215 protein-coding genes, 4 tRNA genes and 1 pseudogene (2 of these 220 cut by a window edge) are annotated in these 230,686 nt (G+C 45.2%); 106 read left to right on the top strand and 114 right to left on the bottom strand.

Features of this window, described 5'->3' with window-relative positions; genetic code table 11:
• Together ACODJP_RS08195 and ACODJP_RS08190 are read right to left on the bottom strand one after the other, a co-directional pair.
• A protein-coding gene (locus tag ACODJP_RS08195) for a UvrD-helicase domain-containing protein (protein ID WP_422480373.1) crosses the window boundary here: on the bottom strand, window positions 1-16 show its beginning. Its footprint begins 3,371 nt before the window's first position; the window shows 16 of its 3,387 coding nt (coding positions 1-16); it begins with the start codon at window positions 14-16; the stop codon falls past the left edge of the window.
• Window positions 13-2,748, bottom strand: coding sequence for a PD-(D/E)XK nuclease family protein (locus ACODJP_RS08190; protein WP_422480371.1), 2,736 nt, complete (start codon window positions 2,746-2,748; stop codon window positions 13-15). Before ACODJP_RS08190 ends, ACODJP_RS08195 begins: the two co-directional genes overlap by 4 nt.
• 38 nt (window positions 2,749-2,786) lie before the next feature.
• Between ACODJP_RS08190 and ACODJP_RS08185 the strand changes: the two genes are divergently transcribed.
• Complete coding sequence (locus ACODJP_RS08185; RefSeq protein ID WP_422480369.1) at window positions 2,787-3,674, top strand: CPBP family intramembrane glutamic endopeptidase; 888 nt, start codon at window positions 2,787-2,789, stop codon at window positions 3,672-3,674.
• On the opposite strand, the gene ACODJP_RS08180 is transcribed toward ACODJP_RS08185, so the two are convergent.
• Entirely contained in the window at window positions 3,643-3,972 is a 330-nt protein-coding gene (locus tag ACODJP_RS08180) for a TM2 domain-containing protein (protein WP_422480367.1), read from the bottom strand. The two genes, ACODJP_RS08185 and ACODJP_RS08180, sit on opposite strands and share 32 nt — an antisense overlap.
• A gap of 96 nt (window positions 3,973-4,068) precedes the next feature.
• Here ACODJP_RS08180 and ACODJP_RS08175 point away from each other — a divergent pair, with 96 nt between their 5' ends.
• From ACODJP_RS08175 to ACODJP_RS08160, 4 genes are all read left to right on the top strand, one after another.
• Window positions 4,069-5,088, top strand: a complete 1,020-nt coding sequence (locus ACODJP_RS08175) for a DNA/RNA non-specific endonuclease (RefSeq protein ID WP_422480365.1) — start codon at window positions 4,069-4,071, stop codon at window positions 5,086-5,088.
• 125 nt (window positions 5,089-5,213) lie between these two features.
• Entirely contained in the window at window positions 5,214-6,299 is a 1,086-nt protein-coding gene (locus tag ACODJP_RS08170; protein ID WP_422480363.1) for an FKBP-type peptidyl-prolyl cis-trans isomerase N-terminal domain-containing protein, read from the top strand.
• 151 nt (window positions 6,300-6,450) lie between these two features.
• Entirely contained in the window at window positions 6,451-7,383 is a 933-nt protein-coding gene (cysK, locus tag ACODJP_RS08165; RefSeq protein ID WP_422480361.1) for a cysteine synthase A, read from the top strand.
• A 4-nt stretch (window positions 7,384-7,387) separates the two neighbouring features.
• On the top strand, window positions 7,388-8,086 hold the full coding sequence (locus ACODJP_RS08160; protein ID WP_422480359.1) for a DNA alkylation repair protein: 699 nt from the start codon (window positions 7,388-7,390) through the stop codon (window positions 8,084-8,086).
• 88 nt (window positions 8,087-8,174) lie between these two features.
• Here the strand turns inward: ACODJP_RS08160 and ACODJP_RS08155 are convergent, their stop codons facing one another.
• Window positions 8,175-9,494: a hypothetical protein gene (locus ACODJP_RS08155; protein WP_422480357.1), complete on the bottom strand. Its 1,320-nt coding sequence runs from the start codon at window positions 9,492-9,494 to the stop codon at window positions 8,175-8,177.
• 150 nt (window positions 9,495-9,644) lie between these two features.
• Window positions 9,645-10,442: a hypothetical protein gene (locus ACODJP_RS08150; RefSeq protein WP_422480355.1), complete on the bottom strand. Its 798-nt coding sequence runs from the start codon at window positions 10,440-10,442 to the stop codon at window positions 9,645-9,647.
• 171 nt (window positions 10,443-10,613) lie between these two features.
• Here ACODJP_RS08150 and ACODJP_RS08145 point away from each other — a divergent pair, with 171 nt between their 5' ends.
• Genes ACODJP_RS08145 through ACODJP_RS08135 form a run of 3 tightly spaced genes read left to right on the top strand, consistent with a single transcriptional unit; the run spans window position 10,614 to window position 12,116 of the window.
• On the top strand, window positions 10,614-10,991 hold the full coding sequence (locus ACODJP_RS08145; RefSeq protein ID WP_422480353.1) for a NusG domain II-containing protein: 378 nt from the start codon (window positions 10,614-10,616) through the stop codon (window positions 10,989-10,991).
• Complete coding sequence (locus ACODJP_RS08140; protein ID WP_422480351.1) at window positions 10,975-11,514, top strand: Gx transporter family protein; 540 nt, start codon at window positions 10,975-10,977, stop codon at window positions 11,512-11,514. Before ACODJP_RS08145 ends, ACODJP_RS08140 begins: the two co-directional genes overlap by 17 nt.
• Window positions 11,511-12,116: a hypothetical protein gene (locus tag ACODJP_RS08135; protein ID WP_422480349.1), complete on the top strand. Its 606-nt coding sequence runs from the start codon at window positions 11,511-11,513 to the stop codon at window positions 12,114-12,116. The genes ACODJP_RS08140 and ACODJP_RS08135 overlap by 4 nt, the downstream gene beginning before the upstream one ends.
• Here ACODJP_RS08135 and ACODJP_RS08130 read toward each other — a convergent pair.
• Window positions 12,113-13,177 carry an FAD:protein FMN transferase gene (locus tag ACODJP_RS08130; protein WP_422480347.1) on the bottom strand — a complete coding sequence of 355 codons (1,065 nt, stop codon included), beginning with the start codon at window positions 13,175-13,177 and terminating at the stop codon, window positions 12,113-12,115. The two genes, ACODJP_RS08135 and ACODJP_RS08130, sit on opposite strands and share 4 nt — an antisense overlap.
• A gap of 129 nt (window positions 13,178-13,306) precedes the next feature.
• Here ACODJP_RS08130 and ACODJP_RS08125 point away from each other — a divergent pair, with 129 nt between their 5' ends.
• Genes ACODJP_RS08125 through ACODJP_RS08115 form a run of 3 tightly spaced genes read left to right on the top strand, consistent with a single transcriptional unit; the run spans window position 13,307 to window position 16,561 of the window.
• The gene (locus ACODJP_RS08125; RefSeq protein ID WP_422480345.1) at window positions 13,307-15,322 is read left to right on the top strand and encodes an FAD-dependent oxidoreductase; all 2,016 of its coding nucleotides are present in this window, start codon (window positions 13,307-13,309) and stop codon (window positions 15,320-15,322) included.
• A gap of 2 nt (window positions 15,323-15,324) precedes the next feature.
• Window positions 15,325-16,311 carry a polyprenyl synthetase family protein gene (locus tag ACODJP_RS08120; RefSeq protein ID WP_422480343.1) on the top strand — a complete coding sequence of 329 codons (987 nt, stop codon included), beginning with the start codon at window positions 15,325-15,327 and terminating at the stop codon, window positions 16,309-16,311.
• 1 nt (window position 16,312) lies between these two features.
• Window positions 16,313-16,561: a hypothetical protein gene (locus ACODJP_RS08115; RefSeq protein ID WP_422480341.1), complete on the top strand. Its 249-nt coding sequence runs from the start codon at window positions 16,313-16,315 to the stop codon at window positions 16,559-16,561.
• A gap of 68 nt (window positions 16,562-16,629) precedes the next feature.
• Here ACODJP_RS08115 and ACODJP_RS08110 read toward each other — a convergent pair whose 3' ends face one another.
• The 4 genes from ACODJP_RS08110 to ACODJP_RS08095 form a co-directional block, all read right to left on the bottom strand.
• Window positions 16,630-17,457, bottom strand: a complete 828-nt coding sequence (locus ACODJP_RS08110; protein WP_422480339.1) for an aldo/keto reductase — start codon at window positions 17,455-17,457, stop codon at window positions 16,630-16,632.
• A gap of 78 nt (window positions 17,458-17,535) precedes the next feature.
• Window positions 17,536-18,300, bottom strand: coding sequence for an SDR family NAD(P)-dependent oxidoreductase (locus ACODJP_RS08105; RefSeq protein WP_422480337.1), 765 nt, complete (start codon window positions 18,298-18,300; stop codon window positions 17,536-17,538).
• 38 nt (window positions 18,301-18,338) lie between these two features.
• A complete protein-coding gene (locus ACODJP_RS08100) occupies window positions 18,339-18,785 on the bottom strand; it encodes a VOC family protein (protein ID WP_422480335.1) in 447 nt (148 codons plus the stop codon).
• The gene (locus ACODJP_RS08095) at window positions 18,782-19,729 is read right to left on the bottom strand and encodes an NAD-dependent epimerase/dehydratase family protein (RefSeq protein ID WP_422480333.1); all 948 of its coding nucleotides are present in this window, start codon (window positions 19,727-19,729) and stop codon (window positions 18,782-18,784) included. The genes ACODJP_RS08100 and ACODJP_RS08095 overlap by 4 nt, the downstream gene beginning before the upstream one ends.
• 255 nt (window positions 19,730-19,984) lie before the next feature.
• On the opposite strand from ACODJP_RS08095, the gene ACODJP_RS08090 reads away from it, so the two are divergent.
• Entirely contained in the window at window positions 19,985-21,028 is a 1,044-nt protein-coding gene (locus tag ACODJP_RS08090) for a PTS transporter subunit IIC (protein WP_422480331.1), read from the top strand.
• A gap of 49 nt (window positions 21,029-21,077) precedes the next feature.
• Here the strand turns inward: ACODJP_RS08090 and ACODJP_RS08085 are convergent, their stop codons facing one another.
• Both ACODJP_RS08085 and ACODJP_RS08080 read right to left on the bottom strand, forming a co-directional pair.
• Entirely contained in the window at window positions 21,078-21,698 is a 621-nt protein-coding gene (locus tag ACODJP_RS08085) for a superoxide dismutase (protein WP_422480329.1), read from the bottom strand.
• A gap of 153 nt (window positions 21,699-21,851) precedes the next feature.
• Window positions 21,852-21,935, bottom strand: a tRNA-Leu gene (locus ACODJP_RS08080).
• Window positions 21,936-22,051: 116 nt separating this feature from the next.
• Between ACODJP_RS08080 and tpx the strand changes: the two genes are divergently transcribed.
• The 7 genes from tpx to rpoN all read left to right on the top strand — a co-directional run bounded on the left by tpx (window position 22,052) and on the right by rpoN (window position 27,311).
• Window positions 22,052-22,540 (top strand): thiol peroxidase, encoded by a 489-nt coding sequence (gene tpx / locus ACODJP_RS08075; protein WP_422480327.1) that lies wholly within the window; start codon window positions 22,052-22,054, stop codon window positions 22,538-22,540.
• Window positions 22,541-22,679: 139 nt separating this feature from the next.
• On the top strand, window positions 22,680-23,492 hold the full coding sequence (locus tag ACODJP_RS08070; protein WP_422480325.1) for a TIGR00282 family metallophosphoesterase: 813 nt from the start codon (window positions 22,680-22,682) through the stop codon (window positions 23,490-23,492).
• Between the two features lie 21 nt (window positions 23,493-23,513).
• Window positions 23,514-23,927, top strand: a complete 414-nt coding sequence (locus ACODJP_RS08065) for a SoxR reducing system RseC family protein (protein WP_422480323.1) — start codon at window positions 23,514-23,516, stop codon at window positions 23,925-23,927.
• A gap of 17 nt (window positions 23,928-23,944) precedes the next feature.
• Window positions 23,945-24,505, top strand: a complete 561-nt coding sequence (lptC, locus tag ACODJP_RS08060; protein WP_422480321.1) for an LPS export ABC transporter periplasmic protein LptC — start codon at window positions 23,945-23,947, stop codon at window positions 24,503-24,505.
• Window positions 24,498-25,145, top strand: a complete 648-nt coding sequence (locus ACODJP_RS08055; protein WP_422480319.1) for an LptA/OstA family protein — start codon at window positions 24,498-24,500, stop codon at window positions 25,143-25,145. Before lptC ends, ACODJP_RS08055 begins: the two co-directional genes overlap by 8 nt.
• Window positions 25,146-25,149: 4 nt before the next feature.
• A complete protein-coding gene (lptB, locus tag ACODJP_RS08050) occupies window positions 25,150-25,893 on the top strand; it encodes an LPS export ABC transporter ATP-binding protein (protein WP_422480317.1) in 744 nt (247 codons plus the stop codon).
• The gene (rpoN, locus tag ACODJP_RS08045; protein ID WP_422480315.1) at window positions 25,890-27,311 is read left to right on the top strand and encodes an RNA polymerase factor sigma-54; all 1,422 of its coding nucleotides are present in this window, start codon (window positions 25,890-25,892) and stop codon (window positions 27,309-27,311) included. The genes lptB and rpoN overlap by 4 nt, the downstream gene beginning before the upstream one ends.
• Here the strand turns inward: rpoN and ACODJP_RS08040 are convergent.
• Complete coding sequence (locus ACODJP_RS08040; RefSeq protein WP_422480313.1) at window positions 27,304-28,977, bottom strand: diguanylate cyclase domain-containing protein; 1,674 nt, start codon at window positions 28,975-28,977, stop codon at window positions 27,304-27,306. The genes rpoN and ACODJP_RS08040 overlap by 8 nt on opposite strands.
• 150 nt (window positions 28,978-29,127) lie before the next feature.
• Here ACODJP_RS08040 and hpf point away from each other — a divergent pair, with 150 nt between their 5' ends.
• From hpf to holA, 5 genes are all read left to right on the top strand, one after another.
• Entirely contained in the window at window positions 29,128-29,430 is a 303-nt protein-coding gene (gene hpf / locus ACODJP_RS08035; protein WP_422480311.1) for a ribosome hibernation-promoting factor, HPF/YfiA family, read from the top strand.
• Window positions 29,431-29,568: 138 nt separating this feature from the next.
• Entirely contained in the window at window positions 29,569-30,549 is a 981-nt protein-coding gene (gene hprK, locus ACODJP_RS08030; RefSeq protein WP_422480309.1) for an HPr(Ser) kinase/phosphatase, read from the top strand.
• Window positions 30,550-30,551: 2 nt separating this feature from the next.
• Window positions 30,552-30,815, top strand: coding sequence for an HPr family phosphocarrier protein (locus ACODJP_RS08025; RefSeq protein WP_422480307.1), 264 nt, complete (start codon window positions 30,552-30,554; stop codon window positions 30,813-30,815).
• Window positions 30,816-30,824: 9 nt separating this feature from the next.
• On the top strand, window positions 30,825-31,442 hold the full coding sequence (gene lexA, locus ACODJP_RS08020) for a transcriptional repressor LexA (protein ID WP_422480305.1): 618 nt from the start codon (window positions 30,825-30,827) through the stop codon (window positions 31,440-31,442).
• Window positions 31,432-32,484, top strand: coding sequence for a DNA polymerase III subunit delta (gene holA / locus ACODJP_RS08015; RefSeq protein ID WP_422480303.1), 1,053 nt, complete (start codon window positions 31,432-31,434; stop codon window positions 32,482-32,484). Before lexA ends, holA begins: the two co-directional genes overlap by 11 nt.
• Here the strand turns inward: holA and uvrC are convergent.
• Window positions 32,465-34,303: an excinuclease ABC subunit UvrC gene (gene uvrC, locus ACODJP_RS08010; RefSeq protein ID WP_422480301.1), complete on the bottom strand. Its 1,839-nt coding sequence runs from the start codon at window positions 34,301-34,303 to the stop codon at window positions 32,465-32,467. The two genes, holA and uvrC, sit on opposite strands and share 20 nt — an antisense overlap.
• On the opposite strand from uvrC, the gene ACODJP_RS08005 reads away from it, so the two are divergent.
• Window positions 34,302-35,549, top strand: a complete 1,248-nt coding sequence (locus tag ACODJP_RS08005) for an SPL family radical SAM protein (protein ID WP_422480299.1) — start codon at window positions 34,302-34,304, stop codon at window positions 35,547-35,549. The genes uvrC and ACODJP_RS08005 overlap by 2 nt on opposite strands.
• 56 nt (window positions 35,550-35,605) lie before the next feature.
• Window positions 35,606-36,550 (top strand): 2-oxoacid:acceptor oxidoreductase, encoded by a 945-nt coding sequence (locus ACODJP_RS08000; RefSeq protein ID WP_422480297.1) that lies wholly within the window; start codon window positions 35,606-35,608, stop codon window positions 36,548-36,550.
• A gap of 21 nt (window positions 36,551-36,571) precedes the next feature.
• Here ACODJP_RS08000 and thyX read toward each other — a convergent pair whose 3' ends face one another.
• Together thyX and ACODJP_RS07990 are read right to left on the bottom strand one after the other, a co-directional pair.
• The gene (gene thyX, locus ACODJP_RS07995) at window positions 36,572-37,393 is read right to left on the bottom strand and encodes an FAD-dependent thymidylate synthase (RefSeq protein WP_422480295.1); all 822 of its coding nucleotides are present in this window, start codon (window positions 37,391-37,393) and stop codon (window positions 36,572-36,574) included.
• Between the two features lie 42 nt (window positions 37,394-37,435).
• Window positions 37,436-38,152 (bottom strand): RsmE family RNA methyltransferase, encoded by a 717-nt coding sequence (locus ACODJP_RS07990; RefSeq protein ID WP_422480294.1) that lies wholly within the window; start codon window positions 38,150-38,152, stop codon window positions 37,436-37,438.
• Between the two features lie 82 nt (window positions 38,153-38,234).
• Here ACODJP_RS07990 and ACODJP_RS07985 point away from each other — a divergent pair, with 82 nt between their 5' ends.
• Window positions 38,235-39,242, top strand: coding sequence for a lipoate--protein ligase (locus ACODJP_RS07985; protein WP_422480292.1), 1,008 nt, complete (start codon window positions 38,235-38,237; stop codon window positions 39,240-39,242).
• A 1-nt stretch (window position 39,243) separates the two neighbouring features.
• A complete protein-coding gene (locus ACODJP_RS07980) occupies window positions 39,244-40,845 on the top strand; it encodes a peptide ABC transporter substrate-binding protein (RefSeq protein ID WP_422480290.1) in 1,602 nt (533 codons plus the stop codon).
• Here the strand turns inward: ACODJP_RS07980 and malQ are convergent.
• Window positions 40,838-42,379, bottom strand: coding sequence for a 4-alpha-glucanotransferase (malQ, locus tag ACODJP_RS07975; protein WP_422480288.1), 1,542 nt, complete (start codon window positions 42,377-42,379; stop codon window positions 40,838-40,840). The genes ACODJP_RS07980 and malQ overlap by 8 nt on opposite strands.
• 73 nt (window positions 42,380-42,452) lie before the next feature.
• Between malQ and ACODJP_RS07970 the strand changes: the two genes are divergently transcribed.
• From ACODJP_RS07970 to ispF, 3 genes are read left to right on the top strand one after another with little or no spacing between them, the layout of a single operon-like run.
• Window positions 42,453-42,977, top strand: a complete 525-nt coding sequence (locus tag ACODJP_RS07970) for a CarD family transcriptional regulator (protein ID WP_422480286.1) — start codon at window positions 42,453-42,455, stop codon at window positions 42,975-42,977.
• Complete coding sequence (locus ACODJP_RS07965) at window positions 42,977-43,687, top strand: IspD/TarI family cytidylyltransferase (RefSeq protein WP_422480284.1); 711 nt, start codon at window positions 42,977-42,979, stop codon at window positions 43,685-43,687. The genes ACODJP_RS07970 and ACODJP_RS07965 overlap by 1 nt, the downstream gene beginning before the upstream one ends.
• Window positions 43,684-44,190, top strand: a complete 507-nt coding sequence (gene ispF, locus ACODJP_RS07960) for a 2-C-methyl-D-erythritol 2,4-cyclodiphosphate synthase (RefSeq protein WP_422480282.1) — start codon at window positions 43,684-43,686, stop codon at window positions 44,188-44,190. Before ACODJP_RS07965 ends, ispF begins: the two co-directional genes overlap by 4 nt.
• Before the next feature lie 37 nt (window positions 44,191-44,227).
• Here the strand turns inward: ispF and ACODJP_RS07955 are convergent, their stop codons facing one another.
• The gene (locus ACODJP_RS07955; RefSeq protein WP_422480280.1) at window positions 44,228-44,935 is read right to left on the bottom strand and encodes a hypothetical protein; all 708 of its coding nucleotides are present in this window, start codon (window positions 44,933-44,935) and stop codon (window positions 44,228-44,230) included.
• 150 nt (window positions 44,936-45,085) lie between these two features.
• A complete protein-coding gene (gene fusA, locus ACODJP_RS07950; protein WP_422480278.1) occupies window positions 45,086-47,185 on the bottom strand; it encodes an elongation factor G in 2,100 nt (699 codons plus the stop codon).
• Window positions 47,186-47,475: 290 nt separating this feature from the next.
• Between fusA and ACODJP_RS07945 the strand changes: the two genes are divergently transcribed.
• The 4 genes from ACODJP_RS07945 (at window position 47,476) to ACODJP_RS07930 (ending at window position 49,788) form a co-directional block, all read left to right on the top strand.
• On the top strand, window positions 47,476-47,880 hold the full coding sequence (locus ACODJP_RS07945) for an HIT family protein (protein ID WP_422480276.1): 405 nt from the start codon (window positions 47,476-47,478) through the stop codon (window positions 47,878-47,880).
• 120 nt (window positions 47,881-48,000) lie between these two features.
• Window positions 48,001-48,294, top strand: coding sequence for a hypothetical protein (locus ACODJP_RS07940; protein ID WP_422480274.1), 294 nt, complete (start codon window positions 48,001-48,003; stop codon window positions 48,292-48,294).
• Between the two features lie 15 nt (window positions 48,295-48,309).
• A complete protein-coding gene (locus ACODJP_RS07935; RefSeq protein ID WP_422480272.1) occupies window positions 48,310-48,771 on the top strand; it encodes a peroxiredoxin in 462 nt (153 codons plus the stop codon).
• A 3-nt stretch (window positions 48,772-48,774) separates the two neighbouring features.
• Window positions 48,775-49,788 carry a hypothetical protein gene (locus ACODJP_RS07930; protein ID WP_422480270.1) on the top strand — a complete coding sequence of 338 codons (1,014 nt, stop codon included), beginning with the start codon at window positions 48,775-48,777 and terminating at the stop codon, window positions 49,786-49,788.
• A 12-nt stretch (window positions 49,789-49,800) separates the two neighbouring features.
• Here ACODJP_RS07930 and pheT read toward each other — a convergent pair whose 3' ends face one another.
• The gene (pheT, locus tag ACODJP_RS07925) at window positions 49,801-51,495 is read right to left on the bottom strand and encodes a phenylalanine--tRNA ligase subunit beta (RefSeq protein ID WP_422480268.1); all 1,695 of its coding nucleotides are present in this window, start codon (window positions 51,493-51,495) and stop codon (window positions 49,801-49,803) included.
• A complete protein-coding gene (locus ACODJP_RS07920; RefSeq protein ID WP_422480402.1) occupies window positions 51,496-53,034 on the bottom strand; it encodes a phenylalanine--tRNA ligase subunit alpha in 1,539 nt (512 codons plus the stop codon). It abuts the gene before it with no gap.
• Window positions 53,035-53,171: 137 nt separating this feature from the next.
• Here ACODJP_RS07920 and purH point away from each other — a divergent pair, with 137 nt between their 5' ends.
• Window positions 53,172-54,740 (top strand): bifunctional phosphoribosylaminoimidazolecarboxamide formyltransferase/IMP cyclohydrolase, encoded by a 1,569-nt coding sequence (gene purH, locus ACODJP_RS07915; RefSeq protein WP_422480266.1) that lies wholly within the window; start codon window positions 53,172-53,174, stop codon window positions 54,738-54,740.
• On the opposite strand, the gene ACODJP_RS07910 is transcribed toward purH, so the two are convergent.
• Genes ACODJP_RS07910 through ACODJP_RS07900 form a run of 3 tightly spaced genes read right to left on the bottom strand, consistent with a single transcriptional unit; the run spans window position 54,729 to window position 57,226 of the window.
• On the bottom strand, window positions 54,729-55,715 hold the full coding sequence (locus ACODJP_RS07910) for an alpha-ketoacid dehydrogenase subunit beta (RefSeq protein ID WP_422480264.1): 987 nt from the start codon (window positions 55,713-55,715) through the stop codon (window positions 54,729-54,731). The genes purH and ACODJP_RS07910 overlap by 12 nt on opposite strands.
• Window positions 55,712-56,695: a thiamine pyrophosphate-dependent dehydrogenase E1 component subunit alpha gene (locus ACODJP_RS07905; RefSeq protein WP_422480262.1), complete on the bottom strand. Its 984-nt coding sequence runs from the start codon at window positions 56,693-56,695 to the stop codon at window positions 55,712-55,714. The genes ACODJP_RS07910 and ACODJP_RS07905 overlap by 4 nt, the downstream gene beginning before the upstream one ends.
• Before the next feature lie 9 nt (window positions 56,696-56,704).
• A complete protein-coding gene (locus tag ACODJP_RS07900; protein WP_422480260.1) occupies window positions 56,705-57,226 on the bottom strand; it encodes a flavin reductase in 522 nt (173 codons plus the stop codon).
• Window positions 57,227-57,453: 227 nt separating this feature from the next.
• On the opposite strand from ACODJP_RS07900, the gene ACODJP_RS07895 reads away from it, so the two are divergent.
• From ACODJP_RS07895 to purB, 5 genes are all read left to right on the top strand, one after another.
• Complete coding sequence (locus tag ACODJP_RS07895; protein WP_422480258.1) at window positions 57,454-59,103, top strand: SulP family inorganic anion transporter; 1,650 nt, start codon at window positions 57,454-57,456, stop codon at window positions 59,101-59,103.
• Between the two features lie 94 nt (window positions 59,104-59,197).
• Entirely contained in the window at window positions 59,198-59,761 is a 564-nt protein-coding gene (gene hpt / locus ACODJP_RS07890) for a hypoxanthine phosphoribosyltransferase (RefSeq protein ID WP_422480256.1), read from the top strand.
• A gap of 18 nt (window positions 59,762-59,779) precedes the next feature.
• Window positions 59,780-60,337 carry a phosphoribosyltransferase gene (locus ACODJP_RS07885; RefSeq protein WP_422480254.1) on the top strand — a complete coding sequence of 186 codons (558 nt, stop codon included), beginning with the start codon at window positions 59,780-59,782 and terminating at the stop codon, window positions 60,335-60,337.
• Window positions 60,334-61,602, top strand: a complete 1,269-nt coding sequence (locus ACODJP_RS07880; protein ID WP_422480252.1) for an adenylosuccinate synthase — start codon at window positions 60,334-60,336, stop codon at window positions 61,600-61,602. Before ACODJP_RS07885 ends, ACODJP_RS07880 begins: the two co-directional genes overlap by 4 nt.
• A gap of 13 nt (window positions 61,603-61,615) precedes the next feature.
• On the top strand, window positions 61,616-63,019 hold the full coding sequence (purB, locus tag ACODJP_RS07875) for an adenylosuccinate lyase (RefSeq protein ID WP_422480250.1): 1,404 nt from the start codon (window positions 61,616-61,618) through the stop codon (window positions 63,017-63,019).
• Here purB and ACODJP_RS07870 read toward each other — a convergent pair.
• Genes ACODJP_RS07870 through ACODJP_RS07860 form a run of 3 tightly spaced genes read right to left on the bottom strand, consistent with a single transcriptional unit; the run spans window position 63,016 to window position 65,534 of the window.
• On the bottom strand, window positions 63,016-63,645 hold the full coding sequence (locus ACODJP_RS07870; protein ID WP_422480248.1) for a YqaA family protein: 630 nt from the start codon (window positions 63,643-63,645) through the stop codon (window positions 63,016-63,018). The genes purB and ACODJP_RS07870 overlap by 4 nt on opposite strands.
• Window positions 63,629-64,867 (bottom strand): alanyl-tRNA editing protein, encoded by a 1,239-nt coding sequence (locus ACODJP_RS07865; RefSeq protein ID WP_422480246.1) that lies wholly within the window; start codon window positions 64,865-64,867, stop codon window positions 63,629-63,631. The genes ACODJP_RS07870 and ACODJP_RS07865 overlap by 17 nt, the downstream gene beginning before the upstream one ends.
• Before the next feature lie 22 nt (window positions 64,868-64,889).
• Window positions 64,890-65,534: a trimeric intracellular cation channel family protein gene (locus ACODJP_RS07860; protein WP_422480244.1), complete on the bottom strand. Its 645-nt coding sequence runs from the start codon at window positions 65,532-65,534 to the stop codon at window positions 64,890-64,892.
• A gap of 78 nt (window positions 65,535-65,612) precedes the next feature.
• On the opposite strand from ACODJP_RS07860, the gene ACODJP_RS07855 reads away from it, so the two are divergent.
• Window positions 65,613-66,215 (top strand): DUF6657 family protein, encoded by a 603-nt coding sequence (locus ACODJP_RS07855; protein WP_422480242.1) that lies wholly within the window; start codon window positions 65,613-65,615, stop codon window positions 66,213-66,215.
• Window positions 66,216-66,273: 58 nt separating this feature from the next.
• Here ACODJP_RS07855 and ACODJP_RS07850 read toward each other — a convergent pair whose 3' ends face one another.
• The 3 genes from ACODJP_RS07850 to ACODJP_RS07840 are packed head-to-tail and all read right to left on the bottom strand — an operon-like array spanning window position 66,274 to window position 69,510.
• Window positions 66,274-67,560, bottom strand: a complete 1,287-nt coding sequence (locus ACODJP_RS07850; RefSeq protein WP_422480240.1) for a malic enzyme-like NAD(P)-binding protein — start codon at window positions 67,558-67,560, stop codon at window positions 66,274-66,276.
• Window positions 67,561-67,585: 25 nt separating this feature from the next.
• Window positions 67,586-68,713, bottom strand: coding sequence for an Ldh family oxidoreductase (locus ACODJP_RS07845; RefSeq protein ID WP_422480238.1), 1,128 nt, complete (start codon window positions 68,711-68,713; stop codon window positions 67,586-67,588).
• A gap of 20 nt (window positions 68,714-68,733) precedes the next feature.
• Window positions 68,734-69,510: a DeoR/GlpR family DNA-binding transcription regulator gene (locus ACODJP_RS07840; protein WP_422480236.1), complete on the bottom strand. Its 777-nt coding sequence runs from the start codon at window positions 69,508-69,510 to the stop codon at window positions 68,734-68,736.
• Window positions 69,511-69,687: 177 nt separating this feature from the next.
• Here ACODJP_RS07840 and ACODJP_RS07835 point away from each other — a divergent pair.
• Window positions 69,688-69,759 (top strand) — tRNA-Cys (locus ACODJP_RS07835).
• A 132-nt stretch (window positions 69,760-69,891) separates the two neighbouring features.
• Here ACODJP_RS07835 and ACODJP_RS07830 read toward each other — a convergent pair.
• Window positions 69,892-71,139, bottom strand: coding sequence for a hypothetical protein (locus tag ACODJP_RS07830; RefSeq protein ID WP_422480234.1), 1,248 nt, complete (start codon window positions 71,137-71,139; stop codon window positions 69,892-69,894).
• 151 nt (window positions 71,140-71,290) lie between these two features.
• Between ACODJP_RS07830 and ACODJP_RS07825 the strand changes: the two genes are divergently transcribed.
• Window positions 71,291-73,642 (top strand): alpha-galactosidase, encoded by a 2,352-nt coding sequence (locus ACODJP_RS07825; protein ID WP_422480232.1) that lies wholly within the window; start codon window positions 71,291-71,293, stop codon window positions 73,640-73,642.
• Window positions 73,643-73,685: 43 nt separating this feature from the next.
• Entirely contained in the window at window positions 73,686-74,195 is a 510-nt protein-coding gene (locus ACODJP_RS07820) for a GNAT family N-acetyltransferase (protein WP_422480230.1), read from the top strand.
• A gap of 1 nt (window position 74,196) precedes the next feature.
• Here the strand turns inward: ACODJP_RS07820 and ACODJP_RS07815 are convergent, their stop codons facing one another.
• The 3 genes from ACODJP_RS07815 to ACODJP_RS07805 are packed head-to-tail and all read right to left on the bottom strand — an operon-like array spanning window position 74,197 to window position 76,353.
• Window positions 74,197-74,928: an SIMPL domain-containing protein gene (locus tag ACODJP_RS07815; RefSeq protein ID WP_422480228.1), complete on the bottom strand. Its 732-nt coding sequence runs from the start codon at window positions 74,926-74,928 to the stop codon at window positions 74,197-74,199.
• A gap of 9 nt (window positions 74,929-74,937) precedes the next feature.
• Complete coding sequence (locus ACODJP_RS07810) at window positions 74,938-75,522, bottom strand: NUDIX hydrolase (RefSeq protein ID WP_422480226.1); 585 nt, start codon at window positions 75,520-75,522, stop codon at window positions 74,938-74,940.
• A gap of 12 nt (window positions 75,523-75,534) precedes the next feature.
• On the bottom strand, window positions 75,535-76,353 hold the full coding sequence (locus tag ACODJP_RS07805; protein ID WP_422480224.1) for an Mrp/NBP35 family ATP-binding protein: 819 nt from the start codon (window positions 76,351-76,353) through the stop codon (window positions 75,535-75,537).
• A 209-nt stretch (window positions 76,354-76,562) separates the two neighbouring features.
• On the opposite strand from ACODJP_RS07805, the gene ACODJP_RS07800 reads away from it, so the two are divergent.
• The 5 genes from ACODJP_RS07800 to ACODJP_RS07780 all read left to right on the top strand — a co-directional run bounded on the left by ACODJP_RS07800 (window position 76,563) and on the right by ACODJP_RS07780 (window position 81,775).
• Window positions 76,563-76,835: an OadG family protein gene (locus ACODJP_RS07800; RefSeq protein WP_422480222.1), complete on the top strand. Its 273-nt coding sequence runs from the start codon at window positions 76,563-76,565 to the stop codon at window positions 76,833-76,835.
• Window positions 76,836-76,856: 21 nt separating this feature from the next.
• Window positions 76,857-78,968: a biotin/lipoyl-containing protein gene (locus tag ACODJP_RS07795; protein ID WP_422480220.1), complete on the top strand. Its 2,112-nt coding sequence runs from the start codon at window positions 76,857-76,859 to the stop codon at window positions 78,966-78,968.
• Between the two features lie 12 nt (window positions 78,969-78,980).
• On the top strand, window positions 78,981-80,207 hold the full coding sequence (locus ACODJP_RS07790) for a sodium ion-translocating decarboxylase subunit beta (protein ID WP_422480218.1): 1,227 nt from the start codon (window positions 78,981-78,983) through the stop codon (window positions 80,205-80,207).
• Between the two features lie 141 nt (window positions 80,208-80,348).
• Entirely contained in the window at window positions 80,349-81,287 is a 939-nt protein-coding gene (locus ACODJP_RS07785) for an alpha/beta hydrolase (protein ID WP_422480216.1), read from the top strand.
• The gene (locus ACODJP_RS07780) at window positions 81,284-81,775 is read left to right on the top strand and encodes a deoxycytidylate deaminase (RefSeq protein ID WP_422480214.1); all 492 of its coding nucleotides are present in this window, start codon (window positions 81,284-81,286) and stop codon (window positions 81,773-81,775) included. Before ACODJP_RS07785 ends, ACODJP_RS07780 begins: the two co-directional genes overlap by 4 nt.
• A gap of 1 nt (window position 81,776) precedes the next feature.
• On the opposite strand, the gene ACODJP_RS07775 is transcribed toward ACODJP_RS07780, so the two are convergent.
• The 19 genes from ACODJP_RS07775 to ACODJP_RS07685 all read right to left on the bottom strand — a co-directional run bounded on the left by ACODJP_RS07775 (window position 81,777) and on the right by ACODJP_RS07685 (window position 104,452).
• Window positions 81,777-82,775, bottom strand: a complete 999-nt coding sequence (locus ACODJP_RS07775) for an SMP-30/gluconolactonase/LRE family protein (RefSeq protein ID WP_422480212.1) — start codon at window positions 82,773-82,775, stop codon at window positions 81,777-81,779.
• A 38-nt stretch (window positions 82,776-82,813) separates the two neighbouring features.
• Window positions 82,814-84,328: a xylulokinase gene (gene xylB / locus ACODJP_RS07770; protein WP_422480210.1), complete on the bottom strand. Its 1,515-nt coding sequence runs from the start codon at window positions 84,326-84,328 to the stop codon at window positions 82,814-82,816.
• Window positions 84,329-84,347: 19 nt separating this feature from the next.
• Entirely contained in the window at window positions 84,348-85,403 is a 1,056-nt protein-coding gene (locus ACODJP_RS07765) for a zinc-dependent alcohol dehydrogenase (protein ID WP_422480208.1), read from the bottom strand.
• A gap of 24 nt (window positions 85,404-85,427) precedes the next feature.
• Window positions 85,428-86,480: a zinc-dependent alcohol dehydrogenase gene (locus tag ACODJP_RS07760; protein WP_422480206.1), complete on the bottom strand. Its 1,053-nt coding sequence runs from the start codon at window positions 86,478-86,480 to the stop codon at window positions 85,428-85,430.
• The gene (locus ACODJP_RS07755) at window positions 86,467-87,261 is read right to left on the bottom strand and encodes an SDR family NAD(P)-dependent oxidoreductase (RefSeq protein ID WP_422480204.1); all 795 of its coding nucleotides are present in this window, start codon (window positions 87,259-87,261) and stop codon (window positions 86,467-86,469) included. Before ACODJP_RS07755 ends, ACODJP_RS07760 begins: the two co-directional genes overlap by 14 nt.
• A gap of 38 nt (window positions 87,262-87,299) precedes the next feature.
• Window positions 87,300-88,286 (bottom strand): ABC transporter permease, encoded by a 987-nt coding sequence (locus ACODJP_RS07750; RefSeq protein WP_422480202.1) that lies wholly within the window; start codon window positions 88,284-88,286, stop codon window positions 87,300-87,302.
• A 14-nt stretch (window positions 88,287-88,300) separates the two neighbouring features.
• Window positions 88,301-89,821: a sugar ABC transporter ATP-binding protein gene (locus ACODJP_RS07745; protein ID WP_422480200.1), complete on the bottom strand. Its 1,521-nt coding sequence runs from the start codon at window positions 89,819-89,821 to the stop codon at window positions 88,301-88,303.
• Window positions 89,822-89,830: 9 nt separating this feature from the next.
• Complete coding sequence (locus ACODJP_RS07740) at window positions 89,831-90,859, bottom strand: ABC transporter permease (RefSeq protein WP_422480198.1); 1,029 nt, start codon at window positions 90,857-90,859, stop codon at window positions 89,831-89,833.
• Window positions 90,860-90,945: 86 nt separating this feature from the next.
• A complete protein-coding gene (locus ACODJP_RS07735) occupies window positions 90,946-93,246 on the bottom strand; it encodes an ROK family protein (protein ID WP_422480196.1) in 2,301 nt (766 codons plus the stop codon).
• Between the two features lie 127 nt (window positions 93,247-93,373).
• Window positions 93,374-94,219: an MBL fold metallo-hydrolase gene (locus ACODJP_RS07730; RefSeq protein ID WP_422480194.1), complete on the bottom strand. Its 846-nt coding sequence runs from the start codon at window positions 94,217-94,219 to the stop codon at window positions 93,374-93,376.
• Window positions 94,220-94,235: 16 nt separating this feature from the next.
• On the bottom strand, window positions 94,236-94,703 hold the full coding sequence (locus tag ACODJP_RS07725; protein WP_422480192.1) for an ureidoglycolate lyase: 468 nt from the start codon (window positions 94,701-94,703) through the stop codon (window positions 94,236-94,238).
• Window positions 94,704-94,705: 2 nt separating this feature from the next.
• Window positions 94,706-97,042, bottom strand: a complete 2,337-nt coding sequence (locus ACODJP_RS07720) for a pyruvate formate lyase family protein (RefSeq protein WP_422480190.1) — start codon at window positions 97,040-97,042, stop codon at window positions 94,706-94,708.
• Complete coding sequence (locus ACODJP_RS07715; protein WP_422480188.1) at window positions 97,039-97,959, bottom strand: glycyl-radical enzyme activating protein; 921 nt, start codon at window positions 97,957-97,959, stop codon at window positions 97,039-97,041. Before ACODJP_RS07715 ends, ACODJP_RS07720 begins: the two co-directional genes overlap by 4 nt.
• Window positions 97,956-99,134 (bottom strand): MFS transporter, encoded by a 1,179-nt coding sequence (locus ACODJP_RS07710; RefSeq protein ID WP_422480186.1) that lies wholly within the window; start codon window positions 99,132-99,134, stop codon window positions 97,956-97,958. Before ACODJP_RS07710 ends, ACODJP_RS07715 begins: the two co-directional genes overlap by 4 nt.
• A 16-nt stretch (window positions 99,135-99,150) precedes the next feature.
• A complete protein-coding gene (locus ACODJP_RS07705) occupies window positions 99,151-99,927 on the bottom strand; it encodes an SDR family NAD(P)-dependent oxidoreductase (RefSeq protein WP_422480184.1) in 777 nt (258 codons plus the stop codon).
• Window positions 99,928-99,929: 2 nt separating this feature from the next.
• Window positions 99,930-100,916: a galactofuranose ABC transporter, permease protein YjfF gene (gene yjfF / locus ACODJP_RS07700; RefSeq protein WP_422480182.1), complete on the bottom strand. Its 987-nt coding sequence runs from the start codon at window positions 100,914-100,916 to the stop codon at window positions 99,930-99,932.
• The gene (locus ACODJP_RS07695) at window positions 100,913-101,959 is read right to left on the bottom strand and encodes an ABC transporter permease (RefSeq protein ID WP_422480180.1); all 1,047 of its coding nucleotides are present in this window, start codon (window positions 101,957-101,959) and stop codon (window positions 100,913-100,915) included. The genes yjfF and ACODJP_RS07695 overlap by 4 nt, the downstream gene beginning before the upstream one ends.
• Window positions 101,956-103,473: a sugar ABC transporter ATP-binding protein gene (locus tag ACODJP_RS07690; RefSeq protein ID WP_422480178.1), complete on the bottom strand. Its 1,518-nt coding sequence runs from the start codon at window positions 103,471-103,473 to the stop codon at window positions 101,956-101,958. Before ACODJP_RS07690 ends, ACODJP_RS07695 begins: the two co-directional genes overlap by 4 nt.
• Before the next feature lie 16 nt (window positions 103,474-103,489).
• Window positions 103,490-104,452, bottom strand: a complete 963-nt coding sequence (locus tag ACODJP_RS07685; protein ID WP_422480176.1) for an ABC transporter substrate-binding protein — start codon at window positions 104,450-104,452, stop codon at window positions 103,490-103,492.
• Window positions 104,453-104,600: 148 nt separating this feature from the next.
• On the opposite strand from ACODJP_RS07685, the gene ACODJP_RS07680 reads away from it, so the two are divergent.
• From ACODJP_RS07680 to ACODJP_RS07670, 3 genes are read left to right on the top strand one after another with little or no spacing between them, the layout of a single operon-like run.
• Complete coding sequence (locus ACODJP_RS07680) at window positions 104,601-105,596, top strand: ABC transporter substrate-binding protein (protein ID WP_422480174.1); 996 nt, start codon at window positions 104,601-104,603, stop codon at window positions 105,594-105,596.
• Window positions 105,583-107,274 (top strand): cache domain-containing sensor histidine kinase, encoded by a 1,692-nt coding sequence (locus tag ACODJP_RS07675; protein WP_422480172.1) that lies wholly within the window; start codon window positions 105,583-105,585, stop codon window positions 107,272-107,274. The genes ACODJP_RS07680 and ACODJP_RS07675 overlap by 14 nt, the downstream gene beginning before the upstream one ends.
• A 5-nt stretch (window positions 107,275-107,279) precedes the next feature.
• Window positions 107,280-108,893 (top strand): response regulator, encoded by a 1,614-nt coding sequence (locus ACODJP_RS07670; RefSeq protein WP_422480170.1) that lies wholly within the window; start codon window positions 107,280-107,282, stop codon window positions 108,891-108,893.
• Window positions 108,894-108,954: 61 nt separating this feature from the next.
• Here the strand turns inward: ACODJP_RS07670 and ACODJP_RS07665 are convergent, their stop codons facing one another.
• Genes ACODJP_RS07665 through ACODJP_RS07655 form a run of 3 tightly spaced genes read right to left on the bottom strand, consistent with a single transcriptional unit; the run spans window position 108,955 to window position 111,850 of the window.
• Window positions 108,955-110,010 (bottom strand): Gfo/Idh/MocA family protein, encoded by a 1,056-nt coding sequence (locus ACODJP_RS07665; protein WP_422480168.1) that lies wholly within the window; start codon window positions 110,008-110,010, stop codon window positions 108,955-108,957.
• A gap of 22 nt (window positions 110,011-110,032) precedes the next feature.
• Window positions 110,033-110,464: a VOC family protein gene (locus ACODJP_RS07660; protein ID WP_422480166.1), complete on the bottom strand. Its 432-nt coding sequence runs from the start codon at window positions 110,462-110,464 to the stop codon at window positions 110,033-110,035.
• 18 nt (window positions 110,465-110,482) lie between these two features.
• The gene (locus ACODJP_RS07655) at window positions 110,483-111,850 is read right to left on the bottom strand and encodes a GH1 family beta-glucosidase (protein WP_422480164.1); all 1,368 of its coding nucleotides are present in this window, start codon (window positions 111,848-111,850) and stop codon (window positions 110,483-110,485) included.
• A 197-nt stretch (window positions 111,851-112,047) separates the two neighbouring features.
• Between ACODJP_RS07655 and ACODJP_RS07650 the strand changes: the two genes are divergently transcribed.
• The 8 genes and pseudogenes from ACODJP_RS07650 to ACODJP_RS07615 all read left to right on the top strand — a co-directional run.
• The gene (locus ACODJP_RS07650) at window positions 112,048-113,097 is read left to right on the top strand and encodes a LacI family DNA-binding transcriptional regulator (protein WP_422480162.1); all 1,050 of its coding nucleotides are present in this window, start codon (window positions 112,048-112,050) and stop codon (window positions 113,095-113,097) included.
• 210 nt (window positions 113,098-113,307) lie between these two features.
• A complete protein-coding gene (locus tag ACODJP_RS07645; RefSeq protein WP_422480160.1) occupies window positions 113,308-114,567 on the top strand; it encodes an ABC transporter substrate-binding protein in 1,260 nt (419 codons plus the stop codon).
• A gap of 59 nt (window positions 114,568-114,626) precedes the next feature.
• Window positions 114,627-115,499 (top strand): carbohydrate ABC transporter permease, encoded by an 873-nt coding sequence (locus ACODJP_RS07640; protein WP_422480158.1) that lies wholly within the window; start codon window positions 114,627-114,629, stop codon window positions 115,497-115,499.
• A 3-nt stretch (window positions 115,500-115,502) separates the two neighbouring features.
• A complete protein-coding gene (locus tag ACODJP_RS07635; protein WP_422480156.1) occupies window positions 115,503-116,336 on the top strand; it encodes a carbohydrate ABC transporter permease in 834 nt (277 codons plus the stop codon).
• A gap of 20 nt (window positions 116,337-116,356) precedes the next feature.
• Complete coding sequence (locus ACODJP_RS07630; RefSeq protein WP_422480154.1) at window positions 116,357-117,193, top strand: RraA family protein; 837 nt, start codon at window positions 116,357-116,359, stop codon at window positions 117,191-117,193.
• Window positions 117,190-118,134, top strand: coding sequence for an aldo/keto reductase (locus ACODJP_RS07625; RefSeq protein WP_422480152.1), 945 nt, complete (start codon window positions 117,190-117,192; stop codon window positions 118,132-118,134). Before ACODJP_RS07630 ends, ACODJP_RS07625 begins: the two co-directional genes overlap by 4 nt.
• 23 nt (window positions 118,135-118,157) lie before the next feature.
• Window positions 118,158-119,348 carry a mandelate racemase/muconate lactonizing enzyme family protein gene (locus tag ACODJP_RS07620; protein ID WP_422480150.1) on the top strand — a complete coding sequence of 397 codons (1,191 nt, stop codon included), beginning with the start codon at window positions 118,158-118,160 and terminating at the stop codon, window positions 119,346-119,348.
• Window positions 119,349-119,356: 8 nt separating this feature from the next.
• A pseudogene (locus ACODJP_RS07615) lies at window positions 119,357-119,428 on the top strand (AraC family transcriptional regulator); the annotation flags it as partial.
• Between the two features lie 66 nt (window positions 119,429-119,494).
• Here ACODJP_RS07615 and ACODJP_RS07610 read toward each other — a convergent pair.
• The 3 genes from ACODJP_RS07610 to ACODJP_RS07600 are packed head-to-tail and all read right to left on the bottom strand — an operon-like array spanning window position 119,495 to window position 123,114.
• Window positions 119,495-121,033 carry a xylulokinase gene (locus ACODJP_RS07610; protein WP_422480148.1) on the bottom strand — a complete coding sequence of 513 codons (1,539 nt, stop codon included), beginning with the start codon at window positions 121,031-121,033 and terminating at the stop codon, window positions 119,495-119,497.
• Between the two features lie 16 nt (window positions 121,034-121,049).
• Window positions 121,050-122,093 carry an alcohol dehydrogenase catalytic domain-containing protein gene (locus tag ACODJP_RS07605; RefSeq protein WP_422480146.1) on the bottom strand — a complete coding sequence of 348 codons (1,044 nt, stop codon included), beginning with the start codon at window positions 122,091-122,093 and terminating at the stop codon, window positions 121,050-121,052.
• 10 nt (window positions 122,094-122,103) lie between these two features.
• Window positions 122,104-123,114, bottom strand: a complete 1,011-nt coding sequence (locus ACODJP_RS07600; RefSeq protein ID WP_422480144.1) for a Gfo/Idh/MocA family oxidoreductase — start codon at window positions 123,112-123,114, stop codon at window positions 122,104-122,106.
• Between the two features lie 194 nt (window positions 123,115-123,308).
• Between ACODJP_RS07600 and ACODJP_RS07595 the strand changes: the two genes are divergently transcribed.
• Window positions 123,309-124,337 (top strand): LacI family DNA-binding transcriptional regulator, encoded by a 1,029-nt coding sequence (locus ACODJP_RS07595; RefSeq protein ID WP_422480142.1) that lies wholly within the window; start codon window positions 123,309-123,311, stop codon window positions 124,335-124,337.
• A 138-nt stretch (window positions 124,338-124,475) separates the two neighbouring features.
• Window positions 124,476-125,801 carry a hypothetical protein gene (locus ACODJP_RS07590; RefSeq protein ID WP_422480140.1) on the top strand — a complete coding sequence of 442 codons (1,326 nt, stop codon included), beginning with the start codon at window positions 124,476-124,478 and terminating at the stop codon, window positions 125,799-125,801.
• Between the two features lie 11 nt (window positions 125,802-125,812).
• On the opposite strand, the gene ACODJP_RS07585 is transcribed toward ACODJP_RS07590, so the two are convergent.
• A complete protein-coding gene (locus ACODJP_RS07585; protein WP_422480138.1) occupies window positions 125,813-127,123 on the bottom strand; it encodes a class II D-tagatose-bisphosphate aldolase non-catalytic subunit in 1,311 nt (436 codons plus the stop codon).
• Window positions 127,124-127,215: 92 nt separating this feature from the next.
• Here ACODJP_RS07585 and ACODJP_RS07580 point away from each other — a divergent pair, with 92 nt between their 5' ends.
• Window positions 127,216-127,827, top strand: coding sequence for a histidine phosphatase family protein (locus ACODJP_RS07580; protein ID WP_422480136.1), 612 nt, complete (start codon window positions 127,216-127,218; stop codon window positions 127,825-127,827).
• A 6-nt stretch (window positions 127,828-127,833) separates the two neighbouring features.
• Here ACODJP_RS07580 and ACODJP_RS07575 read toward each other — a convergent pair whose 3' ends face one another.
• The 4 genes from ACODJP_RS07575 to deoC form a co-directional block, all read right to left on the bottom strand.
• On the bottom strand, window positions 127,834-128,577 hold the full coding sequence (locus ACODJP_RS07575) for a GntR family transcriptional regulator (protein WP_422480134.1): 744 nt from the start codon (window positions 128,575-128,577) through the stop codon (window positions 127,834-127,836).
• A gap of 62 nt (window positions 128,578-128,639) precedes the next feature.
• Window positions 128,640-129,881: a hypothetical protein gene (locus ACODJP_RS07570; RefSeq protein WP_422480132.1), complete on the bottom strand. Its 1,242-nt coding sequence runs from the start codon at window positions 129,879-129,881 to the stop codon at window positions 128,640-128,642.
• 65 nt (window positions 129,882-129,946) lie between these two features.
• Window positions 129,947-131,449: a xylulokinase gene (locus ACODJP_RS07565; RefSeq protein WP_422480130.1), complete on the bottom strand. Its 1,503-nt coding sequence runs from the start codon at window positions 131,447-131,449 to the stop codon at window positions 129,947-129,949.
• A gap of 10 nt (window positions 131,450-131,459) precedes the next feature.
• Complete coding sequence (deoC, locus tag ACODJP_RS07560; RefSeq protein ID WP_422480128.1) at window positions 131,460-132,131, bottom strand: deoxyribose-phosphate aldolase; 672 nt, start codon at window positions 132,129-132,131, stop codon at window positions 131,460-131,462.
• 231 nt (window positions 132,132-132,362) lie between these two features.
• Here deoC and ACODJP_RS07555 point away from each other — a divergent pair, with 231 nt between their 5' ends.
• Both ACODJP_RS07555 and ACODJP_RS07550 read left to right on the top strand, forming a co-directional pair.
• Window positions 132,363-133,337, top strand: a complete 975-nt coding sequence (locus tag ACODJP_RS07555) for a sugar phosphate isomerase/epimerase family protein (RefSeq protein WP_422480126.1) — start codon at window positions 132,363-132,365, stop codon at window positions 133,335-133,337.
• A 15-nt stretch (window positions 133,338-133,352) separates the two neighbouring features.
• On the top strand, window positions 133,353-134,414 hold the full coding sequence (locus ACODJP_RS07550; RefSeq protein ID WP_422480124.1) for a zinc-dependent alcohol dehydrogenase: 1,062 nt from the start codon (window positions 133,353-133,355) through the stop codon (window positions 134,412-134,414).
• 80 nt (window positions 134,415-134,494) lie between these two features.
• Here ACODJP_RS07550 and ACODJP_RS07545 read toward each other — a convergent pair whose 3' ends face one another.
• The 16 genes from ACODJP_RS07545 to ACODJP_RS07470 form a co-directional block, all read right to left on the bottom strand.
• Entirely contained in the window at window positions 134,495-135,472 is a 978-nt protein-coding gene (locus ACODJP_RS07545) for a sugar phosphate isomerase/epimerase family protein (RefSeq protein ID WP_422480122.1), read from the bottom strand.
• 15 nt (window positions 135,473-135,487) lie between these two features.
• Window positions 135,488-136,348, bottom strand: a complete 861-nt coding sequence (locus ACODJP_RS07540; RefSeq protein ID WP_422480120.1) for a sugar phosphate isomerase/epimerase family protein — start codon at window positions 136,346-136,348, stop codon at window positions 135,488-135,490.
• A 2-nt stretch (window positions 136,349-136,350) separates the two neighbouring features.
• Complete coding sequence (locus ACODJP_RS07535; RefSeq protein WP_422480118.1) at window positions 136,351-137,313, bottom strand: sugar kinase; 963 nt, start codon at window positions 137,311-137,313, stop codon at window positions 136,351-136,353.
• Between the two features lie 106 nt (window positions 137,314-137,419).
• Window positions 137,420-138,454, bottom strand: coding sequence for a LacI family DNA-binding transcriptional regulator (locus ACODJP_RS07530; protein WP_422480116.1), 1,035 nt, complete (start codon window positions 138,452-138,454; stop codon window positions 137,420-137,422).
• 4 nt (window positions 138,455-138,458) lie between these two features.
• Window positions 138,459-139,196 (bottom strand): GntR family transcriptional regulator, encoded by a 738-nt coding sequence (locus ACODJP_RS07525; protein WP_422480114.1) that lies wholly within the window; start codon window positions 139,194-139,196, stop codon window positions 138,459-138,461.
• A 96-nt stretch (window positions 139,197-139,292) separates the two neighbouring features.
• The gene (locus tag ACODJP_RS07520) at window positions 139,293-140,246 is read right to left on the bottom strand and encodes a substrate-binding domain-containing protein (RefSeq protein WP_422480112.1); all 954 of its coding nucleotides are present in this window, start codon (window positions 140,244-140,246) and stop codon (window positions 139,293-139,295) included.
• Window positions 140,247-140,294: 48 nt separating this feature from the next.
• The gene (locus ACODJP_RS07515; RefSeq protein WP_422480110.1) at window positions 140,295-141,275 is read right to left on the bottom strand and encodes an ABC transporter permease; all 981 of its coding nucleotides are present in this window, start codon (window positions 141,273-141,275) and stop codon (window positions 140,295-140,297) included.
• Window positions 141,276-141,289: 14 nt separating this feature from the next.
• On the bottom strand, window positions 141,290-142,771 hold the full coding sequence (locus ACODJP_RS07510) for a sugar ABC transporter ATP-binding protein (protein WP_422480108.1): 1,482 nt from the start codon (window positions 142,769-142,771) through the stop codon (window positions 141,290-141,292).
• 124 nt (window positions 142,772-142,895) lie between these two features.
• Window positions 142,896-144,059: a Gfo/Idh/MocA family protein gene (locus tag ACODJP_RS07505; RefSeq protein WP_422480106.1), complete on the bottom strand. Its 1,164-nt coding sequence runs from the start codon at window positions 144,057-144,059 to the stop codon at window positions 142,896-142,898.
• Between the two features lie 13 nt (window positions 144,060-144,072).
• On the bottom strand, window positions 144,073-144,948 hold the full coding sequence (locus ACODJP_RS07500; protein WP_422480104.1) for a sugar phosphate isomerase/epimerase family protein: 876 nt from the start codon (window positions 144,946-144,948) through the stop codon (window positions 144,073-144,075).
• A gap of 159 nt (window positions 144,949-145,107) precedes the next feature.
• Entirely contained in the window at window positions 145,108-145,872 is a 765-nt protein-coding gene (locus ACODJP_RS07495) for a GntR family transcriptional regulator (RefSeq protein WP_422480102.1), read from the bottom strand.
• Complete coding sequence (locus tag ACODJP_RS07490; protein ID WP_422480100.1) at window positions 145,872-146,753, bottom strand: MBL fold metallo-hydrolase; 882 nt, start codon at window positions 146,751-146,753, stop codon at window positions 145,872-145,874. Before ACODJP_RS07490 ends, ACODJP_RS07495 begins: the two co-directional genes overlap by 1 nt.
• Before the next feature lie 3 nt (window positions 146,754-146,756).
• Entirely contained in the window at window positions 146,757-147,389 is a 633-nt protein-coding gene (locus ACODJP_RS07485; RefSeq protein ID WP_422480098.1) for a bifunctional 4-hydroxy-2-oxoglutarate aldolase/2-dehydro-3-deoxy-phosphogluconate aldolase, read from the bottom strand.
• 26 nt (window positions 147,390-147,415) lie between these two features.
• The gene (locus ACODJP_RS07480; RefSeq protein ID WP_422480096.1) at window positions 147,416-148,345 is read right to left on the bottom strand and encodes a phosphoglycerate dehydrogenase; all 930 of its coding nucleotides are present in this window, start codon (window positions 148,343-148,345) and stop codon (window positions 147,416-147,418) included.
• 10 nt (window positions 148,346-148,355) lie between these two features.
• The gene (locus ACODJP_RS07475) at window positions 148,356-148,940 is read right to left on the bottom strand and encodes a glucose-6-phosphate isomerase family protein (protein ID WP_422480094.1); all 585 of its coding nucleotides are present in this window, start codon (window positions 148,938-148,940) and stop codon (window positions 148,356-148,358) included.
• Between the two features lie 25 nt (window positions 148,941-148,965).
• Window positions 148,966-149,913, bottom strand: a complete 948-nt coding sequence (locus ACODJP_RS07470) for a shikimate dehydrogenase family protein (protein ID WP_422480092.1) — start codon at window positions 149,911-149,913, stop codon at window positions 148,966-148,968.
• 229 nt (window positions 149,914-150,142) lie between these two features.
• Between ACODJP_RS07470 and ACODJP_RS07465 the strand changes: the two genes are divergently transcribed.
• The 6 genes from ACODJP_RS07465 to xdh all read left to right on the top strand — a co-directional run bounded on the left by ACODJP_RS07465 (window position 150,143) and on the right by xdh (window position 158,915).
• Window positions 150,143-151,084 carry a 1-phosphofructokinase family hexose kinase gene (locus ACODJP_RS07465; RefSeq protein ID WP_422480090.1) on the top strand — a complete coding sequence of 314 codons (942 nt, stop codon included), beginning with the start codon at window positions 150,143-150,145 and terminating at the stop codon, window positions 151,082-151,084.
• Between the two features lie 245 nt (window positions 151,085-151,329).
• Window positions 151,330-152,355: a BMP family lipoprotein gene (locus ACODJP_RS07460; RefSeq protein WP_422480088.1), complete on the top strand. Its 1,026-nt coding sequence runs from the start codon at window positions 151,330-151,332 to the stop codon at window positions 152,353-152,355.
• Window positions 152,356-152,464: 109 nt separating this feature from the next.
• The gene (locus ACODJP_RS07455; protein WP_422480086.1) at window positions 152,465-154,003 is read left to right on the top strand and encodes an ABC transporter ATP-binding protein; all 1,539 of its coding nucleotides are present in this window, start codon (window positions 152,465-152,467) and stop codon (window positions 154,001-154,003) included.
• Window positions 153,987-155,099, top strand: coding sequence for an ABC transporter permease (locus ACODJP_RS07450; RefSeq protein ID WP_422480084.1), 1,113 nt, complete (start codon window positions 153,987-153,989; stop codon window positions 155,097-155,099). The genes ACODJP_RS07455 and ACODJP_RS07450 overlap by 17 nt, the downstream gene beginning before the upstream one ends.
• Entirely contained in the window at window positions 155,096-156,040 is a 945-nt protein-coding gene (locus ACODJP_RS07445) for an ABC transporter permease (RefSeq protein WP_422480082.1), read from the top strand. Before ACODJP_RS07450 ends, ACODJP_RS07445 begins: the two co-directional genes overlap by 4 nt.
• A 313-nt stretch (window positions 156,041-156,353) precedes the next feature.
• A complete protein-coding gene (gene xdh / locus ACODJP_RS07440; protein ID WP_422480080.1) occupies window positions 156,354-158,915 on the top strand; it encodes a selenium-dependent xanthine dehydrogenase in 2,562 nt (853 codons plus the stop codon).
• A 17-nt stretch (window positions 158,916-158,932) separates the two neighbouring features.
• Here the strand turns inward: xdh and ACODJP_RS07435 are convergent, their stop codons facing one another.
• The 3 genes from ACODJP_RS07435 to ACODJP_RS07425 all read right to left on the bottom strand — a co-directional run bounded on the left by ACODJP_RS07435 (window position 158,933) and on the right by ACODJP_RS07425 (window position 163,008).
• Entirely contained in the window at window positions 158,933-159,799 is an 867-nt protein-coding gene (locus tag ACODJP_RS07435; RefSeq protein WP_422480078.1) for an HRDC domain-containing protein, read from the bottom strand.
• Between the two features lie 824 nt (window positions 159,800-160,623).
• Window positions 160,624-161,898 (bottom strand): solute carrier family 23 protein, encoded by a 1,275-nt coding sequence (locus tag ACODJP_RS07430; RefSeq protein ID WP_422480076.1) that lies wholly within the window; start codon window positions 161,896-161,898, stop codon window positions 160,624-160,626.
• 87 nt (window positions 161,899-161,985) lie between these two features.
• Complete coding sequence (locus ACODJP_RS07425) at window positions 161,986-163,008, bottom strand: hypothetical protein (RefSeq protein WP_422480074.1); 1,023 nt, start codon at window positions 163,006-163,008, stop codon at window positions 161,986-161,988.
• Window positions 163,009-163,098: 90 nt separating this feature from the next.
• Between ACODJP_RS07425 and ACODJP_RS07420 the strand changes: the two genes are divergently transcribed.
• Window positions 163,099-164,208: a M20/M25/M40 family metallo-hydrolase gene (locus ACODJP_RS07420; protein WP_422480072.1), complete on the top strand. Its 1,110-nt coding sequence runs from the start codon at window positions 163,099-163,101 to the stop codon at window positions 164,206-164,208.
• 14 nt (window positions 164,209-164,222) lie between these two features.
• Window positions 164,223-165,152, top strand: a complete 930-nt coding sequence (locus tag ACODJP_RS07415; protein WP_422480070.1) for a ketopantoate reductase family protein — start codon at window positions 164,223-164,225, stop codon at window positions 165,150-165,152.
• 144 nt (window positions 165,153-165,296) lie between these two features.
• Here ACODJP_RS07415 and ACODJP_RS07410 read toward each other — a convergent pair whose 3' ends face one another.
• On the bottom strand, window positions 165,297-167,174 hold the full coding sequence (locus tag ACODJP_RS07410; RefSeq protein WP_422480400.1) for a phosphoenolpyruvate carboxykinase (GTP): 1,878 nt from the start codon (window positions 167,172-167,174) through the stop codon (window positions 165,297-165,299).
• A 241-nt stretch (window positions 167,175-167,415) separates the two neighbouring features.
• On the opposite strand from ACODJP_RS07410, the gene ACODJP_RS07405 reads away from it, so the two are divergent.
• A complete protein-coding gene (locus ACODJP_RS07405; protein WP_422480068.1) occupies window positions 167,416-169,647 on the top strand; it encodes a U32 family peptidase in 2,232 nt (743 codons plus the stop codon).
• On the opposite strand, the gene ACODJP_RS07400 is transcribed toward ACODJP_RS07405, so the two are convergent.
• Both ACODJP_RS07400 and asd read right to left on the bottom strand, forming a co-directional pair.
• Entirely contained in the window at window positions 169,624-170,202 is a 579-nt protein-coding gene (locus tag ACODJP_RS07400) for a hypothetical protein (protein WP_422480066.1), read from the bottom strand. The genes ACODJP_RS07405 and ACODJP_RS07400 overlap by 24 nt on opposite strands.
• Window positions 170,203-170,231: 29 nt before the next feature.
• Complete coding sequence (asd, locus tag ACODJP_RS07395) at window positions 170,232-171,248, bottom strand: aspartate-semialdehyde dehydrogenase (protein ID WP_422480064.1); 1,017 nt, start codon at window positions 171,246-171,248, stop codon at window positions 170,232-170,234.
• Window positions 171,249-171,466: 218 nt separating this feature from the next.
• Between asd and ACODJP_RS07390 the strand changes: the two genes are divergently transcribed.
• Window positions 171,467-171,540: transfer RNA gene (locus tag ACODJP_RS07390), tRNA-Ala, on the top strand.
• A gap of 199 nt (window positions 171,541-171,739) precedes the next feature.
• Here the strand turns inward: ACODJP_RS07390 and ACODJP_RS07385 are convergent.
• From ACODJP_RS07385 to ACODJP_RS07375, 3 genes are read right to left on the bottom strand one after another with little or no spacing between them, the layout of a single operon-like run.
• The gene (locus ACODJP_RS07385; protein WP_422480062.1) at window positions 171,740-172,930 is read right to left on the bottom strand and encodes an MFS transporter; all 1,191 of its coding nucleotides are present in this window, start codon (window positions 172,928-172,930) and stop codon (window positions 171,740-171,742) included.
• A 19-nt stretch (window positions 172,931-172,949) separates the two neighbouring features.
• Complete coding sequence (locus ACODJP_RS07380; protein ID WP_422480060.1) at window positions 172,950-173,675, bottom strand: HAD family hydrolase; 726 nt, start codon at window positions 173,673-173,675, stop codon at window positions 172,950-172,952.
• A 17-nt stretch (window positions 173,676-173,692) separates the two neighbouring features.
• The gene (locus tag ACODJP_RS07375) at window positions 173,693-174,460 is read right to left on the bottom strand and encodes an aspartate/glutamate racemase family protein (RefSeq protein WP_422480058.1); all 768 of its coding nucleotides are present in this window, start codon (window positions 174,458-174,460) and stop codon (window positions 173,693-173,695) included.
• A 95-nt stretch (window positions 174,461-174,555) separates the two neighbouring features.
• Here ACODJP_RS07375 and ACODJP_RS07370 point away from each other — a divergent pair, with 95 nt between their 5' ends.
• Entirely contained in the window at window positions 174,556-174,960 is a 405-nt protein-coding gene (locus ACODJP_RS07370) for a PH domain-containing protein (RefSeq protein WP_422480056.1), read from the top strand.
• A gap of 55 nt (window positions 174,961-175,015) precedes the next feature.
• Here ACODJP_RS07370 and ACODJP_RS07365 read toward each other — a convergent pair whose 3' ends face one another.
• Window positions 175,016-176,311 carry a dicarboxylate/amino acid:cation symporter gene (locus tag ACODJP_RS07365; RefSeq protein WP_422480054.1) on the bottom strand — a complete coding sequence of 432 codons (1,296 nt, stop codon included), beginning with the start codon at window positions 176,309-176,311 and terminating at the stop codon, window positions 175,016-175,018.
• Between the two features lie 212 nt (window positions 176,312-176,523).
• On the opposite strand from ACODJP_RS07365, the gene ACODJP_RS07360 reads away from it, so the two are divergent.
• Complete coding sequence (locus tag ACODJP_RS07360; protein WP_422480052.1) at window positions 176,524-177,834, top strand: aminotransferase class I/II-fold pyridoxal phosphate-dependent enzyme; 1,311 nt, start codon at window positions 176,524-176,526, stop codon at window positions 177,832-177,834.
• 114 nt (window positions 177,835-177,948) lie between these two features.
• Here the strand turns inward: ACODJP_RS07360 and ACODJP_RS07355 are convergent, their stop codons facing one another.
• The 3 genes from ACODJP_RS07355 to ACODJP_RS07345 are packed head-to-tail and all read right to left on the bottom strand — an operon-like array spanning window position 177,949 to window position 181,046.
• Entirely contained in the window at window positions 177,949-179,328 is a 1,380-nt protein-coding gene (locus tag ACODJP_RS07355) for an ABC transporter substrate-binding protein (protein WP_422480050.1), read from the bottom strand.
• A 21-nt stretch (window positions 179,329-179,349) separates the two neighbouring features.
• On the bottom strand, window positions 179,350-180,162 hold the full coding sequence (locus tag ACODJP_RS07350) for a carbohydrate ABC transporter permease (RefSeq protein WP_422480048.1): 813 nt from the start codon (window positions 180,160-180,162) through the stop codon (window positions 179,350-179,352).
• Between the two features lie 8 nt (window positions 180,163-180,170).
• On the bottom strand, window positions 180,171-181,046 hold the full coding sequence (locus ACODJP_RS07345) for a carbohydrate ABC transporter permease (RefSeq protein ID WP_422480046.1): 876 nt from the start codon (window positions 181,044-181,046) through the stop codon (window positions 180,171-180,173).
• Between the two features lie 162 nt (window positions 181,047-181,208).
• On the opposite strand from ACODJP_RS07345, the gene ACODJP_RS07340 reads away from it, so the two are divergent.
• The 3 genes from ACODJP_RS07340 (at window position 181,209) to ACODJP_RS07330 (ending at window position 184,128) form a co-directional block, all read left to right on the top strand.
• Window positions 181,209-183,128: a putative bifunctional diguanylate cyclase/phosphodiesterase gene (locus ACODJP_RS07340; protein ID WP_422480044.1), complete on the top strand. Its 1,920-nt coding sequence runs from the start codon at window positions 181,209-181,211 to the stop codon at window positions 183,126-183,128.
• A gap of 53 nt (window positions 183,129-183,181) precedes the next feature.
• Window positions 183,182-184,015: a transposase gene (locus ACODJP_RS07335; RefSeq protein WP_422480042.1), complete on the top strand. Its 834-nt coding sequence runs from the start codon at window positions 183,182-183,184 to the stop codon at window positions 184,013-184,015.
• A 39-nt stretch (window positions 184,016-184,054) separates the two neighbouring features.
• Window positions 184,055-184,128 (top strand) — tRNA-Ala (locus ACODJP_RS07330).
• A 51-nt stretch (window positions 184,129-184,179) separates the two neighbouring features.
• Here the strand turns inward: ACODJP_RS07330 and ACODJP_RS07325 are convergent.
• Genes ACODJP_RS07325 through pflB form a run of 3 tightly spaced genes read right to left on the bottom strand, consistent with a single transcriptional unit; the run spans window position 184,180 to window position 187,679 of the window.
• Window positions 184,180-184,656: a nucleoside deaminase gene (locus ACODJP_RS07325; RefSeq protein ID WP_422480040.1), complete on the bottom strand. Its 477-nt coding sequence runs from the start codon at window positions 184,654-184,656 to the stop codon at window positions 184,180-184,182.
• Window positions 184,657-184,715: 59 nt separating this feature from the next.
• The gene (gene pflA, locus ACODJP_RS07320; RefSeq protein ID WP_422480038.1) at window positions 184,716-185,483 is read right to left on the bottom strand and encodes a pyruvate formate-lyase-activating protein; all 768 of its coding nucleotides are present in this window, start codon (window positions 185,481-185,483) and stop codon (window positions 184,716-184,718) included.
• Window positions 185,484-185,498: 15 nt separating this feature from the next.
• Window positions 185,499-187,679, bottom strand: coding sequence for a formate C-acetyltransferase (pflB, locus tag ACODJP_RS07315; RefSeq protein ID WP_422480036.1), 2,181 nt, complete (start codon window positions 187,677-187,679; stop codon window positions 185,499-185,501).
• A 117-nt stretch (window positions 187,680-187,796) separates the two neighbouring features.
• Between pflB and ACODJP_RS07310 the strand changes: the two genes are divergently transcribed.
• Complete coding sequence (locus ACODJP_RS07310; protein WP_422480034.1) at window positions 187,797-188,522, top strand: Crp/Fnr family transcriptional regulator; 726 nt, start codon at window positions 187,797-187,799, stop codon at window positions 188,520-188,522.
• Here ACODJP_RS07310 and ACODJP_RS07305 read toward each other — a convergent pair.
• The 3 genes from ACODJP_RS07305 to ACODJP_RS07295 form a co-directional block, all read right to left on the bottom strand.
• A complete protein-coding gene (locus ACODJP_RS07305) occupies window positions 188,513-189,442 on the bottom strand; it encodes an AEC family transporter (protein WP_422480032.1) in 930 nt (309 codons plus the stop codon). The genes ACODJP_RS07310 and ACODJP_RS07305 overlap by 10 nt on opposite strands.
• 13 nt (window positions 189,443-189,455) lie before the next feature.
• Window positions 189,456-189,893 (bottom strand): CBS domain-containing protein, encoded by a 438-nt coding sequence (locus ACODJP_RS07300; RefSeq protein WP_422480030.1) that lies wholly within the window; start codon window positions 189,891-189,893, stop codon window positions 189,456-189,458.
• A 112-nt stretch (window positions 189,894-190,005) separates the two neighbouring features.
• Window positions 190,006-191,022 (bottom strand): YeiH family protein, encoded by a 1,017-nt coding sequence (locus tag ACODJP_RS07295; RefSeq protein WP_422480028.1) that lies wholly within the window; start codon window positions 191,020-191,022, stop codon window positions 190,006-190,008.
• A gap of 82 nt (window positions 191,023-191,104) precedes the next feature.
• On the opposite strand from ACODJP_RS07295, the gene ACODJP_RS07290 reads away from it, so the two are divergent.
• The 5 genes from ACODJP_RS07290 (at window position 191,105) to ACODJP_RS07270 (ending at window position 195,595) form a co-directional block, all read left to right on the top strand.
• Window positions 191,105-191,995, top strand: coding sequence for a LysR substrate-binding domain-containing protein (locus ACODJP_RS07290; protein ID WP_422480026.1), 891 nt, complete (start codon window positions 191,105-191,107; stop codon window positions 191,993-191,995).
• Between the two features lie 127 nt (window positions 191,996-192,122).
• Window positions 192,123-192,677 (top strand): outer membrane beta-barrel protein, encoded by a 555-nt coding sequence (locus tag ACODJP_RS07285; protein WP_422480024.1) that lies wholly within the window; start codon window positions 192,123-192,125, stop codon window positions 192,675-192,677.
• Between the two features lie 195 nt (window positions 192,678-192,872).
• The gene (locus tag ACODJP_RS07280) at window positions 192,873-193,493 is read left to right on the top strand and encodes a thiamine diphosphokinase (protein WP_422480022.1); all 621 of its coding nucleotides are present in this window, start codon (window positions 192,873-192,875) and stop codon (window positions 193,491-193,493) included.
• Window positions 193,494-193,571: 78 nt separating this feature from the next.
• The gene (gene aroE / locus ACODJP_RS07275; protein WP_422480020.1) at window positions 193,572-194,462 is read left to right on the top strand and encodes a shikimate dehydrogenase; all 891 of its coding nucleotides are present in this window, start codon (window positions 193,572-193,574) and stop codon (window positions 194,460-194,462) included.
• A gap of 23 nt (window positions 194,463-194,485) precedes the next feature.
• Window positions 194,486-195,595, top strand: a complete 1,110-nt coding sequence (locus ACODJP_RS07270) for an alpha/beta hydrolase (RefSeq protein ID WP_422480018.1) — start codon at window positions 194,486-194,488, stop codon at window positions 195,593-195,595.
• Window positions 195,596-195,695: 100 nt separating this feature from the next.
• Here ACODJP_RS07270 and ACODJP_RS07265 read toward each other — a convergent pair whose 3' ends face one another.
• The 4 genes from ACODJP_RS07265 to ACODJP_RS07250 are packed head-to-tail and all read right to left on the bottom strand — an operon-like array spanning window position 195,696 to window position 198,330.
• Window positions 195,696-196,736, bottom strand: a complete 1,041-nt coding sequence (locus tag ACODJP_RS07265) for a hypothetical protein (RefSeq protein WP_422480016.1) — start codon at window positions 196,734-196,736, stop codon at window positions 195,696-195,698.
• Between the two features lie 2 nt (window positions 196,737-196,738).
• Entirely contained in the window at window positions 196,739-197,029 is a 291-nt protein-coding gene (locus ACODJP_RS07260; RefSeq protein ID WP_422480014.1) for a leader peptide processing enzyme, read from the bottom strand.
• A complete protein-coding gene (gene lspA, locus ACODJP_RS07255; protein ID WP_422480012.1) occupies window positions 197,022-197,552 on the bottom strand; it encodes a signal peptidase II in 531 nt (176 codons plus the stop codon). The genes ACODJP_RS07260 and lspA overlap by 8 nt, the downstream gene beginning before the upstream one ends.
• 16 nt (window positions 197,553-197,568) lie before the next feature.
• Complete coding sequence (locus ACODJP_RS07250) at window positions 197,569-198,330, bottom strand: Nif3-like dinuclear metal center hexameric protein (RefSeq protein ID WP_422480010.1); 762 nt, start codon at window positions 198,328-198,330, stop codon at window positions 197,569-197,571.
• Window positions 198,331-198,383: 53 nt separating this feature from the next.
• Between ACODJP_RS07250 and ACODJP_RS07245 the strand changes: the two genes are divergently transcribed.
• A complete protein-coding gene (locus tag ACODJP_RS07245; protein WP_422480008.1) occupies window positions 198,384-200,450 on the top strand; it encodes a Lon protease family protein in 2,067 nt (688 codons plus the stop codon).
• Between the two features lie 10 nt (window positions 200,451-200,460).
• Here ACODJP_RS07245 and ACODJP_RS07240 read toward each other — a convergent pair whose 3' ends face one another.
• From ACODJP_RS07240 to rsmI, 3 genes are read right to left on the bottom strand one after another with little or no spacing between them, the layout of a single operon-like run.
• Window positions 200,461-201,855, bottom strand: a complete 1,395-nt coding sequence (locus ACODJP_RS07240; protein WP_422480006.1) for an MATE family efflux transporter — start codon at window positions 201,853-201,855, stop codon at window positions 200,461-200,463.
• Window positions 201,836-202,651, bottom strand: a complete 816-nt coding sequence (locus ACODJP_RS07235) for a TrmH family RNA methyltransferase (protein WP_422480004.1) — start codon at window positions 202,649-202,651, stop codon at window positions 201,836-201,838. The genes ACODJP_RS07240 and ACODJP_RS07235 overlap by 20 nt, the downstream gene beginning before the upstream one ends.
• Window positions 202,648-203,352: a 16S rRNA (cytidine(1402)-2'-O)-methyltransferase gene (rsmI, locus tag ACODJP_RS07230; protein WP_422480002.1), complete on the bottom strand. Its 705-nt coding sequence runs from the start codon at window positions 203,350-203,352 to the stop codon at window positions 202,648-202,650. The genes ACODJP_RS07235 and rsmI overlap by 4 nt, the downstream gene beginning before the upstream one ends.
• 238 nt (window positions 203,353-203,590) lie before the next feature.
• Here rsmI and ACODJP_RS07225 point away from each other — a divergent pair, with 238 nt between their 5' ends.
• A complete protein-coding gene (locus ACODJP_RS07225) occupies window positions 203,591-204,265 on the top strand; it encodes a PspA/IM30 family protein (RefSeq protein WP_422480000.1) in 675 nt (224 codons plus the stop codon).
• 1 nt (window position 204,266) lies between these two features.
• The gene (locus tag ACODJP_RS07220; RefSeq protein ID WP_422479998.1) at window positions 204,267-204,548 is read left to right on the top strand and encodes a PspC domain-containing protein; all 282 of its coding nucleotides are present in this window, start codon (window positions 204,267-204,269) and stop codon (window positions 204,546-204,548) included.
• 37 nt (window positions 204,549-204,585) lie between these two features.
• Here ACODJP_RS07220 and ACODJP_RS07215 read toward each other — a convergent pair whose 3' ends face one another.
• Window positions 204,586-205,611, bottom strand: coding sequence for a sigma 54-interacting transcriptional regulator (locus ACODJP_RS07215; RefSeq protein ID WP_422479996.1), 1,026 nt, complete (start codon window positions 205,609-205,611; stop codon window positions 204,586-204,588).
• 219 nt (window positions 205,612-205,830) lie between these two features.
• Here ACODJP_RS07215 and ACODJP_RS07210 point away from each other — a divergent pair, with 219 nt between their 5' ends.
• The 9 genes from ACODJP_RS07210 to ACODJP_RS07170 all read left to right on the top strand — a co-directional run bounded on the left by ACODJP_RS07210 (window position 205,831) and on the right by ACODJP_RS07170 (window position 216,829).
• Window positions 205,831-206,487 (top strand): PspA/IM30 family protein, encoded by a 657-nt coding sequence (locus ACODJP_RS07210; protein ID WP_422479994.1) that lies wholly within the window; start codon window positions 205,831-205,833, stop codon window positions 206,485-206,487.
• Window positions 206,488-206,515: 28 nt separating this feature from the next.
• Window positions 206,516-206,755, top strand: coding sequence for a hypothetical protein (locus ACODJP_RS07205; RefSeq protein ID WP_422479992.1), 240 nt, complete (start codon window positions 206,516-206,518; stop codon window positions 206,753-206,755).
• A gap of 11 nt (window positions 206,756-206,766) precedes the next feature.
• Window positions 206,767-207,138 (top strand): PspC domain-containing protein, encoded by a 372-nt coding sequence (locus ACODJP_RS07200; RefSeq protein ID WP_422479990.1) that lies wholly within the window; start codon window positions 206,767-206,769, stop codon window positions 207,136-207,138.
• Window positions 207,135-207,992, top strand: coding sequence for a DUF4097 family beta strand repeat-containing protein (locus ACODJP_RS07195; protein ID WP_422479988.1), 858 nt, complete (start codon window positions 207,135-207,137; stop codon window positions 207,990-207,992). Before ACODJP_RS07200 ends, ACODJP_RS07195 begins: the two co-directional genes overlap by 4 nt.
• Window positions 207,993-208,163: 171 nt before the next feature.
• Entirely contained in the window at window positions 208,164-208,640 is a 477-nt protein-coding gene (locus ACODJP_RS07190) for a MarR family winged helix-turn-helix transcriptional regulator (protein WP_422479986.1), read from the top strand.
• The gene (locus ACODJP_RS07185) at window positions 208,625-210,670 is read left to right on the top strand and encodes an ABC transporter ATP-binding protein (protein ID WP_422479984.1); all 2,046 of its coding nucleotides are present in this window, start codon (window positions 208,625-208,627) and stop codon (window positions 210,668-210,670) included. Before ACODJP_RS07190 ends, ACODJP_RS07185 begins: the two co-directional genes overlap by 16 nt.
• Window positions 210,663-212,549, top strand: a complete 1,887-nt coding sequence (locus ACODJP_RS07180; protein WP_422479982.1) for an ABC transporter ATP-binding protein — start codon at window positions 210,663-210,665, stop codon at window positions 212,547-212,549. Before ACODJP_RS07185 ends, ACODJP_RS07180 begins: the two co-directional genes overlap by 8 nt.
• Before the next feature lie 28 nt (window positions 212,550-212,577).
• Window positions 212,578-215,553 (top strand): acyl-CoA dehydratase activase, encoded by a 2,976-nt coding sequence (locus ACODJP_RS07175; RefSeq protein ID WP_422479980.1) that lies wholly within the window; start codon window positions 212,578-212,580, stop codon window positions 215,551-215,553.
• The gene (locus ACODJP_RS07170) at window positions 215,540-216,829 is read left to right on the top strand and encodes a 2-hydroxyglutaryl-CoA dehydratase (RefSeq protein WP_422479978.1); all 1,290 of its coding nucleotides are present in this window, start codon (window positions 215,540-215,542) and stop codon (window positions 216,827-216,829) included. The genes ACODJP_RS07175 and ACODJP_RS07170 overlap by 14 nt, the downstream gene beginning before the upstream one ends.
• Before the next feature lie 51 nt (window positions 216,830-216,880).
• On the opposite strand, the gene ACODJP_RS07165 is transcribed toward ACODJP_RS07170, so the two are convergent.
• Complete coding sequence (locus ACODJP_RS07165; RefSeq protein ID WP_422479976.1) at window positions 216,881-217,846, bottom strand: DUF1848 domain-containing protein; 966 nt, start codon at window positions 217,844-217,846, stop codon at window positions 216,881-216,883.
• 118 nt (window positions 217,847-217,964) lie between these two features.
• Between ACODJP_RS07165 and aspS the strand changes: the two genes are divergently transcribed.
• The 4 genes from aspS to ACODJP_RS07145 are packed head-to-tail and all read left to right on the top strand — an operon-like array spanning window position 217,965 to window position 222,073.
• Window positions 217,965-219,752, top strand: a complete 1,788-nt coding sequence (gene aspS, locus ACODJP_RS07160; RefSeq protein WP_422479975.1) for an aspartate--tRNA ligase — start codon at window positions 217,965-217,967, stop codon at window positions 219,750-219,752.
• Window positions 219,749-221,014, top strand: a complete 1,266-nt coding sequence (locus ACODJP_RS07155; RefSeq protein WP_422479973.1) for an NAD(P)/FAD-dependent oxidoreductase — start codon at window positions 219,749-219,751, stop codon at window positions 221,012-221,014. Before aspS ends, ACODJP_RS07155 begins: the two co-directional genes overlap by 4 nt.
• A 52-nt stretch (window positions 221,015-221,066) precedes the next feature.
• Window positions 221,067-221,462 (top strand): OsmC family protein, encoded by a 396-nt coding sequence (locus tag ACODJP_RS07150; RefSeq protein ID WP_422479971.1) that lies wholly within the window; start codon window positions 221,067-221,069, stop codon window positions 221,460-221,462.
• Between the two features lie 26 nt (window positions 221,463-221,488).
• A complete protein-coding gene (locus ACODJP_RS07145; protein ID WP_422479969.1) occupies window positions 221,489-222,073 on the top strand; it encodes a hypothetical protein in 585 nt (194 codons plus the stop codon).
• Here ACODJP_RS07145 and ACODJP_RS07140 read toward each other — a convergent pair.
• Together ACODJP_RS07140 and ACODJP_RS07135 are read right to left on the bottom strand one after the other, a co-directional pair.
• A complete protein-coding gene (locus ACODJP_RS07140; RefSeq protein ID WP_422479967.1) occupies window positions 222,039-222,767 on the bottom strand; it encodes a DUF6062 family protein in 729 nt (242 codons plus the stop codon). The two genes, ACODJP_RS07145 and ACODJP_RS07140, sit on opposite strands and share 35 nt — an antisense overlap.
• Window positions 222,764-223,423, bottom strand: coding sequence for a class II aldolase/adducin family protein (locus tag ACODJP_RS07135; protein WP_422479965.1), 660 nt, complete (start codon window positions 223,421-223,423; stop codon window positions 222,764-222,766). Before ACODJP_RS07135 ends, ACODJP_RS07140 begins: the two co-directional genes overlap by 4 nt.
• A gap of 122 nt (window positions 223,424-223,545) precedes the next feature.
• Here ACODJP_RS07135 and ACODJP_RS07130 point away from each other — a divergent pair, with 122 nt between their 5' ends.
• Window positions 223,546-225,306, top strand: a complete 1,761-nt coding sequence (locus tag ACODJP_RS07130) for a proline--tRNA ligase (protein WP_422479963.1) — start codon at window positions 223,546-223,548, stop codon at window positions 225,304-225,306.
• A gap of 80 nt (window positions 225,307-225,386) precedes the next feature.
• Here the strand turns inward: ACODJP_RS07130 and ACODJP_RS07125 are convergent, their stop codons facing one another.
• The gene (locus ACODJP_RS07125) at window positions 225,387-225,893 is read right to left on the bottom strand and encodes an ankyrin repeat domain-containing protein (protein WP_422479961.1); all 507 of its coding nucleotides are present in this window, start codon (window positions 225,891-225,893) and stop codon (window positions 225,387-225,389) included.
• 127 nt (window positions 225,894-226,020) lie between these two features.
• Here ACODJP_RS07125 and ACODJP_RS07120 point away from each other — a divergent pair, with 127 nt between their 5' ends.
• Window positions 226,021-227,103, top strand: a complete 1,083-nt coding sequence (locus ACODJP_RS07120) for an adenosine deaminase (protein WP_422479959.1) — start codon at window positions 226,021-226,023, stop codon at window positions 227,101-227,103.
• A 6-nt stretch (window positions 227,104-227,109) separates the two neighbouring features.
• Here the strand turns inward: ACODJP_RS07120 and ACODJP_RS07115 are convergent, their stop codons facing one another.
• Complete coding sequence (locus ACODJP_RS07115; RefSeq protein ID WP_422479957.1) at window positions 227,110-227,859, bottom strand: rhomboid family intramembrane serine protease; 750 nt, start codon at window positions 227,857-227,859, stop codon at window positions 227,110-227,112.
• A 241-nt stretch (window positions 227,860-228,100) separates the two neighbouring features.
• Between ACODJP_RS07115 and ACODJP_RS07110 the strand changes: the two genes are divergently transcribed.
• Window positions 228,101-228,706: an SAM-dependent methyltransferase gene (locus tag ACODJP_RS07110; RefSeq protein WP_422479955.1), complete on the top strand. Its 606-nt coding sequence runs from the start codon at window positions 228,101-228,103 to the stop codon at window positions 228,704-228,706.
• Between the two features lie 24 nt (window positions 228,707-228,730).
• On the opposite strand, the gene ACODJP_RS07105 is transcribed toward ACODJP_RS07110, so the two are convergent.
• Together ACODJP_RS07105 and htpG are read right to left on the bottom strand one after the other, a co-directional pair.
• The gene (locus ACODJP_RS07105; RefSeq protein ID WP_422479953.1) at window positions 228,731-229,579 is read right to left on the bottom strand and encodes a mechanosensitive ion channel family protein; all 849 of its coding nucleotides are present in this window, start codon (window positions 229,577-229,579) and stop codon (window positions 228,731-228,733) included.
• 145 nt (window positions 229,580-229,724) lie between these two features.
• Window positions 229,725-230,686, bottom strand: partial view of a molecular chaperone HtpG gene (gene htpG / locus ACODJP_RS07100; protein ID WP_422479951.1) — the 3' portion only. It continues 904 nt past the right edge of the window; only the last 962 of its 1,866 coding nucleotides appear in the window; the start codon falls outside the window, past its right edge — the gene reads right to left on this strand; it ends in the stop codon at window positions 229,725-229,727.

The raw sequence follows: 230,686 nt of genomic DNA, 5'->3' as shown, positions 1-230,686 counted from the left end.
CGTCTCTATCCATCATATGAGTGCATACCTCCTCCGACAAATCTGGCGATAATCGCAACGAGTACAAGGTTCGTGTGAGTCGGTAGTACCAAGATACCCCTCCTGCAAGGACTGTACCATTTGCTCTATCTTGGATTCGACCAGGGCGATCATTCCCTCCCGCTTTTCATCCTCACCGTCTTTCCAAATAACCCTATAGGACCCCTTACCGATATCATAGAATGCCGCTACCCCGACGACCTTTTCCTCATTGGGATTATCTGCGGTATCATGTATCAATTTTGCGTAGATGGGTAACTGGTGAGAGGGAATAGCCTCAGAAAAATCGTCATAATCGCTCTTGCGATCCGATAGGTTCTTCTTATAGTCTACTACTGCTACTGTCTTTGAGCCATCCTCATGAGTGCAGACCATAATCCGATCCACTCGTCCTTCTAAAGTATATGAAGACTGTGGATATGTTTGTTCTAATTTTTGCTCGAATGCCTCGCTGACAAAATCTTCGAATTGCTTCGCTTCAGCCTGGACTATAGCCAACAATTGCTGGGTATACCTCTCCTGCAAATAGTGCAGGGTTGTTTTTGCTGGTGCTCTTGGACTGGCTGCATAAGCCGAAAATTCCTTCTCAGCCAAACCAAGAAGAATTTCCTTATAGGCTCCAGCCATATCTGCACGATATACATGGGTGAGGTTTGTGACTTCACGGAAGAACCCTTCCAGAATCTCATGGAGGATAATCCCTACTTGTTTATGGTCTATCGATTGCATTTCATAATCGCCTTTTTCCACGCTGAATAGATAGCGAGAAGCCCACTTCATGGGACAATCGACAAAGGCATCTAAATTCGTGCTCGACACTCTGAGAGCTCCCTTTGCTTGAACTAGACGATGCCAAAGTGAGAATGTAGGGTTTTTTTCGGCAAGATCGTAACGCGGAGGAACATAGGCTGTCTTCTGGGCTTGGGCAAACCATCGCTGTTGGTGACAGCGTACGTTCCACATAGCATCTGGCTTCGATGACCATGCCAGACGTTCAAGATAGTTAGCATCGGAGCTTTGGTAGGATCGTATATCGACCGCATCATGATCAATGAACCAAGCGGGTGCGAGGGAACTTGTACCTCCGAAACCCGATTGTGCGCACGACCAATATACGTGCTCTCCGGCAATCCTATAATGTTCAAGAAAATCTTCGGTCATCTCTGTAGCATCATCATCTTTCCAAACCGATTCAGGAATCAATGGAAGACCCTCTTGCTGGAGTCTCGTCGTCTCTTCGGTGCACCCAAGCAGATAATGGTGCTCACAACACATCCCGACCGAAACCGTATACCCATAGACAGGTATTCCCTCTTTTCGATCTTTCGGGATATACCGCTGTCGTTCAAGAAATTGAAGATACAGGGGAAATAACCGCTTATAGCTATCCATACCACAGGCTTGGAGATTTTTTTGGATTTGTCTAAGATAGTCGACACAGAAGGCATATATACTTGCATCGGTCGTATCCTCCGATTGCTTGCCCAGAATATCCCAAGAGCCCTCTTCAAGCATAAATTCCTGGAAAGCAAAGATTCCCTTCAGTAATGACGATATCGTCGATGCTCGCATCACAACGGTGATCAAACGCTTGAAGGTGATATACCATTGGAGCAGTTGTCCATCGTTTTGCTGAGCGTGGTGGGACAAGGAAGATATCCAACTGTCATCCCCATCTCCCGTCGAACCCATGACTATAGCATACTGCAAACCACGTTCAATCACTGAACGGAGTAAGGTTTTGTTTTTAAATGGATAGCGGGGATCGAGAAGAAAATCTTTCATAGAAGTAAGAGAAAAGCGATGGGAATGGACCTCCGCAATAGCCTTCAAAAAGCGTCCGGGGGCATACGCCAAGGGAGAAAGCCCCTCTACGATATTCAACGGGATATCCCGTATTGCGGCTTCATGCGTCAGATAGGGTCTCCAGTGACCTGTATCTCCTACTGTGACCATGATATCCTGTAAACGACTTCCCCTGTCCAACAATTGTTCGATCTTATCGAGCAGGGCTTTCATCTCCATCAATTCGTTTGAGTAAAGGCCAATGGTCGAATCTGTGGCAGGTGCATCAAAACGATAGATCTCAACCCAATCTGGAAACGGATCCATACGAGAGAACTCCTCCCATCCTGTACAGACATCGGGAAAAAAAATCGCATACCGTTGTCCTTGTTGCCTAGGACCAACATGATCCACCGAAGGGTGGAGGAATTGGGGTTCAAAGAGATTGTGCTCTTTCAGGAAACGGCGATAAGCCATATCGATCCTTTCTACATCATTGCGAAAAGCTATGGGAAGTCGCCCGTATGCCTCAGGTCGCTTCATGCGCAATGATTGCAGTTCTTCCAAGCGGGGAAGCAATCGGGCTACTGCTCCCGATAAATTCTCTGAAGATTCTGGAAAATTTGGATAGCTGAACCACTGCAATGATACCGATTGCCCATCTGACTTGAGTAAATCGAGAGCAAACAATCCTCGAATAATAGCATTGGCAGGCTGCTGCTCAAGAACGGGGAGGAAAAGAGCTTTGAATCGATCCCACGCGATGACCTTGTCCAATCGGAGAATCCCTGTCGGACTTTTTCTGACGTAGTCGTCAGCCCAAAACCGAGCAGCGGTTTCGGTGGGAAAGACACAAGTGTATTGCTCTAGTCCCAACCTATGGTGGATGGTTTGTCGGATAGTATTGGCTGGGGAGGGTATCATATTGGCAAGTATAGCATCTTTGGTGGTATACTCAAAGCATGGAAATACGCTTGGCAGCCGATCCTAACATCTCAAACCGCCTCACCCTATTTGGATGGATTGCCAGTTTTGTGATTATCGAACTGATTTGGACTTTTGTGGGAAGCGCTGCTACACACCTCTTCTTGGAAGCCACGAGAAACAATCCATGGAGCTCGAACCCTTGGGTAATCTATGTAGGCCAGCATATCAACTTTCTCGTCCTGTTCTTCACTATTCTGATTTTTGTTCACCATGCAATCGGTCTCCCTCTGCTCAGATACGTAACCAATGCTCTCAACTTCAGGTGGGAATTGTTTTGGTTCTCCCTACTTGTCTGGACCGCTGGCCTTACCATTGCAACCATGGTGACTGCAGTCTTCGAACCACAAGCTATCATATTCCATACAACGGACCAACTATGGAACCGTCTCCTGCTGATGGTCCTAGCATTGGTACTTACTCCTCTCCAGTGTATTACCGAAGAGTTGCTTTTCCGTATTACCTTATGGCGAATTATGGAACAGCGGGTAAAACGGTATTGGATCATGGCAGTGGTCTCAGGAATAGTGTTCACCCTAGCCCACCTTACAAACGCAGAAATCCAGGGATCGAGTAATGTACTCTCCGTACTTCTCTACTATTTCCTTAGCGGATTCCTATTCATGGAAATGGTTCGCATACACCAAGGCAGTGAAGCCGCATTCGGCGCACATATTGCGAATAACCTATTTCTCGTCCTTGTGATTAATTATAGTGGTTCATCATTGGTCAGTGATCCATGGTTCTTGCAGCAGGACCCCTTGGTGTGGCTGGATATCACAGTCTTGCTTTTATGCTCGACCATAATCATCCGTTACGGTAATCGTATTGGACCTAAAAAACCCTCTGTCCCTCGTTATCGGTGAAGTTCCCGGTAACGATGAGAATAAGGTCCACGATGACCCAGATTCCTAATCCTCCAAGAGTAAAAAGCATTAACAAGCCGGTTCCGACTTTACCGACAAAGAATCGGTGAAGACCCAAGGGACCGACAAATATGCAAAGCAAGAGAACAATTAACCATATCCTGTGTTCTTCCACGAAAGGAGTTCCACTTGAGCCAATACGTACACCACAATGTGGACAGATCTCAGCTCTTGCAGAAATGATCTTTCCACAGGAATAACAATATTTCTCATTTTCTCTTCTATAGGTATCTTCCATAGAAACCTCCTCTATCTTAGTACTATACCTGTAACATTATTGCTTTCCAACGGTTTGTTTAACATATACACAAAATCCACACATAAGGCGGAATGCATGGCTAGACGATCGAATCGTAACAAGAATAGAAGAAAACGACTACTTATACTCATTGCAATTCTAGCAATCGCATACATCGTCCTCTGGATGGTCACCCCATCGGTTGAAGAATACTATGGTGATGGAGGCCAAAGTGGAGCTGTCGCCGGCATGGAGATACCCCTGTTGGAAGAAGGTGATGTGCTTACTTTCCACACCGGTTTCGCCCTGATGTACGATGAGGATCATGAGCAGGCACGTTGGGTAGCGTATGAGTTGACCCGCGATGAAGTGTACGGGATTCATGAGCGAAAGGACAATTTCCGTAGCGACCCATCAATCAAGAGCGGTTCAGCAGAACTGGACGATTATCGGGGATCGGGTTATGACCGTGGCCATCTTGTACCAGCTGCCGACCTTCCCTGGAGCGAGGAATCTATGGGAGATTCATTCTATATGAGTAACATGAGCCCACAAGACCCATCATTCAATCGGGGAATCTGGGCAGATCTGGAGGCAACCATCAGAACCTTCGCAGCAACCGAAGGTTCCATATATGTGGTAACCGGTCCAGTCTTGACCGATGGTCCGTACGATAGTATTGGAGATAACGGTGTTTCGATTCCAAATGCTTACTACAAGGTAGTTCTCGACTATGTAGAGCCAGAGAAAAAAGCTATTGGATTCATTCTCCCCAACGAAGGATCCGATAGGAGACTACAGAGGTTTGCAACAAGCATTGATGATGTCGAAGAGCTTACAGAGATAGATTTCTTTCCACAGCTACCTGATGATGAAGAGAAGAGATTGGAATCGTCCTATGATGTGGATGCATGGAATTTCGAACAATTCATGGCAAGCAAAGATGAGCGGGAAGCCTATTCAAGGGACAGCACTGCTGTCGAAATACCAAAACGTGAGGATACGACTGTAACCATGGTGAAATCGGTGATCGAAAAGATTATGGTACAAACGAAAAGGGAACTACGATCCTTTATCCGCTCATTCGACATTCCTATCCTCGACAATTTATTATGAACCCACGCGACTTTACCCAATCTTCACCACCTCAAGTGTTGGTAACGGTTGACTATCGCGCGATATAGGTTGATATTGGGAGAATGTTGAAAATTGAAAAACCATGTTCCAAGGAGTATCGATTCATGAAGAAAACAGCATTGATAGCCTTACTGCTTATTGCCAGTTTGGTCATAGTTTCTTGTACAGCAACGAAGAGCGAGGCACCTGAAACCGTTTCCGAAGCACCTGTGGAGACTACTCCAGTTGAGCAAAGTGAAACCACCGTTGTCTCAGAGCCGGTAGAACAAGAGCCGGTCACTGAAGAGACCTTGGTGATCGACAGTGCTCCTGCTATTACTGCGGATGATCCCCAGATCGAAGAGAAATTCAGTTATGTTTATGGTCACTTGATGGCATCCGGTATCCTTGCCCAGGATATCAATCTAATACCCGAGAATTTCATAGCGGGTTCTACAGATTTCTTCCAGTATGTCGATCCAGCCATTACCGAGCAACAGATCAATGAGTTGTTCGCCAAGTATCAGAGCTTTATCGATGGCAAGATTACACAAGAAGAGTTAGAGGCTAATGATATCGAACCTATCGGAGAAATGAGCTCCTACTATGAGATGTTCAGTTATGGATACGGATATGTCGTGCAGTACAATCTACAGAGTCAGGGAATCCTAGTAAAGATCGAAAACTTCCATAATGGTGTCTTGGATGCATTCAACGACGTGGTTCTCGATTATACCGATGAGGAGATCGATGCCCTTTTCACCGCATATCAGCAGAAATTAATGGCTGACTACGAAGCACAGGTTGCCGAGTATGCCGAGCAAAATCTTGCTGATGCTGAGGCTTTCCTTGCAGACAATGCTCTTGAAGAGGGAGTCCTCACTACCGATAGTGGCCTGCAATATAAGGTAGTCAGCGAAGGTGACGGTGCATACCCAACCGATGAAGACACCGTCGAGCTCGATTACATGATCACCTTTCTCGATGGTTCAACCGGAGATAGCTCCTACAGCCGTGGCACACCTTCAGTATTTACTTTGGGAAACCTCATCCCCGGATTTAAGGAGGGTGTGAAGCTCATGCCCATAGGTAGTCATTATCGCTTCTATGTCCACCCTGACTTGGCCTACACGGAAATGGGAACTGAGACCATTCCTCCTAATACCCTTCTGATCTTTGATGTTGAGCTACACGATATCGTAACCGAATAACGTCTCTCCTCTCGTGCATGTTCTGACCGCTGTGGTTATCCGCAGCGGTTTTATTTTTACATAGAAGAAACCATACCTTGACCATTGGCATGCCATAGCAGTATAATATACTTATCATATATGTTTACTATGGTATAAAAGGAGAACATGCATGTCAAAGATATATAAGGACATCACTCAACTGGTGGGAAAGACACCCTTGGTTGAACTGCCGAATTTCAGTGAACGATACCATCTGAAAGCACGCCTTTTGGCTAAATTGGAATCATACAATCCTGCTGGTAGCGTAAAAGACCGCGTAGCGAAGGCTATGGTTGAGGATGCTGAAGCGAAAGGATTGCTCACTCAGGGGTCGACAATTGTAGAACCGACGAGCGGAAACACGGGCATTGGACTCGCCATGATGGGAGCGGCACGTGGGTACCAAGTCATATTAACCATGCCCGATACAATGAGTGTGGAGAGGCAGAATCTACTTAAAGCCTATGGGGCAGAGGTTGTATTGACTGAAGGAAGCAAAGGTATGAGAGGGGCAATGGAAAAAGCTGAGGAACTTGCTAAAACTTTTAAAAAAGCTTTCATCCCCAGTCAATTTACGAATATGGCCAATCCGGGTGTCCATGAAAAAACTACGGGTGTTGAAATTTGGGAAGATACCGATGGAACAATTGATGTTCTTGTTGCTGGTGTTGGAACCGGTGGCACCATTTCTGGAGCCGGAAAGTATCTCAAACAGCAAAAGGCGACCATTCGGATTATTGCAGTTGAGCCGAGCGGGTCTCCTGTGTTGAGCAAAGGAACACCCGGTCCCCATAAGATCCAGGGAATAGGTGCAGGTTTCATTCCAGATACGCTCAATACAGCAATCTACGATGAGATAATTACCATTGAGAATGATGATGCATTCACGATGGGAAGAGAACTGGCAAAGAGTGAAGGAATCTTCGCTGGAATCTCATCTGGAGCTGCCCTTGCCGCCGCCGTCAAGTTGGCACAAAAAGCGGAATATCAGGGAAAGACCATTGTCGTCGTACTCCCAGATAGCGGTGATCGCTACCTCTCTACCCCTCTCTTCAACGAGTGAAATCATGGACAGATCCTTATCTGATCGGCTGCTTCAATTAGCTGAACCGGAATACCGCGAATTCACACAACGGTTGATACCTGATGGAAAACCTCTTTTGGGAGTCCGTATGGGCTCAATTCGGTCTATCGCAAAGGAACTAGCCAAATCCAACCGATGGAATCCCCAAACCCTTGGCGATCCTACTGAAGACCAATACCACGAAGAGAAATTGGTCCGATTCCTGGCACTTGCCTATGCAACTATCGAAGAAGAAGAGCGGCTCGTACTATTGGAGCGTATGCTCGACCACCTCGACAACTGGGCACTTTGTGACAGTCTGTCATCCACGCTAAAGGAAACAGCTAAGTATCCGACAATTTACCGGGACTTCATAAGAAGGCATCTACATGATAAGCGTCCCTATGCTTGCCGATTCGCCATCGTGCTTATATTGAACCACTTTATGACACCAAACTGGATAGAGGATAATTTGGCGTTGCTGGAACAGGTTAAAAGAGACCATTACTACATAAGAATGGCTGTAGCCTGGGCAATTGCCACCGCCTTTACGGTCTCACCTTCAGTAGTATTAACGTGGTTTGGAACCACTACCATGGATATAGAAACCCTTCGTATGGCTGGCCAGAAGATAAGGGACTCTAAACGAGTCTCCCCCGAAGATAAAAAAAGGACTACCGCCTTGCTACAAAGCAGGAAATAACCCTAACCCAAAGTCTGCATACATAATGGAAGAGGTCTTGGATTTTTAGTCCAAGACCTCTCGTTGTACAAGTATTAGAAACTTGTTTCTATTCGAATTTCTTTGGTCCTGCGGCAAGAGCCTTTTCGACCAATGTATAGAAATCGTTCACGTGGATTGTAGCTCCGGCGATGTCGTCAGTGTGACCTTCATCATCCTTATAGGTAATTGCCTTGGGATCCTGAGTCTCAAGCAAGTAGTCTTCTACACGCTGAGCCTGGACATGCCATTCATCGATAGCACCACCACGGGCGACCATCTGGTAGTTACCTTCCATATCGTAGGTCTTCTTGTCGTCGCCAGCTTCGTTTACGGCACTCCAGAAAACATTCACAATATTACCGTCCTTGACCAAAAGGGAGACATAACCTTTCCAACCAGAAGAGGAGAACTCATCTTCAGAAGCATAGTAACCGCCGTCTGCATAAGGTCCAAGTTCAACGGGGCCGTTCTCAAGAGCCTCAGCTGCAAGGTTGAACAACGCATCTACGTGGATAGAGACACCAGCGATATCATCGGTGTGGCCTTCATCATCCTTGTAGGTGATATCGGAAGGATCCTGGACTTCGATCAGGTAATCCTCTGCTGCCTTGGCCTGCTCAAACCATTCCGCCTGTGCTCCACCGAATTTGACCATGTTGTAATTACCAGCTTTGTCATACGGCTTCTTATCGTCGCCCTGCTTGTTCACAGCACTCCAATTGACAGCTGCAATACGACCGTTGAGGACGGTGAGCGAAACATATTCTTTCCAACCGGAAGAGGGATATTCGTCAGCCATGGCGAAGTAGGCTCCATCCATGTAGGGACCGATTCCGGCAGGACCGGCTGCGAGAGCCTTCTCTACCAGGTCGAACATCTCTACAACGTGGATAGATACTCCAGCGATATCATCGGTATGTCCAGCATCATCAATGTAAGTGATAGCGGAAGGATCCTGGGTCTCGATCAAATAGGCTTCTGCACGTTCTGCCTGTTCGTACCACTCTGCCTGTGCTCCACCGAACTTGACCATATTGTACTTTCCAGCTTTGTCGTACACCTTCTTTGAAACACCTGCATTAACATTCAGGCCATTCCAATCTACATCTGCGATCTTACCGCCCTGTACAGTCACGGTTACGGCATATTTCCAACCTGAGGAACCAAACTCTTCATCCATGGCAAAGTAGATACCATCGACATAGCTTTCCGGTTCATCCGAAGCTGCGGGTGCTGGGGCGGGTGCGGGAGCGGCTGCTGCAGGTGCTGGGGCAGCTGGTGCTGCGGGTGCTGCTGATGCAGGCTCTGATTCTTTGGCACAACCGACCATGAACAACGCGGTCATGGAAAGGGCCAAAACCAATAGAAGAATAGATCTCTTTCTCATTTCAATCACTCCTGATATATCGATATCGGAGTATAGTATATTAGTTGATCGGATCTTACGCAAGACCCTTGGCAAAAAAAATTGACCCTCTGGAGGAATGAAAAACCGACCCGCAAAGCAGGTCGGTCTATTCATTTCAATGAGCTGAAATTAACGATGGACAGCGGTCAATGCACCACCGATAGTGAGCACATCATTTTCCAATGCCATATCCAAAGTTCCATCGAAGAAGTACTGAGCATCGGCTGCTGCGATATTCTTCATGATGTTACCGGTTTTCTTATCGCTTCCTTCAATAACCTTACCACCTGCTACGCTACTGTCCCATACCTTCTCCCAATCGATGGTAGCAGAAGTTCCATCAGCTGAGAAATCCTTGCTGATAACCTGGGGAGCACCAGAGGCGATATAACCGATCGGTCTCATCTCGAATGATCCATTGGGGAATTGGAGCTTACCGTTGGAATCGCTGGTAATCCTATAGGCTGTACCACGGTGGGCATACTGTACGACAACCTTACCATCGCTAGTCTTATAGGCGTTAAGATTATCGGTTAAGATCTGCTCGTAGGGGGTCACACCAAAGAGGAAGAGACCTCTCAGACCAGAAGAGAGTGTGGCCTTCCCTTCAACATCGTACAAGTAGGCATTGAAAAGGTGGGTAGATCCCTGATCAGATGCACCAGTGGTTGCATCGGCATGGTCTTTGTCTACTGCCATGTATCGGATATTTCCTGTAAATGAGAAATAGTTCTCAACGTCGGCTTCAGCCACATTCAAACGATAGCTGATCTTCAAATCCTGGGAACCGTCGGAAACAGGTGCGGCTGGTGCAGCGACAGCTGCGGCAGGAGCCTGGGCGGCGGGTTCCGATTTCGCACAACCGACAGCGGTAAACGCAATCATAACAATTAATGCGACACTAAAAAGCAAGGTCATTTTTTTCATGTTCATACTCTCCCCTATGGTGGTATATAAGTTTAAATAGATAATATATTACTTTATCGATTTAATTCAATATCTTTTTATCTTTTTATGAAAAATTATTTCTCTGCAGGTAAAATCGAGTGTTTTAATGGAATCTTTGACAAGGGAGAGGCAAACTGATAGGATTCGCGCATGAAACTCAAACGGGTTGGCGATAGTGTAATCCTTCTCTTATCTCTTACGATTATCGTCCTCAGCTTTGGAGGAATCTCCGACTTCACCGGAAAACCGGAAGTACATGTGCGTACAGAGGATGGTGAATTCATCTACGAACTCGAACAAGATACGTTTGCGACCTTTACCGGACCCGTTGGCGAAACCTCCATAGAGATACGGGATGGCAAGGTACATGTCCATGATAGTGATTGCCGGAACAAGGTTTGTATAGCTGCTGGATGGATCTCATCCCCTGGGGATTGGATCATCTGCCTGCCAAACAATGTTTTTATCCTCGTTGAGGGCTCCTTGGATTCTTCAGAGGAGGGAGGTACCGATGATATCGCATTCTGAAACACATACGCATGCGAGGGTTGAATTCGTAGCCCTTCTTGCAGCCTTTGCCCTTTTCCTTTCAACGGTGGAATATATGATCCCCAAACCGGTTCCATTCATGCGTATCGGCCTTGCCAATCTCCCACTTCTCATTGGCCTAGGGATTTTGAATAACCGTGAGTATATCCTCCTTGCACTGCTTAAAGTCCTTGGACAAGGTCTGATCACCGGCACGATATTTAGCTATATAGCACTCTTTTCCCTTGGAGGAACTATATCGAGTGCATTCGTCATGTTCGTAATGTTCCGTTATGGTAAGCATTGGATAAGCCTACTCGGCATAAGCATGGCGGGAGCTATGGCAAGCAATATCACACAGCTCCAGTTAAGTCGTGCTATTCTCTTCGGTGATGCCGCACGTCTGATTGCGCCACCATTTTTAATCGTCGGTTTGGCAACATCGATTATTCTGGGGATTTTTGCACAGCGCTTCGTTGACCATAGCGCATGGTACAAGCGGACATTGGAGGCCAAGAAATGAAGGTTTCCAATCTCCGTTTGACTGCAGGATTGTTGGCTCTACCCGCTATCCTTCTGCAAGACAATACTTTTGGTGTAATGATCCAGGCCCTCTATGTGATTATCATAGCGATCATGCATGGAAGACGATTTAGGTTGTTACCCAATATAATTTTGCTCATTTCAGTATCGAGCGCACACCTTCTCCAACCAAACGGACTGCTCCTCTTTTCCTTAGGTGATTTCCCCATAACTGCGGGAGCTATGATACTAGGAATGAGAAAAGCATTCACCCTTATCGCACTACTCTATTTATCGCACTACATGGTCACCGGAAAACCTCAATTCCCAGGTACGCTCGGCCGTCTAATTTCATTACAGTTCTATTATTTTGATAAGATCACCAGTGGCTGGAAGGCAATTTCTCCAAAACGTCCTTTCATAGGAGCAATCGATACATTGATGCTCTCCCTATCTAACGGAGACGAAGGCAGCCAATCAGGAGCAGGGAATGTCTCCGACCTTCCCGGTACACCAAGAGAATGGGTGATCAATAGCGTGCATGTCCTGATCCTATGGGCGCTCTTCAGTTTGGGAAGGCTGGGAATGCTCCCTACACTTTAGAGATTTGTTATTTGGAAGTCTGTATCTGAGATTGTGTACGTTATATCCCCATCCACTAACCCACTGGATAGATAGAGTTCCCGATCCTTATCGATAAACACAGCCTCAACACCGTCGAGCGATTCTATCAGATCCAACCCCTTTTCCAAACCTAAAGAATAGACAGCAGTGGAGAGAGCGTCGGCAAGAAACGATTCATCGGTAATGATACTGGCACTGGTGATATCGGTCTTCACAGGGTACCCTGACTCGGTATCGAGTATGTGGTGGTAAACGATACCGTCAAGCTCCAGAAAGCGTTCATAGGGCCCACTGGTAACCAAAGCCTGATCATCCAAGCCAACAATCATGACATGCCCGCCACGCTCGGCTTCAGGGTTCTGGATCCCGATTCTCCATGGTGTACCATCGATTCTCGTACCTACGGTAAGTACGTTACCTCCTAGGTTGATAATCGCTTTCTTGATGTCGTGCATAGCGAGTATCTTTGCGACCTCGTCCGCCGCGTAACCCTTCGCGATACCACCCAAGTCGAGCATCATACCTTTATCTAGCAACTCGATTGTAAGATGCTCCGAATCAAGAATGACCCGATCATAACCGATGAGCGGAAGAAGGCTATCTATCTCTGTTTGTGGAGGCCTACGGGGATTATCGCCCCCAATATCCCACGCTGTGACCAATGGACCGACAGTAGGATCGAAGGCTCCTTCACTAAACCTGGCAGCCTCAATCGCTTTCTCAACGACCCTGAAGGTGTCGTCGGAAACTTTGACCGGTCCGATTCCCGCAGAGGCATTTACCTCAGCGATTTCACTGGTTTCGAGATGGAGACTCATCCTTGCTTCAATATCGGCGATACGTGCAAAAGCTTCACTGAAAGCCTCCTCCGTCGGCTTGTCATATATGGTAATACGACATGCCGTTCCCAACATGAGTTCAGACTGGGACTGGGGCTCGATTGTGGAAGGACTTTCCGACCTTGCACACGACATTGTTGAGAATACTAAAAAAAGTATTCCGATAAAAAAGAACTGAATTGCATTTATACTCTGTTTCATGATACTACTATACAAGTGATATATCGCATTATGCGAAAAACAACAACCTGTCACGGCTGGACAATCATGCCCAGACCTGAAAATCGGGAATCAATATGGTTTTAGAACCAAGCGATAAGGAGAGAACACATGGATAAGAAGCGAATTGTGGTTCTTGGCGGAGGCTATGCGGGCGTCCATGCCGCCAAAAGACTGCACAAAGCCTTCAAGAGAATGAAGGACCAGGTAGAGGTAACTCTGATAGATCGTCACAGACATCATATACTTATGACCGAGTTGCATGAAGTTGCCGGTAACCGTGTAGACGAAAGTTCGGTCAAGATCTCTTTTGATAGGATTTTCGCTGGCAAGATGGTGAACGTAGTACGTGATGAGATCAAGCATATCGATTTTGACAAACAGGTCCTCGAAGGTATCGCAGCATCCTATCCATATGACCAGTTGATCATTGCGACTGGAGCCGAAGCAACGGACTTCAATATCCCCGGAGTCAAGGAACACGCATTCTATCTTTGGAGCTTGGAAGATGCTCTTCGCATTAAGCGCCATATTATCGATATCGTGATGAAAGCCTCTTACGAGAAGGACGAATCCAAACGTAAGGAGATGCTTACCTTCGTTGTAGCTGGTGGTGGATTCACTGGTGTAGAGCTGGTAGGAGAATTGATCGAATGGCTCCCCATCCTCTGTAAAGAGTATGGAGTCGACTATGACGAGGTTCGTCTGATCAATGCCGAGGCACTCGGAAGTATCCTAAACATGCTTCCCGACAAACCGAAGAACAAAGCAATCGCGTACATGGAAAAGAAGGGTGTTGAGATCAAAACTCACAGTCTTATCGTCAATGTTGATGAGAATGGCTTCGAAACTAAAGATGGGACACGAATCAACACCAAGACTTTGGTATGGACCTGTGGAGTTCGCGGTACAACATTCTGCCATAACCTACCCCTCACAGATGGGAAAGTCCAGCGAAAGAAGGTTGACGAATTCATGCGTAGCCCTGACCACGACAACGTCTATCTGGCAGGAGATGGTATCTGGTTCATGGAAGATGGTAAGCCCGTACCACAGATTGTAGAAGCCGCTGAACAGACTGCAGCGACAGCAGCTGATGGGGTAATCCATAATATCCGTAAGGACCTTGGCCTCAAGACAAAAGAGGTCGAACCATTCAAGTCGGCTTTCCATGGATTCATGGTATCGATTGGTGGACGTTACGCCGTATCATTCAATATGGGAATGTCCATGTCTGGATTCTTCGCCCAAGCCATCAAACACTTGGTGAACATGTATTACCAATTCGGCGTTTGTGGAGTAAATGGTGCATGGACCTATTTCAAGCACGAAATCCTCAATATGAAACATCGAAGATCCCTTATCGGTGGAATGGCATCATATCGCGTACCGCCCTATTGGATTGTATTCTTGCGTATGTATCTGGGTGTTATGTGGCTTATCGAGGGTGTAAACAAGATTACCGAAGGTTGGCTGACCGACACAACAGGGAGAAAAGTCTATTGGGGACCAATTCCGGGAGCAGAAGGTGACGCGGTATCTGCCGCCTCCGGAGCTGTGGCTACAGCTGCCGCTTCAGGCGCGGTTGCAGAGCCAGCTGCACAAGCTGTCAGTTCGGCTAGCACTTGGGCAGAACCCGCTGCAGAAGCTGTGGGTAGCGCAAGTACTGCTGCTGTAGAAGCCACAGGAGAAGCCGTCAAACAATTCGCTCCACCATTGTTGAAAGAGCCTTTGGGCATCTATACATGGATCAACGAGACCTTCGTGGCATTGGCACCCTATTTATTCCAAGTTGTGATAGTCCTAGCTGAAGTCGGTATCGGATTGGCATTCATTGGTGGTCTATTTACCTTCCCTGCCGCAATTGTTTCAATCGGACTGTCGATCATGTTCCTTATTGGAGCTCTCGCTGGAAAAGAGATCCTGTGGTACATGGCTGTATCGATTGTAATGTTGGGTGGAGCCGGTCGTGCCTTCGGACTCGATTACTGGGTGATGCCATATCTTAAGAAAATTTGGAACAAGACCCCAATTGCCAAGAAACTCTACTTCTTCATGGATGAACCTGAGTTTACCAGAAAGCAAATGGAAAGACGTCTTCAAAAGCAGAAGGATGCAACTCTATAACCATGAATGAATTTTGGAAAAACGAACCCGAAATTGCTACTGAGCTGGAGTCGGTCGGTTCGTTGATTCAGGACGCTGTGGATCGTTCCCATAGTTTTATACGTCAATTGCTTGCCGCCCAGGTGAAAACCAGCGGCAAGATGTTGCGTCCAGCTCTTGTTCTCATTGGAAGTCGTCTGGGGAAATCCGAGAGGAAAGAAGAAGTCTTACGCATCGCTAGTGTGCTGGAGATGGTCCATATGGCCTCTCTGGTACATGACGATATTATAGATGAAGCCAAAACAAGGCGCGGAATACCTACCATCTATGCCCAATCCGGAGCAAAACAGGCAGTCCTCGCTGGGGACTACCTTCTATCCAGAGCAATGGCATTGGTTGGAGGAAAAGAGGGTGATCTTGAAGCGGCAGCCGTTTCAAATGCATTCTGTCGTCTCTGTGAGAGCGAACTAGACCAAGATGCCGGTCAAAGCGACTATGCCATTTCGGTCTCCACCTATATCAGGAGAATTGCCGGAAAGACTGCATCCCTCTTCGCTTTAAGCGCCTATGCTGGCGCTGCAGTAGCTGAGGCTCCACGAAATTTGCAATATACGATGCATAGAATCGGGTATTTGATGGGAATGGCATTCCAAATCCAAGATGACATTTTGGATTACGATGGAGATGGCAAAAAGTTGGGAAAGGATCCCGGAAAGGATCTTCTTTGCGGGATTCCAACCCTCCCTCTGATCGAAGCAATGGAAATAGAGAAGGTAAAACCCAAGACTGAACAAGTCTTGCACCAACTCATGGCTAAGCAGAAGCTTTCAAAACGCGAAGCCGGCAAAGCTGTTGATCTGGTAATTTCCCTCGGGGGACTAGAAGCCGCCAAAAAGCTTTCCCATACGTATGCAGAAAGGGCTTTCCATGATATCGATTCGCTTGGGAATGAGCAGGTCTCCACAATCTTGAAAGGATTGTTTAGCAAATTATCGACTCGCAGGAATTGACATGTCTATTGAACAGCATACACTCGACACAGAATATGAATTGATGTTGAAACATCTCGAATTTCGATCAAAGCAGAAGAACTTCTCAATTGACGACATAAAAATGGAATTGGAACACCTACTCGTGTATCAAGGCCAAGATTGGGTCGGCAGAGGCGAGATTAAAAATGCAGAGATCCAAGGACATGTCTATGCATACCAGATATTTCTCAAACGATGGCGAGACGAACATAATACTGACAAAAAATAATAGGTGATGGAAGAAAACAACATGCTCGCTCCCATCACCTATGGTGTAATACTTCGGATCAAATTATCCTAGAAATCAAAATTATCGGGATCTGGTCCGAACCTCTTTCCTTCATTCAATGCATCGATCGCATCCATATCAGCACTTGAGAGGGAAAAATCAAAGATTTGTGCATTTTCCTTTATCCGATGATCATGCACCGACTTGGGAATAATGACCACACCATGTTGTAGATGCCAACGGAGTACAATCTGTGCAGGTGTTTTTTGATATGTCTTCGCTAACTCTTCTAGGACCGGTAGATTCAGATTTCCCTTCATTAAAGGACTCCAAGCCTCCAAGACAATATTATTCATTTGGCAAAAGTCCCTGATCTCCTTCTGGTTCAATAAAGGATGACATTCGACCTGGTTCACTGCTGGAATTACATCACTTGCATCCAAGATATCCTTCAGGTGATGTACATGGAAATTACTTACACCGATTGCACGGACTCGACCCTCTTTGTAGAGGTCGGTAAGCGCACGCCAAGTTTCTACATACTTTCCTGCGACAGGCCAGTGAATGAGATATAAATCGAGATACGAGAGACCAAGACGTTCCAATGAAGCATCGAAGGCTTTCAAGGTAGCATCATATCCTTGGTCAGCATTCCACACTTTCGATGTGACGAAAATTTCTTCTCTTGGTATATCGGTCTCACGGAGAGCTTGTCCGACTCCATCTTCATTTCCATAGACTGCAGCAGTATCAATGGCTCTATAGCCTGCTCGAAGTGCAGATTTGATGGCTGCTACCACTGGTGAGCCATCACCAACTTTAAATACTCCCAAGCCTAGGCCTGGCATTGCTACACCATTATTGAGCATTATGGTGTCTTGTACATGTTGTATCATCAACTATCCTCCTTGATTGAATATCTTAAAGATACATACAAATCCATGGACCGGCCATCTACCGATACAACCCTACGATTACTGTGCTGTCCAACCCCCATCTACCAGAAGGAGAGTTCCCGTTACCATATCGGCTGCATCAGAAGCAAGGTAAAGGACTGCAGAAGCAACATCCTCAATGGTAGCAACCCTACCTCTTGGAATATTTGCCAATACGCCGGCAAGAAATTCAGGATCATCCAAGCGTTCAGCGGTTCCGGGGGTCTTCACAAAAGTTGGGCCTACGGCATTTACAGTTACACCACGAGGCGACCACTCGATAGCAAGAGTCTTGGTCAGCATATTCACGGCTCCCTTTGAGGCACAATAGACAGCCTCATTGGGAATCGCTACCACAGATGCTTGCGAACTCATGTTAATAATCCTACCCTTTCCCCGTTTAAGCATCCCCTGTGCTGCCGCTTGACAACAAAAAAAGGTTCCCTTTAAGTTAAGATCCATCATCCAATCCCAGTCATTTTCAGTAATTTTCTCCGCGGGAATTGGATTGCCCATACCTGCATTATTCACCAGAACATCGATTTCACCAAATTCTTCGACAATCCTTTCGAAGCAAGATGTTATAGATTTTACGTCTCTCAGATCCAATAAGAACGGTTTGCATATGCCGCCATCTTTTGCAATCTCTGAAGCCAAAGACTCCAAGGCCTCTATACTTCTAGCAGCGACAGCGATTCTTGCTCCTTCATTTGCGATGATCTTCGCCAGTCCATAGCCGATTCCCTTGCTAGCTCCTGTAATTACAACGGTCTTTCCTTGAAGGCCCGATCCAAAACGTTCCATAATACATTCCTCCATGCAAAAATTATTTCGTTGCGGTTTTATTGACTCCACTTCTGCAATTCTATGATATTTTCCTCTGGATCTCGTGCGTAAACGACAGAAATCATTCCAGCCCCCTCTATCCGGGTATCGACAACCTCTCCTAAAAGAGAGCCTCCGTGGGAGACTATAAGCTGAAGGCTTTGCTGTACGTCTTCGACAGCAAAGGCTATATGGCCAAAACCTTCTCGATTAATCATCCTATCATCGGCTTTAGTATTGTTTTCATATTCGAAAATCTCCAGAGTAGGACTATCTTCCGTATTGCCGGGAAGAAGAAGATGTACTCCTCTGATATGGGCACCAGGTATTCCAGTAAGATGATCTACCCACGCTCCTGTCAAATTCCTTACTGGGGGCTTTTCTACACAACCGAAGACGTCAATATAGAAATCGGCTAAGGAACGCCAGTCCCTTGCGATGAGATTCACATGGGAAAATTTCATATTATTCCTTCTCTTTGTAGGTGCATGACCGATTCAAACACTGCTTGCAATGATGTATACCTTGGAGAATATTGTAACAATCTCTTTGCCTTTTCAATGGAACCGCAGGGACTTCGACTGATATGGTCATCCGTAAACCAAGCATCCTCTTCGGAAACCCTCTTCTTGAAGTCTTCCCAGCAGGCAAACTTCAAATTCGGTTCGTGTCCAAACCATCGAAATGCAGCTTCGGCAAACCCACGGAGTGTCACTGCTCCGGATGAGAGGGCAAGGAAACTCTCACCAATGGAAACAGACCTATTCTCCATAGCACCGATGCATACGGAAGCTACATCATCGGCATGAACATGGTGGACAGTCTCCATTCCCTGGTTTGGCAATAGCAGCTGTTTACCTGCCTTGATAGCTTTCCACACCTCGATATTGAAATTCCCTTGTGGATTCAATGGAATCCAACCCGGACCGACAATGTGGCCTGGGTGAAAGACCGTAACGGGAAAGTTATTCGTTCTTGCTTCATATAATAAGTAATTTGTAAGCTTTGCTTTGTTTATACCATAATCTCCAAAAGGTTCCCGTAGAGACTCTTCGGTAAAAGGAACGGTGCGGCTAATTCCATTGATCCATACAGTTCCACACATGAGCAAATGTGTGATTTTACCCCTCAATTCCTCCACCAGCTGTTCGCCACTCTCTTGTGTAAAGCAGATAAGATCTATTATGACATCACCTTTGAGATCGGCTATCTGTTTTCCGAAGGTTCCCTCGGTTTCCGCACGTTCCCGATCGATAGAGAGCCTTTTGACCTTCTTCCAAGCGACATGTGTGAAATAAGGATCACGATTGCCACGAGAGACCACAGTAACAGAATGTCCTGCTTGTATTAGACGAGGAACTGCAAATGAACCGATATGGCCGGTCCCTCCCAAAACCACGATATGCATGTCTGGACCTCCAATGAATGGTATGCAAGGAAGCCTTCGTTTCGTTGGGAAATCAACGTATGCTTCAATTTCGATTTTACCACACAATCGTCTTATCTTACACGTATAAGAGCATCTGATGAGGACCTTCCCGATTCTTGTCTTTACTAAATGCAAATCAATTGGTATAGTCGGCTCAATCGGAGGCCTTGTGCAATGCTACGGCTTTTGCACATGATATGTCATCCACCAAATCCAATTATTTAGGAGCTCTCTATGGCTGAAGGTAACGCTTCTCTCCATGGCAAGCAGGTGGGATTGTATATCACCCGGGTTCTGAGCGGAATGGCTCAGGGGTTGTTTGCCTCCCTCATCATCGGTCTTATCATCAAACAGATAGGTCACTACAGTAATTTCATTCTATTGGAACGCTTTGGTTTGATCGCCCAATACCTTACCGGTCCTGCTATCGGAGTCGGTGTCGCTATTGCAGTAAACGCATCTCCACTCGGAGTAATTTGTAGTGCTGTCGCAGGGGCTGTAGGTGCGGGGTCTTTTGTCCTAGGCGAGGGACCTTCTATTGTTCGGATGGCTATCGGGGAACCCTTTGGAGCCATGTTGGCAGGATTAGCCGGTGCGGAAATCTCCAAAAAAGTTGCAGGGAAGACTGGCGTTGATATCATGATCGTGCCTCTTGCCACAATCTTGGGAGGATCGCTGGTAGGGCATTTTATAGCTCCTCCGATATCCGCTTTCATGACCTATCTGGGTGCTTTCATCAACTCGTTGACAACCCTCTACCCGCTCCCCATGGGAATCCTCGTCTCTACAGTCGTGGGCATGGTTCTCACACTTCCTATCAGTAGTGCCGCGATATGCATCAGTCTCGGTATCAACGGACTTGCCGCGGGAGCAGCTGTCGTAGGTTGTAGTTGCCAGATGATAGGATTCGCAGTCTGTTCGTATAAGGAAAATAAAATGGGGGGTCTTCTCAGCCAGGGTCTTGGAACCAGCATGCTTCAGATTCCCAACATCTGGAAAAATCCATTGATCTGGATTCCCCCAACACTTACGGCTGCAATCCTCGGGCCAATCAGTACTATGGTTTTCAAGATGGAAAATAATAGTGCAGGTGCTGGAATGGGTACAAGTGGTCTCGTAGGTCAGTTCAACGCTATTGCTGTCATGGGAACTCAGGCTTGGCCTCAAGTCCTCTTGATGCACTTTCTCCTTCCTGCGATCATTTCACTCCTCATCAGCATATTCATGCGGCGCAAGGGGTGGATCAAAGATGGCGATATGTTGCTCACAACCCGTTGAGAGAATTCAGCCCTCCTGATGTAGGAGGGCTAAACATGACCTTTGCTATTTATATAGTGGCTTTCTTGTAGTTTTCCTCAACCTTGGACCAGTCAAGCACGTTCCATATAGCTTTCAGATAGTCTGCCCGCAAATTCTTATATTTCAAGTAGTAAGCATGCTCCCAAACATCAATTCCAAGGATGGGGATTCCGCCATTGGGATCCATCAACGGGGAATCCTGATTTGGCGTGTTCACCACCTGCAACGAACCATCGGTTTTAGCCAATAGGAAAGCCCAGCCAGAACCGAACCTTCCAGCCGCCTGGGATTGCAGTTCCTCTTTCAGAGATTCCAGACTTCCAAAGTCGGCATTAATCCGCTGGGCAAGTTCTCCTTCCGGTGCAAGCTTTGCTTTCGGACTGAGAATGGAGAAATAGAGGTTATGGTTTAGATAACCACCTCCATTGTTCCTTACTGCAGTGCGCAACTTGTCATCGCTGACAGAACCAATATTCCTGAGGATGTCCTCTATTGACTTATCCTGCAGACTTGCATCCTTCTCAATGGCTGCATTGAGATTCTTGGTATATCCCGCATGGTGCTTTGTATAGTGTGTCACCATGGTAAGCTCGTCAATGTGTGGTTCCAATGCATCGAAACCATAGGAAAGTTCTACCTGTTTAAACATGTAATACCTCCTGTGTATCGTAGTTTGTTAGGTAAAAGGTAAGATACAAAGGAATTTTCCATTAGTCAAATAAAAATATAATGGAAAGAAGCCAGTACTCCCAAATCTATGGAATTACCGGTTATCTCTCTCATTGAAATATATGTTTGGATTTGCCCAGAACAAGACTCGAACTTGCACAGTGTTGCCACCACTAGGACCTGAACCTAGCGCGTCTACCAATTCCGCCATCTGGGCGCACTTCGAGACTATATCTTACACAAGCAGATTTTGTCAACGTATCGCTTGTTGCCGATTCATCCGCACATGATTATGTTCAAGGCATATCACCTGATATGAAGGAAGGTATTTTTATGAAAGTTACATTCGGAGGCACACCAGTAGAACTGGCTGGAACAGAAATACATGTCGGAGATACCATAGCCGACTTTAAAGCAGTGAAAAATGACCTGGGAACTTTCAGACTGAGTGAAGTGAAAGGAAAGAAACTCATCGTTGCCGTACCATCTTTGGACACTTCGGTGTGCGATGCAGAGGTCCGTAGATTTAATAAAGAAGCTACGAGCCTAGATGATGTAACGGTAATCACCATCTCCATGGATCTTCCGTTCGCGCAAGCTCGATGGTGTGGTGCTGCTGGAGTTGACCATGTGATCACTGTCAGTGACTACAAAGACCGCGATTTCGCCCACACATTCGGAGCATATCTGCCAAATGTTGGCTTGATCGCAAGATCGATTTTTCTCTTGGACGAAAATAATACCGTAAAATATGTCGAGTATGTACCAGAGGTAACCGATCACCCGAATTATGAAGCGGCACTGGCAGCAGTGCGAGCCTAAATCTCTCTCGTTATATCGTTTTTCACCCCGGACCACATCTTCCCTCGGTCCGGGGTATTTTTTTCCTTAAGTCCCAGGAAGGGCTACAGAGGGACGAGGGAAACTTGAAAAAGGTTTGAAAGAACTCTACAGTATAGTTATGAATATTCGTATCCTGTTTCTTGGAGAAATAGTTGGCCGTCCAGGAATCCACGCAATTCGCGATGGATTAAAAATATTGAAAAAAGAGAAGGAAATCGACTTTGTCGTAGCTAATGGCGAAGGAACGACCAATGGGTTTGGCATCGGAAAGAACCATGCCCTCCAATTATTGAAAATTGGTGTGGATTTGATCACAACAGGTGAAAAGACCTACTTCAAGAAAGATATGGTAGAACATATCGCTAAAAACGGCAGGATTATTCGTCCGGCCAATTATCCTGCTGGTAATCCCGGTAGAGGCTATAGGATAGTAGAGATTAAGGGCAAGAAAGTTGGATTTATCGTCCTTTTAGGAAATTCTGATTTTCCTCGAACGCATCTTGGGAATCCCTATCTTGGTGCAAATGCCCTGCTGGAAAGAATGAAATCGGAAACTGATGCCATCTGCATCCAATTCCATGCATCCACGACTGCGGAAAAACAGACGATGGCCCACCATGTCGATGGAAGAGCCTCCGCAATGATAGGCACACACACCAAAGTTTTAACATCAGATGCCCGAATCCTACCCCATGGAACAGCAATGATCACCGACAACGGTCGCTGTGGAAGTCCCACAGGAGTGGGAGGGTTCGACGCCTCGACCGAAATTGAAAGGTTCCTGACACAAATACCTTCCCGCTCACAGGAAAACTGGGGCAAAATCGAACTCCAAGGTGTTATAGTTGATATAAATGAATCCGGAAAAGCAACCAATATCGAGCTCGTAAAAGAGCAAGTGAAAATTATTGAGGATAAAGGCGCCTCCTAAAAAGGCGTGAAGGAGCTATATATGTATGAACACGCATCAGTTGTTGCGATAAAGAATAATAATATCATCACCGTCTCATGTGAGACAGATACCTGTGCGAATTGCAAGGCCGGAACCTTTTGCGCTACCAAAGGAAAGACCTTCAATGCCCATAACGGCACAGATAGAAATCTTTCGATTGGGGATACCGTAGAGATCTACCTTCCTCCCGGGAAGACGGTGACAGCCGGTTTCATCGCACTTTTGGTCCCCATACTCTTGTTCCCTGTCGGTTACTACCTACCATCGCTCTTCAATGCAGAAGTGGGTGAAGGAGTACGGATTATTGGAGGGATAGCGGGAATCGGTTTAGGATTTTTCATCAGCAGGTTATTCTCCAAAGCAAAATCGGGCGAATATACTCCTGAAGTCACGAGGATCATTGAAGAGAATTAGCCCAGAGGAAGCATCGTATGGCGAAACTGGCACAACGTACAAGGTCCACTCTCTTGGTAGGAGCAATACTCATACTCCTCCTTTCGTGTTCCTTTGCGCCTGAGGAGGAACTAGGTAGTGGCCGTCCCGCAGAGTTTCCCGACATGCGTTTGGAAGAGACCCGCTATCTGCTGGGTGTGGACGGAATGGAACCGATCAGAATCGATGCTGAACTTATAGAAGTCTACCAGGATGCGGAAAAAGCTTATATCACTGAGGCCGTTTTTAACCAATTCGATAATTCCGATATGCTGGTATTCTCTGGCTCTTTTGGTGCTGCTGAAGTAGACACCTCCAACAATAACATCTCGATGGAAAAAGGGGTCTTACTCCGCAACCATACCGACGATTTCACTATCGAGGCGGAAGCCTTGCAATGGGACAACCAAAATAAAAAAGCCTACGGCACATCCGATGCAATGGTCACCATAACAATGAAAGAACATGATATACTGCGTGGAACCGGATTTAGCGGAGACTTCGCATCAGCAATATTCGAGTTTGACCACGTAGAGGAGGGAAGCATCAGCTATGAATAGTCACACACACTACAAAAGGTGCATACCCGTTATCCTTCTACTCCTTTTTACCATGGTAGGATCTCTGTCTGGCGCGACGCCCATCTCCTTTCGAGGAGGGTACACAAGAGCTGTCATGCGAGAGGGACGAGAATCGATCCTTCTTAGCCAAGGTGCCGTCGTATCTGTAGGTAGCATCCAATTCGAAGCACAAAGGATAGAATTGATTGGTCCTCAAGCTCGCTATATTGTTGGAGAGGGATCAGTACGAATTACTGATACAGATAACAATATCATAATCAACTGTAATGAAATATCTTTTGACCGGGAGACAGAACAATTGCTGGTCGATGGATGGGTGGAAATCCAAGACTTGGAAAACGAAGTTGTGGCTTCGGGAGCCTATCTTTCATACAACCGGACCAAAGGATTGATGAAACTGCAAATTGCAGCGAAGCTTTTGCGACACACCGATTCCGGTCCCATGGTTTGTCGCGCAGACAGCATAGAATATGACCGTAATGCTATGCTACTGGCCTTGATCGGAAATTCTGAAGTAACCTGGAAAAACGATAGCTATCGTTCATCTGTAACAACCATTAATCTACAAACAGACGAAATTGTCATGGAAGGAACCATAAAAGGGACAGTCAATGGTTGAAGTCATGAAACACGCAACCCTTCAGATGAACCATCTCGCAAAACGATACGGAAGGAAAATGGTCGTTAAGGATGTATCCCTTGCTATGGAGTCGGGACAAATTATCGGGTTACTTGGTCCAAACGGAGCTGGCAAAACTACCATGTTCTATATGGTCGTAGGGTTCATTCGTTCGGATGGTGGTTCGATAATCCTCAATCATCAGGATGTAACAAATTTGCCCATGTACCGACGGTCCAGACTTGGTCTCTCTTACCTACCGCAAGAACCATCCATCTTCCGAAAACTGAGTGTAGAAGATAATATCAAACTTGTAGTCGAGACCAGAAGTGATCTTATGAAGGAAGAGAAACATTCTGTGGTGGAACAACTCTTGGATGAATTCGGGCTTGTTCCAATTAGGAAACAGTTCGGCTATACACTCAGTGGAGGAGAACGTCGCAGGACTGAAATCGCAAGAAGCTTGGCAAGTAATCCGCTGTTCCTTTTACTCGATGAACCTTTCGCAGGAATCGACCCAAAAGCAGTGTATGAAATAAAACGTTTGGTGAAGAGACTCTCTGAAAAAGGCATCGGTATTTTAATAACCGATCACAATGTCCGGGATACGTTGGCCATAACACACGAATCCCACATTATCAATGAGGGGGAGATTCTTGCAAGCGGGAAGCGGGAAGAGCTTTTACAAAACTCCGAAGCCCGGAGAATCTATTTTGGTGAGGATTTTTCTGAAGGTGATAGCATATGAGTCCCTCATTAGGTTTACAACAATCACTCAAACAACAGCTGACACTCTCTCCCCAACTCATCCAGACTTTCGAAATCCTGGCTATGTCCACTCTCGAATTACAGCAGAGAATAAAGACTGAGATTGAACAGAACCCAGCGTTGGAAATTCCTACCGACAGATCCGTTTCAATCGAACGTATATCAGAACAAGAACAGCGCAGTCGACCTGACGATGATTTCAGCGATAGTGCTGCTTACGATCCCTCTACATACCGATCGACAGTCAGACTTTCGAGCAATTATGATCAAGAGGCCTCTGATAAGAACCAACAATTCCTCGAGGGTACTCTGACGACATCAGAGACCCTTCAGGATTACCTGCTTCGACAATTGGGATGTCTGAAAATCAGTGAAACCGAATACGAACTCGGTAAGATGATAATCAGCAATCTAGATCACAATGGATTCCATCGCAACCCTGTGGAGACTTTGGCAAAAGGGGAAAAGCGACGCCTTTTGCTAGCGACACTTCCCATTGTGCAGAGTCTGGATCCACCTGGTATAGCGGCCGACGATTTCCGGCAGTCTCTGGTTCTCCAGGCAAAAGCCGACAATCTCTCCACGAGGGAACTGGGTATTTTTTCCCGGATAGTCTATGAGTATCTGGAACTCTTACGCTTGAACAAGATAAAAGAGGTAGCCAGAGATCTTCAGACGAGTGAAGAAGAGGTCCAGAATATCTATCGGTATTTGAAGACCCTGAATCCATTCCCTGGCCTCCAGTACGATACCATGGAAACACATTATGTTGTACCGGACCTCTTTGTCAGAAAGATCGAGGGAAGGCTACAATTGCGATTGAATACCGAGGTTCTTCCTACACTCACTATTGATCCGGAATTTACCTCTCTCTCAGCTGATCCTCGAGATAGTGCACATGATGAAACGACAGCATATATCAACAATGCTGTTAAATCGGCCAACCAATTGATCTCACAAATACATATGCGTAGTGAAACAATGAAGAAAATCGGGTTGGAGCTTCTAAAATTCCAACATGGTTTTTTCCTCAGAGGGCCACGCTACCTAAAGCCACTGACTTATCGTCAGATTGCCGAAGAGCTCTCTCTACATGAGACTACCATCAGCCGAGCCGTACAAGGTAAATACATAGACACAGATTGGGGAATACTCCCCATTAAAGAACTGTTCAGTTCGGCTTTGCAGACGACCATTCCTGGTAAGGAAGATGTATCAAAACGTGCAGTCATGGATATGGTTAAAGAAATGATCGAACAACACGATGGCGAAAAACCTTTGTCGGACCAGAAGATTGCGGATCAATTAGCACAAAAGGGTATCAAGATCGCACGAAGGACTGTGAGCAAATACCGAAAGAATCTTCACATCGATTCCTCTTATGAGCGCCCTACCTAACCACTCCCCGCTTCATCTCTATCTTATGTTTGTACATTCTACCATCGGCAACGGAAAACAATTCATCGATTGATTCGAAGTCATCTTCCTTTGCCCAGAAAGCCTCACCAAAGGCAATACTTACAGCGGAAGAAGCGTCACCCAATTCCCTATGTTCGGTAAACAATGCATCTCGAGCGACTTCATATCGTTCTGTACTACAAGGAGAACAGATCATGGCAAATTCATCTCCTCCAATTCTGTAGACAGTACCTACTTGGGAGAAACTCTTTTCGAGGGTACCCGCAATCAACTTCAACAATTCATCACCTGCCACATGTCCCTTTTCATCGTTGAGTTCTTTGAGATTGTTGACATCGAATATCATCAAACCCACTGGATTTTCAAATGGTTTTCCCCTCAGCGTAGAAAGCCGATCTTCAAATGCCCGTCGATTCGCTACTCCAGTCAAACCATCTGTATTGGCCAAAGAGAGCAGATACTCCTCTTTACCGCGTTGCTCGACAAAGATCATGACATGGTGCAATACTTGTCTCAGCAACACGAGTCCGAATGCAAGTATTGCAACATGGAAGACCAGTGCGTTCAACAAGGTATGTCGTGGAAGAAGCAGGAGTACCAACTCCCCAAAAACGGATGACAGTAACCATAGAATAGCGATTAAGAATTGCCGTATCTCTCTATTCCCCTGTCTGTAGGCCTTATAACAGAACCACACCAGTGCCAGAAGATAGATGAAGAGAACAATCGCCCCAGGAGTGAACGATGCATAGTAGGTCGCCACGTTATAATACTGCAACAAGGAAAAGACAATGAACGCTATAGGAAAAATCTGTACTACCCGACTAAAATGGAACGATTGTGGAATCTTGTACATGGTTGTTACAAAACGTGTTATAAACACTGGAAGTAGATACATGGAGACCACTCCCGCAAGCAACATAAAGACCTGGTTATGGATAAGCAGTTGAACTGACATGCTGCCACTTACTATCCACGTACCGGCGCACAATTCGATTCCTGCGAATGCAACCGCACTCTTACGCACTTCCATCTTCCTGAACAGAGTAACTGCGAGCAGGAACACTGTTGCCGATGTAAGGAGTATGAGGATACCGAAAAATAGGGAAAAACCATCATAGATCAACAATTCCATGATCTGAGAAACCCGTGATCCAAGATAAACAGGATAGAAAGTTCCACTGGTCTTCTCGCTATGACCAACCATAGCTATCTCAACAATCTTTCCTCTATAGTCTTTCGGCAACCAAACGAAATGACTGATATAGCCGGGAATTTTACCTCGTCTCGAGGAGAGATTCGCATCGTAGTTATAGATCTCTACTCCATCAAGATATACCTGTACCGTCTTCTGAGAAGTTCGGAACATGAGACTGTTGGTAGCGGTCCCATCTTCGCTCAATTTCCTGGAAAGGATGATAGATTTTCCTTTCAATGATCCGATATCAACAACCGTAGGCACAGAAAAATCGTCATCCACCACAAGACCCTCAACAGTTAAGGTCCAGCCCTCGGATAATTCATGCGAAGGTGATTTCCAAACGGAGTCAATATCTACTTTGGCTGCATCGAATAGACTTACCGATAGAACAAGAATAAAGAGCACATACAACAGGATGCGTATAAATTTGCTCCATTTTGCCATGATGTTCCATCATATCATGAAAATTCGCAATAGAGAGATATTTTTATTGGAATTGGTGTGATTTTCAATAAAAATGAGGATCGGCTTTCCATTTGACTTTTCCCATCGCCGGTCGTATCCTTTCTATACGACCTTATTGAAGGAGGACCTATGAATTTAGAAATCAAAGGAATCCACTACAATGTGAGCGACACAACGCGTGAGTTTTTTGATAAAAAACTCCAAAAACTCTCATTCGCAGAGAGCTTCATCCATGATTTGACCATTACGGTTGCGAAGGAGCACGTTGGGCAAGGCTATCACCTCGATGGGAAAATCCACTTTTCCTGGGGTCCGATAAAGATGGTAAATACCGACTGCTATGAGTTGTATGAAGGTATCGAACTTCTGGTCGACAAACTCGAAGCTACGGCTAGGAAGGAAAAAGGAAAAATACAAGAACACACCAAATGAGATCTTCCCACTTAGGGAAGCCGTAAGTATAAGTGCCCCGGGACAACCGGGGCATTTTATTCCATCAGAGGAGTCAAAACTACTTAACAAACGCTCACATATCCGCATAAAATGTGGTATAGTGCGGAAGGAGGAACCATGGTAGACTTTTCCATTCTCGATCTTCTGGATCTTGATTTGAAAGAACATAACCACTTGCAGCTGACCTGTATTGCCGGCAGGAGTGGTCTATCACGTAAGCTTACCAATTCAAAGATAAGTCGCCCTGGACTTCCACTCAGTGGATTCTTCGATGAATTCAGCCATGAAAGCATACAAGTATTCGGTCGCGGTGAACAACAATATTTGAAGAAGCTTGAAGCTGAGGACAATCTATCCTCCCTAGAACGGCTTTTCTCCTACCCTGTTCCCACCTGCATCTTCTGCGATGGTGGTCGTCCGAGCCTGAGAATTATTGAAATTGTAGAACGCTCTGGTTGCTCCGTATTACAGACTGCACTAGGTTCAGCTGACTTCTCGCGAGGGTTGATCCAGATGTTGGATGAAATTTTCGCTCAGACGTTAACCATCCATGGTGTCTTGGTCGAAGTTTATGGAATCGGGGTTCTCATCACTGGAGAAAGTGGGGTCGGTAAAAGCGAGACAGCATTGGAATTGATCGAGCGGGGACACCGATTGATCAGTGACGATACAGTCAAGCTAAGGAATATCAGCGATACCTACCTGATTGGAAGCGGAGAAAATCCAATGCTCGCCCATCATATGGAAATCAGGGGTATAGGAATACTTAATCTTGCGAACCTCTTCGGTGTAGGATCCATTAGAGACAAGAAACAGGTTCAACTCCTTGTCCATTTAGAAGAGTGGGATTCCAACAAGAATTACGATCGGGTAGGTGAAGATCTATCTGAGAACCTACTGGGAATAGATGTCCCAAAACTCGAAATACCGGTCAAGCCGGGCAGGAATGTTCCGATTATCATAGAGACAGCCGCACGTAACGAACGCTTGAAGAAACTTGGTTATTATTCTGCCAAGGAATTTGACCAGAGTGTCCTAAAGTGGCTCGAAAGCGAATCAGCAAGGAACCTGTATTATAACAACGAGGAGACATTTTGATCATGGTGGAACGAGAAGTCGAGGTTCTGAACCGCGCCGGAATCCATGCCCGACCAGCGGCATTGATCGTGAAGGTAGCGAACAAATTCTCATCCAACCTCTATATGGAGAAGGATAGGATGAAGATCAACGGTAAGTCGATCATGGGTATCATCACCCTCGGTGCTGCCTATAAATCAAAATTGACTATTAGCACGGAAGGGCCTGATGAAGTCGAAGCTGCCGATGCGATAGAACAACTCTTCACCAACCGGTTCGAAGAATAGGAGGAGCAAGTGAAAGGTCTGACGGCAAGACAAAGTGAAGTCCTCGAATTTATCAAACGGTATATCGAAAGCAATTCCTACGCTCCTGCTGTTAGAGATATTGCAAATGCTTTTGGCATAACCGTGAAAGCAGCGCATGACCACCTGAAGGCTTTGGAGCGTAAAGGCGCAATCCACTCGTCAGAAGGAATTTCACGATCAACTGGTGTTGTTGGTTTTAACACCTCCCCTTCAGTAGAGACCATTGCCATACCAGTTTTGGGCAACACGGCGGCCGGCCAACCGATCCTAGCTGAAGAAAACAAAGACTATGAACTCCATATACCCACATCCCTTGTCTCAGGAAAAGGTCCCTACTTCGCGTTACACGTTGAAGGGGACAGCATGATAGATGCAGGTATCCTTGATGGAGATCTGGCTATTATCAAGCAGGCTGGAAGCGCAAACAATGGAGAGATTGTTGTAGTCCGGGTTGGTGAAGAAAACAGGGTTACTTTGAAACGATACTATCTCACCAACAGCGCTATCGAACTAAGACCTGCAAATCCGAAATACGGCTCAATCTATTCCAAGGATGTCACGGTTATCGGAAAGTTGCACATGATCATAAGAGACTATGGGCACTGATACAAAGAGGATACATCTCCTTCTGGGACCAGAGACTGGGGAAAAAGGAGTTCGTCTCAAGGAGATCCGCAATACCCTGAGGTCCGAATTCGGCTCAGATCCGGAAATCTATCGTTTTTATCCGTTTGAGACCCTTAACGGAGAAATATTCACCGCATTACATAACAATTCACTGTTTTCAGAACATCGGCTTGTAATCCTCAGCCAAGCAGAAGACCTTCAGGCCACACAAATTAAAGAACTTGTCGAATACCTGAAGGAACCGAATGATTCAGCAACATTGGTAATCATTAGCAACGAAACCTACATATCGAATAAAATATCATCGGCCGTGCCCAAAGAAAACACTAAGGTATTCTGGGAGATGTTCGACAATCAAAAACCACAGTGGCTGCAAAATATTTTTTCACGAGAAGGGTTCGTCATTACCAGCAATGCGGTTGAGATTCTCTTAGAGCTGGTAGAGAACAATACACAGGAACTTCGTTCCACGGCTTTACAGCTCATGCAATTCTTAACATCAGATGGTAAGGATACGGTTTCCGAAGAGGATGTCGAAAAGTACATCGAGCATACAAGACAAGAGAGTGTATTCTCTTTATTCGAACACATGGCTACTGGTAGTTACGAAAGAGCACTCGATGTCCTTTACACCCTAATACGTTCAGGTGATGGTGAGGCAGTACCGCTTCTTGCAGGTCTGATGTGGCAATTCAGGAGACTTGTGTCCTTGGAGGAGCTCTTGGAATTGGGTAATCGATGGGAAGAAGCTGTAAAAGAGGTTAAGGTAATGGGGAAGGCAACCCCAATCAGACGGAAAAAGGATCATGGCATATATGCTGAAGCGGTAAAACGATATCCGTTGGAAAACAGCCGATCCATACTGGCGAGAATCGGTGAGTTCGATATTAAGACCAGAGAACTTGGGACCGATATGCAACCAATGTTGCTTGAGCAGCTGGTGGGCATCATCATGAAAAGGAAAGGGACTCCTCCAAAACCACTGACAACTTTATCTTTTTCTACAGATGTAAGGTTTTGAGTATCTTTTCCGCTACAGGCAAAGGCACTTTGCCAACACTTGCCATCTCTTGAGCTGTTGCCGAAAGCAGAGCTTCCAAGGTTCCAAAGGTCTGCATGAGCCTCTTGCTTCTTGCAGGTCCTACCCCAGGGATCGACTCCAATAACGTAAAGGTTGCCTCCCTCGATCGTTGCTGCTGATTCAGTGAAGTAGCAAAACGGTGGGTTTCGTCACGTACTGCCTGTAAAACTTTAAGAGCCGGAGAAGATTCTGGCAAGCGTAACGGAGGACGGCCATCGGGGAAGTGAATATCTTCGTACTGTTCTGCCAGACCGACAACGGGAATATCGTCCAATCCTAAGACCGCCAAAGCCTCTTTTGCCGCATGTACTTGCCCTATACCTCCATCTATCATAATGAGATCGGGTAATGGTTGTTTCTCCTTAACCTGCCTAGTGTACCGTCTGGTTACAGCCTCCCGGATAGCTCCGAAATCATCTATTCGACCCTCCAAACTACGAATATTGAAACGACGATAGTTTTTTCGATCAGGATTGCCATCCTGAAATGTTATGAGCGATGCTACCGTAAATTTTCCTGCTAACTGAGCGATATCGAAGCCTTCTATTCGCTTCGGGAGATTCTCAAGTTCCAAAACATCCATGAGTTCTTCGATAGCTTCAGGATTCTCCCTACTCTTAAGCCTCTTCTCTACATCCCTTGCTGCATTCTCTGTGGCCATCCGAAGCACTCTATAGTGCTTCCCCTCAATGGGAACAGATACTTCTGTAGGAACTTTCAACTCTTGTGCGAAATACGCCCCAACCAAAGCAATATCGATATCATGCGATACGTACAATTGTTGGGGTATATTTCCGCCATCGCCATAGTATTGGGTAAGGAAGTTCAACAAAGTCTCTGTCTCATCACCGAATGTCTCTGCACGATAGAGAGCTTTTCCCATCAGCTTTCCATCCCGAATCTGCATGATCGAGACTGTGGCCAGATGCATCCTCATTTCACATGCGGCATAATCGCGGCTTTCTGTGGAAAAGTCCTGAACCTGTTGTGCTTTTGTCACCGATTCTAGGGCTAGAAGGAGATCACGCTTTTCAGCTGCGAGTTCGAATTTTTGCTCCTTCGCAGCTAACAACATCTCTTCACGTACCTGCCGTATGAGGTCATCATCCTTTCCTTGGAGAAAAGCCCTTACCTTATCGATATGTTTCGCATATTCCTCTTCTGTGACCAAACCGGCACAAGGACCGCAACAACGACCAATATGATAGTAGAGACAAGGTGTATATCGCTTCCTAAGTGGTATACCACACTTACGCAATGGAAACATCTTGTCTATGAGCTCCAGATACTGACCTAGACTCTTGCCATCGGGATAGGGTCCATAGTATTCAGAACCATCGTTGATAATCCTTCGTGTCTTGAATACTTTGGGGAACGGTTCATTCGTTATCCTGATGAGAGGATAACTTTTGCCATCTTTGAGGGAGATATTGTAGTGTGGATTGTACTTCTTTATGAGATTGTTCTCCAATACCAGAGCTTCATACTCATTACCTGTGATGATGTACTCGATATCGGCAATCTTGCTTACTAGGAAGGTGGTCTTGATATCCCTTCCACTAAGAAAATAGGAGGTCACCCTATTGCGTAAGTCCTTAGCCTTACCAACGTAGATAATCTTAGACGATGAATCTTTCATCAGATATACGCCAGGAAGGTGGGGCAAGGATTTTGCTTGTTCTTTTGGAGTGTTTCCCATATGGGCAACAGCATAGCCTCCGATTGATGAAAATGCAAGAATGCAGCACAATAGCACCATGATCGAGCAACATCCCCTAGCCTCAAGTCTCACTGATTCGGATCGGGTTTTCCTCCAGCACCTAGCAGAAACCTATCACCCGACATATCAGCAGATGCGGATCCTGATAGAACAGTCGATAGACCTTACTCTCTGGAGACAGTCACCCATAGAAGAGCTTTGGGATGAGAAAGCGGGTGGACAGTTGACGGGGAAAGCCAAATTCAAGGCTATGATGAAAGACGTAATGGATAAAATAACCACGTTACGTCGCATGCCCACTGAATATGACAACTTCTTCGATAAACCGAAACTCAATGCCAAACCAAGTCATGTAGAGGAACTCACAGAGACCCGGTTACTTGGACGTTGCCCTTGTCCGGTATCGGGAGAAAAGACTCGCTGCTGTAATCTGCTCACCCTTGATGTTGTCCAGCAATGTGCTTTTGCCTGTTCCTACTGCTCGATCCAAAGTTTTTACCACAAGGATGAAATCATTTTTACAGCCAACCTCCCCCAAAGGCTCGATAATCTCGAATTACCCTCCGATGCTTGGCATATAGGAACCGGACAATCCTCAGATTCTCTTTTATGGGGCGATGATCATGGAATACTAACAGCTTTGGCGGATTTCTCCAAAAATAACCCCAAAGTCGTGGTCGAACTGAAGACCAAATCAAGCAGGACTGATTGGATTTCGCAGGTCGATTTTCCTCCGAATATGATTGCCACCTGGTCTTTGAATGCTCCTACCATTATAGGAAAGGAAGAACATAAGAGCGCATCATTGGAAAACCGATTGAAGGCAGCTCGTAAAGCCGCTGATGCAGGCATCCTCGTGGGCTTTCATCTTCATCCCATGGTCTATTTTTCAGGATGGGAAGAAGAATACCGTTTCGTTGTAAATGCAATAACAGAGCGGTTTTCCATAGAGGAGGTGGTTATGGTATCGATGGGTACTCTCACCTTCACAAAGGAGGTATTGAGACAACTGAGACAATCCCAACAACCAAGCAGAATTCTCCAAATGGAGCTGACCGAGTCGGCAGGAAAGTACTCGTATCCGACGGAGGTGAAACAACAGATGTTTACACATGCGTACAAATGCTTTCCAGCTGATTGGAAAACTGAAAACGGTCCTTTCTTTTATCTGTGTATGGAACTTCCTCAATTGTGGGAGCCTGTGTTCGGACGGTCATATCCAGACAACGAGGCGTTTGAACTCGATATGAAAAACCACTATTGGAGAAAGATTAGAAAAGGTTGACAACTCTCAAACGAGTGACCATAATTGACACGAATCATATTTTTGTAGAGAAAAAGATGAAACGTAGATCAGACGCAACCTATGTTGCAGACCTCCCTCCTTTCAAACGAATCCTTCCCTATGCCATGCCCAAAAGATGCGATGCTGTTGTCTACCACGAATTCACGGTAGATCTTACGGAAGGAATCCGATTCATTAAAAAACTCAACAGAAATGATCCTGGAGACCATACATATCGGGTTTTCGAACTCTTCCTCAGTGCCCTACTCCGAACAATAACTGTCCGACCCCACTTAAATCGATTCATCATGAATTATGATTGTTGGCAAAGAAACGAGTTATCGCTGAATTTTGTGGTGAAGGAAGATTATACAGATGAGGCTCCTGAGCACACGGCCATACTCTATTTCGAACCCGATATGACGTTCCCCGAAATAGCGTCTATTATCAATAGAACCATCGAAGAATCCCGTAATGGAGGAGATGGAAACGATACCGACTCGGCAATCGGTTTCTTCCTCCATTTTCCCAAATGGGTACTCAGATCCTTATTAGCCATAATCCGATTCTTTGATGTAATCGGGCTCGCCCCAAAAGCCCTTAGAGATGCCGATGGTTTGCATGCATCCGCTTTCGTCGCAAATCTCGGTAGTATCAATCTTTCGGGAAGCCCTCATCACCATCTCTATGAATGGGGGACTACCTCACTATTTCTTACTATGGGAATGCTGAAACGAAAAAGAATGGTTGATGAAGAGGGAAACCAAACACATATGGATACAATGCAAATTGGAGTATCCGTGGATGAAAGGATTGCCGATGGCTTCTATTTCATCAAGTCCATGCAAATCCTTCAAGACTATCTCAGCCATCCCGAGCTGCTCATGCAGCGTCCACAAATTCCTGCTCTACCACCGTCTGCAAAGGAGGTTGCGAAGAAACACAGGATAAAGCGGAAGGTACGCCGAAAGAGACGAAGATTCTTACGGAAATCCGCTTAGTCTCTATTCCCTTTAGACTTCTTAACGAAGTTTTTCGTCGAATAATTCTTTCTCACGTCCAGAGAGTGGACAATCTTGACCATCCAACATTGCTTTCAATGCTTCTAGCTCAGTTGAAGAGAAACGCTTGCCCCCTACAACCAGTCGTTCAAATGCCTCACATGCCATCGGACATACAGCTCTGACCATCGATAGAATCACCTCAGCATATGCACGTATTTCATACTGGGCATGACTGTCAAGTCGCAATTCCAGAAAATGGAACAAGTTATGCAAATCCATTTGCCAATACCATTGGGTATAGAGGCTGAGAGGAAGATCAATCCTAGCCAATTCGCGGGCAATCCCCAGATCCAACAACTCATGATAGGTCGTGAAAGCCCTCTGCTGATCATCCTTCAGTATCTGGGCAACCTTCTGTTGGAGGACTGGGTCAACCGGCTCTTCGGAACGACCTTGTTTGTTGTCGTCACTCTGGAAATTGATATGTTCCAAGGTAGGGATATAAGCTTCATCGGCCATTACACTATAGCGTCCCGAAATCTCGTTTACCCTTGCAGTACGGTGACGTATCCACTGCCGTGCAACAAATATCGGCATCTTGATATGGAAGGTGAAATTAACCTGTTCGAAAGGTGATGTATGATCATTTCTCATCAAGTAGGTAATAAGGCCTTTGTCTTGCCGAAAACTTTTTGTCCCCTCTCCGTAGGAGACTCTGGCTGACTGGACGATACGAGAATCCGATCCCAAATAGTCGACCAAGCGGACAAAGCCCTTATCTAAGACAGGAAATTCCTTATCGAGAATTGCTTCTGCCTCGGGTACTATACAATGTGCCATATCATCATCCTCCAGAAGCTCTATCTTGCCATAACATCCACGCTAGAGCAATCCCATCCTTCCAAGCAATACGGCAAGACCAGCGCTACAAGCGGTCTCCGTTCTTAATATCCTGCCGCCTAGAGTACGTGTCATGAAACCAGAATCGACGAATAGAGTCCGCTCCCGGTCTGACCATCCCCGCTCCGGGCCAACTGCTAAAAGTACAGGAGCACCTAAGCCTTCCGCTTTGGAGAGAGGAGGATTATGATCTACATTGTCCAATAGTATCCTATGTATCCAATGTTGTGGTCTCTTAAGGAAGTCGTCTATAGATTCTAGGAGCGAGAATCGGGGAAGAGCTGTCTGTCCAGCTTGCATCGCACCATCCAAAAGATATTTCTCATATTCGCCGGTAGACCAGAGTTTAGCCGACCCGTAGGAACGTTCAGCAGTATCAGCTCCTACCACCAGTAGCTCCTCGACACCGAGACTAACTGCCTCTCGGAGAATCCGTTTCATACAGATGGGACGTACTTGTGCAACCAAGAGAGTAACTGGGTGGAGAGCAAGAACTCCTGCGGTCCTATTGAAACTATAATGGATACCCGTTTCATCCATGCTATCGATTGTAGCTATGCCTCTATCCCCATTGACCTTACCCATGGAAAAACTATCTCCAGGAGACAACCGAAGGACTTTTCGAATGTGTTCTCCACGATAATCAGAATAAGGAATACAATGATTATCTGGCCATTGTTGGAACAGGATGATATTCATGGAAGGGAGTATATGCTGTTGCATGCGCTCTGTAAACACAGTATCATAAGGCAACCTGTACAAGGGTAGATGGGAGAGGGCGATGTCTAAGATAAAGATTTTCACTGCGGAGCACCATGATCCATGGTTCAACTTGGCAACTGAAGACTGGTTGTTTAAAACCTTTCCAGAAGACCATCATGTCCTATTCCTTTGGCGCAATAAACCCTGTATCGTCATCGGAAGATTTCAGAATCCTTGGAACGAATGCAATATCAAGGCTATGGAGACCGATGGTGTAGTGCTTGCCAGAAGACAGAGCGGAGGCGGAGCAGTTTATCATGACTTAGGAAATACGAATTTTACATTCATGTCTCCCCGGAACGAATATGATAAGGACAGGAATTTCGGAATCATCATCAAAGCATTAGAAAAATTTGGTATAACAGCAGAACAATCGGGTAGAAATGATATTCTTGTCGACGGGAAAAAGGTTTCTGGAAGTGCATTCCGTATGACAACACAACGTGCTTTCCACCACGGGACACTGCTCATAAAAACCGATATGGGAAAACTACCCCAATATCTCACACCCGATAAGACAAAATTGCAGTCCAAAGGTGTCAAGTCTGTGGCAAGCCGTGTAGCGAATCTAACAGAATACGCTAGTGCCCTTACCCACGACTCATTATGCGATGAGATAATTGCAACTTTCCAAAAGACCTATGGTGAATCATGCAAAGTTGAAGATCTGACTACCGAGCGCCTCTCGAAAATTGATTCATTGTATGAGACCTACCAACTCTATTCCGATTGGAACTGGCGTTTCGGTTCTTCTCCCCAGTTCGCCCATCCTATCTCCGCTCGTTTCCCTTGGGGAGGAATAACATTGGATATCGATATCAGGGAAGGAAAGGTCGCCGGACTCAATATTTTCAGCGATTCTCTTTCGGTGGAATTCATCGAACGGGTACAAGAAGTTCTCCCAGGAACCCGTTACGCACCAGAGGATATCAGATACACGCTACTGGATGGAACGAAAGACCTTCCTCCGGAAATCCAAGCCATGGCGGTCGACGTCGCGGCACTGGTGGAGAAGGAGATGGAATGAAATGAAGAGATTTCTTCTCATTCCTGTCCTCCTTCTATTTTTCACCGTTGCCCTTTTTTCGCGAGGAACCCGTGAAACAGAACCACTGCCATCCAGAGCTCCCCTCAAACAGGAAAATACCTTTTCTATAGCACTGATTGAATCGGAAGACACCATATACCTCGACCCCATCCGCGCAACCGATGCATCGTCACTGATGATCTTAGATGGATTATTCGAAGGATTGTACAGTCTTGACCCAAAGGATGGTGAACCTATACTTGCATTGGCTAAACACGCAACAGTATCGAACGATGGCCTAATGTGGACATTTGAGCTAAAGGAGGATATCCGATTCTCAAATGGAGACCCTATAACAGCCGAATCTATAGCAGACTCCTGGATATGGTTATTGGAGCAATCACAAAAGGGAACCGGAAACACCTATCTCATCTCGATGCTGGATTGTATTGAAGGGGTGGAGCAATTCAGGACGGGATCCGCCACAGCGAATAAAATTGGAATTTCTACAACCGACAACCCCCAGACAATTACCCTCAAACTATCTTCTCCAGCACCCTATTTGCCAAAGCTGTTGAGTATGTTACCACTTTCTGCCATCCATCCGACCCTATGGAAAGATACTGGTGTAATTGCACCACAAGACATTATCAGTTCTGGTCCGTATGTAGTGGGATCCTTTGAAGATAAATCAATTATCTTGGAAAAGCATCCTTGGTACTCAAATTACCTAGAGGTTCCTAGTGATTATGTCCAATTCTCCTTTATGGACCCTAAGGCTATTATTGATGCTTACCTAGATAGGAAGGTCCATTGGGCTTTGGCCTATATTCCTCAAGAACAGCTTACCCATCCTGATGATATGCGGATATCAGCCCAATATTCCACCGGCTTCTATTATTTTAGCGCAGAGAATGGACCGTATGCCAATCCAAAGATCCGTCGCGCATTGGATCTTTTGATACCATGGGATGAAATACGGGTGGAGAGTCGTCAGCTATTTCCCACAGATAAGCTGATTCCAAACGGAAAGGTATATGAAGGTAAGCCTGATAGCAATTTAGGCGAAAACGAACTGGAAGCATATGCATTATTAGCAGAGGAGGGATTCCCCTACGGAGCAGGCCTTCCTCCCTTGCATATGGCTGTACATAGAGGTTCCCAAGTTATACAGAGCGCTGAACGGATATCCGAAATCCTTACGAGAAAACTTGGGATGACGGTTGTATTGGATAGCGTGCCATTGAGCACCTATTCGCGCTATCCAGAATTATCACCATACGAATTATCATTCATCACATGGATAGGTGATTTTCATGACCCTTTCGCGTTCCTCTACTTGTTTAGCGGAGAAAGCGGATATAATCTTGGGAAGTTGCACGATGAGACATTCGATCGCCTTCTCGGAATGGCACTGAAGGCAGAAAACGTTGAAGAGCGGATGCGATTCACAGAGGCTGCCGAGTCATATCTTCTGGAAAACTCTTTGGTCTTCCCCCTCTATCATGGATTCACCATCAATACCATCCAATCCGATAGAGTTACTGGATGGTACGCAAATATTCTCGACTTTCATCCGATCAAATATCTTGGTATTAACTAGATTCCACAGGGAAGACGGCATTCCTCCCAAAGGGTTGTGTGAGTGCTATGAGTGTTGCTTGAGAGGCTTCTCCCAACTGGCTCTCAGTTACTCTCCATGCCCAGTTCGAACCACCACAGGTTCCAGGCTGGTTCATACGGGCAGAACCTCCCAGGTTCAGCACATCTTGCATGGGAACGATAGCATACTGTGCTGCTGAGGCCATCACTGAACGCATAAGATGCCAAACGACGCCATCGTCTGAACAACTCAGATAGCGTCTTACAATATCCTTCATCCCCTCATCCAACTTCTCGTACCATCCACGCGTCGTGTCGTTGTCATGTGTTCCGGTATAGGCAACACAAACTTCATCATAATTGTGGGGAAGATATGCATTATCAGGATCAATCAACCCCGGGCCTAGCGAGTTGAATGCAAACTGAACAATTTTCATTCCAGGGAATCCATTCGAATCACGCAGAGATTCAACCTCAGGGGTAATCACACCCAGATCCTCTGCTATTACCGAAAGCTTTCCAAATCGTTGTCTCAATATAGTGAATAACTCTTGTCCGGGCGCTTTTACCCACGTTCCATACTCTGCGGTCGTATGGTCTGCCGGGACTTCCCAGTAGGCTTCAAATCCTCTGAAATGATCTATACGCACCATATCGGTCATGACAAACTGATGTTCCAATCGACGAATCCACCAACTAAAACCATCTGCCTTCAGAGCATCCCAATCATAGACCGGATTACCCCAAAGTTGTCCTGTAGAACTAAAAGCATCTGGGGGAACTCCCGATAGAGCTGACGATCTGCCATCCTCTTCCATTTTCAAGTATTTACGGTTACTCCAGGCATCCACACTGTCGGCAGCGACAAATATGGGAATATCTCCGACAATAGCAACATTCTTAGCATGTGCGTAATCCTTTAGGGCTCTCCACTGTTTGAAGAAGAAGTATTGCAAGACTTTCCAAACGGAAATCTCCCGATTCTTCTCCTTTTTCCAGTAAGCCAAGGCTTCTTTTGATCGTTTGGTCAACTGGGGATCCCAAGCACTGAACCACCGGGAATCTCCATAATGGTCAACCATCGCCCGATATAACGCATAATCATCCAACCAATCTGCTTGTTCGGAGCAGAATGCATCGAACTCCTTCCTCTCCTGTAAAGGTGCATCTGCAAGAAATTTGCTAGCTGCCTTTACCAGTAACGGGAATTTATAGGATTCAACCTCCTGGAAAGCTACCGAATCTACGGGAAAATGGGGAGTATCGACTATATCGGATAGATCGAGATATCCATCATCAAGAAGCTCGTCCAAACTGATCAGAAATTCATTCCCGGCGAACGCCGAACGAACAGCATATGGGGAATTGCCGAATCCGACAGGACCCAATGGAAGAATTTGCCATAACCCTACAGAGGCTTCGGAAAGCATATCAATAAACATTCGTCCAGGTTCTCCCAAATCTCCAATACCCGAACTACCGGGTAAAGAAGTGGGATGAAGAAGGACTCCGCTGTAACGTATCTTTTTATTCATTGTGAAAATATAGAGCATATCGAGATTTTTTGCCATACTTGTTCACAACCCGTTTTTCGGGTATAATACTGGTATGACATCTTCAGAAAAGAATGAGATCTTTGCATTGGGAGACCATGTGGTCTATCCGCTCCAAGGGGTGGGAGTCATCAATAAAATTGAGGAAAAGACTCTCCGTGGAAACACGTCCTTGTACTATGAAATCTTTCTGGAGATATCTGACATGACAGTTATGCTCCCGGTAGATAAGGTCGCTGAACTCGGTATCCGAAGTATTGTGAAACCGTCAGAAGCAATGGAAGCTATAAACAGCATCTCCAATAAGCTAGATCAGGTTCCGGTAGATTGGAAAGCACGGTATCAGATGAATGTGGATCTTTTAAGTGAAGGTTCCATTGCATCTATAGCGAAGGTAGTCCAGATCCTCTACCACCGAAGCAAGATTAAGGAATTACCGGTACAGGAGAGAAAACTGTACGATAACGCACTGCGGATTCTCATTGATGAATCGGCTCTTGCATTAGGACGACCTAGGGAAGAGATTGAAGCCATGATTTTTAGTAAACTTGAACGTGAGCCCAAGGCCAAGGAGTCCTAGTGTCTTTCCCTCCACACGGCGTAATTATTACAGCCGCAGGTACTAGCACCCGGTTCAACGGATCGAACAATTCATCGCAGAAAAAAGAGTTTCTTCTGTTGGATGATAGAAGTGTCCTCTATCATGCGGCACTCCCTTTTTTCTCGCTTCCAAATCTTGAATTTGTTGTAGTAACCTATAGTGAGGGACTTCGTGAAGAGACCGAAGTTGCATTAGACAATCTGCTCTTTGCATCACCCATTCCTGTCCAATTGGTATTAGGTGGTAAAACCCGCCAGGAATCCGTCTTAAAAGGATTAGAGGCATTGGAACACTATGCTCCGAACATCTCCTATGCCCTCATACATGATGGTGCACGTCCATGGGTATCTGAAAAGACAATCATATCAACCTTGGCTATGGCAACTGTCTTTGGTGGTGCAGCGCCTATACTCCCTATCCATGACGCTGTCAAACGGCTCGATAGCGAAGGAAAGATTCTCAATCATGAAGACCGTAGTGGCTTGGTCATGATCCAGACCCCCCAAGTATTTCGTTTTCCTGAAATACTCCAGGCACATCGAAAGGCGATAAGCCACGATCGCCTCTATGTAGACGATACTGAGATTTATACCGATTTCGGGGGACTTGTGGGCACAACACCCGGAAATCCTGAGAATCGTAAAATCACAATCGCTGATGATTTCCCCCAAATCAAGGAGCAACTATGAGAGTAGGTTCTGGTTGGGATCTTCATCGATTGGTTGAAAAACGTCCTCTTATGCTTGGAGGAGTCCAAATTCCTCATACGAGGGGTGAGGCAGGACACTCAGACGGTGATGTCCTTATCCATGCCATTATTGATGCACTGTTGGGAGCAGTGGCTATTGGAGATATCGGGTCTCACTTCCCTCCCTCAGATGATCGATGGAAGGACGTTTCCAGCTTAGAATTGCTTCAGATGACCTTGGAGAAAATTAAGGGTTGGAAAATCGTAAATATCGATACGACAGTAATATTGGAGAATCCAAAATTACGCCCCTATATAGATGCTATCCGAGATTCGCTCTCTCAAACTTGCGACATTCCTATCGAATGTATCTCTGTAAAAGCAAAGACAGCTGAAGGCATACTGGGAGAAGTTGGCCAAGGAGAGGCAATCATCGCCCAAGCTATAGTCCTGCTTAAACCGGTACCTACAGACAATTGTACAGAGTTGGATGAGTGGGTCTGATATGACAAAGCCGGGCTTTCGCCCGGCGTTACATCATCTATTCAGAAATCAGCATGGTCTTCGGATCCAGAGTCACCCGCATAGGCTTCGGATCGAGTTGTTCTCCATCCTTCACCAACGTCATGAGAACCTTATCCATCGATTCATTGTACTTGAGCCCGATAAGAACATCGATTAACTCCTCATACTTGAGAATCGTGTTAGGAACTCCATTATCGTCGAATGCTACATCGGGTTTTACCGGAGAGACGGAGAACCAAACCTCCAAACGCATATCCATTGCGAACTGTTTGATTTTCCGAACATCATCTTCTGTAGCGACGGTAAGTTTGTAACCATCGAACATGATAGCATCGGCATTGAATGAACCTTGTCTAATAAGTGTCTCAAGACTGGATAAGACCTTCTCAATCGTTACATTTTCTTGACTAAAGTTCATTACCACACGATTGGCTAGAATCTCATTATAAATGGTAGCTGCATCTTCCAATGACCGGTTCTCAGAAATTTGCCTGAAAACCTCCTTGTACCAATTGATCACATGTTCGACATTGCCGGAGAAAGAGACATGGATGATATGCTCGTTCCTGAATAACTTATCTGTTGCCAGATGAACGAGACAGGCTGTTTTTCCGATACCGTGGCGAGAAACAAGAACCCCAAGGTTTCCTTTTCCCAATCCACCATCCAAAGACTCATCGAACGCCCGCAACGGGCTCAAAGCATTTAACTCTTGAATTTCCATACTATGCATCCTCCGAGATGTTGATGTCTCTAAAGTATATCATGGTTTTGCTAACGGCAAAACAATCTTCTGATATTGTTCAAAAAAATGAAAAGACTGCTGTGAAAAGATATTCACAACAGCCTTTATGAGAATTATCCTAAAACAAGGTTACTTTGCTTGTTCTTTCTTTTTCTTCTCTTCGTAAGCCTTCTTGAGGTCTTCACTGACACTTGAAGGAACCCGGCTATACTTTGCCAATTCCATAGTGAACTCAGCCTTACCTTGGGTAAGGGATCTCAATACGGTAGAGTAACCGAACATCTCAGAGAGAGGGACTTCAGCTTCAACGGTACACATCGCACCATCTTCGCTTGAACTTACAATGATTCCGCGTCTTTGGTTGATGCTTCCGAAGATATTACCCTGGAATTCCGTCGGACCTTCGACAGCGACCTTCATTACCGGCTCGAGGATCACAGGCTTAGCCCTTGAGTAGGCATCACGGAAAGCACTAAGCGCAGCAGTCTGGAAAGCCTGGTCAGAGGAGTCTACCGGGTGGTAGGCACCATCATTGATCACGGCACGTACACCGACGACAGGGAAGCCCAACTGGGTGCCTTTCTTGACAGCCATCTGGAAACCTTTATCACAAGAAGGGATATATTCGGTTGGAATAACTCCTCCCTTGATCTGATCGATGAACTCGTATTCCTTTGCATCCTCAGCTTCTTCAATCGGTTCGAAGTAACCAGCAACACGAGCATACTGTCCCGATCCACCAGTCTGTTTCTTGTGAGTATAGTTGAAGTCGGCACGTTGGCTGATAGCCTCACGATAGGCAACCTCAGGACGGTCGGTCACAACCTCAGCCTTGTATTCACGACGCATGCGTTCCACATAGACTTCGAGGTGCAACTCTCCCATTCCCTGAATGATTGTCTGATTTGATTCAGGGTCGACGTATGTATTGAAGGTCGGATCCTCTTTAGTGAACCGGTTGAGAGCTTTTGCCATGTTGTCCGCAGACTTCTTGTCCACTGGATTCACAGCAAGACTGATTACCGGCTTGGGAACGAACATGGATGTCATCGAATAGTTCAAGGAGGGGTGACAGAATGTATCACCAGAGGCACATTCGATTCCGAAGAGTGCTGCGATATCTCCACAACCAGCTTCGGTGATGTCTTCCATCGAATTGGCATGCATGCGGACCAATCGTCCAACCTTGAATTTCTTCTTGCTTCTTGTATTGAAAAGTTCGTCACCCTTCTTGATTTTTCCCTGGTAGATCCTGATATAGGTCAACTGGCCATACTGGCCATCCTCAAGCTTGAAGCCAAGGACAACAGGAGGCAAACTTTCATCTGCTTTCAACACAACATCGGCCTCATCGTTATCCAAATCGAGGGCAGTATTCCTGACCTCAGTAGGATTGGGAAGATATCCGATTACTGCATCGAGCAATGGCTGAATTCCTTTGTTCTTGTATGCACTACCCATGAGTACCGGTACAAGCTCCAAGGCAATTGTTCCTTTTCGAACAGCTTTATAGATAAGATCCTCTGTCACAGCGTCTTCAAGCATCGCTTCCATGAGCTCATCGGAACAGAGTGACACTGCATCAAGCATCTCTTCGCGCTTCTCTGCAGCCTCATCCTTGAGTTCAGCAGGAATCTCCTCGTAACGGAGGACTTCTCCACTTGCACCATCGAAGTAGATTGCCTTCATGGTGATCAGATCTACAACACCTTGCAAACGATCTTCAAGGCCGATGGGAATCTGCAGCAGTACTGCATTCAAGCCCAGTTTCTCAACCAACTGCTTCTTTACCCTATAGGGATTGGCTCCAGTTCGGTCACATTTGTTGATGAATGCGATCCGGGGAACGCGATACCGTTTCATCTGTCGGTCAACAGTGATCGACTGTGATTGTACACCAGCTACAGAACAGAGGACCAGTACAGCACCATCCAATACACGGAGAGACCGCTCAACCTCAATGGTGAAGTCTACGTGTCCCGGGGTATCGATAACATTGATCGGATGACCTTTCCAACTTACGTTTGTTGCAGCAGAGGCAATAGTGATTCCTCTTTCACGCTCGAGTTCCATAGAGTCCATCGTGGCACCAACGCCATCCTTTCCACGAACTTCGTGAATTGCATGGATTCTATTGGAATAGAAGAGAATACGCTCGGAAAGTGTGGTCTTACCCGAATCAATGTGGGCACTTATTCCGATGTTTCTCATTTTTGTAATTTCAGACATACAAGTTCCTCTTCCTTTATCGCCGAATCGGCAAGCTTCCATAAAGCCTACGCATCATCGGTCGTAGATATTTCCTGGATTTCATACATATCCCAGCTCAAAACGAGAATCTGCAACAACTTGGGTATATGAGTCATGTACACTTCATCCCAGCGTACCGAACGGATTCTAGTATATTATGATGATTTGTTCAATCCTTTCCCGGCTATATAATTGTGAGAATTTTGCAAAGACTGGTATATGGCTAACTAGGCCTAAAACTGTTACAATCAAGCCATATGGAGGACGTAATGGAGACAATATTCAGCAAAATCATCAGCGGAGAAATTCCCGCTACAAAACTGTATTCCGACGATCTATGCATTGCCATACTGGATATCGCACCGGTGAACAAAGGTCATTCCTTGGTGATTTCCCGTGAACCATTTCCTACCGTGGGTGATTGTCCCGAGCATATACTTGCACATATGATGGCCATTGTCCAACGATTGGACCATTCCATGCGTACTGTCCTTGGCGCTGAGGCGACGAATATAATCATAAACAACGGACCGGCAGCAGGACAGGAGGTTCCCCACCTCCATATCCACATAATTCCCCGCTACTCCGATGATGGCAAGAAGATAGTCCCATCTAAAGAGAACTATCGAGAAGGAGAGATCGAAGAGTACGGCGAAAAACTATCCCTCGAATGAGAGGCATGTAAGTAAGCTTTCAGTTCCTGTATTCTTTCGGGAAATAACCTACCAACCCTTAAGACATCATCAAAGCGATTTTACTTGCCCCATCTGAAGCTCATTGATACACTATCTGACATGAGTAGTTGTCATTTTTGTGGTACTGAAATTGACTCGACCATGATTATTGGACATGCCTCCATTTGCTCTAACTGTGGAAGGCCGCTAAAGGTCTGTCTGAATTGTAGATTCTACGATCCAAATGCCTACCATGAATGCAGGGAAGATATCGACGAGCCTGTGATGTATAAAGATTTGGCGAACTATTGCGAGTATTTCGTCATGAAGGAATCTTCTGACAAGGAGTCGATCAAAAAGCAACAGGAGGCCCGTTCCCGATTTTTCTCATTGTTCAACGATGAGCAACAATGAAAGGAGAGAACAAATATGCTCGAAATAGGCTCTAAAGCACCTTCCACTCCGGTCTTGGATGACACAGGAAAGACCGTAACCCTCAGTGATTTCATAGGCTCATACATAGTTCTCTATACCTACCCGAAAGACGATACACCTGGGTGTACTGCAGAGGCTTGTTCTTTCAGAGACCAATCTAAGGCAATTACTGATTCACAAGCGGTGATACTTGGCATAAGCAAGGATTCGGTTGCATCACATCAGAAGTTCAAGGAAAAATTCCATCTAAACTTCACACTTTTGTCCGACCCCGACCATAAATTGATTGATGCGTTAGGAGCTTGGGGTGAGAAGATTAGCTATGGGAAAAAGTCAATGGGAATTATCCGTAGTACTTTCGTTTTCGATCCTGAAGGAATACTCATTAAGGTGTGGCCTAAAGTGTCACCCCAAAGCCATGGTGAAGAAATCGCCGCATACCTCAAAGAGGTTTGAGGCATGTCAAAAGCCCAGAAACACTTTATTGTGATTGCCAGCGTAGTACTTTCTCTGATCTTCCTCTTCTCCTCTTGTATGACTTATACCCATGAGGAGGCGAAACAGAAAATTGCTGCAACCCCTTCCATACCTGAAATCCCCCCTACTTCTACCAAATTGGTAGATCAACCAGGATCAGCCCAGATCCCAACAGTCTCGTATCCGGCACCCTCTGAAGCTGAAGCCGTCCCCGAACCCCAGGAAGAACGTACAGTGATACGTTTTTCTGTAGCTTTAGTTCCCCTCCCAATAGAGAGCACCGATGCAATATTGGATACGATAATCTCAGAAGTGGAAGCATCCCAAACAGATATCATCGGATTTACCGGAAACCCTGAAGCTCTTATCTATGTGGGAGAGCATATAGGTATTCCAACCCATTGGACCACCGACAACCTCCTTCTGGCGACACCGTACCCTATAGAGTTGTCCGACTCCCCCATAGTCCGATTGCGAGTACATGAAGAGCGCAGCATTCGACTTTCGATTATCGACTTGCACGAATCACATCTCTTCCAGGTCTTGTATGATGATCCTCAGGTTGAACGCTGGAGTCCCTTGGTAGAAGAGGCCGACAGAGAAAGGGTTTCCAACCTTGTCCACCTGCTTGAGTATAACGATAATGAACCGATAATCGTACTGGCATCCTTAGGCGAACCCTCTAGTGACGATTGGTTTGAGACTACCGGAGAACATCCCTACAGGACACGTCTGAGATGGCCTTTAAGTGAAGTCCTAAGTGAACATCGCTATCTGGACAGCTGGAGATTGACCCACCATAACGCGATTTCATCCCCTGGAATTACATGGGAATTGAGAACCCTGAAAGAGACCTTCAAGGAAAGAGTGGATTACCTTTTCCAAAAAGGACTTTTGCCTATAGAGACTAATACTATCCCAATTTCTCTTGGGGATATGAAAAAGTTCCCGTACGAACAGCGTTCTGCTATAACGGGAACTTTCGTCGTGCCTTAGAAGCAAATCTTCCTACTGCAAAAGATTCAGATCAACCTCACACGCTATGGTAGGCATGGTGATTCCCCAGTTCTCTAAGACAGCGGGGTGGACTTCACCGAATATTCCCACCACCTTACCATCTGAAACGAGCTGTCCGCAGCGACCTTCGATGAATCTTGGATCGACCATTTCTTCCATCGTATAGGTTCGGTTGATGAAATAGAACAAAGTTGAAACCAGACTGCTGAGCTGATTAAAGCCCATATCACTTCCAGCGGCTAAAAATCCCAAGTAGTCTCGGGTTGTCGTCCCTGAATTGTCGGATTCATCAAGAAAAGCCACCTTTCCGACCTCGAAGATCTGGTGGGGATATACTGCATGGGCACTTACACTTTCAGACTCTAAGAGAGAGGGAACAATGGAAGGCCTCACGAATTCATAGTTTTCACTCATGGGATTAGCTATTTGAATATAGTCTGAACCATCCACCCGCATATTGTCTATGTATTCCCGTTTGGAACCGAGATAGTTATACATCATCTCCTGGAAGCCCAAACCGACCATGATTTCCTTAACCTTTCGTGAAAAAGCCTCTGATTCCGTAATTCTTCCTACCGTTGAATCGTTTGGCAATTCGGGTGCAAAATTTCCAAGACCATGACCGATCATCACATCTTCAACAATATCCACCGGATGGAGAAAGTCGTTACGATATTCAGGAACCGTAATATAGACCATAGAGTCGTCCACTAACGAGTGTATTCCCATTCTGCGTAGAGCAGCTATGATCTGTTCTTTAGAGAGGTTCTCTCCCAACATCTTCCGTAAGAAACCAAGTTCGCATGCGGCAGGTTTTTGGAAGTAGTAGGGAACTGTGACTTCTCTTCCATATTCGGTATCGTAGGGGAATACACACTTCACAGGAAGAATGGTAAAGCCCATATCAGCACAATCACAAGCTATGATCGAAGCTGCCAGAAGTAGATCATCCAGTCCGGTACCACTAAACTCAAAGAAGAGATTCTCATCACCAGATTCAACAGCGCCAACCCTGGCACTATTGATTACTGGAGGAAAACTCAAAACCTCCGAAGCATCATCATACAGAAATGGAAAGACTGGTTTGTCAGCCACGATAGGACCATACTCCAACCCTTTTGGATGCTTCTCGCAAATCTCACGCAGGGTCAAATCTTCATCCATATGGAGTGGAACGAAATGTGCTTTATCAGGGTCGGCGCCTTCGAAGTGGACCGGGTATGTAATCAGATCACTTCTATACACTCCCATGGCGATGGTCTTTCTTTTCCGACCAAAGTTATTGCAAAGTTTCTCCTGTGATTGGATGAGATTCAATAGAATCTCTTCATCGACAATTTTTCCAGTAGCAGCAAAACCAATAGAAAATGGACGAACCAAGGCAGCCGACTCATGGACTATAAGGGAACGCCCCTCAGAATCCAAAGTCTCTTCTTCGGTTGAGAAGAAATCGTATTGCAAAATTGAACTATCCCTGTAGGAAGCAAGTTGCCTTGCTACTCCAGCAGCGGACCAAAGATCAGGTCTATTCGTATCGTTCAACTCTATCTTGTAGATTCCCTCTTCTACATCATGGCCATCGAGTTCCGCTTTTGCGACTGGAAAAACCTCTTCCAAATGAGTATCTGAATATGATTCCCCCAGAAGGGAGTTGAATAATTTTTCATGTACCTCAATTTTGGGCATTTAGTTACCCCTCCTCATACGCACGCTCTCAATATCGGGCGTGAACAGTTCCCGTAGATCATTCAATCCTAGATGCATGAGCGCCATGCGATCGATTCCCAACCCCCAAGCCAATACTGGGACATCGACTCCAAGAGCTTTGGTTACTTCAGGACGGAAAATTCCACTACCTCCCAATTCGAACCATCCCAAGACGGGGTGCTTTATATGGACCTCGATAGAAGGTTCGGTAAAGGGGAAATATCCTGGAACGTATTTCACTTCTTCAGCTCCCGCGACCTCTTCAGCGAACATCTTCAGAAGCCCGAGCAATGTCTTCAGATTGACATCTTCACCCAAGACAATACCCTCTGTCTGATAGAAGTCGGCACCATGAGTAGCATCCACCTGGTCGTAGCGAAAACAACGTGCCACGCCAAAATATTTACCGGGAATCTTTGCATGAGGAAGCGTTTTCGCTGATAGAACGGTTCCTTGACTCCGCATCACCTGTCTTCGTGTGAACTCATGGTCGAAACCATAGCGCCAGCCTCGACTACCAGTCTCCCAACCGTCTTCATGCGTTTTGGCAACCTGGCTGAGGTAGGGCTCATCTATCATTTTCGCGTGGGAGGGATTCTTAACATAATAGACATCATGGATATCCCTTGCACTGTGGAATTGTGGCATGAATAGAGCATCTCCATTCCAAAACTCATTTTCCACCAAGGGTCCATCGAACTCCTCGAAACCGAGAGCGCAGAGCTTGTCTTTTACCCATTGTAGATAACTGCCATAGGGATTTCTTCTCCCAGGAATAAGACGTGCCGGTGGTGTATTGAGGCTATATGGCCGGAAAGACCCCTGTTTCCATGATCCGGTGGAGAGCATTGCCGTGGTGACAGCCCCTAACTCCTCTCCAGTAATATTGGCAGCTAGGATGGCTTCTTTTGCCGCTACTCCATTTTCCGTAAGAGTATAGAAAACTTCTTCCCGTTCGACCAACTTCAAAGGAGCTCCTGCAGCGCCTCGTTTCTTACTGTTCTTGGAGACGTATGCTTTCTCATCGGAACTAAGGCTAGTCTCCTCTAAAGGAGCTTCTGAAGCTTTCGCCAATACCGTTGCAGCTATCTGGACCTCAGCCGGAGCCTCTTGGGCTATGGCTTCCGCCCGATTACCTTCTCCCATCCGACAGGCTTTCGCCTTGGAGAGCATACCAAAGGCAGAACCGACATCCGATTTCTCCAATGAGAGCCTTTCTGCGATTTCGGGAAGGCCTAATGGTCCATTTTCCTTCAGAAGATTGAAAATCCTCTGTGCTGGAGTACCAATTTCCAACTGGTGGCGACCTAAATCGGTCAGCTCGAAAAATACACTAAATGTACGGTCAGTCTCCTCAAGATATCCTTTTGCTGTAAGCCAGCTGAATGCCTGGTTGCATTGTCCAATCTTATAATCCAATTCATCTATCAGACGCTGGGCCGTCACCGGTTCACCCGACGACACATGCCTGAGCAACCTGATCTCCAAAGGATGCAGGTTCCGTACATCGATATCCATGGTCTCGCCTCTCATCGTTTCTATTCCCTTTGCAGGGCAATCCACAAAGGTATCGCCCATTGTAGCGAGTCATAAAAAAAAATGAAAGGGTATCCCGAGGGTAGCTATATCGGGGTAAAATGTGGTACACCACGCATATGAATACCCAACCAACTACCGTAAAAAGAGCCTTGCTTTCGGTCTCAGATAAGACCGGACTCGTGGAATTCGCAGAGATACTCGTTTCTCTAGGAATCGAAATCATCTCTACGGGAGGTACTGCAAGACTCCTTGAGTCCAAAGGTATTGCGGTCTTACCGGTAGAGCACTATACCCATATTCCAGAGATGATGGATGGTAGGGTAAAAACGATGCACCCTGCGATAACAGGTGGAATCCTGGGTCTACGTGATCGCCATGCTACAGACGCAGAATCACATCAGATTCCTTGGATAGATTTGGTCGTATGTAATCTATACCCTTTCGCAAAGACAATAGAAAAGGTGGGAACCACACTTGATGAGGCTGTTGAGCAAATAGACATCGGCGGTCCTACTATGCTTAGATCAGCGGCGAAAAACTTTGGATGGGTAACAGTCCTTGTGGATATCGCCGACTATTCAATCGTCGCAGATTCTCTGGTTTCAGGTAAGGGTATCCCATTCACATTACGTAAAAAACTTGCGACTAAAGCTTTCGCCCACACTGGGGCTTATGATGCATTGATACACCGCTATCTAAACGAAGAACACTTCCCCCTTGAATTACCGCTGTCCTTCGATCTTCATGAAGCAGGGAATTCGGAAAACCTACTACGTTATGGAGAGAATCCACACCAGAAAGCTGCCGTATATAAAGGGCGCACAGCAAAGGATAAAGCTGATCCATTCAGTCTACTCGATTGCAAAGTCCTCCAAGGAAAACAACTCTCCTTTAATAATCTGGGAGATACCTATGGTGCAATCGATACCCTGAGAGAATTTACAGAACCAGCATGCGTAGTGGTAAAACATGCCTCGCCTTGTGGTGTTTCTCTTGCTAAAGAACCATTGGAGGCCCTGAAAAAAGCCTTCATGGCCGATTCTCTGAGTGCTTTTGGGGGTATCGTCTCGCTCAATCGTCCGTGTGATGAAGCTATGGCAAGCTACCTAGCTCCCATTTTCTTTGAAGTATTGACAGCACCCTCATTTACAGATGCCGCAATGGCTATCCTGAAAAAAAAGAAGAACCTCAGGGTCCTTGAAACCGGTAAACTGCCTCTTCAGACCAACCATATCGTTGGGAGGTTCATAGGAAACGATCTTTTGCTCCAAGAAAAGGATTACGCTCCCATCTCAGCCTCAGATCTCAAGGTAGTGACCGATAGAGCCCCTTCCAAAAAAGAGGTGGAAAACATGCTCTTCGCTTGGAAGGTAGTAAAACATGTCAAATCCAATGCTATCGTAACCGCTGCAGATATGACGACGTGTGGAATAGGTGGAGGTCAGGTCTCTCGAGTAGATGCAACTAAAATTGCAATCATGAAAAGTGACACCACAAAGCCTATGGTCTTGGCTTCGGATGCCTTTTTCCCCTTTAGAGATAATATCGACGCCTTGGAATCGAGCGGTGTAACGGCAATTATCCAACCCGGCGGATCCATCCGGGACCAAGAGGTCATAGTGGCCTGCAATGAGTTGAATATCGCCATGGTGTTCACAGGGACCCGGAGCTTTCTACACGGCTGATGGGAATAACTTGAGCACAGCCTCTACAATAGCATGTGGAGAGGGAGGTAGCTGTAATTCCAGATTCTTATTGAACGGAGTCGGCAATTCCTTTCCACATACCCGGGCAACTGGAGCAATCAGGGAATCAAAACATGTCTGGTCCCCAACTATACTGGAAACGATCTCACCACCGAAACCTCCGAAGCCGGGAGCTTCGTGCACCACGACAACCCTTTTTGTCTTACAAACAGAGGCAAATATAGCCTCTGTATCCAATGGACGTAAAGATCTGAGATCGACTACCTCTACGCTTACCTCATCATCCTCAAGGATCGCAGCAGCATCAAGTGCAGTAAAGACTGTCTTACCGTAGGTGACTATGGTCACATCTGAACCCTGTCGTTTGACATCGGCCTTACCAATGGGAACAGTATATTCCCCTGCCGGTATCAGCCCCTCGGTCCCATAGAGTTTATGCTCCAAAAAGACTACTGGGTTATCATCTCTGACCGCAGTTTTAAGCAACCCCTTCGCATCTGCTGGAGTAGCGGGATAAACGACTTTGAGACCAGGGATATTGGTGAACATGTGTTCCAAGCTTTGAGTGTGCTGTGCCGCAGCGCCCGTACCAGAACCCATGGGAGTACGATACACCATTGGGATGGAGATCTGACCTGCTGTCATAAAATGCATTTTTGCTGCGTGATTGATCAAGGGATCAGATGCTAAGGTTGAGAAATCGCCATACATGATCTCCACGATAGGGCGCATTCCCATCATGGCTGCTCCAACAGCTACAGCAACCAAGCCCTCTTCCGATACCGGTGTCTCGATAACTTGCCGCTTCCCGAAACGCTCAATCAGCCCTGGTGTGACTTTGAAACAACCTCCATAACATCCTACATCCTCGCCCATGACGACAACTTGCTCATCACGAGCCATCTCCTCCATCATCGCTTCACGGATGGCTTCCCGGTAACTCAGTTTTTTCATCGTTGCCCTCCGTCCGAATATACGAAAGCTGAAGCTTCCTCAATAGAGAGTTCATTTCTTTGCTGGATAAGTTGCTCAGCAATCTGGTCGATAGCGTCCTGCTCGACCTTTTGCATCTGCTCATAGACATCAGCTGTCAGATGCCCTCTTTTGATCAGACGATCGGAAAAAAGCTTCAATGGATCGCGCTTGCTCCAAGCCTCTTCCTCTTCGCGAGTTCGGTAAAGGCGTTTGTCGTTCTTCGAGTGGCCGGAAAATCGATAGGTTCGGACTTCCAACAGAAAGGGACGTTTCTTTTTCCGTATGAAATTCGCAGCATCCTGTACAGCATGATAGACGATCTCCACATCATTGCCATCCACAGATTTTCCCTCTATACCATAGGAGGATCCACGCTGTGCAATACTGTCAACAGAGACCATCTCCTCGGCACATGAAGACATTCCATATAAGTTGTGCTCACAAAGGAACAGAACAGGAAGATCCCATATGGAAGCCATATTCATGGACTCATGGACAATACCACGATTACTTGCACCGTCACCGAAAAAAGCAACAACCAAGTTTTCGGAATCCATTCGTTTCAGTTGCAATGCCATCCCGGTCGCCAGTCCAACTCCACTGCCCACAACAGCAGAAGACCCTGCATTATGGTTATCGAGATCTATCAAATGCATGCTACCACCGAGTCCCTTCGCGAGACCACTCGAGAGACCAAAAAATTCGGCCAACATGGCTTCAATAGAGGCTCCTTTCGCCAAAGTATGCCCATGACAACGATGTGTTGTCATAATCCAATCTGCAGGGTCGAGTGCAGGAGAAACCCCAGCATGGACAGCCTCCTGTCCAATGGCCAAGTGAGTCGTCCCATGCATCTCATGGGAAGAAAATAAAGCCTCAATCTTCTGCTCGAATATACGGGAACGTATCATTAGGGATAAAAGGGCGAGTCCCCGTTCGCGATCAAATTCAACCGCCATGAAAGCCCCCTATTCGCCTTTTACTAAGATTTGATCGATATAACCGATATAGAGTCGGTGATAATCTTTTTTCGGGTAATGTTTGGCAATACCCGAATCAATAAAGTCCGAAGGAACAATATCTGTCCGGGAGGCTTTCGAACAACAGAAGACTAGGTTGGCTTGATCAAAGGTAATCAGCTCTTGGTCCCCAACTCCATCGAGGGTAACAGGAACTAAGCCGGTCTCGGCTGCTTTGTCTGTGTCCCTACCAGAGTGGGTTCCACAGAACTGGAGGGCTTTCTTGTACGCGGGAGGAAAAAACGAACAGGTAAATCCATTTGCCTGCTCCAAGAAACTATAGGTATAGCGGGAATCCCTAACAACAATCCCAAAGGCAGGCTTCGCCCACATAACGCCAAGGAAACCCCATCCGGCTGTCATGGTATTCCATGCCCCATCGCCCGAAGCAGCAGTAATCAAGAAGGTGTCCTTTTGTAAAGTGGTAAAAGGATTCAACTCCAAAGATGAGATATCAATCTGTTCAAACATTACATTCCTCCCAATTGCAAACATTGTCCGACTTTACCTCCTACCGGTCAGTGAGGAAGACAGGAGGCATGGAAGGAAGTCAAGACATAACCGGAATTTCAGTATATTAGTCATTCTGTGTTCAGTCAACATTGTATATAATCCAAGATATTGCCAACACGTATCTTGCTTTTGTCCTATGAGAGTGGTATACCATCGGCTAAAATGTGATTGCATAACACTCTTTCATGAGTAAAGGAAAATTCCCCATGACAAACCAATTCATCCACGATCTGAAACGAGAGTTCTCAGGTTATGGAAAAGATACCTTCATGAAGGACCTTCTTGCGGGTCTAACCGTTGCCGCTGTTGCACTACCTCTCGCCTTGGCATTCGGAGTAGGGTCCGGTGCCGATGCAGCCTCCGGTCTGGTGACAGCAATAATCGCAGGTTTGTTTATCGCTGGAATCGGTGGATCGTCCTTCCAGATCAGCGGACCTACCGGAGCGATGGCTGCGATACTCTTGCCACTATCGGTCCGTTATGGTGTAGAAGGAGTCCTAGCAGCGGGATTCCTTTCCGGGCTTGTTCTTTTGACTGCAGCATTGGCGAAAGCCGGAAGAATTGTATCTATAATCCCATCCCCTGTAATTACTGGATTTACTTCGGGTATAGCGATCCTAATCGCATTCGGACAACTGGACAATCTATTGGGAACTACCAGCCATGGAGAGACTCTAATACAAAAATTACTTTCGTATTCCCAAGGCACATTCAATGTCCAATGGCAACCGTTATTTTTTGGACTTCTGGTAATGGTCATTATGATAGTGTGGCCAAAAAAGTGGGCAAAACGAATCCCATCCTCTCTAGTTGGTATCGTAGTAGCTCTTCTCGTGAATATTCTTGGCTCCTTCACGGTTGCGGAGGTCGGAACTATTCCCCGCTCATTGATACTGGAGAATCGGTTCCATCTCGGGTTCCTCAATCGTGAAATCCTTGGGAGCATCATAGTTCCAGCCATAAGTATTGCCGCTTTGGGTATGATCGAGACGCTCCTTTGTGGCGCAGCGGGAGGGAAAATGCGCGGAGAACGGTTGCAAGCAGACCAAGAATTGCTTGCACAAGGTCTAGGGAATATCATTATTCCATTCTTTGGAGGAGTTCCTGCTACCGCTGCCATTGCACGTACGAGTGTAGGAATCAAATCCGGAGGCAGAACCCGGATTACCAGTATCATTCATGCAACCACCTTGATTGCCTCGATGTTCCTTCTTGGCCCAATGATGTCTCGAATACCCCTATCGGCACTGGCAGGGATTCTCATCATGACAGCATGGAGGATGAATGAATGGGATGGTATAAAAAAGTTTTTTAAAAAGAAATATAAAACATCAATCGCACAATTTTTGGTCACCATGGCCGCAACGGTTATCTTTGACCTCACCATAGCGATACTTCTTGGCATTGGACTTTCCACCATTCTGTTTGTAATCAGAAGCTCATATCTGGAGATATCTGTTGCTAATATCGATGAGAGGCATGAACGAGGCAGAAATATTTCGGATGAATTGACCCATGTGAAATTGATGTATGTGACTGGACAATTGTTCTTTGGTTCACAAGACAGGCTCGTCTCGGCACTTGAAGAGTTGGATCAGGCAAGCACCATAATACTATCCATACGAGGAGTCCCAAGCATCGACCATAGTGCGATGCTTGCACTTGAGGAGGTACATAAGACTTTGGAAGACAGGAATGTCAAACTCCTGTTCTGCGGAATGCAGAGCCAAGTGTACAAACAGTTCATCAGGGCTGGATTTGACAAAATTGTGGGAAAAGATTCAATTTTCAACAATGCGGTTGAAGCGATAGATTCTTTGGATATAGAGAATTGACCGAATAGGCATTACATTTTACGGTCTTGACACCGCTCTAGTTTTCTTGTTATGCCATAGGCGAATCGATTTGAAAAAGTCATAAGGAGCGACCATGACATCTATCGCGATTCCTGCCCTTACCAAGGACTTGGTCCGTGTCTTGATTGACGCTGACACCATCCAACGACGCGTTGACGAGCTAGCCTACCAAATCAACAAGGAATATGAAGGAATAGAGGAGAGCCTGATACTCGTAGGAGTACTCAAAGGCTCTTTCATTTTTCTAGCCGATTTGTGCCGTAAGCTGAAAATTCCACATGTCGTGGATTTCATCTCTCTCTCCAGCTATGGAGCCTCTTCCCAGTCGACAGGAAATGTCCGCTTGATCATGGATACCAGGGAAAATCTCCAAGGCCGCCATGTAATGATTGTCGAAGATATCCTAGACAGTGGATTCACACTCGATTATCTTTGTAGGAATTTCAAAGCCCGCGATCCCGACTCCCTAAAGACGGTGGTGCTGTTGGATAAACCCGATAGACGAAAAGTGAATGTAGAACTCGACTATGTCGGATTCGAAATTCCCGACGTATGGGTCGTAGGCTATGGATTGGATTATGCGGAACGCTACCGCACCCTCCCCTATATCGCAGAAATGGTGCCTGTCACCGATTAACGATAAAAAGGAAATTACATGGACAACAAGTATTATGTAGGGTACGCGACGATTCACAAATTAGTGAAGTCGCTTGCGAACCGTCTCACTGAATCCGGATTCGATCCCGATGTGATCGTGGCAATCGGATCGGGTGGATTTATCCCTGCCCGTATCGTCAAAACCTATATCAATCGACCGATATATGCGGTGGGAATATCGTACTATGGTATAGACCAGACCCATAGTAGCCATCCCCAAAAAATCCAGTGGATCGATGAGACTCAGCAACAATTGCGTGGAAAGAAGGTCCTATTAATCGATGAGGTTGACGATACACGGGCTACGCTCAGTTATTGTATTGAGGAGCTTTTGAAAAACGATCCTGAAGAGATCGCAGTTTTAGTCTTACATAACAAGAACAAAACAAAAGATGCCCAATTCCCTACAGCAATCAAACGGTATTTCGCAGGAGAAGAAATCGAAGACCTTTGGATTAAGTACCCTTGGGATGCGATCGATATCGACGAACATGAGGTTTGCGAGCAGACGATGCTTGCGAACAACCAGAAAGAAACTAAGGAGTGTAATGCATGAGTGTAACAGCTATAGTCGGAGCCCAGTGGGGCGATGAAGGAAAAGGACGAGTAGTAGATTACTTGGCACAAAAAGCCGAAGTAGTCATCAGGTTCCAAGGCGGGGACAATGCAGGACACACAGTTATTAATGACAAAGGTAAATTTGCCTTGCATATCATTCCTTCTGGAATATTCAATTCAGAGACAATCTGTATTGTCGGAGCAGGTACGGTCGTAAATTTCGATACCATGGAGACAGAACTCAAGTCGATAGCGCAAGCAGGAGTAGATGGGAAGAATCTCTTCATCGATCGCAGGGCTCATTTGATCCTCCCCTTCCACTGCCTCCTCGATGGTGCAGAAGAGGCAAGCAAGAAAAGTGGTTGGGCAGTAGGAACGACAAAACGAGGTGTCGGTCCCTGTTATAGCGATAAGGCAGCCCGAGTCGGAATCCGAGCTTCGGATATCTTGGATACCGATCGACTTCGCACTAGGCTTGAAATGATGCTTCCTCAGAAGAATCGTCAGCTTTCCTACTATGGATTACCAGAAGTCGATATCGACGAGCTGATGGAGCATATAGCGAAGTGGAGAGAAAAATTCGGTAATCAGATTATCGATACCATGCCTATCGTAAAGAAAGCTGTGATCGAGAAAAAAGAGGTTCTACTGGAAGGCCAGCTAGGTATCATGAGAGACCTCGACTGGGGCATCTATCCATACACCACAAGCAGTAACCCTACAGCTGGAGGAGCTTGTAGTGGAGCAGGTTTGTCTCCGCGTCATATAGATGAGATCATAGGTGTCGTAAAAGCCTATTCCACATCAGTTGGTGGTGGTCCATTCCCAACCGAGCTATTCGATGCAGACGGAGAAAAACTCCGCGCTGTCGGTGGAGAGTTTGGAGCCACAACAGGTCGTCCCCGACGTTGTGGATGGTTCGATGCTGTAGCTGCTTCATTTTCCTGTTGGGTCAATGGATTCACCAGTATTGCTGTGACAAAGTTGGATGTACTCGATACATTCGAAACCATTAAGATTTGTACTGGGTACATGATTGATGGTGTATTGGTAACCGATCTACCCGACACAGCTGGACAAGAAAAAGCCGAACCGGTCTATGAAGAAGTTGAAGGTTGGATGTGCAGTACCACTGAAGCCCGTACATGGGAGGACCTTCCCGCAAAGGCTCAAAGCTTCGTGAATAGAATCGCCGAACTGACGGGTGCACCAATGAAGTTCATCAGTGTTGGACCTGAACGGGACCAGATAATCATCTTATAGGAACTAGGAGCATATGGATCAGACTTTCGGCCATGAGACCTATATATCTCCCTTCACTTGGCGTTACGGTAGCGAGTCGATGCGAAAGATATGGTCGGAACATCATAAACGTACGATGCTCCGTCACATCTGGGTCGCTTTGGCAAAGGCACAACAGACGGTAGGTCTGGTTAGTGCTGAGCAAGTAGCCGATTTGGAAGCCCACAAGGAAGATATCGATATTGCACGGGCAACTGAGATTGAACGAGAAATCCATCATGACCTTATGGCTGAAATTAAAACCTATGCAGAACAATGTTCGGTAGGTGGGAGCATCATCCATTTAGGTGCAACAAGCATGGATATCCTAGATAATATGGATGTGCTTCGGCAGCGCCAAGCCCTTAGATTGATTATTGAATCGGTCAAGCGACTATTGCACCATTTTGCTGAAAGGATCGTACAGACTCTTGATAAGCCTTGTATGGCCTTCACCCATATACAACCAGCAGAACCGACAACCGTCGGCTATCGATTGGCCCAAACAGCTCAAGACCTGCTCGATGACTTGCAAGAGCTGGAACGGGTCCACGACTGCCTAAAGGGTAAAGGTCTAAAGGGAGCTGTTGGCACAAGCGCATCCTACAAAGCATTATTGGAAGGAACAGGATTGTCACCAGCAGATCTGGAAAGTTTAGTCATGGATGATATCGGCCTAACCGCCTTCGATGCAGCAACGCAAGTGTATACCCGTAAACAGGACTGGCGATTGGGTGTAGCCCTAGCAGGAACATGTGCCACTATGGCCAAATTTGCTTTCGATTTCCGGTTATTACAGAGTCCTCCTATCGGTGAGTGGAATGAACCGTTCGGAGCTAAACAGGTCGGCTCATCTGCCATGCCCTTCAAACGAAATCCCATCAACTCAGAAAAGATCGACTCACTATGCCGATTGGTCGCCCCCCAGGTAGATGTCCTTTGGCATAATGCCGCTGAAACCCTCTTGGAACGGACTTTGGACGACTCGGCGAATCGTCGACTGGTGATACCACAGTTGTTTCTTGCCACCGATGAGATACTTTCGACTGCAGAGAAATTAGTCAAAGGCGCTGTATTCAATGATAAGGGAATTGAAAACAATATTCTTCGTTATGGTCTATTCGCAGCTAGTGAGAGACTGTTGATGGAATTGGGGAGACGAGGAGCGAACCGGCAAGAAATGCATGAAGTCATAAGGGAACATTCTCTCAAAGCATGGCCTCTGGTCCAACAAGGTGCTGAGAATCCAATGTCTGCTACACTGGCTGCCGATTCGCGCATTACCACGTTCATACCAAAAGAAGAGATAATTTCGTTACTAGATGCATCAGAATATGTTGGAGATGCACCAGAACGAGCTAAAAGAATCGTCGATCGTATCCAGTCAGCACTTCGTTAGAAAATGAAAGATAGGCCACCACGGATCACTGCATAGTAGATAACCATACGGGGAAAGCGAGAAAGTGTGGCAAGAATCAGCAGATGCGGATTCACATGTACCATTCCCGCTATCCAACATACCGTAGAGAATGGAATAGGGGTCAATCCAGCCAGGACCACTGCCCAAATTCCATAGCGGTTCACCAATCGTTCCCCATCCACCGAAAAGCGGGATGTGAACATTTTGACTATACGTAGATGTCCAAGAAGTCTTCCTATCCAGTAACCACCTATTCCGCCAACCGAAGATGCAATCGACATGGTGAGCAAAAGAGGAACCGCTGGCCACTCCATTACGAATGGGAAAAGTATATCGACACTCATAGGAACAATGAACATATCTGTGAGGAAGGTAAAGATGGCAACCCCGACTAGGCCAAGATGCTCAACTACCCAGAGACCTATTGAATGGTACTGATCCTTCACAAAGTAGAGTGCGATAACATACACCAATAGGAAAAATCCCATGAAGGCAAAGGTCTTTCCGACCAACTGGTGCCAATTGAGTTCACCAGAGTCATGGAAAATTGAGTCATTGAAAAAATGGGCGCGAAGACTCTTGGACTCCTTAGAGCGCTTTGACATCCATATACCCTCTGAAAAGAGACATTACTTGATCGAGAAATCTGGTTTTGCCTTGAGGCAGATGCCCAACACCTTGCCATAATGGCGGCTTTCCGCCTCCCTTACCATCGATAAGAGGGAGCGCATCTTTGCGGATTGACTGAAATAGATCGCTTTCAGATCCAAAGCCCTTAACCGCAACCATCCAAGCCAACTTTCCGTCAGTACGCTCACGAACAACACACAAAAGTATTTCAGAAATAGATAAGAGTGTTTCCGGCAAGTTTTTAAATTCCTCCTCTTCCCAATCGGTAATATCCAAGGAGATTAAAGGAATTCCGTTAAGTTTTAGTGCTGGTTTTAGGTATTGTGAGAACTTCAGACTTGTAAAGCGCGAGGACAATTGCCGAACTTGGTATCTGACATCCGAAAGCTGATTCTGTAATGACGAAATACCCGTGACTATCTCCTCGGCAGGTAATGAAAGGAGAGTACCAGCCTCTTCGATAATCTTGAGGTTTCTTCTCATCATGTCGATTGAGCGTTTCCCAGCAACCCAATATGTCTTTATCCTTCCCCTGATTTTCTCCGTACGAAGAAATCCGATATAGAGTAATTCAGAAGTATCTCGCACATGGACACCACCACAAGCGATCGTATCGGCATCACCAATCTGGACAATTCTTACATTGCCATCAACCTTGACCGGACGCCGTAGTCCTAGTTTCATGGAATCTTCCTGTGTAACTTCGAAGGTAGATACGGGAACATTCTTACGAATTTCAGCGTTTACAGCATCTTCGATCATCTCAGCATCCTCGGTTGAAAATGATGGCGTATCGATTTCAATGCTCAGATCATCATGTCCTAAATGAACTGAAAGGGTTCCTACCTGCAACAGAGTATAAAGCAGTCCAGAAAGGAGATGTTGAGCTGTATGTTGCTGCATATAGTCATAGCGATGTGCCCAATCAATACGGATCGTTACCGTATCCCCTGGAGTGAAATCATGTTCTTGACCAAGTATATGGAGAATTTGTCCAGATTCATCCTGAATGGTATCGACAATAGGAATGGAATTGAGAGTCCCCCTATCGCCAGGCTGTCCTCCGCCCTCAGGATAGCAGATAGTCTGATCGAGAATGGCAGCTACTCTTCCCTTGTAAGGACCGAGAGATATGATTGTCGCCTGCAAGGTCTGGGCATACGGTTCAATGTAGTAGTGGGTTTTTGTCTTATGCATACAAAAAAGACTAGCGTTTTTTTCACCCAACGTCCATATCGTCATCCGAGCCAAGCCATGATTTCGCAATCGGAAGATGGATTTTGAACTTCATGGCTAGAAGCCGTATGGCTGTCACTGTACAGGCTGTGAGAGTGATAATGAGAGCAAAAGGTAACGAGGTTCCACTGAGAATGAGAAAGACTCCTCCCCCTATCAGACTGGCAGTAGCATAGAAATCCGAGGTGAGTACCACAGGAATCTCCCTCACCATCACATCGCGGATAACTCCACCTGCAACAGCGGAGAATACTCCCGAGAGGATGATCCCAATCGGCCCAACGCCATAAAGCATGCCCTTCGCGGCACCCAGGGCGGTAAAAACACCCAAGCCGATAGCATCTCCCAAAGCCACTAGACGCCACCGTCCTACAACTTGTGGGGCAAGGAAAAATACTACTGCACCAATTGCTATCGATACGAGAAGGTAACTCTCATGCTCATACGCAGCAACAGGAGTAGCTCCGAGAAGCAGATCCCGAAAAATTCCTCCACCAACTCCGACGGTGCACGCCAAAACGACCACACCAAGGAAGTCTAGGCGATGCCTGACGCCACGCACGGCTCCAGTGATCGCGAATACGATCGTTCCAAAAATGTCGAATGCAAACAATAGTGTCGAATCCATGTCGAGAGCATAGCACGGAGAAAACCCTTGTCCAAGCGGCTCCTTACCGCTATCTTACACATGTAAGGAGTCAAAACTATGTCACTACTCAAATCGGCTTGGGAAATCGCACTAGAGAAAACCGAAGGCATCGAAGCCGACCCGGAAAAGATCAGAAAAGACAATCTCATTGGTGAGGGAAGACGATTGGCGGGAACCTATCTGACTGACATTGAAGCGGACGGAAAATCGTTTGAAAAAGGATTCAAATCGGTCAAAGCCGAGGACAAACCTTTAGTGAGACAGGGCATCGCTTCGACTGTACTACTTAATGTGGCATTACCCCAGAGCCCCGATTTCACCGAACGATTAGAGAAGATGCACCATATCGTAGAGATTATCGATGGTCCAGAAAGTGATACTGCGGGTCTTATCGGACAGATAGGACAGTTCATGGGGAAGTATTTCGAAGCCCGCGAGTCATTGTTGGAAAGAGCACATCAACAATACAAACCCATGTATGAACAGAAACGGGAACAAATGATGCAAAAGTATGGAAAAGCTCCCAGCATGTCCATGGACCAGGATCCCGAATTTGTACAGATGCTACAGAGGAATTACACACAGTTATCGAACCAGTACCAAGAAGTCTTGGATCAAGCAAAGGACCAATTGAAGCAGGTTTGGGGGATCGAAGATTAGAAAACTGCCCGCCAAGAATTCTCCTTGCGGGCAGTAGGGATACTGGTATAACGAGAAATTACTCCCAGTAGTGTGCCATCCGTTCTGCTAATGATTTCTGGTACCCCTCCCAATCGGTAATCGGGTGTAATGCTATACCCTCTTCACATGCAGCTTTCGCTACGGCTACAGCTTCCCATTCGATCACCCTAGGGTCAAATGGCTTGGGAACAATATAATTCCGTCCAAATGTAAAGTCCTTGCCTCCATAAGCTTTCCTTACCACCTCGGGAACCGGTTCCTTCGCAAGAGCAGCTAGAGCCTTTGCTGCTGCCATTTTCATCCCTTCAGAGATAGAGGAGGCGCGTACATCCAGAGCTCCTCTAAAAATGAACGGGAACCCCAAAACGTTATTGATCTGGTTCGGATAGTCACTTCTTCCTGTTGCCATGATTACATCACTACGGGTAGCGACTGCAACTTCATAAGGTATTTCCGGATTCGGGTTACTCATGGCAAACACAATGGGATCCTTCGCCATGGAGTTGAGCATTTCGGGAGTAACACAATCCGCCACAGATAATCCCATGAAAACATCTGCATCCCTTATCGCTTCTTCGAGGGTCCTCATATCGGTATCAATCGCAAATTCACGCTTCTCTTTTGTCATACCGGCAGTACGACCTTTATAGATGACGCCTTTGCTATCCAACATTACGATATGGGAAGGATCGACTCCCGCGGCAACGAACATCTTTGCACAGGAAATTCCTGCAGCTCCAGCCCCATTAACTACAACTTTAATATCAGAGAGTCTCTTCCCGACAATCTCCGTTGCATTGAGTAACCCTGCAGTCGAAATAATGGCTGTCCCATGCTGGTCATCGTGGAATATTGGGATATCACACTGTTCTATGAGAGCCTGTTCTATCTCAAAACACTCCGGCCCTTTAATATCCTCGAGATTTACTCCTCCGAAGGTAGGCTCCATCGCCTTTACCATTTCGATGATTTTCTTGGGATCCTTAACATCGAGCTCGATATCGAAGACATCGATATCCGCGAAGCGTTTGAACAAGACTCCCTTCCCTTCCATGACCGGTTTTGAGGCTAATGGGCCACGGTCACCGAGTCCAAGAATTGCCGTGCCATTGGAAATGACAGCGACAAGGTTACCCTTGGATGTATATTTATAGGCATCCTCAGGATTCGCTTCGATCTCCAATACCGGTTTTGCCACTCCTGGGGTGTAGGCGAGAGATAGCTCATCTGCGGTCTGGCATGGCTTTGTCGGAACTACTGAGACCTTTCCCGGAACACCGCCCATAGAGTGGTACTTCAACGCTTTTTCTTTCAATTCATCCATACTTGTATCCCTTGATCCTTTCTCTTTATTTTTCGAAGTCGAAGTGGTAGTCGAGCTTGAATGTATCACGCATCTCGACCATCGCCTTCTGCAAGCTTGGTGGAACAGGACAGCCATGTTCCTTCCTATATTGCCAGGCTTCGTATTCCTTCTCTCCTGCGGTGTAGATACGATCTTCTCCGGGTGCCTTCTTGGAGCTGCGAATCTGTCGACAAATCGTACCGGCAACTTTCTTGAATACTTCCAAGCCCATAAAGCGTTCTGGGTCGATAGCAATGAAGAAGTGACCTAGAGGATATGGAATTGGTTTGTGATCGGCATCAAAACCGTTCAACTCCTTCATAAATGAGCCGTCTTGGAGTGCTGCAGAGAGGATTTCTACCACCATCGAGTAACCGAAGCCTTTATAGCCTCCGGTCTCTTCTCCAATTCCTCCGAGCGGGGTGAGGGCTGCCTTGCCTGTGGTGAGATCCTTAAGAACCTGATCAGTATCCGTACGAGTCTTTCCATCTAGCCCGATTACCCAACCTGGAGGTAACTCTTTACCAGCTCTTCCATACACTTCAATCTTTCCTCGCTGGGTTACGCTCGTAGCACAATCGAGAACGAAGGGAAATACTTCATCGGTCGGAATCCCAAATGTCATTGGGTTTGTGCCCATCATATTCTCAACACCAAACGTAGGTGCTATGGAGGGACGGGCGTTGGTTCCCGTAATTCCAATCATTCCTGCTTCTATAGCCATAGTTGCATAATAGCCGGCAATTCCGTAGTGGTTGCTGTTTCGTACTGCGACCATACCCATGCCATACTTCTTCGCCTTTTGAATAGCCATCTCCATGGCTTTCTTACCTACTACATGTCCCATACCGTTATGACCGTCGAGCACAGCTGTGGTCAAATCGTCCTTCAGTACTTCAATCTCGGTTATGGGATTCATGATTCCAATCGCGATACGATCAATATAGATAGGCTTCAGTCTTCCAATTCCGTGTGAATCTATCCCCCGCTTGTCAGATTCGATCAGGACATCCCCTATGACCTTCGCATCGTCTGCTGGGATTCCACTTGCTTTCAGGGTATCGACCATAAATGATTCCAAAATAGAGAAATCGACCCATACGCAATCCTTGTAGGCATCTTCATACGCCATTGAGCACCTCCATTCACTTTTCAGCAGGCTACGCCTGCGATAATCAACTCAATCTTCTTCTCTTCCAATTCCTGTCGGGAGAGGAGAATTCCACCTTGCCTATCAGTAATCAGGACATCTACCTCTTTTGCGTCGACAGTCCCAAAATTAGACAACACGCCAACTTTATTATTCGTTGCTACCACAATCACCTTTCCAACTGTTCTCTCTATCATTAAACGGGTAGTCTCAGCCTCCTCGATGACAGGAGTCGTCAAACCGGCTGAAAGACTGAACCCATCTACACCGATAATCGATTTATTCGCATATATCTGGTTTAGAATGGGTTGTGAGAGACCTCCGGATACAGAGTGTGAACGGGTCCTGTACACCCCTCCCACGAAGATGAGTCTGAAAAGTGCATCTTCATTTGCCACCCATGCCGCATCCATATTGTTGGTTACAATGGTAATGCGATGGTTACGCAGGGCTTTGATTACCTCGTAAGTCGTCGATCCACTATTGATGAAAACGGTATCTCCCTCTTCAATCAATGCTGCTGCGGCTTCTCCGATCAACTGTTTCTCTTGGGTAAATTCGAGGGCTTTCTGTGTATAGGCAGGTTCGACCGGTAGACTTCTCCGTAGGGTAGCTCCTCCATGTGTCCGCTCTACCAATCCCTCATTCGCCAAATGATCCAAGTCCCGTCGGATGGTCAAGACACTCACTCCAAAACGCTCGCTTAGATCTTGGACTTGCACGACACCGTCTTGGGTTATGAGATTGAGAATCTGGCGCTGCCTATCTGCAGGTATCATGACCTATCCTTTTCTTCACACTGTTATGAACTTTTTTGAATTGTAATGAACGTTTTGGCTTCTGTCAATGAATTATTGTGTATTCAATCAAACAAAATAGTTCATAAATATTGTATTGGCAAATCACATGACAGGGTTGCAAATCGCCTTGTTTTCTGGTATCTTCCCAAATGCAATGGTGCCGTACCCAAGTGGTAAGGGACAGGTCTGCAAAACCTCTATGCACCGGTTCGAATCCGGTCGGCACCTGATAACGGGGACATCCTAGCGATGTCCCCGTTCCTTATTCGGTGGAATCCTCTTTCCCCAAGACTTTTCTGTATATACAGTAAAGCCCTCCATCTGACTGGAGGACTTTGCACAATTCTTCCTATGTACTGATTATTCGGGAATGACCTTATTCTCCATCAGTTTAAGGAAATGGAAGGTTGAATCGCTTTCGATGAATGCCCACGACTTCCCTCGTTTGAGAACCAAGCCTTCTACAACTTGCTCAACCGACTGAATTCCAGCACCCATCTTCGCATTCTCGTAACTTGTGAACGCGGTACCATACCGTTGTACCCGAGTCTCTCCCGGTGGTAACAATACCGTAGTAGGAGAACCGAGAACTTCTGGTTCCGTCACCGACTTGCCCAATCCATTCGCAAAATTACCGATAGAATTCTCAACCCCCAAGCAGAAGGTCTGATCGGTACCTCCATCGTAGAGAGCCCAAGGAGCAAATGGTCTACCGCCATACTGCATCCAGAGATTATTAAACCGTAATGGTACTTCATTGGCTTCCAATGCAGCGGGACCTGGAAAGAAGGAGAAATACACCATCTTGAGTCGAGGGTTTATCACACTACTCCATCCAAGACGCGTACTGTCGGGAATCTTTCCTGTGATAAAATCGGTGTAGCCGACCATTCCGGGAACTTCTGATACATCACAAACTCCCTCCTTCCTGAGAGGAGCTTTCGTGAGATCGTCAAACTCCTTCCCAAAAGCTAAGCGTCCCGTATCATCGAACTCCGTGTGTCGAGCTGCTGTACAGAAACGATCTGCACTGAGATTGACTACACATCCCGACTCCAAAAACGGAGAACCTACCGTATTGTGCCAAGCGGCATTCGCGACCAATGGAGCATGTCCCGTATTTTTCACCGTGACACTACTATAGAGGACCGGGTGACCTGGTAAGACCATATCAATCTTCCAAGCCTCAAATGGATAAGCGGAATCGGGTCCTACCATGGTAGACAAGAGCCAATTCGCACCGATTTCGGCATCAGTACCATATTTTACGACTGTCCACAGGCCGTTGGCAGTCCAGCCGTGGGCTTCATGATAGACATCATCGACACGGTGGTCAGGACCAAAATTTGGGAAACAGAAAAAATTCCCTCCCAATAGGTAGAGAAGGCTACTATTTTTCCAGTAGTCGCGGTTCTTATCCATAGCGACGGTCTCTTCACGACCTCGGAAATAGTAGAGCGGATGCGCATTGACCCTACCCCCGGAAGCGCTGATATTGCTCATTTCCAATACCATACCACCACGATCTTCTAAAACCGTACGCAAAGAGTCGTTGGAGAGCATGGTAGCTTGTCTGCCCTCCCACAATTGTAACCTTCTTACGTCCATAGGACCTCCCCCTAATGACAAACGCCCAGATATCCGACAAAAATTACCCTTTCAAGGGTGATAAATCGGTCGGAGCAGGCTATACTGTACAGCATCATGATAGTACCATGGAAAAACGGCATCCACAACTCTCAGTCTTCAGGAGATTGCGATGATACATGAAAAAAATCTGGTATTCACCCTCCACACTGCTTGGACAACCTATATTTTCAGGGTCAATGAGACCAACCACCTTGAACAACTCTACTACGGAAGAAGAATCGGTACCACAGACCATATGGAACCGCTGTACGATAAACATACGATCTCGGTAGGAAATTCCGTTTCGTACGATGAAGAACATCCATCACTTACCTTGGACAACATCTGCCTCGAATATTCCAGTTATGGGAAGGGAGATTTTAGGGAACCACCGATTCTCTTCAGCCGCCAAAACGGTGACAGGATTGCTGATTTCCATTATAAGGAACACCGAATCATCAAAGGGAAGCCTCGATCATTCTCCGGTCTACCCGAGTCCTATGGAGATAAAAACCAATGCATGACTCTAATTGTGGTGTTGAAGGAACGAGTATCGGCACTTCGCCTTGAACTAAGCTACACAACATTCGACCAAGCCAATGTAATCGTGAGAAAGGCTTCATTAACGAACGATATGGGGGAAACAATTATCCTGCAGCGGTTTTCCAGTCTTCAACTGGATCTCCCTACAAGTGACTATTCCCTAGTTACATTCGACGGAGCATGGGCACGAGAGCGCTATAGAACAGCACAACGTTTACGAAGCGGAATCCATGTGAATGATTCAAAGACGGGAGTCAGTTCCTCCCGTCACAATCCCTGTCTATTTCTGACTACGAACGAGGACAATGACAACCAGGGCGACTGCTATGGATGCAATCTTATCTATAGTGGAGACCATGCACAACATATTGAGACTACACCCTATGGAAAAGTCCGTTTGCTCACAGGATTGAATCCTGCCACATTCAGTTGGCAATTGCATCCCGGGGAAAAATTCCATACACCGGAAGCTATACTTACCTTCTCTCACGAAGGATTGAACGGAACCAGCCGAAACTTCCACCGTTTTATCAATAGCCATATTGTACGAGGAAGTTGGAAATATCATCAGCGTCCTATCGTGGTAAACAATTGGGAGGCAACCTATTTCAATTTTTCTGAGCATGCCCTACTCAAATTAGCAAGAAAAGCAGCCGACCTAGGTGCGGAACTGTTCGTTTTAGATGATGGGTGGTTTGGCAGTCGAGAAGATGATACAACCAGCTTGGGAGATTGGACAGTCAATACGAAGAAACTACCCGATGGATTGGCAAGCCTTTCCAAGAAAATCCATGGAATGGGTTTGTTGTTCGGATTGTGGTGTGAACCTGAGATGGTAAGCCGCAAGAGCCAACTTTATCGTGAACATCCCGAATGGTTGGTATCGGTACCTGGGCGAAATCCTTCTCCAGGCAGGAACCAATACCTGCTCGACCTTACCCGGGAAGATGTCCGTGACTATCTATTTGAATCCCTTTCAAATATCTGGAAATTGGCGAATGTCGATTATGTGAAATGGGATATGAATCGTATGTTCAGCGATATGTATAGCAATAGCGAAAAGTTTCAACAGGAGGAGTTTAATCATCGATACATGCTGGGGCTCTATTCGCTTCTCCAGCGTTTTGTCGAAGCTTTCCCACAATTACTTTTCGAATCATGCGCATCAGGGGGAAACCGATTCGATTTGGGTATGCTCTGCTACATGCCCCAAACATGGACAAGTGACAACACTGATGCGCTATCTCGCGTGTATATCCAAGAAGGAACCTCCTATGGATACCCGCTCTCCTCTATGGGTGCTCATGTTTCGGAATCTCCGAACCACCAGACCTTAAGAGTCTCAAATCTGGAATCACGATTCAATGTAGCGGCGTTCGGACTTCTCGGCTATGAGATGGATCTATCACAACTGTCTACACAAGAGAATGAAGTGATAAGGAATCAGATTGCCTTCTATAAAGTCCACCGTTCCTTGTTACAATATGGGGAGTTCTTTCGATTCAAGACTATCGCAGACAACAACCAAGCCATTTGGGTCGTATCTGCTCCTGACCGGACAGAAATGCTTGCCCTATTCTTCCAGACGCTGAATATTCCAAATCCTCCAACTGACATCCTACGGATTCCGATAGCCGATCCAGATTTGACCTACGCAGTGACACCGAGAAGGGAGCGTATCGATCTAAAGTCATTCGGAACATTGGTGAATATGGTTAGTCCCATCAGAATAAAGAACGATGGCAACTTGCAACGATTGGTTGACGAAACGGTACATCTGGAGAACGAATTGGAATACTACATCGTAAATGGTGATGTACTGGCTTACCGTGGCATCGTTCTCAACCAGCAGTTTGGAGGCACGGGCTATGACAAGGAGACTCGCGTTCTTGGTGACTTCGGTTCTAGGATTTATCATCTGAAAGCACTTAAAGGGTAATGCGTCACTTGCATCGTGGGAACGTCGTCGCTATAGTATCGGTATGCACACAACCGACTGCCATGTGGTAATTATTCCCCAAGGCCCCCAACGTCAACCATACGACCTGCAATCGTTATTGGACTGCATTGTCATCCGGGAACAGGTATTCATTTCTGAACAACACGTACCCATAGAAATCGAGCAAGATGGAAAAGACAGTGAATGCGGCCACATACTGCTCTGGACAGAGGGTATACCGGTAGGGACCCTACGTTTCAGAGAGACCGAAGAGGGTATCAAACTGGAAAGGATCGCTATCCTTAAGGAGTATCGGGGACGGCACTTGGGAAAGTTGTTGATCAGAGAAGGGATACGAGCTGTCAGGATGAACAATCTGGAGGGAAAGATCTACATCCATGCCCAACAGCACGCGTCATCGTTCTATGCCTCGGTCGGATTCGAAGAGAGTGGAGAGCAGACGGTAGAGGCAAACATCCCTCACACAACCATGCATATTTCCTACGATCAGGAGTGTCGGCTCCTAGACACCGACCCTCATTGCTTCCATTAGATCATAATAACTCGAAGACAACCGAAACACTACTGGTGATGGCAAGTTCACCAGTTGGAACATCGGCAACCGCCATACTCTCCATCATAGGAGCTGAAGCCGCCTTAACCATGGTATTTCGCGCTACTCCTTGATAGTCAGAAGTCGAATAATCGGAAACCGTAATTGGTTCTCCCAAGGTCATTCCAGCTGCCACAGCGTACTCTGAAGCCTTCTGCATTGCCTTTTCCATGGCTAATTTCCTGCTCTCAGCATACTCTGAAGAGGTGTCTTCTTTGCTAAAGTTTATAGAACTCATGGAAATATTGGTAACACTCCCCAATTCATCAATCAACTCAGGAAGAAGATTCGTATCGCTCCCAATGCCCCTGACGGTAACATGGATTGTCTGCCGTACTCGTTGCCCAACCAAAATCTGTTCATTCTCTTTCCACCGGTATTCGGGGAAAAACTCCAATGCTCTAGTCACTAGGTCCTTGTCTTCGACCCCTACTTCCCTGATCATCGCCAACAGCTCACCAATTTTCCGATTGGTTTCAAGCTGAGCATCACGAGTAGTCTCGGCTAGCTCGGAGACTGTTATAGAGAAGGATGCGATATCGGGGGCAACCGTCACCTTACCCACCCCCTGTACCGAGATGGTCCTGCTCCTTTCAATTAGAGAGGTCGTTTCACAACTGCTTAGCAGCATAATGAGAATGAGGGCAATGGGGATAAAAACATATTTTTTCATAGTATTCTCCTAGTCGAGTAGTTCGGGACGATTCTTAGCATAACGCCAGAAATACGCTTGTGCGATCATCATGATCCCATTGTCATATGGACCGGTTCCCATTGATTCGAGAACAGTATTGACTGGGATGGTGAGAATATCGAGCTGTTCGTGGGTATCGAGCACCTGCTCGCCGACGTATCGGATCCCCTCAACAAAGTAAAACCAGACACGATTGTTCATAAATGCTGGATTGGGAGAGATCGAGCCCAGAAAAATCACGTCTTCGATAGGCTCAAAGCCCGTTTCTTCCCGCAACTCGCGCAAGGCTGCGACCTTGGGATCTTCCCCAGGATCAACGGTGCCTGCGGGAAATTCGATAGTCACAGAGTCACTGCCATGCCGATATTGTCTTACCATGACGAAATGCGGTACCCCTTGATCATCTCTGAACCACGGGATGATTGTTGCCCATTTGGGGGCATTAATCTCGATGAATGAACCGACCCGACCATCGGTTGAGGCTCTCTGCACACTTGATACATCGAAGATTGGACCAGCGAAAACTTTCTTTCGCGCAATGGTCTTCCACGTTAAACGGATATCATCTTCCAAAATCCAGTTCTCCTATTTTGTTGGGTTACTACATTGGATACTCTCTACTTGTATCTTGGCTATTTTGGCAATCGAATCATACACCTGATCGGGATTCCCCTTACCATCCATTGTATGAACAGCCATGGGGACCGATCCGAGGAAGGGAACATCAACCTTACGGGCGATCTCGTTTCCACCACCAGAGCCGAACACTCGTAACTCATGGTGGCAATGCGGACATACCAACTCACTCATATTCTCAACAAGTCCAAGGATAGCTATGTGCATCTTACGACAGAAAGTTACACTACGCACAGCGTCCAGTATCGCGACTTCTTGCGCTGTTGTAACGATTATAGCTCCAGTGAGCTCGAGAATGCTTTTACAGACAGTCAATTGCTCGTCACCGGAGCCGGGGGGAGAGTCTATAAACAAATAGTCGAGTGGCCCCCATGATACTCTTGCCAAGAGATCGTTAATTACCATGCTCTTCATCGGACCTCTCCAGATGACCGCATCGCTTTGGTCCTCCATGGCAGAATCGACACCCGCGATATGAAGGTTCGGCATTACTTCCACCGGTTCGAGCAGCCCGTCTTCTCCTTGATGGAATCGATTGGCAAGATCAACACCCAACATCTTTGCTACATTCGGTCCATGCAAATCGATGTCGAGAATTCCTACCCGGAGCCCTTCGGCAGCCAAAGCTTTTGCCAAGCCGACGGTTATCGTGGTTTTCCCCACTCCACCTTTCCCACTCATGACCAGAATTTTGCGTTCGATCTTGTCCATATGGGACCGTATGGCCGTACGTTGTTCTACCCGTTTTCCGAAATCGATTGGGGCCATCCTTTACCTCCGATACTCTCCAAACTGTAGTGAGGGAAGAGGGAAAAATCAAGGATAATCGACTCCCTGTCACAGCGTAGACTATACCTAGGGGATGAAGTTTATAAAACTTATACCTTGAAAGACATACGTATTCCAGCTATAGTAGATTGAATTCATTTACCCCGGTCATTACCGGTGTATACAATAAAATTCAAGGAGCACAGCACATGCTACACCAATTGCCGAAAGAACTTCTTCTCGAGCAAGTAAACAATGGTCTGATACTGCTGGTCATAGGTATGGGGGTTGTATTCCTCTTCCTTACGCTGTTGGTATTCACGACCAAAGGACTTTCTGCGTTCGTAAAGAAGTACCTTCCCGAAAAAGTCACTACTGTGACCAAACGTCCCGTATCCGTCTCTGGCTCACCCGTTGCCGATAATTCGGGAGCAGAGATCGCCGCGGCCGTTGCCGCAGCAATCGCGCATTCGAAGCGCTAGACACACATCCAAGGAGTTCCTATGAAAAAGGTAAAATTCATGTGTACGGCTTTCCGAGACGGATTCCAATCGGTCTATGGAGCCAGAGTATTCACCAAAGATTTCTTGCCAGCTGTCGAAGCCGCCAAGGCTGCAGGAATCAATCACTTTGAAGCAGGCGGTGGAGCACGATTCCAATCGCTCTATTTCTATACCAATGAAGATGCATTCAAGATGATGGATGATTTCCGCCGAGTGGCAGGACCGGATGCCGATCTACAGACCCTTTCCAGAGGTATCAATGTAGTCGGACTCGATTCACAGCCACGCGATATCATCAAGATGCATGCCGATCTATTCAAGAAGCACGGTATATCAACTATTCGAAACTTCGATGCATTGAACGATGTGAACAACCTCATCGATAGTGGTAGGGCTATACATGAAGCAGGTGCCCGCCATGAAGTCTGTGTAACGATGATGGCGCTTCCTCCCGGTGCTACAGGAGCCCACGATCCGGAGTTCTACGAGAGTACACTTAGGAACATACTTGATGCCGGAATTCCGTATGATTCTGTCTGTTTCAAGGATGCTTCAGGAACCAGTACACCAAAGATCGTACATGAGACCATCAAACGTGCAAGAAAGCTCCTTGGAAAGGATATGAATATCGTATTCCACTCCCATGAAACCGCTGGAGTCTGTATCCAACAGTATGTGAGTGCCTTGGAAGCAGGCGCAGATCAGGTCGATCTTTCCATGGTGCCGGTCTCCGGTGGTACGTGTCAGCCCGACGTGATTACCATGTGGCATGCTCTCCGTGGAACCGATTTTACACTCGATGTCGATATCGACAAAGTCATGGAGGCTGAGCGCGTTTTCCAGGACTGCATGAGTGATTACTTCCTTCCCCCCGAAGCAACTCAGGTAAACCCGATCATCCCATTCTCCCCTCTTCCTGGTGGAGCTTTAACTGCGAATACGCAAATGTTGCGTGACAACGGTCTCATGGACCGCTTCGCTGAAATTACACATGCGATGGCCGATGTCGTAGCCAAGGGTGGTTATGCGACAAGTGTAACTCCTGTTTCTCAATTCTATTTCCAGCAGGCATTCAACAATGTCATGTTCGGTCCTTGGAAGAAAATTGCCGAGGGGTATGGAAAAATGGTACTCGGTTACTTTGGAAGGACTCCTGTTGAACCCGATGAAACTGTAGTCAAAATATCTTCAGAGCAGCTTAAACTGGAGCCGACCAAAGAAATTGCTGTCGATATTAATGACAAGGATCCCAAGAAAGGTCGAGATGCAGCTATTGCTATGCTTAAGGCTGAAAATATTGAGATCACGGAAGAGAACATCTTCATCGCAGCTTCCTGTAAGGAGAAGGGAATCCTCTTCCTGTCTGGAAATGCAAAGGTCAATGGCGTGCGTTTGAAGAGTGCTGAGAAGAAAGCTGAGCCGGCTGCTCCTGCACCAGCCAAAAGTGGCTCAAACGCCTATACGGTCAAGGTCAACAACAACATCTACGCCGTCGAGCTGAAAGATAATCAAGCTGTAGTCAATGGTGTTGCCTATCCCCTTGATATCCAAGAGGGCATAGCAGCTCCTTCTACCAACGCTTCGGCTCCCGCCGCTAGCACTGGTGCCGATGTTCCCGTGAAAGCTCCCATGCCAGGACTCATCCTCCGTTCTAACGTATCGGTAGGTGACAAGGTAAAAGAGAATGATGTGCTAATGGTCATGGAAGCTATGAAGATGGAGAACGAAATTTTCGCTCCTGTTTCCGGCACTGTAAAAGAGATCAAGGTAAAACAGGGCGACCAACTCAATGCAGATGAAATCTTGCTTGTTATCGGTAGCGAAGGGGCACCTGCAGCTGCAGCGCCTTCAGCACCCGCACCTGCAGCTAGTGCAACTCCGGCTCCGTCCTCTGGCGCAGAGACCGAAGTCAAGGCTCCGATGCCAGGACTCGTCTTGCGTATCGATGTAAAAGAGGGAGATCAGGTACAACAAAATGGTCTTCTCTTGGTCATGGAAGCCATGAAGATGGAGAACGAAATTTTCGCTCCTATCTCTGGTACGGTGAAAAAGATCCTGGTCAAACAAGGCGACCAGTTGAAAGCGGACGACGTACTCGCAGTAATCGGGTAAGGGAGTTTTGACATGATTGGACAAGCATTTTCGCAATTATGGCAGACAACCGGCCTGGTTGGATTCCTTGCCGCCGGTGGATGGGGCAATCTCATCATGATCCTCGTGGGATTTGTGTTGTTGTACCTAGCCATCGCAAAAGGTTTCGAACCTCTCTTGCTCGTAACTATCGGGTTCGGTTGTATCCTAGCCAATATTCCATACGCATATATTGCAGGTGTGGACCCCTCCAGCACTTCGGGAGGTGTCGGATTCATTAAACTCCTCTACGACATGGGTATCGAGACGGGATTGTTCCCAATCCTCATATTCATGGGTGTAGGAGCAATGACCGACTTCGGACCACTCATCGCAAACCCTAAGACCTTGCTATTAGGTGCCGCAGCCCAGGTAGGTATCTTTCTCGCTCTGTTGGGAGCTCTTTTGCTCTCCTTCTTGCCGGGAATCAATTTCGACCTTCATGCAGCAGCCTCAATCGGTATAATCGGTGGTGCCGATGGTCCTACGGCTATCTATGTGACTAGCCGACTAGCACCGGATCTGTTAGGTTCGATTGCCGTCGCAGCATATTCATACATGGCTTTGGTTCCCATCATCCAGCCACCTATCATGCGTCTACTCACTACAAAAGAGGAACGTTTGATTAAGATGGAACAGCTTCGGCCCGTTTCAAAGGTCGAGAAGATTCTCTTCCCGATCTCTGTTCTTACGGTATGTGCGATCCTGCTCCCCTCGGCTACACCTCTCGTTGGAGCTCTCATGTTTGGAAATCTAGCAAAAGAGTGTGGAGTCACCAACCGATTGAGTGACACGATGCAGAACGCATTGATGAACACAGTCACCATCTTCCTCGGCCTCTCAGTCGGTTCGAAGATGGAGGCTGCCCACTTCCTCAACCTCAATACCTTGGGAATCTTGGTACTGGGAATGGTCGCTTTCGCATTCGGTACCGGAACGGGTGTCCTTATAGCGAAGGTGATGAACAAGCTGGATAAGAAACACCCTGTCAATCCACTTATTGGTTCTGCCGGTGTTTCTGCTGTTCCTATGGCAGCGCGTGTTTCCAGTAAAGTGGGCCAAGAGTATAACCCACAGAACTTCCTTCTCATGCATGCCATGGGTCCGAACGTTGCTGGAGTCCTTGGTTCTGCAGTAGCTGCTGGTGTCCTGTTGGCTATTGTCCCTTACATGGAACCTCTGGTAGACGGTCTTCGTCCTGCCTTGGCAGTATTCATGTAATCATTACTGGATTTCTTTGTAACGGCTCTCCATCGGGAGGGCCGTTTTTCATGTTCCTAATGATCTGTTGACAGATCACGAGTGATTATATAACAGTGTTGGAACTTGCTCGCTCGTCGATTATCGTCTATGCTGGTTTGTATGGTATATATCCTTGTTGCAGCAGTATTGCTATTAGCTTTCAGCTGGAGTGCTCTCCTTTGGGGATATCGGGACAAACAGACTGAACCGATCAATCCAAACGAAGACCAGGTATTCGATCCTCGCTGCCTCCCTATTATCCTTCAACATGATCCTCCGGCTAAGCAGGCTATCATCATGATCCATGGGTATCCGAGTACTCCGTATACCTATGAGTATGCAGCCCATGAAGCCTATGGATATGGTTATGATGTATATGCCCCCCTATTACCTGGATTCGGAACCAAGCCAAAGGACCTATATCAAACGACATTTACCCAATGGTATGAGTATCTGCAGGCCTATTATAAGGACAAACGGAGTGAATATGACCACCTATTTGTCATAGGGACATCCATGGGTGGTGCCATGGCTCTCAGATTGGGAGAAGAATTCTCGGGGACTTCCAATGCTCCCGATGCCCTAGCTACGATTGCCGCTCCAGTTTTTCTAAATGATTTGGCATTGGGCGTCATACAAAAATGGGGATATTATTTCATGCGTTTGGTCTCGCTGGTCACACCTGCCATTCGCCCCCGTATCCATACTGGAGGGAAAAAGAAGAATGATGGTGAAGAGCTATGGATTGGTTATGGAGGGGCTTTTGTGAAAGGCGGAGTGAGCTTTATGCATGCACTGAAAGACATCAGGAGAAACCTACATCAGATTACCGTTCCCCTCTTCTCAATTCATGATGAAGGGGACAAGACCATCGCATTCCAAAACTTGGGTATTATCCAGTCGGCAGTACAGGCACAACCATTCAAATCTAGGACGACCCGTATGACCAGTGACCATAATCGCCACATCCTGCTGATGTATCCATCGATCCAGAAAGAACTCACATCGGAGATCCTCACATTCTTCGATTCAAACCACAAGGAGAATCCATCACAATGAAAAGACAGGATTATATCAGTTGGGACGAATATTTCATGGGAGTAGCACTACTTTCGGCAGACCGGAGCAAAGATCCAAACACCCAAGTCGGGGCATGTATCGTCAATCCAGACAAGAAGATTGTCGGTGTTGGATACAACGGATTTCCTTCAGGCTGTGATGATGATGTTCTTCCATGGGATCGGGAAGGTTGTTTTCTCGACACTAAATATCCGTATGTGTGCCATGCAGAGCTCAACGCGATTCTCAACAGCATCTCTCGTGACCTGAAAGGTTCGACCATCTATGTAGCGCTATTTCCCTGCAACGAGTGCGCAAAAGCTATTATACAAGCTGGTATCAAAGAGATAGTCTATCTATCGGACAAGTATGATGGTACCGACAGTGTTATCGCATCCAAAAGAATGTTGAATCAAGCTGGAGTCTCCTTGAGGAAACTTGAACCCGGAAGAAAAGAAATCACTATATCCTTTGTTGTCGAAGCCTGAACTACTGAGAAATTTTATCCAGAGGAAGATATGAAAGCGTCGCTGGAAGCTCATGCTTGGTGTTGATATTGTAATCATCGGTCACGAGATCGAAACATGAGATCACTAACATGCCGTTCCAGATACAAGGCTCCCCAGGTTGGTCCAATTCACCATTGAAACCATCGGTATCAGGGCTTTGGGCTATCCTGGAAACAACACCTTCAGGCGATACACGGGCAATCGCATTTGCACAGAAATCGGCTATATATAGGTTTCCTTTTTCATCCATCTTCATCCCATCTGTACTTTTCAGATTTTCAGAGTCCTTGACCCACAGTTCATTACCTTTCACATTACGGTTTGTATCGAACCATATACGATGGAGGGTACCATCACCGAAATTTCCTACAATAAGATTTCCTTCATGGTCGAATTCGATTCCATCTAATCCATATTGGCAGTTAGGATTATGGGTCAAGACGGTATAGATGATATGTTCATCGGAGAGAGTATTCGATACCTGAATATTCTTCGCATCAAGCGGGAAACGATATACACAACTGGTCAACAGACCCGAAGGATGATGAACCTTTCCCAGCATACTCTGAGTTACATAGACATATCCATCGCGGATACGCATCCCATTCGGATGTTCCATTCCTGTTGCGACAACTGTTGTCTTGACTATGCGATCACCTTCGACCCTAAGACGTAGTATCCGTCCTTTGAATGCCAGCTCTGGTTTTCCCGGCCATCCCTGGTTGTCACATATATACAGATCACCATCTGGTCCGAACTCTATACCCATAGGCGAGGCAAGTCCTGTTTCTGGATGGACAGGGACCTCAACCCATTTGTGGGCTTTCCGTTTCTCATTGAATCTAACCAGACATCCGGGTCTACTCTGGTCGGCATAATTTGGACAAGCAAGGACCAGATCTCCATTTGATGCAACGGTCATACCATCGGGTGTCGTCACATACTCATCAAGCAAGGCAAACAATTTTGGTTCGAACATCGTGGACTCTTCCTCCCTATTGTTTCAACATTCTCGTTTCACTGTAATTTTGAAAACAATGGTTCCAATGCATGATATGCTTCATCGAATAATGGGCGGATTTGTCGGTATCTTTCCACGTGTTGTCTATTAGGTTCCACACGATCGGTAAATTGGATGAACGACTCGATCCTATCAAAAGAATCAAGCAATCCAGCACCTACACCACCAATTACTGCGGCTCCCATACTGGTAGCCTCCTCAAGATACTTTGGCACAATTATCGGAAGATCGTAGACATCGGCTAGAATCTGACGCCATTGCTTACCCTTCGGCCCTCCTCCCAATACGCGCATTTCCTGTATGTGAACTTGTGCTTTCATGACATCAAGAATAAGGCTGAGGTTCATGGTTATACCTTCGAGCACAGCTCTAAACATATCGGCCTTGGTCCTTTCCAAGGTAAGCCCGATGAAAGCTCCTTTTGCATCTGGATTCCATCGGGGACTACGTTCTCCAAGAAGATATGGAAGAAAGAGGACACCGTTGGCTCCGACAGAAGATTGCTCTACTTGACCATCTAACAGCCGGTATGGATTTATTCCCTTCTTGGCGGCCTCATGTATCTCCCACTGTCCCAACTGTTCTTTCAACCAAGCATAGGAGGAGCCGGCAGTTTGCATGGTTCCGCAAGGCTGCATATATCCCGGTACCGGGTGTGCCCAAGTGAAATTTTTCATCTCGGCATCTTGCAAGACCTCGGTACTGGTGGTACTGATCCAACTACTGCTACCGATGTAATTGTAGGTTATCCCTGGACGTACACTCCCAATCCCTACGGTAGCACAGCCTCCATCTCCTGCACCGGCGACCACAAGAGTTCCCTTCTTCAATCCTGTGGCTTGAGCTGCCTGCGCTGTAACCTCTCCTACAATCCCGATCGATTGTATAAGATCCGGGAATTTAGATATATCCACCCGAGCAGCTTCAATGATTTCCTCTGACCAAGCCAATTTCTTAAGATCCAATGCATTGGTTCCACTGGCATCATTAAACTCAGTGACCATCCTTCCGGTCAACTTGAAATTGATATAGTCTTTGGCGTTTAGCATCTTGTGGGTATTTTTATAAACTTCGGGTTCATTATCCCGTAGCCACATCAGCTTCTCAATTGCGTATGAGGGACTTGCCCTATGACCAGTGATCTCAAAGACCCGTTTAGCATCTATCCTTTCAACGAGTGACTGGGTTTGTTTCACTGCCCGTTGGTCACTGTAGATGATATGGTTTTTTAGTGGAACACCTTTCTCATCTACCGCAAGACAGCCCATCATCTGTCCACTGAAAGCGACAACACCGATATCCTCAGCTTTGTGGCTTCCAAGAATCGCGCGGGTAGAAGAACATACGGCATCCCACCAAGCTTGGGGATCTTGCTCAGCCCAGGTAATGTTGGAATAGAACGTCTTATACGGAACAGTCTTGCTGCCCAAGAGATTCCCTTCCATATCGAATAAGGTCGCCTTGTTCCCACTGGTTCCCAAATCATGTGCCAACAGAAGTCGACCGCTCATCCATGTCCTCCCCTTTGTTTCACCATGCGCTGAAATCAACCATGGTCTTTATCGCATCCTGCTGCTGTGAAGCAGCATATGCTTCGGTAAAATCTTTTATCGAAAATGTGCCGGTTATGAAATCGGACGGATCCAATACTCCTTTTTCCAACCAAGGCAACAAATGGTCCTGAGCCTCGGCTTCTGCCCATCTGGTAGGCCATTGATGAATAAGAAGGTTAAAATTATAGGGTCCTTGTTCTTTATTGAAGCTCACCATCGGATTGCCCAATACTCCGTATACACAAACCGATCCCCCCATCCGAACCAAAGGTATGGCCGATTGGATTATCTCATTTCTTCCAACGGCATCTACCAGGTAATCGACTCCTTGGGGGAATAATTCCCTCAATCGATTGAATCCAGTTTCATCGGGAGAAAGCGCTTCATCGGCTCCCATTGCCAAAGCACGTTTTCTCTTTGACGGAAGAAGATCCAAGCTGATGATTTTTCCCATTTCCTTCAATCTGGCGAAACGGATAAAACTCAATCCCACCGGACCTGCTCCAAAAACAACCAGGTCCTTGCCTTTTTTGAATGAAAAATCGGTAAACATACCCGCATAGACCTCTCTCCAGGTACACAGTAACCCAGCTGCACCGAGATCAGTCTCATGGGGGATTTTTCGCATGATCTGGAAAGAATCATTCCATCCATGTTCAGCATCTGCCGTACCATCGGCAACCATAGCGGCATGATCCCGTACGACGACATACTGTGAGAATCCTCCCCATCCGGAACCATAGGTTCCTCCTGGAGGATCGAGCAAGAGACCTCCGATTACACGATCTCCTTCCTTGAATGTCCGCACCTTGGGTCCGATAGCACAGACCGTCCCTACATTTTCATGGCCAAGCAGGAGCGGATAGGTACTGCTATCCATACCAGGGAAGTGACCATCGACGACTTTACGATCGGTGGCGTTACAGATGAACGCCACCTCACTTTTAACCATAGCATCGTAAGGCCCCAAAGTGGGTTCGGGTAATTCTACTATCGCCAACTTCCCAGGCTCTATGACTGCAATGGATTTCATCGATCTATCCTCCTCCGGTCTTTGCTACGATGCATGAACATGCACTAGAACTTTCATGGTTGTCTCAGGTGTCTTCTCAATCTTTTGGTAAGCCTTAAGATAATCGGGTATCTCAAACTCATCAGTAATGAGTTCACCCAATTGGATCTTGCCCTCTTCAACAAGAGAAATCGCAGTCTTAAAATCGTCAAAATTGTATCTGGCTGTACCAATGATTCGGATCTCACATTCATTTATATAAGCCATATCAACCTGAGGAACACCCTCGTAAACAGCAACTACAACAATATCTGAACCCTTTCTTGCTACCGATACCGCACTGGAAATCGCTTGTTGTACGCCAGCACAATCGAAGATGACATCAGCCCTCCGATCGGCTCCGAACTCCCTATCGATAGCCTCGGACAATTTCTCATCCTTGACATTAACAGCCACATCAATCCCACTTGCCAAAGCTTTCTCGAGACGCAACTTATTCACATCCGAGATCATCACTTTGGAAGCTCCGAGAGCCTTCGCGGTCTGGGCGACCAGGTTGCCGATTGGACCGGCTCCAATAACCAGAACCTGCTTGTCCTTCATATTTCCGGCTTTCTTTACTGCTCGCACACCTACGGACAACGGTTCAATCATCGCCCCGAAGCGAAAATCCATATCGTCGGGCAACTTTACGATGTGGTGTTCCGAAACAGCAAAATAATCCGAGGCGGTTCCCGTGGTTTGGAATCCCATTACTTTTAGGTTATTACAGATATTGTACATTCCATGCTTACAGGGATAACAGGTACCACACGCTACCTGAGGTTCTATGGTAACACGGTCACCGATTTTAACCTTGGTAACTGCATCGCCTACAGCAACAATCTTTCCCGAGACTTCATGCCCCTGAACTACAGGATATGGCGTATAGGGATGTTTCCCCAAATATACGTGGATATCACTTCCACATACGCCGATATAAGCAATATCGACCAGAACCTGGTCACCGGAAACAACAGGAACCGGAACTTCATTGATCTCAATCTGCCCTGGGGCAGTCATAACTGCCTGTCGCATAGTTTTATTAGTCAATGACACGTAACCACCCTCCATCCAATGAATAGTTGGAACCAACACTGTAGCTGGCCTTCTCGGAAGCTATGAATGCATAGAATTCTGCAATCTCCTCAGGTGAAGCGAAGCGCTGGATAGGAGCATTCTCTTTTGCGATATTGTCCAGGTATTCCTTGGGAGTAATACCCTCTTTTTCGCTGAGGATTCCAGCTGTTTTCCACCAATCGGGAGTAAGGACTAAACCAGGACTTACGGTAACTACCCGGATGTTATCTTTTATGACCTCATTGGAAAGACATTTGCTGAACATCACCAATGCCGCTTTCGTTGTGTTGTAGATGGGTTCATACCATAGGGGCTGCTTTGCACAGATAGAAGCGGTCTGAATAATCACACCACCCTTGCGTTCTTTCATAGAAGGTATGAGAGCTCTCGACATTCTTATGGCTGCCATAACATGGAGATCCCAATAGTATTGCCATTTTTCATCGGAAGCCTCCATGACAGTCTCTTCACTACCGGTACCGGCGTTATTTACCAATACATCGACACCGCCGAATGTATCCATGATCGTCTTCACGGCACTATCAATCTCTTGTGCTTTTGAGACATCACAGGCAACACCGATTGCTTTTACACCATAGTCGTCTACGATTTTCTTAGCCTCTTCAGTTGCCCGTTCGGCTCCTCTAGCCATAATAGCGACATTCATGCCCTCTTCGGCAAACTTACGGGCAACAGCCAATCCGATACCGACACTACCGCCGGTCACAACGGCCACTTTTCCTTTCAATTTTAAATCCATAGGTATTTCTCCTTATATTTCCTCATATTTTTTTAGAGTTATTTTATCACCGAAAGTTTGGATCTATCAAATGATATGGCCACTGCAACTATGACCAGGATTCCCAAGAACGATTGTTGGGCATAGACATCGATCCCAATGATATTCATACCATTGTTTATCACGCTCATCACCAATACACCGACAAGGGTATTCAAGACCCCTCCAGCACCACCGGTCATAGCAGTTCCACCAATTACAACTGAAGCGATGGAATTCAGAATATAGACTGTACCAAGGGTTGGATATCCACTGTATAGATTACTTGCCAGCATGATTCCAGCAATAGAAGCCCCCAGTCCTGAGAGCGTGAAAGCTAGCGTCCTCATCTTGAAGATATCGACTCCACTGAGCCAACTCATCTTTTCATTGCTCCCTAATAACATGATACTTCTTCCCGTAACAGTATAGCGCTGTATAACCAAAAACAGGATAAAGACGATTATACCTATCAACATGATATTTCTGATTCCGAAAGTCATACCATTGATGAGATCCATGACTCCATATGCTGATGATGGTGCAGAAAGGGGCTTTATCGAGATCATGTAGGCGATACTGATGAAAATTCCATTGGAACCCAAGGTTGTTATAAATGATGGGATTCTGAACTTCGCATTCACCAGACCATTGAACAGCCCAGCCAAGACACCAACTCCGAGACTTAGCGGATATGCCCAGAAGCCCAGAGGTTCCAAGGTCTTCATGAGCACAACAGAAACCAAAGACATGATTCCACCTACAGAAAGATCGATACCGCCTGTAAGAATAGCAAAGACTTGACCCATGGCTACAGCCAGCAAAATTGCAGCTGAATTACCTATGGTGAGGATATTGTAACTATTCAAGAATGAAGAACTACCTACAGAAAAGATGATGATAAAAATCACAAGCATGCCCAACGCATAGGCGATTGCGGGCAATCCGGCGATTTTCTTCAATATCCTTGTTCCAGCTGACATCTTCTTATTACTCTTTATGTTCATATTCTTGGTCTCCATTACACGATAGATTCGATTATGTCGGCGGGAGTAGGCTTGTCATCAGGGGGACAAGATACCTCATCTACCAGCTTGCCATCCTTAAGTATCAACATGCGGTTGCACAGACCAATATCTTCTTCCAATGTGTCGCACATGATGATCATACTCTTGCCCTGCTTTGCCAAGGTACGGATATGGTGGTAGATCTCATCTTTTGCCCCGACATCGATGCCTCGTGTTGGATGGTCTACGATCAAGACCTCAGAATCGGCTGAAAGCCACTTGCCCAAAACAACCTTCTGTTGGTTTCCACCACTCAGGTTTCCACACTTCATACGATGGCTGGTCGCCTTTACTTTAACGATATCCATCCAATGTTTAGCATTTTCACGCTCTTTCTTCCCGCTAATGAGCCCCAGATGCTTCAACCTCTTAAAGACCAACATATTGATGTTCTCGGCAATATCCAAATCGGTTGCGAGGCCTTCTATTCGGCGGTCTATAGGTATATATCCGATAGCATTTGCGATGGCATGTTTTGGTTGCTTGATAGTCACTTGCTTACCATTTCGCTTGATAGTACCACTGCTTGCAACAACCGATCCTCCCAAACTCTTCACCAACTCCTCTTTTCCAGAACCGATGAGTCCAACCATCGCGAGTATTTCTCCTCTATGTAACTTGAAGGAGATAGGTTCCAAGATGTTCTCGATACTGAGGTTATCGACTTCAAGAACGACCTCCTCAGTCGGATCTACTTGTTCGTTTCGACGATAATAGCCCTCAGCTAAGTCCCGTCCTACCATCAACTGCTCAATCTTATTGGTATCGGCATCTGCCTGAAGCATATCGGTGACATAGTCGCCATCCTTCATAACCACGATCCTATCACTATTCTCCACAATCTCCTCAAGCCTATGGGAGATCAATATGACCGTAGCATGTTCTTTGATCTTTTTAAGGATTCCAAACAGAATGTTAATTTCCTTCTCTAAAAGAACAGTAGTTGGTTCATCGAGTATCAGTATCGGATTCTCATGTTTATATAGGCGGGACAACCAGAGCAGGCGGGAAATCTCCACCATCTGGTTTTGTGCAGGACTCAGCGTTGAACACATAGTCGATGGACTGATGTTGAGATCGTTCTCCTGGAGAACTTTTTTTGCCTCTGCACGCATCATAGGCTCAGAGACGATACCATGGCGAGAAAACTCCTTCTCATGGCACAGGAACATGTTTTCCGCAACGGTGAGGTTGGGAAGTATAGACCCTTCTTGGAACACCATACCGATTCCTTGTTCGATCGCATCTAAGGAATCATGCATCACCACCGGTTGTCCCCTCAGGATGAATTGACCTCCATCAGGTTGATAGATACCAGTCAAAATCTTCATAAGAGTCGATTTTCCGGCACCATTCTCTCCTACCAGTCCGAGAATCTCTTTTTCATAGATATCCATATCGAAACCTTTGAGAGCCACAACACCGGGGAATACCTTTCGGATGCCTTTGAACTCAATGATTTTCTTCTTATTCATACAGGCCTCCTATTTTATGACACCGATCTTATTCCGATCGATCGTAAGTGCAACCGCACAAATCAACACGATACCATTGACCGCACTCTGCATATATGGATTTACCTGCATCAAGACTAGTCCATTGTTCAAAGCAACTACAATTATGGTGCCCAAAATTGCGTTTAGTGCACCTCCAACACCACCAGAGAGGGAGACTCCCCCAACCGCAACTGCGGTCATGGCTGGAAAGAGCAGATTATTGCCCAATCGTGCAGCAGAGCTATTCAATCGAGCAACTAACATCAATCCTGCAAGTCCATAGATCATTCCAGTTATCGTAAATATGGTAATCTTGATTTTATCGATTTTCACACCTGCCTGTTTTGCAAGAACCTCATTTCCGCCAATGGCATACATGTGCTTACCCAATTTTGTTTTCCGCTGAATAAAGTAAAGGAACAATCCAAGAGCCAAAGCGATGAGGAACACGACCGGTATACCAAGGAAATTGGCAATGAGGACCTTCTGGAAACGGGTATCACGAAGTGGAATACTTGAACCTTTGCTTATCATGATTGCAAAACCGAATAGCGTCCAACTCATACCTAGCGTACTGATAAATGAAGGCATGCGTAATTTTGTATTGAGAAGGCCGTTTATCATGCCAGCCAAACCACCGACAATCAGGACGATGGGAATGATCCAAAAGCCGACATCATTCGCATTGACCGAATTGCGTAGGAATAATCCTGAAGCAACTGCAGTGATGGCTACTATTCCCTCGAGTGAGAGATCCATAGCTCCCATAATAATTACCTGGTGTACAGCAAGACAGAGAATCATCGGAATTGCCGCTAGACCGAGAATAGTCATGATATTAGGCAAATGGAGATACTGACCACCGGTGCCAATCGAGAAGATCAGGATGACAATGCCCAGCGACAGAATCTGTCCCGAAACCGGCAAAGCCCTGTATACTTTTCCTGCAGTCGATTCGGATAATCTCGATTGTATTTTCTGTAGTTTCTCAATATTTTTGATTTTCTTTGTTTCCATACGAATTCACTTCCTTTTGCCTAGCATGTCAAACCGATGTACGGGAAACCCGTACATCGGAGACTTTGTGTTACACAGAGAAGTAATCAATCCATAGCACGGGAGAAAGAACCGAACAGATTTTCAAAATCATACTCAGCTGCTCCAGCGATAACTTCGTCTACATTCGTGATATCGACATTTGTTGCTTCAGCAAAGAACTGTCTGTTCTCCTTGGGAAGCTTTGCTACATCAATTTCACCATTCTTGGCTGCCAATGCGATTGCCAATCCAATTCCTGCCTGATAAGTACTGTCATTGTATACGGTTGCTGCAGCTTCACCATTCTTGATGGCTTCATAGATTTCCATGGTTCCGTCGGTACCGGTAACCAGAATTTGACCTGCCTTTCCGACTGCGCGAAGTGCTTCGAGAGCTCCAAGAGCCATATTATCGTTCGCAGCCCAGATACCCTTGATATCGGGATTTGCGACCAACATATTACGGGTCTTTTCATAAGCGATGGTTCTGTCCCAATCAGCAGCTTCATAGGCCACAAGTTCGACATCAGGATATTTTTCCAAAGTATTCATAAGTCCAGTAAAACGGTCCTGAGCAATCGAATTGGAAAGCAATCCCTGCAGTGCGATGATCTTACCATCGTAGTCGAATGACTCGAACAACTTTTCAGCTGTGAATTCTCCGGCACTAATTCCATCGAAAGAAATATGGCTTACCCATGTCTTGTAGTCCCAAACCTTTACATCTTCAGGCTTGTTCCACCAAGAGACCCAATAGACACCAGCTGCATCCAATTCACGTGCAAGTGGAATGACGTTCGGCGATTCGTTAGGGTCAATCATGAAAACGACATTGCCGTTTGTCCTTGCAACTAAAGCACGGACATCGTTAAGTTGCTTTTCACTGGAACCTTCACAGGTAAGGGCAACAACCGGCAGTCCTTCGATCTCTCCATACATGTCGGCTCCAACTTTGTAGTTAGCCTGGTACGGATTGGTCAATGTCCTGATAGCGATTCCCAATGTGGTTGGTTCGGCGGCTTTAGCTTCCGAAGCTCCTTGTGCGAACACTGGAGACACCAGCAATAGCAGTGCCAATGCCATTAAAAGGATACTCTTTCTTTTCATACGTTCCTCCTTGTATATTCCTACCCGCAACGCAGGTATGTTTACTTGTACAATTCGATTTCCCCAAAGTATTGGGATACGCCAAAACAGCCTGCACCCAAGGCCCCCCCTTTCCAAGCCAAAATCGGTATAGACTATCGAGAGATCCCTCCGTACACGAGGAAGGGAAAGTTCTCCTAATTTGGTTCTGATCATCTCAATGAAACCATCACCGGCATCGACATAGATACCTTGAAGAATGATGAGTTCAGGATCCACAATCATTAATACATTATTCACTCCAATAGCGAAGTATGTGGCAATCCTATCGAGTAGTTCTCTTGCAAAGGAGTCGGTGCTTGCGTGTCTGAAAATATCAGCCAACGTAACATCTTGCGGAGAGGAGTGGATATATAATGCAGAACTCGAGTGTGATTCATACCCATCATGAATCATGCTTCCGATATGCTTCAAAGATACAGCTGCCTCAAAACAACCTCTGCCTCCACAAATACAATCGGGACCCTGTCTATCGACAATGACATGCCCAATTTCTCCAGAGAGTTGGTTGAAACCATGGATGTTTGAGCCTTCGACTACGATTCCCGCTCCTACACCCTCTTCCATAGCATCCACAATCAAGAAATTCCGCTTCCCCTTTGCTTGCCCAATCATCATTTCGGCAACAGCCTGTAGTCGGTTTACGCCATCCATATATATGGGAACGTCCATATCGAACCGTTCAGCGAACTCACGGAGGAATGGATAGTCATTTGGCCATTGTGGATAGTGGGGTGAATAGACAGATTCACCGACATAGGCATTCACAATTCCAGGTAACGCTATCACTACATCAACCAAGGTCTTGTCTTGTGCCCATTTGGAATCCCTGAAATAGCGAGCAATCTCCACCAATCGATCAATCACAGAGTCCACCGATGGCGAATCTAGAACTGGTTCGTGGATAGAGTGGATCGTGTGTAGTTTGAGATCGGTTATGGCAGCATAGAGAAAGTCAGGCCCAACATGTAAGGCAATAACATATCCGTAGGAACCGTTCAGACAGTATAAGTCAGGACGTTTTCCACCATCCAAAGTGGAATCACCTTTTCCAGTAAGAGAAACCAACCCTATCTGTATATAATGATCAAGTACTTTCTTTACTGTCGGAACACTTACACGAACCGCCTTGGCTATCTGGGCTATGGATACTTCTTCTTGTGTACGAAGAAAATCGATAATGAGTTTCCTATTGTTATGCTTGACCGACTGGCGCTTCATATCTTGAAGCGTACCACAGCTTTTTAGTTTGTCAACCTATTTTATAAACTATTTTTTTAACCAGGTTTTAAAACCTAAGAGTAATTACACCTTCGAGAGAAATAGAAATAAATTAACTTTAAAGACTTTAACTAAAAGAATATAGGGTTCCAAACCTCGTAAGATCAACAACATCTTGGAGTCCGAGTTCCACTACTTCCTGCCTAGTGCTCTCCTCTTCGATCGTATTGAATGCAAACATGCCAAAATGTGTGCCCAATAGTGGTGTACGGTTTGCTAAGGCAACGATAATCGCCTCATGAAAATCCATATTACCCACAATACCATTTGCTTCTTTTTCTGGGTCCCTTCCATTCACAGGTAAAATACAAAGATCAAAAGGTTCTTTTGCAACCCATTCGGACCATGCTTTGTAGACAGTCGTATCACCTGCAAAAAGTAGTTTTTGCTGACCAAAATGAAGTCGGTACGAAAGAGCCCATACTGTTTCAGGGTTGAAATCGGCTACAGGATGTGCAGCAGGGAATCCCTCGATATGGATAGCCTCTTCTTTTGAAAAGGCCTTCCCAGGTGAGACAGTCTGAATTCTATTCTCCTGTATTCCACACGATTGCAAAGCGGCAACACAACCTGGGGGGACAACAAATACCGCTTTTTTATTCACATGTCCAAGTCTTTGCATTAAGAGAGGATCCAAATGGTCTTCATGCCCATGGGTGACTACTACAAGATCAATCTCCGGGTAGAGATCTTCGTCCACCGGGGGTGCTACCATCCGACCATGCTCATAAGGCAAGTCTCCATGGTTATTTTCCAGATAATTGGAAAGGTACGCATCCACGAGCACCAAGGTGCCATTCACCGCGAATAGGAATCCTGACTGTCCCAACCAAATGAAATGAACACCTTCTTCTGGAAAGGCATCCTTTCGCGAAATCGGTAGATCGATATGCCTTTTACGAAACGTCTCCATATTACCCTCCACTCTTTCAGTCAAGGACGATAGGTACAGTCAGATCCCTGAAATGGAGATCGTTCGCACCGGTCTCGTCTTTGAAAAGTACCAAGGCATGGACATCGTGTTTGTCTACAGGAAATGGAATCCAATGCCATGTGTTGGGCTTCATAACTATAGCTTGGCCTTGTTTAATCATAAAAGCCCGAATCCGCGTATTGTTTTCTAATTCATCATCCGAAGGCGCCATCATCATAACTATATCACCATCGAGCGCGACAATTACTTCACTCGATTCATGATGTCGTTCCATCTTCACCACTTTCCGAGGTCTATGGCGGCATGAAAGGACCCCGGTACAACAACGGGAAGCCAGCTTGATACCCTGAGCCGTGTCATGGAAATCAAATTCATTTGCAGTATCGACTGAGGGAACATCGTCCATCGAGAGGATCTCACCAAATTCAGCGAAAGTTTTCTTTTCCAATGTTTGGATTTTCATCATTACAACTCCGTCCTTTGAATTAATTCGTCTTGAGCCTTCTTGCCCATTTGGACAAAATAGGCAGCATATCCTACCACCCGAACACAGAGATTCTTATACTTTTCCGGATGTTTTTGTGCTTCGATCAATTCTGCCCTTCCAACTACATTCATCTGGGCTTGCAACCCACCCTTACGAAGATAAACCTCCATAAGGGATGCCAGCTTGGCCAATCCTTCTCTCCCTTCAACGGTCGAGGGATGCAATCGAAGATTCAACGGTCCGCCTGCGATACGGTTGAAAGGAACCCTACTTACAGAGTTCAGTAATGCCGTCATACCAGATTTGTCCGCACCAATATAGGGAGACTGGTTTTCACTTATCGGCTCTCCAGCTAATCTTCCATCGGCACTCGCAGCAAGCCATTGACCCATCGTAGTGAAATCACGATCGGTCGAGATCGTAGGCATGTATGTGTATAATCCTTTACGCTCTTTATTCATTTTGACCACAGCATCGGCAAAGGCATCGACAACCACCTTGGCATATTCGTCAACCGAATCCAGATCGTTTCCAAATTTGGGCAAACGTGATAGATACGTCCGCATCTCTTCATACCCTTCAAAGTTCGCAGCAATTGCTGTACGCAATTCTTCCAACGTGTACCGTTTTTCTTTGAAGACTGCGATATCTATAGCAGCCAATGAATCGACTGCAGTCGCCAAACCACTTCCCTGAAGAGTAACCTTATGATACTTGGTACCTCCGACAATCCATGATGTGGCTTCGTCAATCGTACCGTCGAGGAACAAATCTTCGATACGGATATGTCCTCTATTCCATTGTGCTTCTGATTCGTAATCCTTTTCCATGATTATGCGATACTGATCGAGAAGGAATGACATCTGCTGTCGGTATCGGTCGATGAATACATCCATTGAAGGACACGGAGCATCCACAGGAAAGTGCTTTCCCACATAGGGTCCACTCATGAGACCGATTTGAATCCTGTCGGTAATTCCAAAATTCTTATTCACTGATCTATCGGGCTCGGAAAAAGGTCTTCCACCGTTGAGTGCTAATTCGTACGGCCAGACCAGATTCATCCACAACTGACGTAAACCACCCTCCAAGGCCGGAATATTTGGATCATTACACCCATAAAATCCATATGAATAGACATCCTTCTCTTCGACACCAAATTCGAGCAAAGCAGGGATCATTGTATCGTCATTATAGACAACGACTGTCGCATTATTGCGCATCGAATCAATAACTTCATTCCAAAAATCCCGATCAATCCCCTCATGCCAACGAACTACAACAAACGGATTTTTCAGTCTCAAAAGGTTCGCTGCTTTAATAAAGAGGAATGATAGCCTATTAACTGCAGACGTCTGGGAATCCAATTTACCTCCTACCGTAAGGTAATTGGGGTCATCGTAGGAAACCTCAAGGTTTTTGATCACCGATTCATGTTCCTGGGACATATGATCCGCAGGGAACATGATCTCGTTATTCTTATTATAGAATTCAATAATCAAACCGAGGGCTTGCTCTTCATTCATGCGACCATTCTCGATATCGCTGTTGAACAGGGGAAGAAGATACTGGTCCATCCGTGAAAAGTTGAAAACACCACAGCCAGCGGTCTTCTGGGAAACAAGAACAACAAGCCAAATGAGCTGTAAAGCCTCTTGAAGAGTTCGTGCACTTCCAGTAGCGATATGACGACAAACTTCCGCGACCTCTTCCAACCGTTTGCGCTCTTCTTCTTGTTGTGATGCTTGAGCCAATTTGGCAGCTTCATCAGCATAACGGAGGATAAAATTGGTATGGGCTTTATAGGATATCAAAGCACCTTTGAGAAAATTCGTCTTATCTTTATCTTCTGCAAACTTACCCTCTTCCAATATAGATTCAACTTTTTCGGTGTACCAGAGAAGACCTTTGCCAATTATCGTCTCCCAATCGTAAGCAAGGTGTCCTAGTGAAAAGAACACTGGATTCCGACGCTTCACCCAACCTGGAGAAAAATAGTAACTGACTTGCCTCTGTCGTTCTTCCTCTGATACTTGAGGACCCCACCATTCGTTGCTCAGAGACTCTGCATATTGCCGTTGTTCATCTGTAGGGATTATCTCTACCACCGACCCTACAATCCGTTCTCCGTCTTTAATCAATACAGTCATGTGCTTGAGAATGTGCTCGAGGATATGCCCGTGTCTAATTGCGAACGGTTCATTCCCATATTTCTCGACAGCCTCTTGCTGCAGAACAATCCGCTCATAAAATGTGGCTTCATCACTTTTATCAAACCATGTTTCAATCGATTTCTTTACATGTTCAGGTATCATATCTTACCTCCACCATAGGTTCCTAAGACAGGAACACCATACTTTTCAAATTTTTCAGCTATTTCCCACATCCGTTCTGAAGTGGGAGTCGTGAATTTCTCTTGCTCTTTGACAGAACCTTGATACGTTTTAGTCTTGTCGACTCCAAGATCATGATAAGGAAGAATTTCCACCCCGACTAGATTGGACCGCCCTTGAAGGAATCTACAAGCAAGATCAATCTCCTGGTCCGAATCATTCATTCCCGATATCAAAGGCATACGGACCAGAAAAGGAATATCGGTACCTTCGAGTTTCCTATAATTTTGCCAGATGAAGTCCGGGTATACACCGGTACATCGGTAATGGTTCTCCCTGTCCATACTTTTAATGTCGATGAGTAGTAGATCCGTCATAGCCAACAAAGGTTCCATCGTGCTCCAAGGTATATTGAAGGCTGTATCGATAGCGATAGAAACATTTTTTTCCTTCAAAAATGTAGAGACCTGTAACAAAAAGTCGGCTTGTAAGAAAGGTTCTCCACCAGAAAAGGTCACTCCCCCGTGGGAATCGAGATAATAGTCATAGTCACGTAACAGTAGATTAGCGAGTGATTTTGCACTGATATCGGTACCGGAGAGACCTAATGCATCGACACGACATACGTCCACACATTTTCCACACCCATCACATAAGGTATGGTCGAATTGTCTTTTTCCATCTTTCATCGTAGTGGCTCCAGTAGGACAAACCCGGGCACAAGAACCACAATGAACACAAGCACTTGTAGTATAATGCAATAAACGTCGATATGGTATGGTCTCAGGGTTGTGGCACCATCGGCAATCCAGATTACACCCTTTCATAAACACCGTCGTGCGAATACCAGGGCCGTCTTTTGTACTGAATCGTTGGATATGGGAATATCGTCCTATCATATAGCCACCTTTCTTCTCTTCTGTAGAAGGTAGATGATAGTGAGCACGATAAAAGCTAGTGCAAATAGGGGCAAAATACCAAATCCAATTCTGAGAGAAACTTCCCTAGAGATATATCCAATCAACCATGGACCAACCAATCCTCCCAATCCTGCAATGGAAAAGAAGGCTCCTGTTGTTCTCAATCCAACCATGCCGAGATCATCAACAAGAAGAGCCACTGTAGTCGGAAAAAGAGGAGCCATGAAAAGACCGGATAAGGGCAACAAGAAATGGGCTTGGACAAAGAGCAAAGGCAAGCTGACCATTATCAATACCGCCAAGACATGTATGATGATGGTTTTCAACAATCCGATTCTATCCACATATCTGCTACTCAAGAATCTTCCTATGGTGAGCATGATGAAAAATAGGGAGAGATAGGTATTGGACAATTTTTCAGAGAGAGCAGCCTCTTGCCTGACATAAGCAATCAGCCATCCCGATATTCCTGCCTCCAACGTCATATACCAAAACAAGAATCCACCCAACACGACAAACTGCCACGTCCAAACGAATTTTTGGTTTGGTTCATAGACGACACGATCATCCAACCCACTTCTGGAAACCCCTCTGGTAACTATAAAGACTGAAACCACCAAAACAATAGCTGCCAGGCGATAGATATACTGCCATGAGGTAAAATATCCAAGAACCATAGTTGCGAACAAGGGAGCAAGGATAGCTCCCACACCATGGAAGAAAGCTACTTGGTTAAGCTCCCTACCTACTCGATCGGGCGATGCAGCGATTCTCGTCGATAGATTGGCCGAGACATCGATCAAACCACATCCCATTCCTGTTAAAAATGTTGCAAAAATAATAAGTATGGATGATGATGCGAAACCGAACAATAAGACACCCAAGGCAGTAATCACTACCGAAGCGGAAAGCATTTTCGCTACTGGAATCTTTTTTAGAAGCGGAACTGTCGCTAAGGTGCCGACAAAAAATCCAAAGTAGGTAATCCCGAGGATTATGCCACCTAGGGCATAGTCAACTTGAAGGGAGGAAACCATTTCAGCAACAGCACTTCCTTTCAGTACATCGGAAAAACCCATGATAAACATAGATAAAGAGGAAATGAGTATGAGGACTCTGGGCATTGGTTGAAGAGGTCTTCCTTTGTGTTCCAATTCTTTCCCCTTTCTTCTATATGCCTTTTCCTGCCATATAGCCACCATCGATGAGGATGAACTCCCCAGAAATCATGGATGCGGCATCCGAAAGAAGGAACAGGACCGTGGGTGCTACATCGGTAGTCTCCAAAAATCGCCCCATGGGGATGAAATTCTCCATCCTACGTCGCTTTTCTGGGTCGGTATCCCACGCCTCTTTACCCAACTCAGTCAATACAACAGTAGGACCTACTGCATTGACTGTAATTCCATAGCTCCCCAATTCCATAGCAGAAACCTTCACATAGCCCAACAAACCCTCCTTGGAGGCACAGTAGGCGCTATGATCTTGAAACGCAGTAACGCTGGAAAGACTGGCTACGGTAACAATTCGGCCTTTTCCAGTCTTTTTCATAGAGGGTACCACCTCATTGGTGAGGAGCATGGGAGCAATAAGGTTCAATTCTACCACTTTTTTGACCGATTCAGCTGAAAGTACACCCATCGGTTCGCAGATATTGATACCTGCATTATTCACTAGACCATCGAGACCCCCAAAAGCCCCTACAAAGTACTCCACGAGAGGTTTTATGGTAGAAACATCTGTCAGGTCGGCGGCATATGATTCACATATCCAACCGTTCTCCCTAGCCATAGAACAAATAGCAGCCAAAGACTCCTCGTCCCTTCCAGTAATACCCACACTTGCTCCATTTGCCATCAACTGGAGGGCAATCTCCTTACCGATTCCTTTTGTAGAACCGGTAACGAGTATCCTAGAGCCTGAAAAGTCGAAAGATACATTTGCCATAGTCACTTCTTCTTCCTTGAGCTAGCCCCGAGAACAAAGACCTTCTGCAGCAATATGAATCCGAGTAGCATACCGCCAGTAAACAATTTGATCCAGAAAACGCTGAATTGTCCATTGAATGCAATGATTGCTTTGATCAAGCCTTGTATCAATGTTCCCAGTAGCGTACCCCAGACGGTTCCATAACCTCCGGTCATGAGAGTTCCACCGATTACTGCAGAGGCTATAGCCTCCATTTCTAGTCCCATCGCAGCCAAACCGTAGCCTGAAAGAGTGTAGAAGGTGTATATAAACCCAGCCAAAGCGGAACAGAAGCCACTGAAGGTGTATACTCCGATTTTAGTATTCCCCACAGGAAGACCCATGAGAATGGCGGATTGTTCATTTCCTCCCAATGCATAGACATTTCTCCCGAACCTCGTTCGTCGGGAGATATACCATGCAAGAAGCGTGATCAAAAGCAAAGCCATCCCTGGAATAGTGAGTTTTCCATTACCGATCCGAAGACCGATTGAAGACATCTGGGCATAGAAGGGATGGTTGATGGGGACCGAGCCGAGACTCAATACATATCCCAAACCTCGGGCAAAGAACATTCCAGCCAATGTAACGATGAATGGGGGAGTCTTGAAGAACTGGATCATGAACCCCATGAGGAACCCAAGAAGTGTACCAAACGATAAGGCAATGACTATGACTAGGAGATTCGGCACCCCAGCTTGAGTCAATACCGCTACGATCATCGCTGTTGTCGATATGACAGCACCAACCGAAAGATCAATCCCGCCAGAGATGATCACAAAAGTCATTCCGACCGCGGTAATACCGAGGACGGCATTATCGGTCAACAGGTTGAAAAAGACCCGTGGTGAGAGAAAGTTGCGATAACTTATACCACCATAGGCATAGAGTACAAGAAAGACAACGAATGTCGCTACAAGAGGGAATTCACGTCGAGTAATCTGAAAGGAGAACTTCCGCTTGTTCATGCACGGACCTCCTTCCCTTGTATTGCTCGGCGTCTCATACTCATGACTTCACGCATCTTGTTGGACTGGATGATAAGAACCACCACTACCACGATAGCCTTGACCAATAGAGTATATTCAGTTGGTATTCCTTTGGTGAGGATTGTCGTAGTCAGCGTTTGGATAATGAATACGCCAACTACCGTACCGCCGACATTGTATTTACCGCCCTCCATAGGAGTTCCACCGATAACGACTGCCAAGATGGCATCAAGTTCCATGTAGAGTCCCATGAACCCTGCATCGGCACCAGTGATATCACTTGTCATCACTAAGCCGGACAAACCAGCTGCGAAGCCGCTGAAGATATAGACGAAAAGTAAAACGATCTTGGTATTGATTCCCGAAAAATTACTGGCACTCCGGTTCCCTCCAACAGCTTGAATATACAGTCCCATGGGGGTGAAACGAGTAACTGCAAACCCCAATAGGATTACACCGAGAGCTAGTATGAAAGGAAACGGTATTCCGAAGAGGTATCCTCTTCCCACGAATTCAAATCCTTCATGGCTGAAGTTGAGCACTTTGCCTCCGGTCAACAATTGTGCTAATCCCCTACCTGCGGTCATAAGGATCAATGTCGCGATAAACGGCTGTAACCCAACTACCGACACCATCAGACCATTGAAGGCTCCCAAAAGTACCGAAGCAACTAAAGGTATGAGTATGATGGCGAGTATGGGAGCATAATAGGTTGAATCGGCTGAGGTAAGATACTCCGTATTTCCACCCCAAACCACCAACGAAGCGATCGAACCGGATATCGCCAGTACAGATCCGACAGAGATGTCGATTCCCCCGGTTGCGATAACGTAAGTCATGGCGACCGCCATAATCAATGTTGGAGCACTTCTACGTAAAATATCTATCAGAGAACCAAACAAGTGGCCATCTTTAATCGTAATACTGAAGAATGCATCGGTAAAGATCAGATTGAAGAACAAGATCAACGCCAATGCTAATAGTGGCCATATGATTCGTGGAATTTGTCGTCCTTTGTTCATGCTATTCCTTCCTCTTTGGCGGCAATCCGAACCATGATTTCCTTTTCAGAAATCTCGTCCCCTTTGAGCTCACCCACTATCTTTCGGTTTTGCAGAATGTATACCCGGTTGGAACAGCGCACCACTTCTTCAATCTCAGATGAGACAAAGATGACTCCCATACCTTCCTTGCTCAATTCAACAAGCAACCGCTGAATCTCCATTTTTGCCCCGACATCGATACCACGTGTCGGTTCATCGACTATCAACAAATCGGGATCGGTCGCCAACCATCTGGCGAGAATCACTTTCTGTTGATTGCCTCCGGAGAGAGTCTCTATAGGTTGGTTTACCCCTGAAGTCTTAATTGAGAGCATTTTAATATACTTCTCTGCCAGTTCAGTCTGCTTCTTGGTAGAGAGGTTCTTGAACCACCCCCTCCTCACCTGTAAAGCAAGTGCGATATTTTCACGAACCGATAAGCCGGCAATGATTCCATCCTCTTTCCTATCCTCCGGACTCAATGCAACATGATGCGCAATTGCTTTTCTTGGGGAATGGATTGCTACAGGCTTTCCTTGAAGCTCAATACTACCTGTATCGGGCTTTTGTGTTCCAAACAACAAATTCGTTATTTCCGTCCGTCCAGAACCAAGCAATCCTGCAAGGCCTACGATATCGCCTTTCTTGACATCGAGATCGAATGGATTCATATACCCACTCTTTCCTATCCCCTTGACAGATACCAGAGTCTCTTTCTGAGAGGAATCGATATGGCTGGAAATGCTATCAAAGTTCTTGAGATCATCTAAGGATTTCCCCATGAGTTTTGACACCAAGTCTAGCTTCGTCATCGATGAGGTCGCATACTCACCAACGTAGTTTCCGTTGCGTAGTACCGTGATCCGATCGGTGATCTCGAATACTTGATCGAGAAAGTGTGTCACGAAGATGATGGCATGGCCTTCATTCTTCAGTCTCCTCATCTGGAAAAATAACTTCTCAACTTCATCTGCATTCAAACTGGAAGTGGGTTCATCCAAAATCAATAATTTGGAATCGAGCTCCAAAGCTCGTGCGATTGCAACCATCTGTTGGATGGCAATCGAATATTCACCCAATAATTCGGTTACATCGATATGAATATCGAATGTCGACAGAATTTCTTCGGCACGACGGTTCATCTCTTTCCAATCAATACCTTTCTTCCCTTTTTTGCGTCTGCCGATGGCTAAATTCTCGGCAACCGAGAGGTTGTTCAGAAGGTTAACCTCTTGGTAAACAGTGCTGATTCCCATTTCTTCAGCATGAAGCGGTGAAGTTGGATGAACCTCATTACCATCGAGCATAATGGTGCCGGAATCTTTCGTGTAGACCCCGGTAATCACTTTTATCAGAGTTGACTTTCCCGCACCGTTCTCCCCCATAAGACCATGGATTTCGCCCTTGTTAAGGGCGAAATCCACATTGGAGAGAGCGATGACACCTGGAAAGGTTTTGGAAACATTGTGTACTTCCAGGAGTTTCTCGCCCATGAATTACCTCTTGATTTTAGTACTTTCTGTTTTCGATGAGAGCAGCTGCCTCTTCCATCCGGAAAATACCGTCTTCCGATTTGATCCACTTGGAGACTTCTTCGCCACGCCAAGCAGCTTCAAGAGCATCGAAACCTTGTGGTCCGAGCAATGGAGTACATTCGACGAGAGCATTCAAATCGCCATCGACCATAGCCTGGAAACCGTCTCTGACGCCATCAATGGAGTAAACCAAGATGTCTTTTCCGGGATCAAGACCATATTCCTTGATTGCCTGGATAGCACCGACTGCCATATCATCATTGTGTGCATAAACGACATCGATGTTCTTTCCTTCAGCCTTCAAGAAAGCTTCCATGACCTCTTTACCCTTTGTGCGGTTGAAGTCACCAGTCTGGGAAAGGATAATTTTAAGCCCAGGATTGGCATTGACCACTTTCTCGAATCCAGCTTTTCGCTCGATTGTTGGGTCAGCTCCGGGAGTTCCCTGCAACTCAACGATATTCGCGGTACCATTGGTATCCTCGAGAACGATCTTACCGACCTGTTCACCTTCCCAAACGAAGTCCGAACCGATGAATGTAACGAACAAGCTGGGGTCTTCATCTACCTTACGGTCGAGCAATACGACTGGGATTCCAGCCTCTTTCGCTTCACGGAGAACAGGACCGAATCCGGTTGTGACCTGTGGAGCAAGCAAGATACCGTCTACACCCTGAGCAATGAACGAACGGACAGCAGCAATCTGATTTGCCTGACTTGATTGTGCATCGTTGTATTGCAGTGTGTAACCGCGAAGAGCAGCCTCTTCCTTGACCGATTCCGTCTCTGCCCAACGCCAAGCCTGCTGGCTGTCACATTGGGAGAATCCCACTACCTTGGGTTGATCAGCGCCTTCTGCCTGTCCAGCACCAAAAACGGCACTTGAGGCAAAGACCATCAGAACAACCATCAATAAAACCATGATGTTCCTTTTCATAACATAATCCTCCTATTAGAATTGTGTTATCAGTGTATGGCCTCCCACAATAATCTGTAAATTTCACTTTCTTGTGATTTCATATCAATAACATGCACACCCACCTTTATTCTTGACTGGTGTATGGGGTCAATATATCATGTTCCAGATGCAAGTGTTGAAAAAATTCCTACTGATAGGTACTGTTCTCGTCCTCTTGGTTTCGGGGTGCTCCAAAAGTACAACGGAACCGGTGGATTCGAGTCCCCCCATCGACAATCAAGCGAAGGAACAAGACCAGCTCATAGTCGGGTTTTCCCAAATGAACCACATAAATCCATGGAGGGTGGCGGAAACCAATGATCTCAGACGCGTTGCACAAGAGCGAGGGTATTCACTGTTGCTTACCGATGCCGACAGTTCTATCGAGAAACAGACTGAGGACATAAAACAGATGATTGCTCAAGGTGCACAATATATTGTTTGTACGCCTTTGGTGTACGAAGGATATGATGAAATTGTACGAATCTGTAAGGAAGCTTCAGTTCCACTTATCATGTTGGACAGGGAGATCAAAGGTGAAGCGGGAGTCGATTTCCTCACCTTCATAGGCTCCGATTTCTATGAAGAAGGAGTACGGGCTGCCCAATGGCTCGCTGACACTACACAAAATACTGCCAAAATCGTAGAGCTGCATGGAAATGAAGGCGCTTCATGTAGTATAGATCGTTCAGCGGGGTTCCATTCCATCATCGATGATATCGAGGGAATGGATGTCGTAGCATGGGGATTCGCCGATTTCGAAAGAATTACCGGACAAGATGTGATGGAGGATATCATCCTCTCCTATGGAAGGGATTTTAATGCAGTATATGCCCATAGCGATGAGATGGCTATTGGCGCTATCCAAGCCCTCAAGGCAGCTAGCATCAATCCGGGAAAGGATGTGGATATCATCAGCATAGACGGAAGCAAAGATGCTCTCAAATCCATCATAGCAGGAGAACTCGGGGCATCCATAGAATGCTCTCCCCGACTTGGAACTGCTGTATTCGATACCATAGAAGCCCATATTGCTGGAGAGGAGATTCCTGCCAGGATCATCATAGAGGACCGACTGTTTGATCCGTCCAATGCCGAAGAGATTTTCCATGAAGGGTTTTGATTGGTTCCCGCCCAGAAAACACTCTTTGGGGAACAGGATCTTCATCCTGACCATGGTAATCACCCTCAGCGCGGTCGTGATTCTTGGATTCTCTTTCAGTTATCTCACTACCAATATCATCGAAGACCACTTTGAGACTGTGTTGGTTTCGATTGTGGATAACAATGCTTCTGAAATCGAGAACCTGCTCGATAATGCTCTGAAGAATGCCTTACGAATCGCAAATGACCCAAAATTCCAGGCAGTCCTCAGAAGTCCCCGTCCCGCAACTACAGCGGAAGCATATTCTTTGGAGTTGGAAATGGATAACCAACTCTCGTTTGTCCAAAACTATGTTGATCATCTTTTTGGCTTCTATGTGATTGGAGCAAACGGAATGCAATTCAAATCCAACTTCTCCTCTCCCATCTATGAAAATTGGCAACCCTTCACATGGTATCAGAAGATCATATCCAGTGAAGGCCCAGTATGGTTCGACCCTCACGACGGGTCATTCACCGTAAACACCATAGGGCAACCTTTGGTCACCATGGGATTGAGAATATTGGATAAGTCCACCGGTGATATTTTAGGAGTACTTCTAACCGATATCGAAGTCGAAACACTCACTGATATCATAAAGAAGGGGATGGGAGAAACAAGCAACTTTATCCTTACCAGTCAAGACAATACTATCATCACCCAGTCGGTCCAGGAGTTGGGAACCACAGCTTCTACTTTTTCCCACACTCGTGATATCGGAGTTGCCGGTTGGAAACTCACTGGCTATTTCCACCCATCGGTTATCAAAAAGTCGACTTTATCGATCATTACCCCGATCATTATCATCATGTTGTCTATTGCTGTATTTGTTCTATTCGCTGCTTCCTCCATCTCTTACAAGATCACTGCTCCTCTTCACGAACTCGCCTCATTGATGGAGGTTGTCAGGTCGGGAAACTTCCAAGTCACCATGGATAATTCTGGAGATGACGAGGTAGCTATGCTCGGAACCTCATTCAATGTCATGGTATCGAGGATACATACGTTGATGCATGACCTGCATGAAGAGCATGAAAAGCTCAGAATATCTGAAATGAAGACTCTCGAAGCACAGATCAACCCCCATTTCCTTTACAATACCCTAGATTCAATCATCTGGTTATCACGGAAAGGACAGATGGAAGATGTTACCCGCTTGGTCTACTCTCTCTCCAAGCTGCTGAGGATCGGACTCAATCGAGGAAGGACCATGGTTACCATAGAAGAGGAGCTAGAACATATCCGTAGCTATCTTATCATCCAAGAAGTCCGGTATACCGATGATTTCACTTACGTTATCGATATTCCCGATTCCATGCTAAAGAACAAGACTCTCAAGTTGATTCTCCAACCGCTAGTTGAAAACGCGATTATCCATGGTGTGCAACAATCCGATAAACCAGAAAGAATTTCCATCACCGCTACAGAAGAGGGACCAGACATCTTTTTTCTTGTGACCAATACCGGTCATACGGTAGATCCACAGACTGTAGAACAGATCAATCGACTCTTTGATGAGGGTATAGAAGCTGAATTCGGGCTGGGGTTGCGAAATGTGAACCAGCGGATTAAACTATATTTCGGTAGGCAATATGGACTTCACTTTTCGTCGGATGACGGATCTACCACCGTTACCGTACACATTCCGAGGATATGATAGTTATGGGCACGTATACGGTTGTTATCGCAGAAGACGAAAAACTCATTCGCAATGGAATAGCGGAATCCATCGATTGGACTGCACTTGATGCGATGGTGGTCGGTCTTGCGAAGAATGGAAAAGAAGCCTATCGCCTGCTTGTCGAAAAAGAGCCGGACATTCTGATAACCGATATCCAAATGAGTGGTGGGGATGGATTAGAGTTGATCCGTGACGTCAATCGGATAAGACCTGATATCAAGGTAATTATCATCAGTGGCTATAACAGCTTTTCTTATGCCCAACAGGCAATACAATTGGGAGTCAAGGATTATATCCTAAAACCGGTCAATATTGAGGAATTGCAAACGATCTTGGGAAAACTCATCAAGAATATCGAAGAAGAACGTACCCACCAGCATGCATTCGATCGGTTCTCAGCCTTCTATGAAGAATACCGCCAAACTCTGATTGATGACTTTTTCCGCGATTTACTCTTTGGCACCTTGTCTACCGAGGAGATAGAGAAAGGGCTTATCCTGCATGAATACGATAGGGCACAATCCCATCATGTTCCTATTGTCCTGTATTCTGAAATCCGCGCTCCTATGGAAAGCTCACGCCTTCATGAGATATTGCAGAAATCGCTCAACGAGATGTTCTCCCGGTACGGCCTTTCATTGGAAAGTCTATTTTTCTTTCCCAATGAGGTATTCTATACAGATATCACCTTGGTCCTTTCGATACAGAAACCGATGCTTCCTGTATTGGATCTCATAGCTGACTTGAAATCCATCATGGGTTCAGTCACCGAGTTCTCTCTTTTGGGTGTCGGAGTCGGTGAAGTCGTCAGTTCCTTAAGTGATCTAGCCTTCTCGTACCAGAAGGCTCGTACACATGCTCTATTTTCCATGATCTCTGGCTTCAATGTGAAGCAAAAAAGCATTGAAGAGAATACTGAAACACTCCATTTCTCACTTCATGATACCACCAAACAATTATACGATTTGCTTTCACAAGTTGATCAAGGACCATTGGAGGAATACCTTAAAACACTGGAGAGAGAAGTCGCAAGAGAAGACAAATCTCCAGAATACAAACAGAATCTTTTAAGAAATGTCCTTATTTGTGTCCTCTCTGCTGGTGATGAGTTAGGAGTACCGGTTAGGAAGTTTTTCCCTGATCTCATGACTCTCTACCGGTATAGCAATATGAAGAGTCTGGAAGAGCTGCTTTCGAAGATTTCTTGGGCTTGCCGTACCATTACCAGTCAATATGCTACCAGAGAAGACCATGCGGCGATAGATCTCATGGAGAAGGCGAAACACTACATTCTTTCTCATTATGACGATCCTTTGTTGTCTATTGGGCTTGTTGCCGAGTATCTGGGGCTGACGCCAGCCTATTTCAGTCGTCTATGCAAGAAAGCTTACGGTATGACCTATATCGACTATGTCACCAAATTACGGATGGATAAAGCAAAAGATACCTTGAAACAAAATTCGCAGATGAAAATCGCGGCGATTGCCAGCAGTGTGGGCTACAATTCATCATCGTACTTCAATTATCTATTCAAGAAGATTGTTGGAATGACACCAAAAGAGTACCAGAGTAACGTGGACTCTCAACCATATTAGCCTCCAACAGAGAAGGTTAATATGGTTCCAGTTTTTTATTTGCTACGCTTAAATACTATTCTTATCTTAAATATTGTGGAGGATTCTTGATAAGTTGATTGATGATTTTCATATGTAGAAATTCTTGTGCAGGAGTGAGTAGTGGCTTTTCCCCATCAATCACACAATCAATAAAATGAGAAATTATTGCATAATGATCATCCTGCATTTCTGGAAGTGGGACAGAAAACCTTTCAATATGTAAGGTTTCTTTTTCCCCATAAGTGGTTTTTGAAAGAATCACTTCTGGATTTCCCCATGAAAGATAATCAAATACCAAAGCACCATTAGAGCCATGGATTATTGTTTGGTTTAGCTTTTCCGCATGCGCATTTGTAGCCCTTTCATAATAATAGGAAACACCTGATTTGAATTTAAAGAAAGCAGCACCATGCTCTTCAACATCAAAATCTGGATAATAATTCCTTGCGATATCGGTTCCATTAAATGTTGAGTTGACAATTTGTTCTAATTCCAAATCATCTTCAAGCAATCCCAGATGAAATGAAAGATCATATACACCCCAGTCTATCATTGGACCACCTCCTGCATTGACCCTTGATAGACTCCATGTTGCCTCTGGATTATATTCAATCCCATAACGTTTTCCATTCCTCAACACTTGGTGATGGATATGATAGACTTTTCCTATCTTTCCCTCATCAATTAATTTTTTGATAAAATGAAATTTGGGTTGAACCCGGCTATGACGAGCAGCAGCAGAGAGCACCACTAATTTTGAATTATCTATGGTAACGTTAATAATATTCTGTACATCCTTTATAGATAATGCTAGCGGTTTTTCAATCATGACATGCTTTCCTGCTTGCAACGCTGCAATCGCATGTTCACAATGCAAGTGAGGAGGTGAAGCGATAATCACGCTATCTACATCAGAATCATCCAACATATCTTCATAGTTGGTTGAACCAGAGGGGATATCAAACTTTTCCTGAAGGCTTTTCACCATTGGTGGAGGAAGAGTACAGATCCATGTTACTTTTGCTCGACCATCTTTCAAGATATTTTCTATGTGTTTTTGGCCGATCATTCCTCCACCAATAATTCCAATGTTCATTGTCTTAACTCCTATAGGTCATTCAATCCTCATAGGGAAGAAGTTCGAGATTCCCAGCGGTAATTTCAATTTTATTTCCATCAGGATCTTGAAAAAAAGCTAAGCGCAGAGGTGTAGTTGATGCATTTTTTGGCTCAACCAGGAATTTTACATCATGAGATTTCAAGTAGGAAGCATAAGAATCAACATCATCAACAGAAAAACACATATGTTTATACCCAAAATCATGGTCATCCAAAACAGCAGGAAGCGGTTTCCCTTTCTCTGTATATTCAAATAACTCAACAATCGCCCCATTCTTAGTTTTTAGGTATACGATAAGAAAATTTCCATCTTGTAGGACTAATTTTCCCATTACTGAGAAACCAAGAATATCTCTATAAAATTTAATACTCCGCTTCATGTCGGAAACTGTTATTGCAACATGGTCGTATACTAGTTCTTGTCTGTTCATCAAAATCTCCTTTCTAGTTTAATTTAAATTCTTCGTTAAATTTGCTCCATTCTCTGAAATAACACGTGCATACCACTTAGCAGAATCCTTCAGAGTTCGTTTCTGTGTTTCGTAATCAACATGAACCAATCCAAAACGCTCCCGATACCCAGCTCCCCATTCGAAGTTATCCATCAAAGTCCACTGGAAGTAACCAAGAACAGGTATGCCCTCTTCAATAATCTTCTCAAGTTCAACTAGATATCTCGTCAAAAAATCAATACGCTGCGGATCGTGAACCTGGCCATCAACTGATACCCAATCAAGATTTGACAATCCATTCTCAGTTATAATTATGGGTTTTCCATATCTTTCGTAGAAAAACTTTGTTCCCCAGTAAAGGGCTGATGGGGTAATATCCCACTGATAAGCGGTTCTAGGAGACCCTGGAGGTTGGGAAATAATTTGAATATTCCCCTCCTTGCCATGCTGTACGACTTCCGAAAAATAATTATTGAAACCAAAAAAATCCAACGGTTGATTTATAATTTCCATGTCTCCATCATTGATTACGGGACCCTTTTCTTTTAATAATTCCAAACCATCAGTTGGATAGTGCCCAAGAAAAACAGGATCCATCCACCAGGTATTTATTCGTAAATAATCACTGTCCATCGAAAAGGTAGCTTGCCTTGCAGCCTCAATATCTTGAGGAGAATTAGTAGCGGGGATCTTCACAATTCCTTCCGGAGCCATCCCAATTTTTAAATTTCTTTTTGTCCGACTTCTTAAAGTCTGTACAGCTTTTCCGTGGGACAAAAGTACATTGTGTGCAACACAGACTAGACTCTCCGTATCGAGTTTGAGTCCTGGAGCGTGTCGCCCTTCCTTATGACCTGCCCATGTAAAAACTTGAGGTTCATTGATAGTCATCCAGTGTTCGATTCGATCAGTGAATCGATCTGCTAAAACTCTTGTATACTCTGCAAACCAGTTGGAACTATCACTATTCAACCATCCACCCTTTTTATATAGATTGAGCGGATAATCCCAATGATAAATAGTGGGATAAGGACAAATATCAGCCTCTAACAAAGCATCAACCAATCGATCGTAGAAATCCAATCCCTTCTCATTAACCTCTCCTACACCCTCGGGAATAATGCGAGGCCATGAGAAAGAAAATCTATATCCCTTTAATCCAATTTTTTTCATTATCTCGATATCTTCTAAATATCTATGATAATGGTCACACGCTTCTTTCCCATTATGGTTTTTAAATATTGCATTAGGTCGACTAGTAAACATATCCCATGTTGACAATCCCTTACCATCTTCGTTCCAAGCTCCTTCTATTTGATAGGACGCAGTAGAGGCCCCCCAGATAAAATTCTTTGAAAATCCCATATCAACTCCTTTTATCATCTAGATAACAGTATTAATTTCCTTGAAAAGAATTCTACAAGACCTTCTATGGTTTTGCAATTAAATTAATTGAAAATTTCATATTCTTTTCAACCTCTTTCACTGCATCTATTATTTCATTTGAAAATTTAGTTGAAACATAGTATGATTGTTACAGCCTAGATATTTCGGGAGGCCAAATGTCAAGAAAGGTAGACTCAACCCCAGACTTGAAAACTATTGCGGAATATGCCCATGTTTCTGTTTCATCAGTCTCAAGAGTATTAAATAATATTGAACCAGTTAGTACTAAGGTTAAACAGAAGGTAAATGCTGCAATTGATGAGTTGGGTAGACCAAAAGTTTCCCGCAGACAACATATCGGCGCTTGGGCCTTGTACCTAGCAATACCGGATGATATGAACCCATACTTTCCAGAAATAATCCATGGCGCCGTCTCTGAAGCTTCTCGGCACGGGTATGTAGTACATGTACTAAATATCACCGAAACACAGAATCCAAATTCTGCATATTGGAAGTGGATCAAACGTGACCCATCAGTAGCAGGACTGGTTATTATTGCGGGGATATTCTCCAACTCCGATTTAGAAAAATTCCACAGAGACTTTCATAAGCCACTTGTTGTTCTTCACCCATGGGAAAATTCAACTCTTAGCATACCAACTATAAAAATCAATTACGCTGAGTCGATAAAAATGGTCACTCAACATCTTATTGATCTACAGCACAAACGATTCGCGTTCTTGGCTGGAGCACTCTACACACCTGATGGCAGATCTCCAGTTGTAGTTGAAAAATTACTAGGTGTACAATCCACACTTGAATCAGCAGGACTTTCAATTGATGAAAATGCACTTCTTGAAGGTCCTCCTACTATTGACTGGGGGTTCCAGGCTACAAAGCAATTACTTTCCTACCCGACTTCAAAGCGTCCTACTGCAATAATATGTTCGAGCGACATGGTTGCACTGGGAGCTCTTCATGCGGCTCGTTCTTCGAACCTAAGTATCCCAAAAGACGTCTCTGTTGTTGGCTTTGATGATATTTCTATGGCAGCACATGCAAATCCACCACTTACCACTGTTGCGATACCTAAGCAACGTATGGGCCGTTTAGCGGTACAAATTATTCTTAGACTAAGAGATAGCCAAAGTACAGCTTTAAACGAGTACTATATGCTCGAAAGTCCCTTAATTGTACGCGAGTCTTCAGGCAGAGCCCATTCTTAACCATTCACAAAAATCCCAGTAAAAACAGGAAACCTCCTCCAAAAGTCATGCTCTTCGTCATATTTCATCTAACTATTTGCCTACAATATGATCTCTTTTCTGAAATTTCTTTATTTTTTCCTGAAATTATTGTGATTTATTTTATTGACTTGCAGCAACAGCCATACTACTATATTTATAAGTTTTATGACTTTTTAAAGGAGGAGCAGTATGAAAACAAAAATTACACTGCTTGTGGTAATGCTAATTTTAGCAACAGGTTTCATCTGGGCTGCAGGAGCCGAGGAGAAAGCTGAGACCCCAGGAAAAGAAGCTGTTACAGAAATCACATGGTGGTTCGGAAACTGGAACGAACCTCGCGGAACTGAACTAGCGAAAAAATTCGAACAAGAGAATCCTGGCTACAAGGTGAATGTTGAAGCCTTTGTTGGGGATGGAATGGAAACGAAAATGTTAGTTGCATTCAGAACTGGTGCTGTTCCAGATGTTTTAGCAGTTCCAAATGGCTGGACAATTCCATTTGCTAAGCAAGGGTATCTCTCTAATATGGACGACTATTATAGCCGATCAGGATTCCCAGCGGATGACTATATCCAAGCAGCTGTCGATACAGCTACTTTAGACGGTGCCGTCTATGGTGTTCCATATCGTATGGAAACACACGGATTCATCTACAACAAAGACTTATTCCGAGCAGCAGGTCTTGATCCAAACAGACCACCAAAAGATTGGGACGAATTACTTGAATATGCACAAAAGTTGACTGATCCTGCAAAACGACAATACGGTTATGCAATTACGGGTGGTGGTGAAAAACAGAACACAATATTCCTAGTACTTCCAATGATCTGGATGAACGGTGGCGATGTCATCTCTGCCGATGGATCCAAATCCATTATCAATGAGAAAGAAGCCGTTGAAGCTGTACGTCGATACACCGATTATCTAAATAAGTATAAAGTATCTCCTCCATCCACATTGGAAAATGATGGAACGGGAATTCGACGTCTTTTTGAGCAGAATGTGAATGCTATGATGCAACAGGGGTCATATGCTCTGCCTAATATCTATGATGCAGGTATTGACGTTGGTACAGGACTAATACCGGCACCCAAAGGAAAAGATCCTGCTGTTATCATTGGTGGATGGAACTATACAGTTCCCAAAGGGGTTGAAAATAGAGAAGCAGCCTATAAATTCCTTGATTTCTTGACAGAACCTGAGAATATGGCTTTCTTTACTGATACCTTCCCAGCTCGATATTCAGCTCTTGAAGCTGAAAGATTCCAAGATCCAATCTTGCAACCATTCAAGGATATGTTGCCGTTTGCACGAATGCAACCGACTTTGACCCAGTGGCCTGAGATTGTGAATGTCATTTTTACAGAAATACAGCAAATATTGTTGGGAGCAAAGGAAGTCCAACCTGCAATGGATGATGCAGCAAAGAAAATCAATCAACTTCTATAGTCCAACATCTTACGACAGGAGGAGATATCTCCTCCTGTCTTTTTTGGAGATAATCACTCATGACTGTATGGAAAAATGTACTAAAAAGACGATTCTCAGGATTTGGATTTGTATTACCAGTACTGATATTTTTACTTCTGTTTGTTACATATCCAATAATTTCAAATACAATTCTTAGTTTCACTAATAGCAGTAATAAATTCGTAGGTTTGGACAATTTCAAATCAGTGTTCGCAGACGATACAGCTGTGTTTAGCATCATCAACTCCCTTTTATATGTAGGAGCCTCAGTAATTGGCCAATTGATTATAGGAACTTTGGCAGGGATCTTGCTAAACCGTGAATTTAAAGGAAAAGGAGTTGCTAGAAGCGCTGTACTAATCCCCTGGGTAATTCCCGGTGCAGTTGCAGCAACCACCTGGGCTTGGATGTATCATAGCGACTATGGAATTATTAGCCATATTTTCATGGAACTTGGAATACTATCTGATAGAGGACCACTAGCAATGCCTGGCTTAGTCATGCCAGCTCTAATTCTTGTTAATGTTTGGAAAATGTTCCCCTTCGTAGCAGTAATGGTTCTAGCTGGATTAAAAGGGATCGAACAAAGTCTTTTTGAGGCTGCTGATGTCGATGGGGCGTCTCTTCTTCAGAAACTATGGTACATTACCATCCCACAATTACGACCAATCTTAACTACACTGCTGTTGCTTTTGACTATCTGGGGGTTCAACTCGATTACCTTGATTTATACCATGACCGGAGGTGGACCAGCAAACCTCTCCATGATTCTACCCATCCATATATTTCAACAGACCTTCCAATATTATAACTTGAATAAAGCTGCAGCCGAGTCGATCATCTTATTCTTTGTATTATTGATAATTATTGTAATGTATATGAGAACTCTAACAGAAAAGGATGCAAGATAGTCTATGAAGCATAAAGATAGTAAACCTCTAAGGATTCTTTCCGTCTTTTTTTTGATAATAATCGCAATATTTGCCGTTTTCCCATTTTTATGGATGTTGATATCTTCTATCAAACCAAAAATTGAGCTCTACGCTATCCCTCCATCCTTTCTCCCAGGAGCAGCAACGCTTTCCCATTATTCGACAGTATTTACTGCTTCCAATATTCCTCGTTACTTTCTAAATAGTATGGTAATAGCGGCTGGAGCAACAGGGATTGCATTAGTTATTGCAATTTTGGCGGCTTATGGATTTTCTCGTTTTAATTTTATCGGTAAAAAATCCCTAAAATTAGCAATACTCACAAGTCAAATGATTCCTACAGCAGCTATTATTGTTCCGTTATTCATAACATTAAGAATTTTAGGACTAATCAATACCTATCTAGGACTCATTCTCACCTATTTAATACTTACCTTACCGCTTAGCGTCTGGATGCTTACAAGCTACTTTGTAAATATCCCAGTTGAAATGGAAGAGTGTGCGCAACTTGACGGAGCAAGTAGACTGAGAATTCTCTTTTCAATAGTAATACCAGTGTCTTTACCTGGTATCGTCGCAACAATTATTTATTGTTTTGTGACATCCTGGAATGAATTTTTATTCGCATTAAGCTTTGCTCAAGATACAACAGTTAAAACATTACCTATTGGGTTAGCAGAATTTACTAAAGAATTTGATACAGATTGGGGAGCTCTTATGGCAGCATCTGTAACAATGACAATTCCAATTGTTGCACTCTTCTTTGCATTACAAAAGCACTTCATTGCTGGACTCTCTACAGGCTCTGTCAAATAAAAAAAGGAAATTCTACCGATATGAAAAATCAATCCGAGAAAGAAATTTTACCTGAAAGAAAACTCCCCTTTTTTACAGGGGAGGTATCACAGCAGGATTATCCTATAAAAATACCGAAAAAGACTGAACAACCTCGTAAATTGGAAATAAGTGATATCGAACGTATCAATCGCTTTAAAAGATTGTATGGGGGGTGCGTTTGTGATGCTCTTTTTCTTTGTGGTGTAGTTGATACCATAATTGCGCACACGATTAAACCATTAAGAGAACATGATGTAATTGCAGGAAGATGCCTCCCAATCAAATGGCACTCCCTTGCTCCTGAAACTCATTTATCAATAAAAGAAAAAAATAGAAGAATTAAAGAATGGGAAAAGTATAGTTCTCCGCAGAAATTAATGCATGAGGCTGTCTTCCCGGGTTCTGTTTTAGTGTTTGATACCGGAGGAGATAGACAGGCTGCGCAATTTGGAGAAATGAGTTGTCGATTAGCAAAATCTAGAGGATGTGTCGGAGTTGTGAATTCAGGAATGACGCGTGATGCAAAATATATTCTAAGTATCAACGATTTTCCTTACTTCACATATGGTACGACACCAAATGCATATGGGGGATGGAGAGTAATCGATGTGAATGTTCCAATCTATATGCCTGGCCATCTCCGTTACTATGTTACAGTAAATCCCAACGATTTTATTTTCGGTGATGATGATGGTCTACAAATAATCCCAAGCCCACTAGTCGACGAGGTCTTGCTAAAAGCAGAGGAGATATTCACTTTCGAAGAAAAAGAGAGAGAATTGATAAGGGAAGGTCTTCCAATAGAAGAAGTTTATAAAAAGTTTGGTGATCTATGAATAATCGAAAATTAGAGAGTTCCCAAGTTCAACTCTCTGAACTTGGGTTTGGTACTAGTTCATATCAACAAGGAACAAAAGGAAGACTTTCGTCCAAAGAATTTGAAAAGTTAATAAATATTGCTATTGAAAATGGTATCACCCATATTGATACTGCAAAGACTTACTTGGGAGGAAAAAGCGAGAGCTGGGTCGGTCAAAGTCTGAGTAATCTGGGTGTTCGAAAAGTTGTAACTATAGCAACTAAAAGCCATCTTCAAGCATCTTCTAAAAAGAGCAAACAAGTTATTGATCATAGCTTTGAACAACTTGCTGTTGAATACATTGACATATATTATATTCATTGGCCAAAGGAAGGAATTTCTTCCGCTGCAATGCTCCAAACTCTTTTTGATTATAAGGAGAAAGGATTAATAGGTGCTGTTGGGGTTTGTAATTACCCAGTCTCACGTATGCAAGAATGGATTTCTGATTTTCCTATTGATCTTTACCAATTGGGATATAGCCTTCTATGGAGGATCCCAGAATTGGAAATTATTCCATTTTGCCATGAGCATAATATCGGATTGGTTTCTTACAGCAGCCTGGCACAAGGGCTACTAACGCCACGCATATTCCCAAAAGTATTACCAGATGAAGACGTCAGACGCAATTCTGTACTTTTCAGAGACAACACTTACCAGAAGGTTTTGGCTACTCAAACTGAATTGAAAGCTCATGCCATCTCTTCAGGCCTCTCCATTCAGACTCTTGCTATCGGATGGCTACTATCACAACGAGCCATCAAATCGGTATTATTCAATGCTTCTACAGAAAAACAACTTTATGAAAATATTTCTGCATATAAAAATAATATCAATAATGAAATTATTAAAAATGCAACAAAAATTACCGATGAATTGAAACACATACTTCCACATCTTGATACACTTTTTTCATAATCAACAAAGAAGAGGAGACCCCAATGAAAATCACTCGTATCGATATTATTACAACACGTTCTAAGACTAGGCTGATGTGGGTACAAATCCATACAGATTCAGGATTAATTGGACTAGGAGAAACATATGATAAAGTAGCGGCAGCTAAAGCTTCAATAATAGAGGTCTTTGCTCGTCAATTAATTGGGAAGGATCCACTTCGGATAGAATATCTTTGGCGGAATATGCATGATTTCGTAAACATGCATGGTTATGCTGGAGGAGAATTCAGAGCTCTCTCTGCTATTGATATGGCATTGTGGGACCTCTTAGGCAAGACTACGGGTTTACCAGTATATGCATTATTAGGAGGACGAGTCAGGGAGACAATTCCAGTCTATAATACCTGTGTAAACTGGTCGAATTTATATAATAGTTGGAAAGCTGATTTTAATGATACAATCAAAGAAGCCGAAAAACTTATCGAACTAGGATACAGAGGAATGAAAATTGACCCATTCTTGCGTTATGCAGGGAAAAGTTTTGGGCAAAACCTATGTAAAAATGACTTGAAAGTTGGAACTGATCATATTAGAGCGATAAGAAATGCATGTGGTGATAAAATCGAAATCATGCTTGATTTACATGCTGCATGGAATCTTCCTGCAGCCAAAAGCATTATTAAAGCTGTTGAACCACTTGATATTACATTTGTTGAAGAACCTGTACTTCCAAATGAAAGAGAGTCAATGAAGGAGCTACGTACATTTACAGATATTCCAATACTAGAAAGCGAACGATACTTCACGCGTTGGCAGGTTAAAGATCTACTAGTTGAACGTTGTACTGACATACTCATGTTTGACTTGGCTTGGACAGGAGGGATTTCCGAAGGAAAAAAGATTGCTACGATGGCAGAATGTTTTGGTATCCCAATTTCTCCACATAATTGTGGTGGTCCTGTTACAGCAGCAGCTAGTGCACATATATGTATGAACGTGCCAAATGTATATATTATGGAAGCTGTTGAGGAATACTCTTCGTATTTCAACGATTATACTACACACAATATCACCTGCAAGCAAGGATTAGTGAGCTTAGACGATAAGCCAGGCTTAGGCCCTGAACTTTCACAATCCTTCCTTACTAGCGGTGACGCGGAAATCATAACTATTGATGAAAAAACCATACAGATCATGAACGATGGAGTCTTATGGCCGATTTTGAATAGGTAGATAATTCACCATCGTACTTCAATTATCTATTCAAGAAGATTGTGGGAATGACACCAAAAGAGTACCAGAGCGAATCATAACACGACGAAAAGGAGTGGAATCATATAGGATCCACTCCTTTTCAAATAATTGTCAAACTGCTGAGTTCAATCTCTGAACGGATGGCTAGCAGTGAATTGTTCCATAGCTTGGACTAAATCTCGATAAGCTTCCAACCGTTTTTCAAAGAAAGGATAACGTTTTGTATCACAGGTGATAGTATCTCCAGTGTTTATCCAGGATTTGCTCGCAGTCGGAAAATCAGCGAATATCCCGGCTGCAACCGCAGCTACCATGGCTATTCCTAAGGGAGCTCCTTGGTTCTGTTCAATACGCACAACTGGAGTTTGTAAGACACCACTTTTCATGGTATTCCATAGTAGGCTCCTCTCTCCACCACCTGTGACGCGGACTTCCTTGAGATGTAGATCCGGTTGTAAGGCAGTCGCTGCTTCCTTATACAATCCATACTCCAAGGCGACACCTTCCAAGATTGCCCTGAAAAAGTGTTCCTTGCCATGATCCCAATTCAACCCTACAAAAGCTCCACGTAAATCCGGACGTCCGGGCATCACCCTTCCTGCGACATGGGGAATAAACAGAGGGTGGGAGGCTGAATCCTCCAACTGCTCTACAGCAGCTTCAATTTCTTTAAACCTGAGATTTCCGTTGGAATCCCCGAATTTTTTTACGAACCATTCGGGATTCATCCCTCCCCCATTGATGTAGGCGTAAGAATACCAAAGCCCTGGAACGACAGAGGCACAACATCCTAGAATTCCACTCTTGTGATCTGGAACAAATTGCGTTTGCGTGCAAGCGAATACACTCGCAGTACCAGCGACGTCAACACTCATTCCCTCTTCTACTGCTCCACTGGAAAGGAAACTTGCAACCGTATCACCACATCCCGCGGCGACAGGAGTTCCTTCCACCAAGAGAGATGCTTTCGCTGCCTCCTTGCAAACAGTTCCTATGATTGCCGTAGAATCAACTATACGGGGCAACTTTTCCTTAGGCATAGAAAATTGATCACATAATTGATCATCCCAAACTCCATTCGCGGTATCCGAGAATCCGGAAAAATGTAGGTAGGTCTTGTCAATGAATCCCTGATCACCTTTCAATCCGCAGAGTCTGGCAGCGGCATATCCACCAGGCTGGACGAATTTGGCAATCTTTTTGAATATTTCGGGATGTTCGTGCATCCACCAAAGTTTCTTTGGTCCATGGTTTATACTTGGAGCTGTTCCCGCCTTTGCTAAAATTCTATCATTTGCCTGTTCACGCATACGATCCAAATAGGGTGCACAACGGGTATCGAGCCAGGAATCATAAGGAGTCACCGCAATTCCATCGTACCCCATGCCAATAACTCCAGCCATCTGTCCATCGATTGCCAATGCAGTGATATGCTTAGAAACATCAGATAAACCTTTTTGTTCGGCTCTCTCAATACAAGTCCTGATAATCCGTAGAACTGAAGCATACTGAAATTCGGCATCCTCAGTAATAGCACCCGCTGTGGGATGAAGGAGTTGGGAAGACTCTCCATGTTCTGAAATACAGGCTCCAAAGGAATCGAACAATGCGCCCTTTACACCCTGGGTACCAATATCGATACCCAATACATATGTCTTGGTCATCAGATCCCCCTATATATCAGAATACAATTGCGCGCTTGAGTCCTTTACCACTTCTAGCTTCCATCACTGCCTGCACTACATCATCGACAGAACTCTCTGCTGTGATGATAGGCCTGACATCTATCGCCTTACTTGCTATCAATTCCAGACACTTTCGGTACTGTCGCAAGCTTTGCCGTGTAGTGCCACCGACCAACAATTGTTTGTAATGGATTTCATTGGTATCCAAACTGACAACAGATTTCCCTGATGGAAGTCCTCCGAAGAACATGATTCGACCATTTTGACCGGCCAATGAAAAAGCCTGTTCCTGGATTGCTCCGACAGAAGCTGCGGTAATCACTAAATCGGCAAGCTTGCCTTTTGTAGCTTCCTGTAAGGCAGGCAGAAGGTTATCTCCGGCTGGCAACTTATCAATTCGACTATCAATCGAACGGGCCAATTCCATCCTCTCGTCAGAAATGTCACTTATAAATACCTTGGAAGCACCAGCCATGAGTGCCACCAGACAATGCATAATACCAATTGGACCACTCCCAATTACCAGAACAGTGTCTCCGGGATAGATACCAATCTTCTCATAGGCATTGTAGACACAGGAGAGAGGTTCTGCCAAAGCAGCCTCTGAGAAAGAAAGTCCTTCAGGTAGGATCGAAATATTACCTTGCCTTACCGCAGCTTCAGGAATACGTACGAATTCGGCGAAACCACCATCAACTGAGACACCCAAAGCCTCGGACTCTTTACACATTTCACTATGGCCGCTGGTACAAAGGTCACAGATGCCACATCCGTAGTTAGGGGCTATGGCCACTGACATTCCAGGAGCATAACCTTTTACCCCCTTTCCGACCCGCTCTATAACACCAGCAAATTCGTGTCCAAGGATGCGAGGATTCTCGGCATCGATTCCCTGTTTACCGTTCAAGTAGAAACGAACATCTGTTCCACAGACGAAGGCACTTTTTACCTTTACCAAGACTTCATGGTCCCCAATTACGGGAGTTGGTACATCTTTGATTACGATTGATTCTTTTCCTGTAAGCATAGCTGCTTTCATAGCAATTCTCCTAGCGCCGGATCGATACCGGTCTTTTCTCTATAATAGAAGTATTCCCTGCATTCACCACTCTAACAGCTTCAAGGCCATCCATTCCAGTTACCAGTGGTGCAGTATCATGTGCGACCGAAGCTACGAAAGCCTTGTCTTCCTCCAAATATGCATCAAGGAACAAGGTTCTCCAACTCTGTACATAAGGAGAATGTATACCTTCTGGGCTAACTGTCAGCACAGAATGCTCTTGGTTCCTACCCACATGGATGATTCCTTTGGTACCAAGGATCTCTACTCGGGAGTCGTAACCATAACGAACGCCCTGAGCTCCGTCTAAGACACCCTGGGCACCTGAATTGAATCGAGCTGTCATAACCACATTGTCATAAAAGTCAGGAAAATCCTTTCGCGCGTCTGGACTTCTATAATTACCCGCTATTGCATAAACTTCAGAAATATAGCTACCACTATACCAGTGGAGGGCATCGATATCATGACTGGACACTTCAGCTAGAGGACCATTACTCTTTTTGATATCGTACATCCATGGTTGTGGAACGCTCGGTCCATGCGTCACAGATTTTACAAGTACTACGTCACCAATCGCGCCACTTTCAATCTGTTTTTTCGCATATCTAAAGCTATCATCGAAACGTCTCATGAAACCTATTTGCAGTTTTATCCCATGCTTATCGGCAGCTTCGTTCATCTCGATACATTCTGTCTCATTCATGGCCATGGGCTTCTCACAGAGTACATGCTTTTTAGCCTCTGCTGCGGCACACACAATATCACGATGGAAAACGGTGGGGGTCACTACAACCACAGCATCTATAGCTGGATCTTCAAGTACCTGATGATAGTCGGTATAGGTCTTCTCAACCCCCAACTCCTTCGCAGCTGTAGCCAAGGCTTCCGGAACAGGATCGCAAAGAGCTACGAGTCTAGCTCCATCTACTCTGCCCGCAAAATTCCGTGCATGGATCATTCCTGCCCGTCCTGAACCTATCACACAAATATTCAACATGTCGGATCGCTCCTTTTTCTTCTGTACAATCACACATAACTGGTATAATGTATGACTATGTATGCTTGTTATTATATAACTACATAACTTAGCTGTAATGTCAACCAGCAACATAGCTCCAGGAAATACTTTGATTGCTTGACTTTTTATATTGTGTAAACAATACTTCTTAATTAATAAAGCAGGTGAATACGGTGGCAAACCTAAAAGATGTTGCTCATAAAGCCGGTGTCTCTGTGGCTACCGCTTCTTTGGCATTAAATGGCAAACAAGTAAATGAAAAAACAAGAACGCGAGTACTAAAATATGCTCGTGAGCTTAACTATGTGCCCAATCGTGGTGGCAGAACCTTAATTACTGGCAAAAGCAACACGATTCTCATGGTTATAATAAATAGCACAAAATATCCAAACTTAATCGAGAAAAGTACATTTTTCTATCACTTTATGCAAGAAATCCTAAATGTAGCGAATGAACATGACTACAATTTTCATCTTGCAGTAATCAACTGGGAAGACTCTGACCTCCCCAATTTTTTTCAAAAAAAAGTAAATGACAAATCTAACGATGGGATGATAATAATCCCACAATATCGTCGAGATTATTCATTCCTTCCTTTTATCAAGGATTTCCCTTCAGTCATTCTCAATCCTTGGCAAGACTGTAACGGTATAGCTTCAATAAATGTTGACCATAATCTTGGTGGAACGCTGGTAGCTAATGAATTCATTACTAATGGGTATAGGAAGATTGCAGTTATCCACGGTCCTGACGATCACCATGATGGATATTGTAGGAAAGTGGCGTTTCTCGAAAGATTGACCAGTTTCGGATTCTCTATCCCTTTAGATTTTCAATATGAAAGTGACTTTACAACACAAAGCGGTTACCTCGGGGCAAAACAGATACTTTCAAGCGGAACCATACCAGAGGCACTTTTCTGCGCGAATGATTATGTAGCTGCCGGTGCAGCACATTATTTTCATGAACACGGAATTAGAGTGCCTGAAGATGTTGCACTTATCGGATATGATAACACAGATATTGCTGAAACACTTCACCCTCAACTGACTACCGTCGGAGGGATCCTCAAAGAAGTTGGGCATGCCTTAGGGAACCTTCTATTTGAGGTAATTAAGCAACCAAATTCTACCTTGACAAGAAGTCACGAAATACTACCCCAACTTGTAAAAAGAGAATCTTGTCCAATAAAAATGATTTAGTAGTAATCCATAACAGATTGAAAGAAAACTATTCCCAGCATCACACCAAAAACTTAAAACTTGACAAATATCAACATCATGATAAAGTATATCTAAAACGTTTCATATTTATCAGATTATCAGTTGGGAGGTATTTTTATGAAGGCTGTTCTTGTTCCAGTATATTTCAAGAGAGATAAAACAAAAAAATTCGAACAACAACTCGCCCATATTTCCCAAGAGTTAAAGGATGACCTCGAATTATTACCCGCGATTGGGTTAGGAGAACCAGTTCCCAAAAATGCAGATGCAGTTGTTTTTCCTGAAATCCTTGGGGAAGCCTATGAGCATAGCGAAGATTTCGCGAGTTATGATGTTCCTATACTCATCTTAACCAGTGAATTTATGACCATTTCCATGTGGGATTGGGAGATCATGAATTTCCTTAGGGGAAAAAACATACATGTACTTGCCCCTTATAACAAGGATCATAGCAGAGTCATTTGCCGCTCACTAGCAATAAAAAGAAGGATGAAAGACACATCCTTCCTCATCTTTCAAGATAATCCAGGGGAAGGCTTTCAACCAGATATATTCAAATGTTTCTATTGGTGGGGAGAGGAATGTACAGAACTTCTTCACGAAAAATTTGGAATCACAATAGAGCGAACCAGCCTCGAAGAACTTGGGAAAGTCGAGAAATCGATAAGTAATGAAACCGCTCAGGCAGAAGTAGAGACTTGGAACTTCCCGATGAATCGGTCTTTAACTGAAAGCATGAAAATTGGAGCAGCGAAATACTATCTAGCTGTAAAAACTTATTTAGATAAGAGAAATGCAATTGGTGGTATAGGTGCGAATTGTCTGAACGAATCGAGATTCTCCTCTTCAACTCCGTGTATAGCTTGGAATCTATTGTTCGAACGAGAAAAATTGCTATGGGCATGTGAAGGAGATACGCTTAGCCTTACAACAAAGTATATTTTACACCATGCTTTGGATAAACCGGTGATGATGTCCAACATTTACCCAGTACTTATGGGCATGGCAGCTCTTAAACATGAAGGAATACCCTCTTTCCCAGAAATACTAGAGGAACCGGAAAATCATATTCTTCTTGCACATTGTGGTTATTTTGGATTACTCCCCCAAAGCTTCTCCGAGACTTGGGAAGCGACAGCTCCAGTATTGGGAATTGTTGATAAAGAAGCCCATATGTTGGATGCTAGATATCCAAGTGGACCTATTACCATGGTAAAAATTGATTCAACAATGGAAAAAATTATGGTAATTGAAGGCGAACTGAAGGGCTATGTACAGTATCCTGGTTCCGACTGTAGGAATGGAGCAATTGTGCAAGTACCGAATGGGCATGCTTTAATGAAAGAAGTCTACTCTCATCACCAAATCCTCATTCCGGGACATCAACGTGCAAGAATTGAATTTGTTGCTGAAGTCTTCGGATTGAAAATTGAGTCTTTGTAGGCAAACACCTTCTACCATCCACATGCATCGGCATATATATCCAATACTAGTTGTATATGCCGTATGAGAAGGGCTTTCGCTGTATTTTCTAGTTTGCCTTCCATTATTTCTCCATATTCAATGGGGAAGTATTGGCTAATCAAAGATCGAGGAATGACAATTTTCTCCAAATTCCCTAAAAGTATCTTCACCGCCAACCTAATTGAAGCATTCGGCCAATAGTAACGAAGCCGATCGCTGTAACTATATGCTATTTTCATTGATAGCTCGGGCCCATCAGAATAATAGTCCTTCCAATATTTCGGTTCCTCCATCATAATTTTTTCGATAGTTTCTCTCAGATTTGATAGGTCTACGAATCCGAAACTTCTGTGTAATTCCTTCTCAATCAACTCGAGTGAAAACATCGCCTCTCGATAAGCATACGTCACCCAAGGACCAACTTTTAATATGCAACAATGATCAGCAACCAATGAATTCAGGGCGGTCTTGGTCTGATAATCGGTTGAATGGGCTTCACATACTAAGTTTTTTAAAGGTTTGATTGCCCGATGCAGACCTCTGGCTTTATCAGGCTCATATATAACAACTTCATCATCCCCAAACTCCACTCCTGGCTGAATAACCAACCCAACAACACGATCCCAAGCTGAATGAAGTTGTTGTTCATAGAATACCCTTTGGGTTACTTCTATTGTCTTGAGAGCATCCTCTGGAGAAGTTGGTTCCACTCCACTATGACGAGAAACCATTCCTCCAGGGATGGGAACCTCTGTCCCTATGATGTAATATGGAGGCTCATCGCCAGAAGCAAACGATTCAAGCCAAGATTTTTCTGCAGATTCACAAAGCATAGCTGAACGATGGGCTACAATTTCATCATCCAAGGGTCTACTTCGATCCCCAAGATCATCGGCACAGAACATGCTTGCATCCAAGTGAATTTTCCTGAAACCAGCAATAACAAACTGTCTTACCATTTCACAAGCTTTAACCATCGCCTCTTGTGCCGGTTCATTCTTCCAAATATTGGGACCGAGATGATCACCACCTAGTAAGATATTTCTCATAGGATAATCCGCTCTATTTGCTATCTCGCCAACAAATGATACAAAATCCTTTGGGGTCATTCCAGTATAACCACCGAACTGATTAACTTGATTAGAGGTCGCTTCAATTATGAGCAAATAGCCACGCAGCTTTGCATGAAGCATGGAAGCTTCGAGGACATCAGGATGGGCGCTACATATACTAAAGACTCCAACTCTTTCTTCGTATAATTTGTTTTGCTGAAGAATCTTTGCGAATTCTCTCGTTAACATATAGATACCCCTTTTCTTTCGATTGTATTCCACAAAACAACCTATTGCAATTAGATCGCGAGTTGATAATAATTAGCAGGAACGAGGTTCCTGTGAAGATTTATATTATCAGACATTCAGAAAGCGAAGCAAATACTCGAAACATCTTGGCTGGCCAACTGGATTACCCCTTAAGTCAAAGAGGAATTATCGATGCCCAACAACTATGCTCCAAGATTTTTAAAAATTTCAAACCACAAGTTGTTTACAGCTCACCTCTGATTCGTGCCATTCAGACTGCAGTTCCATTAGTCATGCCCAATCGAATACCTCTTCTTATTGATGAACGATTAATCGAACACAATATTGGAATCTTTGCTGGAAAAACCTATGCCGAGGTCGAAGCGGACTCTAGATATGAAAAAAATCGCCTTGAACGTTGGAAATGGACTCCTCCCTCCGGGGAATCTTATGAACAGGTTACAACACGCCTGATTTCATTCTTTTCCCAATTACAAACTCAAAACTCTGATTGCTTGATTGTAACACATGCTGTTACTATGCGACTAATTAAAGGCTTGCTTGAAAATACCCTGCCCTCTTATCCGGAAGAAATTCCTAAGAACGGAGAATTATGGGAAATCGTATTCGAAGGCTTAGGCCATACTCACTACATAAAATCACATTTCTTTAATGACCTTATCTATAGAGGATCCAAAGCTTAATGCGGTTCAATTACCAATATTACGTCGATCTTTCAGGAAAACCGTGTATGAATGCATACCCCCTCTTATCACCGAGGTAACGTACTCAAAGATTTTTCCTTCAGCAGACCTTGTTACCCGCTTACTTAAGAACAAAGCTTCTGGTCTTTCGAGTTGAAGAATCTCAATATCCATTGGGCCGCTGATATATGTTTCTATGGTTTCTACACAACTTTCAATCTGGAGATGGTATTCCTCCTCCAACACTTTATATAGACCATGTACTTCCAGCAGTTTTGATTTATTCTCCAATCCTGGAACAATTTCGGCTCTAATATAGTTATTCACATATGCTATGGGAATACCATCCGCTATACGGGTTCGCTGAAGCCAATAGACTTTTTCATACTCATTCAGATTCATTTCATCCCGTACTTTTTGAGGTGGAAGAGTCAGTGAAATTGACAACATCCCCGTTGTTACTGATACTCCTCGTTGCTCGAGAGATTCTGTAAAAGAACTTAAGTAGTTCAAGTCCTGAGAAAGGCGTACGTCCTTTACTACGGATCCTTTACCTTGTTTTCTCCAGACAAAACCTGCTATTTCTAAATTTGCCAAAGCATTTCGAACAGTAGTCCTACTAGCTTTAAATTTTTTCGCCAAGTCCGCCTCAGTAGGAAGAAGATCCCCTGATTTGTATTTTTCAGAGATTATCTGATCTCTGAGAGTTTTTTCAATTTTAGTATACAGTGGGGTTTTGTCTCTCGACATATGAAAATCCCTTTTCCTAGTGAGGGCTTATACCGAGATATAAGCCCTCTTGGAACACTTGATCAAGTATGGGCAACCCGTAACTTTCCCTTTTCTTTCCGAGTTTTCACCAACTCTTCAGTGTAACGTTTATTATAAGTTGCGCAACCCACTTTGCTCTGCTGAATGAGAAGTTCGAGACAATTATCACAAACAGTGCACCAATTAATCTCACTTTCTTTACCTTCTGCTAATTTTTTTGGTAAGAAAGGATCAGCAAAAGACTGCCTGCCTAAGGCAATCATATCAACGATATTACGCTCGATACACTGGGCTCCATAGTTGAATAAACTACTTTGCTCTTCAGTAACAGCACATAGACCATTCTTGCCATTCCGGAAAAGACTGAAATTGGAGCCAATCATTACAGTTTCTGGCTTTAACTGTTTTTTCATTTCTTTTGCGAAATATTGGTGCAGGTATGCATAGTAAGGTGAATATTTGTCTTGCTGAGTCAAATTGATAGTGATTGATGGACTTCCTGCAGATTGTATAAAGAATTGAGCGCCCCTTTCTTCGAGTCCCTTGAGCAGGGCAATCGGTTCGGTAAAGTCAATGATAGGAGAGTCTGGACCATCAGTTCCAAAACCGCCTGGAAATCCTTCCCAAATCGAAACTTTCGAGCCTATAAGGAAGTTCGGGTCGTTGACTTCTTTCGAAATACGTTCATACAGTTCAAATGCAAACCTACTTCTATTTCCCCAACTACCCCCATACTTCCATTTTCTGTCATTATACGGACGAAGAATTTGTGAGCCAAAATATCCATGACAAAGTTTCATGTCGATACCATCGGCACCAGCATCATGTGCGATCTTTGCAGAAAGTACAAATTGATCCATTATATGGTCGACATCATCTTCAGTTAGTAAATCACCACCATAACCATGCAAAGGTTTAACTGTGACCCGTCGTGAAAAATCTGGATTCGACAATTCACCAGAATGTGTCAGCTGAAAGATAAATAGCATTTTATCATTATGAGCTTTTACATCACTAACAAATTTAGTCAAAGCCGTTGCATTTTCTGGAAGTATCGTTAACTGATTGCTTCTACTCCGACTTTCCTTGGTAATCGTTATAGCTTCCAATGAAACTAAACCAGCTCTACCCTGAGCTAACTTCACGTATCTATCCAGAGTCTCTTGTGATGGATTACCATTCACATCTTCGTCGTTACATTCCATTGCTTGAATAAAGAATCTATTTTCAGCTTCCCTCCGCCCAATCCGCATCGGTTGTAACAAAGTCTCCTTATAACCCATATCTTCCTCCTTTGAAGTATCTACTTCTCATAATATCATCCATACTGTTATGGATATCTATACATCTAAATATGCGAAAGACTTTTTCGAGATTCTCTGTAGGATTCAAAAAATGCTTGATACTTTTCATGCTTGGATTGGTCAGGTGTAACTATTTCAATCTCTTTGACTATCGTGTCGATGTAATCGAAACCATCCCATAACCCTGAACCAACAGCTGCTGTAGCGGCAGCACCTAATGCTGCCGCATCTTGCTCGGTATTCAAACGACTGACATTGACACCAAGAATATCAGAAAACATACGTAACCAGAGAGGACTTCTACTCCCGCCCCCGACTATAACCAAGTTCCCATTCAGTGAAGTCAATTCCAGTAATTTCCTGTAGACATCACATAGCTCAAAAGCGACTCCCTCCAAGACGGACCGTGCGAGATCATTAAAAGTTGTTCCAAGTGTTATATTCAGGAAAGCCCCTTTTATATTGGGGTAATCGCTTGAAGCTGGCGCACCTGCAAGAGTTGGATTGAACATTACCCCATTCGAACCGATCGGGCTAGCTTTGGCAGCTTCGTCGATTAACGTATAGGGATCAAGGTTACGTCTTTGAGCCTCAACCACCAGTCCACCTGCCATGGTATCCCGAAACCAACGTAGTGAATTACCTGCACTAAAAATCGAGGTAGCAGAAGTGTATGAATCGGGAACAACATGGTCAAAGACAAATGGCTTAATCCTTGAATCGATTAGAGGCTTATGGGAGGAGACAGCGATCCATGCAGAAGAACCCAAAGATAAATATTGTCGCCCCTCACCTAAATTTCGGGAACCTAACGCCATACAAGAGTTGTCCACTCCTCCACAATATACTTCAACCGATTTCGACAATCCCAATATTGCGGCTGCCTCAGAACTAAGGTTTCCAACCTTTTGCGTAGAAGGTATTGGTTCAGGTAATAATGATTTTGACACACCCGCTACATCAAGATATGTATCGATGTATGTACGCTTTTCCAATGAATAGGCACCTAATCCCGAGGCGTACGAGTAATCGGTTGCATAAACACCTGTTAAAAGATAGTTGATATAGTCTTTAGATCCTAAAACATGGGAAATGGTAGCGAAACGTTCAGGGTAGTTGTCCTTGTACCACATAAGCTTGAACAAGGAATAGCACTCAGGAGCAAATCCATTTCCTGTTTCTATATACCATTTTTCGACATCTATCTCATTAAAGAATCGTTCTGTTTGCTCTATCGGCCTAGTATCTGACCAGATGGGAATATCATCAAAAAGAATGTTCCCGTCCCTATCTAAGGGAATTACTGCCAAACTCTGACCAGACAAGGCGATGGCTTTGATTCTCTTCGCATATCCCGGATGTTTGCCCAATAACAAACGGGTTCCTTCTACAATAGCAGACCACCAATCCCTTGGGTTTTGGACATGAAATCTATCGGAAGGATATGTTGTTTCATATGGCATAAAGACTTTACTCTCTAACTCTCCCTCATCAGTGAAGATGCAAATTTTCGCACCCCCCGTCCCTAAATCAAATGAAAGCAACATACAGTTTCTCCTAGTTTCCAAAACCCTGGACAATATCAATCGAAGTCCAAATATTGATCCCAAAACGTTCGACTCCAAGATTCAGCATCTCATTGAAGGTCTCTATATTACGAATACCTCCCGAAGCCTTAACCTTGATGGAGGAACCAACGAACTCTTTAATCAGTTTTATAACCCTGATGGTAGCTCCACTAGGGGCCCAACCCGTACCAGTTTTTACGAAATCTACTCCAGCATGTATGCATATTTCACATGCTCTTTTGATCTCATCATCGGTCAAGTAGTGTGTTTCCAGTATTACTTTCAACGGTAAGTCACAAGCTACTTCCCGTACTTGTCTAATTTCGTCTTCCACATACTGAAATTCTTTGGATTTTAACTTTCCAATGTTTAGAACCATATCCATCTCTTGCACACCATCAGAGATCAACTGGCTCGCTTCATGCAACTTGATTGTAGTGTGAGCACCACCAGAAGGAAAGCCAACTGGAGCTCCCACAAAGATCTCGGGATAATCAGAGAGCTCTTCACTGATATACTTTGTCCAAGAAGGCAAAGTATGAACAGAGATAAAATTATATTTCTTAGCGTATACCAACAACTCATCAATTTCTTTTTTTCCATGATAAGCTTGCACTGCACTAATATCGATAAGTCGAGCAGCTTCTTTTGCATTCATCATCAAGCCTCTCTTTAAGCAACAGGAAGTGCTAAATATTTGTTACTACAATTTAATCTATCTTGGATCATACTGTCAAGAATTATTTTATATTAGTTTATACATCCTATTTCTATATAAATATTAAAGAGATCTTTTTGTATTCTAAATTTGTTGTAATTTCTTGTTGACAGAGCATAGATGCCGGTTTATCCTTTCAGTAGAATATTTTGACTGTAACAAGGAGCATGTGATATGAAGATTGGACTATTCACCGCCACATACTTAGATCTTTCTTTTGATGAAGTATGTAAAAAAGCTGCAGATTATGGATACCAGGCTGTAGAAATTCCAGCATTTAAAGAAGGGAATCCCCATCTTAATGTTGATGCTTTGGTTGAAAATAAATCTGCAAAGGAAGTCAAGAAGACTGTAGAAAAATATGGTTTGACGATTTCTGCTCTCAGTAATCATACAGAATCCCTTCTTGTTCTCGGCCCATATGGTGATGACACAGCTTGGATACATCCTGGAACCAAAGAAGAGAGGATTAAATTCGGGACTGAGCGAATGATAAAAGTTGCCCAAGCTGCTAATGAATTAGAGGTTCCTGTTGTCTGTGGATTTATTGGGTGTGAAAATTTTGGTCGGTTTTTCCCCTTCCCTTACGCGAAAGGCTGGGAAGTCATGGAACAGGAATTTGTGGAGCGATGGGGAAAAATACTAGACAGATTCCAAGAATATGGTATCAAGTTTGCCCATGAGCCGCATCCAAACCAATTAGTCTATGATGTGGATACAGCATTACGAAGTGTTGAATTGATGGGAAATCGACCTGAATGGGGCTTTAATTTTGACCCGGCTAATTTGGTATATCTCGGAATCGATGTCGAAAACTTTATCGATAAGCTTGGGAAGTATATCTATCATGTACACGCCAAGGACGGACAAGTAGTTAGTCATAATGTACGAAATTCGGGAGTCATCCCACAGGGCGATTGGCAGAAACTGGGAAGGGGCTTTCGTTTCAGGATCCCGGGATGGGGATCTGTACCCTGGAAGAATGTTATCACGGAATTATCGATGATTGGGTACGATTATGTTATGAGCTACGAGCATGAGGATGTGACTATGAGCCGAGAGGATGGAATAGCAAAGACGATTGCTTACCTTAAGCCCTTAGTGATCAACAAACCGTACGAAGGCCGAAATGACGCGTTATTCAAATAAGGAGACAAACATATTATGGGCAAAACAATGAAAGCAGCTGTTTATGAAAAACCAGGAAAGATAACTATTAAAGATGTCCCAGTTCCTGAAATTAATGATTCGGAAGTATTGATAAAAGTTACCTATACAGGAATCTGTGGAACTGATTGGAGTATCTATACCGGCAAGTATTCTGCAGACAAGCTTCCACTTATAGCAGGACATGAGTTCTCTGGCACTATCGCTGAAATTGGAAAAGAAGCAATCGGGTTGTCGATTGGAGATAGAGTGACTGCCGACATCAATATGGGGTGTGGCCATTGCTTTTATTGCAGAAAAGGAGAGACTCTCCTGTGTCCCGAATTTAGTCAGCTAGGAATTCATATCGATGGAGCTTTCGCGGAATATGTTAAAGTGCCTTGGAAGCAAGTTCATATTATTCCTGAGGCCATGGATATGCTTGAAGCAGCTTTTATTGAACCTACTTCATGTGTGATTCACTCAATGAAAGCACTGGATATGAAAGCAGGTTCTTCCATTGCAATTTTAGGCAGTGGATTGGGAAGTCTTCATGCCGCAGCGGCGAAGCAACGAGGAGCAGCCCCGATCATTGTTATAGGAAGGAATAAAGAGCGATTGGAATTGGCCAAGAAACTTGGAGCTGATATTGTCATCAGTACAGAAGAATATCCAAATCCAGTAGCGCGAGTTAAAGAGTTGACCAACGGACGAGGAGCTGACTATGTTATTGAATCCGTAGGTACTTCAGAAACCTATGAACAAGCCTTTGAAATGCTACGACCTGGAGGTACTTTAGCTGCATTCGGTATCACTGGAGATGATGATTTCATGCGGATTAATCCTGCGAAGTTAGTGTTAAGTGAGAAAAAAATAACGAGCTCATGTGCTGGAGTTGGAACTGATTGGTCGGATGCTATCACACTCATATCCCATGGGAGGATAGACCCTAAGCCACTGTTCTCAAAAATTATGCCATTGGACAAGATGGAAGAAGCTCTCAATCTATTACAAAAGGATAGAAGTCTCGTAAAGATTTTTATTTCCCCTGTCGTAGGTTCTGAAGTGGTGGATTTATAGAAATATTGATACTGAAAACGTTAAGAAGCCTGCCAATTAGTGGCAGGCTTTTAATTTACAAAATTTAATAGTTTCTTTATTTAATTGTCGCTAAACAGCTTATCTGTCCTTCCTTCATATGCCGCCTCAATAATCAGAGGTTTTAAATAAGCCGCGGTCTTTTTAACTCCATCCATTCTGCTCATGGTAACATCTTCATGTTCATAGCTAAGCACACCTTTATACCCGACCATTGAAAGCTCTGTGATAACCTTCTTCCAAGGAACATCACCCCAACCAGGAATTCTAAAACGGAACGATCGGTCAAGTCTTCTCATATCTCCTTGCATGAGAGTTCCTCCAGTTGCTAAATTATGCTCAACCAGCTCCGCATCTTTGGCATGAACATGGAATATGCGATCACCGAGCCTATCAATGAAAATCTGAGGAGAAATAGCTAGGTAAAGAATATTTGCAGGGTCAAAATTGTAGCCAAGTGCTGGATGATTATCAACTAATTCTATCGCTCTTTCAGCTGTATGAATATCATATATAAAACTGTTTGGATGTGGTTCAACTGCAAATTTCACACCATACTTTTTAAATTCATCAAGAATTGGAGTAAATCGTTCCACAAACTGTTGCTCATACTCTTCCCATCCTTGACCATACGGAAAAAAGAAAAATCTCCCCCAATTTTCAACGCCAGGATATCCTACTACAACATCAACTCCAAGTGCATTTGCAGCTTGGGCAGTGCGTATCAAACGGGTAGTTCCATGTTTTATCTTCTCTTCTGCAGAACCCTTCATAATAAAATCAGTATCAACTCCAGTAGGTCCCATTACGAGAAAAGATTCAGGATGATTACTTAGCGCAGAAATTTCGAGACCGAGACCTCTTGTAAGTTCAAGAACTTTCTTTGCGTTGTTTCCTTGTAAAACTTCTTCAATTTCAAGTTGACCATTCCCTTCATATACAGGAATCTCAATTGCTTCATACCCATACTCTACAACCATTTTCGCGATATCTTTTAATGGTTTTTCAGAAAAATTCGCTGTAAAAAATCCCATTTTCATATACATTACCCCCTTTTACTTCAGCATCGATTTCACGAAGGCCAAGGACCGCTTAAGATCATTTTCATAATCAGACAAGTCCATCATCTCACGATATAAGCTTACAGCAGACCCCACTTCTCCTCCCGGCCGAACAAATGGTTCCATAGAGATAGGACGACTGTAACCAACGAATTTCAAGGTGTCAAAAATTGTTTTCCAAGGCATCATTCCCAAGCCTGGCATTTTGCGATTATTTTCACCAATATGAAAATATCTCATCCTCTTATGTGCTTTTAAGATTGGAGTGACGAAAGATTCTTCCTCAATATTCATATGAAAAGTATCAAGATGAAGACCTACATGTTCTGATTCAACTTGATCAAGATATGCCAAAGCTTCATCACAAGTATTGATTAAATAATTCTCGAAACGATTAGCAACCTCAACATTGATATAGACTCCATTGTCTTCGAATACTTTTGAAATTTCCTTCATAGAAGCAATACTATTGTCCCACCTTTTCGATTTTTCATCGTACGAGTTAATTTTACCATTCCAAGCACAATAAAGTATCCCACTCACATCAGAAATGCCGGCTTTGCGCATGGCAACCGCTGTTTGTTTTAGCAAGCTTTTCCCAGCCTCTCTCTCAGCCCTTATTGGAGATCCAATATCTTGATCAGGCGTTAAGCCTAGACTAATAGTGAGATCAATATTTTGGACTTCTGCTTCAGTTTTCAACTTCAATAATCCTTCATCATCCTGAGATAAGAGGAAATCACTTCCAAATTCAAGCAAATCAAACCCAAGCTCCTTAACTTTCCTAATTAGTGGAAATTGATCATCCATCCAATTACTAACAAAACTCCCATAGTGAATTCCGATCTTATTCATACTTAAAGTTCCTCCATTTTCATACTTTCTTTAATTGTATTGATCATTTTGCTTAAGGTTCTCTTAGTGATTTTTCCCTCCATTGGGCCGAATGCCTGAACATTGAGGGCCCCAACAGCAGATGCAGTAATTGCAGCTTCAATCAAATCTCCCCCATCACATAGTACACTCAGGAACCCAGCATCAAAACAATCCCCGGCTCCCGTTGGATCAACTTCTTTGACTCGTGGAGCTTTCACGGAAAAATCATCGCTCCTAGTCACTATACGACATCCTCTTCCTCCCAGCTTGATTGCAATGATTGAAAGTTTTCGATAGTTTTCAAACATATACTTGATTGCATCATCAATATTTCGCTTCCTAGAAAGCATCAACAATTCATCCAAACCAGGGAGAAGTACAGAGCATTGTTCAAGTACAGGTGTTATAGTATTTGCCATCTCATCTCCTTTTAGGAGTTCGGATCTGATATTTGGATCGAAAGAAATTTGAAATCCCTTCTCTATAAATTCTTTCATAGTTTCAAGTATCTCTTTGGTAAATTTTGTATCCATAAACAAAGAACATCCCATCAAATGGAAATATCCTGAATTTCCAACATGTAATTCTTCTGGTCTCTTTACTTTAACGGAAGGCGTATCTTTGATATGGAAAATATATTCCCTAGATCCATCTGAAGTGTAAGAAATGAAAGCCACACCTGTAGAACCCTCTATTGTGGTAACATATCTGCAGTCAACACCATCTGCTTCTAATCTTTTAACAAGATTTTTTCCAAATCCATCGTCTCCAACCCCTCCAATAATCCCTGCTTTCTTCCCCAACCTAGCAGCGGTATCTATACAAATGGCTGGGGCTCCACTAGGAAATGGTCCCAAAAATTTGTTGGTCCTCTCAAACGGCATATCAGCTCTTGGCCGCATAATCTCAACCAAGAGCTCTCCCATAGTCCAAATTTCTGCCATATGGTCCTCCTCTTTTCTCTAACACCATATTGTGCACGTACACAAATCATACTATAGAAATTTTGACGATACAACAAACTTCTCTATATCTCATAAACTCTTGTCATTAAGAACAGTTCTCGCTTGTAAATATTTCGATCCCCGTATGATAAAATTCTAGTTGTGGGTATTTTTTTAGAAACAAATATTCATAAAGAATTTTTATTGGTAAAGCTCCTTGTTTAAAAGGATCTTGACCAATTACGATATCAACAATCCCCGCTCTCAGGAGTTCTAAACTTTTAGGTATCAAGTCATGGCAAAGTATATATATCTTTCCAGCAACATTTTTCTCTACCAAGGCTTGTGCTACTCCAGAGATACCACCTCCAGTCAAGTAGATCAAGGAAATATCATTATGCTTCTCAAGATATCGCGTTGTAATTTGCCTTGACAAACTATCCATGTCATAATTTTCTTCATATCCTATCATTTCGATATTTCTGTAGGTCGATATCTTCTCTAAGAATCCCTTCACCCGCTCTTTATGACAAGTGAGATGATCCGTGCTTGAAATTACTAAAACTTTCGAAGGTCTTGGATCTTTCCGAAGAAACATACTGGCCAATCTTCCTTGAGTTTTTCCTGCTTTATAGTTGTCTTGCCCAATAAAACATAATCTTCTACATCCTTGAAGATCCGAGTTGAATGTTACAACGGGTATGCCTTGTGATACTATCCAGTCAATTTTTTCTTTTATTAAAGAGTCATCAACTGGGACAATAGCGATAGCAGAAATACCGCTGGAATAAAGAGAGTCAAGCATCGAAAGTTGTTCTCTTGTATCAAATGCACGAACAACTTCAATATTGAGCTCAACTCCAAATTCAGCAATCTGATCGGCTTCTTCCTTGATTCCCTGTTTGACTTGTTCAACAAATGGATTGAAATCTGGTGAAAGAACTACACCAATCCTATATCTTCTATTTGAATGAACCAAAGCTCTACCCGCAAAGTTTGGAGTGTATTCAACTTCTTTGAGAATGGAGAGAATTTTCCTCCTGAGGTCGGGATTGACACCTGGTCTATTGTGAATCACCCTGTCAACAGTTCCTCTCGAAACGCCTGCCAGTCGAGCGACTTCTTTAATAGTAGTACTCATGAACCTATCTAATAATATGTGGTGGTCGTTCTTTTGTATGAACAAAGTATTCATACTTATCGCCAATTATTCGTAAAAGAACAAATTCAATTGGCCTCGCCTTAATAAAAGAGATTCTCTTAACTTGCAATAATGGGTATCCCATCGAAATTTCGAGTTCTTTTGACTCTTCCTTTGTAGCAGGTTTTGCTGTAATGAAGTCATTCGCTGAATCTATCACCAAATTATATTCTGACTCAAGAAATTCATATAAAGATTTCATCTTTATGATAGCTCCAGTAAAATTTGGCAAGATATCTGCTAGTAAGAAATTAGTAATAAGAGCCAACGGTTTCTCTTTAACGATTGCTGTTCTATTGAGTCTAATAATGTCTTTCCCTGGAGCGACCTGTAGTAACTCGGCGATTTCTACTGATGCATGGATTATTTCCACACTTATATTATCGTATTCGACTTGAAAGCCTTGTTCTCTCAGAGTTTCTGAAAATGAAGTTACATATTGCAGCTGTTGTGTTGGTGTTACATTTAATACTTCCGTTCCTCGTCCTTGCTGGATGTACACCAAACCTTCTTGGGAGAGCATCTCAACGGCTTTTCTGACAGTTGTTCTACTCACATGAAAAATTTTCTCCAGTTCCGGTTCGGGAGGAAGAAATTCACCTACCTTATACGCATGTGACTCAATCTGTTTCTTTAACCTCGCATAGACTTGCGCATATCGAGGTAGTTTCTGATTAATCATTTGGTTTCTTGCATTCCCCTGAGAGCATATGAGGAAAAAATTCCACATAAGTATTAGGAGGGGCGCAGGAGTGCGCCCCCCTCGAAAAATTCTCTATTAATATGCCTCATCCATAAATTCTTGAACATTCTCAGATGTGACGATATAGCTAGGTGCAAGATTATCCTTCTCAAAATCACCTCCACGAAGGATTTCTTTTGCAAGCCGGATTCCATCACCGCCCATTGAGGGGAAGTATGACATTGAAGCCCCATAAAGAGGATCATTCGCAGCCATTCGATCGTAAGCGTTTTTAGCTCCACCCATTCCGGTAACAAATTGTATATCCTTTCGGTTGGCGCTTTCAATCGCTGTAAGAGCTCCAATTGCGGTTTCATCATCCTGACAGAATACAGCATCAAGCTTAGGATATGCAGGAAGAATGTTGGACATGGCTTTCAAGCCAGCCTCTTGATTGAATTCACCATCACCCTCAACAAGAACTTTGATACCAGGATACTCAGCTTTGAGTGTGTCCATGAATCCATTATAACGTTCAAGATCAATAGGAATTCCAACATAACTTCTCAAGACAGCAATCTGACCACGACCATTCAGTCTTTCTCCAAGATATTTTGCTCCATTTACACCAGCACCATAGTTATCGCCAGCCAACAAGACTGTATATTTGTCACTTTCTATCGGGCGGTCAAGGATCATTACCTTGGTTCCAGATTCATAGATTTCTTCACAGATTGGTGTCATCAAAGTTCCATTCCCTGGAAGTACAATAATCATATCGTATCCACCGTCTTTGAAAGTTTGAAGCATATTGAACTGATCAGCATCGTCAACTGCATTTTTCACAGTAAACTCAAATTCATCAGTATCCTTCGCAGTTTCTTCGAGAACAGTATCAAGTAGTTTTGCTTGCCATGAATTATTTGCAGGAGGAAGCGAAACGGCTACCCGCATCTTTCCTCCAGCTGATTCTGCTTGTCCAGCAGCAAACAGTCCTACACTTGAGACTACCAATACGAAAACCAGAGTCAAAAGCATTGTCTTTTTCATATAGACCTCCATTTTTTTTAGTTTATCCATACGGATAAACGTGATTTATTAGTCTTTTCTCTGCATCAAAACGGCGAAAAGAATTACGGCACCCTTAACGGCTCCAGAGAGGTAGGGAGAGATGTTAAGCATGATCATCATATTGTTTACGATTCCAAGAATTATAAAACCGACAACTGTTCCCAATATACGCCCTCTACCACCAGTCAAGGCAGTACCTCCAACAATAACCGCAGTGATTGCCTCAAATTCATATTGGGCTCCGCTCGTTGTCGTCGCAACAGCAGCCATCCTAGACATTTCAATCGTAGCTGCAAGGCCTGCACAAAATCCTACCAGCATATAAGTATAGATCTTCATCCTATCAACTTTTATACCAGAATACCTTGAAGCATTTTCATTACCGCCAACAGCAAATACATAGGTCCCGAACTTTGTCCTCGTCAACATGAAATGAAATAAAATTGCTAGTATTGTTGCAATAATAAACGGTGTGGGAATTCCTAAGATTGATCCACTTCCAATTCGTGTGAACTCAGGAACTCTCCTACCCATTATAGTTGCACCTCGGCCAAAGTACATAACAAGTGATCTTGCGATAATTCCAACTGCAAGAGTAACAATAAAAGGGGGTAACTTTGCTTTTGTAATGATGACTCCATTGATAAATCCAAATGCAGTACCAATTAACCAACATACAATAACCGCAAACCACAAAGGATATACAGCCTCTCCAGTTTCAGTCACCATTTTTTGCATGAATATTAAGGCTGCTCCAGCTGTTGCCATGACAGGACCACTAGAGAGATCAATACCACCTCCGATTATCACAAACGTCATCCCCAGCGCGATTACACCAACAATCGATGTATTCCTCAATATATTCAGCAAATTGTTTGGATGTAAAAATCTTGGAGCAAGAATTCCGCAGATTGCAATTATCACAAAAAAGACAACTACAATACTATACTTTTTCCATATACTGACCACTATGTTGCCTATACTTACTTGCTGCTTAATTCTTTCCATCTTTAGCTCTCCAGTTATACATTTGTTGCATAGTACATAATTTTTGCTTCAGTCATCTCTGAGTTATCAAGAGCTCCTGTCAGACGCCCCTCATGCATCACTAAGACTCGTTGACAAATACTCATGATCTCTGGCAGATCTGAGGAAACAATAATAATTGAGATACCACTCTTTGAAAGTTCGTTTATCACTTTATATATTTCTTGCCGAGCGCCAACATCAACACCTCTAGTTGGTTCATCCAGAATAAGAATTTTTGCATCAGCAATCAGCCATTTACCCAACACTACCTTTTGCTGGTTACCACCAGATAGGTTACTAACCTGCTGTCCATGGCCAGTACATCGGATACCTAATTTACTGATACCACTTTCTGCACGGCGTGTTGATTCTAGATTATTCCTAAATAAACCCCGCCTCTTTAACCAATATTCATAGTTGATGTTATCTAGAATATCCCTACCTAGAACCAATCCAGTATCCTTACGATCTTCAGTGACAAATCCAATAGTCGATTTGATCGCATCGATGGGATTCTTAATAGTTACTGGTTTTCCTTGGATATAGACTTTCCCACTAACAGGTTTTCGTATCCCGAAAATAACTTCCATCAGCTCACTTCTACCGGCTCCGACGAGGCCACTAAATCCAAGGATTTCTCCCTTACGTAAAGAAAATGAAATGTCTTTAAGCATAGAATCTGAGATATTTTTTGTTTCTAGAACTACATCACCACTTCCGTTGTAATCAGAAGTCATCGATTCTTTTACTTCACGACCAACCATTAAAGTAGCAATATCTTTTACTGTCACCTCTGAAACTTGCCTCTTTGCGACAAAATTCCCATCACGTAGAACTGAGACAGTCTCACATAGCTCTACAATCTCCTTAAGTCGATGAGAAATATAGACTGTTGCTACTCCCTCTTTACTTAAATTCCGAATCAAATTGAATAATATTTCAGTCTCTTTACTGGTGAGTACCGATGTAGGCTCATCCATAATCAATAACTCAACATTAAAAGATATGGCTTTTGCAATTTCGACCATCTGCTTCTGTGCAATTTTAAGTTCATGAACCTTCTTTGATGGATTGATCTTTTCTCCAAGCCGTTTCAATAAAATTTCTGCATCATTATTCATTTTTTTATAATCAATTAAACCAAGCTTGGTTCGCGGCTCTCTACAGAGAAAAATATTTTGGGCTACTGTCAAGTCTTCCAGTAGATTTAGTTCTTGATGAATCATGGAAATTCCAAGATGCTGCACTTCCAAAGGTGTTATGCCAGGACCTAATTTTTTATTTTTATACTCGATCTCTCCACTGTCATAAGTATATACTCCAGCAAGAATCTTCATTAATGTAGACTTACCTGCTCCATTCTCGCCGCACAGTGCGACAACCTCACCCTTTGCCACTTCAAAATCCTGGCCATGAAGGACTTCAACACCAAAGAAGCTTTTTCTTATTTCCTTCATCTTCAGAATCGTTTCCATACTGGTTTCCTTTTTTAATCCTAAGACTGATTCTTATTTTACACCCAAAACATCAGAACGTCATTATGTTTTTTTATAAAATTCACACTGTAGTTTTTAATACCAACAGTGTGAATAGTAGAAATTATGAAATAGTGATTTCCTTCCCTTCTTTGGCCGACAATAACCCTGCAGTTAAAATCTCCATCTCTTTCAATCCATCATGGAAGTTTGGCGATATTTGTTCGTTCTTTGCGATTGCGCTCATGAAGTCGACTACGGCATGAACAAATTCGTGCTCATACCCAATGATATGACCAGGTGGCCACCATGCAGGCATATATGCATGCTCACCTTCAGTAACCATTATCGTTCTAAACCCTTGCGCAAAAGAGGGATCATCTAAACTATAGTATTGCAGTTCATTCATTCTTTCCAAATTAAAGATCAAACTACCTTTACTCCCATAAATCTCAAAATAATTGTAATTTTTTCTTCCAGGAGCAAAGCGAGTCGTCTCAAAAGACCCAAGTGCTCCACCTGCAAATTTAACGTTCATAAATGCAGCATCTTCAACAGTTACTGATCCCTTACCGGCAGATACATTTGCCGTACCACTAAATGTTCCCGAAGCTGCTTCATCTGGTAAAGTCCTTTCTGTGATAAAATTCGCTGTCATACAGGAAACTGTTTCAATTTCTCCGACAAGGAATCTTGCCAAATCAACACTATGAGAATTCAGATCGCCTTGAGGTCCCATACCAGCTTTATTTGCTTGAAGGTGCCATGTCAAAGGAAAATCGGGGTCAACAATCCAATCCTGTAAATATGCGCCTCTCCAGTGAAATATTCGACCTATTTTCCCCTCATCAATAAGTTTTTTTGCCAGCATGACAGCCGGGCAACGTCTATAATTATGGTTAACATAATGAATCAACCCGGGGTGCTTATCAGCTTCTTTACATAGTTCACGAGCCTGCTCAACATTCATAGCTAGAGGCTTTTCGCAAAATACATGTTTCCCATTTTTCAGAGCTGCCATAGCTATTTCAAAATGAAGATGCTGAGGAACGGAAATATCTACAATATCAATATCATCGCGTTCAACTACTTTTCTCCAGTCAGTTTCCGTCTCTTCCCAGCCCCAATTCTTTGCAAACTCTTTCAAGCCCTTCTCATGTCGCCCACAAGCAACTTTCATTATTGGTTTGATATCCATCGGAAAAAATTGATGAGCACGACTCCATGCATTGCTATGAGCCTTCCCCATAAACTTATATCCTATGATTCCTACATTCATGGTTTTCATAGTTCACTTTCTCCTAACCGACTATCTCTGCGATTCTCTTCAGTTCTCTTACACTCTCCGCAACAGCTTTATCTTCATCATCATCAGCCCAATTGTTACGATAATCTTCATGGAGATAATCGATTTCCATGGCTAAGAAACCTTGGTAGTCTGCGGCTTTAAGCAACTTAGCTATTTCAAGGTTATTCACTAACCCCTTACCTGTTGGAACACAAGCAAAAAAATGCCAGTTATCGACAGAAAGACCTGCTTGAGGTCTAAGATCCTTAATATGTGTAGAAAATGTATGCTTAGCTAATTTCCTCATTCCTTCAACGGGATCATCCAAAACTCGCATAAAATTCCCGGTATCAAAATTTATCCCGAAAGAAGGTGAGTTCACCTGGTGAATCAAGCGAAGCATCTCTGTGGAATTGAAGTCTATATGGTTCTCATCTGCAATTTTCAGCCCCTTAGCTTCCGCATAAGGCATTGCATTCGAGAACATTCGAGAAAGCGTATCAAGCATCCATTCGTGATCACGAAATCTGAATAGAAGACTTGCACCACAGACACGCATTACATCAGCTCCAATCGCTTCTGCATACTCCATATGCTCAATCATGTCATCGTATGCAGCCTCATTGTAACCGCCTTCCAGTCCATCTGGATGTCCCCAAGCATAAACTCTATCTAACTTATATTCATCAAGCATTCCTTTGATCTCACTCAAATAGGAAGCATCAAAACGCGGTATAAAACAAGATTCGAGTGATACACCATCCACTCCCAATTCATGCGCTCTTTTTATAAACCACTCGAGAGAAAGATCTTTCGATGGAGCATTTTGGTCATCATAAACATCGCCAAACAATCTGTGGAAACAATAACTATCAATACCAACTTTCATATTTTTCCTCCATTTCTAAAACGTTTCAGTTGTATCGTAACATAGTTTTTTGAGATGTCAATAGTTTTTACGTATAGAATTGCAAACGTTATATTAGAGCGGAAATTATATGAATATTATCTATTTAACAATGAATAGAATTCTCTAAAAGCAAATTACTCAAATCTTCTTTTTACGTATCTCAATCACGAACCGACTTAGATCACCACGATAGGAGGCTTTGGAGTATTCGATCGGAATATCGTCTGTAGTCGTTGATACCGTCTCGATGTACTGCAACGGTGAATGAGCAGGAACCTGCAGATGAGTAGCCTCGAAATCTCCTGCCATCCGAATCTCAATTACACGTCTACTTGAGGAAATCGATACTTGATACTTGTTTTCCATGAGTTTGTAGAGAGAGTGGTTTTCCAGATCTTCATCAACCATACCAGTAAGTCCATGGTAACTTGCAGGTAGAAAAGAGGAGACAAGAACCATGGGGACACCATTAGCGCTTCTGAGCCGTACAAGCTGAACAACAGGATCACCCTTCTCTATTGCCAGAGCTTTGGCAACCGAAGGCGATGCACTGGTGAGTACAAGAGTGAGTACTTGAGTATGCGGTGTAAGACCTTTCTCGTACATCTCATCATTGAAACTTTCCAACACCACAAGAAAATCCTGATCAATCTTCCGAGGAAGGATCATAGTGCCTTTCCCCTTATGTCTTACCAAAAATCCATCACTGGTCAATTCTCCAAGTGCCTGACGGACTGTTGACCGGGAGACTTGGAAGTGATCGCACAGTTGCGATTCTGTAGGTAAAGGGGTCTTCTCCTCATTAGAAGTAATGTATTCTAACAACAACTCTTTGAGTTGGTAGTACAAGGGAATGGGGATATCTTTATTCAATTGTTTGTCGCGTAAGAAACCGTTCAGCATCACGCATCACCTCCCTTGGTAATCGAAAACGCCACAGATACTTCGGGAATAAGTACTATCGGCCCATTTTCAGGAATACTCCCCTGAATTGTCTCAGGATCGATAGTATTGAATTCGAATAGTCCAAAATGATGAGGAACTAGGCAAGGGATAGAGGCTTTATCCACTAGGTGAAAAGCTTCATCCAAGGTAAAATTACCCGGAACTCCATGTTCGCTGCGAAAAGCATCTCTTCCATTCACAGGTAGAAATGCTACATCGATTGCAAGATTTGCTAAAAGCTTATCCAAACCTTCGTAGGGGACACCATCGCCACTATGGAAAATCCTGATACCCGCCATATCAATCACATATCCTAGGAAAAGATGATTACCATGGGAGTCGATTTTCAATTCTTCATGGGCTGAAGCAATCGCTGTCACCGAAAGCCTACTACCTCCGGCATCGGAAGAGCTCCACGATTCTCCGGCATCCATAGTAACGATCCTACCGTAGGAAACACCTCTATCAGCCGCCTTTTGTATCTCTGCCCTCGGACAGATAAAAAGTGGTGTCGAAGAATTGGTATCGTACACCACTCCAAGCGTTCCCGGATCCATATGGTCTGTATGCCCATGGGTACTAAACAAATAATCAACATTTTGCAATAATTCCGGATCACAGGGCACTTCCATCATACGTGTATGGGGAAAGAAGGCCTCCCGATATTTCTCACCTAAAGAATTAGAAAGATAGGGATCAATCCCTACCAGTAAGCTTTCGGTCTTATAAAGAAAACCGGCTTGCCCCAACCAGACGAATTCCAGACTTCCTGAAGGACCGGGGGATGCAAGCCATGAGGGAATATCAATTGAGTACCGGGAATACTGCAATGTTGTCATCTACTAAAGACCTTTCACCAATTCAACAGCCTTCCTCGTGATCTCAGTAATTTCATCAAATTTGCCCGACTCAATCAACTCTGGACTCACCATCCAGGAACCACCACAAGCGATGACATTCTTCAATGCGAGATAGGAAAGGACATTCTTATCCGAAACACCACCAGTAGGCATGAAACGGACCTCATACACAGCTCCTAAAGCCTTCAACATAGCCACACCGCCAGAAGCTTCAGCAGGGAAGAACTTTAGAACTTTAAGCCCTCTGGCAAGTCCCATCTCCACTTCAGTCGGAGAGGTCACACCAGGAAAAACCGGCATGCCTTTTTCGATACAATAATCGACTACTGTTGGATTGAATCCTGGAGAGACAACGAATGAAGCCCCCGAATCGATCGCCTTCTGAGCCTGCTCAATAGTCAGTACGGTACCTGCTCCGACCAAAACATCTGGGCGTTCTTTCCGTACGAGAGCAATGGCTTCAGGAGCCGCTGCCGTACGGAAGGTAATCTCAGCTACCGAAAGTCCTCCGGCAACCAAAGCATCCACAAGAGGAATCGCATCTTTGGGATCATTGAGTTTTATGACCGGTACCAATTTCACGCTTCCGATAATCTCAGTCAAATTTTTATCCATCTTCTCTCTCCTACCTGATATCAATACTACCCGATTGCTTGTAGAATATTCTGCACAGCGGCAATCGTGGCTCTTTCAACACTCTCTTCAGTGAAACCTCCGATATGGGGAGTCATCACAACCTTCTCATGCTTCAACAGTGCATCAAGCTCGGGAGGCTCTTTATCATACACATCAGTAGCGTATGTTGTCACCTGCCCTGATTCCAATGCCTCCAGCATGGCAGCATGGTCCACCAGGGCATCACGGGCGGTGTTCACAATAACTACCCCTTTGCGCATCGTTGATAAAGCTTGTGCGTCTAATAAAGGCTTCTTCCCAGGAGGACAATGGAGAGAGATCATATCGGATCCGGACAATACGTGATTGAGCTCAGTATAGGAAAATCCCGGTGTCTTCTCCATGTTTGCATCCTTGTACACATCATACGCCAAGACACGCATTCCAACACCGATTGCCATTCGTGCAAGACGTTGGCCAATGTTTCCACAACCGATTATTCCTAGAGTCTTCCCCGTAACCTCGAAACCCTTCCTTCGTGACCACTGTCCTTCCTTCATATGAAGATCACTGTATGAGACTGCCCTCATTCCATCGAAAAGCAAAGCAAGAGCTAATTCTGCTACTCCTTGGGAATTCGCTCCAGGGGTGCCTACAACCTTAATACCCAACCGCTCAGCTGCAGCTAGATCGACATTGTCCATACCAACCCCGTTCCGGCTTATGACTTTTAGCTCGGGACAAGCTGCTAAAACACGCTCACCAATGGGTTCCACGCCAGCTAGATATGCGACACATGCAGGAAGCACTTCAAGTAATTGACCTTCATTGGGTTGTTTGCCTGGCCAAGGCATGAGTACTTCGAAACCTTCATCAACGAGCAACTGTAAACCAGGATGACCATCACGTGAAAGAGACCGGGGAGTTACCAGCACTTTACCTCTCTGTTTTTCCATGCAAATCTCCTCAAGCACCAGCCCAATTGGGGTTGTCTACTACAGCATATCCATCACCATCGGCAACGACCAGCTTCCTGAACCCGCGCTCCTCAACTGTTCCGTAGTTATGTCCGGCATCAGCCCTGAAAACAAAGAATGTCACCAGAGTCTCGGTATTGGACAGATTAATACTCCTATGGGCATAACGTCCTGGAACATATACAGCCTGGCCAAGTTTCATCTCCTGATACTCGACATCACCCTCCGGACTTTCCATCATCATCATGCCGTGGCCATTGAGACAGTAATAGACCTCTGCCGTATCCAAAATGGTATGGAAGTGACCTTTCGTCATGTAATATTCTTGCCCTACTTTTCCTGGGTATACAATGCTACTGCCGAATGCAAGATCTCCCTCTTTCTCGGGCATGTGCAAATCGTAGAACTCATAGACAAGAGGATCATCTTTCGACAAGATCATTTGAGCTGCATCCTGGTCGGAAAAGATTTTCTTCAATCCAGACAAGTTCCTTTTCAACGGTTGCGCATCTTCAATCGGGGCTTTCCCTGTCTGCATATCGAACGCAATTACTTTAGACAACATATCTTTCATCTCTTTCTCCTTCAATGTATGGTTATTAGCGGGTACTGCGGGCAATTTCGCTTATCTTATCGAATTCAGGCCCTTCTGTGGGTATATCAATATGGAAAACTTCTGCGATAACTCGTGTCCAGCCATGGATGAAATAGACCCATCCATCTTCTATCGTCAAAGCCCTCCCATCTTTCTGTCGATTCGCCTGATGCAAGAATTCAAGCTCTCCACGATAATTGAATTCCCACACATAGCCATTCTTCGGAAAAACCACAGCATCCGTCAATGGCGAACCAGGCCCATCTTTACCTAATCCTGTCGCATTTATGACTAGTGACCCCTCTGGAAGAGTAGCAACGATAGCATCGTTTTGTTCGGGAGTGGGACAGAGATTGTACTCAATGGCAAAGGGGAGAACCAAGGTGTTGTGGATCTCCTGCATCTCTTTGAGTCTTGCTTCACTCCTATTGTTCACAATAATCTTCTTGGGCACATCATCGCTATGTTTTGCCTTGTTGATCAGATAAAGAGTAAGAGCTAAGGAACTTCCCCCCGCTCCGAGAAGCAGCATGGTGGCATCTGATTTTTCCCAATATCCCTTTGGCATGAAGGCTTCCAATGCTAGTCCACTGGTGATGGGATCTTTAGCATGCGCCCAAAGCTGGTCTCCACGCTTACTAATGGAACTGGCTTCACCAAGAAGGGTGGCATATTCTCCAGAACCTTCGAAGAGATCCTTGCAAGCCTTGTAGCAATCCAATTTATGGGTAGTGACCAAGGCACCTAAGGAATTCGGATCTGATTTAATGAACGATACAGCCTCCCGATAGTGCTCCGGCTTGTCATGAGGAACAAAATCGAACCCTTTTATTTGGGCATCGATACCAAAGTGTTCCATCCAACGAGGAAATACTTTCATTATGGAAGATTTTCCTGTCGTGACTCCAATAAAATACATTGTTTTCTTTTCAGCCGGTGTATAGCTGTTCATCATTCCTCCTCTGTCCGATTCTGTGACAGCGTTTGATCAAATTTATTCCATACAACTGCAAATGTATCGCTTTGTATGGTTGTTCGTATATTATTATGCTTAAGAGGTGTTGTCAATAAGCGTATCAATCTACGAATCAGCTTTCCAAAGATGTCGCCATACTGTTGACTAGCTGATAGAGAAGAATACACAATCGAAAGGAGACCATCAAAACATCATGGAGGCTTACATGAAGGTAAAAGGCGTGCTCGCAATTGGGTTGAATCCTGTTATGCAAAAAACCATAGTCTTGGATCATCTTTGGGAAAACGAGGTCAACAGAAGCGGCAACCATATGTTCAGCGTTGCAGGTAAAGGTGCGAATACTGCGCGGGTGCTTACTGAATTGGGAGCCAGGACCATACACATTTCCCATGCCGGGGGTTTGTACCGACAGACTTTTCTCGACATGCTTGCCGACGACGGTGTTACCGTCAGGGTTGCCGATTCTGGAAGCGAGATCAGACTTTGTTACACCCTTATCAATTCCGAACGACACACCGTGACTGAAATAGTTGAAGAGGCCATCGCCGTCTCACCAGAGACCGATGAGACCATCCGATCACTCTTTCTCGATGCGTTAGAATCGATAGATACGGTAACCATCAGTGGTACGAAAGCCGCTGGATACAAGAAGGACATCATCCCATGGATGGTGAAAGAGGCTCGTCAACAAGGTAAGATTGTCGTACTCGATGTAAAAGGAGACGATCTCACTGAATCCCTCCCCTTTGGACCAACGGTGATCAAACCCAATCTGAAGGAATTCTCTGAGACCCTCTTCCCAGAATTTACATTCAAGGAGCATAAGACCGAATCTGCTGTTCTTGAAGAGGTTAAGAAGAAAATGGTCTCTCTTGAACGCGACTTTGGCGTAACGACAGTGCTCACCCAGGGAGCAAAGTCGGTATTCATTGCACATGGAGGAGCGGTTTCAGAACAACTGGTGAATTCAGTGACACCGGTGAATACTATCGGATGTGGAGATTCGTTTACTGCAGGTCTCGCATATGGATTACATGAAGGACTCCCGATCGGTCGATGTGTGGAAATCGGGATTGCCTGTGGAAGAGCAAATGCACTTAACCTGAAACCGGGAACTATCGCTGGGGGAGACATCCCCATCCACTAAAATTGTTGCAACTTGTTTACCTTTATTAATTAAGTAATTTCATATCGATATATTACGGTAAGGTTAAATTTGCACATCTAACACTGCGCTAAAGCAAAAAAATGACAACAAAATTCCGATAATTTACAATCGATTATCTTTGACAACACTCTGCAACAGCTTGTATACTGAAACGGACAAGCTTGTGGACATTTTTACTAGAGAGTGATCCAAGTTTGCATCACACCACACAAGGAGAACTGAACATGAAGAAGTTTCTAATCCTCGTATTGATGATCTCAATGGTAGCCACCATGGCATTTGCCCAAGGAGCCGCCGAAGAAGAGGTTGATAGCGATGTTATCAAAATTGCTCTCATTATTGAGAACACCATCGATGACAAGGGCTGGTGCCAAGCAATGCACGATGGTATCACGCTCGCCATGGAACAGAATCCAGGCCGCATCGAGTATAGCTACAGTGAGAAAATGAAGCCGGTCGATGCCGGTTCCGCAGTTCTGCAGTACGCAGGCCAGGGATACGACATCATTATCGGCCACGGTGCACAGTATAAAAATCTTATTACCGAAATGGCTGCCGAGTATCCGGAAATTTCTTTTGCATTCGGAACCAGTTCTGAGATCGTTGGTGACAATGTATTCTCCTACATGCCCGAGAGTGAGGAAACCGGCTACCTCAATGGCTTAATTGCCGGAATGCTTACCAAATCCAACACCATTGGACTGATTGGTCCTGTTGATGGTGGTGATGCTGCTCGTTACAACCGTGGTTTCGTCCTTGGTGTACAGGAAGTCAATCCTTCCGCCAATGTTATGGTAGCCCATACCGGTAGTTTCTCAGATTTCGTAAAGGCAACCGAAGTAGCCCAATCCCAGATCCGCAGTGGAGCAGACATCCTCACAGGATCTTCACAGCAGGCACTCGGTGGATTGCGCGCTGTAGCCGATTATCCCGATGATGAAATCTGGTGGGTTGGCCAGGACCTTGCTCAGATCGGTATTCCCGAAGGCTATAAAGTCCTCTCCGCATCTTCCTACAACTACGCTGCCGTTATCAATACACTCGTAGACAAGTTGGATGCAGGAATCCTTGGTGGCGAGAACATTCCGATGAACTTCAACAACGATGGATTCATCTTCAAATTTAATGAAGCGACCAAATCGAGGATCACTCCTGAAATCGAAGCAAAGGTAAATGAAGCCCTTTCCGCTTTCAAAGCTCAGGCAGGACATTCTTCTGTCGTGAACTGGAGTAGCGTCAAATACAACTAAGAGCGCTTCAGGACGGTAATGTTATGAACATATTCCTGCATGGCGGTGAGACACATCGACGTGCAGGAATTTTTTGAATGTATCTCAAGGACCGAATTGGAGGCCCTGCATGCAACAGTTGACGAAAGCCATCGACAACTTGAGGATCGAGCACATCACTAAACGATTCCCTGGAGTCTTGGCCTGTGACGATATCTCATTGGAAATCGGAAAGGGTGAAGTTCTTGCTCTTGTCGGTGAGAATGGTGCCGGAAAGACGACCCTCATGAACATCCTAATGGGATTGTATCATCCAGATGAAGGGAAGCTTTTCATCAACAACGAGGAGGTCCATTTCCGATCTCCCAATGATGCTTTTTCCTATGGAATCGGCATGGTACACCAGCAATATATGTTGGTACCGAATATGACGGTCCTGGAAAATATCGCCTTAGGATTCAAGCAAGCGTGGAAACCATGGAAACTTGACTTGCTCATGGTTCGCAAGCGAATAGAGGATGTAGCAACCCAATATGGCCTAGTCGTTGATCCAGATGCCTACATATGGCAACTTTCTGTCGGTGAACAACAGAGAGTAGAATTAGTGAAGACGCTCTGCCTCGGCGCCCGGTTCCTTATTCTCGATGAACCTACCAGCGCTCTGACACCTCAGGAGACCGATGACCTTATCGCACTTTTGAAAAATATGTCTGGAGAACTTTCCATCATCTTCATCAGCCATAAGCTTCAAGAGGTAAAGGATCTCTCTAGTAAGGTAGCTATCCTGCGCCATGGGAAAGTAGTATTCCAAGGCAATACCATAGACCACTCATCAAGCGATATTGCCGCTCTCATGACTGGCCATGAGGTAGTCCTTCCCCACAACGATGCTCCAGCCTGTACCTTGGGGCCTATGCTTCAGATGAGGAACCTTAAGGTCAAGAGTGACCGGGGGTTCTTGGCACTTGACGACCTCTCTCTTTATGTATGTAAAGGAGAGATTGTTGGATTGGCTGGTGTCTCAGGGAATGGACAACGGGAACTCGCTGAAGCCATCAATGGCCTCAGAGGTGTTGAGTCCGGTCAAATTATTTTTGATGGAATAGATATTGCAAACTTCAATCCAGCACAGGTAATCAAAGCGGGCATGGGATATGTCCCGGAAGAGCGAAACACAGAAGGCATAGTACCCTCCTTCTCCATGAAGGAGAACTTCATCCTTAAGGACACCGAATCGGAGACTTACAGCAAAAATTCCTTTTTAAAGAATAAGGTAATTGACCAGATGGCCGAAAAATTACGTCAAGATTTCGATATCCGAAGTCCGAATATTGAAGTGTCAGCAGGATCGCTTTCGGGAGGAAATATCCAAAAGGTTATTCTGGCACGCGAAATCTCCAGAGGCCCAAAATTTCTTGTGGCTGTATATCCTACAAGAGGGCTCGATATGGGTGCGGCTGAATTCATCCACAACCAATTGCTCAAATTGAGAAACGAAGGCGTGGGAATTCTCCTCATATCAGAAGAACTGGAAGAGATCACTAACCTCTCTGATCAGGTGGCAGTAATTTTCAAAGGGAAGATCCAAAAGGTTATTCCCAGTAGCGAAGCCAGTCGACGCAGACTAGGCATTCTCATGGCAGGAGTCAAAGATGACGAAGAGATTTAAAACAGGGTACAGGATTGGGGTCATCATCCTAGCCGTCATCACAGCCATGCTCTTGGGAGCAGTTATCCTTTGGGCAATCGGCGCGGATGTGTTTAAGACCTACTTGGTCATTCTGACCGAACCATTGAAAAATAAAATCGGTGTTACCGAGGTATTGTTGCGCATGGTACCGCTTACCATCATAGCCCTCGGAATCACTGTCGCCTACAGAAGTGGTATCATCAATATTGGAGCAGAAGGCCAGATGGCAATAGGTATTCTAACCACTACAGCCCTTGCCTTGGCTTTTCCAAACCTACCGAGTGGAGTTCTCATACCATTTGCCATACTTGCCGGCGCGATCGGAGGAGCTGCATGGGGTTTTATTCCTGGTTTCCTGAAAGCGAAATTAGAGGTAAGTGAACTACTATCCACGGTGATGTTGAACTATATAGCAGCCCAGCTCTATACATTCTTCCTCAGGGGTCCCATGCTCGACCCTGCGGAGCTTACCATGGGAAGTGGAACGCCACAATCAATGAGACTTACCAGAAACTTGGATCTGACCAGATTTATCAAAGGCACGAGAATACACAGTGGACTGTTCATCGCCCTGGCTTTGGCTGTGATCATCTTCTTCCTCCTTTGGAAAACCTCCTATGGTTATAAGATGCGGGCAGCTGGAGCCTCAGAACGTGCGGCAAGATATGGTGGGATTAACGTACCAAAGTATCTCATTATTGCAATGATGATCTCAGGAGCTTTCGCCGGTATCGCCGGATCGATCGAGATTGCAGGTGTTCATCGAAGGGCTATTGAAGGTGTTACATCAGGTTATGGCTTCAGTGGTATCGTTGTTGCCTTATTCGGAGGACTACACCCGGCTGGTATCGTACCCGCAGCATTCTTCTTTGGACTACTCATTTATGGTGCGGATATGACCCAGCGGTTGGTCGGTGTTCCGGCGAACATGGTCCAGGTTCTCCAAGGTATAATCATACTTGTCATCGTCGCTACTAAGATGATCTTGGCTAATCCGTACCTCATGCAACGAGTAGAGACAAAATGGAACTCGGTTTTCGGTAAGTCAGACTCCACCAAGGAGGTACAGGTATGAACTTTGTTGTAAATATCCTTTCACTAGGAATCCCCTTCTCCGTTGCCCTCCTCATTGCCTCCTTGGGAGAAATGTTCAATCAGCGCTCAGGTATCTTCAACCTTGGGTGTGAAGGAATGATGGCGATGGGCGCATTCTTGGGAATGTTAGTTCCCTATACCATAGGGCAAGGAGCGTATGTCCCGGGTATATATAATTACTTAGGATTACTTCTAGCTACCGGAGTCGGTGCATTATTGGGGCTCTTCTTCGGTCTTGTGGTAGTTACCTTCAGAGCTCCTCAAGGAATTGCGGGAATCGGTATGCAGATGTTCGGTGTTGGAACCGCGGGAACACTCTTCAGACACTTCATCGGAGGAACCCAGAGTATTCCGGGTATCAGTACTGCTCCTATCCCAGGGCTCTCCCAGATCCCTATACTAGGTCCGCTCTTTTTTAACCATAATCCTATGGTGTATGTAGCCTTTTTCCTAGTACCCCTCGGTTGGTATGTTCTGTTCAAGACGCCCTGGGGCTTGCGGGTACGAGCAGTCGGAACCCATCCTAGGGCAGCTGACTCAATAGGCATACAGGTGAACAAGGTCCGTTTCCAGGCTCTAGCCGTAGGCGGAGCGTTAGCTGGACTTGCAGGGGCCTATCTGAGCCTTTGCCAAGCGAAGATGTTCAGTGACGAAATCATAGCTGGACGTGGCTTCATAGCCGTCGCTTTGGTCTATTTCGGACACTGGCATCCAGTGAAGATCATGGGAGGAGCCCTCCTGTTCACCTTGGCGCAAGCTTTGCAGCTGGCGATTCAGGGCTTAGGTATCGACTTCCCCTACGAATTCTTGGTCATGCTACCATATCTTCTGGTTATTATCGTTTTGGCATTCTCGCGAAAATCAAAACTCACTGGACCGACAGCACTCGGCAAACCCTTCAACCGGGAAATGCGTACGTAAATTACATAACATTACTTTTTGGACCTCCTGTCATTATTTGGCAGGAGGTTTTGCACGCTCTTGCAACACTTTTTACCGAAAAACATTGACAAAACCAAATGCTCAGATAGAATTGAAGACGATGATAGTATCACAGTCAGTTGCATCGAAACTGCGCGAGCAGATAACCGAAAGCAAGACTCTGTAACACGCAGGGATGCAGGTACTAAGCGGCTAATCATTGACACAACACTATCGCGAATAAAGGAAATGGCCACATGGTTCAATTTCCAGTTCTTGCTAGTGGTATATCATGCTAATGAGGGGGCCCTTCGTGTATACATTCTTTGTGAATGGAAATCGTATCCAGACTGAAATCAATAAGAAACTCTTGCCTTTTATCCGAGAGAATCTTGGCCTGAAGGGTACCAAAGATGGTTGTAGCGAGGGTGCTTGTGGAACCTGCACCGTCATCATAGATGGAAAGGCAATGAAATCCTGCCTCCCTACCACTGAGAAAATGGATGGCAGATCAGTTACTACCATTGAGGGTCTCTCTGAAAGGGAACAGGCCGTCTACAGCCATTGCTTCGCAGAGGCAGGAGCAGTCCAGTGTGGATTCTGTACACCTGGCATGATCATGTCTGCGAAAGCCCTCTTAGATGTGAATGACAATCCGACAAAAAATGAGGTAAAGAAGGCTATTCGGGGAAATGTCTGCCGATGTACCGGATATGTCAAGATCGAAGAAGCAATCCTCATGGCTGCGAAGTTTTTCCGAGAGAATCTTGAAATCCCGAATACCGAACATGACGCCCATCTGTCCCGCAGGTTCAGAAGAGTCGACGCCGTGGACAAAGCCCTTGGAAAAGGTGTCTATGTGGATGATCTAGTCATTGAAGGGACAATCCATGCAAAAGCCCTTCGTAGTGCCTATCCGCGCGCCAGAGTAAAAAGTATTGATATTTCAGCCGCTCTCGCCCATCCCGATGCGATTTCCGTTCTCCTTGCCTCGGATGTACCGGAGAACAAGATCGGTCATATCGAACATGATTGGGATGTACTCATTCCGGTAGGTGGCACTACCCGCTATATCGGGGACGCATTAGCACTCGTTGCATCAAAGCGACAGGAATCATTGGAAGAGATCCTCAAACTGATACACGTAGATTATGAGATTCTTGAACCGGTTACCACTACCAAGCAGGCTATGGATCCCGATGCTCCAAAATTACATAAAAAGGGAAACGTACTTACTATAGAGAGATTGAAGAGAGGTGATGCTGATGCAGCTATCGCCAAATCGAAGTACGTTGTCACAAAAACATACCATACCCCATTTACCGAACATGCTTTTATGGAACCGGAATGTGCAATTGCCTTACCCGAAGATGATGGGCTGCTCGTCTACACCGCAAGCCAGTCTATCTTCGATGAACAACGGGAAATCGCCCGAATGCTCAAACTTCCGAAGGAGAAGATCCACTGCCAAACAAAATTGGTGGGAGGAGGATTCGGAGGCAAGGAGGATATGAGTGTACAACACCATGCGGCTTTGATGGCATGGCATATCCAACGTCCGGTCAAAGTCAAGCTCTCTCGCCAAGAAAGCATAAACATCCATCCTAAGAGACATGCTATGGAAATGGAATTTACCACCGCATGTGATGAGAATGGTCGTTTGACTGGCATGAAAGCACTGCTAATTTCCGATACTGGTGCGTATGCATCATTGGGAGGTCCTGTCTTGCAACGCGCATGCACCCATGCGGCTGGCCCTTATAATTACCAGGATGTCGATATTGTGGGAAAAGCAGTATATACGAATAATGTTCCTGGTGGTGCTTTTAGGGGATTCGGTGTTACTCAAAGTTGTTTTGCCATGGAAAACAATCTAAATCTGTTAGCTGATATGGTAGGTATCTCACCGTGGGAAATCCGCTTTAGGAATGCAATTCGACCAGGAGAGGTTCTTCCTAACGGACAAATCGCCGATCCGAATACAGCATTGGACAAATGCCTTCTGGCGGTAAAGTCGATATTCGAAGCCAATGGGAGGACAGGAATTGCCTGTGCCTTCAAGAACAGTGGATTTGGAGTAGGAGTTCCCGATGTGGGAAGATGCACACTCTCTGTTGAAGATGGAACTATCCATATCAGAACCTCAGCTGCTTGCATGGGTCAGGGATTGGCGACTGTAGCCACACAGATCGTATGTGAGACTATAGGCATTGCACCAGAGAAGACCTTCTGCGAACCGGCAGATACCAGACGTACTCCCGATGCAGGAACAAGTACCGCCTCTCGGCAGACAGTCATAACCGGAGAAGCCATTCGTCGTGTCGCGAATAAGCTTAAGGAGGCTCTAGAGAAGACTGGATCCTTATCAGATCTGGAAGGACAAGAATTTTACGATGAATTCACTGCAATCACGGACCCCTTGGGATCCGATAAACCAAACCCGAAGAGTCATATTGCATACAGCTATTCTACACAGGTAGTTCAATTGGACGAACAGGGAAAAGTTGAAAAAGTCACAGCTGCTGTTGATGTAGGAACAGTGGTGAATCCTACTGCAGTAGAGGGTCAAGTTGAGGGTGGAGTCGTCATGGGTTTAGGGTATGCGCTCACCGAGGACTATCCCATTGAGGGAGGCTATCCAAAAGTAAAATACGGCACACTAGGTCTATTCCGTGCAACCGAAGCTCCTGATATCGAAACCATCACGGTAAAGAATGATGAAGTATCCAGAGAAGCCTACGGAGCAAAGGGAATTGGAGAGTTAAGCACCATCGCTACTGCACCAGCAGTACAAAATGCCTATTTCCGATTCGATGGTGAATTTAGGACAACCCTCCCTTTGCCAAAGACAGCCTATAGGAAGGAAAAGGTCTAATACTCTAGGACTAAGCGCTATTGTACGCTACCGATTTCATCGATCGCACCTTCACGGGCAACCATGAGCAAAGCGATCAGGTCATCCTCAATCTGCCGATTCTTATGGGAAACGACACTACGGAACGCAGAGCCATCTTGGGGTACCTGTTTTGCCATAGCTACTAAAACATGCTTATCAAGTACTTGGAATGCTGGTTTGTTCAATTTGCGTGCCAGCATATCACGGGCTTCGAAGAACCATTTCACATAGATCTTCTGCTCCTTAGAAAGATATCGATATCCGTTCAGTTTTTCCCAGCCGTACTTGTCAGGTCCCCTAGGGAGAGAAACAGTTTTCATCATCTCCTCGGCTTTTCCGAGAAGTCCAGCATTCTTCAACTCCTTTTCCAGAACCGATCGAATCGCAAACAGATGCTCCACATCGCTTAGAGCATATTCTATCAATTTCGTCTGCAAGGGTCTTCTTAGCCAGTTGGCGGTCTGGTTCCCCTTCTTTCCCGTAACTGGCGGAGTATTGAGGCACCTTGATACCAGACTACTAAGGTTACCATTGAAGTCGAGCAATTTTGCCGAAACCCTCACATCATAAACCGGCTTGAGCGTGATTCCATACTGTTTGCGAACTAATGCAGCATCGCTGCTGCAATCGAACATGACCTTTTCCAGCGATTCATCCTCTAAAAGTCGTCTCAACATCTTTTCAGACACGATAAAAGGGTCTACCAGAAAATAGTCCAAGCCATCGAATATCTGTACGAGACAGAGATGTTCCCCATAGATATGGAGATTGAATTCTCCCTCGAAATCCATCGCTATAGAACCTATCCCCTTTTCGTGCCACCGATCCAATTGGGCGGCCAGTAGGGAGTCTGAATCCAACATGGTATAATTGTACATCCCCTATCCTATCATGTATCTGCATCCACGTTAAACTGCCATTGTACAATGTTCGGAGGGATTTCCAAACGAAGTGAGGGCAGCGGGGCCATAACATGGCCACATTGCCGAGCGAGTGTAGGAAACGAAAGACATCTTGCATTTCCAAACGGAGTGAGCGTAGCGGAGCCACGAAGTGGATCACATTCCCAAACGGAGTGAGCGTAGCGGAGCCACGAAGTGGATCCATTACCGAACGAGTGCCGGGAACGAAAGCTTGCTTGCATTACCGAACGAGTGCAGGAAACAAAAGCTTGCTTGTATTACCGAACGAGTGCAGGAAACAAAAGCTTGCTTGTATTACCGAACGAGTGCAGGAAACAAAAGCTTGCTTGTATTACCGAACGAGTGCAGGAAACAAAAGCTTGCTTGTATTACCGAACGAGTGCAGGAAACAAAAGCTTGCTTGTATTACCGAACGAGTGCAGGAAACAAAAGCTTGCTTGTATTACCGAACGAGTGCAGGAAACAAAAGCTTGCTTGTATTACCGAACGAGTGCAGGAAACAAAAGCTTGCTTGTATTACCGAACGAGTGCAGGAAACAAAAGCTTGCTTGCATTACCGAACGAGTGCCGGGAACGAAAGCTTGCTTGCATTGCCGAGCGAGTGTAGGGAACGAAAGCCTGCTTGCATTTACAAACGAATGCCGGGAACGAAAGCTTGCTTGCATACCTTTCATTCCCGACTGAGTTATTATATAACTGGCCTCCCAGTTACCCGGAAGGCCAGTGGATGGAGACTTTTTCCATCATTAACGGTATGGCTGCCGCTACGGCAAAGTCTTTGGAATCACCAGATTGAGAAGAATTCCCAACAGTGTCGCCAAAGCTACGCCTCCCATTTGGAATTCGAGACCACTACCAAGGGGGAAAGCAACCAAGCCACCCCCGATTCCAACGACCAGTATGACCGATGAGATAGTAAGATTTCTCTTATCTTTGTAATCAACACCGCTTTCAACCAGATTTCGCAGACCGCTTGATGCAATGATACCAAAGAGAAGCATGGAGATTCCTCCGATTACTGGAGTAGGAATAGTCTGTATCAAAGCTCCGAACTTTGGGAAGAAAGAGAGGAACGTGGCAACCACAGCTGCTCCTCCGATTACCCATACGCTGTATACCCGGGTTATTGCCATAACCCCGATATTCTCTCCATATGTGGTATTGGGGGGGCCTCCCCAGAAGGCTGCCCATGCAGTCGCGACTCCATCGCCGGCCAGCGTACGATGCAAGCCAGGATTGGTAGTAAAATCTTTTCCTACTACATTGCCCAATGTTATGGTATCACCAAGGTGTTCTGCCATAGTCGCCAGTGAAACCACAACGAACGTGACTATCGCGACAATATTGAATTTGGGAACTTGGAATTGGGGAGTCCCAAACCAGTTTGCTGCGGCAACTCCACTGAAATCGACCAACGCATAGGCTGGAAAAATCGAACCCATCACCAAGGTGAACACATATCCGCTGACCAAACCAATTAGGATGGGGATAATACTAAAAAATCCTTTGAGAAAGATATTCGCTATAACAGTTACGGCAAGGGTTACCACTGCGATCGAAAGAAAGACCAGACTATAGTTTCCTGAACCGTCATTCATCGCCATCCCCATAGCTGTCGGGGCTAAGTTGAGACCTATAACGATAATTACCGAACCGATTACTACGGGTGGCAAAGCTCGCTTTATCCAACCTAAACCAGCTGCACGGATGATAGCTGAAACAATACCGTAGAAAATTCCTGCAGCTACAGCACCACCCATAGCATAGGGAACTCCATATGATGCCGATATACCGATAAGAGCAGGTATGAAGGCAAAAGAGGAGCCTAAGAAGGCTGGTACTTTCGCACCAGTTATGAGGATATAGATGAGCGTTCCTGTTCCTGCGGTGAACAGGGCTGAGGTAACACTCAAACCGGTAAGAATGGGTACCAGGACAGTCGCTCCGAACATGGCAAAGACATGTTGGATGCTCAGAGGTATCCATCTGGTCAAAGGGGGTTTGTCGGCTGGCATGTAGATGCCGTCTCTCTCATTCATAGGCAAGATTCTCCTTTTATCGATTGGACGCAGATTTCTCGGCAAGTTTACAAGGACTCGCCAATCATGCCAAGAGGGAAACGTATTTTATGTGTCATATCTACTGTAATCGGGGGTATGTAGATCGCTGGAAAGCAAATAAATAACAAAATATTCCTCTAAGGATCTCTTGGGTCCCCTGGAGCCTCTGATAATTCTCTCCTTAGCTTTCTCCTGGCGATCCATATAGCTGTTATAGAGGGCAAGAGCTGCATTTGCCTCCACTGCTGGGCTCTCGTGCTTACCCAGCATAAGCCAAGCAGTATTACGATCGATGACGGAAATACTCTCCCTTTCCATCCTATCTCGTAAAATAGCCAGCTCTTCATAACTGAGATCGAAGATGAACTCTTCCAAGGCATCCACCACACCCTCTGAGTTAGCCGAATTTGCCATGAAATCGAGCCATACCGGCGGTAACATCACATTCAACCTCATGACTTCCATGGTTCCCAATAGAGTTCCCAGTACCGGAACTATGGCATGACGGACATGCCACAATTCCCTGATAGCCAAGGCAAAGGTCTCCAAGTAACCGCTGGTCCGCATATCCCACATGGTAATGAGTTCATGGGCTGCATCATGTACCCAAGTTTCATTGCTATCTTCCTTCGAGACTAGTGATGTATAGAGATCTTCCGCCATGATTGTGAAAAGTAGATCGTTGTACTCTTTCTCAATCTCCTCACGAGATTCGGAGAGACTTTCCAACGTACGGGAGAGTTTGCTCAGAAGACCGAACACATGCAATTTCATTACCGTAAAACCATGTCCGAGAACAGCTTTTGTAGGAAGATTCACAATATGCTCAAGCCCACGATCACTCAATTTACGTACAAGAGTCTCTACAGAACGACTGTCTTGCTCATGCAGAAGATCCGTTTTCGGAGAAGGAGCCCTATCTACGATTTCGGCAAGTTTTTTTAAATCTAAGACCTGGGTTTCGACAATCGAAGCAAAGGAGGACCCTTCTCCTCTTAAAAGCTGTATACACCTGTCCAAGACTCGCTCTTCTTCATCCGTAAAAGTAACCATATGGGGCAAACCTCCGATTTCTCGTATCACTACCATACGAGACTACAGACCAATAGTCCAGAGACTTGGAATGACCGGTCCGGGTGTGGTATGCTCGGATTCAAACTACGTATGAGGAGTCTACAAATGTCCCATAACCTGGCCAAGAAAACCGCCCAAACCATGTTGGAACTCATCGCTATCAATTCCCCTTCGGGTCATGAGACAGATACAAGGGAAGATCTCCTCGAACGATTGTCATTCCTAGGAATTCCTATGAAAACCGACCAGTCAGGAAACATCTATGGTACGGTACCGGCAACAAGTGGATTTGAGCGTACTCCTGCTATACTGTTGAATTGTCATATGGATACAGTTCCCAATGCAGTCAATGTTGCGGCCAAGATAGTCGACGACCGTATCGTGACTGACGGGACCTCGGCACTTGGAGCAGATGACAAGGCAGGAATAGCCGCAATACTCGTATCCCTGCAGGAGATAAAGGAAAAAGAGCTTCCCCACGGCCCCATAGTCCTCCTCTTCACAGTTGCTGAGGAGGTAGGACTCGAAGGAGCGAAGGCTTTCAATATGGAGCTCCTTGGACCCATTGGGATCGGATATACACTCGATGCAAGCGGTCCCATTGGGACAGTCGTCACCAGAGCTCCAAGTAAAAGTGATGCTACCATTGTCTTCCATGGAAAATCGGCGCATGCCGGATTCGTTCCAGAAGCAGGAATCAGCGCAATTTCACTGGCAGCTAGGGCTATCGATACTATGAAACTGTTGCGAGTAGATGAGGAGACGACCGCCAATATTGGAACCATCCATGGAGGAGAGGTCACCAATATTGTGTGTGACCGATGTGAAGTCACCTTGGAGGTTCGTTCTACCACAAGCGAAAGGGTCAAGCAACATATGGCCCATCTTGAACTGTGTTGCATCAAAGCATTGGCAGCATTCGGGGGATCGTATGAGTTCGATTCAGTGGAACTCTATCCTGGCTATATTGTCGACTCCGAGGCGCAAGAGCTGAAGGTATTCGAGCAGGCCTGCGCAAAGGCAGGAGTTCCCTATAATCCTGTTCATACCGGTGGTGGAAGCGATGCGAATATCATGCGAAACCAAGGTTTACCAGTCCTGACCTTGGGGATTGGCTATAGTGGAGCCCACACTTCTGGTGAATCAATCCCTCTAGCAGCATTGGAAAAATTGACAACATTGGTCATCACCCTCTGTAGTGGCCAGCAAGCTTAGAAGGAAACATCTCTATGATAAAAAAGGTATCGGTTATCGGTATTGGAGCCGTAGGGGCAATCTACGCTTGGCGACTATCAGATTATCTTGGGTATGAGAATGTTCGGGTTATTGTCGGAGATGATCGCCTAAAACGCTACACCAGCTCAAAAATATCACTGAATGGCACGAATATAGACTACCAATTCGTCTCGCCTGGCATGCAGGTCGAACCAGCTGACCTTCTTATCATTGCGACAAAAAACCATCATCTTCCCCAAGCGATAGAGGACTGCGCGTCTCACGTAGGACCGAAAACGACGATCATATCATTGCTCAATGGTATCGATAGTGAACGCATGCTTGCCCAGCGTTTTGGAGAAGAAAAGGTTCTTTATGCATTCACCACTGCCCTTGATTCCACAAGAGAAGGAACACGGATTGATTTTTCTACAGAAGGGATCATCTACTTTGGGGAGAAGAACAATAAGGATAGTGAACGACTACAAGAGATGGCAAGCCTATTTACGCAAGCCAAGATTGCTTTCCAAATCCCAGAAAACATTGAGCGGGAACTGTGGGCTAAGTTTATGGTGAATGTCAGCATAAACACACTCAGCGCTATCACAAGGGCTACGTATGGAGATTGTGCATCGATTCCCGCAATCAAAGCCATGATTATTGATACCCAACGTGAAGTCATTGCCCTGGCAAAGGCTAAGGGAGTGGTGGGATTGGATGAATCGTATATCGAAAAATATCAGAAGATATTCGCATCCCTCGAATACTATGGAAAAACCTCCATGTTGCAAGATATCGAGGCTGGCCGAACCACCGAAAATGACTTCTTTTGTGTACGAGCTTCAGAGCTTGGACGAGAATTGGGAGTTCCCACCCCTCTCATCGATGCCTTGGGACGCTTAGCGGCAGGAAGCGAAGCAGTCCAGGCCAAGCGAAACTACTAGCTACCATAACCAGAACAAACAAAAACCGCCTGAAGTATCAAGTACCCCAGACGGCCATCTATATGTAACTGCACGGAGCATGCTCCGGCAGGGAAGGGGCGGAAACCGATCATTGATCGGAAATCCGCACTTCTTCCGAATTCATTAGCAGCAACTACCGCAAGATGCAGAAGCATCAACTGCTTTCAGGTTATTCTCCATGATATCGAGCATATCGGCGAGTTCCTTTGGTAGCTTGTCACCAAACTTAGGATAGTGGTTCTCACGGATATCCGCAACCTCTTTCAACCAACCATCACGATCGAGGCAGAGCAATTCGGCCATATCGTCTTCGCTGACACCTTCAGGACGGTCAATGGCATCTGCTGTCGGCATGATTCCGATTGCTGTATCCTGGGTCTTCGCTGTACCGGCACAAGCCTCGAATACCCACTTGAGTACTCTGCTGTTCTCACCGAAACCAGGCCACAACCACTTTCCATCGTCGGTCTTGCGGAACCAGTTGACGTAGAAGATCTTGGGCATCTTGGACTGATCGTGTGTCTTACCAAGGTTGATCCAGTGCTCGAAGTATTCTCCCATGTGGTAACCACAGAAAGGCAACATTGCGAACGGATCACGGCGGATGGTTCCAGCCTTAAGGTCGAGTGCAGCAGCAGTAATCTCTGAACCAACAATCGAACCGAGGAAGACTCCATGGTTCCAATCCCGTGCCTGGTGTACGAGAGGAACGGTGTGGGGACGACGGCCACCAAAGAGAATCGCATCAATGGGGACACCTTTGGGATCTTCCCACTCTGGAGCAATACTCGGACACTGGCTTGCAGGAGCGGTGAACCGGGCATTGGGGTGAGAGGCTGGAGCCTGTTCCTTATTCCCTTTGTCCTGGACCCATTCATTGCCCTTCCAATCGGTAAGCTTACTCGGGGCATCGTAACCAATACCTTCCCACCAGACATCGTTATCTTCAGTAAGTGCACAGTTCGTAAAGATGGAGTTCTTCTCCAATGAGTACATCGCGTTAGGATTGGAATCGAGAGATGTTCCAGGAGCAACTCCGAAGAAACCAGCTTCTGGATTGATTGCATACAAGCGGCCATCAGCTCCAAATTTCATCCAAGCGATATCGTCTCCAATTGTCTCGACCTTCCAACCGGGGATGGTCGGTACCAGCATGGCGAGGTTGGTCTTTCCACAAGCACTGGGGAATGCGGCTGCGACATACTTCGCCTCACCTTCAGGATTGGTGATCTTGAGAATAAGCATATGCTCAGCAAGCCAACCTTCGTCTTTGGCCAATACCGAAGCTATGCGCAAAGCAAGACACTTCTTACCAAGCAATGCATTTCCACCGTATCCAGATCCATAGGACCAGATCTCACGGGATTCTGGGAAGTGGGAGATGTATTTCTGCTCAATGGGAGCGCAAGGCCACTTGCCTTCATCAGACTCACCATCTGCCAACGGCTTACCAACACTATGGAGACATTGTACATACTCGCCATCGGAGCCAAGGACATCGAGGACCTTTTCTCCCACGCGGGTCATGATCATCATATTGGTTACAACATATGCACTATCGGTAAGTTCTACACCAATCTTGGCGATATTTGAACCAACAGGGCCCATGGAGAATGGGATCACATACAGTGTCCTTCCCTTCATGCATCCATCATAAAGACCTGTCATGGTCTTCTTCAATTCTGTCGGATCAATCCAGTTATTCGTAGGACCGGCAGCCTCTTTTGATGCTGCAGCGATATAGGTCCTGTTTTCAACCCGGGCTACGTCCGAGGGGTCGGAGAAGAATGCGATGCTTCCCGGTTTCTTTTCGGGATTCAGCGGCGTGGCGAGTCCACTGGCAACCATCTCATCAACCAACTGCTGGTACTGGGCATCGCTTCCATCAGCGATTACAATTGCTTCCGGCTTGGTGAGTGCGGCGACTTCGTCGATCCACTTCTTCAATCCTGCATGTTTCAGATCTTGTAATTTCATCCATTTCTCCTTTCTAGAGTACACGGCATGCGGTCCGCGTCTTTTGATATTCAAGGAAAGACATTATAGAAACTTATTCGTTTTGGCAATCCATCCATACCCCCATCCGTAAAAATTTCCAAAAAAAGAGAACAATTATATCACTAATTAATGTAATCCACACCATCATACTGCACCATTGCCATCTTCCCCTTGTTCTTTTATGCTTTGCGTGGGGACAAACATATGGAAACCTTACGGATGCTTGGATCCCAGTAGAGGTACTATGACAGAACTAACCCTTCCCGCTGGTAGCCTACAGTCAGCCCTCCATGCCTTTGATGGGGGTGCCGATGCGGTATACTTGGGACTTTCAGACTATTCGGCAAGAAAGCATGCCACCAACTTCACCTGGGAAGAGTTGGCAAAAGTAAAAACCGAAGCAACTAGACTTGGCAAACGTATCTATATCACCTTGAACACACTGTTGGACGATCGCGAAATCGATACGACTGTGCAAATGTTGAGAAGACTCGAGCTCATACAGCCAGATGGTATCATTGTCCAAGATCTCGGCCTTTCCAGACTAATTAGGACACAATTTTCTTCCTTGGAACTTCACTGCAGCACCCAACTGGCGGTACATACCGTCTCGGGTGTCCGGACCCTCCAGCAAATGGGCTTCAAACGAATCGTTCTCTCCCGGGAACTGACCTTCAAGGAGATCGAATACATCAGAACCTCGTGTCCCGATGTAGAGTTAAAGACATTCATCCATGGAGCCATGTGCTATGGATTCTCTGGCTTGTGTATGGCATCCCATAATCTTACCGGTCGGAGTGCGAATCGCGGAGAATGTGCGCAGATATGCCGCACCTGGTTCTCACATCCTAAAGGAGACGGCTACTTTTTCTCCATGACTGACCTTGCAGCAAAGGAGGAGGTCGTTCGCCTTAGGGATATCGGCATCGACTCCTTGAAGGTGGAAGGGCGTATGAAAGGTCCGGCCTATGTTCGATTCGCCGCAGAGTACTACCGTATGATTCTAGATGGGAATACAGACCCCGTTTCACTCGAACAAGCACATGAACGGCTAGAAGCACAATTTTCCCGCTATGCAGGAGCTGGGTGGACCTTTGGCTATGGTAAGGAGATTCCCGAAGAAAACCGACACACCCCATCCTTGGTTACTTCGACTTACCCAGAACATGTAGGCACACAGATTGCCACAGTCACTGCGGGTCGTTCTCCTGGAAGCCCTACGAGGATCGAGCTTCGACTGGAACGTGATATCGCTATCCGCGATGGTCTCCTTTGGCTTTCGGCAAACAATACAGGTATTACCAAGCCAGTACGCTTCGCATTACAAGCGATCAATGCTTACGACGGGAAGAAAATGTTTTCCGCTGAAGCTCCAACTACGGTGACCATTGATGTCCCCGATACAGTATCCGCATCAGTTGGTGATCCCATCTATCGAATTTCAAGGCATGATCTGCATGTCCAAACTCTTCAAGAATCCTCGATCTCCCCTTTTAGGTTACCGATCGATATTGAAATTACCCTGTATACAGATTCTCTACAGATTCATACCTTCGGCCTTCCCGCTTGGTTCGACCAGAAGATAGCATATTCCTATCCTCTCGATGTACAGGAGGCTAAAAGACCACAAGATGTGATCGCCAACCTCAAAAAGATTTTCAGTTCTCCGAATGAAGGATTGGTAACATTGGGAAACCTCACACTAGACAACCAGACAACCTTTTCAGAAGAACGAGTTTTCCTTCCACTCTCCAGTCTCAAAGATATCCGAAGGGATTGGTACGATCGTTTCAATACCATCCTACTCAGCATAATCGAACAAAAGCGAGATGAGAGATCCTCACAGGTGCCTGTTCATACCGAAATTCTCCCCCCTAGGAAAAAATTGGTATCACCTTTCGATCCGATGATTCCATGGGTAGATGTACAAAAGGCTAACAGACTGTTAGATACGGGAAAGCCGATAGAAGAGATCCTTCCTATTGCCGAAAGTATTGCCTACATTTCACTACCACCGGTTACCTTCAATGAAGAGACCTTATATGTAGCTCTTGATAAGTTGGTTGCCCGATTACCTATTACCGTCCGGGTTGGATTGAATAATGTCGGTCACATCCAATGGGCAAGACGAAATAGCCACATAGAAACATTTGCCGACATCTACCTCTATATGACCAATCGTCTCGCTGTAGAGGTCTTCCTCGAGTCTGTTCCCAAACCGATAGGATTATACCGTTGGGTTGAAAGGAGTACACAAGACACATCTCTGTGGCCTGCCAGATCGACCCCTGTAGGGACTGATTTCCACCCTCCTCTATTCATCAGTAGAGCTTGTTACCGCTATGATGCATTAAAACTGCCATGTGAGGGTTGTCCCCGTAATGGCAGTTGGAAAATCGAACAGAGTGGTAAGAATTATCGTGTCGATGTCAGAAACTGTCTAACAGTGGTATCAGAAGAGCCAGAAGAGGAGTGAGGTTCCTATACGACCTTCATCCCAATCAGGACCGATCTCTAATACATCGTTGTTGTCCAAGGTATACCCTTTCGATGGCACCTGATAGGTGAATCCAAAGGAAATTCGACCTATCTTAAGATCGCCATGGGCACGATAGTGAATTAATCCGCCATTGATAACCTCGCCAAGATCGTTGGTGTATTGTTCGTTTCCATTGGCTCCGATCTGCAACCAACCGATTTCACCACCCGAATTATCGATACCGAAAGCAGGACCGGCACCCACACCCAAGTGCAGAAGATCGAACAGGCTTAGGGACGTTCCAACGGTTACCAAACCCTCCATCCGATCACTTTCAATCATCTGCCCGTTAATTCCTGCCTCCAGGAAAAGGACACCAAGACGTATTTCGCCTCCCATCTTCCAATCCTCCCATGAACCCATCTCAACCGTATCGTCAACGATAGGGTTTGTATTGAGGGCGTGGGCACCGAATCCGAAGGATATCAATCCAGCCGATACTACAGAAATCGAGAAGCTCAGAATCATCACTGTTACCAGAATTCGTTTCATGGGAATAATCTCCTATCAATTCTCCCAGTCTAGCGTAATCCGTACATTTTGACAAATGCTTCGGCGTTCTGGATTGAACCACCCGCAGAGCCTTTGACCAGATTGTTCACGAGGAGCATGAATCCGATCTTGTTTCCCCGTTTTTTCATCCGCCCAGTATAGACCTCCATACCATTGGGAGTTCCCCAGAAGGCATACTTGGGTTGTGGAAATGTATTGGCGGCATCGTAGAGCACTGGTCTGGCCGGTGTTGAGGGAAGGTCGGGAACTTCTCTAAACTCATCCCAGGTTTTAATCACATCATCGATCGAGACATCCTGTTCGAGAGTAAGCCATACAGCCTCGAGGTGCCCGAACATCACGGGAACACGGACTGAATAGGCATCGACAATCGGATCGAATGAGAGAATCTTTTTGATCTCCTTCTCAATCTTCTCCTCTTCTCCACCGATATAAGGGATGCAGTTGTCGGTAATATCGAATGAAGAAAGGCCTGGATACCCGGCTCCACTTACCGATTGGTAGGTACAGACTGAGAGTTCTTTTATACCGAACTTCCTCAATGGTGCGACTGCCATGGCCAAACCTGTGGTGACACAGTTCGCATTGGTAACTACAAAACCTTTTTCGGGGTATCCTTGCTGCTCAATCAGGCGTAAGGTATCGAGATTGGTCTCGGGTATGAGAATGGGGACATTGTTATGGTATCGCATTGCAGATGCATTTGAGAATATAAAGAAACCCATATCACGCAGTAGGGGTTCGGCCTCTGCGGCGACATTCGCGGGAAGGGCGGAAAATACAATCTTCACTCCCTCTTTCTTCATCGCATCGGCATTAAATTCCAAGATTGTACGTGAACGTATCGCGTGTGGCATCTCAAAAGGCAAAAGCCAATGAACGCTCTCTCCATACGTTTGGTTAACCCGTGCTGCTGATGCGGTAATATACGTAAGTTCAAACCAGGGATGATCCGCGAGCATCCACATGAACACCTGACCTACTGCCCCGGTGGCACCGATGACAGCGACTTTGATTTTTTCCATGCTCTCCTCCAAAAGGCACCTGCGAAGGTGTGTTGGGTTTTACTTTTTTGGAAATGTACCGTCTCAAGGGATGTTATGCAAGAGGTTTTTGTTATTAATTTTACATTTTGTTACTTTAATAACTTATTGTTAAAACATTTTGCCTCTCTCTCCCGGGTATCTTTTCGATTTGAATCTTGACTAAAGTCTTTTCCATCTGTATGCTAGGCAAAGCATTTGGGGGTGTAGCTCAGTTGGCTAGAGCGTTTGAATGGCATTCAAAAGGTCAGGGGTTCAATTCCCCTTACCTCCAATCGGGAGTCGTTGCTTGTCAGCGGCTCCTTTCTTTTTTGAAAACATTGCCTATGGGAGAGGTCTCTCCCTACGTCGCTATCGGCTTATCGCTGCCTCCATTCTTGCTCCCATACTGTCTGCAAGTCGGCAACGGCCGATGCACGACTACCCTCTCAATTCTTCCCTCCTTATTACATGTCAGCATCCCCCAATCCTTGTCATCGTTTGGTAGCATCAACATGAATTGGGTCTATCTTGCTTAAGCGTTTTGTGCTTATAGACATGATTACTACATAGAAACCAAGGAACGCTGGGAGGAATACAAGCGAAAATCGTTCTGCGAAAAAACCGAAAAGCGGTGGTAAAAGTAAAGTCCCTATGTAAGCCGCAGCCATTTGCAATCCAATAAGATCTTGAGCATGTTCCATTCCGAAATGGTCAGGTGTGGCATGTTGCATGCTCGGGAAGATAGGAGCACAACCGAGACCTACCAGAACAAAACCTACCAAAGTAGCTGCAAGTGGAAAAGGAAGGATGATCATCGCAATACCGATAAGGATGGTGAACTCACCTATGAGTATGAGCCTATGATTCGAAAGTCGATATGTCGCAAAACCATTGATAAACCTTCCCGCTGTAATACTTGCATAAAACACCGACACCCATGTAGCGCTCTCCACTGCACTTAAGGCCTCTACATTGAACAGGTATGAGCCTCCCCACAACCCCATGGTCGCTTCGACTCCTGTATACATGAAAAAGGTAAGCATGGCTGACCAAACACCTCTGATACGGAGCAGGGATCTGATCGAAGGGTGGGCATGAATCAAATCCCTATCATTGGACTTCGATTTGTGGCCGTGTACCTTCGCCCAAAGAGGCAAGGCTATCACTAAGATCACCAGCAAAATCGATTGGAAATAGGCGATTGTCCTATATCCTTGCCGCCATGGCATTCCTTTTGAGAGAAAGTTAGCCAAGACAAGAGGTCCAAGTAATGCCCCCAACCCCCAGAAACTATGCAACCAACTCATATGTCGGCTTTGATAGTGCGCTGCCACATACGAGTTTAAACCCGCGTCTACCGAACCTGCACCTAAACCAAGTGGAATCGCGGCCAATATCAACCAAAAGAAGGAGGGAGAACTTGCATAACCAAAGAGGGCTAATGCAGTCATACCAACACTGACTGCGGTAGTAAGGCCGGTCCCGAATCTACGGAGGATACGACCTGAGAAAAGGCTGGAAGTGATGGTTCCCCCGGCAATAACCATCTGGAGAATTCCAGCGAATCCTATGGGGACCCCAAGATCACTCTGCATGACCGGCCAACCAGCTCCCAACAACGCATCTGGCAGGCCAAGGCTTATGAACGCTACATAGATGAGCACGAGTAACAGTGTGGCCATCCACCCCCTCCCTGTGTAACTATCGAGGCTCCAGTGTTTTACAATATTCATAAAAATCAGCAAGAGATCCTTGCATGAACGCTGAAGTATCGCCTTGTGAACGGTTAATCAGATGATCTGTCACCAAAAACACCTGCATTCCCAACTGCTGGGCAACAAGATCTTCGGATACATCGTTGCCGACCATAAGACACTCTTGAGGGCTCACCTGCATATGGTTGAGAATCTCCCCGTAATATCCAAGATTCGGCTTGGCAAAGGAAAAATCCTCATAGGTGGTGATCAATTCGAACCAATCGGGCTCCATGCCAGCCCACGAGATACGTTCCAACGTCCCAGGACGTGGGAATACCGGAGTAGTTGCGAGAACCGTACGATACCCCTTGCTCCTCACTTCAGAGACAATATTCCGTGAGATTGGAGTTGCCTTTGACACCACCTTAAGTTGAGTGAATTCTTCTGAATAAAACTTAGTAAAATCGGCTATGCGATGGTCTACATCCATTCCAAGTGCTTCGGAGAAAACTTGCCAAAACCGCTTTTCATTTGACATTGAACCATCATTCGAGAGCATCGCTAAGAAACCAGTGTTCAGAGCCTGGACTGAGCGCTCGACAGGAAGCTCGAGTTCCCTGCATTTTTGAGCAAAGACAACGAGATAAGCCTCCATGAATTTTTTTTGATCCATGGGTAAGAGCGTACCATCGAGATCGAAAAGTATTGTGGTGATCGGGCTATCTGACATACTCGGCATGATACCCTTTACGAACAAAACGAGTCAACATTGCGCAATTTTTCAGGGGCAATGGCTGATATGGCTGCTCTTGCCAGAACAAGTGTAGGATCGACCAAAGGACACCGGACCATCCCCTCCTGCAGTGCCAATGGCAACTCTGTACAACCGAGAATTATCACATCGACTCCCCGCTCTACCAACCTATCACTCTCCTTCTGGAGAACATCAATCGCTTTGTTACTCACCGGCGATACTGCTTTTATCCCATACTCCGTATCATAAATAGCCTGGTGGACCCGCTCTTTCCCCTCGTCATCAGGTTCCACAAGTTCTAAAGATGGATACTGGTCGAGATATTGCCTATACACGCCTACAGCATGGGTTCCCTTGGTGGCCAGGAGACCGATTTTCCCACCTTGTGGATAGCATCGGGAAATTTGGTTACAAGTCTCTTCTACCATATTCAGCAACTTGAGATTCGCAATTGTACTTTGTACACGTTTGGCAAGTTCATCATAGATTGCCGGTGCATGAGCAGTGTTGCAGGGAATGGCGATCACCGTAGCCCCAATGATTGCCAGCTTTTCCAGACTCTCAAACAATCCTTGGACTGGATTCTCTCCTCCCTCAAGAAGATAAGCCGTCCTATCCCCAATTCTTGCCGGAAGATTGGTCAGATAGAGATCCAGGTGTTCCTGGTCAGTCTTTGCTACAGTATTGTCGAAAATCTTCCTTATGATATCCACCCCTGCATAGGGGCCAACCCCACCAATGATACCGATTGCGCCTTCCATGCCATCCTCCGATAATCCGATACTATCGTACAGTGAAATACTGGACAAGAGTGTCCCGCATGGTATGATGGGGTATCCGGATGAAGGAGTAAACATTGGCAGGCAATAGACAGAATATGAAGGAAATCAGACAACGGATGCAAGAACTCTATGTCTATGACCTGTATGGCTTCAGAACCGAGATCAAACCCCTATCACAATTGCTTTATCCCTACGAGACCATCAATTGCTTCGCAACCGGGATCCACCAAGGGAAAAGAAAAATGCTTGTGGTGACCTACTATAGAGTACTCATCATATCCACCTCGCTAGGAGCACCTGCCGATATTGTGGAAATGAAACGTGAGACGATAGAACATGCCACCTATGAAAAACGTTTTTTCCTCAGCACGCTCTCTTTTGAGGCGGAGGGAAACTCCTACCACTTTTCAATGGTCTCGAGGAGGGTCCTCGAGCTTTTTGTCTGGGCGATCAACCAACCACCCCCGATCCGTAATTAAAAAGAGCCAAGACCCGACTCGGGGACCTGGCTCCTCAGTTTCTAGAAATCTTAGACTATGCCCATTGCTCTTTATCGAGTTGACCCATACCCTTTGCAACAACCGTGGTACAAGTAAGGTCTCCCGTTACATTGAGAGCGGTCCTTCCCATATCGAGGATTGCATCGATTCCAAGAATCATAGCATACGCACCGGCAACGGCAGTTCCTGCTTCAACCGGCAATCCGACAGCCTCAAGGACCATAAGCAACATGATCGCTCCTGCACCCGGGACTCCAGCGGTTCCGATGGATGCGAGGGTTGCTGTTACGATGATGATTCCCATCTGGCCAAGGGTGAAGCTATGTCCAGTAACAGTTAGACTGATGAAAATCGCACAGACACCCTGGTAAATAGCTGTTCCATCCATATTGATAGTCGCACCAAGCGGCAATGAGAAGGATGAAATATCTTTAGGAATTCCAAGATTGGCGGAAGCCTTGATAGTAACCGGCAAGGTACCACCTGAGCTACGGGTTACAAATGCCGTAATGAATGGATCCTTCGCATCCTTGAAGAAGCGCCGTATGCTCAACTTGTTTAATTTGAGCAAACCACCATAGACCAACACGATATGGATAATATAGCCAGAGAAACAGGCTAGGGTGACGATAGCCAATGATCCGGCTACATTCGCTCCCTGTTTTGCGAAAACCTCGGCTACCAAAGCCAGGACTCCAATAGGTGCATACTGCATGATCGCTGTCACCATGCGCATCATAACTTCGGCTGTACCGTCGAAAACCATGTAGATGGCCTCTCCTGCCTTCTGAAGCCGATCATCCTTACTGATACGAAGATAGGATACTCCAATACCAAAGATAATAGCAAAGAAGATGACCTGGAGTACCGTTTCATTCACTACAGCCTGGGCAACACTCGTTGGAACGATATTGATCAGGGTTTGAGAAAGAGGAATATCGGCAGCAGCCTTACCAGCAGCTTCGGATGCCAATGTAGCCATCTCTGCACTTGGCTGGAAAATTGTTCCCATCATCAATCCTACGAATACGGCGAAAGCCGATGTCAACAAGTAGAATAAGATAACCCGGATTCCCACCTTACCCAAAGTGGCAGGACTGATCGAAGATGCTCCAACAACCAGTGTAGATAGGATGATTGGCATCATAATCATTTTCAACAATCGTACGAACAAAGCTCCGAATGGAGCAACCCACAAAATCTTCTGACCAAAAATAATCCCCAACAATGCACCAAGCACCAACCCGATAAGAATCCTATATAACAGGTTGAAATTGAAATACCAACCTAGAATCCCCTTTTTCACGGGCGCCTTTTGTTGATCTCCCATAATACTCTCCTTTTTTGGTATTTGGCCGTACTTTCGGACCCAGCGATCCTGACGGTCACATCATCTATTAGTTAGAGTACACCAGCGTATCCGATTTTGAAACAAAAATTTATCCAAACGTGTCATATAAAACAGAATTGTGCCCTCTCACACCACTTTTTGGGCAGTTCGGACTTCACGAAACCATATTGCCCGGTTATGATGGTCGTATCATGCACAAGAAGGAGCGGGATATGAATCCATTGGCAAAAGAACTTAATGATGTACTCGCTGGAACATTGGTAGACGAGTTGTTATCCGATTACGGAAAAAGAATGTACTTTCCCAAAGGTATCATCAGTCAATCAGCAGAGGCGAAGCAGAAAGCACACAAATACAATGCAACTATCGGTATTGCGACAGAAAGAGGATCAGCCATGTGCATCCCTTCAATTTTTGCCGAATTTACCGGTGCACTTTCAAAAGACGATGTATTCCCCTATGCCCCAACCGCTGGAGATCCCGCATTGCGGAAAGTTTGGCTTGAGGAGATGGTTAAGAAAAACCCCTCGATGGCTGGAAAGAAAACGAGCCTGCCTGTAGTAACCGGAGGTCTCACCCATGCAATCAGTCTCGTAGCATCACTTTTTCTGGATAAAGGCGAATCGATCATAGTCCCAGACATGTATTGGGGCAACTATAACCTGGTATTCACCGAACAGCGCGAAGCAAAACAAGTATCTTTCCCCCTCTTTAGCGATGGCAAGCTCAATATTGGAGGTCTCGCCGATACCATCGACTCCATCGAAGGGCCACAAGTCTCTCTGATTCTTAATTTCCCCAATAATCCGACAGGCTATACACCCACAAATGAAGAGGCCGATGAAATTGTTGCTATGCTAAAACAAAAGGCCGAAGCCGGAAAGAAGTTACTCGTTTTCACCGATGATGCCTATTTCGGGCTCTTTTTCGAGGACAATATTTGCCGCGAATCTTTATTTGCGAAGCTTTGTGATAGCCATGAGAACATCCTCGCGATCAAAGGAGATGCCGCGACCAAGGAAGAAATGGTGTGGGGGTTCCGCGTTGGTTTTATTACCTATAACTCCAAGGGTTTGACTGATGCCCACTATGAAGCAATGGTGAAAAAGACCATGGGAGCAATACGAGGCAACGTCTCATCGTGTTCAAAACCAGCACAGACCATCCTTCTCCATGGCATGCAGAGCAAGACATACCATACGGAAAAAGAGGCTGGAATCGCCCAAATTGGCGAACGGTACAGGCTCATGAAACAGTTCCTGTCCAAATATGGAAATGAAACTGTCCTTACACCACTGCCATTCAACTCGGGCTATTTCATGTCCTTCGTTTGCGCTGGAGATGCCGAAGAGTTGAGAACCTACCTCTTAGAGAACTATGGAGTAGGAACCATCTCAATCAAGAACACATATCTTAGATTGGCATTCTCGAGCACTGACATTGAAGAGATCGAAGACCTCGTAGCGATTGTATACGAAGCGGCAAAGAAGGTTTTCGCTTAATATACGTGCATCGATTTAGCACATTGATCGTTACAGAACAAGGCAACTTGCCGGACTACATGATACTCGAAGGCTCTGGGCAAAAGATAAACCCCAGAGCCTTTCCTTTCTCCCCTACCTCGCGTACAGTCGGTTGTACTCATCCATATATCCATTGAGGACATCTGCCAACCTTTGCACCGTAGAATCGATTGATAGATCCCTCTCCAACATCTCGATTATCGTGTTCTGGATCTCATAGTAGGCTTGATAACTATTCGGCCACCACACGCTCTGGATCCTTGGGTCGCTTTCATCCACCTGATCTATGGCGACTTTGAATAGAGGATTTGTTTCCAAATGTCGCTTAAATTCTTCCATTCCGTACGTATCCATATGGACAGGGAAATATCCTGTCCTCTGGTGCCAGAAGAGCTGGGATTGCGGACTCATCAAATATTTTAAGAATTCCCAAGTCGCAACCTTCTGTGGGTCATTACCATTTTCAAACGCGAATATCGCTCCTCCACCGATATTCACACCACCATTGGAAGCCTCATTGACCTGAGGCAAATACCCTACTCCGACTTCAAACCGATCTCCGACCGAATCTAGAACTGTCGCAAGAGAACTTGTTGAGATAACAAACATCGCAGTCTTACCAGCGATGAACTGCTGTCTGACATCACTGGTCATATTAGCCAAGCCACCACTCTCATAGACCTTCTTCCAAGCCTCCAGGAAGGTCGCCATAGTTCCATCCGAATCGAACACAACCTTGGTTGGATTTCCATCATGTCCGTTACGCTTATCGGTGAGATACGAAACTCCCTGCTGCTGCCCTATCCATGAGACGAGCTCATATGAAGAGGGAACGCCTGCAAAACCATAGCGGGCTACTGTACGACCGTCCGAATCCATCTTCATCAGTTTTCCAGCATATTCTGCCAGTTCAGAGAGCGTGCGGGGAGGTCTTTCGGGATCCAAGCCAACCTCTCTGAATGCATCCTTATTGTAGTATAGTAGGATAGTCGAGGCATTGAACGGCATCCCGATCATCACATCCTTGTAGGTCATAGAGAGTACCGTTCCCGGTTGCAGGTCATCCAAAGAGAAAGAGGAATCAGTATCTACCAACTTCTGGGCTGGCACCAGCAGTACGGAATCCCGGATATCCATGACACCAGTAGCATCCATTTGAGCTAGATCGGGAAGATCCTGGGCACGATTGGCTTGGACACTAGAGCGTACTTTAGTAGCGACATCTGAAGCTTTGCCTTGGAATACCTCCGTCACTACAATCCCTTTCTCCTTACCAATAGTCGCATTGAAATTATCGACCAATTCAGTCATGGCTTCTCCGAGTAAACCACTACTATAATGCCAAAATTCAACTTCCGTAATCTTCTCTGGCATTGTATCGTTTGCCATTTCATTGGCTCCTCCAGCAAACAACAATGCTGGTAATAACACGATGAGGACAATGAACCCTACACGTATTTTTTTATGTTCCATGGTATGATTCTCCTTAATAATCTATACGACGACACCCGATCTGATCCCCTCTACGATCCACTTCCTTAGAGCTAGGAAGATGATCACCGATGGGAGCAAGATGAGGGAGATTGCAGCAAAAACCGGACCGTAATCCAAACTATCTGCATAACCTAACATGGTTATTCCCACTTGAACCGTACGCATCTGTGGAGCGTTGGTAACCAACAGAGGCCATAGATAGGTATTCCAGATAGTCACAAACGAATGCAATGAAAGGGTAAGAACAATAGGACGAGACAAAGGAAGCACGATGCGCCACAAGAACGTGAGGTCAGAACAACCATCAATCGCACTAGCCTCCCTATAGGCAAGAGGAATGGTTTTGAAACTTTGGCGAAGCATGAACATTTGTACCGGTGCGAGAAGGTATACGGACATGATTCCCAAATATGAATCGACCAATCCTAACCTCCCCACCATGAGATAGTTTTCTATGATCAAGGCATCGGCTGGCAACATCATCGTTCCCAAAACCATAAAGAACAACACCTGCTTTCCTTTGAAGTGGAAAAAGGATACTGCAAATGCCGCAAGTATCGCTACAATCATTCTCAGAATCGTCCCAACTACACTTACTACGACAGAGTTGTACATGAACCTCAGTAGCGGAGATTCTGTGATTGCGCGTACATATTGAGTTGGAGTGAATGTAGAGGGAAAGAGTGTAGGAGGATACGAAGAGAACTCTCCTATCGTAAAAAATGAGGCTGCGAAGGCATAATAGATAGGAAACACCACTACCACTCCTAAGAGAGTCGCTACAATGAATTTGATGATTTCGCTTCTCTTCATAGGCTGTCTCATTGGTAGAACACTCCCCTACGCTCAAACCTGAACGCCAGAAGGATCATGAGGAAGGTTAGAACGAAAACAACCACACCGATTGCAGACCCCCTACTATAATTTCCTGCAGTAAATCCTTCTATATACATCTGATACACTAATGTCTGCGTAGATCGGAAGGGCCCGCCATTCGTCATCACCAAAACCGGTCCACTGAGCAGCATGCTGTCGCGTAACCGGGTACTGACAATGAACAGAATAGTAGGACTCATCAAGGGAAGTTGGATACGAAAGAACTTCGCCACAGGTCCTGCCCCTTCAATCTCAGCCGCCTCGATAATCTGAGAAGGGACACTACGTAAAGCACCAACAAGTAAGAGGAAATCCAGTCCCATAGCCATCCAGACTCCTAGGAATACGAGAGTGAACATCGCCCAAGCTGGGTCATTGAACCACTGCACAGCCAAGCCAAAAAGATAATTGACCACACCGATAGTCGGATTAAAAATCGCTTTGAAAACCAGAGCTGCCGAGCTCATTGCAACAGCCATAGGAAGTATAAACAGCGTCTCATTGAAAGCATTGAAACGTCTCTTTTTGTATACTAATAGTGCACAGACCATACAGAGCACTAAATCCAAGGGTATAAACAGGATCGCAAAACGGAGAGTGTTATAGAGACTTGTCTGAAAATTTCTATCTTGGAATAGACGGATAAAATTTTCGAATCCGATAAACTCGACAATTTTACCTGAGAGCCCTACCAAAGAGAAACTATTCGCGAAAGTCTTGATGAAAGGACGATAGCTGAATAGATACGCCAATATTAGTGCAGGAAGCATGTATAGATATGCAAATCTATGGGAATTTACATGGTGAACTCTTCTTTTCATACCTCATATATGATAATAATCTTCATCGCCAGTGGCAACAAAATTCAAATTAAATGCTTTAATTAAAACAATTTCCTTACGTAATTCATTCCAACGTCAAGTTTCTACCCTACGAGGGTGTTAGCGCTTGCTTTTTCCCGCTGGTTGGATAAGAATTTATTCATGCAATGGGATATTGTTCCTGAGATAGTAGCAGCTCTTGTCATATTCATCATCCTATTGAACTCACGCGATATAAACACCATGCCCTCTTTGCGTGATAAGATGTTCCGATTCTCCCTCTACTACACCGTCTTTTGCACAGCTTTGAATATCCTATCGACCCAAACCGTCTACTATTCGGACACCATTCCCCTATGGATTAACATGGTAGTCAATACAGCCTATTTTGCCCTTTATCCACCCCTTCCTGTACTCTTTATTTTCTATATCCTACTGTACGTATTTGAACTTGCCCCAGTTGAACATCGTGAACGTCTCCGGTTATTTTCCATAATTCTAATCGGAAGTTTGGCAGCCTATATTGTGGTCGTCTTCTTGAATCTGAAAACTGGTTGGATATTCTCCTTCGATACCCAAGCACAATATATTCGTGGACCGTTGAACCAACTTTCACTCGTGGTGGCAATATTCCAAATCTCAGTCGCTATTACCGCCATTTGGGTTGAACGGCAGTATCTAGACCAGACCTTTTTCAAGGTAATATTGTGGTTGCCACCACTCTCTTTTGCTATCATTATTCTCCAGCTACTCTTTCCAGAAATCATCCTCACCGGCACAGCAATAATGATCGCAATCCTATCGGTCTACCTCAACTTCCAAACCAGAAGGATATCGATTGATAATCTTACCCAATTCCCGAATCGGGAAAGCTTCATCTCAAACCTGGAACATATCAGGAGGTTCAACCGTAAAGCTGTTGTCATGCTAGTCAGCCTGAACGATTTCAAACTGGTAAACGATACCTATGGGCAAAAGAGAGGTGACCAATATCTACGGGTAATCGCTCAAGGTCTTCAGGATCTTGCTCCGCATGGCCAGCTCTATCGTTATGGAGGCGATGAGTTCGCCATAATTGATGATGTCAAACATGGGAAGAATCTTGCCGAATCCGTTCTGGATCGATTTTCCTCGAGTTGGTATGTCGAAGGTGTTTCAACTCGGATTAAAGCATCATTGGCACTTATGGAGCTTCCGTACAAGGCTGATCGGGTGGTAGAGCCCCTTACCTTGCTAGACCATGCCATTCGAACAGCCAAGAATCGGGGAAAAGGACAATTGATCTATTGTGACTCAATGTTACTCAAAACCATCCAACGAAAACAGAAATTATCCGATCGTCTCCTCAAGGCGATCTCACATGATTCTCTTTCACTTGAATTCCAACCGATCTATAATCTTCGTACAAAAAAGGTGGAGATGATCGAAGCCTTACTCAGGTGGGAAGATAGCCAACTGGGAAAGGTTCCTCCATCCGAATTCATACCTCTAGCCGAAGAGCTGGGCATTATTGGCGAATTGGGTCGTTGGGTCTTGGAACAAGTCTGTATGCTAATCGATGAATTTCGGTCCAGCAATATGATTCTACCCTCCGTTTCGATCAATTTTTCTGGGCTTCAATTCGCCGACTCCCAAGTCGTGCAGGATATCCTGCATACCATCGAACGATTTGTGATTCCACCGGAATCAATCCACATAGAGCTTACCGAGAGCACCTTCATCGGAGCTTCATTCAAGGAAGCCCTTTCTGTAATGCAACCATTGATCGACCATGGTATAGGATTCCATCTGGATGATTTCGGTTCAGGATATTCAAATCTTTCGTATATGGTGAATTTGCCATTCCAATGTATAAAGCTCGATAAATCGCTACTATGGGATGTGAATGGACACAATCAGATGCACCGATTTATCGAAAGCATGGTAAAAGTGGTCAGGGAGCTCAATCTTCGGGTAATCGTAGAGGGAGTCGAAAACGAAACCCAAGTGAAATTCCTTGAAAAAATCGGATGCGATTTGGTGCAGGGATATTACTTCAGCCCCCCCCCTAACAAAAAAGAACCTGGCACGCAATATCAGTAACGGGAAATAAAGCAAACCCTAATTCAATGCAGTAATACTCATGGAGGGCTTCCATGGGTCGAAAAAAAATTCCAAATGCACCAAATATTGTCTTTCATGTCACACAAAGAGGAAATAATCGCAATGATATTTTCTCATCTTCACATGATAAAACACTATTGCTCCAGATCATACAAAAGTATTCGAAACAGTTTGAGATAATAATTCTCTACTATGCCATCATGAATAATCATTACCATCTACTATTGAAAACAGGGAATATTCCTCTAGGTAAATTCATGCATAAGATCAATGTAACTTACTCAAGATACTACAACTACACCCATCATAGAACAGGAACATTATATGAAGGGAGATATAGATGGGTTGTCGTGACTTCTTGGTTCCATTATAAAAGAGTTCTTCACTATATCGCTCACAACCCTATTAAGGCTGGCTTGGTAACCATGGTTGGAGAATATCCGTGGACCGGGCATCGAGAACTCACTTCATCTGATATTTTCATTAGAATTTTAGATCGAAATGCATTGTTAGAAAGTCTAGGACCAAATCCACCAGAATCATTACGAATCTATCTTGAGATCATCGACTCCGAATTCCTTGGAACATATAGCTTTGACGGAACACTTATCTATGACGAAGCAGGCAACTCACAAGACATCGTAATTAGTCTGTGGTATGAGAAATTTTGTATCGAACAAAGTATTTCAATTCCCATACAGATTCTTATGAGATCGGGAAAATGTCCCCAGAAGTACATGAAAGTTCGGAACCAATTCATCTTCTCACTCCAAAAGATTGGGGTAAGCAATGATAGAATAGGACAATTTTTGAGTATCCCCCACCATTCGGTACCAGAACTGATATACCGAACCTGGCACTTATAGACAAAGAGGGGTCATCTTGGCATACTATTCAAAAGATGCGGGGGTATAGCTCAGTTGGCTAGAGCGATAGGTTCGCAATCTATAGGCCAGGGGTTCGAATCCCCTTACCTCCATCATAAAGAATCCCGCCGAATCGGCGGGTATTTCTTTTCATTGCACACTCCCTAATACAGCTTACCAGACTCCTTCCTATAGGAATCATACAAGGCGCGACAGGAATCGTGCTCCAACTGCATGAGCTTGAGAACCGAACCGTCGGATCGTTTATTTTCTATGAACCGATAGATGAAATCATCCCGAAAACCAATCTCTTCAGCCTCCCATGCTTCACACCCATAATATACCGTATCGATATTCGCCCAAATAATAGCTGCCAAACACATAGGACAAGGATATCCTGTCGCATAGAGAACACATCCGGACAGATCATGTGTACCCAATATTTCGCCCGCTTTTCGGATAGCATTAATCTCAGCATGAGCAGACGGATCATGATCGCGTAAAACAGAATTTGCTGCCACCGAAATTATCTGCCCATCCTTGATAATCGTGGCACCGAAAGGTCCTCCGAATTGCGCCTTCATATTGATACGCGCCTGTTCTACAGCAGCCAACATTGCTTCATCTGGTCTGACTTCCATAGCAAGTACTCCTCACTCATGACTAGTATATCATGAAAATCAGATCCGCTTGGAGATATTCAGCCGATTTTTTTCTCCTTGGATCCACTCGTATGATTGCGCATCAATACCTTCAATCCACGACTTTCCATGACCTCTTTTGCCATACCAATCTCTTCATCAGAGGGCTCAGGAGTTCCCAATAAACTGTACTGGAGACCCATCTCCTTCCACTTAAATTCTCCCATCTTATGGAAAGGCAACAATTCTACCAATTCTACACAACCATACCCCGATAGATAATCAGCCAATCGCTCCAATTGAGCACGATCCAATGTCCAACCGGGAACCAATACATGTCTCAGCCATACTCTTTTACCGATCTGTTCCAGATAATCCAGTGTTCCAAGGGTTTCCATATTTGAGCGACCAGTCAGACTCCAACAAACCCTATCGTCGATGCTTTTAATATCCAGCAACACCATATCTACTTCATCGAGAACTTTTTTGGAACGTTCCAAAGGTACGCTCCCTGCAGAATCAAGGGCAGTGTGTAACCCAAAATATCGTGCTCTCTTTATGATATCTAGGGTAAATTCGGGTTGGAGTAATGGCTCCCCCCCACTGATTGTTATTCCACCACTACGAATGAAAGACCGATAGGTGAGCATATCTTGAACAATTTTCTCCGAATCGGCATCTTGCCCACAAGAGAGCTGCCAAGAATCCGGATTGTGGCAATATTTACAACGGAGAGCACACCCTTGGAGAAATACAATATAACGTACGCCTGGACCATCTACCGTACCGAAAGTTTCCACAGAGTGGATACGACCTTTTATACCCATACGTTAATGCCCTCCCTAAAGGTACTCGTGGAACGTTCGATTGATGACATCCATCTGCTGTTCCCTTGTCAATTTGATGAAATTGACCGCATAACCACTCACCCTGATAGTCAGTTGCGGATGGAGTTCCGGGTGTTCCATAGCATCCAATAACACATCCCTATCGAGTACGTTTACATTTATGTGGTGTCCGGTCTCATGGAAATAACCATCCAATAATGTAACTAAATTCTCCACCTGGATGTTCCTTTCTTTACCCAGAGCGCCAGGAACGATACTGAACGTATAGGAGATACCGTCCTCGGCCTCATCATATGGAATTGCAGCAACACTCTTCATACTTGCAACACAACCCTTAGTATCCCGCCCATGCATAGGGTTTGCTCCAGGAGCGAAAGGTTCTCCTTTCTTCCTTCCATCGGGAGTAGATCCGGTCTTCTTTCCATATACTACATTACTGGTAATGGTAAGTACCGAAAGAGTAGGAAGGCTCTCGCGATACGTGTGGTGTCTGCGTAGCTTATCCATGAAACTCCCAACAATATCGACAGCGATCGAATCGACCTCTGGATTATTGTTTCCGTAGGCAGGATACCTTCCTTCAATCGAGAAATCGACTACTAGGCCACGATCGTCACGGATCGGTTTCACTTTCGCATGCTTAATAGCGCTAAGGCTATCGGCCACAACACTGAGACCAGCGATTCCACCAGCCATAGTTCGTAAAACTTGCTCATCGTGCAAAGACATCTCTATACGTTCGTAGCAGTACTTGTCATGCATATAATGGATGATATTCAAAGTGTCGATGTAGAGCTTGGATAGCCAATCACACATAGTATCGAACTTTCTACTCACCTCATCGTAGTCCAGATAACCATCACCGACAGGAGCGAGTTCCGGACCGACTTGCCTTCCATCGATCTCATCTTTTCCTCCATTTATCGCGTAGAGCAAGGCTTTTGCAAGATTCACCCGGGCACCGAAGAATTGCATCTGTTTCCCGATTGCCATTGCCGACACACAACAAGCGATGCCATAGTCATCACCATATTTTGGCTTCATCAGATCGTCGTTCTCATATTGTATGGACGAGGTTTGAATGGACATTGAAGCACAATACCGTTTGAACGAATCGGGCAGACGTTCGCTCCAAAGGACGGTAAGATTAGGTTCCGGGGCTGGTCCGAGGTTGGTAAGTGTATGGAGGAACCGGTAACTCATCTTGGTGACCATATGCCGTCCATCTTCCGCCATTCCCCCGATAGTTTCGGTTACCCATGTCGGATCTCCACTAAATAATTCGTCATAGGCAGGAGTCCGTAAGAATCGTATAATTCTGAGTTTCATGACAAAGTGATCCACCATTTCCTGAATCTCGGATTCACTGAATCTACCTTCAACTAGATCCTTTTCGGCATATATGTCCAAGAAAGTCGAAACTCGACCCAAACTCATCGCTGCACCGTTTTGTTCCTTGACAGCGGCAAGGAATGCGAAATAAAGCCACTGGATCGCCTCTTGGGTGTTTTCGGCCGGACGAGTGATATCGAAGCCATAGGAAGATGCCATCTCAGTCAGTTCTTTCAAAGCCCTGATCTGCTCGCTGATCTCTTCCCGGACACGGATCGTCTTCTCATCCATGACATCGAAATAGGCATTTTTCTTAGCTTGGATCTTGTGTTCTACCAATGCAGCCGTACCAAATAGGGGGACACGACGGTAGTCTCCAATAATCCGGCCCCGTCCGTAGGCATCAGGCAAGCCTGTAATAATGCCACTATGTCGAGCCAGCTTCATTTCATCAGTATAGGCATCAAACACTCCATCGTTATGTGTTTTACGAAAAGTAAAAATGTCCTGGACACGTTCAGGAACTTTCCTACCATACGCCTCCAATTCTGTATGGATCAACCTAATGCCCCCTAATGGCATAATAGCTCGTTTCAGAGGCTCATCTGTTTGTAATCCGACGATCGTTTCCAAATTTTTATCAATATATCCGACATCGTGGCTTGTGATCGTGGAGATGGTTTCGCTATCGATATCATACATGCCCCCTCTCTCACGTTCAGTCTTCAATAACGATGAAAGCTTTCCCCAAAGCTCGATCGTCCTTGATGTGGGATCAGTAAGAAATGACTCATCACCATCATACGGTGTGTAATTATCTACAATGAACTTTCTAGTATTCATGATAACTCTCCTATCGATAACAGGTGTACCATGAGGAAAAGAACATTACTGTGATTCAAATCACATCTTAGGTAGCCCAAATGTGTCGGCTCTGCTATCTTTGAGTGGGAGGTTCAAATGAACCATACAAGAATTTCCTGCGCATGCCTGAACGATCTTTGTTTGAGCAAAGTACCGTTGTTCGCCAGCTTGGATCATGACAGCCTTGCTACCATCACAACTCAGATGAAGCATGTCTCATTCAAGAAAGGGGAAGCTATTGTGAGAGAGGGGGAAAATCCACTTGGCTTCACGGTGATACAGCAAGGAAGTGCAAAAGCATACCGGATAACTGCCGATGGTAGAGAACAGATTTTATATATTTTCCCTACCCATGACTATTTTGGAGCTCGTTTCTTATTCACGGAAGATGCCGTACCCTACTCGGTCGAAGCTTTGGAAGATACTCATGTATGTATTCTCTCGAAATCACAGTTGATGCAATTGCTAGCCACCCATCACGAGGTCGCTCTTGAATTGATCGAGGCTATGGCTCATAGAATGCGACACTTAGAATTGATCGTCCAGAGTATGGGAGGCAGGAATGCTGAAATGCGTATAGCATCGATGCTCCTGGAATTTATGGAAACCTATGGTCAAACTACCAAAGATGGAGTTGAAGTTCCGCTACCTCTCAGCCGGGAAGGTTTGGCCAATTACCTGGGAATGGCTAGGGAAACCTTGAGTCGGAAGCTCAACCAACTGGAAGATGAGGGAATCATTTCTTTTACCGGAACACGTACCATGCTTGTGAAAGAAAAGGAGATGTTGATGGAACTCTCTGTCCAAGGTGATCAGACGTAAAACACTGCTGCAATAATGATGACCAACACAGAAACAACAGTATCGAGAGATAGCGTGTTCGAAACATAATCCATGTTCTTTTTATCGTCTTGTTTCATAAAGATGGAAATGACGAATGGAGGAGGGGTAAGGAACATAACCATCATGGCATAACGGTACATGGGAGCCATGCCAAGTAGCTTATCTACAATAAGCGTATTGAGCAGAATGACGAACACCAAAGCCATAAGCTTTCTTACTATGATCGTCTTAAGTGAAAGCGCTAATCCCTCTTTCTGGAAACTGATACCATACCCGATGGTAATTGCAATCAAAGGAACAGTAAGTCTGCTAAGCATATCGATGAATTCACCGAGGCTGGCTAAAAATGGACCTACTTCGACATATTGCTTGAGTCCGCTTGCAATGAGTCCAGCAAGAATCGCTAGGAGTACCGGACTAGTGACGAATTGCTTAAGGAGGGCGGAGGCGGAACCACTATCCCCTCTCTCTCGGATCAGCAATGCCATGAGCACGAAAAAGACAAACACCACCTGTCCAAGATCGACCAAAGCGATTTTTCCCAAGTGCTGTTCACCATACAATCCCAAAAAGAGGGCATAGCCCAACATGCCCATCTCGAAGCCGCCCATCATCAAAGAGAAATAGGGAGAATCGATTTTTGCCGGTTTTGCGATCAATCTTCCGAGAAATACCATGATCGCACAAGTTACAAATACCAATACAACGAGAATGAGATATTTGGCCTCGACTTCTATCGACACGAAAGCTTGGAACATGAGGGCAGGCAATGCCAAATTCGAGACCAGCTTCTTCATCTCTCCAATTGAACGGAAAGAGAAAAAGCTGATCTTCTGCAGAGAAAACCCAACTAAAAACAGTAGTAATACGGGAAATACCGAAAGTAACGTCTCAAGCATTACAACCTACTGGTCAAAAGGTGTTGGTGATATAGTATTCAAGTTGTCCGATCTGGAATGCGCGGTCGGCAAGTACAGCCTTCACGACATCTCCAATTGAAATAATTCCGACTACGGCATCATTATCGACAACAGGAAGGTGTCGGAAACGACCGGTAGTCATCAACTGGAGGCACTCATCCAGACTCTGGTGAGGCTTAACGTAAGTAACCCCTTTGGTCATAACATCGGAAACAGGAACCGTCGTGGAGAACTCTATCCTACCGGCAAGATGTTTCACAACATCACGTTCGGACAGGATTCCCTTGATTGCCCCTTTTTCATCCAAGACCAAGACTGCACCAATACGATGCTGGGTCAATTTCAATACAGCTTGTGCCAGGGTATCGGCTGGAAGGACAGTTACTACTTCACTGCCTTTCTGGTCTAAAATTGATCTCACTGTACTCATACGCACCTCCTCTCTTTCATGCGAACCGGATATCGGTTACCTAACGATGTTACCCTGATGGACTCTTTTACGCAAGTGGATTCGTTTCAATATGTTTTTATCCTTAAGGTACCTATAGTTGATGCAACAGAAATTGAACAAGATAGGAAACCACGACTACAGCGGTTGAGATAATCAGCCCGAGTAGCATTGGCTTATGACCGCTCCGCAACAGGGATTTAGCATCTGTCTTCAAGCCAATAGCTCCTAAAGCCATAACCATGCAGAACTTTCCTGCGGTAGCAATATATGAGGAAATAGTTTCAGAGAATAATCCAGCGCTATTGAATATTACAACGACAAGGAACACTAAGACAAACCAGGGGAAGACACGTTTCAATGAGAATGTGGCGATATCTTTTTCATGCTGGGATTGTCTAGCCATAGTCCGGATATGGATGTAGGAAAAGATAAGTACTACAGGAACGATTGAGAGGGTTCTCGTAAGTTTGACTACAATTGCGAAATTTCCAGCGGCTTCACTGAAAGCATATCCTGCGGCAACGACCGAGGATGTATCGTTTACCGCTGTTCCCGCCCAAAGACCGAAACCTAGATCGCTCATGCCGAAAGCTCGCCCCATGAGAGGGAATAGAACCACCATAAGGATATCGAAAAGGAATGTCGCAGACAGTGCATACGCGATATCCTGAGAGTCAGCCTCTATGACTGGGGCAATAGCGGCAATTGCAGACCCTCCACAGATTCCGGTTCCAGCTGAGATGAGAGATGACTGTCGCCATGGGATACCCAGAATTTTTCCGATCAGGTACCCTCCACCGAACGCGGTAGCCAAAGTGAATGTCATCACTATCAACGAGATTCCTCCAACTTGGACAACCTGGCTAATACTCAAAGTAACGCCCATCCCAATGATAGCGAACTTCAATATCCGCTTCCCAGTGAATGTTATTCCCTTTACCAGCACAGGCCATCGATTTAAAAGAGGATGAAAGACCATCCCGACCAATAGGGCGAACACTCCCCCACTAACGAGGTTTCCGGGGACCAAAGAACTGAGAAACATTCCAATGATAGCAACTATAATGGAACCAACGATTCCTGGCACCAAACTTACAACTTTATTCATGTCGGGTATCATATGATTTTAATTACATAATTTCAAATTATATTTTATTATATATGTATTAGTAAATTTTATGGAGTGACAAATGTTGGATTTTCGCATCATTACATTCCTCGCAGTCTGCGACCAGAAGAGCTTCACAAAAGCCGCCGAGTATCTCAATATTACGCAACCTGCGGTCTCTCAGCATATGCACGCACTACAGGAGATGTGGGGAAAACCATTATTCGTTATTGAGGGTAGGCGATTCATACTCACTGAGGCAGGGGAGGATCTTAGGCAATTCGTCCAAACACTGCAAGTGGATATAAAACGCTTTTCCCAAGATTTCCGCGATAAGAAACATGGACAACATATTTATTTCGGAGCGACTTTGACGATAGGAGAATTTACGCTTCCTCCGATTCTCAAAGGATTGATGGAAAAACGTCCTACAAGGAATTTGACCATGCATGTGGATAATACGGAAAACTTGTTGGCAATGCTTGATTCGGGCTTTTTAGATTTTGCGTTCATCGAAGGTGCTTTTGATAAAAAAAGATATGGGTATCGTCTATTTTCAAACCAGAGGTTCATACCGATCTGTTCATCGCAATGCCTCTTGCGTCACCCAAAACCATCCTTGGACTCGCTGCTATCTGAACGGTTGTTAGTTCGTGAAAAAGGGTCTGGAACCAGAGCGGTCTTTGAGCAGATCTTAGCCGAGCGGGGTCTCAGTACGGATAGTTTCCGACATGTCGATGAAATTGGGAACCTGAATGTAATCAAAACACTGGTTGGAAATGATATGGGCATTTCTTTCCTCTATGAAGAGGCTGCCAAGGATGCAATCATGCAAGGTCAGGTGTGTGAATTACCGATAGATGGCTGGAGTGTCAACCGAGAGTTCAATTTCGTATTTTCGCTACATACACGCTATGAATCGCAGTTTCTCGCCTTTCTCAACGAATGTATGACCAATATAAAAATGGTATAGAACATATTTTTATTGCATTTTTCTAGAAATATTATAACCTTTTGACATATTGTGTGTTTTTTTGTTGTGTAACAAGAAATGTTCACATACAATACTGTTGATAGTATTGAAATTTTAGGAGGACAAAATGCGTAAAAAGGCACTTTTGGTTGTGTTGGTATTGATGGTTGCCATGACTGCTTCAGTATTTGCAGCAAGCACGGGAAGTATTGGCTTGGCTAACTACGCTTCATGGTACGAGATGGAGAATGAAGATTCTGATTCCTACGTTCCAGGTATCCGTGCGGAATTCTTTCTCAGCGATTATCTGGGCATCTCTGCTGATGCGCTAGTTTTGGCGGAGTGGGAAGATATCTATGGTGATATGTCCTACCTCATGATGTATATGATTGACGCTGTGGCAAGAATCCCTTTGGGTTTGCTTGAACCCTATGCAGCGGTTGGACCAGTATACATGGGTTACATCACTGAAGATGACACCTATACCGATGAAGAATCATTTGGATTCAACGTCAGGGGCGGAGTCGACTTGAATATTCTTGACTGGCTTAGTGTTGGTGTAGAGGCAAACTATTTTGTCGACGATTTGGAAGATTTCTTCGACAACACTGATTACTACTTCTCCGAGGATGGATTAAAGAATTCTGGCCTTATCGGCGTAACCGCCAAGTTCAAATTCTAATTACGCGTCTTCCTTTCGAAGATCACCAGAGAAGCCGCCGCTACAAACGGCGGTTTCTTTATATCCCGTTAATCAAAGTGACATACCTATTTTCACATTAAAAGACTAAAGCAATAGCATAGACCCTTTGTAACTAGATTTGCCCGGTTCCCAAGCTGATATACAGAACCAGGCACCATATGGTACCATGCCGGCATGAAAAAGTGTGCATTGGTATTCACCGGTGGAAAAGGACCTGTTTCCGGTTTCGATAAGTCACTTATTCCCCCTTGCTCATTCATCTGTGCCGCCGATAGTGGGATTGATACTGCCATAGCCCTCGGTTATGAAGTAGATGAAGCAATCGGCGATTTTGACTCCATCAGTGGAATCGAATTACTAGAGAACATCGCACATACCCGGCTTCCCAAAGAAAAAGATATCACCGATACAGAGGCAATTCTGCAACACATAACCGCTAAAGGAATCGATTCCTATATTCTCGTCGGCGGAGGCGAAGGCCGTTTTGATCACCTCTTGCACCTCTATACCCTATTTGCAACCTATGGCCCTCCAAAATTGTGGATTACCGCAAGGGAGCGTATGTATTTAGTAAAGGATAGATCCGATTTCACGATGCTCCCGAATGCTCCGGTCTCGATCATCCCCGCCACAGCGTGTGGAGAGTCCTCGGTCTCCTCGGAGAACCTCTTTTGGGAATTGAAAAACTATCCGATTTCGATGCAACAGCAGAGTATATCCAATAAATGTCGAAGTGACTCGTTCTCCATCCAAGTTTCGGGGAATCCAATTTTTGTATCCATTCCTTTTCCCTGATAAAAAATAGACATGACAGCTCACATGAAATGCTATACAATGGTATTATTAATCCAAAAATAGTCTCGAGAGGTAGCTATGGATAAGAATTATGAATTATTATGCCGCAAGGCTGTGATGCACGGTCCGCTCGAATCATTGTTTTGTTGTGTAGGCGACCCAGTAGTGGGAAATCCGACACAGCTTATGATGGAAGCGACCTTCCAATCGATGTTGTTTCCAGCAAGATACCTAACCTGTACCGTAAGTAAGGATAATCTTGCATCGGCTATCGAGGGAATCAAAGCTTTAGGTTTCACTGGTGCCAACGTAACAGCCCCCCACAAAGTTGAAGTCATCCAGTATCTAGATGGTCTGACAGATTCGGCACGACTCAGTGGTGCTGTAAACTGCATCATCAAGGACGAATCGGGGAAATACATTGGCGACAACACAGATGGAAAGGGCTTTCACACATCCATTGACAATATTACCCCAGTAGAAGGAATGAATGTGCTCGTAATCGGTGCAGGTGGTGCAGCCCGGGCGATTATTACCGAATTAGCCCTCCACGGCGCAAGTAAGATTACGATTGCCAACCGGACCACTCAGAAGGCTAGACAGATCATCGACTCTCTCGGACCACAGGTCAAATCAACTCTCAAAAGCATTCCTTTCGATGGAACTCTTACGATAGGAGCAGAGTATGATCTTATCGTACAAGCTACTAGCGTTGGATTGTTCGACCCTGCTGGTGGCTTCGAGATCACTTGGGAGCCTAAGACTTCCGGAGTCCGCATCGCAGCCGATGTCGTCTTCAATCCTGTAGACACGAATTTTCTTAAGGGTGCAAGGAATGCCGGAGCTACTGTTGTAGACGGTTTGGGAATGTTGGTCTATCAGGGTGCTATTGCAGTCCAAGAGTGGACCGGCAAGGACGCAGACTGTGAAATCATGCGTAAAGCACTAGAAGAGGCGTTCACAATCTGATAGAAAGTGGGCAAGGAGAATCAATGGATCAGCAGGATAAGGTAGAACAACAGTATACAATCTCCAAGAGACTCCTTCGTATGATTACGCTTTCCAAGAAAATCATAGGCGAAACCGATGGGTCTGAGTTGACCGAAGAGCAGATTGCCGAGTTGAACAACCGCTCGATCCCAAACAATTGGCTTACGCGCAGGCTTTTCAAAAAGCCTGCGAAGAAAGTGGAGACAAGTACCTACATTATTCCTGTAGAAGATGGGGTAGTGACAGGATACTTCTTCCAACGCCGTGATAATATTCCAAAACAGCTTACCAGTCTTCGACCTCTTATCATATTCTATCATGGTGGAGGTTGGGTCTGGGGCAATATGGATCTATACAGCTTCATCTGCGCCAGAATAGCAAGCATCACCAATGCAGCAGTATTATCTGTGGACTATCGTCTCGCTCCACAGAATAAATTCCCTGCAGCAGTGGAAGACTGCTACAATACACTGATATGGGCTTCCCAAGGAGCTCGATATTGGAAAGTCGACCCTGAGAGGATCTTTGTTATGGGCGATAGTGCCGGAGGAAACCTCGCAGCTGTCGTTAGTAGACTCTCACGTGACCGGAAGGGCCCTCATATTGCCGGACAAATACTCATTTACCCATTGACTGATGGAAGGTTAAGAACTCCTTCTTTCAACAAGTTCAAAGAGAGCCCTACCCTTACCGGACGTGAAATGCAATTCTTTATCAAGAGTTACCAAAGTGAACCGAAGGATATCCTTAATCCGAATTTCTCGCCTCTTTTGTCAAAGGACCATTCCAGACTACCTCCTACACTGATCATTACAGCCGACAACGATCCACTCTTAGATGATGGAAGACTCTATGCCGAAGCTCTTGCATCAGCCGACACTCCGGTAAAATATCTCGAATGCAAGAATACGGTCCACGGATTTCTTGCATTTCCCGCTGCACCAGGTTCAGAAGAGACCGAATCCGCTATCATGCAATTCATTGGAGGACGGCAGGTCGAACAGGTTGAACTGTTTACGAAATCACAACTTCGGAAACAAGCAAAGAGGGAGCTCAAGGTTGCTAGGAAGGCAGATAAATCGTTTATTGCAGCAGGAGTTGAGGAACATTAACCAATGAACGATGAAAGGTATGCAAGCAAGCTTTCGTTTCCTGCACTCGCTCGGCAATGTATCCATTTGATGGCTCCATTACACTCACTCCGTATGGAAATCAATCGTTGGCATAGAGGATATCTGTAGTATCCACAGGTTTCCTCAAAATTGGATCTTTTCCGATCAATAGTCCTATTGACTCTCGCAGTAATCCAAATCGTCGTTCTCCGGTTGCCGAGAAATAACAGTACCAACAAGCTTCATCCTGTTTATAGCGTACATCACAAGTCATGATGTGTTCAGATGCCCAACCCTTTTCAGCAGGGACAAGGATCGGCGGGGCATCTACACGTTGCCATTGCAAACCATCCGAACTCGTTAGAAGGATGATTGCCGATGCTTCTCGTTTTAGCTTCCTATTCCAATATCGGGCATTCTGTAAAGCCACATAATGCTCAGAGCCACGATAGACATTGACCCGGCCTACTCCAAGATTCCGCCACTCATCGTTAGCTACAGCCTCCATCATTGGCATTTGAGACTCTGGGGAGTAGGTTCCATCAAGCGTCTCGGAGAAGGCAGTACAGAGATATCGTGTAGAGGCTGGATGTTCACCAACCTTGGAAGAACCCACATAGAGCCGATACCCCCCTTCAGCACCCAAGATTTGGGGATGACTTAATACCGGCTTTTTCCAATAGTCTGAAGAAGACCGAATATCCTTGGCTTCAAGCAGTACTCTAGGCTCACTCCAGATTGACAAGTCATTAGAGCTACGGATTTCAATATGGGATCCGACAACATGCGACTTACGCATCCTCTTGGTCAATTTCTCAACAAATGGAATAGGTTTTCCATGTCTTTCGTAGACAATATGGAAGGATCCCTTCTCCTTGAAAATAAAAGGATATTTGCCCCTCACCTGGACAACTCCCATTGGCTCCCACATGATACCACTTCCGGAAATATAGTGTTGGATTCCAAGCCAAGAGTGGGCAAAAAGATGCCATTTGCCATCAGGGGTTTCTTCTGGGAAAAGAAATACGGGGCAAGACAGGCGAGGAACATACCACAGCCCTTGAATTACCGGTTCATCGGAAAATGGAAACCAAGAGCAATCAGGCAACTGTTCTACAGGTTGCACACGTGTATTGACCATGGCTACAGCCTTTCTCGCGGACCTCGAGACCGCTTTTTGAAGAATATGGGATCAAGATACTTTTCCATATCAAATTTATTGGTGAGTCTACGCATAGCTATAGTATAGAGGTAGAAACTACCCCCAATCGAAACGATGAACATGAGTCCAAGCCACAAAGGCATGAGGGGGCTTTCAGGATCTGCGAATCGAGCGATCAGCACCATACAGACAATGAAAAGTATCGCCATTACTACAATATTCACAGCAGTAGCTGCCAAGACAAACAAAACGGTGTTTAGCTTCTTATTCATTGGTAACCTCCTTATTTCCCCGCCCCTCGAAAAATAGCAGGTTTATCATGAGCAGAATTCCAGTAACGACAATGGAGGCATCGGCAACATTGAATGTCGGCCAACGTTCGAACCCGAATAAGCCATAGACGTTCACACTGATGAAGTCCACTACCCAGTCGGGACGGAATATCCTATCGACCACATTCCCGATCCCACCACCGATGATTCCACCAAGCATCCATCGCTGAAAAGGTTTCAAATCATGGGAACGAAACAGATAGAACCCAAGCAACACCAGTAGCACCAACGGAAGAAGGATAAACAACAGCCTCTTTGCACCTTCTGGTAACCCATCTCCTAAACTGAATCCAATTGCAGAATTGCGTACATGGCAAATCCATAAAAAATCTGAAAGGAAGGAATACTTCACGGTTCCTTGTTCGATAGTAGCAACAACCCAAGCTTTAGTAAGCTGGTCAAGTATGATGATGATAGCCGACAAAATAAACGGTAAAAGACGTTCTCTGTTCCTTTTTTCCATAGTGGGCATAATCCTACTACAGTGCCGTGGGAAGCGCAATAAAGGATGCTTCTAGGCCTAATTCTTGGGTAAAATATGTAGCCATCTGCTGAACTCCGAATATTTCTGTAGCATAATGGCCTCCGCAGATCATGGTGATCTTCGATTCCTGGCAGTAGGAATGCATGGTATGGGAAGGCTCTCCGGTCACATAGGCGTCAAGTCCCAAGGTGATAGCCTCCTGTACTTCATTGGCGGCACCTCCGGATACTATTCCCAAAGATGAGATTTTTTCTTTGCCAAACCGAAGGATATGCAATCCGGTCTCTGGTCCCAAACCAAGTTTAGCAGCTATCTCATCTGCGCCAAGAGGATTGGGTAATATTCCTTTGTATCCGATATTCACTCCATGGTACATCCCGAATGGTTCGACCTCTTTTAGGTCTAATATCGAGGCCATTGTTGCATTGTTTCCCAATGTCGGGTGGGCATCCAAGGGAAGGTGGGCAGCCAGAAGGGCGATATCATTCCCAACGAGCGTGGCTATGCGATGGTAGTGCATGGTTGTTACTGGAATTGGCTTTCCCCAGTATAATCCATGATGGACAAAAATTGCATCAGCCTTCATCTCCACAGCTTTTTCGAACGTAGCGAGGGATGCATCTACAGCACAAACGATGCGATGCACGTCCTTACCGGGTCGCCCTACCTGCAAGCCATTCATGGAGACATCGACGGAGGAGAATTCGTCAAGGTTCAACCTGGTACGTATATATTCCGTAAGCACTTCAATCTTCATAGTGACAGTATAGAGAGTTGACATCAATTATTCCACCACCTATAGTGAGCCTCATGGCAGATTTACGGTTCACTCGTCGTGAGCTCACAGCAGACGAGGCAAGCTTCACATACGATCCTTCAATAGTCGAATCATGCGGTACGATACCCGACCATCCCGCGATAATCGGGCAACCAAGAGCTATGCGTGCATTGGAGATGGGAATTGCAATTTCCGGTAAGGGCTACAATATTTTCGTCAGCGGAGACCCCGGAACAGGTCGATCGACTGCTATCCGACTAGCTACCGCCCCTTATGTGACAGACACTTCCCAATTGCGCGATATTGCTTTCGTCCATAACTTCCGGCATCCCGATTCGCCTATCGTACTCACCTTCAATCCTGGGGAAGGAAAAGCCTTCTCTCTTGCGATGAAGGAGTTCATCTCTCAACTAAAACAAGAGATTACCACAATACTACAATCACAGTCCCAGCTGGATGGAAAAACCCTGTCATCTATTGCACAGAAACTCCTCTCCTCCATCCATAAACGGTTTACCGACCCTATTGTGCTTAATCACCTTCGAGCTATCGAACAGGATCTTATGGAGCAAGCCTTCCTCTTTATTGGAAAGGAGCCTCAGGATATTCCCAACGGTTCATTCTTCCAACGCTATAGTGTGAATCTTCTGGTAGATCAGGACAAAGTCACCGAACGCCCGTTGTTATTCGAAACCCATCCTACATTCGCAAATCTCTTTGGAACTCTCGATACTCCGGGTGATGTCCGAGATGACCGATACCTCCCCTTTCTTGCAATACATGCCGGCTCCCTACTTCGTGCGGCGGGGGGTTATATCGTCATCAGTGCGGAAGAGATGCTTACCGTTGAGGGTCTCTGGGAAGCCTTCAAGCGTTTTTTGACTACCAGCGCTCTGGTAATCCAAAATACCGCGAAATCCTCTCAGTCTGCTGGCATCCGACCAGAACCGGTTCCCTTGGCACTGAAAGTCATACTGGTCGGTAGTGAAGATTCCTATGAATCCTTCTGTGAGCATGATCTGGATTTTCTCAAGCTTTTCAAAGTGTCGGCGGAGTTCGATTACACCATGCCAGCAACAAAAGAGAATATCGCAGGATGTATCGGTTTTATCCGTATGGTTGTACAGGAAGAAAAACTACTACCAGTAGAAGATAATGCGATCTGTGAATTACTCCGTTTCAGTTCTCTTACCGCTGAGTCTCGTGATGAATTGACCACGCAACTATCTCTTGTTGCCGACCTTCTACGAGAATCCAATTATTGGGCGACAACCCTAGGAGTAACATCCATTGATAGAGACGTTGTCCTAAAAGCCATGGGGGAACGCGATTACGTCTCAAGCGTAACAGAGAATAGGATTTTCGATGAAATCGCGACGGGAGAGATGATTATTGCCTTGGATGGCTATAAGACAGGAGTAGTAAATGGGTTGGCGGTTTTGGATCGCGGTCCATCGTCATTCGGAACACCCACAGTCATCAGCGCAACTGTGGCACCCGGAACCGAAGGGATTGTCAATATAGAACATGAGGCTGGTCTCTCAGGAGAAATCCACGATAAAGGGCTGCTCATCCTAGAAGGTTACCTGAGAAAACGATATGCCCGAAATTTCCCCCTCTCCATCTACTCGGGAATCTGCTTTGAGCAATCGTATGCCGAAATCGATGGAGATTCAGCCTCCTCAAGTGAGCTTTATGCGCTCCTCTCGGCTATTGGCGATATCCCCATAAAGCAAAATATTGCGGTTACCGGATCGGTCAACCAGATGGGAGAATTGCAACCTGTCGGAGGAATTAATGAAAAGATCACAGGATTCTACAATGTATGCAAAAGACTTGGACTGAAAAATCATCCTGGAGTAATCATCCCCGTACAGAATATCAAGAGTCTTATCCTACCATATGAAATTATCGATGCAATAGGAAAAAGAGAGTTCCATATCTATCCTGTACAGACTATCGATGAAGGCATGCAAGTCCTTACCGATAGACCTGCTGGAGTCCGCAACCAGAAGGGAAACTTCCCCATGGACACGCTGAATAGGACGATTGAAGATCGCCTAAAAGATCTATTCGAGATCTCGCGCCCTCAAAATTGATTTTCAACGATTAACGCAGCTTTCCAAGTCGCTTCCAAAATCGAATGACCAGATAAACCGAGAGGATGAATGTAGCTACATCGGCTATCGGCTGACTGAACTGCATCCCCCGGATGCCTAAAACATGGGGAAGTGTCAGAACCACAGGAATGAAGAATAGTCCTTGCCGGGAAAGCGCCGTCAATGAGGCCTCTCTTGCTTTACCGATAGACTGGAATAGCATAGCTACAATAATATTCATTGCCTGCAGAGGCATTACCAGACATTGCATCCTCATGGCAAATGCACCGATTTCTACTACTGTGGGATCGGTCTTAATAAAAAAACGCATGATCGTGGGTGCGAATGCAAACCCAATGGTTCCTAAGAGTAAAAAACCTACAACACCCGTAGTAAGGGAAAACCGAAAAGCCTCTCGTAGGCGGTCTAGGCGTTTCGCTCCCCAACTGAAGCCTGAAACCGGCTGGAACCCTTGACCAAACCCTATGAGTGCAGAACCTAAAAATTGCATGGTCCTCGTTACTATTGTCATCGCAGCGAGAGCCGAATCTCCGAAAGGAGCGGCAACATTGTTCAATACAATCATTGAAACACTTGCCATCCCTTGCCGGTATAATGCTGGCATTCCGGTAGTGAAAACCTCACTATATATCCATCGCTTGGCGCGAAAGTTGCTTATGGAGAGTTGCAGGGTACTTCGTTTCTTGAGAAAAAAAGAGAGCAAGATGGAGAAGGATACAATCTGACTGAAAACGGTAGCAATCGCTGCCCCCTTGATTCCTAAGCCAACCACAAAGATGAGAATTGGATCAAGAATAACATTGAGCAACGAACCAACAACGATTCCTCGCATCCCCAAGCTCGCATTCCCCTCCGATCTTAGGTTTGTGTTCATAACAAAAGAGGCGGCCATGAAAGGAGCTCCGAAAAGGATGATCCCGCCATAATCCTTTGCATAGGGAAGAATGGTTTCTGTGGAACCCAGTAGCCGCATGAAAGGTGTGAGGAACGTCACTCCTACAACCAACAATAGACCTCCAATACCTAAAGCAGTGAAAAACGCAGTAGAGAATACCTGGTTGGCCTTTTCATTCTCCTGAGCGCCTAAAAGCCGTGCGACAAAATTACCAGAGCCGAGGCCCAAGGTCATGCCGATGGCTTGGATAATGGACATAAGGGCGAATACAATACCCACGGCTCCGCTGGCTTGTGTTCCCAATCTGCTTACGAATACGGTATCGGCCATATGGTAGAAGGTGGTCACAAGCATGCTGATAATTGTTGGTACTGCTAAGGAGGCAATAAGGTGTGGGACAGGCGTCTCGGTCATACGGATAAAGTTCTCTTGTACGGTCAGCCGTTTGGGGGTAAATAATCCCATATCCTCAGCACCTTTGTGCAACATGGCTATACCACGATTGCAACACTATCCCAAATGCAACGGAAACATTCAATGAGCCTTTGCTACCGGCAAGAGGAATGCTTACCCTCCCCAACGAGGAGTCAGCGATGGATAGGAGCTCAGGACTGGTTCCCAACTCTTCTGACCCTACAATCATGACACCCTCTTCAGGGAATGCAAAATCGGAAAGCGCAGTTCCCCCGAGCTCCATGGCAAACACTTTCTTACCTCGTAGACTATCGACTACCTGTTCTTGTGCATATGTTTGCCAAGGTACCGTCTTGGTACACCCTCGGGCTGTCCTCAATGAGCGAGGATGTTCTGGAGATGCAGATGGTGAGACCAACAGGATCCGATCAACTCCGAAAGAATCGGATGTTCTGAAGATTGAACCTACGTTGAATGGGGATCGGATATGATCGAGTACAACGGTCATGGGATATATGGTACGGTGTGTACTATCCAAGGATTCCTCTTCACTTTCATAGAAATCCCAATCTGCCATGTCTATTCCTAAATCGTTATGAAGCAGGTGGATTGTGTTGGCTAAATCCCATATAAGATTCTCAGGTGAAACTGAAATTGAAAACTGGCCTGCAAGTCTTGTGCACTCACTACGGGTCACTTCAGCCACACGTTGGTCCTCTGTTGAGGACAACAATAACAATACGTGTTCATAATAGTGAAAGTCGATAGTTTTTCCTTGCCGTAGGGAACCCATAGCTCCTTCCAGTAGACGGATGCATTTGCGCGTTTTTGTTCCAACTCCGAGCGATGCGAGTTTTTTCAACGTTATCATGAATCTTCCTGTAACTTTCCGAACCCCGTCTCTTGTGGAGATATGCAGATGGCGAATTCTCCCTTTACCGATTGTCGTTGTGAGAAGTTGGCAGCGACTTCACTTGCGGTGCCTTCATAGAACTCCTCATAGACTTTAGTCATTTCCCGACCGACAAGGACTCTCCTATCGGGAGCTAATTCGGCCAATTCCTTTAGCAATTTGACAACCCTGAACGGTGACTCATAGAGTATGAAGGCTTCTCCACGTTCCAACAGTTGCTCCATCCGTTTTTTCCGTCGTCCCGATTTGGGGCTAAGAAAACCTTCAAAAGTAAAAGTCTTGCCTGTAAAACCACTCACCGAAACCAATGTAGCTACGGCGGAGACCCCCGGTATAGGTACTACGGGAAATCCTGCAGCCCTTACAGCTTGGACGACCCTTGCCCCAGGATCACTTATCCCCGGTGTTCCCGCGTCGGAGACAAATGCCACAGAATTTCCCTCTCCCAGAAGCTTGATAATTCCGGCAGCGGAAGCCTCTTCGTTATGAGCATGGCATGCGATCAGGCGTTTCTGGATTGAGAATCGTATGAGTAGCCGTTGTGTGTGTCGGGTATCTTCACATGCAATCACTTCCACATCCCGGAGTGTTTGCAATGCTCGCATCGTAATATCTTCCAAATTACCTATAGGTGTTGCCACCATGTAGAGTGTTCCCATGCCGACATTCTATCGGTTAAACGTCCCATGGGCAATGGTGAAAAATACCAACTCACCCTGATGAGATTGGTTTCCTATTTCCATCTTCGTGGCAAAATAGTTAATCCAATCAGAAATTCCCTCATTTTAACTGCATTGGACGCAGGTTTTCAAAAAGTTGGCACGATGATTGCAATAACAGTCTGCGAAAAGAAATTACACGGATGCCAACAAGTGGCCCGAGAGCAAAGGAGAACATATGAAGACTTTTAAACGACTGAAGGACATCGTAAACGCCAATGTCCACGCAAAACTCGACAAGATCGAAGATCCAGAAAAAATGATCCGCTACATGCTTACGGAAATGGAAGAGACACTGGTAGAAGCTAAGAGTGCGACAGCTGAAAAAATGGCAAATCGCGCAGTCATCGAACAGGAGATAAAGCAGGCAAAGGATCTACTTGGTCGCTGGGAAAATCGAGCCAAACTCGCTGTAGAAAAGGATCGTGACGATCTTGCACGTGAAGCTCTTGTGGAGAAAAATCGGGTGGTGAGACGACTCGCTTCCCTCGAAGAAGAGTTGCTGCAAATGCAATCCATCATCGACTCTATGCAAGAACAGATTGTGAAGTTGGAGGAGAAACGGGAAGAGGTTCGTGATAAGCAGAGAATGTTGGTCCAGCGGGCATATCACGCGAAAGAGAAGAAAAAAGTAGTGGAGACACTCAAGCAGATCAATGCCGAAGCCACCTACCGGAAATTTTCCGAGCTTGAAGAGAAGATTGAGAGGATGGAGGCTGATGCCGAGATGGCAGGATTCTCCGGAGCTGGGCTCTCCAAGGAGAAGGAGTTCTCTCAGATGGAGAACGACGAAGAGATCGAGGCTGAATTGGCAAGCATGAAAGCTAAAAAAACTAAGAAGAAGGAGAGTTGACGTGGATCGTTATTACTCACACGAATATAGGCGGTATTGGGAAAAGGATTATCGCAAGGGGTATCAGGATGGTTGGTCGGACGGCACACCACACCGAAAAGGGCTACGCAGATCCCGTAATGGAATCTTACTTGGTGTATGCCAAGGATTCGCCGATTGGCTCGAGATTCCTGCATGGCCGTTGAGACTTGGCATGGTCATAGCATTTTTTGCCAGTGGTTTTTGGCCGATTGGAGCGCTGTATCTGGTAGCTGCAATCGCAATGAAACCGGAAAGTCGCTAATGTATAAGGTCGTCGTTCAAAAGCGGCGACCTTCTTTTCAACCAAGCACATCCTTATATTTCCGATACAATCCTCTGAATTGGTCGTAGGTGAGCCCCATGGCACTTGCGGCCTCTTTTTGGTTTCCCTGGTTCTCTTCAAGCGCCCTCTTGAGAAATGTGATATCTATATCACGCTTGGTCTGCTCATATGTGGTCAAGGGCATCTGTTCCAACAGGAGAGTCGATTCCTCGTTTCGGACTTGCTCTTTCGTTGGTGTCTCTGTCTTACCAATTGCTTGGAACGGATTTTCGAATGGATTGAATTGGATACTTTGGATTTCATTTCCCTGTGCCCGATAAACGGCACGTTCAACAACATTCTTCAATTCTCGCACATTCCCTGGCCAAGGGTATGTCATCAACTGTTCCTTCACAAAGTCACTTATAACAGGGAGTTCCGACCGACCACACTCCAGAGACATCTTTGCAGCAAAGAATTCGGCCAAGAGGATGATATCTTCACCTCTTGCACGTAATGGAGGAAGAAAAAGGACCTCAAACGAGAGACGATCCAGCAAATCCTCCTTGAATTTCCCCTCTGCACAGAGAGAAGGAAGATCTGCATTGGTAGCTCCCACGATACGGACATCAGCTTCATGAGTCTTGGATGATCCAACTCGCTCGAAGGTTCCGTATTCGACCACACGCAAAATCTTTTCTTGTACCTCTAGGGGAATGAGCCCGATTTCATCCAGGAAAAGAGTACCCCCCTCAGCCTCCTCGAAACGTCCCTTTCTGGTTTTAGTCGCACCGGTAAATGCCCCCGGCTCATATCCAAACAACTCTGGTTCTATCAACGAAGGTGGTAATGCCGCACAGTTGACCGTGACAAGCCTGTTTTGCCATCGTGGGCTGAGATAATGGAGTCTGCTTGCAGCAATCTCCTTTCCACTACCCCGCTCTCCGACCACAAGCACACTTCGGTTCACCGTTGCGGCACGACTGAGAGCTTGCTGGAAATTGAGAAAAACTTCCGATTCACCTAAGGGAGCCTGGGAGTACCCGAACCGTTCATCACTCATAGGTGGATTCTACCATACATTGGTTATTTTTACCAAGTCAAATCGATTCACAGAATAGTACATGTATAGTACAATTAACCATAAATGCTGCTTGCATGTGATTTAAGAATGTTCCATAGTAAGTAGGCATTGTTATTCTGATGTTGGCACGGTTCTTGCATCATATTTGACAACGGGTATGATAGTACCCCGATAACGTCTCATTTAAGGAGTACAAATATGGGAGTTTTCTCAAGATTCATGGACATAGTGAATGCCAATATCAATTCCTTGCTCGACAAAGCGGAAGATCCCGAAAAGATGGTCCGTCTCATGATTCAGGAGATGGAGGATACCTTGATCGAACTGAAAAGTGCCTGTGCCGATAAGATCGCAAAAAAGGCGAAGGTTGACCGGGAACGTACTGAATTGGAAGCACTTGTCGAACGATGGAAAAATCGGGCGGAGATGGCTCTCTCCAAAGGTCGCGATGACCTGGCAAGGGAAGCCCTCATTGAAAAGCGTAAAGCCCAAGGAGACTTGGAGCGAAAACTGGAAGACTGGGATCGGTACGAAGATATTATTGCAAAGAGCAAAGAGGACATCGGAAAGCTTGAGGACAAGTTGCAGTCACTTCGCCATAGACACCAGTCAATCGTTGAAAGGGCTACCAGGGCTAGAGAAGAACAGGCTGCCAATGAAACTATTCGCAAAGCATCGGATGCCGCTGCAACCAGCCGTTTCGACCACATGGAACAGCAAGTGGACCGAATGGAAGCGAACAGCCAGATGAACAAGCCGAAAAGTAACCTGGAATCGAAATTTGCGGATTTGGAAGAACTGGATGAGATAGAAGCAGAGCTTGAACAACTTCGAAAGAAGCGGCAATCCCGCTAATTGAAGGGCTCCTGGGAGAGAGGGAATAATGAATAGTGATACGTTGATTGCGATCATAGCGATTGTTGCGCCGTTTCTGTTTGCCGGATGGGTTATCAACACCAGCATTAAATCAAAGGAACGCAAACGAAGAAGTAAAGAAACCCATGAGGAACAGCGACTGAAGAGCGATCGTGAATTAGAAGATGGAATCATGGATTTGGCCAGGCGGATTGAGAATCTTGAGATAATTCTCCGCAACAGTAAGAACAATAAGGGAAAGGAATAGGAAGGATGGATATGGCAACCAAACAATTATACAGGTCCCGTAGGGGAAAGATATTCGGTGTATGTCAAGGAATTGCCGATTGGAGAGACCTCCCGGTCGATTTATTGAGAGCGATCGTAGCTGTCTCGATTCTGGTAACAGGTATATTCCCAGGCATCATAATCTACGCACTCGTCGCGCTCTTCATGCCTCTTGAACCGGGGTACGGTACCCACTATGAAGAGTCGGAACAGTATTCCCGAGACAATGGGGGTTTTGCTCGAACACGTGAGGATCTGAAGCAGACCTTTGAGAATCTCAAACGTAAAGTGGAAGGAATGGAAGAGGAAATCTTCGACAAGGAACGCGATTGGGACCAACGTTTCCACGAGGATGGAAGATGAAACGGAATATCCTACTAGTGGGTCTTCTGCTAGCCATCGGTTTACCATTGATGGCTGCAGGAACATCCTACCGCCAAGAGCTGTCTATTGGAAAACATGATAATATCAGGATTTCCACCGATGTTCCCGATATCATCATCGAGCACAACAATTCGAATAATCGGGTCATAGTCTCCTTGGAAGGACCGGATAATACAAAGTTCCGAATGCTCTCCAACGAAGGTCGGGATGGTATTGTCGTCGAAGTTAAACGCAAGAATAAGCTGGGATTCGATATCATCGATATGTTTGGAACCGAACTGCGGATCTCACTCCCAAAGAATCTCTCTTTTGGGGAGGTGGAAATCTCTTCAGTAAGTGGATCTATCCAGATAGAAACATCACTGGTTGCTGATGAAATCTCGTTTGAATCGGTTTCTGGAGCAATTACCTTTGTAGATATGCAAGCTTCTGAAGAGGTGGAGATAGAGAGCGTTTCGGGAAGGATTTCTGGAGCGGAAATAGAGACAACCGATTTTTCCGCGGGCAGCGTATCGGGCTCGATAGACCTGAAAACCGTACGTGCACCTGCTGGTGAAATTGACATCGAGACCGTCTCTGGTTCGATTGTGGTGGGCTTGGTTGACTCCTTTGAGATAGGTTTGACCACTATTTCTGGAAAGATCGATATCTCCCTATCCCCATCATTCGGTGGCAAAGTCGAAACTTCAACCATCAGTGGGCGTATAGAAACCAAATTCCCCGCTGCTACCCCTGCAAGTACAGACAAACGGATAACTACCTACCGACTGGGGAGCGAAGACCACGAAGCAATTTTCACCAGTACTTCAGGAGCAATTCATATTGCACAGTAGATACTGAAAATTACTATACAATCTTCCCTTTTCGGGATCGCAAAGCTAGGGAGACCCCCTCAATGCGGTCCCGATTCTTTTCAGATGTATATCACTAAACCGTCCTTATCATATTGACGATAATGGCTGTTTCGACTATTACTTAGCTAACTAACTAATCGGAAGGTATCTATGGAATTCCATCACCCAGATCCAATACGATGTGAAAGCATTCCCCTTTTAGCACAGATCACTCGACTCCGCTTCGTACGGGCACATGCACTATTCGGTTCGCTGGGAATCCACCCAAGCCAATTCCATCTACTCTCCCTGCTGGCAAAGGCCGAGGGTTTGAACCAGACAGAGATTGCGAACCATCTCTTTGTAAAAGCATCGACCCTTACGGTTATGCTGGGAAGGCTGGAAAAGGCAACTTTGGTCACTCGATATAAAGATCCCCTAGATGCCCGGGTATTCCGAGTCCGGATCACTGAACTCGGTCGATCACTTTTAGAGGAAGCTGCAGAACGTTTTTATCAGATTGAACAGGAGACCTTCGCCAACTTCACAGATGAAGAACGAATGCAATTTGAAGAACTAGCTAAAAAAATTCGGGATAATCTCGTAACGGCAACGCAAGGAGACGAAAACCCATGTCCATGGTGCTGAAATACCTTCGCAAATCCTATGGTTCAATCATCCTTGTTGTACTATTGCTGTTCGTCAAGGTGATCGCCGATTTGACTCTTCCCCAGTACACTTCAAATATTGTCAACATAGGAATCCAACAAGGGGGCATTGTCTCAACTGTCCCCCAGGTAATCAGTTCAACGCTGATGGAGCGTGTGATAGAATTGGGTAACGCAGATGAGAAGGAACTGATCCTCCAGTCATATACTATGTCTGAGACAGAGTACCTAGTGCCAGCCTATGTACTAAAGGGAGATGAAGCTGATCTGAGACTTGTATTTTCCCCAATTTTGGCTACCATCGGAATGGGTAGCGATGCACACCAAGCTCCACTGAGCATCATGGAACAGGCTGCGATTGCCACGATACGGGCGGATCATGAAAGATTGGGAATAGATATCGGTAGCATCCAAAATCGCTATATTGGAAAGACTGGTCTTGCTATGATAGGAATATCTGCTATGGGTGTAATCGCCTCCATCATGGTAGCCTTTTTCGCATCCAAGGTAGCAGCACTCCTAGGTAAGAATTTACGTGAAGATGTCTTCTATAAAGTCGTGTCATTCAGTCAGGATGAAATGGATTCGTTTTCGACAGCATCTCTGGTTACTAGAAGCACAAACGATATTCAACAGATACAACAATCATTCGTCATGATTCTTCGTGTAGTCATATTTGCTCCATTGATGGCAATCGGAGGAATCTTGCGGGTATTGGGTACCAACAGCTCCATGTCATGGACTATCGGAGTTGCAGTTTTAGCTATCTTCACTGTGGTAATCACCATGTTCGCCCTCGCCATGCCCCGATTCAAACGCCTACAGGAATTGGTGGATACCGTCAACCGTGTTGTGCGTGAGACACTGACCGGATTGCAGGTCATACGGGCATTCAATACCCAGGCACATGAACAGAAGCGTTTCGAGAAAGCAAACAAAAATCTCACCGCGACTACACTCTTCGTGAACCGTGCCATGTCAGCCATGATGCCGTTAATGATGTTAATCATGAATCTGACAACGGTGCTCATAGTTTGGAGGGGAGGAATCCATATACAGGAGGGGACCATGCAGGTAGGCGATATGATGGCATTCATCCAGTATGCAATGTTGATCATCATGTCATTCCTCATGATTACTATGCTTACCATCATGCTTCCAAGGGCTTCTGTTTCCGCTACGAGAATCAAAGCTGTACTGGAGACTCCCCTATCGGTCCTGGAGTCTGTAGACGTGATTCCATTTATCGAGCCGGTCGAAGGTACCATCCGATTTGTCGATGTAGGATTCACCTACCATGGAGCAACTTCTGAGGCGGTATCTTCAATATCATTCGAAGCAAAGCCAGGCACCACGACTGCCATTATTGGAAGCACCGGTAGTGGAAAGTCGACTCTCCTGAATCTGATCCCGCGTTTCCACGATGTGACTAACGGCTCTATAGAGATCGATGGAGTAGACATAAGAAAGAGGTCTCTCCACGATTTACGAAAGCATATCGGCTATGTCCCCCAACAAGGACGTCTATTCAGCGGAACTATCGCAAGCAATATCTCATTCGGAGACGAAACATTGTCCGACGATCAAATAACCAATTCAGCAAAGATTGCTCAGGCTCACCAGTTCATCATCGAGAAACCAGAAGGATACAATAGTGCGATCTCTCAGGGGGGAACCAATGTTTCGGGAGGCCAAAGACAACGATTGGCCATAGCACGTGCCATAGCAGGAAAACCTAAGATTCTTTTATTCGACGACAGTTTCTCCGCTCTCGACTTCAGGACAGAGAACAGAGTCCGTAAACAACTATCGCAGGAACTTGCCGACTCCACAATCATCGTAGTAGCCCAACGAATCAGCAGTATTATGCATGCAGACACAATTCTGGTCTTGGATGAAGGGCGTTTGGTAGGAAAGGGAACCCATCGGCAATTGATGATGGATTGCCCGATCTATCGTCAAATCGCCCAATCACAATTATCTCCTGAGGAGATCGAAAATCATGAATAGCGATACCAGCAAAGCTTCGCAGGAGCAGGCAAGACCTCCCATGCGCCCCCCTGGTAGACCGGGAGGAAGGCATGGACTTCCTATTCCTGGCGAAAAACCGAAAAACTTTTCCCGTGCAGCACGCAGATTAGGAAAAAGATTGGCCCCTTATTGGCCTGCCATTATTCTTGTCCTGGTATTCGCTTTGGGAGGAACGACATTCACTATCGTCGGTCCAAAGATTCTTGGTACAGCTACAACTACGATCTTTGAAGGTATTACAGGGAAATTGTCGGGAGAGGGAGGAGTCGATTTTCCTCAGGTCGGAAGAATTCTTCTTACATTGGTGATTCTCTATCTTGGTAGCTCACTTCTCATGTTCAGCCAAGGATTCATTATGAGTACCATAACCCAGAGGATTTCTAAGAATCTACGTAAGGAGATTGCGGAAAAGATCCACAGAATGCCCATGCGAAGCTTCGATACCACAACCCATGGCGAGATCCTCTCCCGGGTCACAAATGATATTGATACCCTCAGCCAGAATCTCAATCAAGGAATTATCCAAATCCTTACCGCTATTGCAACCATGATCGGCGTTCTTATCATGATGATGTCCATCAGCTGGTTGATGACCTTGGTTACACTGGTGATTCTACCCCTAGCCATGTTGTTTATCTCTCGAGTGGTAAAAATAAGCCAAAAACATTTCATAGCACAGCAAAAGGCTTTGGGAACTATCAATGGACACGTCGAGGAAGTATATAGCGGACATCTGGTGGTGAAGGCTTTTTGTGCAGAAAATAAGGTAACGGAAAGTTTTAATGAAACTAATCGAGAGTTATATGAATCGGCTTGGAAATCGCAATTTCTCAGTGGCCTTATGATGCCGGTAATGCATGGTTTGGGAGATCTGGGATATGTAGCCATCGCCTTGCTTGGTGGATCATTGGCTATACGAGGAACTATCTCGGTAGGAGATATTCAGGCATTCATCCAATACATCAGAAACTTTACCCAACCAATAGCACAAGTCGCACAAGTTACCAATATGCTCCAATCGACAGCTGCCGCCGCAGAAAGAGTATTCGAATTCCTCGACGGTATGGAAGAGCTTGATGATGACACCACCAGCTGCACCCTAGGACGCCTCACGGGATCCGTTTCATTCAAGCATGTACACTTTGGATATGATCCAGAGCTACCGGTAATAAAGGATTTCAGCGCCGAAGTTCTACCGGGAATGAAGATTGCGATCGTTGGACCAACGGGAGCTGGAAAAACTACGATGGTGAAATTGCTTATGCGTTTTTATGATCTGGATAGCGGAGTGATCACTATTGATGGGCAAGACATCTGTAAGCTATCAAGAGCCGACCTTAGGTCCCACTTCGCTATGGTTTTACAAGACGCATGGCTGTTCAATGGAACCATTCGGGAAAATATCCGTTATGGAAGATTGGATGCAACCGATGAGGAGGTTGAGCAGGCAGCGAAGGCTGCAAGGATTGACCATTTCGTGCATACATTACCGGACGGATACGACATGGTGGTAAACGAAGAGTCCTCCAACATCTCACAAGGTCAGCGACAACTGATCACTATAGCCCGTGCTATTCTTGCCAATCCCAGCATCCTGATTCTTGATGAGGCTACCAGTTCAGTCGATACAAGGACCGAAGTCTTGATCCAAGAGGCTATGGACCATGTTATGATAGGGAGAACGAGTTTTATTATTGCCCATCGACTATCTACCATTAAAAACGCCGATCTGATTCTGGTTATGGATGAGGGAGATATCATTGAACAGGGTACGCATGAGCAATTACTTGAAAAAAATGGATTCTATGCCGAATTGTATACAGCCCAGTTCGAACATACCAATGGACTGCATGCCTAATTTTTGGAACCATATCATCTAGGCAAAGATGAGGTTCAAGGATAGAATCGGTAAAAGTCGCGAGGAGGACAGTGAGTTGGTAATTGGCTTGGACGTAGGGTCCACTACTATCAAATGTGTTGTGCTCGATGAAGAGAATAAGATCGTTTATGCAACCTATGAACGTCACTTCTCACAAATTACTGCTCAGTCTGCCCGTCTGTTGGAGTATATCAGGCATGAAATCCTGAAAGGCGAACCGGCTAAGCTTATGATCAGTGGATCGGCTGGTATGGGAATGGCAGACCGAAGTTCCCTCCCCTTTATTCAAGAAGTCTATGCAACCAGAGTTGCTGCGAAGCGACTCGTTCCAGAAACCGATGTGATTATCGAACTCGGGGGTGAGGATGCCAAGATACTCTTCCTTTCGCGAGGGATGGAAGTTAGGATGAACGGTAGCTGTGCCGGGGGAACTGGGGCTTTTATTGATCAGATGTCATCATTGCTTCAGATATCGGCCGAGGAGATGGACATAGAGGCTGCCAAAGCAGAGAAAACCTATACCGTAGCATCCCGTTGTGGTGTCTTCGCCAAGTCCGATATACAGCCACTCCTCAACCAAGGGGCTCGAAAATGTGATATAGCTGCCAGTATTTTCCAAGCAGTGGTAAATCAGACGATAGCAGGCCTAGCGCAAGGACGCCCCATCAAGGGAAATATTGTCTATCTTGGAGGTCCCCTCACTTTCATGGGCGAGCTTCGCAAGGCATTCGACTCGACACTACAGACTACCGGTCTCTGCCCCGAACATTCTCTCTACTATGTTGCCCTCGGAGCTGCATATTGTGCCACAACCACTATTGATCTTTCCAAGGCAGTACATCAACTGAGAAATCACAAGATTGAAGACTCTGTCGTCTCCATGCCTCCATTATTTCCCGACAAAGCTACCTATGAATTATTCGCGAAAAGGCACCAACAAGCCACAATCCCGACGAAACCAATCGATACTGACACCAAGTATATTTATTTGGGAATCGATGCAGGTTCTACCACAGTAAAGACTGTCGCGATTGACCAAGATGGTATGATCGTGGATACAACTTACCAGAGCAATAGCGGAAATCCTGTACCCATTGTCCGCTCTGTGTTGGAAAGACTGTATCGGGAACACCCGACCATCCATATCAAGGGGAGCGCGGTCACAGGATATGGAGAAGACATCATACGAGCTGCCTTTGGCATCGATGAAGGCCTAGTTGAGACTGTTGCACATTTCACAGCTGCGAAAACCTTCATGCCGAATGTAGATTTCGTAATCGATATCGGAGGACAGGATATCAAATGTTTCCAGATCCATAACGGAGCGGTAGACAGTATTTATCTTAATGAAGCATGTTCCTCCGGATGTGGTTCTTTCCTCCAGACATTCGCTCAAGCATTAGGCTACCCAATAGAAGAGTTCGCCAAGTTGGGCTTGTTGGCCAAACATCCGGTAGATCTCGGTAGCCGTTGCACCGTATTCATGAACTCCTCGGTCAAGCAAGCACAAAAAGAGGGTTCCCCGGTCGAAGATATCAGTGCCGGGCTATCGGTCAGTGTGGTAAAGAATGCTCTCTACAAAGTCATACGGGCAACATCAGCTGAGAGTCTGGGTAGACAGATAGTAGTCCAAGGAGGAACCTTCCATAACGATGCTGTCCTCCGTGCCTTCGAAATGGAATTAGGAACTGAAGTAGTACGTCCTACCATAGCCGGCCTCATGGGTGCTTATGGAGCGGCCCTCCATGCAAAAGATTTTTGTATAAATTCCAGTGGTATTATTACAGCAGAGGCTTTGGCTCGTTTCGAACACTCAGTAAAAGTTACCACCTGCCGTCTTTGTACGAACCATTGCAGGTTAACCATAAATACTTTTTCCAATGGGAAACGATACATTAGCGGAAATCGTTGTGAGAGACCAGTCACAAACAAGATTTCTCAGGATGAGTTGAACCTCTACAGTTGGAAACTGGCTGAGATTGAAAAGCTTGGCTGCTATCTGGATGATCATACACCGAAGGATGCCATAGGTATTCCCTTAGGACTCAATACCTATGAGCTCATCTATTTCTGGAAGGCATTTTTTGAAACATTGGGAAAACGTATCGTAATCTCTCCCCAGTCCAATCGTAAACTCTACCTTTCCGGGCAGGCGACAATCCCAAGTGATACAGCTTGCTTTCCGGCAAAATTGATGCATGGCCATATCCAAGCCTTGCTCGATGGAGGAATCCGTACTATCTTCTATCCCTGCATGACCTATAATCTTGATGAGGGGCTGGGAGAGAACCACTTCAATTGTCCTGTGGTGGCATATTATCCTGAAGTCATCTCAGCAAATATGGAAGAGGTCCATGCGATACAGTTCATTCATGGCCATATCGGATTGCATCGAAGAAAAGATTTTCCTAAGAAAATTGCCAAACAATTGGAGCCTTTTTTTGGAAAAATTGACGTGAAGCTAGTAAAAAAAGCCTCCGATGCCGCATACGCTGCCCATGAAGCATATATGGAGAGGACTCGCAAACAAGGCCGAAAAATTATAGATATGGCAAGAACGGAAGGGAAACAGATTATCATTCTCGCTGGACGTCCCTACCATATCGACCCAGAAGTAAGCCATGGTATCGATAAACTCCTGAATGGATTTGGTGTAGCGGTGATCAGTGAAGATGCTATCTCCGACCAAGTAGAGAGATTTCCTGTCCATGTCTTGAACCAATGGACCTACCATGCAAGATTGTATGCGGCTGCGAAAGCGATCGCCGATGAACCCGATATGAATCTCGTCCAATTGGTCTCATTCGGCTGTGGCGTAGATGCCATCACCAGTGACGAAACACGGGATATTCTCGAATCGGCCGGAAAGATGTATACACAGATCAAAATCGATGAAATTACAAACCTAGGCGCTGTGAGGATTCGCTTCAGAAGTCTCCTCTCGGCAATCGAGCAACAGGAGCGTTTCCATGAAGGCCATTGATCCGCAATTCACGCGTGAAATGCGGGATACCCATACAATCCTCGCCCCCAATATGGCGACCACCCAGTTCCGTCTTCTGGTAAATGTGTTGAAGGATGAGGGATATACAGTAAAATTATTGGAGAATGAAGGCCCCCAGGTCGTGAGGAAAGGACTCAAGTATGTCCATAACGACACCTGTTATCCAGCATTATTAGTAATTGGACAGATGATCGATGCACTTGATAGTGGGGAATATGATTTGGATCGGACCGCATTGGCTATTACTCAGACTGGGGGAGGTTGCCGGGCAAGTAATTATATCCATCTGTTGAGGAAAGCCTTGGATAAGGCTGGCTATGGCACAATCCCAATCGTTTCCTTGAATCTGAAAGGTATGAACCGAAATAGTGGATTCCGAATCACCTTGAGGATGCTACGGAAGGGAATCGCTGCTTTGTTGTGTGGGGATACCCTCATGTTGCTGAAGAATCAGGTACGCCCCTACGAGGTAAACCATGGAGAGACCCAAAGATTGGTGGACAGGTGGATTGAACGTCTTTCAGAGCAATATGCACGAGGAAAGGGTTACACCAAGAGAGCAATGACTGCCGATTTGCGTCAGATGGTGGCCGAATTTGCTACCATTGAGACCGATTATGATCGTCCAGTGGTGAAAGTTGGCATAGTTGGTGAGATCTATATGAAATATGCTCCTCTTGGGAACAACCATCTTGAGGATTATTTGGTATCTCAATCCTGTGAGGTCATGCTTCCCGGATTGATGGGCTTCATGCTTTATGGATTGCAGAATCAGTTGGAGGATATCAAGCTCTATGGAGGAAGCAAGATCCGTTATGCGATCATGTGGTACATCAAACACTATTTAGCTATTTTGGAAGATATCATGATAGAGGAGGTTGACAGAATCAAACGGTTTGTGCCTCCGGTTCCGTTCAGAAAGACGATCGAATCTGCCGAAGAGGTGATCAGTCTTGGTTGTAAGATGGGTGAAGGTTGGCTATTGACCGCAGAGATGCGTGATCTAGCCGAGATGGGGTATCGGAATATCATCTGTGCTCAACCTTTCGGATGTCTTCCAAACCATATCGTAGGAAAGGGAATGATACGGCGTCTCAAGGAACTCGATGAGCAAGTAAATATCGTCCCTATCGATTATGACCCTGGAGCTACGAGAGTTAACCAAGAAAACCGGATCAAGCTCATGCTCGCAGTAGCAAACGAAAATAGAATGGAAGAACTAGAGAGAAAAAGGGCTAATTATAAAGATAGATAATGCATGGTATACAAACAGGCTTTCGTTCCCTACCCTCGCTTCGTTTGGAAATTACTTTCCATCAGCTCCAAATAACGAGAGTTGCTGACGCTTGTCCACGGGACTCATATCTTGGAGCGTATCCCCCTCTTCCCTTCCTCCCACCAGAAATTCAGAAGTACTCCGAGCCTTGGCATAATTAGCATGGACAAGCTTCTCATTATGGTTTGCATAGCAGTATCGGCAAAGATTCAGGCAAGTATTGTAGGTACCGATATCGACGCTGGGAGCACAACGGCAATCCGGACGTTGGTTCTTATCCCTCTTCCCACCTAATGCCAACCCACTGATTCTCTCAATCAATTGAGAATCGATACATGCCCCATGTGAGATTCCCAAGTAATCGAAATCAAAATTTTCCGCACAGGTTTGCGTAGCCATTCCATTGGTATTGCATTGTGTAACGATGTGGGCAGCAATACTATGTGCCGTAGTATCTTCCAGAGGTTCGACTTCAAGAGTACCCATACGATCCCTGATATGGCCATAGTGATCCAAAAAACTGAAGACACACCTCTTTGTATACCCTTTCAAACGAGAGGCCATATGGGAAAACAGTTCTACATGATAGCCTAAAGGATAGGTTCTATTCATAAAGATGGGGTCATACCGCCAAATAATACGCTCAGGGCCGATTCTATCTGCAATACGTCTGAGACAATCAATGGATTCGCCAATTGGTGGAACACGTGGTTCAACATCATCACCATAGGCGGTAATGGTATAGTGGATATAGAAGGAATATCGCTCCAAATACGGCACATACTCCATCATAGGTTTAAAGTTTTTTGTCCAAAAGACGATACACGCTAGTGCGTCTGGGGCAAGATCCACTCTCCTCACCTGGTGGTAGTCTCTTACATTGCGTACCAAAACAAAACCTTCCCTCAATCGTTGGAGAAACCAGGAGGCATAATAATTAGGGATATCGGTACGTCGGCTTGCGCTTATCACCACAGGTTGCGATTGTGGTATCATTTCAAGCTCCTCTCTCTCCATCTTCCGTTACCATAGGCAATTCGTCAAGACTATGCATTGTTATACTTTAGTAAGATTCCCAATTGAAACACCTTAGTCTACATGGTATATTGCGCCCATGGAATACAAGCAAAGGACCGTCACATGCGGTCAGTTAAGAAAATCGGACGAGGGCAAGCATGTTGTCCTCAACGGGTGGGTCCACCGCGACAGAAACCATGGAGGCATCCACTTCATAAACCTACGTGACCGCTATGGAATCACACAAGTGGTCGTAGGAGAGTCTGCCGACCAATCGGTCCGTGGAATTGCCGATCGTCTACACGTCGAATATTGTATTGCGGTAGAAGGAATCGTCCATGCTAGACCAGATTCGATGGTAAACCCCGATATGCCAACTGGAGAGGTAGAGGTTGAAGTAACCGGATTGCAGATACTCAGCAGTTGTGAGCCTGTCCCCTTCATGATAGATGACGAGAGTGATGCTAAGGAAGATACCCGTCTTCGTTACCGTTACCTCGATCTTCGTTCTGGTGGCATGCAACGGCGTATCAAACTTCGACATGATTTTGTACGAGCTATTCGAGAGTTTCTCAGTGATCGCGATTTCTATGAAATCGAGACCCCTACGCTCATGAGATCCACACCGGAAGGGGCTCGTGACTTTCTGGTTCCCTCAAGACTCTATCCTGGCAAATTCTATGCCCTACCGCAGAGTCCCCAATTACTCAAGCAAATACTCATGGTAAGTGGATTCGACAAGTACTTCCAAATTGCCCGCTGTTACCGTGACGAAGATGCCCGTGGTGACCGTCAGCTCGAATTTACCCAACTTGATATGGAAATGAGTTTTGTAAAGCGTGACGATGTATTGGAAATCATGGAAGAGTTGTTCGGCTATGTTTTCAAGAAAGTCATGGATGTAGAACTTCCAGCGAAATTCACTCGCTTGAGCTGGTACGATGCCATGAATACCTATGGAGTGGACAAACCCGACCTCCGATATGATTTGCCCCTTGTGGATGTCGATGATATCGCTCGATCGAGCTCTTTCGGTACTTTCAAGACCGTCCTGGAATCGGGAGGTTGTGTGAAAGCGATAAAGGCTCCTTCATCCGAAGGTGTAGCCTACTCAAGAAAGTACATCACAGCTTTGGAAGAAGCTGCCAAAATCTATGGTGCGAAAGGCTTGGCATGGATGAAGGTGGGTGCCGGAAATTCACTCGAAGGTGGTGTCTCCAAGTTCTTTGATGGTCTCCAGTCCAAGTTGCTTGACCGGATGGGTGCACAAGAGGGTGATATGATCCTCTTTGTTGCTGACCAGTGGAAGAAGACTTGCAACTCCTTAGGTGCGGTACGCATTAAACTGGCGAAAGACCTTGGATTGATTGATCCAAAGGCATTCGCCTTCTGTTGGATTATCGATTTCCCATTGTTCGAGTATAATGAAGAACGAGGTCATTGGGAGGCTGCACACCATATGTTCAGCATGCCGCAGTCACAGTATCTCGATACTTTGGAGTCCGACCCCGGTAGCGTGAAGGGAGATTTGTACGATCTCGTCCTCAATGGTTATGAGGTCGCCTCCGGTTCGATAAGAATCCATGATGTCGAATTGCAAAAACGAATCTTCCGAATCTGCAATATCCCCGACGAACAGGCTGAAGAGCGGTTCGGGTTCCTCTTGAACGCCTTCCGATATGGACCACCACCACATGGCGGTATTGCTCCCGGGATTGACAGAATGGTTATGATCATGGCTGGAGAAACTTCAATTAAAGAGGTCATTGCCTTCCCGAAAAATACCGCGGCGGTCTCTCCTATGGACGAATCGCCCTCTTACGTGGACCAAAATCAGCTTGACGACCTCCACCTGATCATTAAGCAACCGAAGAAGGCTGAGTGAAAGAAAAGGGAATTGCAATAGTCGGCGGAGGCCCTGCAGGGCTTTTCGCCGCATTGCATGCATCCCTAGCGGCGAAAGAGCTCGGAATCTTTTGCCAAATCACCATATTCGAACGCAATGAAAGGCTGGGAATCAAGCTTCTATCCACCGGGGGAAACCAATGCAATATCACGCGAAATGCTACCGTTGAACACATGCTTGATCACTATGGGGAACATGGGAAATTTCTTCGCCATGCACTGCATGAACTTTCTCCGGATAAAACCATGGCGTTTTTCGAACAGATGGGCTTACCTCTCGTAATACGTGAGGATAATAAGGTCTTTCCTGCCAGTTTCAAAGCAAGGGACGTCCTAGGGATTCTCCTTACACGCTGTACGGATGCCGGTATCACATTCCACACAAACCGAAGAATCACTTCTGTCCAACATGAGCAGGGTATGTTCCAACTCTATAGTGAAGAGATTCTTGTCGATACGGTCAATGAGCTCATCATTTCTACTGGAGGAAAATCCTATCCGCGTACCGGTTCGACTGGAGATGGTTACACCTTGGCAAAATCCTTGGGACATAGCATTATCACTCCAAAACCGGCCTTGTGCGCTGTTGCTGTAGAAAATTCTTCAATAGGGAACTGTAGTGGTATTTCAATCGATAATGTCGGCCTTTCCATCAACTGGGGTGCTGGAAAGAGACGATATTTCCAAGGTCCTTTACTTGTTACCCACACGGGTCTCTCCGGTCCATTGATACTTGATTGTGCACGCTATCTCTCTTCTGGCGATACTATTGAGATATGCTGGGTACCCCATTCGACAGGTAAGGTAAGAACTCAACGTCAGATGGAAGACGAACTGCTTTCCCTATGCAATAGGAGTGGATCTCTCCAAGTCGCAACGATAATCCATAGGATGGGGCTACCTACAAAATTCGTACACTGGTTGCTCCAAGAGGCGAATATTGATGGAGACAGAAAAGCTGCCGAGGTCGGACGTAAGGTGATTTCCCCACTTGCCAAGCTACTTGCTGGTCAGGAATTCACTATATCTCTCAAAGGAGCTTTTCCACAGGCGATGGTTACAGCTGGCGGTGTTGCTTTGGAAGAGATTGATCCCAAAACCATGCAGTCGAAAATCATCAAAGGTCTCTACTTCGCTGGTGAAGTCGTGGATATCGATGGAGACACGGGAGGCTATAATCTCCAAGCCGCCTGGTCTACTGGAGCATTGGCTGGAAACTCGGCCATACGGCACTTTACGTGAATGATAAGATTGGTTATCTTCTAGTGACAAAGCCTTATAGAGGAGAACAAAGATGGGACAAAGGATACATATCGAATCACGGTTCGCGCAGACAGATGGCAAACTTATAACCGATTCTGGAGCAACGGTTGATCTTGGTCCAGCCGATAGTGCTTTCGCCCCGTATGAACTGCTGCTAGGTGGTCTCTCGTATTGTCTGTTCAGCACCTTCGTATCGATTGCTGAGAAAATGCAACTGGCTTATAAGGGCGTAGATATGCAGGTAACTGGCGTTAAACGTGATGAAAAGGTGGCGACCTTGAAGACTTGTACGATAGAGGCTAAGGCGAAGGGTGTCCAAGACCAAGAGAAATTCAAGAAAGCCTTTGAGATTTCTACACGGTATTGCTCGGTATTCCAGACTATCAGCAAAGTAGCCGATATGGAGTGGAACATCGAATTTGCTTGAGTGCAAATCCATGCTACAATGAACCGATGAATATCCATGAAGATGAACGCTATGGCATGATCCGCCTCTTTGAGACCCATATCCATGCATTGTCGCTCTTGGTGGAACAGGACTCGTCGCTCTTTTCATGGAGAAGAAACCGCATGGCAGTCTGCCATCGTCTAGCAAGGCATTTGGAGCAGGGACTCCACGACAGCTTCAATCTCCAACAGAGAAATCGATACTTTGTAGATTTATGTGCTCCGATTATGGAAGATACGCATGCCATGATTCCAGATATCGTAGTCCACGACCGTGATCAGCAAGAACCCCAAAGGCTTATGGCTATTGTCTGCCGGGAGGGATATCTGTCTGAACAGGAGTTGCTGGATCTCCACGAGTTGAAGACTAAAGGTAACTGTGAACTCACTCTTGGAATGGCTTTCCTTCCAAACAAAGAGTACATTCTCATATATCGTGCCGATGAGACCACGATAGATTACTATCACTTTTTCCGAACGGAAAAACATTGCCAGCTCTTTAAGAGGAGACAAGTAAGCGAGGTATCGGCAGATAGAAGTCAATTGAAATTGGATATTAAGAGCCGGAAACGATCCTACCCTCACCAATAAGCTTCCTGACTAATCGTTTATGGGCATCTTCGCAGCCATTCCATGGCGAATTGGTGTGCTCAGCTTTGTATTTCTGCGTCATCCACCACACGTCGTCCTCCACCCTTTTAAGGTTGTCTAAGACCAATTGTGTCAACTCAGTAGCGAATGTATGGTGCTTGTCAGGTTCGAGAAATGTTTGAGCAACTGCCAACAAGGTCTCCATATGATGAAGACAAACTCCCTTGCTATTCAACAACTCCTTCCTGAATTCCGCATCGTCCTCCCAGAGGAAGACAGTGGTATTGGCATAACGGACTAAACGTCTTTCCATACCCAAGCAGATGAGACAACCCTGCTCTCGCTTATGGATGGCTTCGAGCAGCTGATCAACCGAGAGGGTGGTCTTCTTTCCAGGCTTAGCCTTGGTGATTCTCTTTACAGCAGGATCCAAGATATTCTCTGTCTGCTGCAGATACGTATGGCCGATCAGTGCCAGTGATTGCGGTTTCCCAGCGTCTGCTAACGCTTCCCAATGATGGGGACAAAATCCGAGTTCATTAACCTTTACCCGTGTCTCAGGATGCATCACAGAACTTCCCAGATAGTAGGAAACTACATCGACTTCCGCTTCACGCATAAGAGAACATATGAAACATTCGCCGTTATTATGTATGCTATCCCAAACAGGGATTGTCTCCAATTCTATCCTCATATCCCTCTCTTCATTCTCATGAGTTCTTCACAACGATCTTCATCCAGAGCACTGGTCTCCCAGCCTACTTTGGTAGAGGCAAGAGTCTCAGTAATGAAGGTCATCTTGGCACTATTTTCTAAGACCTCGATCAAATCGAAGGCTTCCAAAAGAGTTTTTCCTACCGTGAGCACACCATGGTTTTCCATAAGAACTACATTGGCATGTTCAAGTGAAGTTGCGACTGTCTTGGCGAGGTCCACAGTCCCCATTCGTGCATATGGTGCGAAAGCAGGCTCTTCAATGAGAAACCAGGATTCTGCGAGAAGTCTCGTGTTGATAGGACGCTTCATCGCAGTAAAAGCAGAGGCATAGCAAGGATGGGCATGAACGACAGCCTGCATATCCGGCCTTGTCAACAAAACCTGTCTATGCATTTCCGATTCTATACTCAAAGGAAGGTCGGGAGTAAGGTTCTCTCCATCCATGGTAACAATAGCAATCTTATCCCCAACTAAATTCGCTTTATCGAGTTTTGAGGGTGTTATACAGAAAAGATTGTCGGAAAGGCGAAGGCTGATATTTCCTCCGCTCGTAGTTGTCAGTCGACATGTATATAGCCTCCCCATAAGATCTGCTACAGCCTGCCGCTCGGATGCAAAACGTTTGATATCCATGTTTTCCTCCCTCTTACACTGTACCGGTTTTCACAGGGAAAGAGAAGTCCATCCCGTTGAGCAGCACTGGTCATTCTGCTACAATAGCGCCTGGCGGTCTACCGTCGATAAGGAGTTACAGCATGAGAATGTCACAGGTCTTTTCCCGCACGCTCAGAGAGGTTCCCGCTGGAGCTGAGAGTTTGGGCTACGGATATTTGGTTCGCGCAGGATTCATCCAGCAACTAGGAGCTGGTATCTTCTCCTTGCTTCCTTTCGGGTTACGTTCTATCCGCAAGATTGAAAATATCATACGGGACGAGATGGACAAAATCGGTGGTCAGGAAATTCAAATGCCGGTCGTGAATCCAGCCGATATTTGGAAAGAGACTGGTAGATACTACAGCATCGATAAGGAAATGAGCCGATTCGAAGACCGCGTAGGACGGGATATGGTATTGGCCATGACACATGAGGAGTGTGTTACCGATATCGCCCGGTTTGAGATTGATTCCTATAAACGACTCCCCCAACTCGTTTACCAACTACAGACAAAATGGAGGGACGATCCCCGTCCCCGAGCTGGTCTTATCAGGGTACGGGAATTCACGATGAAGGATTCCTATAGCTTTGATCGCGACCACGAAGGATTGGTAAAACAATATAAAGCCCACTATAGTGCCTACTTCAGGATCTTCGATCGCTGTGCCCTACCCACTATTGCGGTAGGATCCGATTCCGGAATGATGGGGGGAAAGGTCGCCCATGAGTATATGTACCTCTCCCCTGTCGGAGAAGATACCATCATCACCTGTTCCCATTGCGGTTATACAGCTAACAGACAGGTTGCAGTATTCGAAAAATCATGCCATGCAGACCAACAGCTCCCTGTGGAGGAGGTACTTACTCCTAATTGTGCATCGATTGAAGATCTGGCAAACTTCCTTTCAATCCCGACCAAGAAAACCGCGAAGGCGCTGTTCATGATGGGAACATTTGTGGATGACACATCAGGAGAGGAGACCCAGAAACTCATCATAGGGGTAATCAGGGGAGACATGGAGATTGAAGAGAATAAACTTCAGAATGCAGTAAAGGCAAATGCTTTACGTCCTGCTCACATTGAAGAGATCAAAGCCGCCAAGATGGAACCAGGGTTCGGTAGTCCTATCGGATGCGCTGAAGGAACTATTGTAGTAGTAGATGACTCGGTAGCCAATTCCTCCAATCTGGTGGCGGGGGCAAACAAAGTGGATTATCATTTGCTGAATACTAATTTTGGCCGGGATTATACGGGAGAGGTTGCCGACATCGCCTCTGCGTCCGCGGGGTATGCTTGTGCAACCTGTGGCCATCCTCTCCAACAGAGTAAGGGTATCGAGGTTGGTAATATTTTCCAGCTCGGCACGCGGTACTCAGAAGCGATGGGATGTATGTATCAAGATGAAGCTGGAGTACGCAAACCGGTAATCATGGGATCATATGGAATTGGCGTAGGTCGTCTGTTGGCATGTCTTGCCGAGGAGTACCATGATGATGGGGGACTGCAGCTACCAATTACCACAGCCCCTTACCAAGTACACCTCGTCTCCTTGGTCAAGGATACCGAAATCGCCGAAGAGATCTATAAAAATCTTGAAGCTGAGAATATTGAAGTGATCTTTGATGATCGCAAAGAGTCTGCCGGTGTCAAATTCGCTGATGCAGACCTAATTGGTATTCCCATACGCCTTACACTGGGCAACAGATCGCTTAAGGAGGGGAAAGTAGAGGTCAAACTTCGTGCAAAACCGGATGAAAGTCTCTCCTTCCCTCTAGAAAGTCTGGTCTCGGATGTAAAAGAGCTCATTGTCTCAATGGAAGAGGATATTCGTTCTTCCATGCAACATAGGGAGCTGAACTGAAGGAACCAGAGTATAGCCTTTTTGTCGCCCAAAGCCTAAAAATGCGTGGTATGGGAATCACTCGGAGCAAATTGCTGGTACTATCTTGCGCCTGCCTGCTTGAGAATCTTCACTACATAAGCACGTTTGGACATACGAGCATAGTCGAGGGCAGAGCGATCCTGGTAGTCGCGTGAATTTACATCACTACCGGCACGTATGAGTGCAGATATCACCTTCGTGTCATTGCCACTATTAACAGCCATCACGAGAGCGGTTTCACCTAAGTAGTTCACATCATGGATATCCGAACCTGCTTCCACTAAAGCTTCAATTACCTTTGCACTAGGATTGTGGTTTGCCGCCAACTGTAGTGCAGTGGATTTATATTGGGGTTCCCTGGCAAAAATATCGGCTCCCGCCTTCACCAGTACTTTAATAACTTTCTCATTAGAATTGAATAAGGCTGCTCTCATGAGAGGGGTGAGTCCAAAGGAATCGGTGGCATTGACATCCGCGCCTTGTTGCAACAATTTCTCTACGAGATCAGCGTTCTTGGTACTATCGGCCGCAGTTAGCAATTTTTCTTGGAGTTTCTCTTGATCCATCGTCATACCTCCTCGGTAATTTAAAACCATTTTAACTATCTCCAAAATCTGAGCAAGAGTAAAGGGGCGAAATACCAGGTATTGCAAATTTGTTGCCCAAGACTGCTTACCATAGTACTATCATGATATGTTGAATAAAGAACAAATCAAGAAACTTCCCAAGGTGGAATTGCATGATCATCTGGATGGTGGACTACGTCCCCAAACCATCATAGAGTTGGCAACGACGTATAATGTGCCACTACCAAGTAAAGATCCCGATGCTTTGGCAGAATGGTTTGCCCGTGGCTGTGTTCAGAAAAGCCTACCCCTCTATTTGGAGACGTTCGATGTTACGGTTGCTGTTCTCCAAACACCAGAGGCTCTTCGTCGGGTGGCTATTGAAGCAGTAGAAGATCTTGCCTCCGACGGTGTGGTATATGCTGAAATCCGCTTCGCACCTATCCTTCACACTGCAAAGGGAATGAGCATGGAATCTGTCGTCGAATCCGTTCTTGATGGAATGGACGAAGGCAAACGGAGAACCGGAATGTCATTCGGAACTATCCTATGCTCCCTACGTAACCAAGATCCGGCCATCTCTCTCGAGGTCGCCAAATTGGCGGTTGCCTACCGCACACGGGGAGTGGTAGGTTTTGATCTCGCCGGTGATGAAAGTGGCCATCCTCCCAAGAAGCATCTTGAGGCATTCCAATACATCCGGAACCAAAACTTCAATATCACTATCCATGCAGGGGAAGGATTTGGATTGGAATCGATTTGGCAGGCGATCCAAGTATGCGGAGCACACCGAATCGGACATGGAACGAGGCTTATAGACGATATGGCTATCAATGGAATTACGATTGAGAAGATGGGCTCACTTGCCCATTTTATACAGGATCGCAGGATTCCGCTGGAGATGTGCTTAAGCAGCAACGTGGGAACCGGTGCAGCTTCAGATTTTCCAAGTCACCCATTCAACATCCTATTCCGAAACAACTATCGAGTTTTCTTGAGTGTCGACAATCGACTAATGAGCAATACCACGCTTTCCAAAGAGATGGAGATCGCCTCTCAGTATTATGATTTGACAATCGCAGATCTGGAGAAGATTACTTTGAATGCCATGAAGTCTGCATTCATACATCATAATGATAAAATAAGAATCATATTCGATGTAATTAAGAAGGGGTATGCACAACTACGCTCCGAGTGGGACTTGGCTTAATAAGAATCAACGGCTACGTTTCCACTCTTCAATAGGATTGATTCGTAGGCGGACAATAAAGTACAGGTATGCGAAGCCGAATCCCGCTAGATGGGTAAGATGTGCCACTCCTCGTGTGCTCCCGAACACTTGGTTGAACATCTCTATAGCTGCATAAAGAACGACCATAACCGGAGCCCGCATGGGGAAAATTCCGAAAATGAAGATTCTTGCATAGGGATAGAGAACAGCAAACGCCAAGAGGACTGCATAGATAGCGCCAGAGGCTCCCACGAGTATTACATTCGTCCCAGCCGCTACATAAGAGATGAGACTGAAAATTCCTGATAATGTTCCGGTAAGGAGATAGAAGAGGAGAAACTCCCGACTTCCGATTCTTCTTTCTACTGGCATTCCGAACATGAACAATCCCAGCATATTGAAAAGGATATGTGTGAAGTCTGCATGGACGAACATATAAGTGAAAACCTGCCAGTACCAGTGGCGATAGACAATATATGAGGGAACCATTGCAAGATAGCCATACAGTCGTGGCATGAGCATGGTCATAAAGAAGACTACTGCATTGATGATGATGAGGGTAAGAGCTACATTGTTATATGAATAACGGAACTTCTTGTTCAGCATGGTATATTTCATAGCAGAAAAATAGCTATCGAAAAGAGTTTCGTCAATTGTGCAACAGTTGCACGAACAATTGTAGGTGTGATTATTTTTCACACCTTTTTGCTCCATTTCTTCATACAATCCACCCATGACAATTCTCCATTGAGGTGGAAATACTGGCTTTTTTATCATAGAATCATCGTTTTCTCTAGATTTATCGTGAAAAAGAAAAAGTTGGCACGGTCAATGCATGTATTTGAATACAGAGCAACAGTTTTTTCATACCTCCTTTAGTGTGATTTTCCTTGGAGGCCAGCGGAATTCTCTCCCCACCCCAACAACCCTCCCGCTGGCCTCCTCCTTTTTCCCTATTCATGATACAATCCTCCCTATGGCAAAGAGTAGACGAGATACAGCCGACTTTTACACATTGAAGGCCCGGAAAGAGGGCTACCCTGCCCGTTCGGTCTACAAGTTGGAAGAGATCCAAAAGTCTCATACACTAATCCGACCAGGGGACACGGTATTGGATGTCGGAGCCGCTCCTGGCAGCTGGACTCTCTACACTCACCGTAACCTAATAAAGGGCAATGGAACTATTGTCTCTGTAGATTTGAATCCTTTGGGACTACACCCCGTCCCACCAACGGTGGTGTCCTATGTGGGGGATGCCTTCAGTGCAGAGATTCGAGAGAAATTGGTTTCCCATGGTCCATATGATGCCATCATCAGCGATGCGGCACCAATGACAACCGGCAATCGTTCGGTAGATACATCACGTAGCGAATGGCTCGCCGAAAGTGTTCTTAGTTTGGCTGAGGAGCATCTTAAGGTGCATGGTAATCTGGTAATCAAGATTTTCCAAGGTGGGGGAGAAGCCGAAATTCTCAAACGTATGAGACTTCTTTTCAAGAAAGCGAAACCCTTCAAACCAAAAGCAAGCCGATCCGACTCCTTCGAGATTTTCCTCGTTGGTTTGGACCGGCTATCCGAGTAGTGTCTACAACCTAATCCAAGCTATCTATGCCTGCTTGGCATCGGGTGTGTGTACATCGATTTGAGGAAAAGGAATCTCCAGCCCAGCATCCCGGAATTTTTCCAACACCTCTTGCTGGAACCTGAAGTAGACAGTCCAGTAATCACCGGGCTTCGTCCATGGTCGGACGACCAAGTCAACCGATGAGTCGTTAAGCTTAATCACCTCAATCATCGGTTTGGGTTCAGGCAATACCTCTGGATAACTGTTGATGATATCCCATAGGATTTCCTTTGCCTTGTTCACATCACTGTCATAAGCAATCGAGGCACCTAACTCAACCCGTCGTGTTTCGGTGAAGGAGTAGTTGGTGATAGCATTTCCCCATATGAGCTTGTTCGCCATAATGACCCGTTTGTTATCGGGGGTGGCGAGTGTTACACTCATCATATCCATATCTCGGACTGATCCACTAATAGAGCCGATTTCGACATAGTCTCCGATTCGGAAGGGAGAATTCAATGCAATCATTACTCCAGCAAGTAGATTGCCCAATGTCTCTTGAAAAGCAAAACCAAGAATGAAACCGGTGACACCGAGACCAGCTATGATAGGAGCAAGATTTACACCTATTTGGCCAAGGATTACAACGAGCAAGAGTATCCATGCCACGGCTGCAACAATCTTCAGGATCAGTTTCTGCATAAGCTCATTGAGTTTCTTGCTTTTCCCCATCGATTTAGTAAGCCATTTCTTCAGAAGAGAGATCAAAATCTTTCCCACAATGAGGATGAGCAATATTCCCACGATTTGGAAAACAATTCCCACGGCCTCTTCATTGAACCAGAGTAAGAGAGAATCCCATAGTGATCGGATTTCAGTTTGTGTTTCCATGTTCAGTCCTCCAGATGAATTTCAATTTTGTAGTACTTTCACTTTGTAAATAATAAACGCATCTCAAGTTTGGAGCAACCCGAGAAACAAAGTACCCAACAATAAAAAATAGGGGGCCGAAGCCCCCAATATCCAAGTGTAAAAATTAGCGTGACAGCAGAGTATTCAATCTCTTTACGAATTCTGCTGGATTCTTCAGCATGACCCCTTCATTAATCAAAGCTTGGTCAAGGAGTACCTGAGAGAGATCAGAGACGTACGCTTCATCATCCGAATCGGCGATTTTCTTCACCACAGGGCTATCCACATTGATCTCCAGAATGGGAGTACTTTCAGGCATATTCGTTTGACCCATGGACTTCAGAATCTGTTGCATCTGGACCGACATATCATCATCATCGACAACCACTACTGCGGGGGCATCGACAAGACGAGTGGAAACGACTACATCCTTAACCCGTTCGCCGAGAGCTTTCTTTATCTTTTTAACGACATCCTTACCCTCTTTCTTTTTCTTCTTCGATTCATCCTTGTCCAACTCGTCCACTGCTCCAGACTTGTTGATTGCCTTAAGTGGCATCTCAGCATAGGTTCCGATGGATGGAACCACGATATCATCGATATCGTCAGTCATGAGAAGCACTTCAATACCTTTCTTCTTATATCCTTCAAGAAGCGGAGACCTTCTAATAGTGTCCTCGTTTCCACCAGCAAGGTAATAGATGGCTTTCTGGTCATCGGACATTCTCTCTTTATAGGCAGCAAGACTGGTGTATCCTTCCACATCGGTGCTCTTGAAACGAACCAGTTCCAAGAGTGATTCCCTGTTCGCATAGTCACTGTAAAGGCCTTCTTTGAGCGGTCGATTGAACTCTTGTGCAATTTTGGTATAGAGCTCTGGATTCTGCTCCGCCACTTTCTTCAGTTCACTGAGGATCTTCTTCACCGATGCGTTTCGGATATTGCTCATGATCCGATTCTGCTGAAGAATCTCCCGGCTTACATTCAATGGGAGGTCTTCACTGTCGATGACACCACGGACAAACCGAAGATAGGTCGGGAGAAGCTCCTTTTCATCATCGGTAATATAGACCCGTTTTACATACA

The organism is Pleomorphochaeta sp. DL1XJH-081 (assembly GCF_049310885.1).
In the GTDB taxonomy this organism is placed as follows: domain Bacteria; phylum Spirochaetota; class Spirochaetia; order Sphaerochaetales; family Sphaerochaetaceae; genus CAYZJV01.
The sequence above is the reverse complement of the archived record's forward strand: the minus strand, read 5'-3'. Positions and strand labels throughout refer to the sequence as shown.

What these genes read in the sequence shown, in the direction of transcription:
- ACODJP_RS07625 (WP_422480152.1), top strand. Translation starts at nt 117,190, where the DNA reads ATGAATAATCGAAAATTAGAGAGTTCCCAAGTTCAACTCTCTGAACTT.
- ACODJP_RS07630 (WP_422480154.1), top strand. Translation starts at nt 116,357, where the DNA reads ATGAAAAATCAATCCGAGAAAGAAATTTTACCTGAAAGAAAACTCCCC.
- ACODJP_RS07380 (WP_422480060.1), bottom strand. Translation starts at nt 173,675, where the DNA reads ATGTCAGATAGCCCGATCACCACAATACTTTTCGATCTCGATGGTACG.
- ACODJP_RS07400 (WP_422480066.1), bottom strand. Translation starts at nt 170,202, where the DNA reads ATGAAACGAATTCTGGTAACAGTGATGATTCTGAGCTTCTCGATTTCT.
- ACODJP_RS07635 (WP_422480156.1), top strand. Translation starts at nt 115,503, where the DNA reads ATGAAGCATAAAGATAGTAAACCTCTAAGGATTCTTTCCGTCTTTTTT.
- ACODJP_RS07715 (WP_422480188.1), bottom strand. Translation starts at nt 97,959, where the DNA reads ATGATAGGACGATATTCCCATATCCAACGATTCAGTACAAAAGACGGC.
- ACODJP_RS07295 (WP_422480028.1), bottom strand. Translation starts at nt 191,022, where the DNA reads ATGAATAAAGTTGTAAGTTTGGTGCCAGGAATCGTTGGTTCCATTATA.
- ACODJP_RS07665 (WP_422480168.1), bottom strand. Translation starts at nt 110,010, where the DNA reads ATGAACATTGGAATTATTGGTGGAGGAATGATCGGCCAAAAACACATA.
- ACODJP_RS07310 (WP_422480034.1), top strand. Translation starts at nt 187,797, where the DNA reads ATGAACCATACAAGAATTTCCTGCGCATGCCTGAACGATCTTTGTTTG.
- ACODJP_RS07140 (WP_422479967.1), bottom strand. Translation starts at nt 222,767, where the DNA reads ATGAGGATAGAATTGGAGACAATCCCTGTTTGGGATAGCATACATAAT.
- ACODJP_RS07150 (WP_422479971.1), top strand. Translation starts at nt 221,067, where the DNA reads ATGGGACAAAGGATACATATCGAATCACGGTTCGCGCAGACAGATGGC.
- ACODJP_RS07305 (WP_422480032.1), bottom strand. Translation starts at nt 189,442, where the DNA reads ATGCTTGAGACGTTACTTTCGGTATTTCCCGTATTACTACTGTTTTTA.
- ACODJP_RS07675 (WP_422480172.1), top strand. Translation starts at nt 105,583, where the DNA reads ATGAAGGGTTTTGATTGGTTCCCGCCCAGAAAACACTCTTTGGGGAAC.
- ACODJP_RS07590 (WP_422480140.1), top strand. Translation starts at nt 124,476, where the DNA reads ATGAAGGCTGTTCTTGTTCCAGTATATTTCAAGAGAGATAAAACAAAA.
- ACODJP_RS07855 (WP_422480242.1), top strand. Translation starts at nt 65,613, where the DNA reads ATGTCACTACTCAAATCGGCTTGGGAAATCGCACTAGAGAAAACCGAA.
- ACODJP_RS07270 (WP_422480018.1), top strand. Translation starts at nt 194,486, where the DNA reads ATGGATCAGCAGGATAAGGTAGAACAACAGTATACAATCTCCAAGAGA.
- lptB (WP_422480317.1), top strand. Translation starts at nt 25,150, where the DNA reads ATGAAACACGCAACCCTTCAGATGAACCATCTCGCAAAACGATACGGA.
- ACODJP_RS07110 (WP_422479955.1), top strand. Translation starts at nt 228,101, where the DNA reads ATGGCAAAGAGTAGACGAGATACAGCCGACTTTTACACATTGAAGGCC.
- hprK (WP_422480309.1), top strand. Translation starts at nt 29,569, where the DNA reads ATGGTAGACTTTTCCATTCTCGATCTTCTGGATCTTGATTTGAAAGAA.
- ACODJP_RS07955 (WP_422480280.1), bottom strand. Translation starts at nt 44,935, where the DNA reads ATGGAAATTCAAGAGTTAAATGCTTTGAGCCCGTTGCGGGCGTTCGAT.
- ACODJP_RS07945 (WP_422480276.1), top strand. Translation starts at nt 47,476, where the DNA reads ATGGAGACAATATTCAGCAAAATCATCAGCGGAGAAATTCCCGCTACA.
- ACODJP_RS07680 (WP_422480174.1), top strand. Translation starts at nt 104,601, where the DNA reads ATGCAAGTGTTGAAAAAATTCCTACTGATAGGTACTGTTCTCGTCCTC.
- ACODJP_RS08100 (WP_422480335.1), bottom strand. Translation starts at nt 18,785, where the DNA reads ATGAAATTTTCCCATGTGAATCTCATCGCAAGGGACTGGCGTTCCTTA.
- ACODJP_RS07200 (WP_422479990.1), top strand. Translation starts at nt 206,767, where the DNA reads ATGGCAACCAAACAATTATACAGGTCCCGTAGGGGAAAGATATTCGGT.
- ACODJP_RS07565 (WP_422480130.1), bottom strand. Translation starts at nt 131,449, where the DNA reads ATGTTGCTTTCATTTGATTTAGGGACGGGGGGTGCGAAAATTTGCATC.
- ACODJP_RS07345 (WP_422480046.1), bottom strand. Translation starts at nt 181,046, where the DNA reads ATGAAAAGAAGAGTTCACCATGTAAATTCCCATAGATTTGCATATCTA.
- ACODJP_RS07515 (WP_422480110.1), bottom strand. Translation starts at nt 141,275, where the DNA reads ATGGAAAGAATTAAGCAGCAAGTAAGTATAGGCAACATAGTGGTCAGT.
- ACODJP_RS08005 (WP_422480299.1), top strand. Translation starts at nt 34,302, where the DNA reads ATGATCGAGCAACATCCCCTAGCCTCAAGTCTCACTGATTCGGATCGG.
- hpt (WP_422480256.1), top strand. Translation starts at nt 59,198, where the DNA reads ATGACATCTATCGCGATTCCTGCCCTTACCAAGGACTTGGTCCGTGTC.
- ACODJP_RS08150 (WP_422480355.1), bottom strand. Translation starts at nt 10,442, where the DNA reads ATGAAAAAAATGACCTTGCTTTTTAGTGTCGCATTAATTGTTATGATT.
- ACODJP_RS08125 (WP_422480345.1), top strand. Translation starts at nt 13,307, where the DNA reads ATGGATAAGAAGCGAATTGTGGTTCTTGGCGGAGGCTATGCGGGCGTC.
- ACODJP_RS08180 (WP_422480367.1), bottom strand. Translation starts at nt 3,972, where the DNA reads ATGGAAGATACCTATAGAAGAGAAAATGAGAAATATTGTTATTCCTGT.
- lptC (WP_422480321.1), top strand. Translation starts at nt 23,945, where the DNA reads ATGGCGAAACTGGCACAACGTACAAGGTCCACTCTCTTGGTAGGAGCA.
- ACODJP_RS07815 (WP_422480228.1), bottom strand. Translation starts at nt 74,928, where the DNA reads ATGAAAAAATATGTTTTTATCCCCATTGCCCTCATTCTCATTATGCTG.
- purH (WP_422480266.1), top strand. Translation starts at nt 53,172, where the DNA reads ATGAATACCCAACCAACTACCGTAAAAAGAGCCTTGCTTTCGGTCTCA.
- ACODJP_RS07215 (WP_422479996.1), bottom strand. Translation starts at nt 205,611, where the DNA reads ATGAGTGATGAACGGTTCGGGTACTCCCAGGCTCCCTTAGGTGAATCG.
- yjfF (WP_422480182.1), bottom strand. Translation starts at nt 100,916, where the DNA reads ATGAACAAGCGGAAGTTCTCCTTTCAGATTACTCGACGTGAATTCCCT.
- fusA (WP_422480278.1), bottom strand. Translation starts at nt 47,185, where the DNA reads ATGTCTGAAATTACAAAAATGAGAAACATCGGAATAAGTGCCCACATT.
- holA (WP_422480303.1), top strand. Translation starts at nt 31,432, where the DNA reads ATGGGCACTGATACAAAGAGGATACATCTCCTTCTGGGACCAGAGACT.
- ACODJP_RS07655 (WP_422480164.1), bottom strand. Translation starts at nt 111,850, where the DNA reads ATGGGATTTTCAAAGAATTTTATCTGGGGGGCCTCTACTGCGTCCTAT.
- ACODJP_RS07125 (WP_422479961.1), bottom strand. Translation starts at nt 225,893, where the DNA reads ATGGATCAAGAGAAACTCCAAGAAAAATTGCTAACTGCGGCCGATAGT.
- pflA (WP_422480038.1), bottom strand. Translation starts at nt 185,483, where the DNA reads ATGGGTATAAAAGGTCGTATCCACTCTGTGGAAACTTTCGGTACGGTA.
- ACODJP_RS07870 (WP_422480248.1), bottom strand. Translation starts at nt 63,645, where the DNA reads ATGTCAAAGCGCTCTAAGGAGTCCAAGAGTCTTCGCGCCCATTTTTTC.
- ACODJP_RS07805 (WP_422480224.1), bottom strand. Translation starts at nt 76,353, where the DNA reads ATGGCCCCAATCGATTTCGGAAAACGGGTAGAACAACGTACGGCCATA.
- ACODJP_RS07180 (WP_422479982.1), top strand. Translation starts at nt 210,663, where the DNA reads ATGAATAGCGATACCAGCAAAGCTTCGCAGGAGCAGGCAAGACCTCCC.
- ACODJP_RS07850 (WP_422480240.1), bottom strand. Translation starts at nt 67,560, where the DNA reads ATGGATGAATTGAAAGAAAAAGCGTTGAAGTACCACTCTATGGGCGGT.
- ACODJP_RS07185 (WP_422479984.1), top strand. Translation starts at nt 208,625, where the DNA reads ATGTCCATGGTGCTGAAATACCTTCGCAAATCCTATGGTTCAATCATC.
- ACODJP_RS08070 (WP_422480325.1), top strand. Translation starts at nt 22,680, where the DNA reads ATGAATATTCGTATCCTGTTTCTTGGAGAAATAGTTGGCCGTCCAGGA.
- ACODJP_RS08090 (WP_422480331.1), top strand. Translation starts at nt 19,985, where the DNA reads ATGGCTGAAGGTAACGCTTCTCTCCATGGCAAGCAGGTGGGATTGTAT.
- ACODJP_RS07685 (WP_422480176.1), bottom strand. Translation starts at nt 104,452, where the DNA reads ATGAAAAGGAACATCATGGTTTTATTGATGGTTGTTCTGATGGTCTTT.
- purB (WP_422480250.1), top strand. Translation starts at nt 61,616, where the DNA reads ATGGATCAGACTTTCGGCCATGAGACCTATATATCTCCCTTCACTTGG.
- asd (WP_422480064.1), bottom strand. Translation starts at nt 171,248, where the DNA reads ATGGAAAAAATCAAAGTCGCTGTCATCGGTGCCACCGGGGCAGTAGGT.
- malQ (WP_422480288.1), bottom strand. Translation starts at nt 42,379, where the DNA reads ATGAATAAAAAGATACGTTACAGCGGAGTCCTTCTTCATCCCACTTCT.
- ACODJP_RS07365 (WP_422480054.1), bottom strand. Translation starts at nt 176,311, where the DNA reads ATGGGAGATCAACAAAAGGCGCCCGTGAAAAAGGGGATTCTAGGTTGG.
- ACODJP_RS07105 (WP_422479953.1), bottom strand. Translation starts at nt 229,579, where the DNA reads ATGGAAACACAAACTGAAATCCGATCACTATGGGATTCTCTCTTACTC.
- ACODJP_RS08065 (WP_422480323.1), top strand. Translation starts at nt 23,514, where the DNA reads ATGTATGAACACGCATCAGTTGTTGCGATAAAGAATAATAATATCATC.
- ACODJP_RS07860 (WP_422480244.1), bottom strand. Translation starts at nt 65,534, where the DNA reads ATGGATTCGACACTATTGTTTGCATTCGACATTTTTGGAACGATCGTA.
- ACODJP_RS07340 (WP_422480044.1), top strand. Translation starts at nt 181,209, where the DNA reads ATGCAATGGGATATTGTTCCTGAGATAGTAGCAGCTCTTGTCATATTC.
- ACODJP_RS08145 (WP_422480353.1), top strand. Translation starts at nt 10,614, where the DNA reads ATGAAACTCAAACGGGTTGGCGATAGTGTAATCCTTCTCTTATCTCTT.
- pheT (WP_422480268.1), bottom strand. Translation starts at nt 51,495, where the DNA reads ATGCCCAAAATTGAGGTACATGAAAAATTATTCAACTCCCTTCTGGGG.
- ACODJP_RS08040 (WP_422480313.1), bottom strand. Translation starts at nt 28,977, where the DNA reads ATGGCAAAATGGAGCAAATTTATACGCATCCTGTTGTATGTGCTCTTT.
- ACODJP_RS08155 (WP_422480357.1), bottom strand. Translation starts at nt 9,494, where the DNA reads ATGAGAAAGAGATCTATTCTTCTATTGGTTTTGGCCCTTTCCATGACC.
- ACODJP_RS07300 (WP_422480030.1), bottom strand. Translation starts at nt 189,893, where the DNA reads ATGAGTACAGTGAGATCAATTTTAGACCAGAAAGGCAGTGAAGTAGTA.
- aroE (WP_422480020.1), top strand. Translation starts at nt 193,572, where the DNA reads ATGGATAAGAATTATGAATTATTATGCCGCAAGGCTGTGATGCACGGT.
- ACODJP_RS07555 (WP_422480126.1), top strand. Translation starts at nt 132,363, where the DNA reads ATGAAGATTGGACTATTCACCGCCACATACTTAGATCTTTCTTTTGAT.
- ACODJP_RS07450 (WP_422480084.1), top strand. Translation starts at nt 153,987, where the DNA reads ATGACGAAGAGATTTAAAACAGGGTACAGGATTGGGGTCATCATCCTA.
- ACODJP_RS07775 (WP_422480212.1), bottom strand. Translation starts at nt 82,775, where the DNA reads ATGTTCGAACCAAAATTGTTTGCCTTGCTTGATGAGTATGTGACGACA.
- cysK (WP_422480361.1), top strand. Translation starts at nt 6,451, where the DNA reads ATGTCAAAGATATATAAGGACATCACTCAACTGGTGGGAAAGACACCC.
- ACODJP_RS07500 (WP_422480104.1), bottom strand. Translation starts at nt 144,948, where the DNA reads ATGAAAGTTGGTATTGATAGTTATTGTTTCCACAGATTGTTTGGCGAT.
- ACODJP_RS07725 (WP_422480192.1), bottom strand. Translation starts at nt 94,703, where the DNA reads ATGAAAATCCAAACATTGGAAAAGAAAACTTTCGCTGAATTTGGTGAG.
- ACODJP_RS07460 (WP_422480088.1), top strand. Translation starts at nt 151,330, where the DNA reads ATGAAGAAGTTTCTAATCCTCGTATTGATGATCTCAATGGTAGCCACC.
- ACODJP_RS07335 (WP_422480042.1), top strand. Translation starts at nt 183,182, where the DNA reads ATGGGTCGAAAAAAAATTCCAAATGCACCAAATATTGTCTTTCATGTC.
- ACODJP_RS07880 (WP_422480252.1), top strand. Translation starts at nt 60,334, where the DNA reads ATGAGTGTAACAGCTATAGTCGGAGCCCAGTGGGGCGATGAAGGAAAA.
- ACODJP_RS07135 (WP_422479965.1), bottom strand. Translation starts at nt 223,423, where the DNA reads ATGGATATCAAACGTTTTGCATCCGAGCGGCAGGCTGTAGCAGATCTT.
- ACODJP_RS07405 (WP_422480068.1), top strand. Translation starts at nt 167,416, where the DNA reads ATGACAGAACTAACCCTTCCCGCTGGTAGCCTACAGTCAGCCCTCCAT.
- ACODJP_RS08025 (WP_422480307.1), top strand. Translation starts at nt 30,552, where the DNA reads ATGGTGGAACGAGAAGTCGAGGTTCTGAACCGCGCCGGAATCCATGCC.
- ACODJP_RS07575 (WP_422480134.1), bottom strand. Translation starts at nt 128,577, where the DNA reads ATGTCGAGAGACAAAACCCCACTGTATACTAAAATTGAAAAAACTCTC.
- ACODJP_RS07985 (WP_422480292.1), top strand. Translation starts at nt 38,235, where the DNA reads ATGTCTAAGATAAAGATTTTCACTGCGGAGCACCATGATCCATGGTTC.
- ACODJP_RS07490 (WP_422480100.1), bottom strand. Translation starts at nt 146,753, where the DNA reads ATGACAACATTGCAGTATTCCCGGTACTCAATTGATATTCCCTCATGG.
- ACODJP_RS07475 (WP_422480094.1), bottom strand. Translation starts at nt 148,940, where the DNA reads ATGAAAGATATGTTGTCTAAAGTAATTGCGTTCGATATGCAGACAGGG.
- ACODJP_RS07735 (WP_422480196.1), bottom strand. Translation starts at nt 93,246, where the DNA reads ATGAAGCGCCAGTCGGTCAAGCATAACAATAGGAAACTCATTATCGAT.
- ACODJP_RS07145 (WP_422479969.1), top strand. Translation starts at nt 221,489, where the DNA reads ATGAATATCCATGAAGATGAACGCTATGGCATGATCCGCCTCTTTGAG.
- ACODJP_RS07325 (WP_422480040.1), bottom strand. Translation starts at nt 184,656, where the DNA reads ATGGAAGTCAGACCAGATGAAGCAATGTTGGCTGCTGTAGAACAGGCG.
- ACODJP_RS08135 (WP_422480349.1), top strand. Translation starts at nt 11,511, where the DNA reads ATGAAGGTTTCCAATCTCCGTTTGACTGCAGGATTGTTGGCTCTACCC.
- ACODJP_RS07620 (WP_422480150.1), top strand. Translation starts at nt 118,158, where the DNA reads ATGAAAATCACTCGTATCGATATTATTACAACACGTTCTAAGACTAGG.
- ACODJP_RS07195 (WP_422479988.1), top strand. Translation starts at nt 207,135, where the DNA reads ATGAAACGGAATATCCTACTAGTGGGTCTTCTGCTAGCCATCGGTTTA.
- ACODJP_RS07605 (WP_422480146.1), bottom strand. Translation starts at nt 122,093, where the DNA reads ATGAAAGCAGCTATGCTTACAGGAAAAGAATCAATCGTAATCAAAGAT.
- ACODJP_RS07505 (WP_422480106.1), bottom strand. Translation starts at nt 144,059, where the DNA reads ATGAAAACCATGAATGTAGGAATCATAGGATATAAGTTTATGGGGAAG.
- ACODJP_RS07120 (WP_422479959.1), top strand. Translation starts at nt 226,021, where the DNA reads ATGTTGAATAAAGAACAAATCAAGAAACTTCCCAAGGTGGAATTGCAT.
- ACODJP_RS07570 (WP_422480132.1), bottom strand. Translation starts at nt 129,881, where the DNA reads ATGGGTTATAAGGAGACTTTGTTACAACCGATGCGGATTGGGCGGAGG.
- ACODJP_RS07535 (WP_422480118.1), bottom strand. Translation starts at nt 137,313, where the DNA reads ATGGCAGAAATTTGGACTATGGGAGAGCTCTTGGTTGAGATTATGCGG.
- ACODJP_RS07130 (WP_422479963.1), top strand. Translation starts at nt 223,546, where the DNA reads ATGAGAATGTCACAGGTCTTTTCCCGCACGCTCAGAGAGGTTCCCGCT.
- uvrC (WP_422480301.1), bottom strand. Translation starts at nt 34,303, where the DNA reads ATGGTGCTATTGTGCTGCATTCTTGCATTTTCATCAATCGGAGGCTAT.
- ACODJP_RS07940 (WP_422480274.1), top strand. Translation starts at nt 48,001, where the DNA reads ATGAGTAGTTGTCATTTTTGTGGTACTGAAATTGACTCGACCATGATT.
- ACODJP_RS07795 (WP_422480220.1), top strand. Translation starts at nt 76,857, where the DNA reads ATGAAAAAGGTAAAATTCATGTGTACGGCTTTCCGAGACGGATTCCAA.
- ACODJP_RS07420 (WP_422480072.1), top strand. Translation starts at nt 163,099, where the DNA reads ATGTCCCATAACCTGGCCAAGAAAACCGCCCAAACCATGTTGGAACTC.
- ACODJP_RS07730 (WP_422480194.1), bottom strand. Translation starts at nt 94,219, where the DNA reads ATGGAGACGTTTCGTAAAAGGCATATCGATCTACCGATTTCGCGAAAG.
- ACODJP_RS07415 (WP_422480070.1), top strand. Translation starts at nt 164,223, where the DNA reads ATGATAAAAAAGGTATCGGTTATCGGTATTGGAGCCGTAGGGGCAATC.
- ACODJP_RS07550 (WP_422480124.1), top strand. Translation starts at nt 133,353, where the DNA reads ATGGGCAAAACAATGAAAGCAGCTGTTTATGAAAAACCAGGAAAGATA.
- ACODJP_RS08175 (WP_422480365.1), top strand. Translation starts at nt 4,069, where the DNA reads ATGGCTAGACGATCGAATCGTAACAAGAATAGAAGAAAACGACTACTT.
- ACODJP_RS07695 (WP_422480180.1), bottom strand. Translation starts at nt 101,959, where the DNA reads ATGAACAAAGGACGACAAATTCCACGAATCATATGGCCACTATTAGCA.
- ACODJP_RS07245 (WP_422480008.1), top strand. Translation starts at nt 198,384, where the DNA reads ATGGCAGATTTACGGTTCACTCGTCGTGAGCTCACAGCAGACGAGGCA.
- ACODJP_RS07530 (WP_422480116.1), bottom strand. Translation starts at nt 138,454, where the DNA reads ATGAGTACTACTATTAAAGAAGTCGCTCGACTGGCAGGCGTTTCGAGA.
- ACODJP_RS07465 (WP_422480090.1), top strand. Translation starts at nt 150,143, where the DNA reads ATGAAGGTAAAAGGCGTGCTCGCAATTGGGTTGAATCCTGTTATGCAA.
- ACODJP_RS07885 (WP_422480254.1), top strand. Translation starts at nt 59,780, where the DNA reads ATGGACAACAAGTATTATGTAGGGTACGCGACGATTCACAAATTAGTG.
- ACODJP_RS07350 (WP_422480048.1), bottom strand. Translation starts at nt 180,162, where the DNA reads ATGAAGAGAAGCGAAATCATCAAATTCATTGTAGCGACTCTCTTAGGA.
- ACODJP_RS07930 (WP_422480270.1), top strand. Translation starts at nt 48,775, where the DNA reads ATGTCAAAAGCCCAGAAACACTTTATTGTGATTGCCAGCGTAGTACTT.
- pflB (WP_422480036.1), bottom strand. Translation starts at nt 187,679, where the DNA reads ATGAATACTAGAAAGTTCATTGTAGATAATTACACACCGTATGATGGT.
- ACODJP_RS07785 (WP_422480216.1), top strand. Translation starts at nt 80,349, where the DNA reads ATGGTATATATCCTTGTTGCAGCAGTATTGCTATTAGCTTTCAGCTGG.
- ACODJP_RS07290 (WP_422480026.1), top strand. Translation starts at nt 191,105, where the DNA reads ATGTTGGATTTTCGCATCATTACATTCCTCGCAGTCTGCGACCAGAAG.
- ACODJP_RS07280 (WP_422480022.1), top strand. Translation starts at nt 192,873, where the DNA reads ATGAAAAAGTGTGCATTGGTATTCACCGGTGGAAAAGGACCTGTTTCC.
- ACODJP_RS08105 (WP_422480337.1), bottom strand. Translation starts at nt 18,300, where the DNA reads ATGGAACGTTTTGGATCGGGCCTTCAAGGAAAGACCGTTGTAATTACA.
- ACODJP_RS07905 (WP_422480262.1), bottom strand. Translation starts at nt 56,695, where the DNA reads ATGGCGGTTGAATTTGATCGCGAACGGGGACTCGCCCTTTTATCCCTA.
- ACODJP_RS08085 (WP_422480329.1), bottom strand. Translation starts at nt 21,698, where the DNA reads ATGTTTAAACAGGTAGAACTTTCCTATGGTTTCGATGCATTGGAACCA.
- rsmI (WP_422480002.1), bottom strand. Translation starts at nt 203,352, where the DNA reads ATGGGAACACTCTACATGGTGGCAACACCTATAGGTAATTTGGAAGAT.
- ACODJP_RS07650 (WP_422480162.1), top strand. Translation starts at nt 112,048, where the DNA reads ATGTCAAGAAAGGTAGACTCAACCCCAGACTTGAAAACTATTGCGGAA.
- ACODJP_RS07900 (WP_422480260.1), bottom strand. Translation starts at nt 57,226, where the DNA reads ATGTTTGAACAGATTGATATCTCATCTTTGGAGTTGAATCCTTTTACC.
- ACODJP_RS07705 (WP_422480184.1), bottom strand. Translation starts at nt 99,927, where the DNA reads ATGGCAAATGTATCTTTCGACTTTTCAGGCTCTAGGATACTCGTTACC.
- ACODJP_RS07865 (WP_422480246.1), bottom strand. Translation starts at nt 64,867, where the DNA reads ATGCATAAGACAAAAACCCACTACTACATTGAACCGTATGCCCAGACC.
- ACODJP_RS08170 (WP_422480363.1), top strand. Translation starts at nt 5,214, where the DNA reads ATGAAGAAAACAGCATTGATAGCCTTACTGCTTATTGCCAGTTTGGTC.
- ACODJP_RS07935 (WP_422480272.1), top strand. Translation starts at nt 48,310, where the DNA reads ATGCTCGAAATAGGCTCTAAAGCACCTTCCACTCCGGTCTTGGATGAC.
- ACODJP_RS07525 (WP_422480114.1), bottom strand. Translation starts at nt 139,196, where the DNA reads ATGATTAATCAGAAACTACCTCGATATGCGCAAGTCTATGCGAGGTTA.
- ACODJP_RS07205 (WP_422479992.1), top strand. Translation starts at nt 206,516, where the DNA reads ATGAATAGTGATACGTTGATTGCGATCATAGCGATTGTTGCGCCGTTT.
- ACODJP_RS07240 (WP_422480006.1), bottom strand. Translation starts at nt 201,855, where the DNA reads ATGTTGCACAAAGGTGCTGAGGATATGGGATTATTTACCCCCAAACGG.
- xylB (WP_422480210.1), bottom strand. Translation starts at nt 84,328, where the DNA reads ATGAGCGGTCGACTTCTGTTGGCACATGATTTGGGAACCAGTGGGAAC.
- ACODJP_RS07765 (WP_422480208.1), bottom strand. Translation starts at nt 85,403, where the DNA reads ATGAAATCCATTGCAGTCATAGAGCCTGGGAAGTTGGCGATAGTAGAA.
- ACODJP_RS08120 (WP_422480343.1), top strand. Translation starts at nt 15,325, where the DNA reads ATGAATGAATTTTGGAAAAACGAACCCGAAATTGCTACTGAGCTGGAG.
- ACODJP_RS08110 (WP_422480339.1), bottom strand. Translation starts at nt 17,457, where the DNA reads ATGATACAACATGTACAAGACACCATAATGCTCAATAATGGTGTAGCA.
- ACODJP_RS07670 (WP_422480170.1), top strand. Translation starts at nt 107,280, where the DNA reads ATGGGCACGTATACGGTTGTTATCGCAGAAGACGAAAAACTCATTCGC.
- ACODJP_RS08190 (WP_422480371.1), bottom strand. Translation starts at nt 2,748, where the DNA reads ATGATACCCTCCCCAGCCAATACTATCCGACAAACCATCCACCATAGG.
- ACODJP_RS07545 (WP_422480122.1), bottom strand. Translation starts at nt 135,472, where the DNA reads ATGAAAATGGGATTTTTTACAGCGAATTTTTCTGAAAAACCATTAAAA.
- ACODJP_RS07250 (WP_422480010.1), bottom strand. Translation starts at nt 198,330, where the DNA reads ATGAAGATTGAAGTGCTTACGGAATATATACGTACCAGGTTGAACCTT.
- ACODJP_RS07190 (WP_422479986.1), top strand. Translation starts at nt 208,164, where the DNA reads ATGGAATTCCATCACCCAGATCCAATACGATGTGAAAGCATTCCCCTT.
- ACODJP_RS07780 (WP_422480214.1), top strand. Translation starts at nt 81,284, where the DNA reads ATGAAAAGACAGGATTATATCAGTTGGGACGAATATTTCATGGGAGTA.
- lspA (WP_422480012.1), bottom strand. Translation starts at nt 197,552, where the DNA reads ATGGAAAAAAGGAACAGAGAACGTCTTTTACCGTTTATTTTGTCGGCT.
- ACODJP_RS07825 (WP_422480232.1), top strand. Translation starts at nt 71,291, where the DNA reads ATGATACATGAAAAAAATCTGGTATTCACCCTCCACACTGCTTGGACA.
- ACODJP_RS07840 (WP_422480236.1), bottom strand. Translation starts at nt 69,510, where the DNA reads ATGATACCTGCAGATAGGCAGCGCCAGATTCTCAATCTCATAACCCAA.
- ACODJP_RS07520 (WP_422480112.1), bottom strand. Translation starts at nt 140,246, where the DNA reads ATGAAAAAGACAATGCTTTTGACTCTGGTTTTCGTATTGGTAGTCTCA.
- aspS (WP_422479975.1), top strand. Translation starts at nt 217,965, where the DNA reads ATGGAATACAAGCAAAGGACCGTCACATGCGGTCAGTTAAGAAAATCG.
- ACODJP_RS08095 (WP_422480333.1), bottom strand. Translation starts at nt 19,729, where the DNA reads ATGCATATCGTGGTTTTGGGAGGGACCGGCCATATCGGTTCATTTGCA.
- ACODJP_RS07225 (WP_422480000.1), top strand. Translation starts at nt 203,591, where the DNA reads ATGAAGACTTTTAAACGACTGAAGGACATCGTAAACGCCAATGTCCAC.
- ACODJP_RS07970 (WP_422480286.1), top strand. Translation starts at nt 42,453, where the DNA reads ATGACATCTTCAGAAAAGAATGAGATCTTTGCATTGGGAGACCATGTG.
- ACODJP_RS07745 (WP_422480200.1), bottom strand. Translation starts at nt 89,821, where the DNA reads ATGAATAAGAAGAAAATCATTGAGTTCAAAGGCATCCGAAAGGTATTC.
- ACODJP_RS07165 (WP_422479976.1), bottom strand. Translation starts at nt 217,846, where the DNA reads ATGATACCACAATCGCAACCTGTGGTGATAAGCGCAAGCCGACGTACC.
- ACODJP_RS07495 (WP_422480102.1), bottom strand. Translation starts at nt 145,872, where the DNA reads ATGCTGAACGGTTTCTTACGCGACAAACAATTGAATAAAGATATCCCC.
- ACODJP_RS07820 (WP_422480230.1), top strand. Translation starts at nt 73,686, where the DNA reads ATGCACACAACCGACTGCCATGTGGTAATTATTCCCCAAGGCCCCCAA.
- ACODJP_RS07600 (WP_422480144.1), bottom strand. Translation starts at nt 123,114, where the DNA reads ATGTTGAATATTTGTGTGATAGGTTCAGGACGGGCAGGAATGATCCAT.
- deoC (WP_422480128.1), bottom strand. Translation starts at nt 132,131, where the DNA reads ATGATGAATGCAAAAGAAGCTGCTCGACTTATCGATATTAGTGCAGTG.
- ACODJP_RS07750 (WP_422480202.1), bottom strand. Translation starts at nt 88,286, where the DNA reads ATGAACATAAAGAGTAATAAGAAGATGTCAGCTGGAACAAGGATATTG.
- ACODJP_RS07385 (WP_422480062.1), bottom strand. Translation starts at nt 172,930, where the DNA reads ATGGCCACACTGTTACTCGTGCTCATCTATGTAGCGTTCATAAGCCTT.
- ACODJP_RS07210 (WP_422479994.1), top strand. Translation starts at nt 205,831, where the DNA reads ATGGGAGTTTTCTCAAGATTCATGGACATAGTGAATGCCAATATCAAT.
- tpx (WP_422480327.1), top strand. Translation starts at nt 22,052, where the DNA reads ATGAAAGTTACATTCGGAGGCACACCAGTAGAACTGGCTGGAACAGAA.
- ACODJP_RS07830 (WP_422480234.1), bottom strand. Translation starts at nt 71,139, where the DNA reads ATGGACGTAAGAAGGTTACAATTGTGGGAGGGCAGACAAGCTACCATG.
- ACODJP_RS07480 (WP_422480096.1), bottom strand. Translation starts at nt 148,345, where the DNA reads ATGGAAAAACAGAGAGGTAAAGTGCTGGTAACTCCCCGGTCTCTTTCA.
- ACODJP_RS08130 (WP_422480347.1), bottom strand. Translation starts at nt 13,177, where the DNA reads ATGAAACAGAGTATAAATGCAATTCAGTTCTTTTTTATCGGAATACTT.
- ACODJP_RS07980 (WP_422480290.1), top strand. Translation starts at nt 39,244, where the DNA reads ATGAAGAGATTTCTTCTCATTCCTGTCCTCCTTCTATTTTTCACCGTT.
- ACODJP_RS07660 (WP_422480166.1), bottom strand. Translation starts at nt 110,464, where the DNA reads ATGAACAGACAAGAACTAGTATACGACCATGTTGCAATAACAGTTTCC.
- rpoN (WP_422480315.1), top strand. Translation starts at nt 25,890, where the DNA reads ATGAGTCCCTCATTAGGTTTACAACAATCACTCAAACAACAGCTGACA.
- ACODJP_RS07510 (WP_422480108.1), bottom strand. Translation starts at nt 142,771, where the DNA reads ATGGAAACGATTCTGAAGATGAAGGAAATAAGAAAAAGCTTCTTTGGT.
- ACODJP_RS07895 (WP_422480258.1), top strand. Translation starts at nt 57,454, where the DNA reads ATGAGTAAAGGAAAATTCCCCATGACAAACCAATTCATCCACGATCTG.
- ACODJP_RS07435 (WP_422480078.1), bottom strand. Translation starts at nt 159,799, where the DNA reads ATGTTGGATTCAGACTCCCTACTGGCCGCCCAATTGGATCGGTGGCAC.
- ACODJP_RS07470 (WP_422480092.1), bottom strand. Translation starts at nt 149,913, where the DNA reads ATGAACAGCTATACACCGGCTGAAAAGAAAACAATGTATTTTATTGGA.
- ACODJP_RS07640 (WP_422480158.1), top strand. Translation starts at nt 114,627, where the DNA reads ATGACTGTATGGAAAAATGTACTAAAAAGACGATTCTCAGGATTTGGA.
- ACODJP_RS07540 (WP_422480120.1), bottom strand. Translation starts at nt 136,348, where the DNA reads ATGAATAAGATCGGAATTCACTATGGGAGTTTTGTTAGTAATTGGATG.
- ACODJP_RS07175 (WP_422479980.1), top strand. Translation starts at nt 212,578, where the DNA reads ATGAGGTTCAAGGATAGAATCGGTAAAAGTCGCGAGGAGGACAGTGAG.
- ACODJP_RS08115 (WP_422480341.1), top strand. Translation starts at nt 16,313, where the DNA reads ATGTCTATTGAACAGCATACACTCGACACAGAATATGAATTGATGTTG.
- ACODJP_RS07360 (WP_422480052.1), top strand. Translation starts at nt 176,524, where the DNA reads ATGCACAAGAAGGAGCGGGATATGAATCCATTGGCAAAAGAACTTAAT.
- ACODJP_RS07690 (WP_422480178.1), bottom strand. Translation starts at nt 103,473, where the DNA reads ATGGGCGAGAAACTCCTGGAAGTACACAATGTTTCCAAAACCTTTCCA.
- ACODJP_RS07585 (WP_422480138.1), bottom strand. Translation starts at nt 127,123, where the DNA reads ATGTTAACGAGAGAATTCGCAAAGATTCTTCAGCAAAACAAATTATAC.
- ACODJP_RS07375 (WP_422480058.1), bottom strand. Translation starts at nt 174,460, where the DNA reads ATGGAAGGCGCAATCGGTATCATTGGTGGGGTTGGCCCCTATGCAGGG.
- ACODJP_RS07720 (WP_422480190.1), bottom strand. Translation starts at nt 97,042, where the DNA reads ATGATACCTGAACATGTAAAGAAATCGATTGAAACATGGTTTGATAAA.
- ACODJP_RS07790 (WP_422480218.1), top strand. Translation starts at nt 78,981, where the DNA reads ATGATTGGACAAGCATTTTCGCAATTATGGCAGACAACCGGCCTGGTT.
- ACODJP_RS07455 (WP_422480086.1), top strand. Translation starts at nt 152,465, where the DNA reads ATGCAACAGTTGACGAAAGCCATCGACAACTTGAGGATCGAGCACATC.
- ACODJP_RS08160 (WP_422480359.1), top strand. Translation starts at nt 7,388, where the DNA reads ATGGACAGATCCTTATCTGATCGGCTGCTTCAATTAGCTGAACCGGAA.
- ACODJP_RS07445 (WP_422480082.1), top strand. Translation starts at nt 155,096, where the DNA reads ATGAACTTTGTTGTAAATATCCTTTCACTAGGAATCCCCTTCTCCGTT.
- ACODJP_RS07265 (WP_422480016.1), bottom strand. Translation starts at nt 196,736, where the DNA reads ATGGTCAATACACGTGTGCAACCTGTAGAACAGTTGCCTGATTGCTCT.
- ACODJP_RS07260 (WP_422480014.1), bottom strand. Translation starts at nt 197,029, where the DNA reads ATGAATAAGAAGCTAAACACCGTTTTGTTTGTCTTGGCAGCTACTGCT.
- ACODJP_RS07235 (WP_422480004.1), bottom strand. Translation starts at nt 202,651, where the DNA reads ATGATAACGTTGAAAAAACTCGCATCGCTCGGAGTTGGAACAAAAACG.
- ACODJP_RS07990 (WP_422480294.1), bottom strand. Translation starts at nt 38,152, where the DNA reads ATGAATATCATCCTGTTCCAACAATGGCCAGATAATCATTGTATTCCT.
- ACODJP_RS07285 (WP_422480024.1), top strand. Translation starts at nt 192,123, where the DNA reads ATGCGTAAAAAGGCACTTTTGGTTGTGTTGGTATTGATGGTTGCCATG.
- thyX (WP_422480295.1), bottom strand. Translation starts at nt 37,393, where the DNA reads ATGGCACATTGTATAGTACCCGAGGCAGAAGCAATTCTCGATAAGGAA.
- ACODJP_RS08185 (WP_422480369.1), top strand. Translation starts at nt 2,787, where the DNA reads ATGGAAATACGCTTGGCAGCCGATCCTAACATCTCAAACCGCCTCACC.
- ACODJP_RS07355 (WP_422480050.1), bottom strand. Translation starts at nt 179,328, where the DNA reads ATGGAACATAAAAAAATACGTGTAGGGTTCATTGTCCTCATCGTGTTA.
- ACODJP_RS07755 (WP_422480204.1), bottom strand. Translation starts at nt 87,261, where the DNA reads ATGGATTTAAAATTGAAAGGAAAAGTGGCCGTTGTGACCGGCGGTAGT.
- ACODJP_RS08055 (WP_422480319.1), top strand. Translation starts at nt 24,498, where the DNA reads ATGAATAGTCACACACACTACAAAAGGTGCATACCCGTTATCCTTCTA.
- ACODJP_RS07920 (WP_422480402.1), bottom strand. Translation starts at nt 53,034, where the DNA reads ATGGATATCGATGTACGGAACCTGCATCCTTTGGAGATCAGGTTGCTC.
- ACODJP_RS07645 (WP_422480160.1), top strand. Translation starts at nt 113,308, where the DNA reads ATGAAAACAAAAATTACACTGCTTGTGGTAATGCTAATTTTAGCAACA.
- ACODJP_RS07170 (WP_422479978.1), top strand. Translation starts at nt 215,540, where the DNA reads ATGAAGGCCATTGATCCGCAATTCACGCGTGAAATGCGGGATACCCAT.
- hpf (WP_422480311.1), top strand. Translation starts at nt 29,128, where the DNA reads ATGAATTTAGAAATCAAAGGAATCCACTACAATGTGAGCGACACAACG.
- ACODJP_RS08000 (WP_422480297.1), top strand. Translation starts at nt 35,606, where the DNA reads ATGAAACGTAGATCAGACGCAACCTATGTTGCAGACCTCCCTCCTTTC.
- ACODJP_RS07910 (WP_422480264.1), bottom strand. Translation starts at nt 55,715, where the DNA reads ATGAAAAAACTGAGTTACCGGGAAGCCATCCGTGAAGCGATGATGGAG.
- ACODJP_RS07800 (WP_422480222.1), top strand. Translation starts at nt 76,563, where the DNA reads ATGCTACACCAATTGCCGAAAGAACTTCTTCTCGAGCAAGTAAACAAT.
- ACODJP_RS07425 (WP_422480074.1), bottom strand. Translation starts at nt 163,008, where the DNA reads ATGGTAGTGATACGAGAAATCGGAGGTTTGCCCCATATGGTTACTTTT.
- ACODJP_RS07485 (WP_422480098.1), bottom strand. Translation starts at nt 147,389, where the DNA reads ATGGATAAAAATTTGACTGAGATTATCGGAAGCGTGAAATTGGTACCG.
- ACODJP_RS07115 (WP_422479957.1), bottom strand. Translation starts at nt 227,859, where the DNA reads ATGGGTGGATTGTATGAAGAAATGGAGCAAAAAGGTGTGAAAAATAAT.
- ACODJP_RS07845 (WP_422480238.1), bottom strand. Translation starts at nt 68,713, where the DNA reads ATGGCGTATGAAGATGCCTACAAGGATTGCGTATGGGTCGATTTCTCT.
- ACODJP_RS07740 (WP_422480198.1), bottom strand. Translation starts at nt 90,859, where the DNA reads ATGGAAACAAAGAAAATCAAAAATATTGAGAAACTACAGAAAATACAA.
- ispF (WP_422480282.1), top strand. Translation starts at nt 43,684, where the DNA reads ATGAGAGTAGGTTCTGGTTGGGATCTTCATCGATTGGTTGAAAAACGT.
- ACODJP_RS08140 (WP_422480351.1), top strand. Translation starts at nt 10,975, where the DNA reads ATGATATCGCATTCTGAAACACATACGCATGCGAGGGTTGAATTCGTA.
- ACODJP_RS07610 (WP_422480148.1), bottom strand. Translation starts at nt 121,033, where the DNA reads ATGACCAAGACATATGTATTGGGTATCGATATTGGTACCCAGGGTGTA.
- ACODJP_RS07430 (WP_422480076.1), bottom strand. Translation starts at nt 161,898, where the DNA reads ATGAATGAGAGAGACGGCATCTACATGCCAGCCGACAAACCCCCTTTG.